We start from the raw sequence: 230,686 nt of genomic DNA, 5'->3' as shown, positions 1-230,686 counted from the left end.
AGGCCAAATAGCGTGTCAGTTTCTTGTTTTGCACATTTTATCTGGTGGGCATCACATTTTCTTTGTGTGACTAATAAAAGCATTTCCATCATATATGTGTTTCTTGCACAGCTTAATCTCCTTTTTTTTCACTTATTTGCGTAAGAAAAAATTTCATTAATCATAAGCCAATTTTTTTAGTGCTCATTGACTATGCTTATAGTTTGGGTGCGAAAAGTCCTATAGCTAAGTATGTAATCATAAATACAGGTTAAGGCATTAAGTCTATTTATTGGCCTTGGCTATGCCTCATACATGAAATGGATTGCATGATTAATATGCTGAATTTTAGCTGCGCATCTAAAATTTATGCATAAAATCATGATGTTAATCATAGGAAGAAGATATGCCAGTACTTCCCGACCGTCAGGTGATTAATCAGATTATTTCCGGCCATTATGCCGATCCTTTCGCCGTTTTGGGTATGCACCAAACTGAGTGGGGATTACAGGTCTGTGCGCTATTGCCGGATGCCAAAGAAGTGTGGTTGGTTGAAACAGACACTGGGCGTAATGTTGTTCAGCTTCAGAGTGAAGATCCGCGTGGTTTCTTCATTGCCAAAATTCCTCTGCGTAAAAAATCTTTCCGTTATCAGTTAGCGGTTACATGGCAAGAAAGTACACAAATCCTCGACGATCCCTACCGATTCGGTACCTTATTGCAGGATATCGATGCTTGGTTATTGGCTGAAGGCACTCATTTACGCCCTTATGAGCGCTTAGGGGCGCATTTGATGAGTCTGGATAAGGTGCCGGGTGTCAGCTTTGCTGTTTGGGCACCCAATGCCCAGCGTGTTTCTGTGGTCGGTGAATTTAACTTTTGGGATGGCCGCCGCCATCCTATGCGGCTGCGGCGTGAAAATGGTATTTGGGAGCTATTCCTGCCCGGTGTGCAAGCGGGGCAATTATATAAATTTGAGATAATAGATTGCCATGGTCAGGTGCGGTTAAAAGCGGATCCTTACGCCTTTAAAGCCCAGATGCGGCCAGAAACCGCCTCATTGATTAGCCCATTGCCGGAGGTGGTGGAAAATACGCCTGCACGGCAAAAAGCCAATGACTTGCGCTCACCGGTTTCTATCTATGAAGTGCATCTCGGTTCGTGGCGACGTCATACCGAAAACAACTTTTGGCTGAGTTACGGCGAATTGGCCGAGCAATTGGTTGAATATGTTAAATATATGGGATTTACCCATGTGGAATTACTGCCCATTAATGAGCACCCGTTTGATGGCAGTTGGGGCTATCAGCCATTAGGTTTGTATGCGCCGACCCGCCGATTTGGTACGCCGCAGGATTTTAAAGACTTCGTCGCCAAATTCCATGATGCAGGAATCAACGTCATTCTTGACTGGGTTCCGGGTCATTTCCCCAGTGATGAGCATGGTTTATCAACCTTTGATGGCACCGCCTTATATGAATATGCCGATCCGCGCGAAGGCTATCATCAGGATTGGAATACCCTGATTTATAACTATGGCCGCAATGAAGTGCGTAACTATTTGGCGGGAAACGCGTTTTATTGGATGGAACGTTTTGGCATTGATGCATTGCGTATTGATGCTGTCGCTTCAATGATTTACCGCGATTACAGCCGTGCCGAAGGACAATGGGTACCCAATTATTACGGCGGGCGCGAAAATCTGGAGGCGATTGCCTTCCTGCGTTATACCAACCACACCATCGGTGTTGAGCGCCCCGGCGGCGTCACTATGGCCGAGGAGTCGACTGACTTCCCAGGGGTGACATTACCTCCTGATGCGGGTGGTCTGGGCTTTAATTACAAGTGGAATATGGGCTGGATGCATGACACGCTCAATTACCTACAATGTGACCCTATTCACCGCAAATACCACCATAATCTCATGACTTTCGGTATGTTATATGCCTATACCGAGAACTTCATTTTACCGATTTCTCACGATGAAGTGGTTCATGGTAAGCGTTCGGTTCTCGACCGTATGCCCGGCGATGCATGGCAAAAATTTGCCAACTTGCGGGCATATTATGGGTTTATGTGGGCGCATCCGGGCAAGAAATTGCTGTTTATGGGGTGTGAGTTCGCTCAAGGGCGCGAGTGGAATTTCGATACCAGCTTAGACTGGCATCTGTTGGATGATGAAAATGGCTGGCATAAGGGCGTACAGCGGTGGGTTCGCGATCTTAACCATAGTTATCAACAATATACACCATTGTATGAGTTGGATTACCAATCGGCCGGTTTTGAATGGTTGGTGGTGGATGACCATGAAAACTCGGTATTTGCTTTCCTGCGCCGTGATGCTGATGGCAACGAACTGATTGTTATCAGTAATTTCACGCCAGTTCCGCGCCATAACTACCGCGTAGGTGTCCCACAGAGCGGGCATTATCGCGAAGTATTGAATTCTGACTCTGAGTTTTATCGTGGTAGCAATATGGGTAATCAGAGTGGTATTCATAGCCATGATGTAGGCAGCCATCATCACCACCATTCATTACTGCTAACTCTGCCGCCGCTGTCGACGATTTATCTGGTGCGGGAGGGATAGGATGACGAGGTTGACGAGTGGCTCCCCGACACCGGCTGGCGCTCATTTTGATGGTGTCGGAATAAATTTCACTCTGTTTTCGGCTAATGCCGAGCGAGTTGAACTGTGCTTGTTTGATGATAATAATCAGGAAATTCGCATTGCTTTACCGGCCCGCAGTGGAGATATCTGGCATGGCTATCTTCCTGGAGGAAAGCCGGGGCAGCGCTATGGTTACCGCGTCAGTGGGCCATTCTCCCCGCAACAAGGCCACCGTTTTAATCCGCATAAGCTACTAATAGACCCTTGCGCCCATGCGCTAGACCGCAAAGTGGGTGATGACCCCAGCTTAAATGGCGGGGTGAATCAGCCCGATGTTCAGGACAGTTCTGCCGCCGCGCCTAAGTGTATTGTGGTGCACGAAAAATATGATTGGCAGGATGACCATCCCCCGGCGATCCCTTGGGGCAATACTGTCATTTATGAAGCCCATGTGCGCGGCTTAACTCAATTACACCCAGATATTCCCGTTGACCTGCGCGGCACTTACGCCGGTCTGGCTCATCCCGCCATGATCCACTATTTGAAAAAACTGGGTATTACCACCTTGGAACTGTTGCCGGTGCAATTTCATGTTGATGAGCCACGGTTACAGAAAATGGGGCTGAGTAATTACTGGGGCTATAACGTATTAGCACCCTATGCAGTTGATCCGGAGTATGTTTCTGGTCGTGATGGAATATCCCCACTGCAAGAACTGCGCGATGCGGTTAAAACACTGCATAAAGCCGGTATTGAAGTGATTCTGGATGTGGTGTTCAACCATTCGGCTGAATTGGATGTATTTGGCCCCACGTTGTGCCAGCGCGGTATCGACAATGCCAGTTACTACTGGCTGACCCCCGAGGGCGAATACGACAACATGACTGGCTGCGGCAATGCGCTGCGCCTTAGTCAGCCTTATGTGATGCGGTGGGTGCTTGACTGCCTGCATTACTGGGTTGATAGCTGCCACATTGATGGTTTCCGTTTTGATTTGGGCACCGTGCTGGGGCGCACGCCAGATTTTGATCAACATGCGCCTATTTTTGCCGCGATCGCCGCTGATGAGCGGCTCAGTGCTTGCAAGATGATTGCTGAACCTTGGGATATCGGCTGGGGAGGTTATCAGTTGGGAAATTTCCCAACCGGTTTTAGCGAATGGAATGACCAATATCGTGATGCCATGCGCCGCTTCTGGTTACGCGGTGATTTACCTTTAGGGCAATTCGCCCAGCATTTTGCCGCTTCCAGCCACTTATTCAGACATCGGGAGCGTTTGCCTTCCGCCAGTATCAATCAAATTACCGCCCATGATGGTTTTACCTTGCAGGATTTGCTGTGTTTTAACCAAAAACACAATCAAATCAATGGGGAAGAGAACCGTGATGGTAGTGATAATAATCTTAGCAATAATTTTGGTCGTGAAGGTTTGGTCGCGGATGACACTATCTGGCAACGGCGCAAAGCTTGCCAGCGGGCATTGCTGGCGACTTTATTGCTTTCGCAGGGAACGCCAATGCTGCTTGCTGGCGATGAACATGGTCATAGCCAGCAAGGCAACAACAATGCGTATTGTCAAAACAACATTCTCACTTGGCTCGATTGGGGGAGTGCTGACCATGAATTAACGGCGTTTACCGCTGCACTGATTCAGTTACGTCAGCAAATTCCTGCCCTGATTAAAGACATATGGTGGGAGGACGACGATGGCAATGTGCAATGGCTGGATAGCAGGGGGCAAGTGCTGCGTAATTCGGCTTGGGAACAGGGGGGCCAGAAACAACTGCAAATTCGGTTATCTCAGCGCTGGTTGGTGGTGATAAATGCCACGGATCAAGAGTGTGAAATGCATTTACCTGTGGGGGAATGGGTGGTGGTTCCTCCTTTTGAGCCGTCAGAGCATACGGAATTATTAACCGTATGGAACGGGTCTGCACATGCCGTTTGCGTGCTCGCACAGAAAGTTTAAGGAGTCTCAATGGTTAAGTTTGAGAGCAAAGACCCGCTGATGTTAGCCAGATTATTACCGAATAAATCGGTGGCACTTATCTTGGCGGGGGGACGTGGTTCACGGCTGAAAGATTTAACGGCGACCCGTGCAAAGCCCGCGGTCCATTTTGGTGGTAAATTCCGCATTATTGATTTTGCGCTATCCAACTGCCTGAATTCCGGTATCCGGCGTATTGGTGTGATAACACAATATCAATCCCATAGTTTGGTTCAGCATATTCAACGCGGTTGGTCATTCCTCAATGAGGAAATGAACGAGTTCGTGGACTTACTGCCCGCTCAACAGCGCCTGAGCACGGATCAGTGGTACAAAGGCACCGCCGATGCGGTTTACCAGAATTTAGATATTATCCGCCGCTACAAAGCGGAATACATCGTCATTTTAGCGGGTGACCATATCTACAAAATGGACTACTCCCGCATGTTGCTCGACCACGCTGAAAAAGGGGCGCAATGCACGGTGGCGTGTATCCCGGTACCAATTAAAGAAGCCACTGAATTTGGTGTTATGGAAGTTGCCGAGGATTATCAGATAACGGCTTTCTATGAAAAACCCGCTAATCCGCCCGCTATGCCGGGCCGTCCTGATATGGCGCTCGCCAGTATGGGCATCTACATTTTCAATGCTGATTATCTGTTTAAATTATTAGAAGACGACCAGAATATCCCCGGCTCTAACCATGATTTTGGCCAAGATATTATTCCGAAATTGACGGAACAAAAAGTGGCTTGGGCGCATCCGTTTGACCTTTCTTGTGTGACCTCGAATGCCGAATTGCCCCCTTACTGGCGTGATGTCGGGACGCTGGATGCTTATTGGCGAGCCAATCTCGATTTGGCATCGGTTACGCCAGAACTGGATATGTATGACCGCGATTGGCCGATACGCACCCATATGGAACCGCTGCCGCCCGCCAAGTTTGTGCAAGATCGCTCCGGCAGCCATGGTATGACCATGAACTCCTTGGTTTCCGGTGGTTGTATTGTGTCCGGTTCGGTGGTGGTGCATTCGGTCTTATTCCCACGGGTGCGGGTGAACTCGTTTTGCACTATTGATTCCACATTACTGCTGCCAGAAGTCAGTGTTGGCCGTTCCTGCCGATTGCGCCGCTGTATTATTGACCGCGCTTGCCAGATACCCGAGGGAACCGTCATTGGGGAAAATGCCGAAGAAGACAGTAAGCGTTTTTACCGCTCGGAGGGGGGGGTGGTGTTAGTGACGCGAGCAATGTTGGCCAAGCTGGCAGAAAAATAGGGCTATTTTATTTGCCACTTTGAACTTGGGCAGTGCTAAAAATCCTCACGTACTACGTGTACGCTCCGGTTTTTGCGCGCTGGCCGCATTCAAATTGACTGCAACAATAACGCCCATTTGGTTCATTTCTAGTTTATTAGATTAGAACTAAGTACAAACCAGATGGAAAGATCAGAGGTTATGATGCGGGTTCTACACGTATGTTCCGAGCTATTCCCATTGTTAAAAACTGGGGGATTGGCTGACGTTGTTGGTGCTTTACCTGCCGCCCAAATTGCTGAAGGGGCAGATGTTCGGGTGATGCTGCCGGCTTTCCCTGATTTGCGCCGAGGTATTCCAGACACGGTTTTGGTCAGGGAAATTGATACCTTTGCAGGCCGTGTTTCATTACGTTATGGCCATTATCAGGGAATTGGTATTTACCTGATTGATGCACCGGGTCTCTATGACCGTGCGGGTAGTCCATATCACGACCAATCTTTACATGCTTATGCTGATAACTATCGTCGCTTTGCATTGCTGGGATGGATGGCTTGCGAACTGGCTTGTGGGTTGGATGGTTATTGGCGTCCTGAGGTGGTACATGCTCATGATTGGCATGCCGGGCTAGCCTGTGCTTATCTGGCAGCCCGTGGCCGCCCTGCGCGATCGGTATTTACCGTCCATAATTTGGCTTATCAAGGGTTGTTTTCTGGTCATCATTTGGCTGAAATACAACTGCCCGCCGCATTCTTCCAAATGTACGGGCTGGAGTTCTACGGCCAAATCTCCTATCTAAAAGCCGGGCTGTTCTTTGCTGACCATGTCACCACGGTCAGCCCGACCTATGCTAAGGAGATTACCCAACCCGCTTTTGGTTATGGCATGGAGGGGTTGCTACAAGAGCGAGCCAGTCAGGGGCGATTGACCGGGATCCTCAATGGCGTGGACAGCAATATTTGGGACCCACAAACTGATGCTTTGCTCCATGCCCGCTATGATGCAGAAAACCTGCAAAAGAAAGCGGTGAATAAAGCTCATTTGCAAACCACTATGGGGCTGGAAGTGACTGAAAAGAAACCCATCTTTTCTGTCGTCAGCCGATTGACGGAGCAAAAAGGGTTAGATTTAGTGCTGGAGGCGCTGCCCGATTTACTGAAATTAGGCGGGCAACTGGCTGTTTTGGGCGCGGGAGATGCCATTTTGCAAGAGGCGTTTTTGGCGGCTGCGGCAGACTATTCCGGCCAGGTTGGGGTGCAAATCGGTTATCACGAAGCATTCTCGCACCGAATCATTGCTGGTGCGGATGTCATTCTGGTACCCAGCCGTTTTGAGCCCTGTGGGCTAACACAGTTGTATGGTTTGAAATATGGCACCTTGCCACTGGTCCGGCGTACGGGCGGGTTGGCAGATACCGTGGTGGATTGCGCGCTGGAAAATCTGGCTGATGGCACCGCCTCGGGGTTTGTGTTTGATGAATGCGATGCGCAGGCATTAGTGCGGGCGATACGCCGTGCTTTTGTGCTGTGGAGCCGACCAAAACACTGGCGGCATGTTCAGCGCCATGCGATGGGGTTGGACTTTGGTTGGCAAGTAGCAGCGGCAGACTATCTGTCACTTTATCGGCGTCTTTAGTTGCTGGTTGGTTAGAAACACGATGGCTTGTCCACCCTAAATAATTCGAGTTGCAGGAAGCCAATGCACATGTAGCTTGAAGTATGACGGGGATAACCACGAACTTGGGAAAACCGCTATGACATCACCGTTCAGTTACACCTCACCCGTTGTCAGTGTGGACGCGCTGAAGCACTCCATTGCCTACAAATTGATGTTTATTGTGGGTAAAGATCCCTCTATTGCCACTCAGCACGATTGGCTGAATGCGACATTATTTGCAGTGCGCGACCGGATGGTCGAACGCTGGCTGCGCTCTAATCGCGCACAATTATCACAAGATGTTCGGCAGGTTTATTATCTGTCGATGGAATTCCTCTTGGGGAGAACACTCTCTAATGCACTGTTATCGATGGGGATTTATGAAGATATCGAGCAGGCACTGGATGAAATGGGCCTTAATCTCTCTGAGTTATTGCAAGAAGAAAATGACCCAGGCTTAGGCAATGGCGGGTTAGGGCGATTGGCGGCGTGTTTTCTGGATTCACTGGCCACATTGGCCCTTCCAGGGCGCGGCTATGGTATTCGTTACGAATATGGCATGTTCAGCCAGAAAATCGTCAATGGCCAACAGATGGAGTCGCCGGACAACTGGCTAGAATATGGCAATGCCTGGGAGTTCCCGCGGCACAATACTCGCTATAAAGTGCGTTTTGGTGGCCGAATTCAGCAGGAAGGCAGCAAAATACGCTGGCTGGAAACTGAAGAAATCCTGGCTTGCGCTTATGATCAAATCATCCCCGGTTTTGATACCGACGCCACAAATACACTGCGCTTATGGTCTGCGCAGGCCAGTAATGAAATCAATCTGGGGAAATTCAATCAGGGCGATTACTTCGCAGCGGTTGAAGATAAAAACCATTCAGAAAACGTATCTCGGGTGCTGTATCCCGATGACTCGACTTACTCCGGGCGCGAACTGCGCCTGCGGCAAGAATACTTTTTGGTCTCCGCTACAGTGCAGGATATTCTCAGCCGCCATTGGGCGATGCACCAAACTTTCGATAATTTAGCTGATAAGATTGCTATTCACCTCAATGATACCCATCCGGTGCTCTCTATCCCCGAGATGATGCGTTTGCTGATCGATGAACATAAATTTAGTTGGATGGACGCCTGGGATGTGGTGCAGCAAGTGTTCTCTTACACCAACCACACCTTGATGAGCGAGGCGCTGGAGACTTGGCCCATCGACATGATTGGCAAGATCCTGCCGCGCCATCTGCAAATCATCTTTGATATCAATGACCATTTCCTCAAGCTGGTGCAGGAACAGTATCCGAATGAGCCGGAATTGCTGCCACGCGTATCAATTATTGATGAACATGATGGCCGACGAGTTCGTATGGCCTGGCTTGCGGTGATCGCCAGTCATAAAGTGAATGGCGTGTCGGCCCTGCATTCAGAATTAATGGTGCAATCACTGTTTGCCGATTTTGCCCGTATTTTCCCTAATCGTTTCTGTAATAAAACCAATGGCGTGACCCCCCGGCGCTGGCTGGGGTTGGCTAACCGGCCATTGGCGGCGGTGCTGGATGACAGTATCGGCCACAACTGGCGTACTGATTTGAGCCAACTTAGTGAGCTGGAAAAGAATCTCGATTACCCGAGTTTCTTGCAGGCGCTACAGAAAGCCAAGCTGGAGAACAAGAAGCGGCTGGCTGCCTATATTGCTGAAAAACTGAATATTGTGGTCAATCCTGCGGCGTTATTTGATGTGCAAATCAAACGTATTCACGAGTACAAACGGCAGCTGCTGAATGTGCTGCATGTGATAACTCGCTATAACCGCATTCTCGAAGCCCCTGATGAGAAGTGGGTGCCGCGCGTAGTGATTTTTGCCGGGAAAGCGGCCTCAGCCTATTACAATGCGAAGCAAATTATTCGTTTGATCAATGATGTAGCGAAAGTGATCAATAATGATCCACGGATTAATAATCTGCTGAAAGTGGTGTTTATTCCGAACTACAGTGTCAGCCTGGCGCAGTTAATCATTCCCGCGGCGGATCTTTCCGAACAGATCTCACTGGCGGGCACTGAGGCATCAGGAACCAGTAATATGAAGTTTGCGCTGAATGGAGCGCTGACGATTGGTACCTTGGATGGGGCGAATATCGAGATCCGCGAACATGTAGGTGAGGAGAATATCTTTATCTTTGGTAATACTACCGAGCAGGTTGAGGCGCTGCGTAACAGCGGCTATAACCCCCGGAAATATTACGACGAAGATCCAGAACTGCATTTGGCATTGACGCAAATTGCTACTGGCGCTTTCAGCCCGGAAGAACCGAATCGATACACTAGTTTGTTTGATTCACTGGTCAATTTTGGCGATCACTATCAATTGCTGGCGGATTATCGCAGTTATGTGGATACCCAAGAGCAAGTCGATACGCTATATCGTCATCCAGATGAATGGACACGTAAAACCTTACTCAATATTGCCAATATGGGCTATTTCTCTTCAGACCGAACCATTGAAGAGTACGCCGATGAGATTTGGCATATTAAGCCTATCAGGCTCTAAATATTCGGTGGATTAATAACAAAAACCCTCTTCAACAGCGAACTGTGAAGAGGGTTTTTTAACAGATTAATGGCGAGTATTTGCTATCAGGAAACCAGAGACAAAGTCTGCTGTTTTTCCGCCTGTACTTGCGCTAGCCATTCGGCAATCCGCTGTTTTTGCGTCTCGTCTAACGTCATGCCTAATTTGGTGCGACGCCAGATGGCATCATCGAGTTCAACAACCCACTCTTTTTCAACCAGATAGCGCAATTCAGCTTCATACAAACCGTGGCCGAAATGTTCGCCCAGGCTGTCGAGGCTGGTGGCATTCGCCAAAATCAGTTCGCTATGGCTGCCATAGGTGCGGGTATAGCGGCGCGCCAACCCTTCTGGTAACCAGTTATAACGATGGCGCAACTGCACGGTATAGTTATCACGGCTGCCGCCAATATCACCGCCCGGTAAGGAGCCTGTTTTAGTCCATGCCGGGCCGACATTCGGATAATAGCCGGACAGTTTTTCCAGTGCGTGTTCTGCCAGTTTGCGGTAAGTGGTCAGTTTGCCACCAAATACTGACAACAGCGGTGCTTTGCCGCCTTCATCCGCGACATCCAGAGTGTAATCGCGGGTTACTGCTTGCGGTGAGTCTGATTCATCATCACACAGCGGACGGACACCAGAGTAAGTCCAGACGATATCATCGCGACCCAGTTGTTTTTTAAAGTGGTCGTTATAGACCTTCAATAGGTAATCAATTTCCTGGTCATCGATTTTCACCTCTTTCGGATCGCCGTGATATTCCACGTCGGTGGTACCGATGATGGAATATTCATCCAACCATGGAATGACGAAGACAATACGGTGGTCTTCGTTTTGCAGAATATAGGCTTGTGGTTGGTTGTGAACCCGTGGCACCACAATATGGCTACCTTTGATCAAGCGGATACCATAAGGTGATTTCAGTTTCAGGCCATCATCGAAGAACTGTTTAACCCATGGGCCGGTGGCATTCACCAAGCCTTTAGCGCGCCAGGTAAAGGTCTTGCCGCTGTCGACATCCACAGCTTCCACCATCCACAGACCTTGCTCACGCCAGGCCCGAGTCACTTTGGTGCGAGTACGCACTTCGCCGCCGCGCTCGACCACTTCCTGAGCATTCAATACCACCAGACGGGCATCATCGACCCAGCAATCTGAATATTCGAAACCGCGCACTAGTTCGGGCTTCAAGACTGATTCTGGTCCAAAACGCAGCCCTTTACTGGCTGGCAGGCTGGTGCGTTTGCCCAGGTGGTCGTACAGGAATAAGCCGGTGCGAATCATCCACGCCGGGCGCAGATGAGGCTGATGGGGCAGACGGAAGCGCATCGGGAAAGCGATATGAGGAGCCATTTTCAGCAAAACCTCACGTTCGGCCAATGCTTCACTGACCAGACGGAACTCATAATGTTCCAGATAACGCAGGCCACCGTGGATGAGTTTGGAACTGGCAGAAGACGTAGCGCAGGCCAAATCTTGTGCTTCAAGCAGCAGAACGGACAGGCCACGCCCTGCAGCGTCCGCAGCGATACCGGCACCATTAATGCCGCCACCGATCACGATCAAGTCTTTGGTTTCCATGCTTACTTCCTCCGGATGTTCGAAACAGCTCTTTAATGTTCGTTTTCGCTCATGATTGTAATCAAAAACCAACAAACAAGCCAAGACTTAACCAAAAAAAAACATTTATGCGTGATGGAGGTAACAGTTTTGTTATCAGAATGTGGAGGGGAGGTTTGGATTTGGATTTGGTGAATAGTTGATCTGGTTTGGTTGTTAGAGCATTTGAGTCAAGAGCAAATTGGATTATTGTTTCGGTTGATATTCGTTCAGTGATCACCTGGCTCTCGCCGCCTCAACCGAGCAGGAGGGCAGGCCGGCCCTCCTGCACCTGCGGCTTGCGCGAAATATTACTGCTATTCGCAGTCCCCTCCGGCAGCCGTTGGCCTTATCGAGCCAGCGCGATTCGCTCCTGCTCAAGCGCGCTTTTCGCCGCCGTCCATGGCGGCTCACTCGGGCCATCGTCTTTGTCGGTAATATCCCTAATTGCGCTCAAGGTCAAAAGAGAAAGTCAAAACCCTGCCTTTAGATTTTGATGTTAAAAGCACATTTGAGCAGCCGAGTGAAGAGTGTAGCAAGGGAAATCCGCCATGGACGGCGGATTTAGGCGTCATGAGCAGGGACGCGAATAAAGCCGTCCCGTCAGCGAAATGATGAGTGAGGGCACCCACGCAGTGGGCTAGCGATACGTGCGAAAGCGCGGGATTCCACAAGGGGGCCGCCGCCCCTTTGGCGGTTGGTTCATCGGAGGTTAAGTAAACTCAGTTGCTCTAACAACCGAACCAAATCACCAAAACAAACGGCTAACACAACTCTAATTGAACATCATGCTGCTCAATAATCTTCATGACGCTGGCGGGTGGCATCTGATCGGTAAACAAATAATCAATCAGATTCATGTTCCCCAAATTTACCATCGCGTTACGGCCGAACTTGGAATGGTCGGTGACCAGCATTACGCAGCGGGAGTTTTCGATAATTGCCCGTTTGGTCCGCACTTCATGGTAATCAAATTCCAGTAGAGATCCGTCCATATCAATACCGCTGATGCCAAGGATGCCGTAATCAAGGCGGAACTGAGAAATGAAGTCCAGCGTGGCTTCGCCAATAATCCCGCCATCACGGGTACGCACTTCACCACCGGCCAGAATCAGCCGGAAATCTTCTTTGGCAGTCAGTAAGGTAGCTACATTGAGATTGTTGGTCACTACGCGCAGGCCTTTATGATTCATCAAAGCATGAGCGACCGCTTCTGGTGTCGTGCCGATATCAATAAACAGTGTCGCCCCATCGGGGATCTGGCTGGCAACACGTTGGGCAATACGCGCCTTTTCTGCCGACCACATCACTTTGCGGTCATTATAAGCCGCGTTGACTGAACTGGAGGGTAAGGCGGCGCCACCATGATGGCGGTGAATCTTGTTTTGATCCGCCAAATCATTCAAATCGCGTCGGATGGTTTGCGGGCTAACGGCAAAATGTTCCACTAGCTCTTCAGTACTGACGTAGCCTTGTTGGCGTACCAATTCAATAATCGCATCATGCCGCTGCGTTTGCTTCACGGTAATCCCCTAATTCGCCTGGTTGTTCCAGGCAGTTATTGTGTGGTTCTTGCGCTGTTGCGCGTATCCCAAAATGCCATCAGTAACCCAATAATCAGGCCTGAAACATGCGCTGCATTGGCGATCGACAAACCTAAAATATCGAAATACCCAGCAACCAACCAGAGAACAGAAAAAGCCATTAAGCCGCGAGGCAACGAAATACCGCGCTCGGGTGCGCGCTCGCCAGTCAGCCAAACATAACCCATTAAGGCATATACCACGCCAGAAAGGCCGCCAAAATTCACGCCACTAAACAGTGATTGCCCCCAACCACTGAATAAGGCGGAAACAATAGTTAATACCAGCAATTTGCCGCTGCCAAGCCGTTTTTCCATTTGCCCGGCCAGATACCACCACCACATCAGGTTAAACAGGATGTGTAACAGGGAAAAATGCAGTAAAGCATGGCTGACCCAGCGCCATATTTGCAGATATTGGCTCTCGTCACGAGGCCATGCCAGCCAGGACATTACGGTAGCATCACCGACAATTTGCATCAGAATATAGATGGCGATACATAGCACCATAATACTCAGCGTCAGTGGGCCGGCCTGACTGCGTAGCGTCTGGAGGTAAGAAAAACGTTGATACGGCAAATTAGAATGCAGATTGCCCGATTGCCAACTGGCCGCTTGGTAGCGCGGATTGAGGGGATCGAGTAAAAACTGTTCCAGCTCATGCTGCACCAGAGGCAATTGTTCATCATCCGCCAACCAAATCTCAGCGCCCTGAGAATCTGGCCTCACTTCCAGCACCACCTTGCGAGTGGCCATATAATCAACAAAGGCCTGCGCCAGACGTAGATTAGAGATTGCTATCACACGAACCATTATTGTCTATCACCGTCTAACGAGATTTTAATCAAAGTGCTTAAAAATATCACAATCTGGCCGGCCGTGGCGAATGGCAGGTTACAAATGGGCAACAAAATCAGACATTTTCGCGAATGATTTCTTGCGGATAGCTCCTGGCCCAAGCTTCAAAACCACCATCAATGCTGTAAACCGCTTCAAAACCTTGCTGGAGTAAATACTGCGCCGCGCCTTTGCTGCTATTGCCGTGGTAGCACATCACCATCACCGGTTGTTCAAAATCAGTTTGTTGCATAAAAGTGTGCAAGCTACTGTTGGTCAGATGGAACGCCTCAGGTGCATGGCCTGCTTCATAACTTTGTGGATCGCGGATATCAACTAACACCGCCTGATTTTCTTTCAGTTGGTTATAGGCCTGCTCAATACTGATTGTTTCAAACTGTTCCATACTGCTGATGACCTTTAATCGCGATTGAATATTCAAGCACGAGATTGTAATCAATTTTTCACCAATAAAGACCAGTCAAATAGAATGGTTATTGGCCGCCTTACCCCGTTCGAGAAATATCTTAGGGGTAAACGGCGGTCTGTTATTGATATCTGGGCCAATGATTGCCAATCAGTCAGATGGATAAATTTCAATTTAACTTACTGATATTTAAATTTAATGACACAGTTTGAATTAAACATATCCCATCATTTGTAATAAACGCTGCGCTTGCTGCACCGCATCTTGCCGGTGGGCGACCCCCAACTTTTGATACAAATTACGAATATGCGTTTTAATGGTAGTAGCCGCTACGTCTAGTTCACCGGCGATTTGATCATTACTGTAGCCGGAGTAAATCAGCCCCAAGACCTGCCATTCGCGTTGAGTGAGCGGGCTGGTACGAATCAGTTCCGGAACTTGCGGGTGAGTTAGCAGCTTATCGACGAAGATCTCATCGAAATGGGCAAATTTATGCCGATGATGCTGATTAATATCTTTCAAGATTCGCTGGGCGCGGTGTTGTTCTAATTCGGGTAATGCATTGAGTTGAATCAGTTGGCGCAGTTGTTGTGCCATCGCTTCGCCTTCAATCACAAAATGGCTGATGAAACCGGTGCGATTAGCCAATGAAAGAGATTCAATCAGTGCTTTTTGTGCTTCACTTTTCCGTTCGGTTTGCCAATAAAGAATGTTACTTAACAATAGATTACGGTTAAGGTCACTGGTGAGACGCAAGCGACGGGCATTCTCATTGAGTTCGTCCAGCACCACTTCCGCTTCATTAAAACGGCCCAGCATAATCTGGATCCGTGCAATATTGCGCCACTGGCCTTGCAAAAAGTGGTTATCTGCCATGCCCGGTTTTTCGGCCTGACGCAGCCAATTCGCCGCTGCGACTTTATCTCCGGTCATTTGCCAATGAATAACCCGGGGTTTATCGGCATTGGTAATCCAATCGAGATGATACTGGCTACCGTGTTGCAGCGCCTCGCAGCGCTGAATATACATATTGGCGTTATCTAAATCCCCACGGGCCAGCGAACATTTTGCCAACATCGCCAGACACTGTAATTGCTGCTGCGGCTGATAGTTGACCAGAATTTCGATACCTTTGCGCGCGGCGTCTTCAGCTTCATCCAGCCGTGACCACGACCACAACACCTGAGAGCGAATTCGCAATAGGAATTCATGCATCGGTAGCTGCTCAAGATGCTGTTCATGAATTAAATCAAAGGCTTTATCTTGTGTTTCATAAGCCGCTTGCAGGAATCCCTGCGCAATCAGAATTTCACTCTGCTGCAATAGCGCCCATAAAGCATAGTGATAGACTTCGTGGCGGCGTGCCATTTGCTCGGTTTGCTGCATCATCGGCAGTGCGCGGCTCAGTTCGCCTTTGCAATGATGAACTTCCCCGGTGACGGAGGTCGCGACAATGCGGCTGTAGAAGTTTGCCATCGGCAGATATTTCAGCGCATCTGTCGCCAGCTTCTCGGCTTCTTCCGGTTTACCGGCATTGATAGCGACTTGAGCACGCAAAGCATCAAACTCAGCCCGCAGAATGTCATCGATAGGAATTTTACGTTCCTGCATTGCTGATTCAGCGCGCTCAAGCAAGGTATTGACCTCACCATAGCGATGTTGGCTTTGTGCCAGCCACGCCTGTAACAATGCCAGTTCAGGATTTTGTACCAATAAAGAGTAGGGCAGGGCGAGCAGGCATTGTTCCAGCAGGGCTAATTCACTGTGGTTAAACAGTGTCCAAGCGTGTTGCAGCAAGATGTCACGTAGCATGCCGACATCGCCCGCCGCCAATGCATGATGGATAGCTTCAGCCGGATAGCCCAGTGCCAGCCAACCTTCAGCCGCGGCATGGTGTAACTCTGGCAATTCTAATGCCAGTTCCCATTGGCAGCGCTGGCGCAGGAAGGTGGCGAACAAGGGATGGAAGCAGAACCATTCGCCGCTGTCATCCATACGATGAATAAATAGCCCCTGGCGCTCTAGCTCCTCCAGCCGTTGCTGGCCATTATCTTCACCAGTCAGGCGCACAATCAGGGCATCATTCATCGAGCGCAATACCGAGCAGCGCAACAGGAAGGCGCGCGCCTCGCTATCGACTTGATCCAGCACTTCATCGACCAGATAGTCTGACAAATGGCTGGCATTCAAACCGGCCAACCGTTTTGCTGATTTTTGTGCTGAAGAATTGGGTTGGCGCGATGACAATGCAATCAATTGCAGCGCCGTCGCCCACCCTTCCACTTCATCACACAGGCGGCTGCTATCACCTTGTTCCAGTGGCACGGAGAGGCGGCAATCGAAGAATTGCTGCGCTTCCTGATGATTAAACGCCAGCTGCTGCATCCCCAATTCCAACAACTGGTCGCGCACCCGCAGGTTAGCAATTCCCAGTGGCGGCAAGGTGCGAGAGAGCAATATCAGGGTCAGATTTTCTGGCTGATGGCGCAGGAAAAAGCGCATAGCTTCATGAATAGCGTCATTGGTAATCAGATGATAATCATCAATCACCAGATACAGCGGGCCGTTCCAATCGGATAGCTCGATAAATAATTGCGCAAATAGCGCAGAGAGACTGGCATATTGATGCTTTTGGCTGAGAGCCTCGCTTTTGCTGCAATGGCCTCTGGTCGCCAATTGTATGGCTGCGATCAAATAGGTTGCAAAGCGCTCGGGCTGATTGTCACTTTCATCCAGCGAATACCAGCCGAGATCGGACTGATCGGCTGCCCACTGAGCGATCAACGTCGTCTTACCATATCCCGCCGGGCAATTTATTAATGTCAGACGGTAATTTGCGACGCCAGATAACTTCACTAACAAGCGATCGCGTATCACGGTATTTTGCAGCCGTACCGGGCGGCTCAGTTTTGATGGGATAAGCATGCTGTGTCCGGTTTAAAAGGGTTCCGGTGAGAAGACGTCCTGGCGATTGATATGTCCATTTTTAATGAGTTGTTACAGGCATTCATAAGAGTAATTATTTTTAGCCTCGTAATTAATCAGCACTGCTAAGGTCTGATAACAGCCATCTTATTGCAATAGAGTTAATGTTTCTGATGGCTGTAAGTTGCACCGGATCACAATTTTAGCTACGCCCTGCGACTCATCCCCAGCTAACCGCCCGGCAGGATGATGCTCTTGTCAGTTCTCATTGGCAGGATAAGGGTAAAATTACCCCACTCACAGGATTAGAGACTTCCCTATGTCACAGCCTATGCTTAAAAAGGACGATTTCCTGGCCGCGCTGGCCCGCCAGTGGCAGCGCTTTGGCTTAACTTCTGCTCAGCAAATGACCCAACACCAATGGTGGGAAGCGGTCAGTGCGGCATTGGCCGAACAGTTGTCAGCTCAGCCCGCTCCGGAGCAAGCCAAAAAAGTACAGCGCCATGTAAACTACATTTCGATGGAGTTTTTAATCGGCCGTTTAACCGGTAATAACCTGATTAACCTGGGGTGGTATGACCAAGTAGAGGCGCTGTTGGCAGAGCAGCAGGTTAACTTGAGCGACCTGTTAGAACAGGAAACTGATCCCGCATTGGGTAATGGTGGCTTGGGTCGTTTGGCCGCTTGTTTCCTTGATTCAATGGCGACAGTTGAGCAGCCCGCCACTGGCTATGGTCTGAATTATCAATATGGTTTGTTCCGCCAATCCTTCAGTGAATGTAAACAACAGGAAGCGCCGGACAATTGGCAGCGCGAAAGCTACCCTTGGTTCCGCCACAATGCCGCGCTGGCGGTGGATGTCGGTTTTGGTGGCAAGCTGGAGAAACAAGCGGATGGCCGTCAGTTATGGCGTCCGGCCTTTACCTTACGGGGTGAAGCTTGGGATTTGCCGGTGCTGGGCTTCCGTAACGGCGTGACTCAACCTTTGCGTTTATGGCAAGCCACTCATCAGCATCCATTTGATTTAACAAACTTTAATGACGGTAAGTTCTTGCTTGCCGAGAAGAATGGCGTTGAAGCAGAAAAACTGACTAAGGTGCTGTATCCGAATGATAATCATCTGGCCGGTAAACGCCTGCGGCTGATGCAGCAATATTTCCAATGCGCTTGTTCGGTGGCCGATATTTTGCGCAAGCATCATTTGGCGGGCCGCAAGCTGGCTGAACTGCCGGATTATGAAGTCATTCAGTTGAATGATACCCACCCGACTATCGCCATTCCTGAAATGCTGCGCGTGTTGTTGGATGAGCATCAACTCAGTTGGGATGCGGCTTGGGCGATTACCAGCAAAACTTTCGCTTATACCAACCACACTCTGATGCCCGAAGCGCTTGAATGCTGGGATGAGAAATTGGTGCGCAGTTTGCTGCCACGTCATTTTGTCATCATCAAGCAAATCAATGCGCAGTTTAAGAAGTTGGTCGATAAGCAATGGCCGGGCGACGAAGAGGTTTGGGCCAAGCTGGCCGTCCACCATAATAAACAAGTGCGAATGGCCAACCTGTGCGTAGTGAGCGGCTTTGCGGTTAACGGCGTTGCGCAGTTGCACTCAGATTTGGTGATCAAAGATTTATTCCCTGAATACTATCAATTATGGCCAAATAAATTCCACAATGTTACTAATGGTATTACGCCGCGTCGCTGGTTGAAGCAATGTAACCCGGCTCTGTCAGGTTTGATTGACGACACGTTAAAAGTGGAATGGGCGAATAATCTGGATGCATTAGCCGGGCTTGAGTCTTATGCCGAAGATAAAGCTTTCCGCCAACACTATCAGCAGATCAAATATGACAATAAAGTTAAATTAGCTGCCTATGTTAAGCGCGTTATGGGGATAACTATTAACCCAGATGCTATCTTTGATGTGCAGATTAAGCGCTTACATGAATATAAACGTCAGCATTTGAACCTATTGCATATTCTGTCGCTGTATCGCCAAATCCGCGACAACCCAGACTTGGATATTGCCCCGCGTGTATTCCTGTTCGGGGCGAAAGCTGCGCCGGGTTATTATTTAGCAAAAAATATTATTTATGCGATTAATCAGGCGGCGGAGAAGATCAATAATGATCCGATCGTTAAAGATCGCCTGAAAGTGGTCTTCATTCCTGATTACCGTGTTTCGGTCGCAGAATTGATGATCCCGGCGGCAGATGTGTCCGAGCAGATCTCCACTGCTGGCAAAGAAGCTTCAGGGACGGGCAACATGAAGCTGGCGCTGAATGGCGCATTGACGGTGGGTACACTGGACGGCGCTAACGTCGAGATTGCTGAACAGGTAGGTGATGAGAATATCTTTATTTTCGGCAACACCGTTGAACAGGTAAAAGCCATTCTGGCGAAAGGTTATAAGCCGCAGACCTATTTGAAATCTGACGCCCATCTAAAAAGTATTCTGGATGAGCTCGCTAGCGGTGCATTCAGCCAAGGTGATAAACACGCATTTGACATGCTGTTGCATAGTTTGTTGGAAGGGGGTGACCCTTATCTGGTACTGGCTGATTTTGCTTCATATTGTCAAGCACAGAAGCAAATCGATGCCCTTTACCGCGATAAAGATGAATGGACTCGCTGTACCATTCTTAACACCGCCCGGGTAGGGATGTTCAGTTCTGACCGTTCAATTCGCGATTATCAAACGCGAATCTGGCAAGCCAAACGTTGAGGAGAAGACTGCATGGATCGTAAATCGCTCGATCAAGCAGCGACACTGGCAGGGATAGCCGCCAACTATATTAATGCGCATGGTAAGCCGCAGGCTATTTCGGCACAAACTAAGCAGCAGTTGTTGGCGGCCATGGGGCGCACCAGTGTGCCCCCAGATTCCCAGACAGAAAAAGCACCATTACCACCGGTAAAAGTATTTACTTTTGGCAGCGCAATGCAGCTGTCAATGGCGGGGTCAGGCGATTATCACTGGCAGTTACAGACCGAAAAAGGTGATTTACATCAAGGGCGTATCAGTGCCAAGAAGACGCTGACCTTGCCAGCCTCACTGCCGCAGGGTTATCACCGTTTAGTGCTGGAGCAAGGCTTACAACAGTGGCAATGCTCGGTTATCGTCGCGCCGAAGCGGTGCTTTGAACCGGATGCCTTGTTGGCAGGGAAAAAACTCTGGGGGGCCTGTGTGCAACTGTATACCCTGCGCTCGGAACACAACTGGGGTATTGGTGATTTTGGCGACTTAAACCAGATGTTGGAGCAGGTGGGCGAGCGCGGTGGTGCCTTTATTGGTCTTAACCCGATTCACGCGCTGTATCCGGCAAACCCACAAAGTGCCAGCCCTTACAGTCCCTCTTCACGGCGCTGGCTGAATGTGATTTATATCGACGTCAATCGCGTGGATGAATTCCACAGCAGCGAAGCCGCGCAGGCTTGGTGGAATCGGCCCGAAACACAAAGTGCGCTGGCGCAAGCTCGCGCCAGCGAATGGGTTGATTATCCGCAAGTGATGCAACTCAAACTGGCTGCTTTGCGTTTGGCTTTCCCGCTTTTTACGGCCCGCAAAGCAAAAGATGCACGGGTGCAGGCATTCCATCGATTTGTTGAACAAGGTGGCAGTAGCCTGCATCAACAGGCCGCTTTTGATGCCCTTCATGCCCATTTGAGTGAAAACGACCCGATGATGTGGGGCTGGCCGGTATGGCCGGAAAAATATCGTGATGGGCGCAGCAGTGGCGTAGCTGATTTTTGCCGTGAACATGCGGATGAAGTGAATTTCTATCTGTGGTTGCAGTGGTTGGCCGCCAGCCAGTTTGATGATTGTTTCCACCTCAGCCAAACACGAAAAATGCCGCTGGGTTTGTATCGTGACTTGGCGGTTGGTGTCGCGGAAGGTGGTGCTGAAACCTGGTGTGATCGCGAATTATATTGCCTTAAAGCTTCTGTGGGGGCGCCGCCCGATATTTTAGGGCCGCTGGGCCAAAATTGGGGCTTGCCGCCAATGGATCCGCACGTCATGGTCGCTCGCGCTTATCAGCCTTTTATTGATTTGCTGCGTGCCAATATGACCAGTTGTGGTGCGCTGCGTATTGACCATGTGATGGCGTTATTGCGTTTGTGGTGGATTCCTTACGGTCAAACCGCTGATCAAGGGGCTTATGTTAAATACCCAGTCGATGATTTACTGGCGATATTAGCTTTAGAGAGCCAGCGCCACAGCTGCATGGTCATTGGTGAGGATTTAGGCACGGTACCGGTTGAGATAGTCGCCAAGCTGCGCGACAGCGGAGTGTATTCCTATAAAGTTCTGTATTTTGAGCATGACAGCGAAAACACCTTCCGAGCGCCACAGTCTTATCCGGTACAGGCAATGGCGACCATCACGACCCATGACCTGCCGACCTTACGCGGTTATTGGCAAAGTGATGATTTGACGTTGGGGAATAAGCTGGGGTTATATCCGGACCAACAGATGCTGAAACAGCTCTATCTTGATAGGGAACGTGCGAAACAAGGTTTGTTGGAAGGGCTGCATCATTATGATTGCGTGCCAAAAAAAGTCGGTCATAAAGCATCGTTGCTATCGATGAGCCCTGTTCTCAACCGCGGATTGCAGCGCTATGTGGCTGACAGTGCCAGTGCGTTACTGGGTTTGCAGCCGGAAGACTGGCTGGATATGGCTGCTCCAGTCAACATTCCTGGCACCAGTGATGAGTATCCAAACTGGCGGCGTAAGTTGACATCGACCTTGGAAGAAATGTTCGCGGACGAGCAAGTTAGCCGTTTATTGAAAGATTTGGATAAGCGCCGTAAGAATGTTTCAGCGGGGTGATTCCCTGCTGATTCAGGAAAGATATAAGAAGCAAAAAGGGGGAGAAATCCCCCTGAATGTGATGACACAATCAACAATAAAGCCCGTGAGCCAAGGGTTTACCGCACCTAGGGGTACTCCGGCGGCCTAAGCCGCTACGACCCCAACGGCACGTTTCCCCTTGGTTTGGCATCTGACTTTGTCAGCATTAAAAAAGTTATTACTAAAGTCGTTGGTGTTACAGCAATGCAGTTCATCGGGTGCGCGAGCGCAGCTAACACCGTTGTAGCGCCAAGGACGCAGGATAATTAGTCATCGCAACACTCAATTATTAGCCAAAGTCATGGGTGTTACAGCAAGGCAGCAAGCGAACAAATCCCGATGAGCTGACTCAGGTCAGTGATTCGGGTGCGCGAGCGCAGCTAACACCGCTGTAGCGCCAAGGACGCAGGATAATTAGTAATAAGAGTGCTCGCCACGCTGATGCTCGGTCAAATCTCTCACACCCTTCAATTCTGGGAATTTCTGCAATAACTCTTTTTCGATACCTTCTTTCAAGGTCACATCGACCATGGAACAGCCGTTACAACCGCCACCGAATTGCAGGATAGCTAATGCATCTGGCGTGATTTCCATCAAGGTGACACGGCCACCGTGACCTGCCAATTGCGGGTTGATTTGCGATTGCAGCACATACTCAACCCGTTCCATCAGCGGAGCATTGTCATCCACTTTGCGCATTTTTGCGTTAGGAGCTTTGAGTGTCAGTTGAGAACCTAGCTGGTCAGTGACGAAGTCGATTTCAGCGTCTTCCAGATAAGGTTTGCTCAATTCATCAATATAAGCTGATAACTGCTCAAACTTCAGTTCGGTATCTGTTGCTTCAACGGCATCCGGTGGGCAGTAAGACACACCGCACTCAGCGGTTGGCGTACCGGGGTTGATAACAAATACGCGGATTTGGGTGCCTTCTTCTTGATTTGCCAACAGTTTGGCAAAATGAGATTGTGCTGTGTCTGTTATTGTGATCATGGCATCTGCTCAATAGTTGACTATTCTTGTCGGTTATAATACGCCCATTGTTAGGGTGACTACAAGGTTCGGCAGATACACCAGATCTGTAATGAGGCGATCCCCTGAGACCATAGTAGCTTGGCAATCTCATTCACGGTACTACCGGTTGTCACAACGTCATCCAGCAAAGCAATATGTTGGCCGCGAATCGGCTCCATGCAGCGAAATATTCCCCGCATATTTTTACGCCGTGCAGCGGCTTTTAATTGCTGCTGAGGGAGTGTCGCGCGTATACGGCGTATGGTGGTATTGCTGTAGTGGCAACCCAGCCAGTGTGCCAATGGGCGCGCTAATAACTCTGTTTGATTATACCCGCGCCGCCAACAGCGCCAGCGGTGTAGCGGCACACTGATAATTCTGTCCGGTTTAATCACTTTGCCGTGGCGTTTGGCGTCGAGCCAGTGCAGCAAGAATAATCGGGCCAATACCGGTGCCACTGAGGTTGCTCCGCTAAATTTTAGCTTTTTTATCAGCCCATTCAATGGAGGAATATAATCGCTGACAAAAGTCATACTCATCCAAGGCGGCGGCTGCTTTAGGCAACGACCACAGGGCAAAACAGTATTACCGCAAGGTAAGCCGCAGTAAGGGCAACAGGGCGGTAAGGGGGGTAAATGGCGGCGACAGTAGCAACAAATACCGTGCTTTGGGTGAGATAGCGGTTGTTGGCATAGCCAACATGGGCTGACGATTGTTAGCATAGTTATCTTCCTTAAATACCCTTCGCTCTTGCAGCCGTAGGGGTGTTGGCTGCGGGCATTCACCCGAATCACTTACTCATGTAAGCGCATCGGGATGAGTTATCTTGCCGTCTACCTGCAACTCCAATGACTTTGGGTATATGCTCTATTTCCATTAAACAATTGAATCCGGCAAGATGCCTGACATGGCTGCTCACACTATTGCAATTTAGGATTGGTCAGGATACTAACGTATGAAACAACTTTATTGGAACATCTGTGGTGAAGGCGATCGCGATCTTGTGTTACTGCACGGATGGGGACTGAATGCGGGGGTATGGCATTGCATTATTGACCGACTCGCGCCGCATTTTCGCCTGCACTTAGTCGATCTTCCCGGTTATGGCCGCAGCAATGAATTTGGTGCGATGTCATTGTCTGAAATGGCCGAAACAATCTTACAACAAGCACCTAAGCAAGCTATATGGCTGGGTTGGTCAATGGGCGGGTTGGTTGCTAGCCAGATAGCATTGCAGCACCCCGATCGGGTGCGTGGCCTTATCACGGTGGCTTCTTCCCCGTGTTTTGCGGCTCATGATGAATGGCCGGGGATCCGCCCGGAGGTTCTGGCCGGTTTCCAGCAACAGCTCAGTGAGGATTTCCAGCGCACCGTGGAGCGTTTTCTGGCTTTGCAAACTCTGGGCACCGAAAGTGCGCGCCAGGATGCCCGTTTGTTGAAAGCGGTTGTATTGCAACATCAAATGCCGGAAGTGAGTGTCTTGACCGGTGGGTTGGATATCTTGCGCACGGCGGATTTGCGCGAAGCGTTAGCCGGCTGCTCTCTGCCTTTCTTGCGCATTTATGGCTATCTGGATGGGCTGGTGCCGCGTAATGTCGCCTCATTGTTAGACCATCAATGGCCGCGCACGCAATCAGTGGTGATGAAAGGATGTGCCCACGCACCATTTGTTTCTCATCCTGATGAGTTTTCAAAACTAATCATCGATTTCGCGCAACAGAATAGTCGCTGATACTCTATTTTTTGGGCTTTTGGCGCACCATGGCTGGCGTTAAGAACCGGTTGGAAAGAGCGGCTAAATAAAATTTAATCGTCGATTTAATGGCTAAATATTAAATTTAATTAATAATTGTTAGTGCATTAGTACAATACTTATAAGCATTAATCATTCATTTGCGAGGTATTCGGTATGAATTTATTGAAAAATCTGGCGGTAGCTCTGGTGGTGACAGGGGTTTCTTTTGGCGCGATGGCGGCTAAAGAAATTACTAAAGAAGAAGCTAAAAATTACGAAAAGATTGGCACAATCTCGACTTCGGGTGAAGCAACATCGCCAATGGATGTGAAGCAGGAGCTGTCAAAACTGGCAGACGAGAAAGGCGGTAAATATTATGTGATTATTGCTGAGCGCGAGAAGAAGAAGTTTGATGCTGATGCAGAAGTTTATAAATAATGTTAGCAGAGATGCCCATATGGGCATCTCCTTCGGCTTAATGATGTTTTTTTAACTGATAAATCACTGTGTTACATTGACTCTTGCCCTCAGGGCAACTCTTGCAACTGCCACTCATACACCCGCTATTATCTTGCTCAATGCGTTCAATCTTGCCAATCGCGGTTAACTTTTCCAGCATGGCCTCAACCAAAGGTAAAGGCAGCGCCAATTGGTGGCTTAGTTGCTTGGCATCGGTACTGCCGCTGAGGGCGATTGCATCGCGCAATTGCACCAGACTTGCCATAGTTCCTCCTCGTCAGTGACAGTCATTGCCAGAACGCTGGCAACAACTGCTGGTGGGGGTGTTATTTTGTAATCTCACCGTGACCCGGCTACGTGCACGGCGCAAACCCAACAAGATCAAAGCATTAATAATAATAACCAATGCGATAATGGTAAGACTCTGTTGTGGATGATCCTGGAAAGTGGCGGCTTGATAGAACAAGGTTGCCAGTGAGTAAGCCACATTCAGTCCCCACAGTATTGAGAAGGTCATCCAGCCGCGGCTGGTTTCCCGCGCAATGGCTCCCATCACCGAGACACAAGGCACATACAATAAGACGAAAATCAGGTAGCTGTAGGCTGAAATACTGGAGCCAAACTTGCTACTCATTATCCCCATCGAACCGGCCGCCATTTCGCCGTCACCTTTACTGGCTTCAATAGGGTTGGATAACACACTGAGGCTAAAGGTCTCTTTTAACCCCTGCAAGGTAGTATCAACCGCTCCGGCCAATTCACCCCATAAATTAAAGCTTTCAGCATCAAAAGGTTCATTTTTAATTTGCTCGGCGGTGTAAAGGGTATTCAGTGTCCCTACCACCACTTCTTTGGCCATGGCCCCGGTGACTAACCCCACAGTGGCTTGCCAGTTATCCTCATGGATCCCCATTGGGGCCAGCAACGGCGTTAATACTTTACTGACAGAAGCCAGCGCCGAGTCATTAATACTGTCTACGGCTTTGCCGTTGAAAGAAAAACTGTTCAGTCCGCCAATAAAAATACTTGCGATAACAATGACTTTCCCGGCGCGCAGGACAAATCCTTTCAGCCGTTGCCAAGTTTGTAATAACAGACTTTTGAGATGTGGCACATGGTAAACCGGTAATTCCATCACAAAGGGTGATGCTTCACCGCGCATGATGGTGTATTTCAATACCAATCCGGTGAGGATGGCGACGGCAATCCCCAGTAAATAGAGAGAAAAGACGATACTGGCTCCGTCCTGGCCGAAGAATGCGGCGGCAAATACCGCAAATATAGCCAGCCGTGCGCCACAGGACATAAACGGTGCCATCATGATAGTTATCAAGCGCTCGCGTTGAGCATCCAAGGTGCGTGCGCCCATAATCGACGGTACATTGCAGCCAAAGCCAACAATTAGCGGCACAAAAGATTTGCCCGGTAACCCTAGCGCCTGCATCAACCGGTCCATGACGAACGCGGCACGGGCCATATAGCCGGAGTCTTCCAAAAAAGAGAGGAATAAATACATCATGCCAATTTGTGGCACCAGCGGCAGCACGGTGTTTATCCCGCCGCCGACCCCTTGGGCCAGGAAGATAGTGAGCCACTGCGGGAAATGCAGCGTATAGCCAACCCATTGTATCCCTTGAATAAAAATGGCCGCAGAGCCGATATCAAATATCGGTTGTAACGCCCCGCCGATATTAATGGCCAAGACGAACATTAAATACATGACAAACAAGAAGATAGGCACGCCCAACCAGCGGTTCAGGATCACTTTGTCGAGTGCTTGTGTCAGGCGGTTGGGTTCGGCTTGCTGTGAGTTGCCGACGATATCGCAGATACGGGCAATACTTTGATAGCGGGCATCGGCGATCACCAGTTCCGGGTCTTCGTGCTGATTTTGCCGCAGGTTTTCCCGCGCCAGCTCAAGGCGTGGTGCTGCGATACCTGCACGCGCCAGGCTGTAAATATCCCCTTCCAAGATTTGCAGTGACAGCCAGCGGCGTTGCTGAACCGGCCAAGATTCTGGCATTTCCTGCACCAACTTATCCACTTCGTGGAGTAGCACTGGCGGGTAGTTAATCAAAGCTTTAAAGGTGACGGGCTGAAACTCATCAATGCTCGTTTTTAATTCATTGATACCCTGCCCACGGGTGGAGATAAGCGGGATAACCGGGCAGCCCAATTGCTGAGAAAGTGCTGCAATATCAATATCAATGTGCTGGCTTTTGGCAATATCCAGCATATTCAGTGCCACGATACAGGGGATGCCTAACTCTATCAGTTGCAATGTCAGGTAGAGATTGCGCTCCAGGTTGGCTGCATCCACCACGTTAATCAGCAGGTCAGCTTCGCCGCTCAAAATATAGTGGCAGGCAATTTGCTCATCCAGCGAGGTTTGTTCTGAAATAGTCGTTAGTGAGTAGGTTCCCGGCAGGTCAACCAAAGTCACTTGGTGCTGCGTGGTGCTGAAGTGCCCCTCTTTGCGCTCGACAGTGACCCCGGCCCAGTTACCGACTCTCTGGCGGGCGCCAGTTAACTGGTTGAAAAGGGTGGTTTTACCCGCATTGGGGTTGCCAATTAGGCCAATGGTGAGTGTTTTCATAATCCAACGTGATATCAATACATTCGTCATACTTCAGGCTGTATGTGCGTTGGCTGCTCTCGCTCACCAGAATCATTGACTGGCGTCAACTCATCGGGATTATGAGCCTCATTAGAGGCTCGCCCTACGGGCCAGCGCAAGCGCTGTTCAAATGGCTTTCAACCAATTTGTCTCTCGCTGGGCGCCTTCTTACAACTCGAATTATTTAGAATGTAAATTAAATTAAAGTCAGCTTGTGCAAGGCGATTATCATGCATCACCCTGCAACCAGAATAAGAAGTTGACCTGAAATATTAGGGTTGTAGGTCGAGTGTCAGTAAATCTAAATCTTTTTTACGGAGCACCAGACTGACCCGACGAGTTTCTATCTGAATAGGGTCACCTAAGGGCGCAAGGCGAACAACATTAAATGAAGAGCCGGGTAACATACCCAGAGACAACAACTTTTGCCGGTAAGCTGGGCTAATTTCAGGTGAGAAACCAATAATTTTGTAGGAACGCTGTGGGATCAAGTGCATAGGAGCCTCTTGGGACATTCGCTTACCGAAATTCAATGTATTATTACACTAATGATAATAATTAAAGTAATAATAGTAAGAATTGTTTGCATATTCAACTAAGGTTAAATACTCAAAAGTAAATATTCATTACTATTTCATTTTTATAATTAATGAGTCTGATTTTTATTTTCGCTTGTTTTACCATCAAATTAGCACAATCGCAAATGCGAACAATGAGTTAAATCAGTTAACTGAATGTTTCTGTAAGCCGCTGTCCATAATGATAAATACCGATAATTAACATAATCACTTCACTATGATTTGAATCAAATAACATTCATATTTTAATTAACTCTTAGAATGCTATGGTAATTATTTATAAATTAAGCGCCATAGCGGACTAAATTAAACCGCGTGTTAACTATGATGTTAAATCAGTCAGGACGCTGCTCGATTTAACACAAGATAAAAGAATTGCGTGCTAATTAATTTAGAAGATAACCAAGCGAGCTTATAGAAGAAAAAAATATGAATATAGGCGGTCAATAACTTGTTAGAGATGAGTTGTCATTGACAAATTTAATGCAGAAAGTGAATAAAGAAAGGGCCACAAATGTGGCCCTGGGCTCCAATATCAGCGTTTTTTAAATGCCGCAGCCAGCGCGTCACTCATGGCGCTATTGTTGCTGGAATTGTTGCTGTCTGCACGCCCTTTGGCGGCTGGGCGGCTATTGGATTCATTATTATTCCGTGGCCGGCTGGCACCGCGGCTGTTATTACTGGCGTTATTGGCGTTGGCACGGTTTTCACCGCTATTGCCCCGGCGTGAACCGCTTTCACCCGGCTGCTCATCAAGACGCATCGTCAGAGCAATACGTTTGCGCTGCAAATCCACTTCCATGACTTTAACTTTGACGATATCACCGGCTTTCACCACCTTGTGCGGGTCATCGACAAATTTATCTGCCAGTGAGGAAATATGCACCAGACCATCCTGATGAACGCCGATATCGACGAAGGCACCAAAGTTAGTCACGTTTGTCACTGAGCCTTCGAGGATCATACCCGGCGTCAGGTCATTCAGTGTTTCCACGCCCTCGGCAAAGGTCGCCGTTTTAAACTCAGGGCGGGGGTCTCGGCCCGGTTTCTCTAGCTCGCGCAAGATATCAGTGACCGTCGGTACACCAAATTTCTCGGTGGTGAAATCGCGAGCATTAAGGTTACGCAAGGCCGTGGCATTGCCCATTAAATCCTGCAAAGCTTGCTCGGTGGCGGCTAAAATGCGCTCGACAATCGGATAGGCTTCCGGATGCACCGTTGAAGCATCCAGCGGGTTATCTCCGTGGTTAATCCGCAAGAAGCCCGCGCACTGTTCGAAAGCTTTCGGCCCTAAGCGGCTGACTTTCAGTAATTGCTCGCGGTTATGGAAGCGGCCATTTTCATCACGCCAGTTCACAATATTTTGCGCCATCATACGGGTCAAACCGGCGACTCGGGTCAGCAATGGCACGGACGCAGTGTTCAAATCGACTCCCACGGCGTTTACGCAGTCTTCTACCACCGCATCCAGCTTTTTCGCCAATTGGCTTTGGCTGACGTCATGCTGATATTGGCCGACTCCAATGGATTTCGGGTCGATCTTAACCAGTTCGGCCAACGGATCTTGCAACCGGCGGGCAATAGAGACCGCGCCACGGATGGAAACATCCAGATCCGGGAATTCCAGTGCCGCCAGTTCCGAGGCCGAATAGACTGACGCCCCGGCTTCACTGACAATCACTTTCTGCGCGGTTACTGCCGGGTACTGCTGTTGCAGCTCGGTAAAGAAGCGCTCGGTTTCCCGTGAGGCGGTGCCGTTACCAATCGCCACCAGCTCAACCTGATGTTTGATGCACAGGGCGGCCACCACGGCGGCGGCTTTTGCAGCCTGTCCGGTATGAGGGTAAATGGTATCGAAGGCGACCAGCTTGCCAGTAGCGTCCACCACCGCCACTTTTACCCCGGTGCGCAGGCCCGGATCGAGGCCCATGGTGGCGCGCATCCCTGCCGGTGCCGCCATCAGCAAATCTTGCATGTTACGGGCGAATACATTGATAGCTTCGTCTTCGGCCCGCTCGCGCAAGGTGCTCATCAACTCGGTTTCAAGATGCATCAACACCTTAATACGCCAGGTCCAGTTGACTACCGCTTTGCGCCAGCTGTCTGCCGGTGCATTATTCAGACGCAGATCCAGATGATTGATAATAATCTGTTCGCCCTGACTCTCGCGAGGCGGCTCGTCAAACTGGGGATCGGGATTTAGCGCCAGTTGCAGCACACCTTCATTACGGCCACGGAACATCGCCAGTGCGCGGTGAGAAGGGACTTGGGCGATAGGTTCGTGGTGATCGAAGTAATCGCGGAATTTAGCGCCTTCCTGCTCTTTGCCTTCCACCACTTTTGCTACCAAATGGGCGTTTTTCCACAAATATTGGCGCACTTTTGCCAACAATGTTGCATCTTCCGCAAAACGCTCCATCAGGATGTAGCGTGCGCCATCCAGTGCCGCTTTGGTATCCGCCACGCCTTTTTCAGCATCGACAAAAGCGAGCGCAACCTGTTCTGGGTCTTGCTGGGGGTCATGCCATAAACTGTCGGCCAAGGGTTCCAGACCCGCTTCAATAGCAATCTGCCCACGGGTGCGGCGCTTGGGCTTATAAGGAAGATATAAATCTTCTAGCTCGGTTTTACTCATGGTGCCGTTAATGGCACCGGCTAGCTGCTCGGTGAGTTTGCCCTGATCTTCAATTGATTTAAGAATGGTTTGGCGGCGGTCTTCAAGTTCGCGTAGATAACCCAAACGGCTTTCCAACTGGCGCAGCTGGGTATCATCCAATCCGCCGGTAACTTCCTTACGATACCGTGAAATAAAGGGCACGGTATTACCTTCATCCAGCAGACGTATCGCGGCACTAACTTGCTCCGGTCGCGCCTGTATTTCGCTTGCAATAATGCTGCTCAGTTGTTCATTCATAAGTCTGATATCAATTCGTGAGTAGGAAAAATGGCAGAAGATAGTTATACGGATTGCCCGGATAAATTGCCAGTAGAGCGGTCATTGGGCTTGAGCTAACGTGAACTTATCGGTAAAAAGTTAGGTATAGTGGAGTATCTATGCCAAGGGAACCATTTTATGGCTAAAAGTAATTATATTACCCGCGAGGGCTGGCAGGCGCTGGATCGTGAGCTGCATTATCTGTGGCGAGAAGAGCGGCCGATAGTGACCCAAGCCGTGTCTGAAGCCGCCGCCATGGGTGACCGCTCGGAAAATGCTGAATATATCTATGGCAAGAAGCGCCTGCGGGAAATTGATCGCCGGGTGCGTTTTCTGACCAAGCGCCTTGAAGTGCTGAAAGTTGTCGATCCAGACCCACGCCAGGAAGGGAAAGTCTATTTTGGTGCTTGGGTGCGGGTCGAAAATGAATCAGAAGAACAGCGCATTTTCCGTTTAGTCGGGCCGGATGAGTTTGACCCCGCGAAAAAATGGATTTCTATTGATTCGCCAGTGGCCCGTGCCTTAATCGGCAAACAGGTGGATGATGAAGTGACAGTCCAAACACCAAATGGCGAAGCAACCTACTGGATTTTAGAGATTCGCTACCGCCCATTTGACGAAAGTGTTGATAATTAAGCCCAACAATAAGCTTTGTAACAATTTCGACTAGAATGTATACCATAAATAGCTGTCTGTTAGAGTGAGTTTTTCTAACAATGTGCAGATTCGGGCAATACGGCCTTTGGGAGTAATAAAATGCAAGAGAATCACAAGATTCTGGTCGTTGATGACGATATGCGCCTGCGTGCGCTATTAGAACGTTACCTGACAGAGCAAGGTTTCCAGGTGCGCAGTGTTGCCAATGCTGAACAGATGGATCGCTTGCTGACCCGTGAGTCTTTCCATCTGATGGTACTTGACCTGATGTTACCAGGGGAAGATGGCCTGTCTATCTGCCGCCGTCTGCGCAGCCAAAGTAACCCAATGCCTATCATCATGGTGACGGCAAAGGGCGAGGAAGTTGACCGTATCGTCGGGCTGGAGATTGGTGCAGACGACTATATTCCGAAGCCATTCAATCCCCGCGAATTGCTGGCCCGCATCCGTGCAGTATTGCGCCGTCAGGCCAACGAGCTACCGGGCGCACCTTCCCAAGAAGAAGCAATTATTGCCTTTGGTAAGTTCAAACTTAACCTCGGGACTCGCGAGATGTTCCGTGAAGATGAGCCTATGCCATTGACTAGCGGCGAGTTTGCGGTGCTGAAAGCCCTGGTCAGTCATCCACGTGAGCCATTATCGCGCGATAAACTGATGAACCTGGCGCGTGGCCGTGAATACAGTGCTATGGAGCGTTCTATCGACGTACAGATTTCACGTCTACGCCGCATGGTAGAAGAAGATCCAGCACACCCGCGTTATATCCAAACCGTATGGGGTTTGGGCTATGTATTTGTGCCGGACGGCAGTAAAGCATGAGGCGATGGCGCTTTTCTCCGCGTAGCTCATTTGCCCGAACCTTATTACTGATTGTGACCTTGCTGTTTGTCAGCTTGGTCACGACGTATTTGGTGGTGCTGAATTTCGCCATTTTGCCCAGTTTGCAGCAGTTTAATAAAGTGTTGGCCTATGAAGTTCGTATGCTGATGACTGACCGGCTGCAACTGGAAGATGGCACGCTACTTGAAGTCCCGCCAGCGTTTCGGCGTGAGATTTACCGTGAATTGGGGATTTCGCTTTATACCAATGCCGCGGCAGAGGAAAGTGGCCTGCGTTGGGCACAGCATTACAAATTTTTGAGTGATCAAATGGCCCAGCAATTAGGTGGGCCAACTGATGTGCGGGTCGAGGTGAACAAAAACTCCCCGGTTGTCTGGCTAAAAACATGGTTGTCGCCGGATATTTGGGTGAGGGTGCCATTAACCGAGATCCATCAGGGCGATTTTTCGCCACTGTTCCGTTATACCTTGGCCATCATGCTACTGGCGGTCGGGGGGGCCTGGCTGTTTATCCGTATTCAGAATCGCCCCTTGGTCGAGCTGGAACACGCGGCTTTACAGGTCGGGAAGGGCATAATTCCGCCGCCTTTACGGGAATATGGCGCTTCAGAAGTGCGTTCTGTGACTCGGGCATTTAACCAAATGGCGGCGGGCGTGAAGCTGCTGGCTGATGACCGCACCTTATTAATGGCCGGGGTCAGCCATGACTTACGCACACCATTGACCCGCATTCGTTTGGCGACGGAAATGATGAGTGAAGCCGACGGCTATCTCTCTGAGTCGATCAATAAAGACATTGAAGAGTGCAATGCCATTATTGAGCAATTTATCGATTATCTGCGCACTGGGCAGGAGATGCCGACCGAACCGAGTGATCTTAATGCGGTATTGGGTGAAGTGATTGCGGCTGAAAGCGGCTATGAGCGGGTGATTGAGACAGATTTATGTGAAGGCGAAGTGATAGTGGATATTCACCCGTTATCCATTAAGCGCGCTTTGGCGAATATGGTGGTGAATGCCGCCCGTTACGGTAATGGCTGGATAAAAGTGAGTAGCGGCACTGAGCTTCAACGCGCCTGGTTCCAAGTGGAAGATGATGGCCCAGGTATCAAGCCAGAAGATTTAAAGCATTTGTTCCAGCCTTTTGTTCGTGGCGATAGCGCCCGCAGTACCAGCGGCACCGGACTAGGATTGGCCATTGTACAGCGGATTATTGATGCGCATGCCGGTTCGTTAGATATCGGCACCAGTGAGCGGGGTGGATTACGGATTCGGGCCTATATCCCGTTGCCGTTGGATGTGAAGCCTAAGCCACCTGCGGTGGTGTGATCAGATTTGGTTATGGTGGGATCGGATCAGGTTTCGGTTGATATGAGTTTAGTGATCGGGTTCGGTTGTTAAAGCAACGGAGTTGACTTAACCTCCGTAGCCTCAACCGCCAAAGGGTGCGGGCGCGCACCCTTGTGGAATCCCGTGCTTCGCACGTATCGCCTGCCCACTGCGTGGGTTCCCTCACTCATCATTTCGCTGGCGGGACGGCTTTATTCGCATCCCTGCTCATGACGCCTAAATCCGCCGTCCATGGCGGATTTCCCTTGCTCCATTCTTCACTCGGCTGCTCAAATGTGCTTTTAAACTTCAAAACCTAAAACCATGATTTTGATTTTCTCTTTTGACGTTGAGCGCAATCAGGAATATTACCGACCAAGATTGCAGGCCGAATGAGCCGCCATGGACAAATCTGCCGGGAGCAGATTTGAACGCTGCTAGCAGCTGCCCCGAAGGGGTGAGTCCCAAGGATGGGACGAATTACCCGGCGAAAGGGGCTGTCAAGCTGGGAGCGAGTCAGCCCTGGTTCGATTAAGCCTGCAAGCTGCCGGAGGGGACTGCGAATAGCAGTAATATTTCGCGCAAGCCGCAGGTGCAGGGGGCCGGCTTGCCCTCCTGCTCGGTTGAGGTGGCAAAGCCAGCAATGAGAACAAATCGAATATCAACCGAAACTTGACTCGGTGCTTTAACAACCAAACTTGATCACTCATCCACCAAACCTGTTCTAATCCATTGTTGATGTGCGAAAAACAAAAAGGGACACAAATGTGCCCCTTTTGTCATCTTACAAAACCAAATCTAAATCAGATTTTTGGCCCTGCGCTGACTAGCGCTGCCCCGGCTGGAGTATCGGTATACTTATCGAAGTTGGTGGTAAAACGCTTCGCTAAGTCTTCTGCTTTCTCTTGCCACTGCGCGACATCCGCATAGGTGTCGCGTGGGTCGAGGATAGCAGGGTCGACGCCCGGTAATGCCATCGGTACCGCCAGATCAAAGATAGGTAAGGTAAAGGTTTCGGCCTTATCAATCTCACCATTCAGAATGGCGTCAATGATAGCGCGGGTATCTTTGATGGAAATACGTTTGCCCGTCCCATTCCAACCGGTGTTGACCAGATAGGCTTGTGCGCCCACTGCTTGCATCCGTTTCACCAGCACTTCTGCGTATTGTGTTGGATGCAGTGACAAGAATGCGGCACCAAAACACGCAGAGAAGGTCGGAGTCGGCTCGGTGACACCGCGCTCAGTACCCGCCAGTTTGGCCGTAAAGCCTGACAGGAAGTGATACTGAGTTTGATTTGCCGTCAGGCGCGATACCGGCGGTAATACGCCAAAAGCATCAGCCGTCAGGAAAATGACCTTGGTGGCATGGCCCGCTTTAGAGACGGGTTTGACGATATTTTCAATGTGGTAAATAGGGTAAGAAACACGGGTGTTTTCAGTTTTGGAACCGTCATTGAAATCAACAGTACCATCTGGCAGTACCACCACGTTTTCCAGCAAAGCATCGCGCTTAATTGCATGATAAATATCGGGTTCTGCTTCTTCGGATAATTTGATGGTTTTGGCGTAGCAGCCACCTTCAAAGTTAAATACGCCGTCATCATCCCAGCCATGTTCGTCATCGCCGATCAACTTGCGTTTCGGGTCAGTAGACAGGGTGGTTTTACCGGTACCGGATAAGCCGAAGAAGATAGCAACATCGCCTTTTTCGCCGACGTTAGCCGAGCAATGCATGGAAGCAATGCCTTTCAATGGCAGCAGGTAGTTCATCATTGAGAACATACCTTTCTTCATTTCGCCGCCATACCATGTGCCGCCAATTAGCTGCATACGTTCTGTCAGGTTAAAGGCAACAAAGTTCTCTGAATTCAGACCTTGCTCTTTCCAGTTCGGGTTAGTGCATTTAGCGCCATTCATGACGATAAAGTCAGGCTCGAAATGGGCCAGTTCTTCATCTGTTGGGCGGATAAACATGTTTTTGACGAAATGTGCTTGCCAGGCCACTTCAGTGACAAAACGAACTTGCAGACGGGTGTCAGCATTAGCTCCGCAGAATGTATCAACAACAAATAGGCGCTTGCCAGACAGCTGATTGGTTACCAACCCTTTCAGGTGGGCCCAGGTTTCTTGGCTCAGCGGTTTGTTATCATTCTTGCCTTTGCCCTGATCAGCCCACCACACGGTATCCTGCGTGATAGCATCTCGGACAATATATTTATCTTTGGGTGAACGGCCGGTAAAGATACCGGTGTCTACCGCAATCGCTCCTGTGGTGGTGAGGGTTCCGCGCTCGTATCCTTCGAGTGTGGGTTTAGTCTCTTCTTGGAACAGTAAATCATAGCTTGGGTTGTAAACAATCTCGCTGACGTTATGGATGCCATAGGCGGCGAGCTCCTGCGGGGTAATTCCTTTAACACTCATGTCATAACTCCTGGATCGTCAATTTTCTACCAGCGATTGTAATTACTCATCTCTGATTAACAGCGATAGCGTTCAAATATTTCAATATATGGCCTATTTTTCGCTAGGTTATGAGAGATAGGACACGGATTATCGCAAGTATGAAACAGCAGGAGAAATAGCTGGGCACGAGTCAGCACCCAACTATGTATTACAGGAATTAATGAATTTGTTCTGGTGATGGGCTATTGCCGCTTTTTAATGCCGCGATATCGACCGCGTCAAACAGGTAGTGAGTGCCGCAATACTCGCAATTCATATCAATATTGCCGTCCAGTTCGAGCATCTCTTTAACGTCATCTTCGGATAACGTCACTAATGCATCGGCACAACGTTCGCGGGAACAAGTACAGCGGAAACTGACATTTTGTGGTTCATAAAGCGTCACTTCTTCCTGATGATATAACCGATACAGCACCTCATTGGCCGGCAGGGTGAATAACTCCTCAGCTTTAATGGTGGTGGTCAGTTGTGCCAGATGATCAAACTCATCTTCATTGCGCTCTTGTGCTGGCAGAACTTGCAGCAACATACCGCCTGCGGCAGCTTTACCCTCCACACTACCCGTGCGGATAAACAGGCGGGTAGGAAGCTGTTCAGACTGCATAAAGTAATTTTCCAGACAGGCGGCGATGGTTTCACCCTCCAATGCCACGACGCCTTGATAGCGCTCCCCTTGCGCTGGCGTGATAGTTATCACCAGATAACCACTGTTGCCCATCATCTCTTTTAGGGTACTTTCATCACTTATCTCGCCTTTAAAGCGAGCGACACCGCGCATTTCTTGCTGGTTATTGCCGTTAATCACCGCCAGTGATAGCGGGCCCTCGCCGCCCTGCAATTGCACCGTGATATCACCGTCAAATTTGAGGGTAGCCGTCAGTAGACTGGTCGCGACCAACATTTCGCCCAACAGTTTTTGTACCGCGGGTGGATAATCATGATTGGCTAATACCTGCTGATAGGTTTCATTAACTGAAACCAGTTCACCGCGCACCGCATGGTTAGCGAACAGATAGCGGTGTAATTGGTCGTGATTAGACTGGTCGTGATTAGACATAGTTTTCTCTCTTTCTGGCTGCAAGCAGTTTACTCAGGCTCGCCTTGTTTAAATTTGATCAGGTTGCGACGCTCTTTTTTATCCGGACGTCGATCCGGATGTGGCATGGTCAGAGCATTGAGTTTGCGTGCCTGTGCCACTTTCTCGCGGTTAGCAATGCTAGCCTCTGTTTCTTCATATAATGCCTGAGCTTCACTTGCGCCCCGGCGCTGCTGGTGTAGCGCTAAGACCCGCACTGTGCGCTCATCGTTACCTTGGCGCAGACGGATTTCAGCATTGATCTCAACTAACTTACTCGGCTTGCCGCGCTGCCCGTTGTAATGGACTTTGCCGCCATCCACCATGTCCCGCGCGATGGCTCTGGTTTTGTAAAACCGGGCCGCCCAAAGCCATTTATCCAGCCGAACCGATTCATCCGAAGCTGTTTTATCCTTCATGAACACTCCTGTCGTTAAGCTGAATTTCCCCACTCACTTGCGTAACTGCAATGCGGGCAATAGCTTACGGTAATCATTGATTGCAGGATGGCGGTGAAATGCCTTATCAGCACAGCTGGAATCTGGGTTTTCTATCCCCAGACAATAGCGGATACCAAAGGTGTGCGCGGCATCCAAAATCTTTTCACTGTCATCGACAAATAAGGTTCTGGCAGGATTCAGCCCAGTATGCTGTGTGACAGCTTGCCACAGCCGTTGATCTTCCTTTGGATAACCAAATGTATGGGTGGAAAGTAATAAATCAAGGTGCTGGTCGAGAGCTGTATGCTCAATTTTTACCGCCAGGCTGTGTGGGTGGGCATTGGTGAGCAAAATAGTTTGCAAGCCGCGCTCACGCAAACTGGTCAGAAAGGGCTGGGTATCCTGGCGCAGGCGAACCCGGCTACCCGCTTGCGTGGTCATGGTGTAGATATCTAAATCCAGCCGTTCACTCCAATAATCGAAGCAATACCAATTTAACGTGTGCTGTACTGCCAGATATTCATCATGGATAATTTTATGCGCCTGTTCCAGCGAGATCCCGCGCTGTTGGCTGAGGGTTTCCGGTACCTGCTTTAGCCAAAAATGGCTGTCGAACTCTAAATCCAGCAAAGTGCCATCCATATCCAGCAGCACGGTATCAATTTCTTGCCAATTAAATTCAGGGGGCATAGCGGCTCCACAATCACAATAGTGGTGATAACCCGTCATACTTCAAGCTGCATGTGCGTTGGCCGCTCTCCTGCAACTCAAGTTATTTAAGGTATAAACAATAATTCATAATAAACGAAAAAGGGCTAACGCGGGAAAGGCGCTGGAGTGAGGGGTTGGTTGAAGCAATTATCATAATAGCGCTGAATATTATCCATACGACTACGGTTTTTCAGTATCCGCTGAATGAATAAGGTCGCATTCACTGCGAAACAAACTATCAGAGTCAGCAGTAGCAGGCTGGTACCCAAGTAACGGCCGAGTGTCACGATATCCGGTTCACTGTGTAACGCGATGTGACGGGTACCATTGGCGTCGGTGGTGATATTGGTAATGATACCTTCCGCCTTAAATGGGGTATTGAGTAGCAGCCCAGAGAGCCGCTGTAGTTCCCGCCACTGCTCAAGCGCACTGTAATCAAACAGTGGAACCGATGGAGCAGGGTGATTAACCAGTTGTTTACCTTCATCACTGGTAATCAGGAACCCACCCGGCGGTGGGCTGTTTAATGCTTCGGTCGCCAAATGTGTTTCGCGGTAAACAAATGACGATGTTGCGGTCTTAACCAGGTTTTCCAGAGTGTCAGCACTGACCGGGCGTAACAGCACATTCATGCCTTTTAAGGTGCCAGATTGTGCCCGTTTCACTAACCCTGGCCAATTTTTGGCATTACCTAAATTTACCAAGGCATTTTTTAGACGGATGCAATCGGCGTCTCCACCACATAATGCCTGTGTTTTTAGGACGATATCGGCAAAGTTATCCAGCAAAATCATGCCGGATTTCTCAATGGCTGTCGCCAACTGTGGGTTAACGTTGGTATCTGTGCCTTGTGGGTGCAGTTGTTGATTGACGGTCGCCACCAGTGCTGCCGCTTTTTCAATAGTTTCAGATTCAGGTTGCGGCAAGGGCGCGGCGTTATTCCAATAGATACCGGAACAATCAAAAGGCGTAAAAACAAAACTGTGTGGATTTTGGGTATTCGGTGGGACATAGCACATCCCCATTCCCTGCGCTTTCAGCATATCGCCAATATGGAGTGGCATTTTCTCTAGTGCTTCGACGCTGGTTACCTGCTGGCTTTGTGCGCCTTGTAACCAGGCGACACTTAATTTCAGTGGCAGACCCAATGGGATATAAATCAGCAATAACCCCATGACTAACAGTGAGCCAGCCATCAGCGTCAGGTTTTTCCCCCAGCGCTGTAGAGGAAAATGTTTCATTTCATCATGGAGGGATAAAAAAGGCCCCTGACGAACAACCTGACGATTGAGATAGATATCAATGTTGGTTTTCTTGCCCAGATCATGAGCAAAATAAGGCCCCCAATGGGCCGGATAAATCAGATCAACAATCCCGAGTGAGATATTGTTCATCTGCCCCTGATTTGACTCGCCAAACAGGCCCCAGCGCTTTGGCGTACCACTCAAGCAATGAACTTCCCGCAAATCTTTTTCAGATAATGGGCGGAACATATTCCAGCAAGCCCAACCGGTTAATAGGGTGGCCACAATAATCAGCCAAGGCAGAATTACCGTCGGGCCAGTCAGCGCAAAGAACAGCAATAGCAATGCTAAACAAATAGCACCGGCTTCTTTCAAGCCATTAGCACCATGCAGAGCATATTCTTCCGCTGTTTCCTTACGGATATTCAGGAGCTCAATATGCTCGCTATCCGCCTTGCGAATTGACGCATTTTGCGCCACCGAAGGTAAAATAGGTAGATAACTATTCTCAGACTGGTGATTTTTCAGCGTATGCCCGTTGAGGGAAATAATCAAAGGGATCGGCTGGGTTTGGATAAGTTCTACGTCATTATTCTGAGTAATATATTGTTCCCACGAAGCGGGTAAATGAACTTCAATAGAATCAAGATAATAACGCCAATTATTGGGTTCGTCTGTGGCCACGCCATAGCGGGTAATGGCGCGCGTAACCGAATAAACATTGTCGCTTTGAGGGGTTAGAATAAGCTTTGCTGGCGAAGGAGTACTGTTACTGAGGCTACGGGTATCAAAAGTCGATTGGGGTTTGAACCCTATGTTATCTTGTTGATTTAAGAGATAATTCTCAATATTTACTCGCTCTTCCGGCGTCAGTTTACGATGAGTCGGTTTCGCGAACGGCAGAGTTGCAGTTACGGGAGCAGGGCGGCGGAATCGGAACCACCACAACAAACCTACTGCGATCAGACTGGTCAACAGTAAGGCCAATATTATGACTATTGTGCTCATCCCATCCCCATCCGAGGGCCCCTGATTTACGTCAACTCTATGAAATAATGCATTATCCCCTTCATACTTCAAGCTGCATGTGCGTTGGCTGCTTTCATTCACCCCAGTCACTTACTTATGTAAGCTATTGGGGACTCACTCAATTGCCGCCTTCCTGCAACTCAAATTATTTTGGGCATATATTATGCATAAACACCTTACAGAGGCATATAACAGAGTTATTCATCAAATAACTTAATGCAAGTGCTCTTTCACTGCCCGTAGACTAATAAGGATAGCAAGGCTAAAACTTCGGTAATATCAGCATAATCCTATTTTCAAACACAATTTTTAACGAGTATTGCGCTGAAATAGATTAAAAATTAACCGGTTGAATCTTGACTAAACTCGCCGCCATGTTAAAAACAGGTAAATTATATCTAACTAGCGTTGCGATAAAGGTTCTCACTAACGCACAATGTGATCAAGTTCTAATAAATTCCAGTATAAAGAGTCGGGTTAATCCGCGAGGGTAAAAAGTCGCTTATGAAGTAACCTTATTATGAGCCTGACTACCCTGATACGTGCCCGACAGGCGGCGAGTTTTAATTTGGGGCCATTATGGAACACCTGCAAAAACCTAAAATACTTAAAATAGAAACAATTGCACGCTCGCGCTTATTCACCGTTGAAGCCGTCGATCTGGAGTTCAGCAATGGTGTACAACGTGTCTATGAGCGAATGCGGCCATCGAATCGCGAAGCTGTGATGATTGTGCCCATTATTGGTGATGATTTATTGCTGATCCGCGAGTATGCCGTGGGTATAGAAGAGTATGAGTTGGGCTTCCCCAAGGGGTTGATTGATCCCGGTGAGGGGGTCTTAGAGGCTGCAAATCGCGAATTGATGGAAGAGGTGGGATTTGGCGCTGAGCGTTTCGATTACCTCAGTAAGCTGACAATGGCACCGTCCTATTTCTCCAGTAAAATGAATATTGTGGTGGCGCAAAACCTTTATCCGCAAAGTCTGGAAGGCGATGAACCAGAACCGCTGCCCCAAGTGCGTTGGCCTATTGCGAATATGATGGCGCTGCTCGATGAACCAGGTTTTCGCGAAGCCCGCAATGTCAGTGCCCTGTTTTTGGCGCAAACTTTTCTGATGAAAGCGGGAATAGCTTAATATTGAGCGGTTCACCATAAAAAAGCCGGGACAATCTTGCGATTTCCCGGCTCTTATTTTTGGTGCTAACGCCGTTCGTTAGAACAACTCGTGAGTCTGACCATTATCCATCAGTGTCGTACCCGCTTCATGTACTGAATACTCGGTGGGCTGTGTCCCCTCGATAAAGTACTCTGAACGGCTACCGGGGCCACCTGGTGATAGCTTACCGGTTTGCTTATCAATCACGACACTGACGATACCTGGCGGTGGCGGCACTTGTTTTTCCGGCAGGCCTTCCAGGGCTGCTTTCATAAAGTCATCCCACGCCGGTTGAGCCGTTTTCGCTCCGCCTTCGGCCCCTGAAATCTGATCCGAAATAGCGCCAGATGCGGTGCTGCGGCCTAAGTCACGGCGATGATCGTCAAAACCAATCCAGACGGATGTCACGGTGTCCGGGCCATAGCCGGAGAACCAAGCATCTTTCGAGTTGTTGGTTGTACCGGTTTTACCGCCGATATCTTTGCGTTTTAAGTCGCGTCCAGCGCGCCAGCCAGTCCCCATCCAGCCCGGTTCCCCGAAGATGTTAGAGTTCAATGCATCGCGTATCAAGAACGCCAGCGGTGTACTGATCACATGTGGCGCATATTGCTCATCGCTATTGAGCTTGGCCTGTGCTGGGGTGACTTGTTCCAGTTCCGGCATGGGCACATTATTAGCATTATTGGTTTGTGAAGTTGCGACGTTTTCAGTGTTATCGTCGGACAGCACTACCGAGCGCTGAGTATCACCGTAAATCACCGGTAAGTTACACTCTTCACAGACAATCTTCGGTTTTGTTTCAAACAGCACGTTGCCCGTATCATCGGTGATTTTGGTAATGAAATACGGGTCGACCAAATAGCCGCCGTTTGCCAACACCGCATAGCCACGCACCAACTGTAATGGTGTAAATGATGCGGAACCCAGCGCCAATGATTCTGAGTGGACAATATTCTGTGCCGGGAAACCAAAACGTTCCAGATATTCAGCGGCATAATCCACACCCATGGCCCGCATTGCCCGCACCATCACCACGTTTTTCGACTGGCCTAAACCTTGGCGCAGACGAATCGGCCCATCATAAGTCGGTGGCGAGTTTTTTGGCCGCCAGTCGGTGCCAGCACCGGCATCCCAGCGGGTAATCGGCAAGTCGTTTAGGATGCTTGCCAGAGTCAGGCCTTTGTCCATCGCCGCGGTATACAGGAAAGGTTTGATATTCGATCCCACCTGACGCAACGCTTGTGTCACACGGTTAAATTTACTTTGGTTAAAGTCAAAACCGCCGACCAGCGCTTTGATTGCGCCATTGTTCGGGTCAATAGAAACCAGGGCGGAATTGACATCTGGCACTTGAGCCAACCACCAATTGTCACCCACTTTTCTGACCCAAATCTGTTGACCGGGCTGTACCACATCAGTGACTTTTTTAGGTGTCGGCCCCTGAGCATTGTCAGATTTATATGGGCGCGCCCAACGCATACCGGCCATCGGTAGCGCCACACTGTTGCCATCCGCCAATATTGCTGTCGCTTGGTCGGCATTCGCTTGCGTAACTACCGCGGGCAATAGCGGGCCATAAACCGGCAATGTTTTCAGCGAATCAATAATTTTCTCATTGCTCCATGCGCTTTCACCCACTTTCCACAACACATTGGATGGGCCGCGATAGCCATGGCGCATGTCATAAGCCAACACATTGGCACGTAAGGAATCCACTGCCGCCAATTGGAGTTTTTTGGTGATAGTGGTATAGACCTGATAACCGTCGGTATAGGCGTTTTCGCCATAGCGCTTAATCATTTCCTGCCGCACCATTTCAGACAAATAAGGTGCTGAGAAAGCAATTTGCGGCGCATGGTAGTTGGCGACAAGTTCTTCACTGCGAGCTTGCTCGTATTGCGCTTGGGTGATGTACTTTTCATCCAGCATGCGCGATAGCACAACATTACGGCGCGCCACTGCCCGGTCATGTGAATAGAGCGGGTTGAAAGTCGATGGTGCTTTCGGTAAACCGGCAATCATCGCCATTTGGCTGAGGGTCAACTCATTGACTTCTTTACCAAAATAAACTTGTGCTGCCGCCCCAACACCATAAGCGCGGTAACCCAGATAAATTTTGTTCAGATATAACTCAAGAATTTCATCTTTCGTCAGTAACTGTTCAATGCGAATGGCCAGGAAAGCTTCCTTGATTTTACGCATCAAGGTGCGTTCCGGACTTAAGAAAAAGTTTCGTGCCAATTGCTGGGTAATGGTGCTGGCACCCTGAGAGGCGCGGCCGGACACCAGTGCAATAGAGGCCGCACGTAAGATACCTACTGGGTCAACACCGTGATGCTCATAGAACCGGCTATCTTCCGTGGCAATAAACGCATGCACCATTTCTGGTGGAATTTGTTTTAGTGTCAATGGGATACGGCGCTTTTCACCGTATTGGGCGATCAATTCGCCTTCGGCGCTATACACCAACATAGGCGTTTGCAGCCGGACATCTTTCAGCGTGGCAACGTCGGGTAGCTGAGGCTCAATATATTTGTACAGGCCAAATATCGAGGCTGCTCCCAGTAAAATGCAACACACCGCAAGGATCAAAAAATACTTTACGAACTTCACCTGAGATTTCCCATTCAATGTCAATTGGGCAGTTTATAAACAACCGCGCCGTAGTATAAAGGCAAGCCCGTTACATGGATACGTTCTTTTATTCTCTCTCGACACGGAGGTCGACAAAGATGTACACACAATATTGGCAGGTTGGGCTAGATATTCAAATGGAGGCAATACGCGCCTTGGCCGTTGTCAGACGCCGTTATGGCTGGCAACTGCGGTATTGGTGGCATCAAACCTTACCTTCTGGGGCTTTGCGGGAGGGTATTTTACAACAGCCAGATGTGGTTAGCGACAAACTCAAATTATTACGCAAACAATTACCTCGACATATTTCATTACGCATTGCATTGCCCGCACAGCGTATCTTGCAGCAGACTATTCCTGTCCCAGACCTGCGGCTGCGTGAACCTGAACGCGCAGGGTTTATCAATGCGGTGGCAAGCAAGCTTTTCCCGGTAAATAGCCAGGAACTGGCTCTGGATTATCGGGTTGAAGCGGGCAATGAATTATTAATCACTGCCGCTCGCCAGTCAGAAATTCATCAATGGCAAGCCTGTTTACAGCAGGCTAACCTGCCATCTCCCGTGATTGATATCACCCCCTGCGCTCTGCGTTACATGGCCGCGGCCGCCGGGTTATCAGGGACTTATTGGTTAGTCCACCGGCTAACACATGAGTGGCTGTGGGTTTCCTCCAGTGAAATGCCGTTTATCTTCGGTGTGGTGCCCATTGAAACTGACGAGGCACAGGAATGCGACCACGCGATCGTACTCAATCCGTTAACTACGTTGCTGGCAGAGCTTCATACCCATTACCCCCAACCAAGTGATAAGCCGGTGAATGTGTATTACAGCAGTATGATGAATGAATCCCCACCAGAAAATACCACGCGCTGGTCACCTTTTTCTGCGTTCGCCCAATATCAGCCTCCTTTGCCCTCATCACCGGCGGCTTTCATGTTGGCTGGTGGGCTAGCATTACGCCCGGCAGATTACTGATGTATCAGGTTAATTTCTCGTCATGGCGCACGGAGCGCCAACTAGCGCGTTACCGATTTTGGCGCAACTTAGGGTTATGCCAAGCCCTGTTTTTTATCATCGTGCTGCTGGTTGTGCAGAGACAATCACACTTAGGACAAATCAGTCAGCAAAGCAGCCTTGCCGCGCTTTTGCACCAGCAGAAAGTATTAAATCAGCATCATCAACAGGTGCAACAACGGGTGACACAAAAACAGCACGCAGAGCAGCGAGTGAAAATGTATCGGCAAATGCACCAATCCGCCCATCGCTACGCAACATTATTGCAGCTATTAGCACAGGAAGTTCCTGATAACTGTTGGTTAATCAGCCTGATACCTAAAGATGAACATTTGATTTTTGAGGCGGTGAGCCAAGATTACGCCGCTATTCATGACTTTTTGGTGAAGTTAAGGCGACAATCGCTATTGGCAAATGTGCGCTTACAAAAAATTGCGCAGCAGGATGATGGCTATTTTCGGTTTACGGCGCAGGCCAACTGGCAGGAAGAGGACATTTATTATGATGAATAAACAGCTTCAACGCTGGATGGACAGGCCCGGCTGGCAGCTTTGTTTATATCAATGGGGAGTGCTTGGGCTGCTCGGTGTCAGTGTTTATGGCATGGTGCTGCGGCCTTTATGGCAACAACAACGGTTGGTCACTAAGGAAATTATTCAGCATCAACAACAGGTTGAGCACCAACAATCCGCACTGGCGCAGTTGCCATCGCTTGTTGCTCTTGATCAGCAAATTACAGTGTTGAGTGCGGCTGAAGCACCGTGGCGGCAACCAGATATCTCAATGGCACATTTGGTTGGTCAATGGATTATACCGTTTGGCGGGCAGGTGATGAGTTGGCAGCGGCAATCTGAACAGTCAGTGGCGGCCGGGAGAAACTCAGCCGAGCAACAATCTTTCACCAAATTACAACCGTTAACCGAGCAACAACTGTTAACTGAACAACAATTAGCCAATCACCAACAGTTAGCTAATCAACAACAGTGGCATGCAACCTTGCGAGTTAATTTTTATGGATTGCTCCATTTACTTCGCCAGTTAGCCGCAACCTCAGTACCAGTCCAAATTCAAATAATGGGCATTACGCGAGAAAAGCATGCGCTGACAGTGAAACTAAGCCTAAAAGAGTCCCTTACCGGAGGTGAAAGTGAATAATCACCGCAACAGACAGTGGACGATCGGGGGGCTGTTGATGGTGGCATTACCGGCTTTGGCGGTTGGCGCAGAACCTTTATTGGCTGAGGTTGGGCGCAACCCATTTGAACGAATATCAACAGGGTCTTGTGATGATGACCGCGAAAAACTCGCCGATTGGCAATTGCAGGGCATTGTCCGGGGTGCGGATTACCATACTGCTTGGGTACAGCGGGCGGCGGGCCAGTGGCAAAAACTGGCGATAGAAACGCACTTATTGCCCCATTGGCAAGTGACCCACATCAGTGGGCGGCAAGTCAGCCTCCAGCATGTTAACCCAGAAAAGACATGTTCAGGTTCATCAGGTTCTGTGGTGCTATCGATGCGCTAAGATATTTATCATCAGTATTAAAAGGAATGAATCTGATGGGTTTTTATAGATTTAAAATAAAAAATACATTTAAAATCAATAAATTAATTAAAGTAAAGGCGGGTTTTTGGACTGCCTATAGTATGGCGCGAGAGCCATTATTTATTTTTCTGCTGCTCAGTGCCTTACTCACCATTCCCTTTTCCATTAACGCAAAAGGTGGCGTGCCAATCTCATTGGAGTTTCAAGACGCTCCAGCCCCCATGGTGTTGCAAGCACTGGCGGATTATCAGCAATTGAATTTGATTATTGCGGCAGATATCGGCAGCAACCTTAGCCTTCGGTTGGTGGATGTTCCTTGGGAACAAGCTCTTGCTATCGTTTTGCGCATGAGCCGCTTGAAAGTCGAGCGTGAAGGGGCGGTAATGATGGTTTTCACCGAGCAAGATGTTGAAGACAGGCGGCTGCAAGCTGAACAAAAAATGGGGCCAGAATCACTCAGTAACTTGAGTCTGGCTTTGCAATATGCAGATGCTGAACAAGTCGCGGACAGCTTGAATCTGGCGGAGGGCGGGTTACTTTCTCCGCTGGGCAGTGTAGTGGTAGATAAACGTACAAATACATTATTAATTCGCGATACTCCCGCATCATTAGCATTATTGAAAAGTTGGTTGGCAGAGATGGATTTGCCTTTACAGCAAGTGCAGTTGGCCGCGCATATAGTGACCATCAGCCGTGAAAATTTGCAGGAGCTTGGTGTACGTTGGGGAATGGGTGAACCGCAACCTACATCCGCGCTAAGAATGAGTGATTTTAATGTCAATTTGCCGCTGCCTACCAGCGCAGTCAGTGCTGGATTTAATGTTGCCCGCATCGGGGGGCGGCTACTGGAGCTGGAGCTGAGCGCACTGGAGCAAGAGAATCAGGTCGACATTATTGCTAGTCCGCGCTTAGTCACTTCACATCAGCAAACCGCCAGCATCAAACAAGGTTCTGATATTCCTTATACTGTCTCGCGGGGGAAAAAAGGGACGACGACGATTGAGTTTAAAGAGGCGGTATTGGGAATGGAAGTCACACCAAAAATCCTGCGTAATGGCAAAATTACTTTAAACTTAAAAATCAGCCATAATATGCCGGGAATGGCGATGAAACGTGGCGATAGTGAAACTTTACTAATAGATAAACAGGAAATAAAAACCCAAATAACTGTCAATGACGGCGAAACTATTGTGTTAGGCGGGATTTTCCAGCAGAAAAACAGTCAGGGAGTTAATAAAGTGCCGATGTTGGCCGATATTCCTTGGTTGGGGGGGCTGTTTAAACAGGATGCCCAGCAACAAAGTCGTCGGGAGTTAGTCATTTTTATCACCCCAAGGTTGATAGGTACTTGAGTCCCAAAAGGTGCCGATTTATGAAAACAGGCCAATCTTGGTGACTTTCTGCAACTTTTTGTGTGATAGGGGGCTTCTAAATTTGACGCTGCCCCCGATTTAGCTTACAAGGGTTACCGAATTGAGCTCCGAGGTTTTTAATAACGTTGATACGCCGATAAAAACGTATGGTTTCCCTCCCACGACGTGTACAACGATTTATTCGGTTGCCAAACTACCAGAAGTGCTGAGATAATTTTCAGTCTGATCTCGCACTATCGCTCATGAGGTTTCAGTTTAGGTCCCGTTGCTAATTTGATTGGCGGGGCGGGTTATCATTAACGAATAGTCTTAGTAATACCAAAAACATGGCAGAGAAACGCAATATCTTTCTGGTTGGGCCTATGGGTGCCGGCAAAAGCACTATTGGTCGTCAGTTAGCTCAGCAACTCAATATGGAGTTTTTCGACTCTGATCAAGAAATTGAGCGACGTACCGGAGCTGACGTGGGCTGGGTATTCGACGTGGAAGGCGAAGAAGGTTTCCGCGATCGTGAAGAAAAAGTGATTAATGAACTGACGGAAAAACAGGGCATTGTTCTGGCAACCGGTGGTGGCTCTGTTAAATCCAGAGAAACCCGTAACCGTTTGTCAGCCCGTGGCGTGGTGGTTTATCTAGAAACCACTATCGAGAAGCAGTTAGCCCGTACACAGCGCGACAAAAAACGTCCGTTGTTGCAGGTTGATTCGCCTCCACGTGAGGTGTTAGAAGCACTGGCAAAAGAACGTAATCCGTTGTACGAAGAAATTGCGGATGTCACCATTCGCACTGACGATCAAAGCGCGAAAGTTGTTGCTAACCAGATTATCAACATGCTGGAAAGTAACTGATTTAGCATTTTACTAATGCCCGCGGGCGTAAGTTAAGAAGGTTACTGGGCGCGACATGGAGAAGATTACTGTCACGTTAGGGGAGCGTAGCTACCCGATTACGATTGCTGCTGGATTGTTCAAAGATCCGGCCTCTTTTAAGCCGCTAAAAGCGGGTGACCAGGTCATGCTGGTGACCAACCAAACGCTAGCGCCACTCTATCTGGATTCGCTCCGGGCAGTGTTGGAACAAAGCGGCATTAAAGTCGATCAGGTGATTTTACCTGATGGTGAACAGTATAAATCTCTGAGTGTTCTGGAGCAGGTATTTTCTGCCCTTCTGGAAAAACCGCACGGTCGTGATACTACACTTGTCGCCCTAGGTGGCGGTGTAGTAGGCGACCTGACCGGTTTTGCCGCTGCTTGCTATCAACGTGGCGTACGCTTTATTCAAGTTCCTACTACCTTACTTTCTCAAGTGGATTCCTCTGTCGGTGGTAAAACCGCAGTGAACCACCCATTGGGTAAGAACATGATTGGTGCTTTCTACCAGCCTGCATCGGTGGTGGTTGACCTTGATTGTCTCAAAACCCTCCCTCCTCGTGAGCTTGCTTCCGGGCTGGCTGAAGTTATCAAATACGGTATCATTCTTGACGCAGCTTTCTTTGCGTGGCTGGAAAACAATATTGACGCTTTATTAGCACTGGATATGTCAGCATTAGCTTACTGCATCCGCCGTTGCTGTGAATTGAAAGCCGATGTTGTTGCCGCCGACGAAAGGGAAGAGAGCGGGATGCGCGCTTTACTCAATTTGGGTCATACTTATGGTCATGCTATTGAAGCTGAAATGGGGTATGGCGTCTGGTTACACGGGGAAGCCGTTGCTGCTGGTATGATGATGGCTGCGCATACTTCCCGCCGATTGGGCCAGCTTTCAGACCAAGATGTTGAGCGTATCAAGAAACTACTTTTACGTGCAGGTCTGCCAGTTAGCGGGCCGCAAGAAATGACACCAGAATCCTATCTACCGCACATGATGCGAGATAAAAAAGTGCTGGCCGGTGAGCTTCGTCTGGTATTGCCAACCGCTATAGGTCAGTCAGAAGTCCGTGGTGGTGTTGCACATGATATGGTACTGGCGTCTATCACTGATTGTCAGTGATAGGAAATGGCATGAGTACATTTTATTATATTCCTTTGCTGCGGGCGTTTTAGCCTGTTGGCAGTCAGTAAAATCAATCAGCCGGACTGCAGTGATAAATGCGGTAGGCTTTTGCCTCTAGTTGGAGGGTTTAGATGGATGATTTAAAGCCGGAAGACGATCTGAAACCAGATAGCAGTGACCGTCGCCCAACACGTGCCCGTAAGTCCTCGACTGGGCCTAAGCTTGCTGTTTCACGCCAACATATGATGATTGGTATTGGCATTTTAGTGCTGCTGTTGATCATTATTGCCATTGGTTCAGCCCTTAAAGCCCCAACCGAGCATGAAGCATCACAACAAAATCCCAATGTAGACGTGGCGCGCAACATTAATCTGTCTGATTCATCTTCACTGACCAGCGGTAATAATACTCAGCCAGCTGTGGCAAATAACACCACCGATGGTCATGATGCCAATGGCGTGAGGAATACCGCTCAGCCACAAGATATCAATGTTCCGCCGATTTCTCCGACACCGACCGAGGCCGCTCCGCAGTCTTCTGCCAATGACTCAACCCAACGTGTTGAATTACCTGGGAATATGTCTGACGCGCTTTCTCAGACCCAGGGGCAGGTCGATACACTGTCTCAGAATATGAATGACGGCCCGACCTCCACACTGCCGACAGCACCGGCTACCGTTTCAACCTCGAAAGGGGCCAAAGCGCCAGTTACACGGGAATCGATTACTCATCCGACGCAAAAGCAGGCCACGGCAGCAACGAAACAACCGGCTGTTAGTCATAAAAACCCGACAACGGCTGTGTCTCCAGCCGCTTCAGCGGTGGCAAAATCAGGTTCGACGGGCAGCAGCAGCGCATTGAAAAATGCCCCTGGTAGCCATTTCACCTTGCAACTGAGCAGCGCATCGCGCTCAGATACGTTGAATGCCTATGCTAAGCAGCAAAAATTATCTGACTATCATGTGTATGAAACGAAACGTGATGGTAAGCCTTGGTACATCTTAGTGAGTGGTAACTACGCCTCTTCAGCTGATGCTAAAAGGGCGATAACAACATTACCCGCCGATGTTCAGGCGAAAAAACCGTGGGTTAAACCTGTACAACAAGTACAGCAAGACCTTAAAAAATAAATCATTCTTATTTGTGCGCTGATGTGCTGTTTGAAACAGAGTACAATCTGCGGCTCTGAATTATTAAGTAGCTAACTGACGGCATGAAGAAAAACCGCGCTTTTTTAAAATGGGCTGGTGGGAAATATCCGCTGGTTGATGACATTCGACGCCATCTTCCAGCGGGAGACTGCTTGATAGAACCATTCGTCGGTGCGGGGTCGGTGTTTCTTAACACTGAGTATGAATCTTACATACTGGCCGATATCAACAGTGATCTCATTAACCTCTACAATATCGTAAAGGACCGCACTGATGACTTTGTGCGGGATGCTCGTGTTTTATTCACGGGCGATTTCAATAATTCCGAGCATTTTTATCAGCTGCGTCAAGAATTTAACGCCAGTATCGATGCCTATCGCCGTGCTTTATTGTTTCTCTACTTGAATCGCCATTGTTATAACGGTCTGTGCCGTTATAATTTGAGCGGTGAATTCAATGTGCCTTTCGGTCGTTACAAAAAACCTTATTTCCCGGAAAATGAGCTGTATTGGTTTGCTGAAAAATCGAAAAATGCTGTTTTTGTTTGTGAGCATTATCAGGAAACCTTATTAAAAGCTGTGCACGGGGCGGTGGTTTACTGCGATCCTCCGTATGCGCCATTGTCAGCGACGGCTAATTTTACGGCATATCACACCAGTAACTTTGGTTTGGTGGATCAACAAAATCTGGCTCGTCTGGCTTACCAGCTGTCAGCAGAAAATAAGATCCCGGTTCTGATTTCTAATCACGACACAGAACTGACGCGCGATTGGTATCATCAGGCGTCACTGCATGTGGTCAAAGCGCGCCGTACTATCAGCCGTAATATCCTTGGCCGTAGTAAAGTGAACGAGCTTTTGGCGCTGTATAGCTGAGCGGGAACTGCCGCTCGGTAACGATTCAAACCCCATGGTTTGTGAGAGGAAGTTTGCTACGCTGAAGCCTCATAAAACAAAGAGATACGTTTGGAGAAGCAGATGAAAAAGTTTTTAATTGCCCCGTCTATTCTGTCAGCAGATTTTGCCCGCCTGGGTGACGATACCGCTAAGGTACTCGCCGCCGGCGCTGATATTGTGCATTTTGATGTGATGGACAATCATTACGTTCCTAATCTGACTATCGGGCCGATGGTGTGCAAGGCTTTGCGTGATTACGGTATTACTGCCCCTATTGATGTCCACTTGATGGTAAAACCGGTTGACCGTATTGTCCCGGATTTTGCCAAAGCCGGTGCCACTTATATCTCATTCCACCCTGAAGCTTCAGAGCATGTTGACCGCACTTTGCAACTCATTAAAGAGAGTGGTTGCAAGGCGGGCTTGGTGTTTAACCCCGCCACCCCTCTTAGCTACCTTGATTATGTGATGGATAAGCTGGATGTCATTTTGCTGATGTCGGTGAACCCCGGCTTCGGCGGGCAGTCTTTCATTCCCGAAACACTGAATAAATTACGCCAGGTGCGCAAGCTGATTGATGACAGCGGCTATGACATTCGTCTGGAAGTGGATGGCGGCGTTAAAGTGGATAATATTCGCGATATCGCGGCTGCCGGTGCGGATATGTTTGTCGCCGGTTCAGCAATCTTTAGCCAGCCGGACTATAAAAGTGTGATTGATGCTATGCGCAGTGAATTGGCGAAGTCTGCTCATGACTAAATTTGATGCTATCCGCGGTGTGGCTTTTGATCTCGATGGCACATTAGTTGATAGCGTACCGGGGCTTGCCAGCGCGATTGATATGGCACTGGCACATCAGAATTTACCGGTCGCCGGTCAAGATTTGGTCTCAACCTGGATTGGCAATGGCGCTGATGTCTTAGTCGAGCGCGCGCTGCGCTGGGCGGGGCGCGAGCCAGATGCTCAATCAGTCGCACATACCCGCGAACTGTTTGACCACTACTATGCTCAGACGGTCGAGCAGGGGAGCCAGCTATTTCCGCAAGTGAAAGCCACATTGGCGCAACTGGTGGCCAATGGCTTGCCGATGGGGCTGATTACCAATAAACCTACGCCATTCGTCGCCCCACTGCTGGCGTCCTTGGGTATTGCCGATTATTTCTCAGTCATCATTGGCGGTGATGATGTCGTGGTGAAGAAACCCCATCCCGCGCCATTGTATTTATTGCTGGCCAAACTTGGCTTGCATGCCCATGAAATGCTGTTTGTTGGTGATTCACGTAATGACATTATGGCCGCGCAGGCGGCGGGTTGCCCCTGCGTCGGGCTGACCTATGGATATAACTACGGTGAAGCTATTGCCACCAGTCACCCCGACTGTGTGCTAGAGCACTTTGCCTGTCTGTTGCCCGCACTTGGGCTGCCATCTTTAAAAGATCAGGAAGCATAAAATGAGTAAACCCACTGAAATATCTGCTGTATCCGATAAACAAAAACCTATCGTATTTAGCGGCGCGCAACCGTCCGGCGAATTGACTATTGGCAATTACATGGGGGCATTGCGTCAGTGGGTACAAATGCAAGATGACTATGATTGCATCTATTGCATTGTTGATTTGCATGCCATCACGGCACGTCAGGACCCAGCGTTGCTACGCAAAAGAACGTTGGACACCTTGGCATTGTATCTGGCTTGCGGCATTGACCCGAAGAAAAGCACCATTTTTGTTCAATCCCATGTGCCAGAACACTCTCAACTGGGCTGGGCGCTGAACTGCTACACCTATTTCGGCGAACTGAGCCGCATGACCCAGTTCAAAGACAAATCAGCCCGTTATGCCGAAAACATTAACGCCGGTTTGTTCGATTATCCGGTGCTGATGGCGGCGGATATTTTGCTGTATCAGACTAACCAAGTACCGGTTGGTGAAGATCAGAAGCAACATCTGGAGCTGAGCCGCGATATTGCGAGCCGATTCAATAACCTGTATGGCGATATCTTCAAAATCCCTGAGCCGTTTATTCCTAAAGCCGGTGCGCGGGTGATGTCCTTGCAGGATCCGACTAAAAAGATGTCGAAATCGGATGATAACCGCAATAACGTCATCGAATTGCTGGAAGATCCTAAATCTGTAGTGAAAAAGATTAAACGCGCCATGACGGATTCTGATGAGCCAGCGGTAATCCGCTATGACACTGAGAAGAAAGCCGGTGTTTCTAACCTGCTGGATATTCTGTCGGGTGTGACGGGCCAGTCTATTCCTGAGCTGGAAGCCCAGTTTGAAGGCCAAATGTACGGTCATTTGAAAGGTGCGGTTGCAGAGGCGGTTTCTGACATGCTGAGTGAGCTACAGGCGCGTTATCACAAGTATCGCGAAGATGAAGCTTTCTTGCAGGAAGTGATGCGTGATGGGGCGGCTAAGGCGCGTGCTCGTGCGCAAGATACGCTGGCGAAAGTGTATGAAGCTATTGGTTTTGTTGCTCATCCATAAGTGAATAAGTCAGCAGTCTGAGGGGGGAGCCTTCCCCCTTCAGAGTCAATTCAGTTTAACCCACCTGTTCAATTTGTTCCTTTACCCCAGCTTTGCCATGCTCCGCACTGGAAAACCAATTCAGTTTTTTGCGCAAACTGACCACACTGCCGACAATAATCAAACTCGGGCTGCTGACCTGCTGCGAAAGCAGTGCCAACTGACTCAGTTCGCCGCTCACCACCCGCTGATGCCGCGAGGTGCCGTTCTCCACCAGAGCAACCGCCGTGCTGGCTGGCATACCGTGCAGAATCAATTGCTGCTGAATCTCGCCAGCTTGTGATAGCCCCATATAGAACACCAGGGTTTGCTTTTCTGCTGCCAGATTAGCCCAATCCAACTGACTGTCTTTTTTGGCGTGGCCGGTAATCAGCCGCACACTTTGGGCGTGATCGCGGTGAGTGAGCGGAATGCCGCTGTAGGCCGAGCAGCCAGACGCCGCTGTTATCCCCGGCACCACAGAAAACGGAATGTTGTAGTCTGCCAGTGTTTCCAGCTCTTCGCCGCCACGGCCAAAAATAAATGGGTCGCCGCCTTTCAAGCGCACCACGCGTTTCCCCTGCTGCGCCTGCTGCAATAGAATCTGATTGATTTGGTCTTGTGGAACACTATGGCGACCGGATTCTTTGCCGACAAAAATGCGCTCGGCATCGCGCCGCACCAAATTCATTATCTCATCAGACACCAACCGATCATACACCACCACGTCTGCTTGCTGAATCTGCTGCAAACCTTTCAATGTCAGTAAACCGGCGTCGCCCGGCCCAGCCCCCACCAACACCACTTCACCGCGGTCAGACAGCGGCGCATTGAACAGTTGCTCAACGTGTTGCTCGACTTGCACCTGATCCGCATTCGCCAGTGATTGCGCCAGCCGGTCGTGGGTCAGCAGTTTTTCCCAGAAGCGGCGGCGGTCTGCCATGGCGGCAAAATGTTGTTTCACCCGCTGGCGTAAATTGCCCGCTAATTGTGCCAATTGCCCCAAATGCTGTGGCAGCATGGCCTCGAGTTTCTCGCGCAGCAAGCGGGCTAAGACTGGCGCTTTACCGCCTGAGGAGATTGCAATCATGATAGGTGAGCGGTCAATGATTGACGGCATGATAAAACTGGTGCGTTTCGGGTCGTCAACCACATTGCAGAACACCCGCTGTTGATTGGCACTTTGATAGACTAAAGCATTGACGGCCACCTGATCCGTTGCGGCAATCACCAGCCATTTTTCTGCCAGTAGTTCCGGTGCGAACTCGCCGCTGACCAATGAAAGTTGCCCCTGCTCCGCCCAGTAGTGAAACTGCGGTGTAAACTCGCACGCATTGACGGTGACGGTAGCACCTGCATCAAGCAACAAGCGAGCTTTGCGTTCGGCCACTTCACCACCACCGACCAGCAGGCAGGCTTTGTTTTGCAGTTGGCAGAAAATCGGGAAGTAGTCCATGGGCAATCCTTCAGGTTGAGGCCGCTAGGGGGTAAAACCCGCCCCTAAGAGCGGGTGAATTCGGGTATCTGACTGCTGGCTAAGTCAATTGAAGGGAAATCGTGCCGTTGGGGTCGTAGTCGCGTAAGCGACCGGAGCGGCCCTAGGTGCGGTAAACCCTTCACTCACTGGTTTTGCCATTAACCTCGTATAACTCACTCTTTTACTGCTTGTGGCGCATTGACTACCGCAGGCTGTGGGCGTTGCTCCCGTGGAGTGGCATACCAATAACCCAGCCCCATAAACACCGCGCCAGACAAGGTATTGCCCAGTGTGACCCACAACAGATTGTGGCCGATGCCGCTTAAAGTGTAAGCCTCGCTGTGATGACCAAACCATGACAAGGCGAACAGCGTCATGTTTGCCACTGAGTGTTCGTAACCAGAGGCGATAAAAGCCAGTAAACACCACCAAATGGCGATGAATTTCGCAGCACCTTCGACGCGGATTGCCATCCAGATCGCCAGACAAACCAGCCAGTTACATAATACACCCTTAAAGAATAAGGTCATAGCGGGCGCAGAGGTTTTTGCTAGCGCCGCGGTGTGTACCAAGCTGGTGTCGACTGACAGCAGATTACCGCCACCGTAGTAATAAAGTAGGGCGACAAAAACAGAACCCAACAGATTCCCCAGCCAGGTTTGGGGTAAAACTGCCCACATTTGGCTGGATTTGATGGTGCCCGCTTTGACACCAAAGGTCAGGAACATGGTGTGGCCGGTAAACAGTTCAGAACCGGCGATAATCACCAAGGTTAGCGCCAGACCAAAGGTCGCTCCCATGACTAATGGACGGTAAGCTGGGTCAATCAGGTTGCCCAATGTGAAAATCAGAATAATACCGAGGCCAACATAGGCACCGGCCATCGCCGAACCAATCCAAAAGCCCAGCGGGCTTTCTTTGGCCAGTTTGACGATTCGCGCCGCATTGGCCGCGCATTTGTTGATGGTGTCACTGTACATAGTGGATTCCATTAGTTAAAAGTAAGTCGGTGGTTATCACGCTTTGACTTGCACTATGCCGTCGCGTACCCGCACGTCAAAATGGGTCACTGAGCGCGTTTCATCTTCAAGACAGAAACCATCATGCAGGCGAAAATGCTGTTTTTTCAGGGGGCTGGCCACCCACAAATCACCTTGATGTTCTGCAATTAATCCGCGTGACAGCACACTGGCCTGAGCAAAGGGGTCAATGTTGCTGATAGCAAACACCTGTTCGTCGGCATAAGGCCGGAAGACCGCGACGTGATGCTCGCCAATCAGGCCGCATACGCCGCTACCGGACAAAATGTCATTTAATGGGCAAAGTGGGATCCACTGACTCATAGGTTATCCTCCAGTTCCAGCACCCGAACAGGGATGCGTTCATCCGGGCGGGCCGGGCGATGTTGGTCGCGCTCTGGCACCACTTGTACATTGGGGTCGCGTAGCGGACTGTTGATAAAGTGGGCGAAACGGACTTGTGCCGCCGGGTTTTCCACGGTGACTTTCCATTCGCAGACGACTTTGTCGCGCAGACGGGCAATATCAGTTTCGAGCTGATCGTTAATGCCCAGTTTGTCGTCGAGAATGACGGCGCGCAGGTAGTTAATTCCGCCTTCCAGACTCTCCAGCCACACCGAAGTGCGTTGCAGTTTATCGGCGGTGCGGATGTAGAACATCATAAAGCGGTCGAGGTAGCGCATCAGAGTTTCTTCATCCAAATCCGCCGCCAGTAAATCCGCATGACGAGGTTTCATGCCGCCATTACCACAGACATATAAGTTCCAGCCGTTTTCGGTGGCGATAATGCCGACATCTTTGCCCTGTGCTTCAGAACATTCACGGGTACAGCCGGAGACACCAAATTTCATTTTGTGCGGGGTGCGAATGCCCTTGTAGCGGTGTTCCAGCGCCACACCAAAGCCGACACTGTCGCCCACGCCAAAGCGGCACCAGGTGCTACCGACACAGGTTTTTGCCATGCGCAGGGCTTTGGCATAAGCATGTCCGGTCTCAAAGCCCGCTTCAATCAACTGCGCCCAGATAGCCGGTAAGTCGTCTTTTTGCGCGCCGAACATCCCGACGCGCTGTGAGCCGGTCAGTTTGGTGTAAAGATTATATTCTTTGGCGATGCGGCCAATGGCCAGCAGGCCGTCAGGTGTGATTTCCCCACCCGGTGAGCGCGGGATAACTGAGTAAGTGCCATCTTTTTGGATATTGCCGAGGAAGTTGTCGTTGGTGTCCTGCAACGGGGTATGTTGCGGCTCCAAGACATATTCATTCCAGCAGGATGCCAGCAGCGAACCTACCGTCGGTTTACACACTTCACAGCCGTAACCTTTGCCGTATTTTTCCAGCAGGGCATCGAAAGTTTTAATCTGTTCCACGCGAATCAGGTGATATAGCTCTTGGCGCGAATAGGCAAAGTGTTCGCATAAATGATGATTAACTTCAATGCCTTGCTTGCTAAGTTCGGCATTCAGCACTTGGGTGACGAGTGGAATACAGCCGCCGCAGCCGGTGCCCGCTTTAGTGGCCGACTTCAGTGCCGCCACAGTATGGCAGCCTTGGCCGATCGCCTGAATAATGTCGCCTTTGGTGACATCAAAACAGGAGCAGATTTGGGCGCTGTCCGGCAGGGAATCAACTCCGATTGCCGGTTTGCTGCCCGCATGAGCCGGTAAAATCAAGCTATCGGGGTTTTCCGGTAGCTCAATATTATTCAGGGCCAGTTGCAGCAGATTGCCGTAATCGCTGGTATCCCCCACCAGTACCGCACCGAGCAGGGTTTTGTTGTCGGCGCTGACCACCAGGCGCTTGTAAATCTCTTTACTCTCATCCAGATAGACATAACTGCGCGCACCTTCAGTGCGGCCATGGGCATCACCAATCCCACCGACATCTACCCCCAAAAGTTTGAGCTTGGCGCTCATGTCCGCGCCGTGGAAGGCATTTTCGCGCCCCAGTAAGTGGTCAGCCGTGACCTGCGCCATTTTGTAGCCCGGCGCCACCAGCCCGAATGTCCGTTCCTGCCAGGATGCGCATTCGCCAATGGCGTAGACATCCGGATCCGAGGTCTGGCAATTATCATTGATAGCAATACCACCACGGCGTGCTGTGGCTAAACCGCATTGATGGGCCAGTTTATCTTGTGGACGGATGCCGGTGGAGAAGACGATAAAATCGACTTCCAACTGCGAACCATCGGCAAACAGCATAGTTTTGCGGCTGTTTTGCCCGCTATGGACAATTTCTTGCGTGTTTTTGCCGGTGTGGACTCGGACGCCCATACGCTCAATCTTCTGGCGCAGTTGGTCGCCGCCCATGGGATCAAGCTGTTCAGCCATTAATACTGGGGCAAACTCAATGACATGGGTTTCAACGCCGAGGCTTTTCAGTGCGCCAGCCGCTTCCAATCCTAATAACCCGCCGCCGATCACCGCCCCGCGTTTGCTGCGACGGGTGCAAGCTTCAATGGCATTTAAGTCTTCAATGGTGCGGTAAACAAAGCAATCTTGCCCTTCGCTGCCTTTAATCGGCGGGATCCACGGATAAGAGCCCGTCGCCATAATCAGCTTGTCGTAATACAGAGTACGACCGCTGTTGGAATGGATGACTTTCTCTTTACGATTGATGGTAATAGCGCGTTCGCCGACCAGCACATTGACGCCGTGCTTTTCATAAAAACCTTCGCGAACCAGTGACAGTTCTTCCGCAGTGTGGTGGGAGAAATAAGAAGAAAGATGGACCCGGTCATAAGCGATGCGCGGTTCTTCGCAAAAGACGGTTATCTCAAATTGGTCTTTATCTGCTTTATCCAATAAGTCTTCAATAAAGCGGTGGCCGACCATACCGTTGCCGATGATGGCAAGTTTGACTTTGCTCATTTTTGCCTCAATTTTTAATTTTCTACCCTCACCTTAATCTTCCGCACGGCGCACTTATTGATGTAAATCAATTTGCTTTCCATATACCTCTAAGGTGGTAGATAGCTGATTTTTAACGTTTTTTATAAGTTGCGGATTTCATTCATGTTTAGCTGAAAGGTTTCAGTTTTGGTTTTTTTATTCATTAAAATAAAACGCTGTTTTATTAAAAGAAAATCGGGCGGAGGGAGGTGGGTCGGGTAAGCTAAAGGGTAATAATGAAAAACAATCATGGAGGCCTTTATGGCGGGCAAATCTTTACCCCCTCATTTATTAACCACAATCAATAATGTCCGTCTTAGCGGGCAAACGGGGCTGTGGCAAATAGCGATTGCAGGCGGAAAAATTACCGCGATTGCGCCACAACCGGAGCAACCAGTCACCGGCGAGGGTGCATTGGATGCACAAGGTGGGCTGGCTTTACCGCCATTTATTGAGCCGCATATTCATCTGGATACCACTCAAACCGCCGGGCAGCCCAGTTGGAACCAATCCGGCACCTTGTTTGAGGGCATTGAGCGCTGGGCCGAGCGCAAGGCGCTACTGACTCGCGAGGATGTTAAACAACGCGCCTGGCAAACATTGAAATGGCAAATAGCCAATGGGATTCAGCATGTCCGTACTCATGTGGATGTTTCCGACCCCAGTTTGACGGCTTTAAGCGCGATGCTGGAGGTCAAAGAAGAAGTCAGTCCGTGGGTGGATATGCAGATTGTGGCCTTCCCACAGGAGGGGATTCTCTCTTATCCGCATGGTGCCGCACTGCTGGAAGAGGCGCTGCGGCTAGGGGCGGATGTGGTCGGTGCTATTCCTCATTTTGAGTTTACTCGCGAATATGGTGTTGAATCGCTGCATATCGCCTTTGCATTGGCGCAGAAATATCAACGGCTGGTGGATGTTCATTGTGATGAAATTGATGATGAACAGTCGCGCTTTATCGAAACGGTAGCGGCATTGGCACACCGGGAGAACATGGGCGCGCGGGTGACCGCCAGCCATACCACGGCGATGCACTCTTATAATGGCGCTTATACCTCGCGATTATTCCGTTTGCTGAAAATGTCCGGCATTAATTTTGTTGCTAACCCGCTGGTGAATATTCACTTGCAAGGGCGCTTTGATACTTATCCCAAGCGGCGCGGTATTACACGGGTTAAAGAGATGCTGGCGGCAGAGATTAATGTTTGTTTCGGTCATGACGATGTGTTCGACCCGTGGTATCCACTAGGTACTGCCAATATGTTGCAGGTGTTGCATATGGGGTTACATATCTGTCAGTTGATGGGCTACAGCCAAATCAATGATGGGCTGAATTTGATAACCACCCACAGCGCCAAAACGTTGAATTTGTCGGATTATGGTTTGCAGCTGGGGAATAGCGCTAACGTGATTATTCTGCCCGCCGACAATGGTTTTGATGCAGTACGGCGGCAAGTGCCGGTGCAGTATTCCATTCGCCACGGCGTGGTGATCGCCAAGACGCAACCGGCAGAAAGCCGGATATATTTGGGGCAAGAAGAGACAGTGAATTTTAAATAGAAGGTGCCCTGCACCGGCATGGCAGCAGGGCAATAAAACAGCTAAATCAATGAGTCACGTGGCCGTGGCTGCGGTGCTTGGTGAAGAAGCCCAGAATCAGACACATCACAAACACGGTCAGATATAAGCCATTGGCGGTTGCCAATGCGGCATGAACACCACTGTTAGCCACAATCGGGCCAGTGACCACGAAAGTCAGCATGGTGCCAACGGTGCCGCAGGTCAGAATGAAGTTCACCAGTTTTGGCGAAGACACTTTGGTTTGCAGTGAACCCAACGTAATCAACGTAGTGTAAATCGCACTGGAAACAAAACCCAACGCCAGAATGTAGTAGCTCAAGTGCTCTGGGTTATTGGTGCTGACAAACATGTACATCGACAAAGTTGCCAGCGCGGCTAACACGGTGACGATGCGTTGCAGGTCAAAGAAGCGCAGGATAAAGCTGAATACCCACATCCCAATCATGTAGGAAATCCAGAAGTTACTGACTAATTGGCCAGCCTGACTGATATCCATATTGAAAGTTTTGGTGGCGTATTCCGGTACCCACTGGATGAAACCGAGTTGGCCGAGGATATAGCATAGCGCGGCAATCGCCAGGAACAGTACACCCATGCCCCATTTCTCTTTGGCTACAGGCTTGCTCTGGTCAGTGGCTTTATGGCCCAGAACCGGGAATTCAGAGCACAGTGTCAGCACGAAAATGCCGACATACAGTAGGCCGATGCAAGCATAAACCCAATACCATTCAATATGGCGCGCCAGCAGTATTGCAGCAGCGACCGGGAAAATCATCCCAGCCATGCTGAAGAAGGAGTCGGTAAACAGCAGGCGAGAACCGCGCTGACGCCCTTCATACATATGGGTAATCAGGAAAGTCCCGATCGACATAGTTATCCCGCTAACCACCCCGAGAATGAACATGCTGATGGAGAAGACCATCAGGTTATGGCCCACCATTAACCCGGCAATAGCAATTAACATCAGAATAAAACCAAACACTAACTGACGTTTTAGTGGAATGATTTCCATCAACCAGGCATTCAGGAAGATAGAGATCAAAATACCCGCGTTAAGGAAAGTGAATGTGTTACTCATACTGGCAATAGGCAGATTGAAATACTCTGCGATATTTCCCATCACCATCCCGGTGACAATAACTAACGCACCGGTCAGCGCGTATGAAAAGTAACTGATCCAAGTGAGTCGAAGGCGATTGCTGTTATTCATAGATGGGGCCTGTGTCAGCATAATATTTAAACAATAATAGTAAGAACCTTTATAAAAATGGTTCAAACTAATTTCAGCATTGAGGCTGCGAATCCTAGCACAGGCATGGCGAGTTTTTGTGACTTACATTCAACTTTTAATGTAATAAATGAAATGCTATTGCGAATAATAGTGAGGTGTCACAATTCGCGGTGACGTTTCATATGATAAATATTCTGAATAGGGCAGCGGAGTGAGCAAATTTTGAGTGCAGCCAAGACATGTGTGCAGTAAAAATCGTGATAGCAAGGAATACGGTGGGTGCTGCATGAGTCGGCAAAAAAGCTACTTTTTGGGCGGCATGACTGACTCGCGCATGATAATCGCGGGTGGGAAACTGGCGTTGGGGATCAATGGGTTAATCAGTAATTGAGTCGCATAGCGCGCCATTTCTACAATGGGGAAATGCAGGCTGGTCAATGCCGGGCGGACAAACGGGGCGCGTTCGCCGCTGTCATAGCAAAGCAATGAAATATCCTGCGGCACTTGCAAATGGTGCTTATTGATAGCCAACAAAGCGCCAATGGCCATTTCTTCGTTACAACAATAAATGGCGGTGGGGAGCTGGGGGAGGTTGAGAATTTCATCAGCGCGCTGGTGGCCACTTTCCAGGTCATAAACCCCCTCTACACAGGCCACCGGCTCTAAACCGGCTAATTGCATGGCATCAAGAAAGCCCTGACGGCGTAATTCACTGGAATGGCGCTGTGCGGAGCCACTGATACAAGCAATATGGCGATGGCCGGCATCAATCAATGCCTGTGTTGCCATTTGGCTGGCACGGCGATGATCAAAAGTGACACAGCGGGCTTCCAGGCCGGGAACCAGCCTATCCAATAACACAAAGGAGCGCCCAGCCGCTGCCAACTGATGCAGCCTCTCATCACTGAGAAAACGGACGTGCAGGATTAAACCATCACAGCGTAAGTTATACAGGCGCTGGATAGCCTGCCATTCTTTCTCTGCATTATCCCGCCCCTGAGTGACTAATAACTGTTTACCCTGAGATTCGGCTTCGGTTTGGACGAAATCCATCAATGCACCAAAAAAGCCGCCGCGATAAGAGGTGGTCACTAGCCCCAGCGTATTACTTTGGCTGGAGGCCAGTGCCCGTGCGGCAGGGTTGGGGGTATAGCCCAAGACTGCGACCGCTTGCTCGACTTTTTCGCGTGTCCGCGCTTTGACATTGGTATCACCATTGACCACGCGGGATACTGTAGCGCGGGAAACCCCGGCTAATACCGCGACGTCTTCCAGTGTGACCATCATCTTGCTCCAATCCCTTTCATATTTGAAGTTGCAGGGGGAACTGCAACTCCAATTACTGTGGGTAATAAAATGAGTTAATGTTACAAATCTGCGAACTGCGGCAAGTAAGGTTTATTGACCTGTAAAACCTCTTCCAGTAGTGGCTGAGCAATGCTGGCGTTACCAATCAGTGGGTTGGTCACTAATGCCAGCAGGGCACTACGGCGATCACCGTGAACTGCCGCTTCAATTGTCAGGCGCTCATAGGCTTTGACCTGCTGAGTTAGCCCGTGCATTGACACCGGCAAAGGCCCAAAAGTGAGCGGGTGAGCACCTTGTGCATCAACAATACAGTTGGTTTCTACCACGGAACCATCAGACAAACCACGAATTGCACCGCGGTTTGTGGTATTCACCACGAGTTGCGTCCCTAAATTATTATGAATTGCACGAATAAGTTCCAGTGCTACTTCAGAATAAAATGATCCGCCACGGAAACTCAATTGCTCCGGTTTGCTGTCCAAATGGGGGTCAGCGTACAGATCAAATAGCTCTTTTTCTACCTGCATTACCTGCTCTGCGCGGGTTCCACGTTCAGCGGCGGCAGCCTGCTCTTCTGCCAGCATATCTTGTGTCTGGTAGAAATAGCGATGATATGGACAAGGAATTGCGCCCATTGCTCGTAGGAATTCCGGTGGCCATGGTGCTTCTTTGATGTTGTTCATAGTCAATGAAGCGCCGTCACACAGCATGTTCAGTACATCAGCGGTGACATTTTTACCCTGTTGCAATACTTCATGCACCCACACCATATGATTAAGCCCGGCGAAGCGCAGTTGGATATCTTCATAAGGCGCATCCAGTAATTTTGCAATCATGTGGTGCATGCTGATTGGAACATTACACAAACCAATAATTTTCGCTTTGCTATACCGAGTCACCGCTTCGGTGACGATACCGGCCGGGTTGGTAAAGTTAATTATCCAGGCATCCGGTGCCAGTTTCTCAACTTTAGCCGCAATATCCAGCATCACCGGAATGGTGCGTAGCGCTTTGGCAAAACCGCCGACGCCAGTCGTCTCTTGCCCGAGCAAATTATATTTCAGACCTAAGCGCTCATCTGCTGCCCGTGCTGGGAGTTGGCCAACCCGGAATTGTGTCAGAACAAAACTGGCACCTTCGATTGCGGTATCCAGTGAGAAATGAACACTCACTTTTACCTGTTCCAACCCGTGGCGATCCAGCATTCTACGGGTCAGCGCAGCAATAATTTCTACTTTTTGACGACCTAACTCGACGTCAGCCAGCGCCAGTTCCGTGACAGGCAACTGGTCAATACGCTGAATTAATCCATCAACTAATTCTGGGGTATAGCTACTGCCGCCACCAATAATGGCAATTTTAAAGGTTTTCATATTTGGCCTCCAAATGAATAAATTAGAAATGAGAGCGCTCTCATTTGAGGGGAAAGACTAACGATTAACCAAAAACAAAATGGGACACTGCTCGCAAAAATGGCAGCTTGAGAGTAGGAAAATAAGCAAGACGTGATCCCGGTTGCAGAATTTCACTATTGGTTAGGATTTGGTAGAGGGGTTAATGTGGTTAATTAATCGCCATTACGCGATTTCACTGCTGACGTGGCGAGTTTTCAGCGAAAATGCGCATTCTGTAACATAAATAACCGTAAATGGGTGGCATTGCGTGGGTCAGGTCTTTAGAATCAAAGCGCTTTTCCGTTGTTCGCATCCCACAGAAAGGAACCGTTAATGTTTAAACGTACTTTAGTGACCTTCATCGCACTTTGCTCCCTAAGCGCCGTGGCGCCCGCAGCTTTGGCTGCCGGTGAACCTCATGTGTTGTTAACGACGTCGGTTGGGAATATTGAGTTGGAACTCAATAGCCAGAAGGCACCGGTTTCAACGCAGAATTTCGTTGATTATGTCAACAACGGCTATTACAACAACACCATCTTCCACCGCGTTATCCCCGGTTTTATGATTCAAGGCGGAGGTTTTACAGCCGATTTCAAACAAAAAACGGCTAAAACACCGATCAAAAATGAAGCGGATAACGGCTTGCGTAACCTGCGTGGCACCATCTCTATGGCCCGCACTGCAGATAAAGACAGCGCCACCAGCCAGTTCTTCCTCAACGTGGCAGACAATGCTTTCCTCGATCACGGCCAGCGCGATTTTGGTTATGCTGTGTTCGGTAAAGTGGTTAAGGGGATGGATGTGGTAGAGAAAATCTCCCAGGTTCAGACCGAAAACGTCGGCCCGTATCAGAATGTGCCGGTGAAACCGATCACCATTCTGTCGGCGAAAGTTTTACCTTAATTGCTGTCTACCAGCTTTCATCCCCGAAAGCTGGTTTATCTCCTAAAAAATCCCGTCCCCGCCAGAAATTAATCAACAGGTTGCATATAATCAATCATCTGTCTCAGTTTGGGGGAAAGGTTCATGAGTGAAGCATTGCTTATCGCGAAAGCGCAGCCCGCACAGGATTTAGTGATTTTATCGGCATTGGCAAACCGTCATGGACTGATTACCGGCGCGACCGGTACCGGTAAAACGGTCACATTACAAAAAATGGCCGAGCAATTTTCCCGTATCGGCGTACCGGTATTTCTGGCCGATGTGAAAGGCGATTTATCCGGTATTGGCGCGGAAGGTGTTGAATCAGAAAAACTGCAAGCAAGACTGGCGGCCATTGGGGTAACTGACTGGCAACCCCAAGCTTGCCCGATTGTACCCTGGGATATTTTTGCTGAAAAAGGCCATCCAATCCGGGCCACCATTTCCGATCTTGGCCCTCTGCTACTGGGGCGTTTGCTTGATCTCAATGAAGTACAAAGTGGTGTACTGCAATTGGTGTTTAAAATTGCGGACGACAACAATCTGCTGCTGTTAGACATGAAAGATTTGCGCGCTATCGTGCAATACGTCGGTGACAATGCCAAGCAGTTCCGTACCCAATACGGCAATATTACGTCCGCCTCGATCGGTGCTATCCAGCGCGGTTTACTGACCTTAGAACAGCAGGGTGCTAATCAATTCTTTGGTGAGCCGATGTTGGATATTCACGATTTGATGCGAACTGATAGCAATGGGCAAGGAGTTATCAATCTGCTGGCTGCTGACCGGCTGATTAATCAACCCAAACTCTATGCTATTTTTCTGCTGTGGTTGTTAGCCGAATTGTTCGAGCAACTGCCGGAAGTCGGCGATGTCGATAAACCAAAATTGGTCTTTTTCTTTGATGAGGCCCATCTATTATTCACTGATGCCCCGGCGGCGCTGGTGGATAAAGTTGAACAAGTGGTGCGGTTGATTCGCTCCAAAGGGGTCGGCATCTATTTTGTGACACAAAATCCACTGGATATCCCCGATAAAATCCTTGGCCAATTGGGCAACCGCGTGCAGCATGCGTTGCGTGCTTTTACTCCGCGAGATCAAAAGGCGGTGAAATCCGCCGCGCAAACCCTACGGACGAATCCGGCATTCAGTGCTGAACAGGTGATTACTGAGCTGGGTGTCGGTGAGGCACTTATTTCTTTCCTTGATGAGAAAGGGCGGCCCAATATTGTCGAGCGCGCCATGGTGATTGCCCCACAATCCAAAATGGGCGCGCTGGATGCGGCTGCACGTAATCACTCCATCAATCATTCGCCGCTATATGGGCGCTATGAAGAGATGGTAGACCGCGAGTCGGCTTATGAGAAATTATCCGCTGGTGGCTCTTCCACCTTAGGGGATGCGGCTTCGGGTGGGGCAGAAGCACCTCAGCAGCCAGATGCTCACGGCGGTGGTTTGATGGATGGGCTGAATGATTTGCTATTTGGTTCTACCGGCCCACGAGGTGGTAAACGCGATGGTATTGTTCAAACTGCGGCTAAAAGTATGGCGCGCGATTTGGGCCGACAAATTTTGCGCGGTGTTTTGGGATCAATTACCGGTGGGCGCAAGCGTTAAGGCGCGCTAATGACCTGGCCTCTAAAACGAGAAAACCCGCCATTAAGGCGGGTTATCCCGAATATCTGTCGGCTACAAAGGCATAGTTTCCTACCCTATGTGCCTATCAAGTTGTACCTTGGTTCATTGGTACGGGAAAGACTATATCGCGCGTAGTTTATATAGTCAATCGCTGCTGTTAAGTTGCTATCTTGGCTTGAGTATTATTGCGAGTCAGTTTTGAGTAACGAATAATAAATCTTTAAATGTGGCTCTCTGGGGATTAACTTTAACAAATTGAAATAAAAAAATATATTACTGGATATTATGCATGTCAGTTGAACGAATTATCGAGTCAATATCGGGAAAACGTATTGCTACATATGAACGTTGTTTTGAAGCAACTGACATAGCGGAATGTCTCGGTATGTATATCTGGAATAAGCGCGTCTGCGCCGAACTGTTGCCCGTACTGCAAATACTGGAAGTCTCTCTTCGCAATGCTCTCTGCTCGGGCTATGAATCCTTATTCAGGGAACGCCGCAAGCAACAGGGCAAGAATACCGCTGAAATTAATGCCGAATTCGACCCTATGTGGCTTAAGAATTTTTATGATTCGGCCGCAGACTGTCAATATAAAGACACCAAGACTGCGATAGTGTTGGCAGCAAATAAGTTGGAAAAGAGGGGGATAGAACTTACAGCAGATAATTTAATACCAGAATTAACCTTTGGAGTGTGGAGCCATTTGTGTCAATCCCATGACATAAACGACGCTCAATCCTTACAACTGTGGCCGGATTTACTCTACCATGCATTTCCCGGTAGAAAAATGAAACATTCACAACTTATTAATATTCTTAGGAATGTTAACCGGTTACGGAATCGAATCGCGCATCATGAGCCAGTTTGGTACTCAAAAAGTCTTTATGGCACACCGGCATATTTGAATAAAGTCATCAATTTTTATAATGAGTGTTTGATATTGATTGAGGCAATCAACCCTTCAAATCTCAAAGCCATTACTTTGGTGAATAGCCATGCGTCATTGACGGCGCTTTGTTCTATCCAATGTGTAGTGGAATATAAAAATCTCGCGGCGGAAGTTCATGCCATTCCTCAAATCAATATTAAAAACTGGCATACTCATGCACAGTTTAGTGAACGTATACGTGGTGCAATTTCATCAATTCAGGGCGATTTAGTTTCAATAAAAGCTGTTGATGGTAATTACTCTGGGCAATTCTTTATAGATAAAAAAGATAGAGCCATCTTGAAGGGGCTTGCTCAGTTGAACGTCGGGGAGCTGGTGACCTTTATTCCGACAAGATTTGATGATTCTCTGATTGCCACCAAAGTGCATTACAATCTACCCACTTAGCAATTTAGGTTAAATATGCTGTTATTGATCGATAATTACGATTCATTTACCTATAACCTCTACCAGTATTTTTGTGAGCTGGGCGCGGAAGTGGTGGTTAAACGTAATGATGAAGTGCAACTGTCTGATATTGAAAGACTATCACCGTCACATTTAGTGATTTCGCCCGGCCCCTGTACTCCCAATGAGGCTGGGATTTCTGTGGCAGCGATCCGTCATTTTGCCGATAAATTGCCCATACTGGGTGTTTGTTTGGGCCATCAGGCTCTTGGGCAGGCGTTTGGCGCGCAGATCGTGCGGGCGCGACAAGTGATGCACGGCAAAACCACGGCAATTCGCCATAATGGTCAGGGTGTCTTTCGTCAGCTTAATCAGCCGCTTACCGTGACCCGTTACCACTCTTTAGTGATTGCCGCTGACTCCCTACCTGATTGTTTTGAGCTGACGGCATGGACAGAACAAGAGGGGGTGATGGATGAGATTATGGGTATCCGCCATCGCACTTTGCCACTGGAGGGGGTGCAGTTCCATCCGGAAAGTATCCTCAGCGAACAAGGCCATCAATTATTGGATAATTTCCTTAAAAATTAAGCGATTGAATTGCATTTTTCCTATTGGTTAATTTTTTGTTTGCTTGATTGTGATTTTTTATGCATATTTTGTGATTATATTTTCACTCGTCAATAATTGGCGGCTCAATGTTTTACCAGGGTGGACAGTGTAATGGCAGATAAATTAGCAGTGACTCGCAGTACATTCGATCAGGTTATTTTGCCTGTTTATGCACCAGCGCAGTTTATTCCGGTAAAAGGGAAAGGGAGCCGCGTGTGGGATCAACAAGGCACGGAATACATTGATTTTGCAGGTGGAATTGCGGTTACGGCACTCGGTCATTGCCATCCGGCGCTGGTGGCGGCATTGCATCAGCAAGGTGAAATGTTATGGCATACCAGTAATGTATTCACCAATGAACCCGCCCTGCGTTTGGCTCAAAAATTGATTGCGGCGACCTTTGCTGACCGCGTGTTTTTTGCCAACTCAGGTGGCGAGGCAAATGAGGCGGCATTTAAGTTAGCCCGTCATTACGCCATTGAACGCCACAGCCCGTATAAAACTAAAATCATTGCTTTCCATAATGCATTCCATGGCCGCACGCTGTTTACTGTATCGGTCGGCGGGCAACCCAAGTACTCCGACGGTTTTGGTCCGAAACCGGCTGATATTATCCATGTGCCGTTTAATGACCTGGCTGCGGTGAAGGCGGTCATGGACGACCACACTTGTGCCGTGGTGCTGGAGCCTATTCAAGGGGAAGGGGGCATTACTTCCGCGACACCAGAGTTTCTGCAAGGTGTGCGGGCGCTGTGTGACCAACATAAAGCGCTGCTGGTGTTTGATGAAGTGCAAAGCGGTATGGGGCGCAGTGGCAAGCTGTTTACCTATATGCACTACGGCGTGACGCCAGATATTCTCACCACGGCCAAAGCGTTAGGCGGCGGGTTCCCAGTTAGCGCGATGCTGACGACAGAGGAAATTGCTTCGGTGATGGCGGTAGGAACCCACGGCACCACCTATGGGGGGAATCCACTGGCCTGTGCGGTCGCAGAGGCTGCGTTGGATGTGATTAATACCCCTGAGGTGCTTGATGGCATTGAACAGCGCCACGGCCTGTTTGTGCAGGCTTTGCAAGAGATTAACAATAAGTATCAGGTGTTTGATGATATTCGTGGCATGGGGCTATTGATTGGGGCTGAATTAGCACCGCACTATCATGGTCGTGCGCGGGAGTTCCTGACGGCGGCGGCAGCGAACGGGGTGATGATCCTCAATGCCGGCCCAGATGTCTTGCGGTTAGCGCCTTCGCTGGTGATTGAGCCAGAAGATATCCAGCAAGGTATGGCGCGTTTAGAAAGGGCGGTTGCCAGCCTGGTCAAAGGGTAAACTGCATTTTTGTCAACGGCCTGTGGAGAGGCTTTTTGCCTCTCTTTTTTACGACGCCGTATCCCGCAATTTCCGGCTGCGCCAAATACCGTGGTGTGGCTGTTGCTGCCATGCCAGGGATGAAACGGTATGCATTACACTCAAATGCGCCAAGATACGCCGTAAATTACGTTCAAGCTCAGAGATTTGCGTATCAGTCTCTCTATCTGGCATTTGAACAAAATCGTTATTCCCCTCACTGTTATCTGATTCCAGCCGTTGCTGACATTGTTGAATCGCCATTTCACAGAGCTGTAAATATTCTTCCGCTAACTTAACCGTCAGTTGAATGTGGTGTTTATCCGATTCTGCTGGCGACTCTGCTAATGGATAAGCCCGCGTCAGGATGGTCATCTCATTGATATTCCCGACAATAAGTTCGCTATGGGTAGCCCACAGACGCATGTCCGCCAGATATTTTGAGTTGAATCCCGGCTCCTGCATAGCTTGTTTCAGTGAATTGAGGACGGCATTACTGGCTTTGTTCACCTGGATGCGCTCAAACGCCAGTTGCTCGATATTCGGATGAGGTTTCAGCAGGATGCGCAGGATTTTCTGATAATTCTCCAGTGTTTGATGCGCATTTTTACGCAGTAAACCGCTTTGCCACTGTGGCCATAGCCACAATGTGCTGGCGAAGGCTAAGGCGCAGCCGATTAAGGTATCGAGCAACCGCGGGATTAAAAAGTCCGCACCTTCGCCGGTCAATAACTGCAAGATATAAACCGTAGTGATGGTTCTAAAAATGACCGACCAGCCATAGTTTTTGCGTTGAACCAGATAGGCCACCAGGGTGATGAGCAACATGATGCTTAACGTGGTGCCTTCTGGCATTTGAAAATGCAGCAAAGCTGCCGCGAGTAATAGCCCAATCAGGGTGCCAAGGGCGCGGTGATGGATCCGAATTTTAGTGGCGTTATAGCCATTTTGCGTTACCAGCATCACGGTAAGCAAAATCCAATAAGGTTTAGGCAGATGGATCAAATTACCGATGTAACTGCCCGCGGCCAAAGTGACACCAAGGCGAGCAGCATCCCGCAATGCACTGGATTTAAACGATAAATAACTGACGAGTGCTGGCCAAAATGGCTGAGAGGGTTGGTTGGACATCAAGGCGCGATCATACTGCGGGCGTTGGTCGCTCAGGATTTGGGTAACATGGCTGATATGGTAATAGAAGAATTGCGCCACGGGGTTATCCGGGTGCTGCTGGGCAACCTCTTCCAGCTCGACCAGCGCATCACCCGCACTGAAATGCGTTTTTGCGCGGTGATGATAGAGAATATCATCGGCAATGGTGCGCATTTGCGTCGAGATAACCTGCATATTGCGCTTAAGAACTGTTTCTATCGGGCTTTGATCAATTAACTCTTGCGTTTTTTCTGACTGACTCACTGCCGCAGTGATGTGTTCTTGCAAATCAAGCGCCATTTGAAACAAGTTCAATAGCCGTTTTCGCTCTTTTTTCGTGGCATTGTCTATCAGGTTAAATTGCTGATAAAGCTGATTAATTTTGTCCATTATACCTTGTTGCCGGTCAAGCAACGGCGGCATGGCCTTTTCTAGCTCAACATGCTGGCCAAACAAACTGTATTTAGCATCGCAATAATCGGCCAACAAATGATAAAGCTGACTCAATGGCTCACGGATCGGCTGGTCTTTACATAACCGGAACCATAGCCAGGTAAATAGACCATACCAGAGCGTCCCCACGGCACACATCAATGGCGCTTGCCAGATAGGCGCACGACCTACCATGCTGAGGCTAAAAATAGCGGCGATAAGTGCGGCGGGGAGCAGGCGGCCATTGAGCTGGCTGATAGCGCCACTGACACCCAACATTAAAGCCAAACCAAGCATCACCGCAGGTAATGGAATATCCCACAGCAGCAGTTGTTGAGTCAGAAAACTACTGAAAGTAAAGAGAGCCCCGCCGACAATCAGCCGCCGGAAGAAATGTTGATGAGGGGTATCTAGTGCAGCAATATTACAACAGGCGGGTATCAGGGAGAACATCAACCCCAACCGCAATTCACCCATTGCGAACCCCAATGCCGCCGGCAAGCAGAGAACCAGTGTTTGGCGGAGTGCATAATTCACTTCAGGATGATAAATAAGCCGTTGCCAATTCATATAGGCCCCAGAAATTTATTAATCACACAAAAGAAAACCGGTGCCGAGGTAACAGCACCGGTTTATAGGGTTTTAACGGGTGCCGTAAACGACAATCGTTTTACCATGCGCGGAGATCAGATTTTGATCTTCTAGCATTTTTAGTATCCGCCCCACAGTTTCGCGGGAGCAGCCAACTATTTGACCAATTTCCTGGCGGGTAATCTTTATCTGCATCCCATCTGGGTGGGTCATGGCATCCGGTTGTTTTGCCAGATTAAGCAGCGTTTGTGCAATACGCCCAGTCACGTCCAGGAAAGCGAGGTTACCCACTTTCTCAGAGGTTATCTGTAAGCGATTCGCCATTTGTGAAGACAGGCGCATCAATATATCTGGATTGACCTGAATCAGCTGACGGAATTTTTTGTAAGAAATTTCAGCCACTTCACAGGCAGTTTTTGCCCTAACCCAAGCACTACGTTCTTGGCCTTCTTCAAATAATCCAAGCTCGCCGATGAAATCTCCCTGGTTTAAATAGGAGAGAATCATCTCTTTACCTTCTTCATCTTTGATCAGCACCGCAACGGAGCCTTTCACGATGTAGTAAAGCGTTTCGGCTTTTTCACCTTGGTGAATTAGCGTACTTTTCGATGGATATTTGTGGATATGGCAATGAGACAGGAACCATTCGAGAGTCGGGTCTGTTTGTGGCTTGCCGAGAACCATTCGCTGTTATCCTCTGTTGTTATCGCTGCCTAACTTAACAGGGCTCAGAGTTCCCTGTACGGCGTGCTTATAAAATACACTTTCATTTAGCATATTAATTTGCTCAACTGCCGAAAGGTATAGCCAAGATGCGTACCGAGTAGAAACCCTTCACTGAGTATTGAGAAGCTACTCTATTTAATTCAAGAAACAACACTTTCGGTTCTGTTTGTAGCACAGGATGAGGCCAGTGTCTTGTGTTGTATCGCTTCAGCATGATGAACATCGGGTTACATTGCCAGTTTGTAAATGAAAGGGTAGTCTGAATGAGAAAATTTAACCGGGAGCATGAGTTATGCAGGCACGTGTAAAGTGGGTTGAAGGGCTGACATTTTTGGGTGAGTCTGCTTCAGGTCATCAAGTTTTAATGGACGGGAATGCAGGAGATAAAGCGCCGAGCCCGATGGAAATGTTGTTAATGTCAGCGGGTGGCTGTAGCGCCATTGACGTGGTTTCTATTTTGCAAAAAGGCCGTAACGATGTGCGCGATTGCGAAGTGACGTTAACTTCACAGCGCCGGGAAGAGGCTCCGCGCCTGTTTACGCAAATTAACCTGCATTTTATTGTGAGCGGCAAGGGCTTGACCGATAAAATTGTGGAGCGCGCGGTTGAGCTGTCAGCAGAGAAATATTGCTCCGTCTCGCTAATGTTGGGTAAAGCGGCGACCATTACCCACAGTTTTGAAATCCGTGACATCGCGTAATTAACCCCTTCGTATTTGAAGCTGCAGGGTTGTTAGCTGCACTCGCTCACCCGAATCACTTACTTATGTAAGCTCATCGGGATGAGTTCGCTTGCCGCCTACCTGCAGCCCCAACGACTTTGGGTTGGGATAGCGTCAAATTATTTTTTCTTTCCAGTAATTGCTTTACTGCGGCTTCAAGGACGAAGGATTAACCGATTTTTTTACCTTCCAGCAATTGCTGCACTAACGGTGCCATAATCAGCTCCATTGCCAGCCCCATCTTCCCGCCTGGGACGACCAATGTATTGATATTGGAAATAAAAGACCCTTGCAGCATTGCCAATAAGTAGGGGAAATCAATCTGATCCAAACCGCGGAAGTGAATGACGACAAAACTTTCGTCCAGTGATGGAATCGCTTTGGCGGCAAACGGGTTAGAGGTATCGACGGTCGGCACGCGCTGAAAGTTAATGTGGGTGCGCGAGAACTGCGGCGTAATGTAGTTAATGTAATCGTCCATGGAGCGCACCACGGAATCCATCACGGCTTCACGGGAATGGCCGCGCTCACCGGTATCTCGGACTAATTTTTGAATCCACTCCAGGTTGACGATGGGCACCACGCCGACCAGCAAATCGACATGTTTTGCCACATCATGATGTTCGGTCACAACTCCGCCGTGTAACCCTTCATAAAACAACACATCGGTGGGTTCAGGCAGTGGCTCCCAGGGGGTAAAAGTACCCGGAATCTGGTTATAAGGCACGGCTTCATCATAAGTGTGCAAATACTTACGTGAGCGCCCGGTGCCGCTTTTGCCGTACTCCTCCACACTTTGTTCTAACTGACCAAAGTCATTGGCCTCTGGGCCAAAATAGCTGATATGTCGGCCTTGATCCCGCGCCTTACGGATGACGGTATCCATTTCTGGTCGGGTATAGCGGTGGAAGCTGTCGCCTTCAATTTGCGCCGCGCGAATATTCAATTGCTGAAAAATTTTGCGAAACGCCAGGCTGGTCGTCGTCCCTGCGCCACTTGAGCCGGTGACGGCTATAACCGGATGTTTAGTTGACATATTAGCTGTAACTCCATGGGGTTAGATCCTCAGTGGACAGGCTGAAATGGGCTGTTTTTTAGCGTTAGCGGTTATTTTTAGGGCAAAGTGTCCGCCTTGTCACTCTGATTTTACTCGATGAGTGTCGTGATCCCGCGAGGGTTATGGCAATTCTTCTGCTCCGGCCCGAAATGCACCGCGTGGCATAATATTGATAGTCTCGTGTAACTCTGACCAGACCAATACCGCCTCACCACTCGCTAATTGGCGGCGCACGTCTTCGACTTTTTGTGCTAATGACCGCTCATGCTCGCCGTAATCCGTGCCTTCACGTAGCACGAAGGCTTCCAGCAGGTTATCCAGCGTTTCACTATCAACTTGCTGCCAGGGAATCATCATGACGGTTGCTCCAAATAGGGGGAAAGCCAGGCTGGAATACGTTGTTCCAGCCACATTTGTGGGTGTTTTAATGAGCCGCCGACAAAACCAACATGGCCGCCATGCTCAGTTAACTGATAATCAATATTGCCCGGTAATTCGCGCAAGTTGGGGATAACCTCGGCGGTCATGAACGGGTCATCTTTGGCATGAATGATCAGCAGCGGCGTGGTGATTTGCGACAACTTAGGTAAGGCGCTGCAACGCCGATAGTAATCCAGCGCATCATTGAAGCCATGTATTCTAGCCGTTATGACATCATCAAACTCTTTGATTCGCCGCAGCCCTTTCAATTGAGCCAAATTCAAAGGTAGGCTGCCGGGGTAATGCAGCAGCTTGCGGGTGGCATTTAACTTGAGCTGATTCAACAAATAGCGCTGATAGACACGCGAGAAACCTTGCTCCATGCGATTGGCGCAAGGTTCGAGCATCAGTGGTGCAGAAACCACCACGGCTGCCTCTAATAAGCTCTCTTGCCCTTGTTCAGCTAAATAGAGGGCCAACATATTGCCCCCCAAAGAGACGCCAACCGCGGCGGTGGGCACCTGTCCATAGCTTTCCCGCAACCAGCGCAGAAAGAAGCGGGCATCTTCTGTTTCACCAGAGTGATAAATGCGTGACTTACGATTTGGCTCGCCACTGCATCCGCGAAAATGCATCACCACACCCAGCCATCCTCGGTCTTGCCAGGCGCGCAGTAAACCATGGGCGTAAGGGCTGTAAAAATTCCCTTCCAGCCCGTGGAATAGCACCACTCTGGGCTTATCGCGCGCCAGTTCCGGGTTTTCACTCCAGGCTAGATCGATAAAATCCCCATCCGGCAATTCCAGCCGTTGCCAAAAAGGTTGCAGTTGCACCCGCCGCCTGACCAGGCGGGGCAGCAGCGTTTGCAGGTGCGGGTTACTGGCTCCTGCCAGCGGGCGAAATATTTCATGCATATTGTGAATGGAAATCATGTCATTGCTCTTGTGTGATCAATAGCACACTGTTAGCTTCATGGGTATATCGCGCATCATTTTGGGTGAGAGGCACCCGTCTCATGGAACTGAGTTTATTTCTTTCAATGGTAGGTTTTCTTTGGGTTGCCGCTATTACCCCCGGCCCGAATAATATGTTATTAACCTCAGCCGGGGCCAATTTCGGTTTTATGCGCTCTATCTGGTTGATGTTAGGCATTATGTTGGGCATGCAGAGTATGCTGCTGCTGGTGGCATTTGGTGTCGGCGGCCTGATTTTGATCTACCCCTTCCTGCATTTAATTCTGAAAATTCTCGGCAGTCTTTATTTGTTGTGGCTGGCATGGAAAATTGCCACCTCGGCCTATGAAAAATTAGAAACCAATGTCGTACCGCCAAAACCGCTGCGATTGTATCAGGGGTGGCTATTGCAGTTCCTTAACCCAAAAGCCTGGTTAATGGGATTAGGCTCAGTCGCCAGCTTCAGTATGGCGGGGGCAGCTTATAATCATTCCATCTTAATGATTAGCTTGGGCATGTTTATGGTGAATCTGGTGGCCGGTATTATTTGGCTGGGTTTTGGGACTTTGATTGGCCGTTTGCTGCGCAGTCGCCGGGCTTGGTTCACTTTTAATATCTCTATGGGCTTGCTGACCGCGGCTTGTGTGCTATTGATTTGGCACTAATTAATGATTTTGCATTGACGAATCACCGGAGCTAATTGATGGCTTATAACTATTTCCATGTTGATGCGTTTATCGGCAGCGGATTATCTGGTAACCCGGCGGGTGTGTATCTGCTGAAAAAGCCGCTGTCGACAGAACAGATGCAAAGTATCGCCGCCGAGATCAATTTGCCGGAAACCAGTTTTGTCTGGGATGAAGGAGATAAATCGGCTATTCGTTGGTTTACGCCCGAACGTGAAGTGGATTTATGCGGTCACGGCACCTTGGCGGCGGCGCATGTGATGTTCAATGTGGTTAACCCCGGTTTGCACGATATCTGTTTTCGCAGCGCCAGCGGTGATTTACATGTCAAACGCGATGCGGATAACTTTAGCCGGCTGTCGCTGGATTTCCCCGCATTGCCCCCGGAACAAATCGCGATTTCGGCGCAGTTGAAAACCTTGCTAGCTGTTGATATTCAACAGGTATGGCAAGCAAAATCCCTGCTGGTGGTGCTGGAGAATGAGCAACAGATTCGCCAATTACAACCGGATATTGTTGCGCTGATTGCTTTAACTGGCCGGGGTGTGATTGTGACGGCGCCAGGTGATGAGGTCGATTTCGTTTCGCGCTATTTTACCTTGAGCAGCAATGAGGATCCGGTAACCGGTTCGGCCCATTGCACCTTAATGCCGTATTGGGTGGCGCGGTTGGGCAGGGCATCGCTCCATGCTCGCCAGATATCGGCGCGAGGTGGCGAGTTATTCTGCACGTTAGCCGGAGATCGCACTTTTATTTCAGGTGAATCCCGCATTTTCCTCAAAGGCGAATTATCCCTTCTTACTTGACATTGCAGCGTTGTTAGCTGCTCTCGTTACTCGGCCCATCCATGGGCCTCGCCTCTGCGAGGCCGCTGCAAGCAGCGTTCAAATCGGTTCCCGACCGATTTGTCACACGAATCACTGACTTGAGTCAGCTCATCGGGATTTGTTCCATTGCTGCCTAGCTGCAAAGCCAATTACTTTGGGATAACGTTAGGCTAGTCATACAGACAACCTTCATACCACTTATCACTTAAAGGAATAATGAATAATTTTTTATTCCTTTAGCCGCATTACTCCTTCAGGTATCACTGTCATCTCAGCGCCCGTGTGCGCTTAAGGTCGCAACAATAGCGAATGACACTGTTAACTGAGCGGAGTGAACCATGGCGGTAATCTTATCTTCTACAAGCTTATCTTCTGCAAGTATTACCGCTGCCATTCGCGGCTTTTTACGGCCCGGTAGCGCCCTATTGGCCCTGTCATTGGTGGCGGCCAGTGCACATGCTGTCGATGTGACCGTGGCCTACCAAACTTCTGCCGAACCGGCCAAGGTGGCCCAAGCAGATAACAGCTTTGCTAAGCTTTCTGGTGCCAAAGTGGATTGGCGTAAATTTGATAGCGGCTCCAGTGTGGTCAGGGCGCTGGCCTCAGGTGATGTGCAAATTGGCAATATCGGCTCCAGCCCATTGGCGGTTGCGGCCAGTCAGAATGTCCCGATTGAAGTTTTCTTGTTGGCCTCGCAACTGGGTAGCTCTGAAGCCCTGGTGGTCAAAAAAGAGATCAAAACCCCGCAAGATTTAATTGGCAAACGCATTGCCGTGCCATTTATCTCCACCACCCATTACAGCCTACTGGCCGCTCTGAAACATTGGGGCATCAAGCCGGACCAAGTCACTATTCTGAACTTACAGCCCCCGGCGATTGCTGCTGCCTGGCAACGCGGTGATATTGACGGCGCGTATGTTTGGGCACCCGCAGTTAACGAATTAGCCAAAACTGGCACGGTGCTGACGGATTCCGCGCAAGTGGGCCAATGGGGCGCACCAACACTGGATGTTTGGGTGGTGCGTAAAGACTTTGCCGAAGCGCATCCTGAAGTGGTGACCGCCTTTGCACGCAGTGCTTTGGCGGCCCAAGGGGCTTATTTGGCGCAACCGGATCAATGGCTTAAAAACCCTGAAAATCTGAGCCAGTTATCGCGCTTAAGTGGGGTTCCGCCAGAGCAAGTGCCGGAGCTGGTGAAAGGCAACACTTACCTGCCGGTGGCTGAACAGATAACCCAACTGGGCCAGCCGGTGGATCAGGCCATCCGCGATACCGCCGCGTTCCTCAAAGAACAGGGCAAGATCCCGCAAGTGGCCAGTGATTATCGTGATTTTGTCACTGACCGCTTTGTGAAAGCTGTTCAGGCGGCACCGCAGTCCTAGGAGTCATCATGCTAAACGTCAGCGGCCTGTGGGCTGAATATCAGGGCAAACCGGCCTTACAGGATGTGTCATTACAAATCGCATCCGGAGAGTTAGTCGTGGTATTGGGGCCATCGGGCTGCGGCAAAACCACTTTGTTGAATTTGATTGCCGGGTTTATGGAGCCTTCAGCTGGCAGCATCACTCTGGATGATATTCCGGTTCACGGCCCCAGTGCCGAGCGGGGAGTGGTGTTCCAGCATGAAGGTTTACTGCCGTGGCGTGATGTGGTCAGTAATGTCGAGTTTGGCCTGCAACTGGCCGGGTTGAGCAAGCAACAGCGGCGGGCAATCGCACTGAAAATGCTTAATCGGGTTGGGTTGACCGGTTTTGAAAAGCACTTTATTTGGCAACTCTCCGGTGGCATGCGCCAGCGCGTGGGGATTGCTCGTGCACTGGCGGTTGACCCGCGTTTATTGCTGCTCGATGAGCCGTTCGGCGCGCTGGATGCTTTTACGCGCGAACAGATGCAAGAGTTGCTGCTGACTATCTGGCGCGATACCGGCAAACAAATTCTACTGATTACCCACGATATCGAAGAGGCGGTATTTCTGGCCAGCGAGTTATTGTTGTTGTCCCCCGGGCCTGGGCAGGTAGTTGAGCGGTTATCACTGAACTTTGGTCAGCGCTATGCCGACGGCGAAGCTTGCCGCAGCATTAAATCTGACCCTGAATTTATCGCCCGCCGCGAATACGTGTTGGGTAAAGTCTTCCAACAGCGGGAGGCCCTGATATGAGCCTGCACAGCACAATACGCGACAATACATTGCGCGATAATAGCTTACGCCAACATGCCAACTCATTACCCGCGCCAGGGATTACGCATCCTACGCCCAGAAAAATAACCCGCCGTTCACTGGCCACCAAAGGGTTTTGGCTCAGTATCGCCACCTTGGTGAGTGTGGTGGCGCTGTGGTGGGCAGTCACCGCGCTCCAGCTTATCAGCCCACTGTTTTTGCCCGCACCGCAGCAGGTTTTGCATCAATTATTGGTGATTGCCAGCCCGCAGGGGTTTATGGATGCCACGTTATGGCAGCATTTGGCGGCCAGTTTGGGGCGAATTTTAATTGCACTGTTGGCCGCCGTGGCGCTTGGCGTTCCCACCGGCATTGCCATGGGGTTGAGCAGCACGGTTCGCGGGGTGCTAGACCCGCTGATCGAAATTTATCGCCCAGTACCGCCGTTAGCTTATTTGCCGCTGATGGTGATTTGGTTTGGTATTGGTGAAACCTCAAAAATCCTGCTGATTTATCTGGCTATATTCGCGCCGATCACCTTGGCCGCCGTGGCGGGAGTGCGCAGTGTGGCGCAAGTGCGGGTGAGAGCCGCTCGCGCATTGGGGGCCAGCCGCTGGCAGGTTTTATGGTTTGTTATCTTGCCCAGCGCATTGCCGGAAATCCTAACCGGTATTCGCATTGGTTTGGGGGTCGGCTGGTCAACATTAGTGGCTGCTGAGTTAATTGCCGCCACCCGGGGATTGGGCTTTATGGTGCAATCCGCGGGTGAGTTTCTGGCGACCGACGTGGTGATAGCGGGCATCAGTGTGATTGCCATTATCGCTTTTGGCATGGAATTAAGTTTGCGGGCGATTCAGCGCCGGTTAACGCCTTGGTATGGAGCACAGCAATGAATGAACGTTTGGTAGTGACCCCGTTGGGGCCGTATATCGGCGCGCTGGTTGAGAATATTAATATCGCCCGCCCATTGGGAGACAGTCAGTTTGAGCAGCTTTATCATGCTTTGCTCAAGCATCAGGTGCTATTTTTCCGCAATCAGCCGATTACGCCGTTACAGCAGCGCGATTTGGCCGGGCGCTTTGGCGATTTACACATTCACCCGGTTTATCCTCACGCGAAAGAGTGTGAGGAAATCATTGTGTTGGATACTCACGATAATAACCCGCCGGATAATGACAACTGGCACACTGACGTGACATTTATCGAAAATCCGCCCTTGGGCGCGATTCTGGCGGCCAAGCAGTTGCCGACTACCGGTGGTGATACCTTATGGAGCAGTGGGATTGCGGCTTATGAAGCCCTTTCTGCGCCGTTTAAGCAGCTATTGGCAGGATTACGGGCCGAGCATGACTTCGTCCATTCTTTCCCGGAGCACAAGCATCGTGCAACGCCGGAAGACCATCAGCGCTGGTTGCTGGCTAAAGAGAAAAACCCGCCGCTGCTCCACCCAGTGGTGCGAACCCATCCGGTGAGTGGGCGTCAGTCATTGTTTGTTAATGAAGGATTCACCACCCGAATTGTTGATTTGAGTGATAAAGAGAGTGATGCGCTGCTGCGTTTTCTGTTTGCCCACACCACCAAACCCGAGTTCCAGGTGCGCTGGCGTTGGCAGCAGGATGACGTGGCTATCTGGGATAACCGCGTCACCCAACACTATGCCAATGCGGATTATTTACCACAGCGGCGGATTATGCACCGAGCAACGATTTTGGGCGACAAACCGGTGTTCCGGCCTTAATGGGCTATCTTATTTTGTTATTTTGAACTTGGGCGGTGCATACAATCCTCACGTACTGTATGCACGCTCCGGTTTTTACGCGCTGGCTGCATCCAAACTCACTGCATCAATTACGCTCATTTTAGCTATTTTGTTTTTGTCCAACAGGGTGCGGGCGGCAGTTTCGACGGCATCGACGGTGATGTCTTCGACCTGCGGGCCCGCGTGCAACAAAATGTGGCGGGTTAGCGGATACCAACGCAGATATTTCTCTGGCCGGGATTCAAACAAAGCCACCACCGGGATTTGCAGTGCTGAGCTGATATGTACCGGCGCACTGTCGGCTGAAATCACTACATCCAACTGACTGGCGGCAGCCACAAACTCATCAACCGAGGGGGTGAATAAAGGGCGACCCGCGATACCTGCCAACTGTTGCTCACTCGGTGGCTCTTGAGGGTCATAAAGAATGATGACATCGGCCTGATCACTGAGTTTCAGCGCCAACTGTTGCCACTTCTCCCAACTCCAACGCCGTTGCGCGGCTTTGTTAGAGACAAAAAAGCCGACCCGTGGTCGCTTTTTTTCACCGAGTTCTGTCTGCCATTTCACCTGCAATTCAGGATCAGGATAGATATACAATTTGAGCGTATTGATATCCACCGAGTTTAGCTCGGGCATCAGTGTAAAACCGGAGAGTGCTTCGTGGCGTATGGGGCGGTTAACAACATGGTCAGAATTGCGGTCATCAAACTCACTGGCCGGGGTATGCCAGCGGCTATCGACCACATTAAGTTGCTTGGCGAACTGAATACTGTTTTTATTCATGCCGCCATTAGGAATAACCAGCAGATCAAAGCGCAAACGCCGTAATTGCCAAATCAAGGCCAGGCGGTCAAGCAGGCCTTTAAGCCTGCCAGGTTGCTGATTTCGGTCACATTGTTTGCTGTAAACGTAAGTGTGTACTGCGCTCACATCAGGGTTGCGTGCCAGCGCTGCCCGGTTGTATTTGTTCGCTAAGACATGAATCTCAGCTGAGGGCCAACGCCGTTTGAGAGCATGTAAAAAAGCAGTAGTGCATATCATATCGCCAAGGAAATCAATTCGGATAACCAAAATGCGCTGCATTGATACTTCTTCCCAGAAATAGTTTTATGCCTTATTAAACATTAAAATCTTCTGAGCAATAACAAAAATAAACGTTAATTTAATATCTATTTATGTAATAAATACTTTTGCCGTGCATAACGCATGATTGCAGCGTTATGCACGGTACTCGAGCTTCATCCGGCTGGCCTAAAAGCGAGTTACTCCGATTCAAATTGCTTAGTGATGTTCTCCAATTGCTCTTGTGCGTCCAACCACTGCATTTCGGTCTCTTCCAGCTTGGATTTCACCTGCGTCTGCTGCTGTAGACATTGAGTGAGATCGCTTTTGCGGGCAATGTCGTACAAGGCGGAATCAGCGAGTTGCTCCTCAATTGCCGCTAATTCGGTGCTGAGTTTATCCATCTGCTTTTCCAGCGTCATAATTTGCTTACGCAAAGGCTGGGTTTGGCTGCGGAACTCAGCATCACGGCGTTTTTGGTCTTTGCGTTGCTGTGCGCTGTTGCCGGATAACTCTTTGCCGGGGTTATCTTGTTGGCTTTGCTGGCGCTGTACATCCACCAGAAACTGTTGATAATCCTCCAGATCGCCGTCGAACTGCTCCACTTTGCCATCATGCACCAGATAAAGATCATCAGTGGTGGATCGCAATAAATGACGATCATGGGACACCACCACCAATGCACCTTCGAAATCAATTAAGGCTTCGGTCAATGCCTGGCGCATATCAAGATCCAGATGGTTAGTCGGTTCATCCAGCAGCAGCAGGTTAGGGCGCTGCCAGATAATCAGCGCCAATACCAGCCGCGCCTTTTCACCACCAGAGAAGCGGGCGGTGGGGTCGGTCACCTGATCCCCCTGAAAACCGTAGCCTCCCAGATAATCCCGCAACTGCTGCTCCGGTTCCTTGGGGGCCAAACGGCTCATATGTTGCAGCGGAGATTCATCTGCTCGTAAGAATTCAAGCTGATGCTGGGCGAAGTAACCCAGTTTAATCCCTTTGGACAGGCCGATTTCACCACTTTGTGGTTCCAGTGTCCCTGCTAACAGTTTGATTAAAGTGGATTTACCTGCGCCATTGCGGCCTAACAGACCAATGCGTGAGCCGGGCACCAAATTAAGCTTAATGGATTCTAAAATAGTGCGGTCGCCATAACCGGCGCTAACTTTGTCCATCCGCAACAGGGGGTCTGGCAAGCTTTCCGGAGTGCGGAAACTGAAGTGGAATGGGTTATCCACATGGGCCGGTGCAATCAGCTCCATCCGCTCAAGCATTTTAATCCGGCTTTGGGCCTGCTTGGCTTTGGTCGCCTGGGCACGAAAGCGGTCAATGTAACTTTTCAGATGCGCGACTTTCTCTTGCTGATTCTGATACATCGATTGTTGCTGCGACAGCTTGGTGGCGCGCTGGCGTTCGAAAGATGAATAGTTACCTGTGTATTCATTCAGCGTTTGCTGTTCAATATGCAGAATTTTATCGATAATAGGGTCAAGGAAGTCGCGGTCATGGGAAATCAGCACCAGTGTACCGGGGTAGCTTTTCAGCCATTTCTCCAGCCAGATTACCGCATCCAAATCCAAGTGGTTGGTCGGTTCATCCAGCAATAGCAAATCAGAGCGGCAAACCAGCGCTTGCGCCAAGTTAAGGCGCATCCGCCAGCCACCGGAAAATGAACGCACCGGTTGCTGTAATTGCTCTTGAGAAAAGCCCAGTCCGTGGAGCAAACTGGCGGCACGCGACTGAATGGTCCAGGCGTTGATGGCATCGAGTTTGCCATGCACGGTAGCAATGGCATGGCCGTCATTTTTTTCATTGGCGGCCTGAAGTTCGGCCTCCAACTGACGATATTCGCGATCGCCGTCGATAACATACTCTATCGCCGGCACATCCAGAGCGGGGGTTTCTTGGTTGACCCACGCCAGCGCCCAGTTACTGGGAAAAGTGGCATTGCCCCCATCGGCGCTGAGTTCGCCTTTGAGCAACGCCAGCAGGGTGGATTTACCACAGCCGTTTTTGCCGACCAACCCGACTTTTTGTCCAGGGTTAATCGTTGCTGTTGCGTTATCCAGCAAGATACGAGTACCGCGTCGAATTTGTAGTGAGGAAAAAACAATCATAGAGTGCCGTATGTTAAATTGTCATTATGTTAGGGTGAACAGGGTGTTTAGCGCCCTATTTTTTGGTCTTTGCGAAGCATGGTAACGGAAAAACCGGACCCTGACGACGCTTTGGAGGGGAATGATGTCGCAGCCACCCAAGGTTTTGCTGCTGTATGCCCATCCGGAATCACAAGACTCGGTGGCTAACCGGGTTTTATTGCAACCGGTGCAGCAGTTAGAGCATGTCACTGTGCACGATTTATATGCACATTATCCGGATTTTTTTATTGATATTCACCATGAGCAGCAATTGCTACGTGAGCATCAAATTATTGTCTTTCAACATCCTCTTTATACTTACAGTTGCCCAGCGCTACTGAAAGAGTGGCTGGATCGGGTGCTGGCGCGCGGCTTTGCTAATGGGGTCGGGGGGCATGCATTGACCGGCAAATATTGGCGCTCGGTGATCACCACCGGCGAGCCCGAAGGAGCTTACCGCGTTGGCGGCTATAATCGCTACCCAATGGAAGATATTCTGCGGCCTTTCGAATTGACGGCAGCTATGTGCCATATGCATTGGATGAATCCGATGATTATTTACTGGGCACGGCGGCAGAAGCCGGAAGTCCTGGCCAGCCATGCGCAAGCTTACGAGCAGTGGTTGCAGTCACCGCTACCGACGGGGGGGCTCTGAATATGGAAGGCTCGGCGCTACTGACCGCGATTTTATTATTTTTATTTGCCGCTGTGGTGGCGGTTCCCATTGCCCAGCGCCTCGGTATTGGGGCGGTTTTGGGCTATTTGATTGCGGGTATCGCTATTGGCCCTTGGGGATTGGGCTTTATTCGTGATGTCGACGAAATCCTCCACTTCTCCGAATTGGGTGTAGTTTTCCTGATGTTTATCATTGGGTTGGAGTTAAATCCAGCCAAGCTTTGGCAACTGCGGCGCTCTATTTTTGGCGTCGGTGCCGGGCAGGTCGTGATAACCGCGGCGGTGCTGGGGGCATTGCTCTACTTTAGCCATTTTGCCTGGCAGGCGGCGGTGATTGGCGGTGTCGGTTTGGCGATGTCTTCAACCGCGATGGCATTGCAACTGATGCGGGAAAAGGGCATGAACCGCAATGAAGGCGGCCAGCTCGGTTTCTCGGTGTTGCTGTTCCAGGATATGGCGGTGATTCCGGCCCTGGCGCTGATCCCCATTTTGGCCGGTGGCGGCGGGGCAGCCAATGATTGGGTCAAGATTGGCATCAAAGTCGCCGCTTTTGCCGGGATGCTGATTGGCGGCCGCTATTTGCTGCGCCCATTATTCCGCTACATTGTGGCCTCTGGCGTGCGGGAGGTTTTCACTGCTGCGGCCTTGCTGGTGGTGTTGGGGTCAGCGCTGTTTATGGACGCTCTGGGCCTGTCCATGGCGCTAGGGACTTTTATCGCGGGCATCTTACTGGCTGAAAGTGAATTCCAGCATGAGCTGGAAATTGCCATCGAACCCTTTAAGGGGTTGTTACTCGGGCTATTTTTCATCTCAGTCGGGATGGCTTTGAACCTCGGCGTGTTGTTCACTCATCTGTTGGATGTGCTGCTGGGGGTTTTGGCCTTAGTCTTCATCAAAGGCACAGTGCTGTATGGCTTGGCGCGGACATTTGGCTTGCGCCGTTCGGTGCGGCTGCAATTTGCCGGGGTGCTCAGTCAAGGGGGCGAATTTGCTTTCGTATTATTCTCCGCGGCATTCTCTCAACATGTGTTGGATGCCGAGCAACTGGCATTGCTGCTGGTGGTCGTCACTCTGTCGATGATGACCACGCCGCTGCTGATGCAGGGGATTGACCGCATTTTAATCCGCCGTTACAACGCGCAGGAAGAGAGCGACGAGAAGCCATTTGTTGAAGATAATGACCCACAGGTGATTATTGTCGGCTTCGGGCGCTTTGGTCAGGTGATTGGCCGCTTACTGATGGCGAACAAAATGCGCATTACCGTGTTGGAGCGCGATGTCAGTGCCGTCAGTGTGATGCGCAAATATGGCTATAAAGTTTACTATGGTGATGCCACTGAGCTGGAACTGTTGCGGGCTGCCGGGGCGGAAAAAGCCAAAGCTATCGTGATCACCTGTAATGAGCCGGAAGACACCATGACGCTGGTGCATCTGTGTCAGCAACATTTCCCTAATTTGCACATTCTGGCCCGTGCCAGAGGGCGTGTTGAAGCGCATGAACTGCTGCAAAATGGGGTTAAAGACTTTACGCGCGAGACTTTCTCCAGTGCGCTGGAACTCGGGCGAAAAACGCTGCTGGGATTAGGGATGCATCCGCATCAGGCCTACCGGGCGCAGCAACATTTCCGCCGTCTCGACATGCGCATGTTGCGTGAGCTGGTGCCACAGCATCATGGGGATGTGGCGCAAATTTCCAGAATTAAAGAAGCCCGCCGTGAGCTGGAAGATATTTTCCAACGAGAAATGCTGCATGAAAGTCGGCAGTTAGATGGGTGGGATGAATACGAATAATGCCGGAGAAAATGATGACAATTACGCCAAATAACAAGACAGCAACCCGTAAAAGATTCATCGCCGGGGCGGTTTGTCCACAATGTAAGGCACTGGATACACTGGCTTTATGGCGTGAAGATCAAGTGGAAGTGGTGGAGTGTGTTAAGTGTGGCCACCATCAGCGTCAGACCGATGAACAGGTCAATCAGCATGTCCGTGAGAATGAACAAGTGATCGGAATTTTCGATCCACAGTAGCGTTATTCTTCGTGTTTTTTTATGCTGGAGAGTACAGCGGTGCAGATTTCCGCTACAATCTGTGCCAATTTTTGTTCCAAGGGTAGGAGATATCATGAAAGTAGCAAAAGACTTGGTGGTCAGCCTGGCTTACCAGGTGCGTACAGAAGACGGTGTGTTAGTTGATGAGTCTCCGGTGAGCGCGCCGTTGGACTACCTGCACGGTCACGGTTCCCTGATCGCAGGTTTGGAAAAAGCGCTCGAAGGTCACGAAGCGGGCGACAGCTTTGACGTTCGTGTGAACGCCGACGAAGGTTACGGCAGCTATGATGAAAATCTGGTGCAGCGCGTACCGAAAGACGTCTTTATGGGCGTTGACGAGTTGGAAGTTGGCATGCGTTTCCTGGCTGATACCGATCAAGGCCCAGTGCCAGTCGAAATCACTGCTGTGGAAGACGAACACGTTGTGGTTGATGGTAACCACATGCTGGCGGGACAGGATTTGAACTTCCACGTTGAAGTGGTTGCTATCCGTGAAGCAACAGAAGAAGAACTGCAGCATGGTCACGTACACGGTGAGCATGATCATCACCATGAACACGGTGACGGTTGCTGCGGTGGCCACGGCCATGATGAAAGTGACCATGGTCATGAACATGGTAAAGGTGGTTGTGGTAAAGGCGGCTGCGGCTGTCACTAATATCTGACCTATCAATAAAATTTGATATGATCAGTCAAAAGCCAGCCTTACGGCTGGCTTTTTGCTTACTGGCTTTTGCTTAATAGTGCGGAGGCGGTGGCTCTTCTGCTGGCGAGGCCATCATGGATGACTGAGATTCGCGCAGTTTATCGGTCAATAACCGCAGATGCTCGCGCAATTTGGTTATTTCCATCTGGTGCTCCGTCACGATCAAATTAAGCTCCTCAATCGTCACTTCCTGAAATGCCAGCCGGCTTTCCAAGGTTTCTAGCCGTTGTTCAAACAGGGATTGTTCCATCTTAATGTCCTCTTATGACTGCAAACCATACCCTCTGATCACTTTCCATTTGATGGTCGCTTTCTATTCGATGGTCATAAAACAGGGGAGGGGCAATTCTATCGGTAAAGCCTCATGATTACCCTGAGAGAGTCAAGATATCGATAAAACGAAACTTCTTGTAGTAAAAAAAGTCTTAATATCACTTAATAGCATCTGCATAGAGATTGTTTTGTGTTCGCACAGACAGTTATAGTACAAGTCACACTTATAATCGTTGCTTGGGGTAAGTGTCCTTAAGCCAATGGAGAAATGGATGAAATCACTGTTTAAAGTAACGCTACTGGCTACCACCATGGCGCTAACCCTGAATACCTCTGCGACTTTTGCTGCTGACACAGCCAAAACTGCTGATGCGGCAGCAACGACCAATAGCGCATTTAAAAATGATGACCAGCAATCTGCATATGCATTAGGTGCATCATTAGGGCGTTATATGGATAACTCTCTGAAAGAGCAAGAAAAGCTGGGTATCAAACTGGATAAAGATCAGTTGATCGCCGGTGTACAGGATGCATTTGCGAGCAAAAGCAAACTGACCGATGAAGAAATCGAAAAAACGCTGCAAGGTTTTGAAGCGCGCGTAAAAGCTTCTGCTCAGGCCAGAATGGAGCAAGATGCTAAAGAAAACGCCGATAAAGGCGCTAAATACCGCGAAACCTTTGCTAAAGAAAAAGATGTGAAGAAAACCGAATCTGGCCTGCTGTACAAAGTAGAGAAAGCCGGTACCGGTGAAGCACCAAAAGACAGTGATACCGTAGTCGTTAACTACAAAGGGACTCTGACCGATGGTACTGAGTTTGATAACTCTTACAAACGCGGTGAGCCACTGTCTTTCCGTCTTGATGGTGTTATCCCAGGCTGGACCGAAGGCCTGAAGCAAATCAAGAAAGGCGGCAAGGTCACTCTGGTTATTCCACCAGAATTAGCTTACGGCAAAACTGGCGTCCCAGGTATTCCAGCCAACTCTACTCTGGTATTTGATGTAGAGCTGTTGGATGTTAAAGCGGCTCCTAAAGCTGACGCTCAAGAAGAACAACCTGCTGCTGCGGACGCAAAAGCTAAAAAATAATTTAGCGCCTTTGTGGTAACCCAGTGCCCGGTTCTGTTTATAACCGCCGCGATGATTGATAATTGTCGTGGCGGTTTTTTTTGCGGTATACCAATTCGCACTTCTGCTCGTTGATAACTTGACGATTTATGGCTTGTGGGCTTAACGTCAAGATCACGCGCAAACGCAAGGATTTTATCTCGGCATATTTGCTAGACTTAAAATTCAATATATTTGAGTTATGAGTCTGCCAACGATATTGAGACAGGCTTTATGTAGAGGATGGTGTCTTCGATGTCTAATTCGCTTCTCAGTAGCGAAACCAGTGAACTGGATTTACTGGATGAACGTCCGTTCAGTCAAACGGACCATGAAATACTCAAATCATACGAAGCTATCGTTGATGGCTTGGCAATGCTTATTGGCAACCACTGTGAAATTGTCCTGCATTCACTGGAAGACCTGAAAAGCTCTGCGGTAAGAATTGCTAATGGTGAACACACAGGTAGGCAAATTGGCTCGCCGATAACAGATCTGGCTTTGCGGATGCTGCACGATATGGCGGGCGCAGACAGCAGTGTTTCAAGAGCCTATTTCACGCGCGCCAAAAGTGGTGTGCTGATGAAGTCCGTCACTATTGCTATCCGTAACCGCGATCAGCGCGTTATTGGCCTGTTGTGTATTAACATGAATCTGGATGTGCCTTTCTCGCAAATCATTAAGACTTTCATGCCACCGGAAACTCAGGAAGTTGCTTCCTCGGTAAACTTTGCTTCATCGGTCGATGACTTGGTGGCGCAAACACTGGAATTTACTATTGAGGAAGTTAATGCGGATCGCAATGTGTCTAACAATGCGAAGAACCGCCAGGTTGTTCTCAATCTGTATGAAAAAGGTATTTTTGATATCAAAGATGCAATTAATCAGGTTGCTGAACGACTAAATATTTCCAAACATACGGTTTATCTCTACATTCGCCAGTTCAAAAGTGGTGATTTCGTGGGACACGAGCGTTAATGTCAGGGGGGAATGTGGCGAAATATTGTCTGATGGTGACAGGCCCCGCCTATGGCACCCAACAGGCCAGCAGCGCCTATCAGTTTGCCCAAGCACTGATAAGTTCAGGTCATAATTTGGTGAGTGTTTTCTTCTACCGCGAAGGTGTTTTGAATGCTAACCAATTAACCGCGCCTGCCAATGATGAGTTTGATTTGGTACGGGCGTGGCAGCAACTGGCGCTTAACCATTCGATTGAGTTAAATGTCTGTGTGGCGGCGGCATTGCGCCGTGGTATTATTGACCAAAATGAAACTGACCAACTCGATTTGGCGGGCGCGAATCTACAACCCGGTTTTACCTTGAGTGGGCTAGGTGCGCTGGCTGAAGCCGCCTTGACCTGTGACCGCATGGTGCAATTTTAATGGCAGAGAATGGTAAGAATAGTATTGCTTTTGTTTTCACCCAAAGCCCGCATGGTAATTCAGCGGGGCGGGAAGGGTTAGATGCCTTGCTGGCAACGTCTGCGTTGAGTGAGGATATCGGGGTATTCTTTATTTCGGATGGTGTTTTGCAACTTTTGCCGCAGCAGCAGCCAGAAAAAATTCTCTCCAGAAACTATATTGCCACTTTCGGTGTCTTACCCCTGTACGATGTCGAGAATTATTATATCTGTGAAGCCTCATTGCAGCAGCGCGGATTGAGCGAAGTGACGGATTGGATACTTGATGTTGCGGTATTATCTCCGGTAAATTTACGCAGCCAATTGGCAAATTATGATGTTGTGCTGACTTTCTAATGAGATTTAGGTAGCCATAATGCTGTATACCGTCAGTCATTCACCTTATCACTGCGATTTATCTGCATTGCTGAGATTAGTCACATCTGAAGATGAGATTCTATTTCTGCAAGATGGCGTGATGGCGGTTTTAAAAAATAGTGAAAGTCTTAACTTGTTGTTAAATAACCCCGCTTCGCTATTTGTGTTGGAAGATGACGTTATTGCTCGCGGCTTATCCGGTCAAATTTCAGACAATGTCACGCTAATCAGTTATACTCACTTCGTGGATTTGACCCTAAAACATCAACAGCAACTGGCATGGTAATGCAGTCAATGCTGTATATTTCTTGACACCTTAGATAGTCAGCCATAAAATTCTGCGTCCTCGTTCTCTGCCAGTAGTGCAAACGAGGGGGATTTATCACGTGTTTACGAAGCAAAAAACCAGGAGCTTTTTTAATAATGGCAACGATTAACCAGCTGGTTCGCAAGCCACGCAGCATGAAGGTTGCTAAAAGCAACGTTCCTGCGCTGGAAGCATGCCCGCAGAAACGTGGTGTATGTACCCGCGTATATACAACCACCCCGAAAAAACCTAACTCCGCACTGCGTAAAGTTTGCCGTGTGCGTTTAACTAACGGTTTTGAAGTCACCTCCTACATCGGCGGTGAAGGTCATAACCTTCAGGAACACTCCGTGATCCTGATCCGTGGCGGTCGTGTTAAAGACTTGCCAGGTGTGCGTTACCACACCGTTCGCGGCGCGCTTGACTGCTCAGGTGTTAAAGACCGTAAGCAATCACGTTCTAAGTACGGCGTGAAGAAGCCAAAGGCTTAATGGTTCTCCGTTAAGTAAGGCCAAACATTTTCACATTAATGTCAAAATAAACTCTTAGAGTTTTGGACAACCCTGAATTAACAACGGAGTATTTCCATGCCACGTCGTCGTGTAATTGGCCAGCGTAAAATTTTACCGGATCCTAAGTTCGGATCTGAATTGCTGGCTAAATTTGTAAATATCCTGATGGTAGATGGTAAGAAATCTACTGCAGAAGCAATCGTCTATACCGCGCTGGAGACCCTGGCTCAGCGTTCTGGTAAAGATTTTCTGGAAGCTTTCGAAGTAGCTCTGGACAACGTGCGCCCGACTGTCGAAGTTAAGTCTCGCCGCGTTGGTGGTTCTACTTATCAGGTACCAGTTGAAGTTCGTCCGGTTCGTCGTAATGCCTTGGCAATGCGTTGGATCGTTGATGCTGCTCGTAAACGCGGTGATAAATCCATGGCTTTGCGCTTGGCGAATGAACTGTCTGACGCAGCAGAGAACAAAGGTTCTGCTGTTAAGAAACGTGAAGACGTTCACCGTATGGCCGAAGCTAACAAGGCGTTCGCGCACTACCGCTGGTAATCACCACGCAGTAGTCATGCTAACCATGCGGGCGCTTTAAGCCAACCCGCATGGGTTAACCGAATGAACGCCCTAGGAATAGAGGAATCAAATGGCTCGTAAAACACCCATTGAGCGCTATCGTAATATCGGTATCAGCGCTCACATCGACGCCGGTAAGACAACCACTACCGAACGTATCCTGTTTTACACCGGTGTAAACCATAAGATCGGTGAAGTTCATGACGGCGCAGCCACCATGGACTGGATGGAACAGGAGCAGGAGCGTGGTATTACCATTACTTCTGCGGCTACTACCTGCTTCTGGTCTGGTATGGCTAAACAGTACGAACCACATCACGTCAACATCATTGACACCCCAGGGCACGTTGACTTCACTATCGAAGTAGAACGTTCCATGCGTGTTCTTGATGGTGCGGTAATGGTTTACTGTGCAGTTGGTGGTGTTCAGCCACAGTCTGAGACCGTATGGCGCCAGGCTAACAAATATAAAGTTCCACGCATTGCGTTCGTTAACAAAATGGACCGCATGGGTGCTAACTTCCTGAAAGTTGTTGGTCAGATTAAATCTCGTCTGGGCGCGAATCCAGTTCCATTGCAACTGGCAATCGGCGCGGAAGAGAAATTCACCGGTATTATCGATCTGGTGAAAATGAAAGCGATCAACTGGAACGAAGCTGATCAGGGCGTGACCTTCGAATACGAAGAGATCCCGGCTGATATGGCTGAACTGGCTGCTGAATGGCACCAGAACCTGGTTGAATCTGCTGCAGAAGCGTCAGAAGAGCTGATGGATAAATATTTGGGCGGCGAAGAGCTGACTGAAGAAGAAATCAAGAAAGCTTTGCGTCAACGTGTTCTGCGCAACGAAATCATCTTGGTTACCTGTGGTTCTGCGTTTAAGAACAAAGGCGTACAGGCAATGCTGGATGCAGTTATCGACTATCTGCCAGCACCAACTGACGTTGAAGCAATCAACGGTATTTTGGACGATGGTAAAGATACTCTGGCTGTTCGTCACTCAGACGACAAAGAGCCGTTCTCTGCACTGGCATTCAAAATTGCTACCGACCCGTTTGTGGGTAACCTGACGTTCTTCCGTGTGTACTCTGGCGTTGTTAACTCCGGTGACACCGTGTTGAACTCAGTACGTTCACAGCGTGAGCGTCTGGGCCGTATCGTTCAGATGCACGCAAACAAACGTGAAGAGATCAAAGAAGTTCGTGCAGGCGACATCGCAGCAGCGATCGGTCTGAAAGATGTGACGACGGGTGACACTCTGTGTGATCCAGCTAATCCGATCATCTTGGAACGTATGGAGTTCCCAGAGCCAGTAATCTCTGTTGCCGTTGAACCAAAAACCAAAGCCGACCAAGAAAAAATGGGTATGGCTCTGGGTCGTCTGGCGAAAGAAGATCCATCATTCCGCGTTTGGACTGACGAAGAATCTGGTCAGACTATCATCGCTGGTATGGGTGAGTTGCACTTGGATATCCTGGTTGACCGTATGCGCCGCGAATTTAACGTGGAAGCAAACGTTGGTAAACCTCAAGTTGCATACCGTGAAACTATCCGCGATACCGTTAAGGACGTGGAAGGTAAGCACGCTAAGCAGTCAGGCGGTCGTGGTCAGTACGGTCATGTTGTTATCGACATGTCTCCGTTGCCACCGGGTGGCGTTGGGTATGAGTTCGTCAACGAAATCGTTGGTGGTTCTATTCCTAAAGAGTTCATCCCTGCTGTTGATAAAGGTATCCAGGAACAACTGAAAGCCGGTCCTTTGGCTGGTTACCCGGTTGTTGACGTTAAAATCCGTCTGCACTACGGTTCTTACCATGACGTTGACTCCTCAGAATTGGCGTTTAAATTAGCCGGTTCTATCGCCTTTAAAGAAGGGTTCAAACGAGCTAAACCAGTTCTGCTTGAGCCAATCATGAAGGTTGAAGTCGAAACCCCTGAAGATTACATGGGTGACGTAATGGGCGACCTTAACCGTCGTCGTGGTATCATCGAAGGTATGGAAGATACTGCTACCGGTAAAACCGTTCGCGTCAAGGTTCCGTTGTCTGAAATGTTCGGTTATGCTACTGACCTGCGTTCTCAGACTCAGGGCCGTGCTTCTTACTCCATGGAATTCCTGGAGTATGCTGAAGCACCTAGTAACGTCGCTAAAGCCGTTATCGAAGCCCGTGGCAAATAAGCTTTCGGGTTTAAAACAATGATCCAGTGCTCTCTCATAAGTGGGAGAGCACAAGAGTAAGGAATATAGTCGTGTCTAAAGAAAAATTTGAACGTACCAAACCCCATGTAAACGTCGGTACTATCGGCCACGTTGACCATGGTAAAACTACCCTGACTGCGGCAATCACCACCGTTTTGGCTAAAACCTACGGCGGTAGCGCTCGTGCTTTCGATCAGATCGATAACGCACCAGAAGAAAAAGCACGTGGTATCACCATCAACACTTCTCACGTTGAGTATGACACCCCGTCACGTCACTATGCGCACGTTGACTGCCCAGGGCACGCCGACTACGTTAAAAACATGATCACCGGTGCTGCTCAGATGGACGGCGCTATCCTGGTTGTTGCTGCAACTGATGGCCCTATGCCACAGACTCGTGAGCACATCCTGTTGGGTCGTCAGGTTGGCGTTCCTTACATGATCGTATTCATGAACAAATGCGACATGGTTGATGATGAAGAGCTGCTGGAACTGGTAGAAATGGAAGTTCGTGAACTTCTGTCTGCTTACGATTTCCCAGGCGATGACATCCCAGTAGTTAAAGGTTCAGCTCTGAAAGCGCTGGAAGGCGTTAAAGAGTGGGAAGACAAAATCATCGAACTGGCTGGCTACCTGGATACTTATATCCCTGAGCCAGAGCGTGCGGTTGATAAGCCATTCTTGCTGCCAATCGAAGACGTATTCTCTATCTCCGGCCGTGGTACTGTTGTAACTGGTCGTGTAGAGCGCGGTATTGTTAAAGTTGGTGAAGAAGTAGAGATCGTTGGTATCAAAGATACTGTTAAATCTACTTGTACTGGCGTTGAAATGTTCCGCAAACTGCTGGACGAAGGCCGTGCTGGTGAGAACGTTGGTGTTCTGCTGCGTGGTATCAAACGTGAAGATATCGAACGTGGTCAAGTTCTTGCTAAACCAGGTTCTATCAAGCCACACACTACCTTTGAATCAGAAGTTTATATTCTGAGCAAAGACGAAGGCGGCCGTCATACTCCGTTCTTCAAAGGCTACCGTCCTCAGTTCTACTTCCGTACAACTGACGTAACCGGTACCATCGAACTGCCAGAAGGCGTTGAAATGGTGATGCCAGGTGACAACATCAACATGGTTGTTACTCTGATTCACCCAATCGCAATGGACGACGGCCTGCGTTTCGCAATCCGTGAAGGCGGCCGTACTGTAGGCGCTGGTGTTGTTGCTAAAGTTATCGCTTAATTGTTTTATTGATTAATTACTTTATTGATCAAGTAAAAGGGTGCTTCGGCACCCTTTTTTGTTGCCTAAAGAAAATAATCTTAATTGAAATAACTCGCATTCTTATTTACACTATGGATACTGGTTAAGAAGTGAGTCATTTTATGTATGTTTGCCTGTGTAATGCGGTATCTGACAAAGTTATCCGTAAAGCTGTACGTCAGCACCATCCACATACCATTCAACAGTTACGCCAATTAGTACCCATTGGTACAGACTGCGGGAAGTGCATTCGACAGGCCAGAGAAATCTTGATTGAGGAACGCGCTAACATTCCAGAAATGAATGATGTTGCCTAATAGTTAGCTGGGACAAGTTTTCCCCACACTTTGCCATCTGGTACTACACTTTTAGTACTGGAAGCGGAGGGTAATACTATGAAAGGCGATAAAAAGATAATTGCACATCTCAATAAACTACTCGGAAACGAGTTAGTTGCTATCAATCAATATTTTCTCCACGCCCGAATGTTTAAAAACTGGGGACTGATGCGCCTGAATGATAAGGAGTATCACGAATCAATTGACGAAATGAAGCATGCAGATAAATATATCGAGCGCATCTTATTCCTCGAAGGTATTCCTAACTTACAAGATTTGGGTAAGCTGAATATCGGTGAAGATGTTGAAGAAATATTGAAATCAGATTTAGCCCTCGAATTAGCTGGAGCGAAAGATCTGCGCGAAGGCATTGCCTATGCTGATTCTATTCATGACTATGTCAGCCGCGATTTGTTGAAAGAAATTCTAGCGGAAGAAGAAGGTCATATCGATTGGCTGGAAACAGAGCTGAGCCTCATTGAACGTTTGGGGATACAGAACTATTCCCAGGCTCAATTAGCAAAAGACTAGTTCTCTCCTTACTACACCGTCGTTTAGTCAAGCATATTATATTCAGTCAAAAGAGTGAGAACCTCATTGGCCTCACTCTATTTCTCATCTGTAGACCTGCAAAAATAGGCTTATTCCCCTCGAATTAAGTTATCTGTTAAGTTTTCGCATAGATTTTCAACACTGGCTTGCTTCCTGTTGGTATTTAAGTATAATGCGCGGGCCTACCTAATCTTGATAGGTCAGATTGAAACTAATCTGTCGGTTACAGCTTAGTGTTGAAACCGAACAATACTCCCGATATGGGGGTTATATGTTGAACGATTACACTCCCCCATCAATCGAAATGGGTGCGAGGAGTAATCATTTACGTTTATAAATAATTGGAGCTCTGGTCTCATGCAGAACCAAAGAATCCGTATCCGCCTGAAAGCGTTTGATCATCGTTTGATCGATCAATCAACTGCGGAAATCGTCGAGACTGCCAAGCGCACTGGTGCGCAGGTTCGTGGTCCGATCCCGCTGCCAACTCGCAAAGAGCGCTTTACCGTTCTGATCTCTCCGCACGTCAATAAAGATGCGCGCGATCAGTACGAGATTCGCACTCACAAGCGTCTGGTTGACATCGTTGAGCCAACCGAGAAAACCGTTGATGCTCTGATGCGTCTGGATCTGGCTGCCGGTGTAGACGTGCAGATCAGCCTGGGTTAATCAGGTCATTGAGCGATTGAGAGGTTGAAACAATGATTGGTTTAGTCGGTAAGAAAGTGGGCATGACGCGTATCTTCACAGAAGATGGCGTTTCAATCCCAGTAACTGTTATCGAAATTGAAGCGAACCGTGTTACTCAGGTCAAAAGCCTGGAGAATGACGGATACCGTGCTGTGCAAGTAACTACCGGTGCTAAAAAAGCTAACCGCGTTACTAAACCAGAAGCGGGTCATTTCGCTAAAGCTGGCGTAGAAGCTGGCCGTGGTCTGTGGGAATTCCGCCTTCCAGAAGGTCAAGAGTTCACTGCTGGTCAAGAAATTAGCGTCGAGATTTTTGCTGACGTTAAGAAAGTCGACGTTACAGGTACGTCTAAAGGTAAAGGTTTTGCCGGTACTGTTAAGCGCTGGAACTTCCGTACCCAAGATGCTACCCATGGTAACTCCTTGTCTCACCGTGTTCCGGGTTCTATCGGTCAAAACCAGACTCCGGGCAAAGTGTTCAAAGGCAAGAAAATGGCTGGCCACCTGGGTGACGAGCGTGTAACCGTTCAAAGCCTGGACGTAGTACGTGTTGACGCTGAGCGCAACCTACTGCTGGTTAAGGGTGCTGTACCGGGCGCTACCGGTGGCAACCTGATCGTTAAACCAGCTGTGAAGGCGTAAGGGGATAGCAATGGAATTAGTATTGAAAGACGCGCAAGGCGCGCTGACTGTTTCCGAAACTACCTTCGGTCGTGATTTCAACGAAGCGCTGGTACATCAGGTTGTTGTTGCTTATGCAGCAGGTGCCCGTCAAGGTACTCGTGCTCAGAAGACCCGCGCCGAAGTGACTGGTTCCGGTAAAAAACCGTGGCGCCAGAAAGGTACCGGCCGTGCGCGTGCAGGTTCTGTAAAGAGCCCAATCTGGCGTTCAGGTGGTGTGACCTTTGCTGCGAAGCCTCAGGACCACAGTCAGAAAGTAAATAAAAAGATGTACCGCGGCGCGCTGAAAAGCATTTTGTCCGAATTGGTACGTCAAGATCGTCTGATCATTGTCGAAAAGTTCTCTGTTGAAGCACCTAAAACTAAGTTGCTGGCGCAGAAGCTGAAAGATATGGCTCTGGAAGATGTACTGATCATCACTGGTGAACTGGACGAGAACTTGTTCTTGGCAGCTCGCAACCTGTACAAGGTTGATGTCCGTGATGTTGCTGGTATTGACCCAGTTAGCCTGATCGCCTTCGACAAAGTGGTTATGACTGCTGATGCTGTGAAGCAAGTTGAGGAGATGCTGGCATGATTCGTGAAGAACGTCTGCTGAAAGTACTGCGCGCGCCGCATGTATCTGAAAAAGCGTCCGCTGCGATGGAAAAGAATAACACCATCGTTCTCAAAGTTGCCAAAGACGCGACCAAAGCAGAAATTAAAGCTGCAGTGCAGAAACTGTTTGAAGTCGAAGTCGAAGACGTTAACACCTTGCTGGTTAAAGGCAAGAGTAAGCGTCACGGTCAGCGTGTTGGTCGTCGTAGCGACTGGAAAAAAGCTTACGTCACCCTGAAAGAAGGCCAGAATCTGGACTTCATCGGCGGCGCAGAGTAAGTCGGAGGAGTAAACAATGGCAATTGTTAAATGTAAACCTACATCTCCGGGTCGTCGCCACGTTGTTAAAGTGGTTAACCAGGAGTTGCATAAGGGTAAGCCTTATGCCCCGTTGCTTGAGAAATTAAGCAAAAGCGGTGGCCGTAACAACAATGGCCGTATCACTACCCGTCATATCGGTGGTGGCCACAAGCAACATTATCGTCTGGTTGACTTCAAACGCAACAAAGATGGTATCCCTGCTGTGGTTGAGCGTCTGGAGTACGATCCGAACCGTTCTGCGAATATCGCACTGGTTCTGTACAAAGACGGCGAACGCCGTTATATCCTGGCGCCTAAAGGCCTGAAAGCTGGTGACCAGATTCAATCTGGCGTTGATGCTGCAATTAAAGCAGGTAACACCCTGCCTATGCGTAACATCCCAGTTGGTTCAACGGTTCATAACGTAGAAATGAAACCAGGTAAAGGCGGCCAATTGGCTCGTTCTGCTGGTGCATACGTTCAGATCGTTGCTCGTGACGGTTCCTACGTTACTCTGCGTCTGCGCTCCGGCGAAATGCGCAAAGTTCTAGCTGATTGCCGCGCCACCTTAGGTGAAGTCGGTAACGCTGAACACATGCTGCGTGTGCTGGGTAAAGCAGGTGCTAGTCGTTGGCGTGGTATTCGTCCTACCGTTCGCGGTACGGCGATGAACCCAGTCGATCACCCACACGGTGGTGGTGAAGGTCGTAACTTTGGTAAGCACCCGGTAACCCCGTGGGGCGTTCAGACCAAAGGTAAGAAGACCCGTAGCAACAAGCGTACTGATAAGTTCATCGTACGTCGCCGTAGTAAAAAATAATTAGAGGATAAGCCATGCCACGTTCTCTCAAGAAAGGTCCCTTCATTGACCTGCACTTGCTGAAGAAGGTAGAGAAAGCGGTGGAAAGCGGAGACAAGAAGCCAATTCGGACTTGGTCCCGTCGTTCAACGGTCTTTCCAAATATGATCGGTTTGACCATCGCTGTCCATAATGGTCGTCAGCACGTTCCCGTTTTTGTTTCCGATGAAATGGTCGGTCACAAACTGGGTGAATTCGCGCCGACCCGTACTTATCGCGGCCATGCGGCCGATAAAAAGGCTAAAAAGCGCTAAGGTAGGAGGAAGAGATGGAAACTATCGCTAAACATCGCCACGCTCGTTCTTCTGCTCAGAAGGTTCGCTTGGTAGCGGATCTGATTCGCGGTAAGAAAGTGTCGCAAGCTCTGGAAACTCTGGCCTATACCAACAAGAAAGCTGCTGGTTTGGTTAAGAAGGTACTGGAGTCTGCCATTGCTAACGCAGAACACAACGATGGCGCTGACATCGATGATCTGAAAGTCACGAAGATCTTCGTAGACGAAGGCCCTAGCATGAAGCGCATTATGCCGCGTGCAAAAGGTCGTGCAGATCGCATCCTGAAGCGCACCAGCCACATTACTGTGGTTGTGTCCGATCGCTGAGACTCTGGAGACTAGCAATGGGTCAGAAAGTACATCCTAATGGTATTCGACTAGGTATTGTCAAAGCTTGGAACTCTACCTGGTACGCAAATACCAAAGAATTCGCTGACAACCTGGACAGCGACTTTAAAGTTCGCCAATTCTTGACTAAAGAATTAGCGAAAGCTTCCGTTTCTCGCATCGTTATCGAGCGTCCAGCGAAGAGCATCCGTGTGACTATTCACACAGCTCGCCCTGGCATCGTTATCGGCAAGAAAGGTGAAGATGTCGAAAAACTGCGTAAGGTCGTAGCGGATATCGCTGGCGTTCCTGCACAGATTAATATCGCCGAAGTCCGTAAACCGGAACTGGACGCAAAATTGGTTGCTGACAGCATCACTTCACAGCTGGAACGTCGCGTTATGTTCCGTCGTGCTATGAAGCGTGCTGTACAGAACGCAATGCGTCTTGGCGCTAAAGGTATTAAAGTTGAAGTAAGCGGCCGTCTTGGCGGTGCTGAAATCGCGCGTACCGAATGGTACCGTGAAGGTCGTGTTCCGTTGCATACACTGCGTGCGGATATCGATTACAACACATCTGAAGCGCACACCACTTATGGTGTAATCGGCGTTAAGGTATGGATCTTCAAAGGTGAGATCTTGGGTGGTATGGCTGCTGTTGAACAACCGGAACCGGCTGCTCAACCTAAAAAGCAGCAGCGTAAAGGCCGCAAGTAAGGAGAATCGCTGATGTTACAACCAAAGCGTACAAAATTCCGTAAGATGCACAAAGGCCGTAACCGTGGCCTTGCGCAAGGTACGGATGTTAGCTTCGGTGAGTTCGGCCTGAAAGCTTGTGGCCGTTGCCGCCTGACGGCTCGTCAAATCGAAGCAGCCCGTCGTGCGATGACACGTGCAATTAAGCGTCAAGGTAAGGTCTGGATCCGTGTATTCCCGGACAAACCGATCACTGAGAAGCCGCTCGAAGTGCGTATGGGTAAAGGTAAGGGTAACGTAGAGTATTGGGTTGCCCTGATCCAGCCAGGAAAAGTTTTATTTGAAATGGCTGGTGTACCGGAAGAAACTGCTCGCGAAGCATTTAAGCTCGCAGCAGCGAAACTGCCTGTAGGAACCACCTTTGTAACTAAGACGGTGATGTAATGAAAGCACAAGAGCTGCGTGAAAAAAGCGTTGAAGAGCTGAACACTGAGCTGCTCAACCTGCTGCGTGAGCAATTTAATTTGCGCATGCAGGCGGCTAGTGGCCAGCTGCAACAAACTCACCTGTCGAAACAAGTGCGTCGTAATATCGCACGTGTTAAGACTTTACTGACTGAGAAGGCGGGTGCGTAATGACTGAGCAAATCCGTACTCTGCAAGGTCGCGTAGTTAGTGACAAAATGGAGAAATCCATGGTTGTTGCTATCGAACGTGTGGTGAAACACCCAATTTATGGGAAATTCATCCGTCGTACGACGAAATTGCATGTACATGACGAGAACAATGAATGTGGAATCGGTGACGTGGTAGAAATCCGCGAATGCCGTCCATTGTCAAAGACTAAGTCTTGGACACTTGTTCGCGTTGTAGAGAAAGCGATTCTGTAATAGAGTAGCCAACTCGAACATAATAGACGGCTCAGAAAGTGGGCCGTTTATTTTTTCTACCCATAATCTGGAACCGGTGTTATAATGCCGCGCCCTCATTCATGGGGCTTTTAAACGACCTATTCTGGGTCCTAAAGTAGTAGTTGACATTAGCGGAGCACTAACATGATCCAAGAACAGACTATGCTGAACGTGGCCGACAACTCCGGTGCACGTCGCGTAATGTGTATCAAGGTTCTAGGTGGCTCGCACCGTCGCTACGCAGGCATCGGCGACATCATCAAGATCACCATCAAGGAAGCAATTCCTCGTGGCAAGGTGAAGAAAGGCGATGTTCTGAAGGCGGTAGTGGTGCGCACCAAGAAGGGTGTACGTCGCCCGGACGGTTCTGTCATTCGCTTCGATGGCAACGCTTGTGTTATTTTAAATAATAACAGCGAGCAGCCAATCGGCACGCGTATTTTTGGGCCGGTAACTCGTGAACTGCGTAATGAGAAGTTCATGAAAATTATCTCTCTGGCACCAGAAGTACTCTAAGGAGCGAACCATGGCAGCGAAAATCCGTCGTGATGACGAAGTTATCGTGCTAACCGGGAAAGACAAAGGTAAGCGCGGTAAAGTAAAGAATGTCCTGTCTGCTAGTAAGGTCATTGTTGAAGGTATCAACCTGGTTAAAAAACATCAGAAGCCGGTTCCGGCCCTGAACCAACCAGGTGGCATTGTTGAAAAAGAAGCTGCAATTCAAGTTTCCAACATTGCGCTGTTCAACGCGGCAACTGGTAAGGCTGACCGTGTAGGCTTTAGATTCGAAGACGGCAAAAAAGTCCGTTTCTTTAAATCTAATAGCGAAACTATCAAGTAATTTGGAGTAATACGATGGCGAAACTGCATGATTACTACAAAGACGAGGTAGTCAAACAACTGATGTCTCAGTTTGGCTACAACTCTGTCATGCAAGTCCCTCGGGTCGAGAAGATCACCCTGAACATGGGTGTTGGTGAAGCGATCGCTGACAAGAAACTGCTGGATAATGCAGCAGCTGACTTGGCAGCAATCTCCGGCCAAAAGCCGTTTATCACCAAAGCACGCAAATCTGTTGCAGGCTTCAAAATCCGTCAGGGCTATCCGATCGGCTGTAAAGTAACCCTGCGTGGCGAACGCATGTGGGAATTCTTTGAGCGTCTGATTACCATTGCTGTTCCACGTATCCGTGACTTCCGTGGCTTGTCCGCTAAGTCATTCGATGGCCGTGGTAACTACAGCATGGGTGTGCGCGAGCAGATCATCTTCCCGGAAATCGACTACGATAAAGTCGATCGTGTACGTGGTTTGGATATTACCATTACCACTACTGCGAAGTCCGATGATGAAGGCCGTGCATTGTTGGCTGCTTTTAAATTCCCATTCCGCAAGTAAGGTAGGGTTACTGATGGCTAAGCAATCAATGAAAGCACGCGAAGTCGTTCGCGTGAAACTAGCTAACAAATACCGCGCTCAACGCGAGGAATTAAAAGCTATTATCTCTGGTGTGAACTCATCCGACGAAGATCGTTGGAATGCTGTTCTGAAGCTGCAGTCTCTGCCGCGTGATTCCAGCCCGTCCCGTCAGCGTAACCGCTGCAACCAAACTGGTCGTCCGCATGGTTTCCTGCGGAAGTTCGGGTTGAGCCGTATTAAAGTCCGTGAAACCGCAATGCGCGGTGAAATCCCGGGCCTTAAAAAGGCTAGCTGGTAATTGTCACCAATTGAATCACGGGAGTAAAGACAGATGAGCATGCAAGATCCGATCGCGGATATGCTGACCCGTATCCGTAACGGTCAATCCGCAAACAAAGTCGCGGTCACCATGCCTTCCTCCAAGCTGAAAGTGGCAATTGCCAACGTTCTGAAGGAAGAAGGTTTTATTGAAGATTTTAAAATCGAAGGCGACACCAAGCCTGTTCTGGAATTAGCACTTAAGTATTTCCAGGGTAAGGCAGTGGTAGAAAGCATTCAACGTATCAGCCGTCCAGGTTTGCGCATCTATAAGAAAAAAGATGAGCTGCCAAAAGTTATGGCCGGTTTGGGTATCGCTGTTATTTCTACCTCTAAAGGTGTTATGACCGATCGTGCAGCTCGCCAAGCTGGTCTTGGTGGCGAGATTATCTGCTACGTAGCTTAATTCGGGAGGAAAGAATGTCTCGTGTTGCAAAAGCACCCGTCGTCATTCCTGCCGGCGTAGAGGTAAAACTCAACGGTCAGGTTATTTCGATAAAGGGTAAGAACGGCGAGCTGACTCGTACCGTCCATAGTGCTGTTGAAGTTAAGCAAGAAGAAAATACATTGACTTTCGCTCCACGCGAAGGCGCTGTAGACGGTTGGGCCCAAGCGGGTACCACTCGTGCACTGCTTAATGCAATGGTCGTTGGTGTTACCGAAGGCTTCACTAAGAAGCTTCAATTGGTAGGTGTAGGTTACCGTGCCGCAGTTAAAGGCAACGTGGTGAATTTAGCTTTAGGCTTCTCTCATCCAGTTGACCATGAATTGCCGGCTGGCATTACTGCTGAATGTCCGACCCAAACTGAAATCGTGCTGAAAGGCGCTGATAAGCAGGTGATTGGTCAGGTTGCAGCAGATTTACGTGCCTACCGTCGTCCTGAGCCTTATAAAGGCAAGGGTGTCCGTTACGCCGACGAAGTCGTGCGTACCAAAGAGGCTAAGAAGAAGTAAGGTAACACTATGGATAAGAAAGCAGCTCGTATCCGTCGTGCGACCCGCGCACGCCGCAAGCTCAAAGAACTGGGTGCGACTCGCCTGGTGGTACATCGTACCCCACGCCATATTTACGCGCAGGTTATCGCACCAAACGGTTCTGAAATTTTGGTAGCAGCTTCTACTGTAGAAAAAGCTATCAATGAGCAATTGAAGTACGCCGGCAACAAAGATGCCGCCGCAGCTGTAGGTAAAGCTGTTGCAGAGCGCGCATTGGAAAAAGGGATCACGAAAGTATCCTTTGACCGTTCCGGTTTCCAATATCATGGTCGAGTCCAGGCACTGGCAGATGCTGCCCGTGAAGCTGGCCTTCAGTTCTAAGGTAGAGGTGTAAGATGTCTCACATCGAAAAACAAGCTGGCGAACTGCAGGAAAAGCTGATCGCGGTAAACCGCGTATCTAAAACCGTAAAAGGTGGCCGTATTTTCAGCTTTACCGCACTGACAGTAGTTGGTGATGGTAACGGTCGCGTTGGTTTTGGCTACGGCAAAGCACGCGAAGTTCCGGCAGCGATCCAAAAAGCGATGGAAAAAGCCCGTCGCGCTATGATTAATGTTGCTTTGGATAACGGCACTCTGCAGCACCCTGTTAAAGGTGCTCATACAGGTTCCCGTGTATTCATGCAACCAGCTTCTGAAGGTACCGGTATCATCGCCGGTGGTGCAATGCGCGCCGTCTTGGAAGTTGCAGGGGTTCATAACGTTTTAGCTAAAGCATATGGTTCTACTAACCCGATTAACGTGGTTCGTGCAACTATCGCAGCGTTAGAAGATATGAAATCCCCAGAAATGGTCGCTGCTAAGCGTGGTAAGTCCGTCGAAGAAATTCTAGGGAAATAACCATGGCAAAGACTATTAAAGTAACTCAAACAAAAAGCAGTATCGGTCGTTTGCCGAAACACAAGGCAACTCTGATCGGTTTAGGTCTGCGTCGTATTGGTCATACTGTAGAGCGTGAGGATACTCCTGCTGTGCGTGGTATGGTCAACTTGGTTTCCTACATGGTTAAAGTTGAGGAGTAACAGATGCGTTTAAATACTCTGTCTCCGGCTGAAGGTGCCAAGCATGCGCCGAAGCGTGTAGGTCGTGGTATCGGTTCTGGCCTGGGTAAAACTGCTGGTCGTGGTCACAAAGGTCAGAACTCACGTTCTGGTGGTGGCGTACGTCGTGGTTTTGAAGGTGGTCAGATGCCTTTATATCGTCGTTTGCCGAAATTCGGCTTCACCTCTCGCAAAGCTATGATTACGGCAGAAGTTCGTCTGTCTGAACTGGCTTTAGTGGAAGGCGACGTAATCGACCTGAACACGCTGAAAGCCGCTAACGTTGTTGGTACCCAGATTGAATTCGCGAAAGTTATGCTTTCAGGCGAAATCACTCGTGCGGTAACTCTTCGTGGTCTGCGTGTCACCAAAGGCGCTCGTGCTGCTATCGAAGCTGCTGGCGGTAAAATTGAGGAATAAGTAGCAGATGGCTAAGCAACCAGGATTAGATTTTCAAAGTGCTAAAGGCGGATTAGGCGAACTGAAGCGCAGACTTTTGTTTGTTATCGGTGCGCTTATTGTTTTCCGTATCGGCTCTTTTATTCCGATTCCTGGTATCGATGCCACTGTGCTTGCTAAATTGCTCGAGCAGCAGAGAGGGACCATCATTGAAATGTTTAACATGTTCTCTGGTGGTGCTCTCAGTCGTGCTTCTATCTTTGCCTTGGGTATCATGCCGTATATTTCGGCATCAATTATTATCCAACTGTTAACTGTGGTTCATCCAGCGTTGGCAGAAATAAAGAAAGAAGGGGAGGCTGGCCGTCGTAAGATTAGTCAGTACACCCGCTATGGCACGTTGGTATTGGCTATATTCCAATCGATCGGTATTGCTACCGGTTTGCCGAATATGCCTGGGATGCAAGGTCTGGTAATTAATCCAGGCTTTGCCTTCTATTTTACCGCTGTTGTTAGCTTGGTCACAGGGACGATGTTCCTAATGTGGCTTGGCGAACAGATTACTGAGCGTGGTATCGGTAACGGTATTTCAATCATAATCTTTGCTGGTATTGTTGCCGGTCTACCACCTGCAATAGCCCATACCATCGAGCAAGCTCGGCAAGGCGACCTGCACTTCCTCCTGTTGCTGTTGGTTGCAGTATTAGTGTTTGCAGTAACCTTCTTCGTTGTTTTCATTGAACGTGGTCAACGACGTATCGTCGTTAACTATGCTAAACGTCAACAAGGTCGTCGTGTTTATGCAGCACAGAGCACACATTTACCGTTGAAAGTGAATATGGCCGGGGTTATCCCTGCAATCTTTGCTTCCAGCATAATTCTGTTCCCTGCCACGATTGCATCATGGTTTGGGGGCGGGACAGGTTGGAACTGGCTGACGACTATTTCGATGTATTTGCAGCCAGGACAACCGCTTTATGTGTTACTCTATGCGTCTGCAATCATCTTCTTCTGTTTCTTCTACACGGCGTTGGTGTTTAACCCACGTGAAACAGCAGATAACCTGAAGAAGTCCGGTGCATTCGTGCCAGGAATTCGTCCGGGAGAGCAAACGGCGAAGTACATCGATAAAGTAATGACGCGTCTAACCTTAATTGGTGCGATGTATATTACTTTCATCTGCCTGATCCCGGAGTTCATGCGTGACGCGATGAAAGTACCATTTTACTTTGGTGGTACCTCCCTACTTATCGTAGTGGTGGTCATCATGGACTTTATGGCTCAAGTGCAAACTCTGATGATGTCTAGTCAATACGAGTCTGCATTGAAGAAAGCAAACCTGAAAGGCTATAACCGCTAATTCAGGGATGTTTGAGAAGTTACGGAGAGTAAAAATGAAAGTTCGTGCTTCCGTCAAGAAATTATGTCGTAACTGCAAAATTGTTAAGCGTAACGGTGTCGTTCGCGTAATCTGCAGTGCCGAACCAAAGCATAAACAGCGTCAAGGCTGATTTATCTTGCATATTTTTCTTGCAAAGTTGGGTTGAGCTGGCTAGATTAGCCAGCCAATCTTTTGTATGTGACTGCAATGCTATTTGAGTATCCTGAAAACGGGCTTTTCAGAATGGTATTGCTGTATAAAATAGTAGGAGTGCATAGTGGCCCGTATAGCAGGCATTAACATTCCTGATCAGAAACATACCGTTATCGCTTTAACAGCGATCTTCGGCATCGGTAAGACCCGTTCACAGGCTATCTGTGTTGCTGCGGGTATTGCTGAAAATGTTAAGATCAGTGAGCTGTCTGAAGAGCAAATCGAGAAGCTGCGTGACGAAGTTGCCAAGTACGTTGTAGAAGGTGATCTGCGTCGTGAGGTGACCCTGAGCATCAAGCGTCTGATGGACCTTGGGACTTATCGTGGTTTGCGTCATCGTCGTGGTCTACCAGTTCGCGGTCAGCGTACTAAGACCAACGCACGTACCCGTAAGGGTCCGCGTAAACCGATCAAGAAATAATCGGGGTGATTGAATAATGGCAAAGGCACCTATTCGTGCACGCAAGCGTGTAAGAAAGACAGTCTCTGACGGTGTGGCTCATATCCATGCTTCTTTCAACAACACCATCGTTACCATTACAGATCGTCAAGGTAACGCATTGGGTTGGGCAACAGCAGGTGGTTCCGGTTTCCGTGGATCTCGTAAGTCTACTCCGTTTGCAGCGCAAGTTGCGGCAGAGCGCTGCGCTGACGCAGTGAAAGAATACGGTATCAAGAATCTGGAAGTTATGGTTAAAGGACCTGGTCCGGGCCGTGAGTCTACTATCCGTGCGTTAAACGCGGCTGGTTTTCGCATCACTAATATTACTGATGTGACTCCGATCCCTCATAACGGTTGTCGTCCGCCGAAAAAGCGCCGCGTATAACGCTGCTTTTAGGTTTGTTGGAGAGAGAAAATGGCAAGATATTTGGGTCCTAAGCTCAAGCTGAGCCGTCGTGAGGGCACAGACCTGTTCCTTAAGTCTGGCGTTCGCGCGATTGACACCAAGTGTAAGATTGAACAACCACCTGGCCAGCACGGTGCGCGTAAACCGCGTCTGTCTGACTACGGTGTGCAGTTACGTGAAAAACAAAAAGTTCGCCGTATCTATGGTGTTCTAGAACGTCAATTCCGTAACTACTATAAAGAAGCCGCACGTCTGAAAGGCAACACCGGTGCAAACCTGTTGCAATTGCTGGAAGGCCGTCTGGATAACGTAGTTTACCGTATGGGCTTTGGCGCAACTCGTGCTGAATCACGTCAGCTGGTTAGTCATAAAGCTATCATGGTAAATGGTCGCGTTGTTAACATCGCTTCTTATCAGGTATCTCCGAATGACGTAGTCAGCATCCGTGAGAAAGCTAAAAAGCAGTCTCGTGTTAAGGCAGCTTTGGAGCTGGCTGAGCAGCGTGAAAAGCCGACTTGGCTGGAAGTTGATGCTGTCAAGATGGAAGGTGTGTTCAAACGTATTCCTGAACGTACTGATCTGTCTGCGGACATTAACGAACACCTGATCGTCGAGCTTTACTCCAAGTAAAGCTTAGTACCAAAGAGAGGACACAATGCAGGGTTCTGTGACAGAGTTTCTAAAACCGCGCCTGGTAGATATCGAGCAAGTCAGTTCGACGCATGCCAAGGTGACCCTTGAGCCGTTAGAGCGTGGCTTTGGCCATACTCTCGGCAACGCACTGCGCCGTATTCTGCTTTCATCTATGCCGGGTTGCGCTGTGACCGAGGTTGAGATTGATGGTGTACTACATGAGTACAGCACCAAAGAAGGCGTACAGGAAGATATCCTGGAGATCCTGCTCAACCTGAAAGGGCTGGCGGTGAGAGTTCAGGGTAAAGATGAAGTTATTCTTACCCTGAATAAGTCTGGCATTGGCCCTGTGACTGCAGCCGATATCACCCATGATGGTGATGTCGAAATCGTCAAGCCGCAGCACGTTATCTGCCACCTGACCGATGAAAACGCATCTATTAGTATGCGTATCAAAGTTCAACGTGGTCGTGGTTATGTGCCGGCTTCTGCCCGAATTCATTCGGAAGAAGATGAGCGCCCGATTGGTCGTCTGTTAGTAGACGCATGCTATAGCCCTGTAGAGCGAATTGCCTACAATGTTGAAGCAGCGCGTGTAGAACAGCGTACCGACCTGGACAAGTTGGTTATCGAGATGGAAACCAATGGTACGATCGATCCTGAAGAGGCGATCCGCCGTGCGGCAACTATCTTGGCTGAACAGCTTGAAGCTTTCGTTGACCTACGTGATGTACGTCAGCCGGAAGTTAAAGAAGAGAAGCCAGAGTTTGTTCCGATCCTGCTGCGCCCTGTTGACGATCTGGAATTGACTGTCCGCTCTGCTAACTGCCTCAAGGCAGAAGCTATCCACTACATCGGTGATCTGGTACAGCGTACCGAGGTTGAGTTGCTGAAAACGCCTAACCTGGGTAAAAAATCTCTTACTGAGATTAAAGACGTGCTTGCATCACGTGGTCTTTCTTTAGGCATGCGCCTAGAAAATTGGCCGCCGGCTAGCATTGCTGATAACGAGTAACCGGATCACAGGTTAAGGTTTTACTGAGAAGGATAAGGTCATGCGCCATCGTAAGAGTGGTCGTCAACTGAACCGTAACAGCAGCCATCGCCAGGCTATGTTCCGTAACATGGCCGGCTCTTTGGTTCGTCATGAGATAATCAAGACGACCCTGCCGAAAGCGAAAGAGCTGCGTCGCGTTGTTGAGCCGCTGATTACTCTTGCCAAGACCGACAGCGTAGCTAATCGTCGTCTGGCATTCGCCCGTACTCGTGATAACGAGATCGTGGCAAAACTGTTTAACGAGCTAGGCCCGCGTTTCGCGAGCCGTGCCGGTGGTTACACTCGCATTCTGAAGTGTGGCTTCCGTGCAGGCGACAACGCACCGATGGCTTACATCGAGTTAGTTGATCGTGCTGCATCGCAAGCAGAAGTAGTTGCTGCAGAGTAATCTGTAAACGCGTAAAAAAACCGGGCTTGCCCGGTTTTTTTACGTCCATAATTCAGTGTGCTATGTTTAGTCCTCCGTATCTTACTAATCTCCCCTTATTATTTAGCTACTAATCCTTTAGTCTTAACTATCATTCGATTTTGTGAGATTTAATCTCTTGGGGATGTTATGGGACTAATTGATGAATGGGCTGAAAGACACATTATGGATGCACAAGAAAAGGGAGAACTCGATAATCTGCCAGGAAACGGGCGACCATTACTACTTGATGATGATACTTTTGTTCCCTCGGAGCTAAGGGCGGGATATAGATTATTGAAGAATGCCGGATACCTCCCTCCAGAATTACAGGATAGGCAGGAAGCATTGACTATCGCGGCTCTGTTGTCACAGCTCGATACTCGTCATAATGACTACTCAGGTTTACATAAGAGGTTGGTTTATTGGAGTTAAAATTAAAACAAGCAGGCTTTAGTGCTGATTTCTTGCATAGCGAATATCAAGGTAAAGTGACAGATAAACTGTCCAAAGAGGAATAATAAATGTTAAAGATAGGCCAGCTCGCTAAACTTGCAGATGTCACGCCAGATACTATTCGCTATTATGAAAAACAAGGCATGATGGAGCATGGTGAACGCACGGAAGGTGGTTACAGACTTTATACTGAACAAGATTTGCAGCGTTTACGTTTTATTCGTTATGCAAAGCAGCTTGGTTTTACATTAGAGACAATTGCTGAGTTATTATCGATCCGTGTTGATCCTGAACACCACACCTGCCAGGAGTCTAAAGCAATTGTAGATTCTCGGTTACATGATGTGGAAAGTAAGATCACTGAGTTGAAAAAGATGCGGGAGTCTTTAAAACGGCTTAGTAATGCATGTTGTGGTAGTACGCACGCCACGACTTATTGTTCAATTTTGGAGGCACTGGAGCAGGGGGCAACTGAAGAGTTAGCGAGGGACTAATTTTTTTAGAGGGTGGGTTTTAATCCGAATCTACAGACAGTATTATTCGTGGGTTTTTTAATCAATATTTCATTAGTGAGGCAGTACTATGACGACATATCGGCATACTAAAGGGAAAATTAAAGACAACGCGCTAGAAGCTTTGCTCCATGATCCACTATTCAGGCAACGTATCGAGAAGAGTGCTAAAGGTAAAGGAAGCTACCAGCGTAAAGAAAAACATGCAAAAGGCGGTAACTGGGAGGCCAGTGGTAAGCAATCAATAGATTTATTACCACTGGCCTTCTTGATTTAAAAGTAATAAAAAAGCCATCAAGTTGATGGCTTTCTATATTTAATAAAGCTGAAATTATTTTGGTTGTTGCGCTTTCAGTAGATCACGAATTTCAGCGAGCAGTTTCTCTTCTGTTGTTGGAGCTGGCGGCGCTGCTGGCTCTTCTGCTTTTTCACGGCGTAGTTTATTCATCAGTTTAACGGCTGAGAAAATAGCGAGTGCGACAATGACGAAATCAAAAACGCTTTGAATAAAACTACCATAATTCATTACAACAGCAGGTATAGTTCCTTCGGCGGCGCGTAATACGAAATGGAATTGTTTGAAATCGACCCCACCGAGCAATAAACCTAAGGGCGGCATAATGATATCGGCAACAAGTGAGGAAACAATCCTACCAAATGCAGCCCCAATAATTACCCCGACAGCCAAGTCGACCACATTGCCACGCATGGCAAATTCACGAAATTCCTTCATAAAACTCATAACTCACACCCCCTTTAAAATAAACTACTTAATCTTAGCTAAATAAAACTGGATACAGCCATAATTATAGGAAATTTTTCCATTATCAATGGGAATAGTTTTAATTTAATCATCATTGATTACAAGAAGAATGGACTTGGTTGGAACAGACGTTCTACATCGGGGACAAATTTTTTGTGAGTAATAAACATTATTACATGATCGCCCTGCTTAATAATGGAGTTACCATTAGCAATAATGACTTCGTCACCACGAACAATTGCCCCAATAGTTGTACCCGGCGGCAGCTTTATATCTTCAACCATTCGGCCTACTACTTTTGATGTTGTTTCATCGCCGTGAGCAATGGCTTCTATTGCTTCAGCAACACCTCGTCTTAATGACGATACACTAACAATATCGGCTTTACGGACATGGCCTAATAACGCGGAAATAGTAGCTTGTTGGGGTGATATAACAATATCAATAACACTTCCCTGAACCAGATCGACATAGGCACTGCGCTGGATTAATACCATTGCCTTTTTAGCACCCATGCGTTTTGCCAACATAGCTGACATAATATTTGCTTCATCATCATTGGTAATGGCGATAAAAACATCTACTTGCTCAATATGTTCTTCTGCTAACAATTCCTGATCTGATGCATCACCATAAAATACGATAGTATCGTGCAGCATTTCTGCTAATTCGGCCGCGCGTTGCTGATCGCGTTCGATTAACTTCACGCTATAATCTTTTTCCAATCGTAACGCTAAGCCCGCCCCTACATTCCCACCACCAACAATCATGATGCGCTTATAGGGTTTTTCCAGCCGTTGTAGTTCACTCATTACGGCCCGGATATGCTGGGAGGCAGCAACAAAGAAGACTTCATCACCCGCTTCAATGATTGTCGAACCTTGTGGCCGAATTGGCCGGTCTTGACGAAATATTGCTGCGACTCGAGTATCAATATGCGGCATATGTTCACGTAAAGATGATAATGCATTCCCGACTAATGGCCCGCCATAATAGGCTTTGACCGCTGCAATACTGACTTTACCTTCAGCAAAATTCACTACCTGCAAAGCACCCGGATATTCGATAAGTTTATAGATGTAATCTATAACTAACTGTTCCGGCGATATTAAATGGTCAATAGGAACCGCTTCTGGGAGAAATAGTTTATCTGCCTCACGAATGTACTCAGCTGAACGAATGCGAGCTATACGATTTGGTGTGTTAAATAGCGAGTAAGCAATTTGGCAGGCGACCATATTGGTTTCATCGGAGTTAGTCACTGCCACCAACATATCGGCATCTTCTGCACCCGCTTCCCGTAAAATCCGCGGATGCGATCCATGCCCTTGCACGACTCGAAGATCAAATTTATCTTGTAGCTGGCGTAGCCGGCCAGAGTCGACATCAACCACTGTGATGTCATTGTTCTCACCCACCAAGTTTTCAGCCAGGGTACCGCCCACTTGCCCCGCCCCAAGAATAATTATTTTCATAGCGCTCTCTGTTTCACACTGAAATTAGGTTTGAGGCAGCAAAGGCCACGACTATCTTTTGATCAACTTTGCATAATAAAAACCATCGCCATCTTCAGGATGTGGCAGGTTTTGTCTACCGGGAGCTGAAGTTGTACCGGTTTCGACCAATTCTGCTTCACTGTGACGTTGCAGAAAAGTGGCTATCTGCTGCTGATTCTCTTCTGGCAATATAGAGCAGGTAGCATAAACCATTACGCCGCCTTTTTTCAGTTTAGGCCAGATAGCTTCAATTATCTCAGATTGAAGTTGGGCCAGATCGGCAATATCGCTGTCTCGGCGCAACCATTTGATATCTGGGTGACGACGAATAACACCGGTTGCTGAGCAAGGGGCATCTAACAGAATTCGGTCGAATTGCTGATCACCGCACCATTCATCAGGTATTCGGCCATCACCGACTCGCACGTCCGCATGTAATTTCAGACGTTGTAAGTTTTCTTTAACTCGGCTAAGGCGCTGTTCATCTATATCGATGGCTAATACATGGGCCTTCGGAGCAGCTTCCAATATATGAGTTGTTTTACCCCCTGGAGCGGCACACAAATCGAGGATCTGTTCACCATTTTGGGGATCAAGTAGATCAACACAGCCTTGTGCTGATGCATCTTGCACTGTGACCCAGCCGAGTTCAAAGCCGGGGAGAGTACTGACGGCACAAGGTGTAATAAGACGAACTGCATCAGGATAAAAATCATGAGGCAGAGCATCAATATTGGCTTGCTTCAACAGCTCAAGGTATTTACTGCGTGAGTTATGTAGTCGGCTTACGCGCAGCCACATTGGCGGTTTTTGATTATTTGCATCGACAATCTGCTGCCATTGATCCGGATAGGCTTGTTTAATCCGCGCCAGTAGCCAGCTTGGGTGCAGATAGTGGCTATCGTTATTTGCAGCCCGCTCCAATAATTCCACTTGTTGGCGTTGGAATTGGCGCAGTACCCCATTGATTAACCCTTTTAATTGAGGGCGTTTCAGTGCGGTAGCACCCTCAACTGTTTCTGCCAGCGCTGCATGAGGGGGAATACGCGTGTATATCAGCTGATAAAGTCCAACCATAATCAGATAATGAAAAATGCGCTGTTTGCCAGTCATCGGGCGGGCCATTAATTGCTTAATACACCATTCGAGCTGCGGTAAAACACGCAAAGTGCCAAAACACAACTCCTGCAGCAATGCGCGATCTTTGTCGGAAATATTTTTATGTAGCCTAGGTAAAACGGTACTGAGCGATTGCCCTTGATCCAATACCTGGCTAATTGCTTTAGCAGCGATGCTGCGGAGATTATATGTGTTTTTCATAACCAAAAAAGCCGACAAACGTCAGCAAATAAAGGGAAAGTAGCCCGATGATGAAGTATCGGGCGATGAAATCTATACCCGTTGGATATATGATTAAATAGAACTTTTATGCTAACTGGTTACCGGGAGTAAACCATTCACGTCGTGAATTTAACAAATCTGCTGCTGACATAGCTTTCTTTCCAGCCGGTTGCAGTTGCGTGATATTCAAAACACCATCAGCGGTGGCAATTTGAATGCCATGCTTATCGGCCTGAATGATTGTTCCAGGTGCGACATTATCAACAGTTGCGAGCACTTGTGCTTGCCAAACTTTGATTGGCTGCTCATCCACAACGAAATAGCTGACTGGCCAAGGATTGAAAGCACGAATACAACGCTCTAACTGAACAGCAGAAAGTGACCAATCTAGTTTGGCTTCCTCTTTGCTGAGTTTTTCTGCATAAGTAACTTGCGCTTCATCCTGTACTTCGGGCTGTGCACGGCCTTCGGCCAATTGTTGCAGTGTGACTAATAAGCCCTGAGGGCCAAGCTGTGCCAGTTTATCGTACAGTGTTGCACTGGTGTCTTCTGGCTGAATATTACACTCAATCTTATGCAACATATCACCCGTATCTAGCCCGACATCCATCTGCATGATAGTCACACCGGTTTTTGCATCGCCGGCCCATAGTGAACGTTGGATTGGTGCAGCGCCGCGCCAACGCGGTAGCAGGGAACCATGGACATTAATACAGCCTAGTCGCGGCATGACCAAAACGGATGCCGGTAGAATCAAGCCATAAGCAACCACCACCATAATATCCGCGTTAAGATCGGCAACTAAGTGTTGATTTTCTTCCGGCCGTAATGATTTTGGCTGAAAAACGGGAATGTTGTGTTGTTCGGCTAATACCTTCACCGGGCTTGGGGTGAGCTTATTACCTCGTCCCGCCGGACGGTCAGGTTGAGTGAAAACACCTACAATCTGATGTTGAGAAGACAACAACGCGCCTAAATGGCGCGCTGCAAAGTCAGGAGTTCCGGCAAAAATAATCCGCAAAGAGTCAGACACATTGGTTTCCTGCAATTAATTGGTTTCCTGCATTAAAATAGGTTAGTCGGCGCGGGCGTTCAACTTAGCCATTTTCTCCAGCTTTTGGCGGATACGCTGACGTTTCAGTGGAGATAAATAGTCCACAAACAGTTTGCCCACCAAGTGATCCATTTCATGCTGGATACAAATTGCCAATAAGTCATCAGCTTCTAGCTCGAACGGCTTACCGTCACGATCCAGTGCTCTGATTTTGACTTTTTCAGCTCGAGGAACTAACGCGCGTTGCTCAGGGATGGATAAGCAACCTTCTTCAATGCCGGTTTCACCGCTTTTTTCCAGCAATTCGGGGTTAATCAACACCAAACGTTGGTCACGATTTTCCGAGACATCAATGACGATAATTTGCAGGTGAACATCCACTTGTGTTGCAGCAAGGCCAATACCTTCCTCTGCGTACATGGTTTCGAACATGTCGTCCACGATGCGCTGGATTTCACCATTGACTTCTTTTACTGGCGCTGCAATTTTGCGCAGCCGCTCGTCTGGGTAATGTAATACTTGTAATACTGACATAAATATCTAGATCTGCGTCCGAGTAGTGAATGATATTCAGTCTCTATTCTAGACATTTCCGGCCATGATTGACAGCATCGTCTACCAATTGAACAAATTGGCGTCAGTTTAGAAAGAATGCCAGGGAGGCGGTATGTTAGCGGCAGAATTATGGCTCAGGATGAGCTATGTCAAAGGACTCGGGGCAATAAAAAGCAGTGCATTGGTTCGGCGACTACTGGCCAGCGGTGATGTTCACCTCGGGAGGTTAGCTGCCTATGGGCTGGATCCACAGCAATGTCAGCAATTTACTCAGGTCGATCCCCATTATATTGACGCCACACTGACTTGGTTGGATCACCCCTCTCATTACTTACTTGCATACGGCGAAACGGGTTATCCAGCGCGCTTGACCCATATTTCTGCTGCCCCCTTAGTTATTTTTGTTTCCGGTAACCTGGATGTTCTTTATCGCCCACAAATCGCCATGGTGGGTAGCCGCCATTTTAGTCATTATGGTGAACAGTGGGGCCGATATTTTGCTTCAGAGTTGGCTCAAACAGGATTAGTTATTACCAGTGGTCTGGCGGTAGGGATTGACGGGATATGCCACAAGGCGGCCCTGAATGCCAAAGGAAAAACTATTGCTGTATTAGGGAGTGGACTGGAGCACATATATCCGCGCCGTCACAGTCAATTAGCGCGCGAAATTGAGTATCAAGGCGGGGTTTTAGTCTCCGAATTTCTGACGACAGCATTACCTATTGCCGCCCATTTCCCGCGAAGAAACCGTATTATCAGCGGATTAAGTTCTGCAGTGTTAGTTGTTGAAGCAACAATGAAAAGTGGCTCTTTAATTACTGCCCGCTATGCTATGGATCAAGGACGAGATGTTTTTGCGCTTCCGGGGCCACTCGGCAGCGCAACCAGTGAGGGGGGCCACTGGCTGATTCAACAGGGAGCATACTTGGCCAAATCAGCTCATGAGGTCGCCGAACAGGTTGGTGGTTCGCTGCAATGGCTATCATTGCCCGATAAAGTAATTATTTCTTCATCTGAAGAGCAAGTTGAATTGCCATTTGCCGATGTGTTGGCTAACGTAGGAGATGAGGTGACACCCGTTGATGTCGTCGCCGAACGTGCCGGCCAACCTGTGCCAGACATCGTTAGCAAATTGCTCGAGCTGGAGTTAGCAGGGTGGATCGCAGCTGTACCCGGCGGCTATGTCCGATTAAGGAGGGCAGGCCATGTTCGACGTTCTAATTTACTTATTTGAAACTTATATGCATAACGAATCGGAAATGCTTGTTGATCAAGACAGGATTACTGATGATCTTGCACAAGCAGGTTTCTATCGTGAGGATATCAACAACGCCCTGAACTGGTTAGAGGCTCTCGCCGACCTACAAGAAGGGCAGAAAGCACCTTATCTCTATGCTGCTGATCCGCAAGCATTGCGTATTTATACGGCAGAAGAGTGCCAACATCTGGATGCCACTTGCCGTGGTTTTATCCTGTTTCTTGAACAAATTCAGGTATTACACCTTGATACCCGTGAGATGGTTATTGACCGTATTATGGCGTTGGACTCGAATGAGATTGACCTGGAGGATCTCAAATGGGTTGTATTGATGGTGCTGTTTAACATTCCGGGTTATGAAAGCGCCTATCAGCAGATGGAAGAGTTACTTTTTGAAGTCAATGAAGGTTATTTGCACTAAGTGGTAATATCACTGGCAAATAACTTTATATAGAAGGCGTTATGACAAAAACAGTTACTGCCAAGGATAATGGGTCGTGTCCGGAGTGTGGATCGGCGTTAGTCATTCGCAGCGGCGGTCATGGCCCATTCCTTGGTTGCTCACATTATCCGGGCTGCCAGTACATGCGCCCACTGAAAGCGCAATCCGACGGCCATATCGTGAAAGTTCTGGAAGGGCAGCATTGTCCTGAATGCGGTTCGGATATGGTGTTGCGGCAAGGGCGTTTTGGTATGTTTATTGGTTGTAGCCAATATCCGCAATGTGACCATACTGAAGTCATTGATAAACCGGATGAAACATCAATTGACTGCCCACAGTGTGGTCAAGGCAAATTACTACAGCGAAAATCTCGGTTTGGAAAAGTCTTCCATGCCTGTAATCGTTATCCCGATTGCCAGTTTACAATTAATCAGCAACCTATTGCTGGAGAGTGTGCTTATTGCCACTATCCATTGTTAATGGAAAAGAGAACGGCACAAGGCGTAAAGCGTTTTTGCGCGAGTAAGTTATGTGGGAAGGCAGTAGTCAGTGAATAATAACAACGTGAATAAGTCAGAGAATAATACCGTTTTGGCGGATGTATTGCGGGCATTGCAGCAGGAAGAAGTTATAGCCTATCCGACCGAGGCTGTGTTTGGGCTGGGTTGTGACCCTGATAGTGAAAAGGCCGTTAATGCTTTATTAGCATTAAAACAGCGGCCATGGCAGAAGGGGCTGATTCTAATTGCTGCCAATTATGAACAGTTAAAACCGTATCTGAATGACGCGGCCCTAAGTGATACCCAGCGAGAGGCTATTTTCTCCAGTTGGCCCGGGCCGGTAACTTGGGTTATTCCGGCCCGCCCTGAGACGCCGCGCTGGCTAACGGGCAGCTTTGATTCATTAGCAGTAAGAGTGAGTGACCACCCACTCGTACAGCAGCTTTGCTCGCAATATGGGAAACCTTTGGTTTCAACGAGTGCTAACTTAAGTGGCCAAGAGCCTTGCCGTACAACGGAAGAAGTCAGAAAGCAATTTGGTGTTTCACTGCCCGTATTCACGGGTTTAGTTGGTGGTCGTTTGAATCCATCTGAAATCAGAGATGCTTTAACCGGCAAACAATTTCGTCAAGGATAGGAAATAGCATGGATCAGAAGTTTGCAGTGTTTGGTAACCCAATTGGGCACAGTAAGTCGCCAAGGATCCATGCGCTCTTTGCTGAGCAAACCGGTATTGAACATGGCTACGGTATGGTTTTGGCTCCTAATGAAACCTTTGAAGAGACATTAACGTCTTTTTTTGCGGGGGGAGCTATAGGCGCGAATATAACGACACCATTTAAAGAACGCGCTCATGCGAAGTGTGACGAATTGACCGATCGTGCGTCACTGGCCGGGGCGGTCAATACCATTAAGCAATTAAAAGATGGGCGCTTGTTGGGTGACAACACTGATGGCATTGGTCTCCTCAGTGACCTTGAACGACAGAATTTGATCCAAACAACAGATCATATTTTATTGGTGGGGGCTGGTGGGGCGGCTCGGGGTGTGATCCTTCCTTTACTATCCTATGGCTGTAAGGTTGTTATCACTAACCGGACTTATACTCGTGCACAGCAACTTGCAGAAGTATTCCATCATTTAGGGGATATAGATGCTATTGAGATGCAAGATCTGAGTGGGCAGCAGTTTGATTTAATCATCAATGCAACAGCCTCGGGTATTCATGGTGAAGTACCAAACTTGCCTGTAGATATTATTAACCCACAAACTCGTTGCTACGATATGTTCTATCAGGCTGATATTACGCCGTTTTTAGCCTGGAGTGCGTGCTTGGGGGTGACGAACTATGCCGATGGTTTGGGCATGTTGGTGGGGCAGGCGGCGCATGCTTTTCAGTTATGGCATGGTGTGATGCCTGAAATTACTCCTGTATTAAATCAGCTGCGTGATGAGTTAGGTAAATAGAAAGTCGCTGAATAATGCAGGGAAGATAGGATTGATCCCCTGCATCAGAAATTAATCTTTATTTGGTTTCTGCTAGATAGTCATCTTTCCAGCGTACATAGTTACCTGCGGAATAGAGTAGGCCTTCTAATTCAGCAGGTGTTAAAGGGCGAACTTGTCTGGCGGGGCTACCCATATAAAGGTGGCCGCTAACCAATCGCTTTCCAGGGGAAACCAAACTACCCGCTCCAATCATCACATCATCTTCTACAATCGCCCCATCTAACACGATGGAACCCATTCCTACTAATACCCGGTTACCAATAGTGCAACCGTGAAGCATGGCTTTATGTCCGACAGTCACATCTTCGCCAATAATCAGCGGGTTGCCCTTGGGATTCTGTTCTGAGTGATGGGTAACATGTAACACACTACCATCTTGAATATTAGAGCGTGCGCCAATGCTAACCTGATTAACATCACCACGAATGGCAACTAACGGCCAGACACTGACATCATCACCCAAAATAACATTACCAATGATCACACTGGATCTATCGATCATGACGCGTTTACCTAGCGTAGGTAAGTAATGAAGATAAGGGCGAATAGTATCGGACATAATAATAGCCTCTTTATAAGAAAGTACTTTACCGGCAATACTAGCCTTTGCTGATGGAATTACAACCAATCGGCGGTGGGGATCGCCATGAAAATACCGCGGATCGACCAAGATCTGCACGTAAGGAGTGAAAAGTATTCAAACAGAAGAAAAACGCGAGAAAAGAGTTGTGCAAAAAATTCGACTCCCTATAATGCGCATCCATCGAGACGGCACACAACGAATCAAGTAGTTAAGTGACCGGCGAAGAGAACAGAGAAATTCAACGAAATTAAGTGTTGACTCTGAATGAGGAAAGCGTAATATGCGCACCTCGCGTTACCAACCACGTGTTGCTAACGCACTGCTCTTTAACAATTTATCAGACAATCTGTGTGGGCACTCGCAAGACGATATCGAAGCCTGTTTCGGCAGGCAGAAGAAATATCAAAGTCTTGAAGAGTGACCAAAGCAGTACACATTTGAACTTCGGTTCGAATGCATATTTGCAGAAAGTAATCTTTGAGCATCGCTATGTTAACTCATAGCAAATCAAACAAATCTTAAATTGAAGAGTTTGATCATGGCTCAGATTGAACGCTGGCGGCAGGCCTAACACATGCAAGTCGAGCGGCAGCGGGAAGTAGTTTACTACTTCGCCGGCGAGCGGCGGACGGGTGAGTAATGTCTGGGAAACTGCCTGATGGAGGGGGATAACTACTGGAAACGGTAGCTAATACCGCATGACCTCGCAAGAGCAAAGTGGGGGACCTTCGGGCCTCACGCCATCGGATGTGCCCAGATGGGATTAGCTAGTAGGTGGGGTAATGGCTCACCTAGGCGACGATCCCTAGCTGGTCTGAGAGGATGACCAGCCACACTGGAACTGAGACACGGTCCAGACTCCTACGGGAGGCAGCAGTGGGGAATATTGCACAATGGGCGCAAGCCTGATGCAGCCATGCCGCGTGTGTGAAGAAGGCCTTCGGGTTGTAAAGCACTTTCAGCGAGGAGGAAGGGTTCAGTGTTAATAGCACTGAGCATTGACGTTACTCGCAGAAGAAGCACCGGCTAACTCCGTGCCAGCAGCCGCGGTAATACGGAGGGTGCAAGCGTTAATCGGAATTACTGGGCGTAAAGCGCACGCAGGCGGTTTGTTAAGTCAGATGTGAAATCCCCGCGCTTAACGTGGGAACTGCATTTGAAACTGGCAAGCTAGAGTCTTGTAGAGGGGGGTAGAATTCCAGGTGTAGCGGTGAAATGCGTAGAGATCTGGAGGAATACCGGTGGCGAAGGCGGCCCCCTGGACAAAGACTGACGCTCAGGTGCGAAAGCGTGGGGAGCAAACAGGATTAGATACCCTGGTAGTCCACGCTGTAAACGATGTCGACTTGGAGGTTGTGCCCTTGAGGCGTGGCTTCCGGAGCTAACGCGTTAAGTCGACCGCCTGGGGAGTACGGCCGCAAGGTTAAAACTCAAATGAATTGACGGGGGCCCGCACAAGCGGTGGAGCATGTGGTTTAATTCGATGCAACGCGAAGAACCTTACCTACTCTTGACATCCACAGAACTTAGCAGAGATGCTTAGGTGCCTTCGGGAACTGTGAGACAGGTGCTGCATGGCTGTCGTCAGCTCGTGTTGTGAAATGTTGGGTTAAGTCCCGCAACGAGCGCAACCCTTATCCTTTGTTGCCAGCACGTAATGGTGGGAACTCAAGGGAGACTGCCGGTGACAAACCGGAGGAAGGTGGGGATGACGTCAAGTCATCATGGCCCTTACGAGTAGGGCTACACACGTGCTACAATGGCAGATACAAAGTGAAGCGAACTCGCGAGAGCAAGCGGACCACATAAAGTCTGTCGTAGTCCGGATTGGAGTCTGCAACTCGACTCCATGAAGTCGGAATCGCTAGTAATCGTAGATCAGAATGCTACGGTGAATACGTTCCCGGGCCTTGTACACACCGCCCGTCACACCATGGGAGTGGGTTGCAAAAGAAGTAGGTAGCTTAACTTTCGGGAGGGCGCTTACCACTTTGTGATTCATGACTGGGGTGAAGTCGTAACAAGGTAACCGTAGGGGAACCTGCGGTTGGATCACCTCCTTACCTAACGATACGCATTGCGCAGTGTCCACACAGATTGTCTGATGAATGTCAATGAGCAAGAGCACCTGTTGATGAGGGTGATGACTTGTGTTGTAAAACCTCGATATTGAGATTTCACTGCATCAGTCGTTCGAATGTGTCACCACATTCTCACCTTTACACAAAAATACTGAATCTGTGATTTAGTAGAAATTTTTGTGTCCCCATCGTCTAGAGGCCTAGGACACTGCCCTTTCACGGCTGTAACAGGGGTTCGAATCCCCTTGGGGACGCCACTCCGATAATGTGTGAAAGACATTATCACCTGAATATCTTAAAGATGACTTTAACGAGTCGTGTTTAAGATATTGCTCTTTAACAATCTGGAACAAGCTGAAAATTGAAACAATACAGCTGAAACTTATCTCTCCGTAGATGTACTGAGATAAGGATTAACCTGTATTAGAGTCTCTCAAATAATCGCAATGCTAATGTGTTTATCATTGTTGCAGTGTGAGCGAGAAGATACTCAGCAAGGCGTACAGCGCACAGCAACCGGAGTGAACTCTACGTTCATGAGGATTGCGCGCACTGCACAACAACGCAGAGTGTGTTCGCAGCCACACCAATAAAGAAGAAACACCTTCGGGTTGTGAGGTTAAGCGACTAAGCGTACACGGTGGATGCCTAGGCAGTCAGAGGCGATGAAGGGCGTGCTAATCTGCGAAAAGCGTCGGTAAGGTGATATGAACCGTTATAACCGACGATACCCGAATGGGGAAACCCAGTGCAATTCGTTGCACTATTGCATGGTGAATACATAGCCATGCAAGGCGAACCGGGGGAACTGAAACATCTAAGTACCCCGAGGAAAAGAAATCAACCGAGATTCCCCCAGTAGCGGCGAGCGAACGGGGAGGAGCCCAGAGTCTGAATCAGTTTGTGTGTTAGTGGAAGCGTCTGGAAAGTCGCAGGGTACAGGGTGATACTCCCGTACACAAAAACACACTTGCTGTGAACTCGATGAGTAGGGCGGGACACGTGACATCCTGTCTGAATATGGGGGGACCATCCTCCAAGGCTAAATACTCCTGACTGACCGATAGTGAACCAGTACCGTGAGGGAAAGGCGAAAAGAACCCCGGCGAGGGGAGTGAAATAGAACCTGAAACCGTGTACGTACAAGCAGTGGGAGCCTACTTTGTTGGGTGACTGCGTACCTTTTGTATAATGGGTCAGCGACTTATATTTTGTAGCAAGGTTAACCGAATAGGGGAGCCGTAGGGAAACCGAGTCTTAACTGGGCGTCTAGTTGCAAGGTATAGACCCGAAACCCGGTGATCTAGCCATGGGCAGGTTGAAGGTTGGGTAACACTAACTGGAGGACCGAACCGACTAATGTTGAAAAATTAGCGGATGACTTGTGGCTGGGGGTGAAAGGCCAATCAAACCGGGAGATAGCTGGTTCTCCCCGAAAGCTATTTAGGTAGCGCCTCGTGAACTCATCTTCGGGGGTAGAGCACTGTTTCGGCTAGGGGGCCATCCCGGCTTACCAAACCGATGCAAACTCCGAATACCGAAGAATGTTATCACGGGAGACACACGGCGGGTGCTAACGTCCGTCGTGAAGAGGGAAACAACCCAGACCGCCAGCTAAGGTCCCAAAGTCATGGTTAAGTGGGAAACGATGTGGGAAGGCATAGACAGCCAGGATGTTGGCTTAGAAGCAGCCATCATTTAAAGAAAGCGTAATAGCTCACTGGTCGAGTCGGCCTGCGCGGAAGATGTAACGGGGCTAAACCATGCACCGAAGCTGCGGCAGCGACGCTTAGGCGTTGTTGGGTAGGGGAGCGTTCTGTAAGCCGTTGAAGGTGACCTGTGAGGGTTGCTGGAGGTATCAGAAGTGCGAATGCTGACATAAGTAACGATAATGCGGGTGAAAAACCCGCACGCCGGAAGACCAAGGGTTCCTGTCCAACGTTAATCGGGGCAGGGTGAGTCGACCCCTAAGGCGAGGCTGAAAAGCGTAGTCGATGGGAAACAGGTTAATATTCCTGTACTTGGTGTTACTGCGAAGGGGGGACGGAGAAGGCTAGGCTAGCCGGGCGACGGTTGTCCCGGTTTAAGCATGTAGGCGGAGTGACTTGGTAAATCCGGTTGCTTATCAACGCTGAGGTGTGATGACGAGTCACTACGGTGATGAAGTAGTTGATGCCAAGCTTCCAGGAAAAGCCTCTAAGCATCAGGTAACATTAAATCGTACCCCAAACCGACACAGGTGGTCAGGTAGAGAATACTCAGGCGCTTGAGAGAACTCGGGTGAAGGAACTAGGCAAAATGGTGCCGTAACTTCGGGAGAAGGCACGCTGGCATTAGGTAAAGGGACTTGCTCCCGGAGCCGAAGCCAGTCGCAGATACCAGCTGGCTGCAACTGTTTAATAAAAACACAGCACTGTGCAAACACGAAAGTGGACGTATACGGTGTGACGCCTGCCCGGTGCTGGAAGGTTAATTGATGGGGTCAGCCGCAAGGCGAAGCTCTTGATCGAAGCCCCAGTAAACGGCGGCCGTAACTATAACGGTCCTAAGGTAGCGAAATTCCTTGTCGGGTAAGTTCCGACCTGCACGAATGGCGTAATGATGGCCAGGCTGTCTCCACCCGAGACTCAGTGAAATTGAACTCGCTGTGAAGATGCAGTGTACCCGCGGCAAGACGGAAAGACCCCGTGAACCTTTACTATAGCTTGACACTGAACATTGAGCCTTGATGTGTAGGATAGGTGGGAGGCATTGAAGTGTGGACGCCAGTCTGCATGGAGCCAACCTTGAAATACCACCCTTTAATGTTTGATGTTCTAACTCGGCCCCGTGATCCGGGGTGAGGACAGTGTCTGGTGGGTAGTTTGACTGGGGCGGTCTCCTCCCAAAGAGTAACGGAGGAGCACGAAGGTTAGCTAATCACGGTCGGACATCGTGAGGTTAGTGCAAAGGCATAAGCTAGCTTGACTGCGAGAGTGACGGCTCGAGCAGGTACGAAAGTAGGTCTTAGTGATCCGGTGGTTCTGAATGGAAGGGCCATCGCTCAACGGATAAAAGGTACTCCGGGGATAACAGGCTGATACCGCCCAAGAGTTCATATCGACGGCGGTGTTTGGCACCTCGATGTCGGCTCATCACATCCTGGGGCTGAAGTAGGTCCCAAGGGTATGGCTGTTCGCCATTTAAAGTGGTACGCGAGCTGGGTTTAGAACGTCGTGAGACAGTTCGGTCCCTATCTGCCGTGGGCGTTGGAAGATTGAGAGGGGCTGCTCCTAGTACGAGAGGACCGGAGTGGACGAATCACTGGTGTTCGGGTTGTCATGCCAATGGCATTGCCCGGTAGCTAAATTCGGAAGAGATAACCGCTGAAAGCATCTAAGCGGGAAACTTGCCTCGAGATGAGTCTTCCCTGGGGCTTTAAGCCCCCTGAAGGAACGTTAAAGACTATGACGTTGATAGGCTGGGTGTGTAAGTGCAGCGATGCATTGAGCTAACCAGTACTAATGATCCGTGAGGCTTAACCTTACAACACCGAAGGTGTTTTGTATTTGAGAGATTGATTGATATTTTCAGCGAAGTTCCGAGATTGGGCTGACTGGCGAGGTAGAGATACTGAGTGGGTTAGTTTAGACAGAATTTGCCTGGCGGCCATAGCGCGGTGGACCCACCTGACTCCATGCCGAACTCAGAAGTGAAACGCCGTAGCGCCGATGGTAGTGTGGGGTCTCCCCATGCGAGAGTAGGACACTGCCAGGCATCAAACACGAGTTATCAGAATGACATCTGGTAACTGACAAAATCGCCATGAGCGGTTTTGCACAGCGCGGAGCGCTGGCCCTGTTTAGGGTAAGTATCGGGAAGATACACGTAAAAGAATCGGTGGAGCGGTAGTTCAGTTGGTTAGAATACCTGCCTGTCACGCAGGGGGTCGCGGGTTCGAGCCCCGTCCGTTCCGCCACTTATTTAAATTATGCCTGCTTATCTTAGCAGGCATAATGTTAAGCATGATTTAGGGGCGTAGCTCAGTTGGTAGAGCACCGGTCTCCAAAACCGGGTGTCGCGAGTTCGAGTCTCTCCGCCCCTGCCATATAAATAGCCCTTCGCGAAAGCGAGGGGTTTTTTTATGTCTAAAATAATTATTCGGCTCGTTTTTTATACTGATTATGTGGTTCCCCTTTTATCTAGCGGCTATCCCGATTTTTTACATCAGGAATATCTATTTATTTTCCGACATACAGCGCGTATTACCCCCATTAATAACTCTTATTAGTTGTCTTCTTATTAAAATAGCCATCAACTCTTAGAAAGATAACATTCCCAATTCATGCTTACTTGGCTGAATTTATGTACAGAAAATTGTTGTCTCTGCCCATGATTACTTTCACCAGATGAGCTAAAGCTAATTAATATTTTAGCTAGCAGGGAAAAGATATTTGGTTATTGATTCAAGAAATTCGGATTGGTAGTGTCTATCAAAAGCCCACTTTACTACCCAATATATCGGTTGCGGCAACCCTATTTATTGTCCGTAGCATGGGTTTTATTGTGTCTGAATAGCCCATTACACTACACACTTAATACTGCATTATATCGCTTTTGATGACACTCTCAGTTCATGGTGGACTAAAACTGTCATCAGAATTCTGCTATTTAGCTTTATTGCTATCCAGAGGGCGGTGAGTGCTTTTTATCGTGAACCACGAGGTAAGCCTCAGTCACCATCACTTAATCCTGTATATCGCTTTGCGCAGCGTTATTCATAGGTGTTTTTAATAGTTGTCGAATTAATGTTTGTTGGTCACTATTTTGCAACCAAACGGCATATAGTGGCCGCACGATAGGCGGTATATCAGTATTAATGGTCAGATCTGGGTATTCTTTTTGCCAATGTTCGGGCAAAAAGGCACAGCCACCGGTAGTATCCAACAGTTGTCGAGTTAAATGAGCTGATGTCGTGGTCAGCACGGGCATCTGTTCGTTGTTGAGTAAACGATTCTCTTGCTGATGGAAATCTGCCCCCCATTCCAGTTTGATATAGGGCGCTTCATTTGCATTTTTATGCTCAGTTTCATCGTCAGTTATTTCTGATAGAGGGAGAGGAGCTGAGGAGAATAAACGCAATGAAAAATGCCCTAGAAGTTGGCTTGCCAGTTCATCCATTTTAGGGGGTTCGGTCGTTATCAATAAATCTAGTTGCCGTTCGTGCAACTGTTTCACCAGTGATTGCCGTAGTGCAATACGGGCCTCAAGGCGTAATGCTTCTCGTTGTTTATATAACTGTTGCAACCAAGGGGTGAGGTAGGCTTCCCAAAGTGATGCGGTTGCACCAATAGACAACTCGGTGTGTTGCAGCGAATGTACAACCTCTTTTTTGGCCAATTGCCAGGTGCTCATCAATGTTTCGGCGTAAGGAACCAGCCGCTCACCCGCAGGTGTTAGACGAATATTATTGCGATGGCGAGTGAATAAATTTGCACCTAATTGATTTTCTAATTGACGGATACGAAAACTCACCGCCGACTGCGTTAAGTACAAAGATTCAGCTGCACGACCAAAGTGGCGAGTTCTACTGACCTCCAAAAAGGTTTTCAGTAATTCGGTATCCACACCTATCTCCAATTTTTTTATCGTTAAGATTTAAATGTTTTGTTTTACACGATGTCAAGCCTATCTAATACTCCGCGCCATAAACAGCACGACCATGAGAGAATTAGGAGCGTGTCAGATGGCGGATAGCTTCATCACGACCAATCGTTTTTTTGATAATAAACATTATCCTCGCGGGTTCTCGCGTCACGGCGATTTCACCATTAAAGAGGCGCAATTGCTAGAGCGCCACGGTTATGCTTTCAACGAGCTTGACCTAGGGAAACGCCAGCCAGTAACAGAAGAAGAGCAGTTATTTGTTGCTGTTTGTCGCGGCGAGCGTGAGCCAGTCAGTGCAGAGGAAAAGGTCTGGTCTAAATATGTGACCCGGACCCGTCGCCCTAAACGTTTCCATACGCTATCTGGCGGCAAACCGCAGATGGATGCAGTGGAAGATTACACTGATAGCGACGACTAATTCCCGTCGTTCTTGAAGCTGCAGGGGTGTTAGCTACGCGCACTCACCTGAATAACTTACTTGTAGTGATAAATAAGTTCATCGGGGAGCATGTGTTTGCTGACTACCTGCGGCTTCAATGACACTGGGTATAAACATCTTGGTTGAAAAGGGGCTTTTGTTCCCTTTTTTATATTAAGCTTTTGTGTAATTGCAAAAGCAACCGGTCCATACAACGATAGCTTAGCGCTTCTGAAATATGATTTTTTTGAATGTTATCTTCCTGAGCCAGATCGGCAATGGTTCGTGACACTTTCAAAATATGGTGCCAGGTGCGGACTGAAAGGCCGAGTTTCAGTAGAACCTGTTCCAGAAAAGCGGCATTCTCAGGTGCTAAATAACAATGTTCGACGATCTCTTGGCTGTTAAGTTGCGTGTTTATCTTCCCCGCTCTATCCAATTGCTTTTGCCTGGCCTGTAATACTCTTTGCCTGACGGTTTTGCTCGCCTCTCCCTGATGTTTCTGCGCGCCGAGCATTCCTGCAGGGAGTAATGGGACTTCTATCGACAAATCAAATCTGTCCAGAAATGGGCCTGACAATTTTGCCAGATAGCGTAGAATTTGCTGTGGCGGTGCTCGGTTATGAATACCTTGATAATGACCGCTAGGGCTGGGGTTCATTGCGGCGATAAGCTGTACTTTAGCCGGAAAGCAAACTTTCGCGGCTGCGCGGGAAATGATAATTTCGCCTGATTCCAGTGGCTCGCGCAGTGAATCCAGCACCCGGCGCTCAAACTCCGGCAGCTCATCCAGAAAAAGTACTCCATTGTGTGCCAGTGATATTTCGCCGGGGCGGGGAATTGACCCTCCGCCAATCAGAGCGGCCATTGATGCGCTGTGATGTGGTGCGCGAAAAGCCCGGCAACGCCATTGAGCGGGCAGTTCATTACTGTGTAGCAGGCCATTAATAGCAGCGGCCTCCAGCGCTTCTTGCTCCGTCAGTGGCGGCAGTAGCCCAGTTAACCGATTTGCTAGCATGGTTTTACCTGTCCCCGGAGGCCCGAGCAATAGCAGGTTATGCCCGCCGGCCGCCGTTATCTCCAGCGCACGTTTGGCTTGTGATTGACCGATGATATCTTGCAGGTCAAGACTGCTGTCCCAATCAACAACAGCTTCAAGGTGTTGGCCCTGAGCTAGTGTATTTTCCCCTTGTAAAAAACCACATACTGCGAGCAAGTGATCTGCAACCCAGCTGTTACCTTGGGCAATTAACCCAATCTCGAAGCTGTTCTCTGACGGCAAAATTAATTGTCGATGGGCCTGACTGCTGGCGAGTGCGGCTGGAATTGCGCCGCTAACGCGTCTTAGCGCCCCCGATAAGGCGAGTTCGCCCAAGAACTCATAGTGCGCTAATTTATCCGCAGGAATCTGTTCTGATGCCGCTAATATTGCCAAAGCAATGGGTAGGTCATAACGGCCGCCTTCTTTGGGTAAATCTGCCGGTGCCAGGCTGACTGTGATTCTTTTAGCTGGAAAGGTGAAGCCACTGTTAATCAGTGCGCTGCGAACCCTGTCCCGCGCCTCTTTCACTGTGGTTTCTGGTAGTCCAACCAAAACTAATCCCGGTAGCCCATTGCTGATATGCACTTCAACTGTGACGGCGGGTGCCTGAATGCCTAATATGGCGCGGGTATGAATAGTTGCCAGTGACATGGTGCTTCCTTTGCTGTCATGCGTTATCACAGAGTGCCTCAGGATTTTTGTCAGTGCCGGGGAAAAGGGGTGGTTTGCGAAAGCTCGCGAAAAGTTTCGTTGCAATGAATGCATCAAAATCAAAAATTGCGATGTAGTACGCAGAAAAAAGACCAAACTGTCGATACGGGTTTTACTGATTGATAAATAATATATTTATTGTGTTTTGTCTGTGGGCTCACAAAATAATAATTCAAATAAATATTGTCAGATAACCAATAACTGTGATAACTCTGTAGGTATTCGTTCGACACTAGACAGATGAACAACCTAATTATGAAAGCGATTTTCCAAGTGATTAACCTAGTCCTAATTAGCGTGGTGGTGATTATTATCCCACCGTGCGGGGCTGCACTTGGACGAATAAAGGCATAAGAATCAAGCCTTAATCACAAGATAACCCCCGCACCGAAAGGTTCGGGGGTTTTTTTATCATTACATTAAAGGACGCGAGGAACATAAAATGCACAACAGAATAAAATCCTGCTTACCTCGCGAACGGTCGGGGAAATAACTATGAATGGTGCTCAGTGGGTGGTTCAAGCGTTGCGTGCACAGGGTGTTAGTACGGTATTCGGCTATCCGGGCGGGGCGATTATGCCGGTCTACGATGCTTTGTATGATGGCGGTGTCGAGCATTTGCTCTGTCGCCATGAGCAGGGCGCTGCCATTGCTGCTATTGGTTATGCGCGCGCAACCGGCAAAGTGGGGGTGTGTATTGCCACTTCCGGCCCCGGAGCCACTAATCTGATCACCGGTTTGGCGGATGCTTTACTGGATTCAGTGCCGGTCATTGCTATCACCGGCCAGGTCGGTTCTGCATTAATCGGCACTGATGCTTTTCAGGAAATTGATGTTTTAGGCTTGTCTCTGGCCTGTACCAAGCACAGTTTTTTAGTTGAATCATTGGATGCGCTACCGGGAATAATGGCGGAAGCATTTGCCATCGCGACCAGTGGCCGTCCTGGCCCGGTTTTAATTGATATCCCGAAAGACATTCAGTTGACGGTGGGCGAGTTGACCCCACATCTGATGCCGGTTGAAGAGTATCTCGTTGATTCTGCTGCTGAATTACAACAAGCTTTAGATATGCTGGTGACGGCAAAAAAACCGATGCTGTATGTCGGCGGCGGTGTTGGCATGGCGCAGGCAGTTCCGGCTTTACGCGAGTTTATCGAGGTGACGGGCATTCCTGCGGTGGCCACTCTGAAAGGATTGGGCGCACCGGACACCGAGCACCCTTGTTATCTGGGGATGTTGGGGATGCATGGCACCAAAGCGGCGAACTTCGCCGTACAGGATTGTGATTTATTGATAGCAGTGGGCGCGCGGTTTGATGATCGGGTTACCGGCAAGTTGAATACATTTGCTGCGAAAGCCAAAGTTATCCATATGGATATCGACCCAGCCGAGCTGGGTAAATTGCGTCAGGCGCATGTCGCGTTGCAGGGCGATTTGAAAGTGTTATTGCCGGCGTTGCAGCAACCGCTGAATATTCAGCCATGGCGTGATGAAGTTATGGCCTTAAAACAGCAGCATAGCTGGCGTTATGACCACCCCGGTCAGGCCATTTATGCGCCGTTATTATTGAAGCAAATTTCTGAGCGTAAAGCCCCGCAGACCGTGGTGACCACCGACGTGGGTCAGCACCAGATGTGGACGGCGCAGCATATGAACTTTACCCGTCCAGAGAATTTCATTACCTCTAGCGGTTTGGGCACTATGGGCTTTGGCGTACCCGCTGCCATTGGCGCACAAATGGCCCGCCCGGATGATATGGTCATCTGTGTCTCCGGTGATGGCTCGTTCATGATGAATGTTCAGGAGTTGGGCACCATAAAACGAAAACAGCTGCCGCTGAAAATTGTTTTGTTGGATAACCAGCGATTGGGCATGGTAAGGCAATGGCAGCAACTGTTTTTTGATGGGCGTTACAGCGAAACCAATCTTTCTGACAACCCCGATTTTATCACTCTGGCCAGTGCTTTTAATATTCCTGGCCAACGAATTACCCGCAAAGACCAAGTCGATGCCGCTCTGGACGCGCTGTTTAACAGTGAAGGCCCTTATCTGCTCCAGGTTTCCATCGACGAACTCGAAAACGTTTGGCCGTTAGTACCGCCAGGCGCAGGTAATGAAACTATGCTGGAGAAAGTCTCATGATGCACCACCAACCCTCTATCCAACATCAAATCTCTATCCAAGCCCGCTTCCGCCCTGAAATGTTAGAGCGTGTATTGCGGGTTGTGCGGCACCGCGGTTTTCAGGTTTGTGCTATGAATATGTCGCCAATGATTAATGCTGAGAATGTTAATATTGAATTGACCGTTGCCAGCCAGCGCCCTGTCGATTTACTGTCTTCACAGCTGAGCAAGCTTATGGATGTCGCCTGCGTCGAGATCCTACAACCTAATACATTACAGATACGCGCCTGATGCGCCACAAGGAAAGAAAAGAATGACGAAGAAAGCTGATTTTATCTGGTTTAACGGCGAAATGGTTCCGTGGGCAGAGGCTAAAGTTCACGTGATGTCGCACGCGTTACACTACGGCACGTCAGTCTTCGAAGGTGTCCGTTGCTACAATTCCCATAAAGGGCCAGTAGTTTTCCGTCACCGCGAACACATGCAGCGTTTGCACGACTCAGCCAAAATTTACCGCATGCCTGTTTCCCAGACTGTTGATGAGCTGATGGAAGCTTGCCGCGAAACGTTGCGCAAAAATAACCTGACCAGCGCTTATATCCGCCCATTAGTGTTTATTGGTGATGTCGGCATGGGTGTAAACCCGCCAGATGGCTATGAGACTGACGTGATTATTGCCGCTTTCCCATGGGGTGCTTATCTGGGTGCAGAAGCGCTGGAGCAAGGTATTGATGCTATGGTGTCTTCATGGAACCGTGTGGCACCAAACACCATTCCAACTGCGGCCAAAGCGGGCGGTAACTATCTGTCTTCCTTGCTGGTAGGCAGTGAAGCTCGTCGCCACGGTTATCAGGAAGGGATTGCGCTGGACATTCACGGCTTCTTGTCTGAAGGCGCGGGTGAAAACTTATTTGAAGTGAAAGATGGCATTCTGTTTACGCCGCCATTTACCTCTTCTGCCCTGCCGGGTATTACCCGTGATGCCATTATTAAACTGGCGAAAGACATGGGGCTGGAAGTGCGTGAGCAAGTGTTGTCGCGTGAATCTCTCTATTTGGCGGATGAAGTCTTTATGTCCGGTACCGCGGCAGAAATCACCCCGGTGCGCAGTGTAGATGGTATTCAGGTCGGTATTGGTAAACGTGGCCCGGTCACTGCAAAAATTCAACAAGCATTCTTTGGCCTGTTCACCGGCGAAACTGAGGATAAGTGGGGCTGGTTGGATCCAATCAATCAATAATAAATAAAACTGACAGACAGAATCAGCAGGTGGTTCGTTCGCCACCTGCAACACAGAATACATTGGAGTGAAGAGACAATGCCTAAGTACCGTTCCCATACCACCACTCATGGCCGCAATATGGCTGGCGCCCGCGCATTGTGGCGCGCAACCGGTATGACCGATGATGACTTCGGCAAACCGATTATTGCGGTAGTTAACTCATTTACCCAGTTTGTACCGGGCCACGTTCATTTGCGCGACTTAGGCAAGCTGGTAGCAGAGCAAATTGAAGCGTCTGGCGGTGTGGCGAAAGAGTTCAACACTATTGCGGTGGATGATGGGATCGCGATGGGCCACGGTGGCATGCTGTATTCTCTGCCTTCACGTGAATTGATTGCTGACTCCGTAGAGTACATGGTTAACGCCCACTGCGCGGATGCCATGGTGTGTATCTCTAACTGCGACAAAATCACCCCAGGGATGCTGATGGCGTCTCTGCGTTTGAATATTCCGGTTATCTTTGTTTCCGGCGGCCCGATGGAAGCCGGTAAAACCAAATTATCCGATAAAATCATCAAGCTGGATCTGGTCGATGCCATGATTCAGGGGGCTAACCCCAATGTCAGTGATGCGGACAGTGAACAGATTGAGCGCTCCGCTTGCCCAACCTGCGGTTCCTGTTCCGGGATGTTTACCGCCAACTCGATGAACTGTCTGAATGAGGCGCTGGGGCTGGCGTTGCCGGGGAATGGCTCATTGTTGGCAACTCATGCTGATCGTAAGCAACTGTTCCTCGATGCCGGTAAGCACATTGTCGCGCTGACCAAACGTTATTATGAACAAGACGATATCAGCGCTTTGCCGCGCAGTATTGCTAACAAAGCCGCATTTGAAAACGCCATGACGCTGGATATTGCGATGGGCGGTTCCACCAATACCGTGTTGCATTTGCTGGCGGCAGCGCAGGAAGGGGATATTGATTTCGATATCAGTGATATCGACCGCCTGTCCCGTAAAGTTCCGCATTTGTGCAAAGTGGCACCTAGCACCCAGAAATACCATATGGAAGATGTCCACCGCGCGGGCGGTGTCATCGGTATTTTAGGCGAGTTGGACCGGGCCGGGTTGCTTAACCGCGATGTCAGCAACGTGTTGGGGCTGAACCTGCCACAAACACTGGAAGCCTATGATGTGATGCTGACCAAAGACGAAGGGGTTAAGCAGATGTACTCCGCAGGCCCGGCCGGTATCCGCACCACGAAAGCATTCTCACAAGATTGCCGCTTCCCATCCTTGGATACTGACCGCCAAGAGGGTTGTATTCGCACGCGTGAACATGCCTACAGCCAAGATGGCGGTTTAGCGGTGTTGTACGGCAATATCGCGGCGAATGGTTGCATTGTGAAAACCGCGGGTGTGGATAAAGAGAGCTTAACTTTCCGTGGCCCCGCTAAGGTTTATGAAAGTCAGGATGATGCAGTAGAAGCGATTCTTGGCGGTAAAGTGGTTGCGGGTGATGTGGTTGTTATCCGCTACGAAGGGCCGAAAGGCGGGCCAGGGATGCAGGAAATGTTGTATCCGACCACTTATCTGAAATCCATGGGCTTAGGCAAGAGTTGCGCCTTGCTGACGGATGGCCGCTTCTCCGGCGGGACGTCGGGTTTATCTATTGGTCACGTTTCTCCAGAAGCGGCCAGTGGTGGCATGATTGGTCTGGTGCAAAACGGCGATTTCATTGATATCGATATCCCGAACCGGGGCATTGTGCTGGATGTAAGCGAATCTGAGCTGGCTGAACGTCGTAAAACTGAAGAAGCCCGTGGTGATGCTGCATGGTCGCCTAAAGCCCGTGTTCGTCAGGTTTCTTATGCGTTGCGTGCTTATGCCTTATTGGCGACCAGTGCCGACAAAGGTGCAGTGCGCGACAAAAGTAAGTTGGGAGGCTAATACCCATGGCGGTATCACAACCCTTATCTGCTGCCCCCGATGGGGCAGAATATCTGCGGGCGATATTTCGCGCGCCGGTGTATGAGGTGGCGCAAGTTACCCCACTGCAAGTGATGGAAAAGATTTCTTCCCGCCTGGCTAATACTATTTTAGTGAAGCGTGAAGACCGGCAACCGGTGCACAGCTTTAAACTGCGCGGTGCTTACTCGATGCTGGCTGGCCTGACCGCAGAACAGAAAGCCTGCGGCGTGATAACCGCTTCTGCCGGTAACCATGCGCAGGGTGTAGCGCTTTCGGCCAATAAGCTTGGCATTAAAGCACTTATCGTGATGCCAGTGGCAACCGCTGATATCAAAGTGGATGCGGTGCGTGGCTTTGGTGGTGAGGTGCTGCTGTACGGTGCCAATTTCGACGAAGCCAAAGGTAAAGCTATTGAGCTATCTCAATTACAGGGCTATACCTTTGTCCCGCCATTCGACCACCCGGCGGTGATTGCCGGACAAGGAACCTTGGCGATGGAGTTGCTTCAGCAAGATGCACATCTCGACCGGATCTTTGTTCCTGTTGGCGGCGGTGGGCTGGTGGCTGGTGTGGCGGTGCTTATCAAACAATTGATGCCGCAGATTAAAGTCATTGGTGTCGAAGCTGAAGATTCCGCCTGTTTACGGGCTGCTCTGAATGCCGGTAAGCCGGTGGATTTGGCCCGTGTCGGGCTGTTTGCTGAGGGCGTGGCGGTTAAGCGCATTGGCGACGAACCTTTCCGCTTGTGTCAGGAATATCTCGACGAAGTGATCACTGTCGATAGTGATGCCATTTGTGCGGCAGTAAAAGACATCTTTGAAGATGTGCGCGCCATTGCCGAGCCTTCTGGTGCACTGGCTCTGGCGGGGCTGAAAAAGTATGTTCAACAGCATAATATCCAAGGCGAGCGTCTAGCCCATGTGCTCTCTGGCGCTAACGTTAACTTCCACGGTCTGCGCTATGTCTCAGAACGCTGTGAGCTAGGTGAGCAACGCGAAGCCTTGCTGGCCGTGACTATCCCTGAGCAAAAAGGCAGTTTCCTGCGGTTCTGTGAACTGCTGGGTGGCCGGTCAGTGACGGAATTTAACTACCGCTATGCTGATGCCGAAAACGCCTGCATTTTCGTCGGGGTGCGTTTGACCCGTGGCTATGCTGAGCGGGAAGAGATTTTGTCCGAGTTACAGGCGAAAGATTATCAGGTGGTGGATTTGTCTGATGACGAAATGGCCAAACTGCACGTGCGCTATATGGTTGGCGGGCGTCCTTCCAAGCCATTGCGCGAGCGTTTGTACAGCTTTGAATTCCCTGAATCCCCGGGCGCATTGTTGAAATTCCTGCATACCTTAGGGACGCATTGGAATATCTCTTTGTTCCATTATCGCAGCCATGGTACTGATTTTGGCCGGGTATTGGCTGGTTTTGAGTTATCGGACTCTGAGCCGCAATTTGAGCAGCATCTAACTGCACTGGGCTACGATTGTCACGATGAAACCAATAACCCGGCATTTAAGTTCTTTTTAGCGGGTTAATCGGCGTACTGCGAACTACAATTTACTTACGAACTACAGCAATCCCCAAAATGCTTCAATTAGCGGCTCATTGAGCCGCTTTTTCGGTACACATACCCCCAACTCAAATGGTTCGACCAGCGAAATATCATCCAACAGCGAAATACGGTTGCGCACCGGTTCCGGGCTATTGTCTACCACCACTGACGGGATCAGCGCCACACCACAGCCCAATGCGACCATCGACACAATGGCCTCATGGCCGGAAACTGTAGCGTAAATCAATGGGTTAGTAATGCGCTGGCGGCGGAACCACAAATCAATGCGTTTTCGCGATGGGCCATGTTCCGGCAGAATAAAGGGGACATTAGCCCAATCAGGCTGGTCGACAGAGATTAACTCTCGCACCGCACAAGGGAGTGCCGGGGCAATCAATACCAGCGGTATCTCGCCAATCTGAGTAAACGCCACGCTGGTGGGCAGCACTTCCGGACGGCCCGCTATGCCGAGATCTGCTTCATTCGATTGCACTTTATCTACTGCGTCGGCAGCATCACCGGTAGTGAGCTTGATTTCAACCAGAGGGTGACGCGCGCGAAAACGGTCCAAAATCGGCGGTAAATGGCTATAAGCGGCGGTAACTGAGCAAAATAACCGCAGTTCGCCACTTAGCGATGGCCCGTGTTGGCCCAAAGCATGGAGCAGTTGTTGATATTGCAGCAAAGTTTGCTGAGCAAAGGCTTTCAACTGCGTACCGGCATCCGTCAGTTGTACGGTGCGATTATCACGTAAAAACAGAGGCTGGCCGATGGTCTCTTCCAAGCGCTGAATCTGGCGTGAGAGGGTGGATGGACTGACATGCATCGCTTTGGCAGTGCGGCCAAAATGGCGGCTTTCAGCTAAATGAAGAAATAATTTCAGGTCGCGTAAATCCATCACAGACAGCCTCTTGGGTGAGAAGACCTATTGTATTGCATAAGGAATAAAGAGTATTGCAGAATCTGCAATATCACATTGTTAATATATCAATTTCAGCAATACGTTTCCTGTCATATAGTGAATCCAAGATAATCCCCGGCAAAGACAGGGGATGTGAAAAAAACAGTATCAGTACACAAACACCACATTCGTTTGCAGTCACTAAAAAAATAGCTGCACCCACAAAACAGAACCCGAACGGAGTAATAACATGGCTAACTATTTCAACACATTGAACCTGCGTCAGCAGTTGGCGCAATTAGGTAAGTGTCGCTTTATGGCACGTGACGAATTCGCCGATGAAGCAAACTACCTGAAAGGCAAAAAAGTGGTGATTGTCGGCTGTGGCGCGCAAGGTTTGAACCAAGGTTTGAACATGCGCGATTCTGGTCTGGATGTGGCTTACGCCCTGCGCAAAGAAGCTATTGCTGAAAAGCGCGCTTCATGGCGTAAAGCAACTGAAAACGGCTTTAAAGTCGGCACTTACGAAGAATTAATCCCACAGGCAGATTTAGTCGTTAACTTGACGCCAGACAAACAGCATTCCGCGGTTGTTCAAGCGGTTCAGCCATTGATGAAAGATGGCGCTGCGCTGGGATATTCCCATGGTTTCAACATCGTTGAAGTGGGCGAGCAAGTGCGTAAAGACATTACTGTAGTGATGGTAGCGCCGAAATGCCCAGGTACTGAAGTTCGTGAAGAATACAAACGTGGTTTTGGTGTGCCGACATTGATCGCGGTTCACCCGGAAAATGATCCTAAAGGCGAAGGTATGGCAATTGCCAAAGCTTGGGCGGCAGCAACGGGCGGCCATCGTGCTGGCGTGTTGGAATCCTCTTTCGTTGCTGAAGTTAAATCTGACCTGATGGGCGAGCAAACTATCCTGTGTGGCATGTTGCAGGCCGGTTCACTGTTGTGCTTCGACAAGCTGGTTTCTGAAGGCACAGATGCGGCTTACGCTGAAAAACTGATTCAGTTCGGTTGGGAAACTATCACTGAAGCGTTGAAACAAGGCGGAATTACGCTGATGATGGACCGCTTATCCAACCCAGCCAAATTGCGTGCTTATGCGCTGTCTGAGCAGTTGAAAGAAATCATGGCGCCATTATTCCAAAAACATATGGACGACATTATTTCCGGTGCCTTCTCTAGTGGCATGATGGCTGACTGGGCAGAAGACGACGTTAAATTACTGAACTGGCGTGAAGAAACCGGCAAAACAGCATTCGAGAATGCGCCACAGTTTGAAGGCAAAATCTCTGAGCAAGAATATTTCGATCACGGCGTATTGATGATTGCCATGGTGAAAGCCGGTGTTGAGTTGGCATTCGAAACCATGGTTGATTCTGGCATTATCGAAGAATCTGCTTATTACGAATCTCTGCATGAATTACCGCTGATTGCGAATACCATTGCGCGTAAACGTTTATATGAAATGAACGTAGTTATTTCTGATACCGCAGAATACGGTAACTATTTATTCGCCAATGCTGCCGTTCCATTGCTGAAAGGCAAGTTTATGGATTCTCTGCAAGCTGGGGATTTAGGTAAGAGTGTTGCCGGGACTGCAGTAGATAACGCGCAACTGCGTGATGTGAATGAAGCTATTCGCAACCACCCAATTGAGGCGGTCGGCCATAAACTGCGCGGCTATATGACCGATATGAAACGTATTGCTGTTGCGGGTTAATCAAGCTCGCTTGATAGCAATACCAGTAATAAGTTTTTCCGAAAGCCTCCCTATAAAGGGGGGCTTTTTTTATTTCGGATTTAGTTTGTTTCGCCGCGAAAAAATTTATTAAATTAATGCTATCACGGCCCGAAAAAACTCTTGTAAGGTGTTAATCGTGGTTAAGCACATTATGGATATTTCTACTATTTCTTAATCTTATTAATATAAATTTTTCTTGTTAATAAAAAGACCTCACTAATTAGTGAGGTCTTTTTTGTGAGTGATATTAATGAAATAAATAAAAAGGTATATAAAATATAAAAAAAGGAGAGGATTAATGAGTGACATTCAAACTGTTTTGACCCGCTGGGGTGTCTGGGCGAGAGAGCATTCTCAGCTGGATTATCCTCATATCGCTAGTGGATTCAAGGGGGTAGCAACCAGAAACAAAATGGCGGAATCCTGTTGCGATAATGACGGATTAGTGATTGATAAAACGATCGGGAATTTACAACGCGCCTCGCGAGAAAAAGAATTAGAGCTTATCTTGCGTCATTATGTTTATGGGCAATCGAAAGCCTCTATTGCCCGATTAAAAAAATGTAATGAACGGGAGATTAGACGTCAATTACAAGTTGATGAAAGTTTTATTGAAGGGTGTATAACACAATCAGATATTTCGTTAGAGATGTCTGTCGGGTGATTTATATAATCATGATTAAGTTTAATTAAATATATTTTGGCTTATAAGTCCAGTCACTTTCAATATTAATAGCTGTTGGAATAGCTATCAGTGAGTGAAATTGATAGCAATTGCAGTTTATTTTTCACTTCTTCGTAATCGCCGTGGACATGGTCAAAATAAGGGCAGGTAATCACTGCTTCTGCATAATTGTCTTGATCGAAAATCGGATAAGAGACTGATGTCAGGCCAATAATTCGGTCATGTTTGACTGCACAATACCCCTGCTTTTTTATATTCAGTAATTGTGATAATAAATCTGCCCGCTGTTCTAGAGGCAGAAGATGGTTTCGCATTAATTGTAATACATTGGGCGAAGAGGCTAATGCCAAATAAAGCAGGGCAGAACTGGACTTTGTTACATTGAGTGAGGCCCCATCACGCGCACCAATGCCAGGGGAAAACTCAGGCGCAGCATGGGCAATGACTATAAACTCATCATTTTTTAGCGATGCTATATGGCAAGGTTGGTTGGTGTGCCAGGTAAAATCATGCAATAACTGGCGACAAATAGGGGATTGCGCAAAACGCTGTATATGGTCGTGTGCATTTTGAAATTGAATCTTATCGGTCAGATGATAGCGTTTTTTGAGATCCTGACGTAAAAAGCCTTCTTCTTGTAGGCAATAAATAATGCGGTAAAGTTGATTAAAAGAGAGGCTGAGTTCATTGACCAACTGAACCATAGTTTTGGGTTCCTCACAGCCTGCCAAATATTGCAGGACTTGCAAACCGCGACTGAGAGCCGGGGCTTTATATTCTTTATACGACTTTTCCATTGGCCAAAGCCTCACTGAATACCCTCTTATGACTACATTATCATAGTAAAGATGCTACCCAAGAGTAGCATCTGTATATACTTATACTTCAAACAGCCCGAGTGTTGGTTACTCTTGCTACTCGGCCGATTTGTTGCTCAATTTCCGCCGTCCTGCAATTCGAATTATTTAGGATATGGAATAATTAATGGCTGGCGATCTTGGTGTGGATTCTCTCATTTTCCAGTGACTCACGTTTCCTTAAAAAACGAATGACCAATAGTGTTACAACACCACCAATCGCCATGCATCCCCCTAAGAAATACATCGGGGCGCCGGTACTTCCGGTTAAATCCCGCACGGCAGGCACGGCATTTTGTGAGAAAAAGCCACCCAGATTGGCCAGTGAATTTATTGCTGCCAAACCCGCTGCGGCCGCGCTACTGCCCAAAAATCGTGTCAGATTCCAGAAGCAAGGCTGTATGGAGAAGATTGCCATCACGACGATGGTAATGGCAAAGAAGCTCACATAAGGATTAGCAATAAACCAGGCACTGGCTGTCAGGAATATTGCCGCGATAAACATTGGGAGAGCAATATTCCATACTGGACTGGCCGTCCTTTCTGCTTTGCGGGTCAGCCACCACAACCATAGAATTGCCATCAGCCATGGGATCATATTAATCAGACCATTGTTCATATTGGTGACACCAAAGCCTTTCACAATGGTCGGCATCCAATAACTTAACCCGTAAGCACCGAACGAAATAAAGCCCAATACCAGCGCTAATAAGAGTACCCGGACGTCGGTAAGTGCTTTTAATACGCCAGAAACGTTATGATCCTGGTGAGAGTCTCTTTCCTGTTGCAATACATTCAATAACCAAGATTTTTCTTTTTCGCTCAAAAATTTGGCTGTTTCTGGTTTTTCTGGCAAGAACAGCAATACAGGAATAATAAACAAGATAGCGGGGATCCCGGTTCCAATAAAGATCCATTGCCAACCTTCCAGCCCCATGGCGCCATTTAAACTGAGTAATGCACCGTTAAGCGGCGCGCCAATCAAGTTCGCCATCAAGCTGGCCATAATTAAGTAACCTACAACTTTTGGCCGACTTTTTAATGGGAACCATTGTGTCATATAATAAAGTAACCCAGGATAAAGCCCTGCTTCCGCAGCGCCAATCAAGAATCTTAAAATATAGAACACCGTGGTGTTGGTGGTAAATGATAATAACAGGGTTATTATTCCCCAAGTCCCCATAATGCGGGCAAACCAAATTCGTGGCCCTATTTTATGCAGAAATATATTACTAGGAACTTCAAATATTAAATAACCGATGAAAAATAGTGAAGCACCCAATCCAAACGCAGTTTCACTGAGGCCTAAACTGTCGATCATCTGTAATTTTGCAAAACCGATATTTTGACGATCAATATAGGCGATGACATAGAGCATAATCATCAATGGCACAACTTTCATTGTGACCTTTTTTATAATAGCGTCTTCATTTTCAATGGTGTTGGTTTTCATAGAGTGACTCCAGGGTAATAAATACCCAATACCTGACCTTTACGATCAGGTTATTGTTTAACTAGATTATTTTGATTAGCTAAAATTACATAATTCCGAATTTTTCATAGGCATCGACGGTTGTCATACCATTTTTTAATGCCACCAAAACTTTGTTTTCGCCCTTAGCCTTTTCGAACGCACCTTGAAAAGCTTCTTCTACTGCTTCTGCTGGGATAACCAGAATACCGTCACGGTCACCATAAATAACGTCGCCCGGCATGACTTTTATTCCATCCAACTCAATAGGGACTCGCCAATCAACCACTTTCCCCCTCGGGCCTTGGTCTTGTGCGTAGCTACCAAATGAGGCGACTGGGAAGTTCAAATTTAGTATTTCGTTGGTATCACGATGGAAACCATGTACCACTGCCCCAGCAGCACCGCAGGCAATAGCACGAGTGGCCATTAATCCACCAAACTGAGCATAACGGTGTGAGCCACCAGAACAAATATAAACTTCATTTTTTTTCAGGTCGTCGAGAGCATGAAACATCAGGCCAAAGGGTTTGCTACTTAAGGGGTTATTGCCCTCATAGCTTTCATGGAAGTAATCTGCTTCCAATACCGGCATTGCGCGCCCCAAAATCACCATGCCGGTTTCGACAGGTTTAAGTTGCTGGTGTAAAAACTGATGTTTTAACCCCATGGTATCCAGAATATCACCGACGAGCGCCACAAATAATTTTTCGCGCGTCTGGGAAAATAGAACTTCATCATTTGGCCAATAATTCTTCATAATTATTCCTATCTAATTAACATTTATAGCTATTTACGAGTGATTTATTCAGGGTGGGGCTCTCGTTCAATATGATCGCCCGAGTTGCCAACTAAAAAGTCTAAATCTGCCCCAAGATGGGCTTGCTGAACGGTATTAATGTAGAGGCTGGCATAACCGCGATTGACATCAGGTAAATCTGTCACCCATTCGGCCCTGCGTGCTTCTAACTCTTGGACGCCGACATGCAGTGTCAGTGCTTTCTCATGCGTATTGAGCTCGATGATATCTCCGGTCTTCACCAGTGCGAGCGGGCCACCCACCGCGGACTCCGGGCTGACGTGCAGGACGATGGTGCCAAAGGCGGTTCCAGACATGCGGCCATCAGAAATGCGAACCATGTCTCTAACACCTTGCATCAATAGCTTGTGCGGCAGACCAAAATTGCCGACTTCCGGCATCCCTGGGTACCCTCTTGGGCCCGCACCTTTCATCACCAAAATATCGTCTTGTTCAACCGGAAGGTCTGGGTCGTTGATGACGCGGTTATAGTGTTCAATATTTTCAAATACAAAGGCTCGGCCTGTATGATTGAGCAATTCAGGCGATGCGGCTGAAGGTTTGATCACTGCGCCGTCGGGTGCCAAATTGCCACGCAATACCACGGTGCCTGCATTTTCCTGGAGCGGCGTCACTCGTGGGCTGATGACTTCTGGGTTAAATATTCTGCTTTGGCAATAATTCTCAGCCAGTGTGGCGCCGTTGATTTGCAAAGCATTACCGTGCAAACGGTCGGGTAACTGGCTAATGATTGCTGGCACCCCTCCGGCGTAATAGAAGTCTTCCATTAGGTACTGACCGGAAGGTTTCAGGTTAGCTAAGAGCGGGATGTTGTGGCTCAGTTTGTCGAAATCGTCCAAGGTCAGGTTGACGCCAATTCGCCCCGCAATAGCCAGCAAATGAATAATAAAATTCGTCGAGCCACCAATGGCTGCATTGATTGTTATCGCATTCTCGAATGCTTCGCGGGTCAGTATTTGCGACAGACGAAGATCCTGATTAACCATCTCAACAATGCGACGCCCACTCAGGCGAGAAACACGACGGCGGTTAGCATCAACCGCAGGTATGGCTCCAGCTCCGGGGAGTGTTAGTCCCAATGCTTCGACCATGCAGGCCAACGTTGAAGCGGTTCCCATAGTGTTGCAGGCCCCAGGGCTGCGCGACATGCTGTTCTCAGTTTCATCAAACTCGCTTTGTGTGATGATTTGAGCGCGCAGGTCTTCACTGAATTTCCACAAATCTGTGCCGGAACCAATATCTTTACCCTGATGTTTGCCGTTTAGCATTGGGCCGCCACTGACCACCAGAGTGGGCAAATCTACACTGGCCGCTCCCATTAAGCAGGCAGGAGTGGTTTTGTCGCAGTTAACTAATAATACGACGCCATCAATAGGATTCCCGCGAATGGATTCCTCGACATCCATACTGGCAAGGTTTCGGAATAACATGGTGGTCGGTTTCATTAAGGCTTCCCCTAATGACATGACGGGGAACTCAAATGCGATACCGCCAGCTTCCAATACTCCTTGTTTAACTTGTTCTGCCAGATCACGCAGATGCGCGTTACAGGGGGTGAGTTCAGACCACGTATTACAAATTCCTATCACCGGCCGGCCATCAAAAACATCATTAGGCAGCCCTTGGTTTTTAAGCCAGCTACGCGCAATAAATCCGGATTTATCTTTACGTCCAAACCAATCTTGACTGCGGTTTTTTTCTTTCATTTTAATGGCCTACAATTATTTTAGATATTCCAGATACTGTCCGTAAGGAATGTATTGGTGACTGGATTTGTTTTGAGTGTAAGTTCGATATGAGCTAAGTCAATGGATTCACTTGGCGGGAAATATTGGGTTTTTTGTGATGTAAAATACGTTTTTTAGCACGATTTAAATTTTTTCTTTTATTAGTAAAAGTAATGGCGAAAAAAATACTGTTTTAAATTGATTAACTCTTAAAAATAAAGCAGTTAATGGTGAATTTTCTGGCATTTAACTTTTACATATAAAAGTTTGAGGGTTTTATTTTTTGCCGAAATATGTGAATTACATCACTTATATCTTTAAATTTAGCCGAGCGGAAATAAAAAATGGAAAGATCATTAAAAGGCGTATAAATAATGTGGGCAATAGTTGGGTAGGAAGTGGTTATCTATATATAAAGTTTTTATTTTAGATAAAAATGACGAGTTTGATTGCGCGTGTAATACAAGATTAAGAAGGTAAAAATAGATTATTTATTGGCGCTAGGACAGTCTCTTTTTATAAGCCGCGTTAATATATTCCCCTAAATATAATTAAACAGAGTCTTGAGCAGACTCTGTTTTTGACTCATACCGTAAACGGCTATTGCCGTCAGCGTACTTTATTTTAGCTCACGGCTAAAAGCCTGACGATTACCTAAATCATCGACTAAGACAAAATCAACAGTTTTACTGCCCGCGAGGGGTAAACGGTTGAGTGGAAAATCCAGCTTAGAGAAGGGGGCGACCATATCGGGTAATCCTTCAGCGCTACCTAATGTGAGGGCGGAGAGTGAGGCATAATAAGGTGTCGGGTTATCAACTCTCACCACGGCGCTATTGTCGTTACGTTCTAAGGCAAAAGTTAATGCTTTGCTGACCGCATCCCCCGGCGCGGGCAAGTTTTTCGGGCGATAAAATACTTTGTATTGCATGCGCAAAGCCAGTGTAACGGAAGATTCATCATCAGTTTTAGCCGTCGCTTTGGGCGGGATTTCGTAAACATTGAGCCAGAATGCAGATTCTCTATCCAACGGTAATTTACTGGCACCCGATAAAATCAAACGCAGGCTACGTTGGGCTTGTGGTTGTAAGCGAAACAATGGCGGCAACACTAATACTGGGGAAATGGCTTTCTCCGGTGTTGCCATCAAATCGCCATCATCTACCCACACCTGTACAGCCACCGGGTAGCTATTACTGTTGACCAGTTGCAGTGATTCTTCTGTGTTGCCCTCACTGAAGATAATGCGTGTTCTTTCTGCCACGACACTTGCCATGGCCGGCACACTACAGACCATGATCAGTAATAATAGCAACCCACTGATTCTGCGTTTGAATCGCAGATTATTGAACCCGGATAACCACTTGCGCATGCGCATTCACCGCTCCTGCCGTCACAGTTTGCCCGCTGATTTTACTTAACTCAGCCCGAAAATTCTCAGTGTAACTATTACCACCACTCACTGTGCCGGTGATTTCTTGAGCGCCTTGGAAGATGCCATACCAGCCGCCGTTATTACCGGTTTGAGTCACATTCTTTGATAACAGATAAATCGGGGTGTTGTTACGGTAGATACGGATCCCAACGCCATTGGCCATTCCGGCTGCGCCATAATTATCCGAAACCAAATGACTAATACCACCGCTGCCATTCATTAACCCTAATGTTTGGGCTTTGGCGGCATTTGCAGCGGGTACCAGAAAGCCCATAGCCACTGCACCGGCATTGACGCCGGAGGAAATACCGGTCTGGCACTGGAAATCCACACTAAATTCAGCCGAACTGCTCGCGCCATTATTCAATTCCGCCACAGAAATTCGCGGCAATATTACCGTTGGGGTAAAGTTGGTCACAGAACAAATAGTGGTTCGCTGGAAATTAATATAACCGCGTAAACCAATAGAGGCAGGCCAGGTTGTATACCAGCCGGGCCAATTCGATGCCGAGTCAGTGCCCTCAACAGGGCCACTGATACCCGGCCCTTTAAAGGCGATATAGCCATTTGGCTGAGTATACGCATAGGAATAAGATGCGACGTTGTTGGTACCGCTACGGACATAATCAATACGAAACAGCTCGGTATATAGATTACTGAAATTCTTAGCTTTGACTAAAATACGGCCGGTACTGTCGGTATCAAGATCGGTTAAGCGGCGGCCTTTCCAGAAGCGAGAGTAATACTCACCTGTAGATAAATTTGTCAGCCGGATAACAACATTACGCACATAGGTGGCATAGCCAGAGGGAACATTACCCGCAATGGCTCCGTCTTCATTCATGCCAGCATAGGTACTGTCTCCGTTAGTAGCATACATTTCAAACAGTTGGTCAACATCAGCTGCGGCACAGCGGAACAGCACCCGATCAGGGTCATAACCGGTATTTAGCGCAAAAGTGGTAAAATCGGAGGTTGCTGCGGCTAATAATGTTCCGTCGGGTTGAAAATTGGCGGCGGTACTGAGATCAATCACACCGGGTAAGCCGAGCGATCCATTATTGTCATCCAGAGAACCCGACCAGGCACTGGCGGTGCCATCACCGGCACTCAACTGATTTTGTGCCGTAATCCGGGTACAAGCTGACCATGCCGAGGTGCTAAATAGCCCGATGAGTAGCATCATTCCCGCCATAATTTGTGGGCGACGGGAATTAACAGACATTGTTGGCCGTGAGGTTTCGCAAGAGATTAACTGCTCTGTTGGTCTTAACATTATTTTTCTCACATTATTAACGGCGGCAACTGCCTGTTATATGGATAATATCCTGCTCAGTATCTTGGCTAACAACATCATAAGGTAATTCACATTGTTCACTGCTGTTTTCACCCCAGTGAACATAAAGCGAACCTTTTTTCTCTTTCACTCGGGCATAGATCTGATTCCCTTGCCCCACCATACCGACCAGTTCATCTTTGCTATTAAAGACATCCGCACCCAGTGGTAATCCCTCACCATCCGCGGTTTGGGTTTGAATTAATAGCGCATAGCCGGTCAACGTTTCGAATTTCACTTTTACTGCGGCCCCGGCATAAGGAACTACGCGGCCCTGATTTTCTTTCAGCTCAGTATTGCGATTAATACCTTTGGTATCCAAACCGACCGTATTGTAATTATAAGGCGTTAATGATGGCACCAGAGCAAAGCCATTATTATCAATCCTCGCTCCTTGAGCATTTCGCACTGTTGCGCCTTGAGCTCCATCGGCTTCAATTAAACCGAAGGTATCGCCCAAATAAGGCCCAAGTGTCACACCTTTACTGTGTATTACTGCCGCGCCGCGAGCACCTGCGCCATATTGGGTATAATTATTGCCACGAGAATAACTACCATTGACGGTGGCGTTAGGGAATTGTTTCTGCACATTGGCTCCCCAATTATTTGAACTGCCACTGACATTGCTATCGTCATAACCCGCATTGACTGAATAATTAAAAGTATTACGTTCACCGGCGGTGCCTGATAATGACGTCTGATAGTTGTTACCACTTTTCGGATTGCGGTTGGCCGACATGGATAAATATTGATTCCCGCCGCCAATATTCAGTGGAATAGACACCGTTAACGACGCGATATTTTCGGTATTACCGTAGCGTGTTGTTGTCGCTGTCTGATCAGTATCATCGACATCCCAACCAAACTGGGTGGAAGTATAAATTGTGCGCTGACGGCTAATGGCTACGTTGTAGCTGATATCGTTATAACTATTTGAATAATTTAGCTGTAACTGCGTATCTCTCTGGGTATCATTATAATAATCACTGGTTGAAGCTGAGGCTGCCAGTTGCCCATATCCACCTAAAGTTTGGTTTATGGTAGTGGTAAATTGGCTGCGCTGTTTATAGGTCGCTGAATCCCAAGTCCCGCCATTTTTTTGTACTGAACGCACGCCAAATACATCATTTAAATCGCGATACCCTTTGGTGGAATAGCGATATCCCGCCAATGAAAATGTAGTGCCGGTTTCATTAAATGTCTGGCTATACGTCGCCTGCATCCGCCAGCCATTCTGGGTTTGATCATCTTCAACTTTGGCGTGGGAATAGGTGGTATTAAGACCGAATGCGCCAATTGGCGTCCCTAATACGCCCCCGGCAAGTAATGCGGCATAGTCTTGTGCTAAACGCAGACCACTGTTGGCCGTTAATTGATTCGTCAGCCCACGCTCATAGGTAAAATCAGTGAAATAGCTGTCAATATTAGTGAAATCACGAGATTCCCCAATGACCGCATTATAACGACTCACGCCAGGACGCATTGAATCCGGTACCGCACTGAAGGGCACAGTAAATGTCGAGCGGCTACCATTGGCCTCTATGACTTCAACATTCAGATCACCCTGGCTGGTGGTGCTGTACAAGTCGTTAATAACAAATGGGCCAGGAGCGACGTTGGTTTCATATATTTCACGCCCATTCTGGCGAATAATCACCCGCGCATTACTGGTGGCTACACCACGAACTTCAGGAGCGAAGCCGCGCATTGATTGTGGCCACATACGTTGGTCGGTTGCCATTTTTGCGCCACGAAATGACATGGTGCCAAATAAGGTGCTGTCGGTGAAAGTTTCACCCAGTGTCAATTGACTATCTAATTGCTCGATAGGGCGCTGCACATAGGTGCGAATATTATTCCACTGGGTATCACTGTTATTGTTATTACTGGCATAACGCACATTTGATTGCTGGCGTAATTGCCACAATCCGAGATTGAGGCCACTTTTTAGGCCAACAAAACCATAATCAGAAGTGCTATTTTGCTGCGATTGCGTATCGCTACGATAAAAGTTAGCGCTGTAGTTAACGAATGCGAGTTTTTCGCCTTGTTCCCATTCAGTGCGCTCAATATAACCGCGAGGCCGTTTTTGTAATAATGCTTGGGGGATAGAAAGCTCTAAGCGCAGTTTAGCCTGATCAAAATGAAAAGACGCCCCTTTGACTCGCTCTGATAATGGCAGGCATTGCCCCGTAGCCACAGAGTCTGAAGGTGTTGCTTCTAATTCTGACTCTACCTCAGCGACATTAGGTTCTTTAGGTGTGGTGCTATTTTTGTTAGACAGTTCAACGCCAGCCGCTGTTAAGAACTCATCATCCAGGCATGGATAAACCTCTGATGAATCAGCATTCTTAATAAACTTAACCGTCATGCGCTTGAAGGGTTTGTTATTCACCAGGACATCTACAGCATCGTAGTTTCCGGGCGTGACAGAATTCTCTTTATTCAGTTGATTCAGGCCAGAAGCAAATTTAGTGCCTAAAAAGAGCGATTCATCAAATTCGAGATTTTGTGGATCTTCCTGAGCCCAAACAGTATCGACATGTAAAACTAAAGTTATGCACAACGTTAGTACTTTCTTACGGCCAGAGAACTTCTTTTTTAGAACGACTTGTTTTAGTTCGACTTGTGCAAGCCCCATAAATAATTCCTTAGCCGGAAAGTTACTACTGACTTTTATAACTATTGAGTTTTATAACTACCGGTATCTTGCCCGCCGAAATCATTCACTAACAGGAAATTAACAATAGCATTTGAAGGTGCAGATGAATTTGGGATAACCCATTGAGCCTGAGACATAGGAGCGATCATCTCTGATTTCATTTTGAGTTTTTTACCCCCGCCAACGACTTCGCCACTGGCAATAGTGGCATAGAACCCAGTTGGATTTTTGCCTGTTACCACAACATCTTTACCTTGTTGGCGTACCGTAAAAGTCAGTGCGCTGGCAACTTGGTCAACACGGCCAGCAATATTTTCGGGCCGATAAAACACTTTAATGCGGTTACGCATCAACACTAACATTTTATTATTCTTTTCTGCTTTATTAACGGGGGGAACCTGTAAAAAATTAAGGTAGAAAACAGATTCTCTGTCCGTAGGCAAACCACTACCGGTATATTTCAGCCGTAATGTTTGGCCTGCGTTTGCTTCAATACGAAAGAACGGGGGGGTGACGATAAAGGGGGCTTTACCCGTTTCTGGGGTTGATTGAGCATCACCACTGTCTAACCAAACTTGGACAGCATTAGGGAAGTTATCCTTATTGGTTAATTGGACACTGTGCTCTTTTTCACCTGCCGAATATATAATACGACTGCCACTCATGACGACACTGGCATTAGCAAAAGACATACCCATAAGAATTAATAAAGGGATAAGCAGATAACGGTAGCTATTTATATTAAACATGATGGGAATATCCTCTGAAGGAAGCGAAAGTGGCAAATAGTTTTCTACCTACTTGAAGCTGCGGGAATAGCTATGCGCACCTACCCGCAACTTCAATTACCTAGAGTATAACCTATCCTACAATACTGATATTACAGGTAAGAAACTGCATATTGTACAGAGGCGATCACAGAACCTGGGCCCGCTTGACCAGTAGCAAAATACTGAACAGCAAAATCATGCTCGGCTGATGTTTTGCCTGCTTCTAACACGATACCCTCTTGTGCGATACCACTATTCAGATTGATACCCGTTGTTGTGACAGCATCTTTCAGTAATTGAAGCTCAACATTCGATGCTGTGCCGGTATTTTGTAAGTTACCATTAGTTGTGACTTGGTTGCCAACGAAAACTGTTTTGACATCAATATCATCAGCGCTTGCTGCACAACCTGATACACCCAGAGTAAAGGTTGTCTTACCGGCAGTTTTACCTGAAGCATCTAAATCACTGCTTGATACCGTTGGCAACAATACCATTGGGTTTGCATCAAGGCCGTTGACGGTAACAGCACAAGTTTGTGCAGTGACTTCACCTTGGAAAGTAATTGTATTATTGCTTGCTGCCATTGAAGCTGTTGTAGATGCTGCGAATAAAGCCATAGCCAAAGTAATCTTATTCATTTGAAACTCCAGTGCGATAATTTAAAATGGGTCTTGTTCTCATTACCATTTAAATATGAGTGAGAACTTAACTTAATAAACATGAAGTGGTTAATGACTATATGGCGAATAACATTCGATTATATTTGTCAGCATTCCACAAGGGTTTTCATTTAAAGTGACTCAGTGGTTTTTATTTCCGCTTCATCCCTTACTTGATGACGACAATAATATAGAGTGTGACGACGATCGCACATAGGACAAACAAACCAATGTTTGTAGGAATATTCCCAGTGAAATGCATTTTTGATTAAATAAGAATTAACTATTTGTTTTTAAACGAATTTTATTTAATTATAAAAGTCACTAATGGGATATTTCTTGTTGTTTTATTGGTAATTTACATTATCGCTGCTTGTTTTTAACATTCAAATGTAATTTATTTACATAATTCAATATATGGTTTGTAAAGTTAAGTGGGTGTTTTGTATAGATATTACAGATGAGAGGTGGAGAGGTAATAATATACATATTGTTGTCTTAAAATAATTACTATGCAATGTACAGTCTATCGAGGATAAATAGGTGTGTTGGCTACGTGTTATTTGCGCCACCGGAAAGGTGGCGCATAACTAACTTAATTACGATATAAAACTTTAATAATATGATAACCGAACTGGGTTTTTACTGGGCCATAAGGTTGCAGCAGTTCACAGCTAAATACAGCTTTATCGAATGCCGGAACCATATCCCCTTTATTGAACTCACCCAGATCACCGCCGTTACGTTTTGACGGGCAGTTAGAGAACTTTTTCGCTAACTCTTGGAAATTGGCACCGTTATTTAACTGCGCCAGAATATCGTTTGCCTGCTTTTCATCATCAACCAGAATGTGCAGTGCAGAAGCTTTGTTTGCCATAGTAACAATCACCACCAATTTATTGGGTAGGGTTATTTGAACGAAGATTATCTTCAAGGGGCCTTGAAGCGCGCCAGTGTAACGTATTTTGATCGTGATGGGGCCACTGTGGTTCGTGTTTTACAAATCATGTGTTTCATAAATCAAAAGATGGCAGGTGGTTTTTTTTCATCGACCGCTTTCTGCTACAATCCTGTTCCCCCCGTTTACTTACAGAGCTGCCGAGTGCTATGCGATTAAATCCCAGCCAACAACAAGCCGTCGAATTTGTCACCGGACCCTGCCTGGTGTTGGCCGGTGCGGGATCGGGCAAAACCCGAGTCATCACCAATAAAATTGCGCATCTGATCCGCCAGTGTGGCTATCAGCCGAAACATATTGCGGCGGTAACCTTTACCAATAAAGCTGCGCGCGAGATGAAAGAGCGTGTGGCTCAGACTTTAGGGCGCAAAGAAGCACGGGGTTTGATGATTGCGACATTCCATACCTTGGGGCTGGAAATCATCAAAAAAGAGTATAAAGCGCTGGGGATGAAATCCAATTTCTCTCTGTTTGATGCGCAAGACCAACTGGGTCTGTTGAAAGATTTGACCCACAAATGGTTGGAAGACGATAAAACGTTGCTGCAACAACTGATATCCCAGATCTCAAACTGGAAAAATGATCTTCTTGATCCTGCCGCCGCCGCAACCTTGGCGCGATCCGAGCGCGATAAGCTGTTCGTCCATTGTTATGGCTTATATGATGCTCATTTAAAAGCCTGCAATGTATTGGATTTTGACGACCTTATCTCGCTGCCGACTCTACTGTTGCAAAACAATCTGGAAGTGCGCGAACGTTGGCAAAATCGACTGCGTTACCTATTAGTAGATGAATACCAAGATACCAATACTAGCCAGTACCAAATGGTTAAACTGCTGGTGGGCAGCCGGGCGCGCTTTACCGTGGTGGGTGATGACGATCAATCCATCTATTCATGGCGCGGTGCGCGGCCACAGAACTTAGTTTTGCTGAATGAAGATTTCCCTCAGTTGCAGGTGATCAAGCTGGAGCAGAACTACCGCTCTTCGGGCCGTATTCTGAAAGCGGCCAATATTTTGATCGCCAATAACCCCCATGTTTTTGAAAAAAGGCTCTTTTCTGAGTTGGGTTATGGTGATGAGCTCAAAGTAATTACCGCCAATAATGAAGATCATGAAGCTGAAAGGGTGGTCGGTGAGCTTATTGCCCACCATTTTGTGAAAAAAACGCAATATAGCGACTATGCCATTTTATATCGCGGCAACCACCAATCACGGCTGTTTGAAAAGCTGCTGATGCAAAACCGTATTCCTTACCGTATCTCCGGCGGCGATTCATTTTTCTCGCGTCCAGAGATCAAAGATTTACTGGCTTACTTGCGGGTATTGACCAATCAGGATGATGACAGCGCATTCTTACGCATCGTGAATACCCCAAAGCGTGAGATAGGTTCAGCGACGGTTCAAAAACTGGGTGAATGGGCCAATGTGCGTAATAAAAGCCTGTTTCGTGCCAGTTTTGATTTAGGGCTAGGTGAGCATTTGAAAGGTCGGGGGCTGGAATCATTACAGCGCTTTACGCATTGGATGGACGGCATTATTCGGTTAGTGGAACGCGAGCCAGTGGCGGCAGTGCGGGATTTGATCCACGGCATTGATTATGAGAGTTGGCTGTTCGAAACTTCCCCTAGCCCGAAAGCCGCTGAGATGCGGATGAAAAACGTCAATTTATTATTCAGTTGGATGACCGAAATGCTGGAAGGGTCAGAATTGAATGAACCAATGACTCTGACTCAGGTTGTCACGCGCTTTACCCTGCGCGATATGATGGAACGCGGGGAAAGTGATGAGGAGCTGGATCAAGTGCAGTTGATGACTTTGCATGCTTCAAAAGGACTGGAATTCCCGTATGTATTCTTGGTCGGCATGGAAGAGGGCTTATTGCCACACCAAAGCAGTATTGACGAAGATAATGTCGATGAAGAGCGGCGGTTGGCCTATGTTGGGATCACCCGTGCTCAGCGCGAACTATTTTTCACTTTGTGCAAAGAGCGGCGGCAGTACGGCGAGTTGATTCGGCCAGAACCAAGCCGTTTTCTGATGGAATTGCCGCAGGATGATTTGAAATGGGAAAATGAGCGCAAAGTCGTGAGTCCGGAAGAGCGGATGCAAAAAGGCCAGAGTCACCTGGCCAATATTCGAGCGCAACTTGCGAATGCTAAAAAACCACAGTAAAGCTGATGTGGCGCTGCTCGGTTACCAAGAGTTTAGTTCAATTCTTCTAATAATAGCGGCCACTGAACATAGCTCTGCCAATGACTTTCTTGTTCTAATGCTTCTGCGCGATAAGGATGCTGTTGCAGCCAGCCCTGAGGTAATAGCACATACAGCACTTCTCCATTGGCCCGTAGCCTGACAGCGGGTAGTGTGTCATCTCGGCGACGGCTGGAGAATATAATCGCCAGACGTAATAAACGACACAAGTGCTGAGCCATATCCACTGGCAGTGCATTTTGTTGATTGAGCAGTGAGAGATCGAGTGTATCACTCTGATTTTGCAGCAAAGCCGCAAGTAGCAGTTTTTGAGCGGGAGTAAAACCAGGAAGATCCAGATTGCGTATCAGGTAAGCAGCATGTTGCGGAGCACGTTTAAAATCGATGCTTAGGCCAATTTCGTGAATCAAACAGGCATTTTGCAATAACTCGCGACATCGGCCATCAAGATGCCACTCTTTTTCCACCTGAAGTAAAAAGTTATCGGCCAATTTACTGACGCGTTTGGCTTGTTCAGTATCCAGTAAATAGCGGCGCTGTATATTTCGCACTGTTCGGCTGCGAACATCTTGTTCTACCGGCAAATGAAGCATGCCATAGACCAGCCCTTCACGTAGTGCGCCGCCCGCTAGCGTCATACTTTCAATCGCCAACTCTTGGAATATTGCAATTAAGATAGACAGGCCACTGGGGAAAACCAGTGCGCGTTCCAGTGTTAAACCGGGGATTTCCAGTTCTTCCAGTTTGCCACATTGAATCGCTCTTTGTTTGAGCTGCTGCAATTTGGCTAAGGTGATCAGCTCGTCCATACCCTGGGCGACCATGATTTCTTGCAGAGCCTGCACCGTGCCAGAGGCTCCTACACAGACTTGCCAGCCATGGTCACGAAAGCGCTGTGCGATAGGTTTGAGCATCTCACGAGCGGCTAACTCTGCACGATCAAAATTGTCTTTTGCCAGATTGCGGTCACTGAAGTAGCGCTCCAGCCAGGTTACGCAACCCATTGATAAGCTGACCAGAATATTTGCCTGAGCACCATGGCCGGTCACCAGTTCTGTGCTGCCACCGCCAATATCGACGACTAAACGCTGCTCTGGCCCACCGGTAGTATGGGCGACGCCCTGATAAATCAGACGCGCTTCTTCTTCACCACTAATTACTTGAATCGGACAACCGAGGATTTCAGCCGCAGTTTGCAGGAATTCTTCAGCATTTGAGGCCAGACGCAGGGTGGCTGTTGCGACCACACGAATCTGACTCAAAGGAATGTCCTGCAAGCGCTCTGAGAAAAGCTTCAAGCATTGCCAGCCACGTTCCATCGCTTCTTGCGATAGGTGGTTTTGGCTATCCAGACCCGCCGCCAGACGGACTTTCCGCTTGATTCGGGCTAACGTCTGGATACTGCCAGCCACCTCACGTACCACCAACATATGAAAACTGTTGGAGCCAAGATCGATGGCAGCATAAAGTGAGGTGGAACTTAGCATCATTTATCAGCTCGGTCGCTTACGGTTATTCCGTGGTGCACCACTGCGACGTGGAGCAGAGTTACGGCGTGGGCCATTCCCGGTGCGGGTACGGGCCAGACGTTTTGGTGCTGGTAAATCAGTTAATAGCGCATCGCTATTATATTTACTTACCGGAATGCTATGGCCAGTGTAGGTCTCAATAGCGGGTAAGTTTAACGCGTACTCTTCACATGCCAGGCTGATGGAATGACCACTTTCGCCAGCACGGCCAGTTCGGCCAATGCGGTGAACATAATCTTCACAGTCATCGGGTAAGTCATAGTTGAAAACATGGGTTACCAGTGGAATGTGTAGGCCGCGGGCGGCAACATCAGTCGCAACCAAAATATCCAAATCACCCTTAGTGAAATCTTCCAGAATGCGCAGGCGTTTTTTCTGTGCAACATCACCGGTCAACAAACCGACACGATGACCATCAGCAGCCAAATGGCCCCAGATTTCTTCGCAACGATGTTTGGTATTGGCGAAAATAATGCAGCGATCTGGCCACTCTTCTTCAATTAACGTCTGAAGCAGACGCATTTTTTCTTCATTTGAAGGGTAGAACAGCTCTTCCTGAATGCGGTGGCCGGTTTTTTGCAACGGTTCCACTTCAACATATTCAGCGTTATTCATTTGCTCAAAGGCCAGTTCACGTACCCGGTAAGAGAGTGTGGCAGAGAACAGCATGTTTAAGCGCTTATCAACCGAAGGCATACGGCGGAACAGCCAGCGGATATCTTTAATAAAGCCTAAATCGTACATCCGATCGGCTTCATCCAAGACCACAACCTGAATTGCACCGAGGTTAATATAATTTTGTTTTGCGTAATCGATTAAACGGCCAGTAGTACCGATAAGAATATCAACACCACTCTCCAGTACCTTAAGCTGTTTATCGTAGCCATCGCCGCCGTAAGCCAAGCCTAATTTCAGCCCGGTTATCTGGGAAAGTGATTCTGCATCGGAGTGAATTTGCACGGCTAATTCGCGCGTTGGTGCCATAATTAATGCGCGCGGTTGATTAGTCTGGCGACCCTCTTCTGCGGGGTGAGAAAGCAAATAATGGAAAGTAGACGCTAAGAATGCCAGCGTCTTGCCGGTTCCTGTTTGCGCCTGACCCGCTACATCACGCCCCGAAAGGGTGAGTGGCAATGCTAACGCCTGTATTGGCGTGCAATACTGAAACCCTTTGTTTTCAAGGGCTTCAATAACTAGCGGGTGCAGGGCGAAGTCGGAAAACTTCTGTTCGGTCAAGTGTGTTTTGCTCATAGTGTGGTAGAATATCAGCTAACTATTGCTTTACGAAAGCGTATCCGGTGAAATAAAGTCATCCTACTGTTGGTTAATGCTACACCAACGAGGTAGACACAATCCTTTGGAGTAGAACATGAGCGATAAAATTATTCACCTGAGTGACGAAAGCTTCGGCACTAAAGTGCTGGAAGCCGATGGCCTGGTTCTGGTTGATTTCTGGGCTGAATGGTGTGGTCCGTGCAAGATGATTGCTCCGATTTTGGATGAAATTGCTGAAGAGTATGAAGGTAGGCTTACCATCACTAAATTGAATATTGATGATAACCAAGCCACTGCACCGAAATACGGTATCCGTGGTATCCCTACGCTGTTGTTATTCCGTGACGGTGAAGTAGTGGCAACCAAGGTAGGTGCTTTGTCTAAGGGTCAGCTTAAAGAATTCTTGGATGCTAATCTGTAAGCGGCGTTAGCCGTTAATACCGAAAGTCATTGGCATTGCAGTAAGGCAGCAAACGAGCGACAGATTGGTTATAAACCATTTTGAACCGCGTGAGCGTTAGCCTCTAATGCAGCTCATTATCCCGATAAGCTGACTCAGGTCACTGATTCGGGTAAGTCAGAGTCGCACACCGCTGCAGCTTCAAGGCCGTAGGGTATGTTTAGCGGCAGTTGTGATTTCTCACACTGACCGCTAGACGCCCGCAAAGAAGCGTGTTAAGTTTACCCTACTGCATATAGAACATTCCTGTGTATTGAGTCCGGGTTTGTAGCATCTAGCTTATTCTTTAGTATCTAATAAACAGTCTGTAGCATCTAAATAGTTTGAATCTAAAGTTTTACTCTATGTCGAAATAATTTGTGTTGAGAATATGTATGAACTCAATCGCTTTTTGACAGTCTAGTGTTTTACAAAATCAGTCTAAGGCACCTTCAATCTTTACACCGTTGAGTCGCGCAAGCTTGCGTAAGTCATTACTTGCGTAGTTTGGCCAAGGCCGGTGATTGAATGTCCCGTTAAACAGGCACGGATGACGCTGCCATACCATTCACGACCATAGTTCGAGACATACCCCGAGTTTAAGAACCCACCATTATGAATCTTACCGAATTAAAGAACACGCCGGTTTCTGATCTGATAACACTTGGCGAAAATATGGGGCTGGAAAACCTGGCCCGGATGCGTAAACAAGATATTATTTTCTCTATCCTTAAGCAGCACGCGAAAAGTGGAGAAGATATCTTCGGTGACGGTGTATTGGAGATATTGCAGGATGGATTTGGTTTCCTCCGTTCAGCAGACAGCTCCTACCTCGCCGGTCCCGACGACATCTATGTATCCCCAAGCCAAATTCGCCGTTTCAACCTTCGCACTGGTGATACCGTTGCCGGTAAGATTCGTCCACCGAAAGAAGGTGAGCGTTATTTTGCATTGTTGAAAGTTAACGAAGTTAACTACGACAAACCGGAAAATGCCCGTAACAAAATCCTGTTCGAAAACTTAACCCCATTACATGCCAATTCTCGTCTACGGATGGAACGTGGTAATGGTTCGACAGAAGATTTAACTGCCCGTGTACTTGATTTGGCTTCGCCGATCGGTCGTGGCCAGCGTGGGCTGATTGTCGCTCCGCCAAAAGCGGGTAAGACTATGCTGCTGCAGAATATTGCTACCAGCATTGCTTATAATCACCCTGATTGCGTATTAATGGTCTTGCTGATTGACGAGCGTCCGGAAGAAGTTACTGAGATGCAACGTCTGGTTAAAGGTGAAGTTATTGCTTCAACTTTCGATGAGCCAGCATCCCGTCACGTTCAAGTCGCTGAAATGGTTATCGAGAAAGCGAAACGTCTGGTTGAGCATAAAAAAGACGTTATCATCTTACTGGATTCGATTACTCGTTTGGCCCGTGCATACAACACCGTCGTACCTGCTTCTGGTAAAGTTCTGACTGGTGGTGTGGATGCTAACGCCTTGCATCGTCCTAAGCGTTTCTTTGGTGCTGCGCGTAATGTTGAGGAGGGCGGTAGCCTGACTATCATTGCCACCGCGTTGGTTGATACCGGTTCTAAAATGGATGAAGTTATCTATGAAGAATTTAAAGGTACCGGCAACATGGAATTGCATCTTTCTCGCAAAATTGCAGAGAAGCGTGTGTTCCCAGCCATTGATTTCAACCGCTCTGGTACGCGTAAAGAAGAGCTGCTGACCACCACTGAAGAGCTACAAAAAATGTGGATTTTACGTCGTATTCTTCATCCAATGGGTGAAATCGATGCAATGGAGTTCCTCATCAGTAAATTGGCAACAGCGAAAACCAACGATCAGTTCTTCGATAACATGAGACGTTCATAAGTTTAGCGAAATTAATCAAAACGCCACGCTCAGACGTGGCGTTTTTTGTATTTGGGCTATACGATAGTCGGGATTGTTATCTATCCAGTAAATGACGCAATCAAACCAATGCCTATTTCCTATACTTATTCTTCTTAATACACCCAAAGAATTTTGAGTTGCAGGTCGACAACCAATGAGATAATCCCGATGAGAACATGCAGTGGCCCTGCGGCTTCAAATATGAAAGGGATAACGAGAAAATAGTAAAAATAGAGTTGGGAATAGTAAGCAAGGCTGTCATCATATTCAGAAATAACTGAAAGCATAGGGAAGGCATAGGGAAGGCGTGGTATACGCCAAACCTCATGCTAAGCTGTCGTATCTTTTTGCAGAGAGCGGTTAAACGTGAACTTACTCACTATGAGTACTGAAATATTTGTTATTTTTCTGTTTTCTCTGGCATTTTTATTTGTAGCTCGCAAAGTTGCCAAGAAAATTGGATTAGTTGATAAACCTAACTATCGCAAACGTCACCAAGGGCTGATCCCATTAGTGGGTGGAATATCCGTGTTTGCGGGTATTTGTTTTACTTTCCTGATAACTAACCAGCAAATCCCACATTTCCACTTATATCTGGGGTGTGCTGGTTTATTGGTGTTCGTTGGTGCTTTAGACGATCGCTTCGATATCAGTGTAAAAATCCGCGCCTTTGTCCAAGCGTTGGTCGGTATTGCCATGATGGCAGCCGCAGGGCTTTATTTACGTAGCTTGGGGCATGTATTTGGCCCGTGGGAGATGGTATTAGGGCCATTCGGCTATGTTGTCACACTGTTCGCAGTATGGGCGGCGATAAACGCTTTCAATATGGTCGATGGTATTGATGGCTTACTGGGAGGGCTGTCTTGTGTCTCTTTCGGTGCCATGGGGCTTTTGCTGTATCAAAGCGGACAAATGGCATTAGCACTGTGGTGTTTTGCGATGATTGCCGCCATCGTGCCTTATATCTTGCTTAACCTTGGGTTGTTAGGTCGCCGCTATAAAGTCTTTATGGGGGATGCAGGTAGTACGCTGATTGGTTTCACCGCGATTTGGATACTATTGCAAAGTACACAAGGTAATTCTCATCCCATTAACCCGGTCACAGCATTGTGGATTATTGCAATTCCATTGATGGATATGATTGCCATCATGTATCGGCGTTTGCGTAAAGGAATGAGTCCTTTCTCCCCCGACCGCCAGCATATCCATCACTTGATCATGCGCGCCGGTTTTACTTCACGACAGGCATTTGTCTTAATCACCCTCGCTGCGGCATTGTTAGCGGGAGTGGGGGTTATCGGCGAACGGCTAACATTTATCCCTGAATGGGTTATGTTGGCACTATTCTTGCTTGCATTTCTGTTATATGGCTACTGCATAAAACGGGCATGGCGAGTGGCGCGTTTTATCAAACGTATCAAGCGTCGGATGCGCCGTGCATCGCAAAATAAGCATGAATCTTAACCAGAGGCTTTTAGGCAGTGATGAAACCAGAATCTATGTCGACTGATAAAACAGTATCTACCCACAATGAACCCGTTATGGATAACGAGTTAGATATCCGCAGCCTGTGCCGTACTCTTTGGCGCGGTAAAGTGTGGATTATCGGTATGGCAATTCTTTTTGCTGCTATAGCGCTGGGTGTTTCCTACTTGGTAAAACAGCAGTGGAGTGCGACAGCCATTACAGACAGACCAACTGTCAATAATTTGGGCGGTTATTATTCTCAGCAGCAGTTTTTGCGCAACCTGGATAGCCGCAACAATAATGGTGTTGCCAGTGAGCAACCCGGTATTTCTGACGAAGCATACAGCGAATTTATTACTCAGTTAGCCGCTTATGACACGCGTCGCGATTTTTGGCTACAAACTGATTATTACAAACAGCGGTTAGAAGGTGATGCTAAGGCGGATGCGGCATTGCTCGATGAGCTGGTGAATAATATTGTTTTCACTCCGCGTGATGACAAAAAAATGCTGAATGACAGCATTAAATTGACAGCGGAAACCGCCACCGATTCCAATAAATTGCTGCGCAGTTATATTGATTTTGCTAGCCAGCGTGCAGCCAGTCACTTGAATGATGAGATTGAAGGCGCATGGGCTGCTCGCACTCAGTCAATGAAAGCGCAGGTTAAACGGCAAGAAGCCGTTGCTCAAGCTGTATACGATCGCGAAGTTGCTGCGGTTAAGCAAGCCTTGAAAGTGGCCAGCCAGCAAGGGATTAATCGCAATCAAACCGATACGCCGGCTGAACAATTACCCGATTCTAAAATGTTTATGTTAGGTAAACCGATGCTCGAAGCCCGGCTAGAGACATTGCAGGCTACCGGCCCAAGTTTTGATATTGATTATGATCAAAACCGAGCAATGCTGGCAACATTGAACGTCGGCCCGACACTGGATAAAACCTTCCAGGCTTACCGTTACTTGCGTACACCAGAAGATCCAGTGACCCGTGATAGCCCGCGTCGCGTATTCCTGTTGATTATGTGGGGCGCGATTGGCGCATTGGTTGGTGCGGGAGTGGTGTTGGTTCGCCGCACCAGCACGCAAGCATAATCCAGGCTGTATGTGCTAAGTATTATTGGCCAGTAAAAGACTGACCAGTAAAAGATTGACCAGTAATGGGCGCATTGTGCGCCCAACTTGCAGGCGTTGTCTGCGGCTAACTGACCTTAAAGAGATTCACTGTGAAAGTGTTGACTGTTTTTGGCACCCGGCCTGAAGCCATTAAAATGGCTCCTCTGGTGCATGCCTTGGCTCAGGACGAAGCCTTTGAATCAAGAGTCTGCGTCACTGCTCAACATCGTGAGATGCTGGATCAAGTGCTACGTTTATTTGAGATTCAGCCGGACTATGATTTGAATATCATGAAGCCGGGACAGGGATTAACAGAAATAACCTGTCGTATTCTGGAAGGGCTAAAGCCTGTTCTGGAGGAGTTTAAGCCGGATGTAATCTTAGTGCATGGTGATACCACAACCACGTTGTCGACCAGCCTTGCCGCATTTTATCAACGCATTCCTGTCGGCCATGTTGAAGCGGGCTTACGCACCGGTGATCTCTATTCACCGTGGCCAGAAGAAGCTAACCGCCAACTGACCGGCCACCTTGCGATGTATCATTTTGCTCCGACCGAGAACTCGCGGCAAAACTTGCTACGCGAGATGGTGCCAGACAACCGCATTTTTGTGACCGGCAATACCGTGATTGATGCGCTGTTCTGGGTTCGTGATCGGGTAATGAATAATCCAGAATTACGCGACAGTTTGGCGGAGCGTTATCCGTTCATTGATGCCAATAAGAAGATGATTCTGGTGACTGGCCACCGCCGCGAGAGTTTTGGTGGCGGTTTTGAGCGGATTTGCAGTGCATTAGCTGAAATTGCACTTAAACATCCTGAGGTACAGGTGGTTTATCCCGTGCATCTCAACCCTAACGTCAGTGAGCCGGTCAACCGCATCTTGAAAGGGATTGATAATATCATCCTGATCGACCCGCAAGATTACCTGCCATTTGTTTACCTGATGAATCACGCCTACCTGATCCTAACGGATTCTGGTGGTATTCAGGAAGAAGCGCCTTCATTAGGCAAGCCGGTATTAGTGATGCGAGATACCACTGAGCGCCCGGAAGCGGTCGATTCTGGTACCGTTTTGTTGGTGGGCACTAATATTAATAAAATTGTCGACGCAGTGACCCACTTGCTGACTGATGACGCTGCCTATCATCAAATGTCACGCGCGCATAATCCTTACGGTGACGGGCATGCCTGTCAACGCATCCTTGAAGCTTTAAAGAATCATCAGGTGACGCTATGAGTTTTGACACTATTTCTGTTATCGGTCTTGGGTATATTGGTCTGCCAACCGCTGCTGCTTTCGCATCGCGCAAGAAGAAAGTCATTGGTGTGGACGTCAACGCCCATGCGGTTGAAACCATTAATCGTGGTGCAATCCATATCGTGGAGCCGGATTTAGATAAAGTGGTGAAGATTGCTGTTGAAGGCGGTTACCTGCAAGCGGTAACCAAACCGCTGGCTGCAGATGCGTTTCTTATTGCCGTGCCAACACCCTTTAAAGGCGATCATGAGCCGGATATGGTGTATGTAGAGTCCGCCGCTAAATCTATCGCCCCTGTTTTGAAAAAAGGCGATTTGGTCATTCTGGAGTCCACTTCTCCGGTGGGTGCCACTGAGCAAATGGCCCAATGGCTGGCTGAAGTTCGCCCTGATTTGAGCTTCCCACAGAATGCGGGTGAAGAGGCTGACATTAACATCGCTTATTGCCCAGAGCGCGTATTGCCGGGCCAGGTGATGGTTGAACTGATTCAAAATGACCGTGTTATCGGCGGTATGACGCCGAAATGTTCTGCGCGCGCCAGTGAATTGTACAAAATCTTCCTGGAAGGCGAATGTGTGGTGACCAACTCCCGCACGGCAGAAATGTGCAAGCTGACTGAAAATAGTTTCCGCGACGTTAACATTGCCTTTGCCAACGAGCTGTCCCTGATTTGTGATGAGCAGGGAATCAATGTGTGGGAGCTGATTCGCCTGGCGAACCGCCATCCGCGTGTGAACATCTTGCAGCCAGGCCCCGGTGTGGGCGGCCACTGTATTGCTGTTGACCCATGGTTTATCGTTTCTCAAAATCCACAATTGGCCCGCCTGATCCACACTGCGCGTCTGGTGAATGATGGTAAACCGCTGTGGGTAGTTGACCGCGTTAAAGCGGCGGTGGCTGATTGTCTGGCGGCCACGGACAAACGTGCATCTGAAGTTAAAATTGCCTGCTTCGGCTTGGCATTTAAACCTAATATTGATGACTTGCGCGAAAGCCCGGCGGTTGAAATCGCTCATTTGATCGCACAATGGCACACCGGTGAAACGCTGGTGGTTGAGCCGAATGTTGAGCAATTGCCGAAATCACTGGCGGGGCACGTTACTCTGAAAGATACCGCAACTGCCTTGCAGCAAGCGGATGTGCTGGTGATGCTGGTGGATCACAGCCAATTCAAAGCCATCAAACCCGAAGATGTGAAGCAATCATGGATTGTGGACACTAAAGGAGTATGGCGTTGAGACGTATTCTGGTTACCGGTGGGGCCGGTTTTATCGGCTCTGCCGTAGTAAGACATATTATTGATGGCACTTCAGATAGCGTAGTTGTGGTGGATAAACTGACCTATGCGGGCAATTTGGAGTCACTGGCGGTTGTTGCTCACAGTGAGCGCTACGCTTTTGAACAGGTTGATATCTGTGACCGCACTGAACTGGATCGCGTTTTTGCACAGTATCGACCGGATGTGGTGATGCATCTGGCGGCAGAAAGCCATGTTGACCGGTCTATTGATGGCCCTGCGGCCTTTATCGAAACCAATGTATTGGGCACTTACCAAATGTTGGAAGCGGCGCGTCATTACTGGCAACAACTGAGTGCAGAGGGGAAACTGGCGTTTCGCTTCCACCATATCTCAACTGATGAGGTGTATGGCGACCTGCATGGTACCGATGATTTATTCACCGAAACCACGCCTTATGCGCCAAGTAGCCCTTATTCTGCTTCCAAAGCCTCTAGCGACCATTTAGTTCGCGCCTGGTTGCGGACCTATGGTTTACCGACCTTGGTGACCAATTGCTCCAATAACTACGGCCCGTATCATTTCCCTGAGAAATTGATCCCACTGGTTATTCTAAATGCGCTCGCCGGCAAACCGCTGCCAGTGTATGGCAATGGCGCACAGGTTCGTGATTGGCTGTATGTTGAAGATCACGCCCGGGCCTTGTATCAAGTGGTTACCGAAGGTGTGGTGGGTGAAACTTACAATATTGGCGGCCATAACGAGCGCAAGAATATTGAAGTGGTTGAGACCATCTGCACACTTTTGGATGAACTGGTGCCAGAAAAACCGGCAGGAATTGCACACTATCGTGACCTGATTACCTATGTCAAAGACCGCCCAGGCCATGATATGCGCTATGCTATCGATGCCAGCAAAATTGAGCGGGAGCTGGGCTGGCGGCCACAGGAAACCTTCGAAAGTGGTATTCGTAAAACCGTATTATGGTATTTGAATAACGAATCTTGGTGGCGTCGTGTTCAGGATGGTTCTTATGCCGGTGAGCGTCTGGGCCTAAGTGATTGACGATAGGTTCGAAGTTTATTAATCATTGGGATGGCATCATTCAATATTTTGCATGATGTTTTCAAGACATTGTATGTCTTAGGAGATCGTATGAAAGGCATAATTCTGGCTGGTGGCTCCGGCACGAGGTTGCACCCCATCACCCGTGGTGTCTCTAAGCAACTGCTTCCCGTTTATGATAAGCCGATGATTTACTACCCGCTGTCAGTGCTGATGCTGGCGGGGATCCGCGATATCCTGATTATTTCTACTCCAGAAGATTTACCCTCCTTCCAGCGTTTGCTGGGTAATGGTGAAGAGTTTGGTATCAATCTGAGTTATGCCGCGCAACCTAGTCCAGACGGGCTGGCACAAGCATTTATCATTGGTGAAGAGTTTATCGGCAATGGGCCTTGTTGTTTGGTGCTCGGCGATAATATTTATTTTGGTCAGGGCTTTAGCCCAAAACTGAAAACTGTCGCGGCGCGTGAGCACGGCGCAACTGTTTTCGGCTATCAAGTCATGGACCCAGAGCGTTTTGGCGTGGTGGAGTTTGATGACAATTTCCGCGCGTTATCGATTGAAGAGAAACCAAGCCAGCCGAAGTCCAATTGGGCGGTGACCGGGCTTTATTTCTATGACAGCCAAGTGGTTGATTTTGCTAAACAAGTGAAGCCGTCCTCCCGTGGTGAGCTGGAAATAACCAGCATCAACCAGATGTATTTAGAGCGCGGTGAGCTGACAGTAGAATTATTGGGCCGTGGTTTTGCCTGGCTTGATACTGGTACCCATGACAGCTTGATTGAAGCCAGCACCTTTGTACAAACTGTTGAAAAACGTCAAGGTTTCAAAATTGCCTGTCTGGAAGAAATCTCCTGGCGCAATGGCTGGTTGGATGATGATGGCGTCAGGCGCGCAGCCACAGCGCTAGCCAAAACGGGTTATGGCAAATATCTGTTGGACTTGCTCCATGCCCGTCCACGCCAATATTGAGCCGCTGGCCTGGGAAAGTGAATTTTTCCAGCGCCACAGTGCAAAACTGATTTTCTCTGACTCAGCCCCGCAACTTAATCCGGCTGAGTTGGATGCTTTTACCCTAATCCAAGCCAAAGTTCCTACGCACTGCCTTGATCTTATTGATTCCCTTGGTCAACTTAGCTTCAAGTTAGTCGAAGGGGAAGTTGATCTGGTGCTGCCCGTTGAGAGAAACGATGCGGTTGGCATGGAAAATGCTTCATCTCAGACTGCTACCGGAACCTATCAACAGCGGGTCGCCATAACTGCCGATATCCCGCTTTTGCGCAGTGTTGCTGCCCGTGCCTTTGCATTAAGCCGCTTTCGCGCCCCGTGGTATGACCCACAGGACAGTGGGCGATTTTATGCCTTGTGGGCGGAGAAGGCGGTGTTGGGTACTTTCGACCATCAATGTTTGTTGGTAATGGATACGTCGGGGCAACCTGCGGGGTTTGTAACATTACGCGATTTGCAAGATGGCAGTGCGCGTATTGGCCTGTTGGCGGTGTTCCCCGAAGCCCAAGGTAAAGGTATTGGTTCATCATTAATGTCGGCGGCAAAGCAGTGGTGCCAAAATCATGGATTACACCGATTACGGGTAGCCACACAGATGAGCAATATTGCTGCTTTACGTCTTTATATTCGTAGCGGAGCCTCGATTGAGAGCACCGCGTATTGGTTATGCAGGGGATGAGATGATTCCATTTAACGCTCCACCGGTAGTCGGTACCGAACTCGGTTATATGCAGGCAGCAATCACTAGCGGCAAATTATGCGGTGATGGTGGATTTACCCGTCGTTGCCAGCAGTGGATGGAGAAACATTTCGATTGCCCGAAAGTGTTACTGACTCCCTCTTGTACCGCCTCACTGGAAATGGCGGCGTTGCTGCTGGATATTAAACCCGGCGATGAAGTGATTATGCCGAGTTTCACCTTCGTTTCGACAGCCAACGCCTTTGTTTTGCGTGGGGCGAAAATGGTTTTTGTGGATATCCGCCCAGACACCATGAATATCGATGAAACCAAGATTGAAGCGGCTATTACCGATAAAACTCGCGTTATCGTGCCCGTTCATTATGCAGGCGTGGCCTGTGAGATGGACACCATCATGGCGCTGGCGAAAAAACATAATTTATTTGTGGTAGAAGATGCTGCGCAGGGCGTGATGTCGACTTACAAAGGCAAAGCACTGGGCACTATCGGCCATATTGGTTGCTTTAGCTTCCATGAAACCAAAAACTACACGGCGGGTGGTGAAGGTGGCGCGACGCTAATCAATGACAAATCATTGATTGACCGCGCTGAAGTTATCCGTGAGAAAGGGACTAACCGTAGTCAGTTCTTCCGTGGGCTGGTCGACAAATACACTTGGCGGGATATTGGCTCCAGTTATTTGATGTCTGATTTACAGGCCGCATATCTATGGGGTCAGTTGGAAGTAGCAGAGAAAATCAACGAACGCCGTCTGGCGCTGTGGCATACTTATTATAATGCTTTCAAGCCATTAGCTGATGCTGGCCGCATTGATTTACCGGTGATTCCTGACAATTTAGAACAGAACGCGCACATGTTTTATATCAAACTGCGTGATATTGAAGAGCGCTCGGCCTTCATCAGTTACTTAAAAGAAGCTGAGATCATGGCAGTATTCCACTACATTCCATTACATGCTTGTCCGGCAGGAGAGGAATTTGGGCGTATGGCCGGTGAAGACCGCTTTACTACTCAGGAAAGTGAGCGTCTGGTGCGCTTGCCGATCTTCTATAACCTGACTGATGTGAATCAGAACACAGTCATTAATACTGTTTTGAGTTTCTTCGCCTGATATGTCTCTGGCAAAAGCATCGATTTGGACTGCTGGCTCTACGCTGATTAAAATCGGCGTAGGGCTGTTAGTGGTGAAACTGCTGGCGGTGACCTTTGGCCCCAGTGGTGTTGGGCAGGCGGGTAACTTCCGCCAGTTAATTACGGTATTAGGCGTGCTCTCCGGCGCGGGTATCTTTAACGGCATTACTAAATATGTTGCTGAATATCATCAGCAACCTGAACGTTTGCGAGCGGTGGTGGGGACGTCATCAGCGATTGTGCTGGGGTTTTCAACTCTGCTGGCATTGATTTTCCTGCTGGCGGCTAAGCCCGTCAGTATGGCGCTCTTTGGTCATGCGGATTATCAGAATGTGGTGCGAGCGGTGGCGTTTATCCAAATGGGGATTGCCTACGCCAACCTATTTTTAGCGATTCTCAAAGGTTATCGCGATGCCATGGGTAATGCGCTGGCGGTGATCGGCGGTAGCCTGATAGGGGTGGTCGCGTATTATATTTGCTTCCGGATAGGCGGTTATCCTGGCGCGCTATTGGGCCTGGCATTAGTCCCTGCGCTGGTGGTGATTCCGGCTGCCGGCATGTTGATTCGGCGCAAGACTATTCCGCTCAGCTATCTTAAACTTAGCTGGGACAAAGCATTAGCCAGCCATTTGGGTAAATTTACTATCATGGCGTTGATTACTTCGGTGACCTTGCCAGTTGCCTATGTGATGATGCGTAATCTGCTGGCTGACCGCTACGGCTGGGATGCCGTCGGGATTTGGCAAGGAGTCAGCAGTATCTCAGATGCTTATCTACAATTTATCACAGCATCATTTACAGTTTATTTGCTGCCGACACTCTCGAGACTCAAAGCTAAAGCAGATATTTCCCGTGAAATTCTGCGCTCATTGAAATTTGTGTTACCGGCAGTAGCGACCGCCAGTTTGATGGTCTGGTTATTACGTGATTTTGCTATTTGGCTGTTGTTTTCTCATCAGTTCACGGCTATGCGCGACCTTTTCGCTTGGCAGTTGGTCGGTGATGTATTGAAGGTCGGGTCTTACGTGTTCGGCTATCTGGTGATTGCCAAAGCGTCTTTGCGTTTTTACATTCTGACGGAAGTCAGCCAGTTCTTACTGTTGACCGGGTTTGCCCATTGGTTAATCCCAATGAATGGCTCTTTGGGCGCGGCACAGGCTTATATGGCCACTTATATCGTCTATTTTGCGCTCTGTAGCTGCGTATTCCTTATGTATCGTAGACATTCATCACCGTAAACACTCTTTACAGTAGAAAAAAATGACAACCCTGATTCATGTACTGGGATCTGATATCCCGCACCATAATCTGACTGTATTGCGCTTCTTCAATGATGTGCTGACAACCCGTGTGCCCGCTGAGCAGGCGCGGCACTTTATGGTGGCGGCAAAAGAAACGGCCCCTTTTTCATCATTTCCGCAGTTGGATATTGAAACGCACAGTAATAAGAAAGCCTTGGCCGAGGCGGTGATTGCCCGTGCGCAAGCTTCTCGCGATACGCGCTTTTTCTGGCATGGGCAGTTTAATGCCACTTTGTGGCTGGCATTGCTGAGTGGGAAAATCAAACCGCACCAGGTTTATTGGCATATTTGGGGCGCGGATTTATATGAAGATGCCAAAAGCTTGAAATTCCGCCTGTTTTACCTGCTGCGCCGTATTGCTCAAGGGCGGGTAGGGCACGTTTTTGCGACCCGGGGCGATTTAATATATTACCAACAGCGACATCCGCGGGTGCCGGCGTCATTGCTCTATTTCCCAACTCGGATGGACCCAACATTAACGGGCGTCAATATTGATAAGCCGCTCGCGGGGCCCATGACGATTCTGGTGGGGAATTCGGGTGACACCACCAACCGCCATATTGAGGCGCTAAAATCTATTCATCAGCAGTTTGGCCCTGATGCCAGAGTTATTCTGCCCATGGGGTATCCGGCGAATAATGAACTGTATATTGAACGCGTTAGGCAAGCGGGCTTGGCGCTGTTTGCGCAAGATAACTTGCGCATCCTGACGGAACAAATCCCGTTTGATGATTATCTGAATATCCTGCGCGAATGCGATTTAGGCTATTTTATTTTTAATCGCCAACAAGGTATCGGCACCTTGTGTTTATTGACCCAGTTTGGCGTGCCCTTTGTATTGAGCCGTAAGAACCCATTCTGGCAAGATTTAGCTGAGCAACATATTCCGGTGTTTTTCTATGGCGATTCTTTGGATGAACCATTGATTCGCGAGGCGCAGCGCCAGTTAGCGGGCTTGGATAAGCAATCTATCGCCTTCTTTAACCCTAACTATATCGAGGGTTGGCAACAGGCGCTGGCTCTTGCCGCGGGAGAACACCCATGACGCTGGGGCAATTTGGTGGTCTTTTCAGTGTCTATCTGATAGCGGTTATCTTTATCTTGATATTGACGTATCAGGAGTTTCGGCGGGTGCGCTTTAACTTCAACGTGCTGTTTTCAATGCTCTATTTGCTGACATTCTATTTCGGCTTCCCGCTGACCTGCATGTTAGTGTTCCAGTTTGGCGTCGCGGTGGTGCCGGTTGAGTATTTACTGTACGCCATGCTGTCAGCCACGGCATTTTATGGCATTTATTATGTGAGTTACAAAACGCGCCTGCGCAAGCCACGTAGCCAACCGCGTGCGCCGATATTCACCATGAATCGAGTAGAAACCAATCTGACCTGGATCCTGCTGGCGTTGGTGGCGATCGGCACGGTCGGTATCTTCTTTATGCAGAATGGTTTCCTGCTATTTAAGCTAGATTCTTACAGTAAAATATTCTCCAGTGATGTCTCTGGTGTGGCACTGAAGCGCTTTTTCTACTTCTTTATCCCGGCGATGTTGGTGGTCTATTTCCTCAAACAGGATATGCGCGCCTGGTTTTTCTTTCTGGCAAGTACCGTGGCGTTCGGCATCCTGACCTATGTTATTGTCGGCGGTACCCGCGCTAATATTATTATCGCGTTCTCATTATTCCTGTTTATTGGCATTGTGCGCGGCTGGATAACCTTGTGGATGCTCGCGGCAGCCGGGGTGTTTGGCATTGTCGGCATGTTCTGGTTGGCCCTGAAACGTTATGGGCTGGATGTGAGTGGCGCAGAGGCGTTTTACACCTTCCTGTACCTGACGCGCGACACTTTCTCGCCGTGGGAAAATCTTGGGTTGCTACTGCAAAATTACGACAAAATAGATTTTCAGGGATTGGCCCCGATTATCCGTGATTTCTATGTATTTATTCCGAGTTCCTTGTGGCCAGCGCGACCTGATTTAGTCTTGAATACCGCCAATTACTTTACTTGGGATGTGCTCGATAACCACTCCGGACTGGCGATTTCTCCTACTCTGATTGGGTCTTTGGTGGTGATGGGCGGGGTGTTGTTTATCCCACTGGGGGCCATCGTGGTGGGGTTAATCATCAAATGGTTCGATTGGTTGTATGAACAAGGTAAAGCAGAGAAAAATCGTTACAAAGCCGCCATTCTGCAAAGTTTCTGTTTTGGGGCGGTATTTAACATTATTGTGTTGGCGCGCGAAGGGTTAGATTCCTTTGTCTCGCGCGTGGTCTTTTTCTGTGTGATTTTTGGTGCCTGTTTGATATTGGCGAAATTGTTGTATTGGTTGTTCGATACGGCGGGTTTGATAAAGCAACGGGTACAGCGTCGTGCGGGTAAGTCTAAGCCGCTATCCACGTCTCAGGCCAGCAGCCAACTGTAAGGGTTATAATGGAACAGAATACTGATATTTCAAAGTCTCTTGATATTCCAAAAGCTATGGATATTCCAAAATACAGTGTCCGTGGCTTCGAAATTTGGGGTTTTCGTGACATGGCTCAGGTGCTCGATCACCTGCTGAGCAGTGGCCCAGTGAAGACCGGCACACTAGTGGCAATGAATGCCGAGAAACTGCTGAAAGCCGAAGATGATGCTGCCCTGCGTGAGCTGATCGGTGAAGCTGAATATCTGTATGCCGATGGCATCAGTATGGTGCGCGCTATCCGTCGTAAATATCCGCAAGCGCAATTGTCGCGAGTGGCAGGGGCTGATTTGTGGGAAGCGATAATGCAACGCGCGGGTCAGCAAGGGACGCCGGTATTTTTAGTCGGTGGTAAGCCCGAGATTCTCGCCGAAACCGAAGCTAAATTGCGTGCGCAATGGAATGTGAATCTGGTGGGCAGTCAGAACGGTTATTTCACCCCGGAACAGCGAGAGGCTCTATTCGCCCGTATTGCTGCCAGTGGCGCGGCAATCGTCACGGTTGCCATGGGGTCGCCTAAACAGGAAATATTTATGCGCGATTGCCGTAAAGCATACCCTGATGCTCTCTATATGGGGGTTGGCGGCACTTACGACGTCTTTACCGGCCATGTTAAGCGTGCACCCAAGATATGGCAAAACATGGGGTTGGAGTGGCTATATCGCCTATTGGCTCAACCCAGCCGTATCCGCCGCCAATTCAAATTGCTCAAATTTGTCGGTTATTATTACAGCGGCCGCTTGTAATAACCTCTTTAGCCTCAGGGTCAAATTTGGCCCTGAGGTTATAAAGCCTCCCATATTCATTCCCCTTATTAATACCGCTGGTGCTTAATTCCATTTTGGAATCAATTCTAAGATTTTTATTTCATAAAGTTTTAGTTTCTTGTTTGCTTATCTGCCGCAGATACGGAACGATACCGGCCGGTTACGGTTTTACAGTCATTACTCCGTTTTCTTAGGGGCCGTTTTCCTATTATTTAATCTGTATTAATAATTAAGCTAAATGTTTCATTCGGTCGTTACTTCTTTATTGAATAACAAAACTATTGAATAACAAAAACAACCGGGGTATCCGGAGCAAAGACACCAGTCAGTTATAGAGGATATATGGTAGACAACGAAGAGAAAAAAGGACTACACCGTGGGCTGGAAGCCCGACATATCGAACTGATAGCGTTGGGCGGTACCATTGGTGTTGGGCTATTTATGGGTTCCGCCAGCACATTAAAATGGGCTGGGCCGTCAGTCTTACTGGCTTATATTCTTGCGGGCTTATTTGTATTCTTCATTATGCGGTCAATGGGCGAAATGCTCTATCTGGAGCCAGTTGCAGGCTCTTTTGCCGTGTATGCACATAAATATCTCAGCCCCTATTTCGGCTATCTAACAGCTTGGGGTTATTGGTTTATGTGGATAGCGGTGGGGATATCTGAAATTACCGCGATTGGTGTGTATGTCCAGTTTTGGTTCCCAGAAATTCCGCAATGGTTACCCGCTATTGCAGGGGTGGCAATAGTGGCGCTGGCTAACCTGGCGGCGGTCAGACTGTATGGCGAGCTGGAGTTCTGGTTTGCGATGATCAAAGTCACCACCATCATTGTGATGATTCTGGTGGGGTTGGGCGTCATCTTCTTCGGTTTTGGTAATCACGGTCAGGCCATTGGTTTTGATAATCTGACGGCCCACGGTGGCTTCTTCGCTGGGGGGTGGAAAGGCTTCATGTTTGCGCTGTGTATTGTGGTGGCATCCTATCAGGGGGTCGAGCTGGTGGGGATTACGGCGGGTGAAGCGAGAAATCCGCAGGTCACACTAAAGCGAGCTATCAATAACATCCTTTGGCGCATCCTGATTTTCTATGTTGGTGCGATTTTCGTGATTGTCACTATCTTCCCGTGGGACGGCATTGGGACGGGGGGAAGCCCGTTTGTACTGACTTTTGCCAAGATAGGGATAGTTTCAGCTGCGGGTATTATCAATTTCGTAGTGCTCACCGCCGCGTTGTCGGGGTGTAATAGCGGCATGTATAGTGGCGGGCGCATGTTGTATGCGCTGGCGAAGAACCGCCAATTGCCCGCTTGTCTAACTAAACTGTCGGGCAGCGGTGTTCCGGTCTATTGCATTGCTGTCACGATTTTGTGTTTGTTGGTGGGTTCTAGCCTCAATTACATTATTCCTAATCCCCAGCAGGTGTTTGTGTATGTTTACAGCGCCAGTGTGTTGCCGGGCATGGTGCCGTGGTTCGTGGTGTTAGTGAGCCAACTGCGTTTCCGGCAGGTGCACCAAGAGGCATTGAAGCGACATCCGTTTAAATCCATCATGTTCCCCTATGTAAACTATCTCACCATCGCTTTTTTGATTTGTGTGTTGGTGGGAATGGGGATTAACCCAGAAACGCGTATATCTTTACTCGCCGGGGCTATTTTCTTAGGATTAGTGACCGCGTGCTATTTTTGCTTGGGAATGCATAAACAGAACTTAGCTGAAACATTGCCTGTGGTTTCAAGCCCAGAGGAACTGAAACGGCTATAAAACCAGCGAATAGGGCGGAGTGAGGGCTATCAATGGCTGACTTTTGCGGCAGAGTGTGCAAAGCGTAAGCAAACACACCATTTCTTCTAAAAAAGCACTAGACAGCCAAGTATTAAAACCGTAGTATCCTCACCCGCAACGGCGCTAAGCGCCCGTAGCTCAGCTGGATAGAGCGCTGCCCTCCGGAGGCAGAGGTCTCAGGTTCGAATCCTGTCGGGCGCACCATTAATTTTGTGTGCAAGAGCTGCGGTGGTAAGATTGCCGCGTACGACGAAGTCGAAGTAAGCTGTAAGTAGTAGGAAGTTATGGTGGCTATAGCTCAGTTGGTAGAGCCCTGGATTGTGATTCCAGTTGTCGTGGGTTCGAGCCCCATTAGCCACCCCAAATTTTGTGGAACATGCGATGGTGGCGGAATTGGTAGACGCGCTAGCTTCAGGTGTTAGTGTCCTTACGGACGTGAGGGTTCAAGTCCCTCCCTTCGCACCACACAAAACATGTAGATTTTATTAAGATTTACATGGACATAGGTCGAAAGACCATGTAGAGTAAGCAGTAAGAAATCGGCGAGTAGCGCAGCTTGGTAGCGCAACTGGTTTGGGACCAGTGGGTCGGAGGTTCGAATCCTCTCTCGCCGACCAATTTCAGAAGAAACCCCGCAATGCGGGGTTTTTTTTCGTCCGTATTTTGTTTCAGTCTTATTTGCCTCACGTCGATTTCTCTATCACTCATCTTCTTTATCATTTCATTCTGTTATCCATTACCGGGTCTATTCCTCTTACCTAAGAAACCCCGATTGGCACTTTTTGATCAAACACAACATGAGCCGGGCCAGAATCTCTCTTTATCTGATGAGAAGTGAAGTGTTGGGTTTTTGCGACAAAAGCCAGAGGCTTTGTCTCTAAACAGAGACATATAATCAACTGATAAATATAAAGAAAAAAAATGACAGTTTATAACGTCGTTTTGTAGCGACAGATCACGCTGGTGGGATAGAACTCAGTACGATGAGGTGGATATAGTACAGGATGAGTGAGTATAAAAATAAAATTCATAATTATCAGTTTATTGTGATTATATTTTTGAGTGCATGAGTAAAAATCTCACTCATTTTACGACTTGGCACGCTAAGTGCATTATCTAGAGTGTAGATGCTCATCCCACTTATTATGATTGCTTGGTCTTATAGTCCATTTAGCTTCATAAACCCAGGGATGACGCAGAGCCGATTTTAGGGTGCCTATTGTCCATGTAAACGATGTTGAATATCTTCATCACATACCGGACATAACGTTGAGTGAGGCACCGACATTGTTGTCTGTAGACCTGAAAATTTCAGACGCTTGCCTTTCTGGGCAAGCGTTTTTTTTGCCTATCCTTCGTCCTTGAAGCTACAGGGTTGTTAGCTGCACGTACTTACCCGAATCACTTACTTGAGTAAGTTCAGCGGGATGCGTTTGCTGGCTGCCTACCTGCAACTCCAATGACTTTGGATATTCTTTGCGGCTTGAAGCTACAGGATGCCGAATCAGGAGCCTTTCAGACTGCTGACAAAGTTGATTGAAGGGGAAATATTCCGTTGGGGTCGTAGTCGCTTACGCGACCGAAGCGGCCTGGGGGCCGTCGCCCCTTCACACACTGGGTTTGCTGCTAGGTTTGTCATCAACCTCAAGGCCCCGTTAGGAGCCTTGAGGTTGCTGTTTGACTAATGATTAAAGTGATTCGCCATTTTGCTTAAGAGTGAGCAATAGCCCCTCGCGGCGTGCCTGCGCGGCATCCTCAGGGCGGTGCAGTTTATCCAGAGCATCTGCCAGCCATGCATAATCATACCCGTCTGGGCGCTGTGCAAGCGCGGCTTTAAAGGCCTCGCTGGCTTTCTCCCACTCCCCATGTTTCAGCATTAGCTGGCCCAAAGTGCTATTGAGCAATGGTGTGGCTCCGTGCTGTTTGATGTGCTGGCGTAATGATTTCTCCAGTGGCTCCGGATTGCCGGACTTCAACCGCGGTATCAGTAACACCAACCGCTCATCATACTGGCGCTTCAGACCATCCAGAATGATTTGTTGGGCTACATCACTGTCATCACATTCAATCAGATGTTCCGCCAAGGCGACTTGCAGCGGGATCTCATGGCGCACTTTACGGCTTTGATCTTTCCACCAACGTTTCAGGCCGTCGCTGCCTTCTTCCGCCATACATTGATTCATTATGCCAATATAAGCTTGCTGCTCCAGCGCGGCGATTTCCTCAGCGGTATGCACCTGGGCTTTGCTCATTGCCGGTAAAATTTCCAGTAATGAACTGTAAGCGCCTGAGCGCAGATAAGCTTGTTCAGCCAAACGCAGCACTTCCGGATGGCGCGGGGCTTGATCCAAGAGCCGGTCAACGCCATGACGAGCGGCATGCACATGCCCTTGCGCCAACTGAATGCGCACCCGCGTGATATTGACCGGAAGTTGCTCTGTATCTGCCACTTCCGCTGCTCGCTCGAGATATTGATTGGTACGGAATTCATCACCGCGTTGCTGGGCTGCTTCCGCCGCCAGTAGGTAATTTACCATCGGCTGTTCGGCATGATCGGCATTTCGCGTCAGTAGCTTCTCAACTTGTTTGAAATCACCTTCAGCCAGTTTGATCAGCGCCGCCCGGGTTTGCTTACGGGCGCGGGTGCGCTTACGGCCCAAGAACCAGCCACGGGTGCGGGCGCCGGTGCGGAAAATACGGCGCAATATCCATTCCACTATCAGGAATGCGACCAACACCAAGACCAACATAATGACCAAACCAGTCACGCTGGTTTCGACGTTGTAGTTATCGGTCTGGATTAATACATAACCCTGATGACCCGCCAGCATAGGCCCAAGGACGATCCCCGCAGTCAGAATGAGGAATAACAGTAAGACTCGCAGCATACTTATTCCCCCTGAGTGGCAACTGGCGTCTGTGCCAGTAAGTTACGAACCCGGGTTTGCATCAATTTTTCCAGCATCGGCTGGCTTTTCAATTGATCAGGTACATCCATTGAAATTGATTGCTGACTTAGGTTTTCCAATTCATCCAGAAACGCCTTGGTGTTCGGGTCATTCACATCAAAATAAGCACGAACCCAAGTGGAAATCGTCTCTAGCGACTGTTTATACACTTCATCCTGATGGCGAGGCACGGCCTGAGCCGCTACTAGCAGGCGGGAGCGGATATTTTCACGTAAATAAACGTCCTGATTAGGTGCCAACAGTGGCTCGGCACTACTATCACGGCGGCGAATAGTAATAAAGTCAGACATAAAGCTATGCCAACTTTTGGTCAGATTCTGACGCCATTCGGCTAACGAGCTGGACAGCTCATCGCTATTGGCATCCATCGGCGAATCATCAATATTATTATCGGCGAGACGCAGGTTATCGACTTGATTCGACAATTGATTCAGTTTGAGAATAATGCCATCGAAATCAACCTGAGTTATCGCAGAAAGGGCACTGATATCTTCGGTTAATGCCCGGCGCACATCGATAAGGCTCGGGTCATTCATATCAGCCAAGCTGGCATCGGCACTTTTCAGTAAGGTGGCTGCCGTGGTGACGTCTTGATCACTCCACAGTTTACGCCCGGCCATTTTCACCAGAAAATCAGCTTGTGCCAGCAACCAGGTTTTGGCGTCACTTCCTGAGATAGTGGCGACTTTCTCCTGTAACTCGTTCAGTTGGCGAGTGAGCGATGTTTGTTGGCGGTCAGCCGCTTCCAGCGCTTTGCTTTGTTGTTGTAACAATGCCTCAAGCTGCTGTTTTTCCTGCAATTGACTCTGTTTTAATTCAGCTAACTGGTCTTGCAGCGCACTATTGGCCGCTTCTTGTAACTGAGCCTGTTGGTGTCCGTGATAATAAAGCCCGGCACCTAGCGCGATGGCCAGAGCAATAGCAATGGCTCCCAGAATTGGCCCGGTTTTTTTCTCCCGGCGGATTTCTGGTTCTGGCTGTTGGTGCCTCTCAGCCGCAGTGGTTATCTCTTCCACTGGTGCGGATGGGGTATTTTGTTCCGTCATATTGGGCATCCCATAGTCAGGTTTCAGGTTTATTGAAAATCTTGTAGTGCGCGGATCAGCGCATCATTATCAGCATTCTCCGCTACCCGGATATGGCTCCAGCCCATTTGGGCCGCTAAGGTAGCGAGGCGGTCACTCACCACCACCAATCGGCAGCGGAGCAACCAGGAAGAACGATAATAATCAGGAACCAAAGTATAGATCTGTTGTAACATTTCGCCGCTGGTAACCACCAGAATATCGACTCCGGCACGTTGCCAGTGCGCACTTTGCTCACTGCCATCATAAAATATCGGGCTGCGCTGATAACATTCGCAAAACGTTACCGTCGCTCCCCGTTCAGTTAAGCTCTCGCCAAGCAGCTCGCGCCCGCCATTACCGCGCAATAACAGCGCTTTCTTACCTGCCAATTTTTGCAGGTCGGGCAATGATAACAGCATCTCGCTGGTCTCTCCCGTGGGGGGGAAAGTGACGTGTAAGCGGCTGGCGGTATGCAATGCTAATGCCGTGTTACGACCAATAGCATAATAAGATAACTGCGCGGGCCATGACAGGTTATTTCTTTTTAACAGCGGGTTAGCGTAGCGCACCGCGTTCTGCGACAAAGCAAAAACCAAGTCACCGGCTTGCATATCTTGCAGTAATGCGGGCAGTTTTGGCAGGTCTCCGCCGGGAGAAAAATCAATCAATGGCGCATGATAGGCAACCCGCCCCAGCGCACGCAGGCGGCTGACTAACTGCTCCCCGGCAGGGGATGGACGGGTGACCAGAATTGTCATAGTGGTGGATTATCCCGATAAACTTCAGCCAGAATTTCCCGAGCTCCCCGCGCTAGCAACTCATCGGCCAGCTCAACCCCCATTTGCTCTGCATTTTCAGCTGGCCCGCGGCGCTCACCGCGAATAATCTCGCTGCCATCGGGCGCGCCAACCAATGCGCGGAGCCACAATGTATTGCCGTCCAATTCCGCATAACTGCCAATAGGCACCTGACAGCCCCCTTCAAGGCGGGTATTCATGGCGCGCTCTGCACACACACGCAATTCAGTCTCGCGATGATTCAGTGGTGCCAGCAGTTGGCGGGTATAATCATCATCCAGACGGCATTCAATACCGACTGCACCTTGGCCAACCGCCGGTAAGGATTCCTCAGCCGGCATGGCATAGCGAATTCGTGTTTCCAACCCGAGGCGCTTCAGGCCAGCAACAGCCAAAATAATGGCGTGGTATTCCCCTTTATCTAACTTGGCAAGGCGCGTGCCGACGTTACCGCGCAGATCACGGATAATGAGGTCGGGGCGGCGCTCGCGTAATTGGCACTGGCGGCGCAAGCTTGAGGTGCCGACAATACTGCCAGCGGGCAGGTCATCCAGATGGGCATAATTTGATGAGACGAAAGCATCACGAGGGTCATCTCGCTCACAAATAGTCACCAGACCCAACCCTTCGGGGAAGGCGATCGGCACATCTTTCATCGAATGAACGGCAATATCGGCCCGGCCATCGAGCATCGCCAATTCTAATTCTTTGACGAACAAACCTTTACCACCGACTTTCGCCAGCGGCGTGTCCAGAATGATGTCTCCACGGGTTACCATGGGAACTAATTCGACTTGCAGGCCGGGGTGATTGGCTTGCAGTAAATGTTGAACATAATGTGCTTGCCATAAGGCGAGCGGGCTTTGTCGGGTGGCAATTCGAATAATTTTGTCTAACATTGCTTGTTACCGTTTTTATATTTTACGGCCCATCCTACCATTGACCGGTGAAGACTGTCAGTGCGGTAGCCACATCAACAGGGCGGATAAGAGCATAAGAAAGCCACTATTCTAACAAATACTTGTCTGGATAAGGGGTTTCCACCCTTTTTACTGACAAAGTGGCTGTCGTGGCGGGCTTCAATGGGTTTATTTACCCAATAGTGGCGGGGATCGCTAATGACCTTGACAAGAAACAGACGTTATAATTGTAGGGATAGCTTTACTTTCTTTACGGTCAATCGGCAAGGTGTTAGATTGATCACGTTTCCAGCAATAATTCGTTCACTGTTATTCAAACAAAATGTCTTCAAACAAAATGTTTTTTGGTCAGTTCAACAAAAAGTACATTTTGGGTGAAAGTCAAAAAAAGCAATAAACGAATCTGGAACACGGGTTTCTTTCTAAGCACCGGAACAATTCTAAGCACCGGAATAACCAGGCGAGACGTCTTGTACCTCTACATCGAGACACTGAAACAGCGACTGGATGCGATCAACCAATTACGAGTCGATCGCGCCTTGGCGGCCATGGGGCCAGCCTTCCAAAAGGTCTACAGTCTGCTACCGACCCTATTACATTGTCATCACCCACTGATGCCGGGTTACCTTGATGGTAACGTTCCCCATGGCATCTGCCTTTTCACGCCCAATGAAACACAACAGGATTATCTCTCTCAGGTTGAAGCCAAATGGGGCCAGCCTTTGCAGCAGAGTGTGGGCGGTGAACTGCCGATTACCGGCGTCTACTCAATGGGAAGCACTTCATCTATTGGCCAGTGCCATACATCCGATCTGGACATCTGGGTGTGTCACCAAGCTTGGCTTGATACTGACGAACGCAACCGCCTGCAAAAGAAATGTAGCTTGCTGGAGAAATGGGCTGCATCAATGGGTGTTGAGGTCAGCTTCTTCCTGATTGATGAAAACCGTTTCCGCCATAATGCCAGCGGCAGTCTGGGCGGCGAAGATTGCGGATCCACCCAACATATTTTATTGCTGGATGAATTTTACCGCAGTGCGGTTCGTCTGGCAGGGAAACGTATTCTGTGGAATATGGTTCCGGTTGAAGAAGAAAATAATTACGATGATTATGTGCTGTCGCTGTATGCGCAGGGCGTACTGACGCCGAATGAATGGCTGGATTTGGGCGGTCTGAGCACCCTGTCAGCGGAAGAGTATTTCGGAGCCAGTTTGTGGCAATTATATAAGAGTATTGATTCGCCTTATAAGGCGGTGCTGAAAACCGTCCTGCTCGAAGCGTATTCGTGGGAATATCCTAACTCCCAACTATTGGCGATGGAAATCAAGCAGCGCTTGCATGCTGGTGAGATTGTGGCGTTTGGCCTTGATGCTTACTGCATGATGCTCGATCGCGTCACCCGCTATCTGACCCAAATCAATGACACTACCCGGTTGAACTTGGTGCGCCGTTGTTTCTATCTGAAAGTGTGTGAGAAATTATCTCGCACGCCCGCGAGTGCCGGTTGGCGGCGTGAAATTCTCAGCCAATTAGTCAGTGAATGGGGCTGGAGTGACGAGAACCTGGCGGTGCTGGATAACCGCGCGAATTGGAAAATTGAACGGGTGCGTGAGGCGCATAACGAGCTGTTAGACGCGATGATGCAAAGCTATCGTAATTTGATTCGCTTTGCGCGGCGCAATAACTTGAGTGTCAGCGCCAGCCCGCAAGATATCGGGGTTCTGACCCGTAAATTGTATGCGGCATTTGAAGCCTTGCCGGGTAAAGTGACACTGGTTAACCCGCAAATTTCACCGGATCTTTCAGAAGAACATCTGACCTTTATTCATGTGCCCGCAGGGCGCGCAAACCGCCCTGGTTGGTATCTGTATAATCAAGCGCCGTCAATGGATGCTATTGTCAGCCATCAGCCGCTGGAATATAACCGTTATCTGAATAAATTGGTGTCATGGGCCTATTTCAACGGCTTGTTGACCAGCAAAACACGGCTGCATATTAAAAGTGCCAATCTGTGCGATACCGTGAAACTGCAAGAGTTGGTGACTGATATCTCTCACCATTTCCCATTGCGGCTGCCCGCACCAACACCTAAAGCGCTGTATAGCCCATGTGAGATTCGCCACTTGGCGATTATCGTCAATCTGGAACATGATCCTACGGCGGCTTTCCGCAATCAGGTGGTTCATTTTGATTTCCGTAAAATGGATGTTTTCAGTTTTGGCGAACAGCAGCAATGCCTGGTCGGGAGCATCGATTTGCTGTACCGCAACTCATGGAATGAAGTGCGAACCCTGCATTTCAGTGGTGAGCAAGCAGTATTGGAAGCCCTGAAAACTATTTTAGGCAAAATGCATCAGGATGCGGCACCGCCAGAATCCGTGGATGTGTTCTGCTATAGCCAACACTTACGTGGCCTGATTCGTACCCGTATCCAACAATTGGTTTCTGAATGCATTGAACTGCGCCTGTCGAGTACTCGTCAGGAACCGGGCCGTTTCAAAGCAGTGCGGGTTTCTGGGCAGACTTGGGGATTATTCTTTGAGCGCTTAAGTGTCTCGGTTCAGAAATTGGAAAATGCGGTCGAATTCTATGGTGCGATTTCCAATAACAAGCTGCATGGGTTATCGATTCAGGTCGAAGCCGATCAAATTCATCTGCCACCGGTAGTCGATGGTTTTGCTAGCGAAGGGATCATTCAGTTCTTCTTCGAAGGCACCGCAGATGAGAAAGGTTTTAATATTTATATTTTGGATGAATCAAACCGCGTTGAGGTTTATCACCATTGCGAGGGCAGTAAAGAGGAGTTGGTACGGGATGTCAGCCGTTTTTATTCATCTTCCCACGACCGCTTTACCTACGGTTCCAGCTTTATCAACTTCAACCTGCCGCAATTCTACCAAATTGTGCAGTTAGATGGCCGAACTCAGGTCATTCCTTTCCGTAGCAATGCGCTGTCTCATCTGCATATTGCTGATAAAGAAACCTCCGCGCCAGCGCAGCAGTTTCAGCTACATTAATTTCCCCTGTGTCCTTGAAGCCGCAGGGGTGTTAGCTGCGCGCTCTTACCCGAATCACTGACTTGAGTCAGCTCATCGGGATGCGTTTACTGGCTGCCTACCTGCAACTCCAATGACTTTGGGGAATAGCTTGTGTCCTTGAAGCCGCAGGGGTGTTAGCTGCGCGCTCTTACCCGAATCACTGACTGTGACTAGCTAAAACTTACGACTTCGCCAGCTTGGGCGGTAGCGGCTTCGGACAGTTTGGTAAAGAATTCTTCGCCGCTGCGCGAACAATACCAGTGCCCTTCGCGGTAATCAAAATGGTAACCGCCTGCTTTAGTCGCCAGCCATACCTGATGTAACGGCTCTTGGCGGTTGATAATAATTTTGCTGCCATTTTCGAAAGTTAGGGTCATCACCCCACCATTGGTTTCATAATCAATATCGCTATCGCCGCTAAAACTGTCCAGTGTCTCTTCAATGTAAAGTGTCAATTGATCGGCTAACTGATGAAACTCGCTGTCGTTCATATTCAATTCCTATTGCTTTTCATGATCCACCTGCGATTATAGAGACCTTAGGCGCACGATTCACAGGCATTAATACTTTTACCGGCGTCAAAACAATTTACAGGCGTTAAAAAATGAAAAAAAAATTATATTGGCCGCTTACCGCGATGATGGTGTTAACACTTGCCGGTTGTGGCCTGAAAGGCCCGTTATATTTCCCACCGTCAGAGAAGCCCAAAGTGGAAACGGCACAACAAGACAGCGGCCAGATCGATAAGAATCAGCAGGGTGTGCCGGGTGATTCAAAACCGACCCAGAGTATTGCTGGGCCACAGTGACCATCCCTAGCGCAGCCAGATTGGGCCAATACCGAAAATTTAGCCGGTAAATAAAAGTCAGCGGAGTATGAAATGCAGTTCTCCAAAATGCACGGTCTTGGCAATGATTTTATGGTTGTCGATGCAGTTACCCAAAATGTTTACTTTTCGCCGGAGTTAATCCGCCGATTAGCAGACCGGCACACTGGCGTGGGCTTTGATCAGATGTTGGTGGTTGAGCCGCCTTATGACCCCGAGCTGGATTTTCACTACCGCATTTTTAATGCCGATGGCAGCGAAGTCTCTCAGTGTGGCAATGGCGCGCGCTGTTTTGCCCGTTTTGTGCGGCTGAAAGGTCTGACCAACAAACGCGATATCAGTGTCAGTACCCAAACCGGCCGCATGATACTCAGTGTCACTGAGGATGAACTGGTTTGCGTCAATATGGGCGAGCCCAATTTTGATCCGCAAGCGGTCCCTTTCCGGGCAACTAAAGCGGAGAAAACCTACATTTTTCGCGCTGCGGAGCACACGGTATTGTGTGGCGTGGTCTCGATGGGCAATCCTCACTGTGTGATGCAAGTTGATGATGTTTCGGTTGCCAATGTTGCCTTGCTCGGCCCAGTATTAGAAAGCCATGAGCGCTTCCCTGAGCGGGCCAATATCGGTTTTATGCAGGTGGTGAGCCGCGAACATATCCGCTTGCGGGTGTATGAGCGCGGAGCCGGTGAGACTCAGGCCTGTGGTAGTGGGGCTTGTGCGGCCGTGGCGGTTGGCATTCAGCAAGAATTATTGGGTGAAGAGGTTCATGTTGAATTGCCGGGTGGCAGTTTGCATATCAGTTGGAAAGGGCCGGGTCACCCACTGTATATGACCGGGCCGGCCACTCATGTGTATGATGGCTTCATCCATCTTTAGTATACCCGTCATACTTCAAGCTGCATGTGCGTTGGCCGCCTTCGCTCACCCCAGTCACTTACTTATGTAAGCTCCTGGGGACTTACTCAGTTGCCGCCTTCCTGCAACTCGAATTATTTAGGGTACGAATGTTCATTATAACGGGTGTGACATGAAAAGTTCTGAGGAGCAGGCGCTAGCGGGTATCGAGTTAGATGACGATGCCGTTATGCAGTATTTATTGCAAAATCCCGACTTCTTTATCCGCAATGCTCGTTTAGTTGAACAGATGCATATTCCCCATCCGGTGAGAGGCACGGTCTCGCTGGTGGAATGGCAGCTAGGGCGTCAGCGTCATCAGATAAGCCAGTTGGAAGAAGAGATTACGTTACTGATGGAGCAGGCGGGTCTGAATGAAGTGCTATTCAACCGCTTGCTGCAACTGCAAAGTAACCTCGCTGCTGCCAGTAGCTTGCAAGATATGCTCAATCGCTTGCAGCGCTGGGCCAGAGATTTCGGGCTGGCTGGGGCGAATGTCAGATTATTCACTGACCGCTGGCAAACTGGCGCGCCCTCTGATTTCACTCATTTGGGGCTATCTCGGCATGCTTTCGAGCCGATGCGCATTCAGCGGTTGGGTAATGAGCGCCATTATCTTGGCAGCTTAAACGGGCCGGAGTTGTTGCTGTTATTGCCTCAAGCGAAGCAAGTTGGGTCGGTGGCGTTATCATTGTTGGGTAAAGACGGCGATCTGGGGGTGATTATCTTCAGCAGCCGCGATACGCAGCATTACCAGCAAGGTATGGGCACTGTGATGCTTAATCAGTTATCCACATTACTGCCGAGCTTGCTGGAGCGCTGGATAGAGTCAGTATGACCGAGTTTAGTGCTTCGCTTGCCCCGCAGGTTGAAGCCTTCCTGCGCTACCTCAAAGTTGAGCGCCAACTCAGCCCACTGACTATCATCAGTTATCGGCGTCAGCTGCAAGCGCTGATGGAAATGGGCGAGCAAATGGGCTTGGCACACTGGCAAACGCTGGATGCCGCTCAGGTGCGCTCCTTGGTTTCCCGCAGTAAACGCGCTGGTTTGCACTCATCCAGCCTGGCTTTGCGGCTCTCGGCTTTGCGCAGTTTCCTCAACTGGCTGGTCAGTCAGGGCGTCATGCAGGTCAATCCTGCCAAAGGGGTCAGTACCCCGCGCTCTGGCCGCCATCTGCCGAAAAATATTGATGTCGATGAAGTCGATAAACTGCTGGATATCGACTTGAATGATCCACTGGCCGTGCGTGACCGGGCGATGCTGGAAGTGATGTATGGCGCGGGTCTGCGTTTATCTGAACTGGTCGGAATGAACTGCAAACATGTGGATCTGGCGAGCGGTGAAGTGTGGGTGATGGGCAAGGGCAGCAAAGAGCGCAAAGTCCCTATTGGCAAGACGGCGGTCAAGTGGTTGGAGCATTGGCTGGAACTGCGTGAATTGTTTGAACCGCAAGATGACGCCATATTTTTAGCCAATACCGGCAAGCGAATTTCCGCGCGCAATGTACAAAAGCGCTTTGCCGAATGGGGGGTAAAACAAGGCGTTAGTAGCCATATTCACCCCCATAAATTGCGCCACTCTTTCGCCACCCACATGTTGGAATCCAGCGGCGACCTGCGCGCGGTGCAAGAATTACTGGGCCACGCCAATCTGACTACCACACAAATTTATACCCATCTTGACTTTCAACATCTGGCAACAGTGTATGATGCTGCTCATCCACGGGCCAAACGAGGCAAATCCTGATGCATTTTTATCGTCCACTTGAGCGTATTTCCGCCATTACTTTCGATTTGGATGACACCCTGTATGACAATCGGCCGGTGATATCCCGTACAGAACAAGAATCTGTGGCATTTCTACAGCAATATCATCCCAATTTGGCGCAGTTACAAGCCGCAGATTTACAGGGTTTCCGCAGTGAATTACTGGCGCAAGACCCCGATATTTACCACGATGTCACTCAGTGGCGTTGGCATGCTATCGAACTGGGGTTGATTCGCCATGGTTTGAGTAAGTCAGAAGCGCAATGTGGGGCCGATGCGGCCATGGAAAACTTTGCCCTATGGCGTAGCCGTATTTATGTGCCGCCCGCCACCCATGACACGTTGAGCGCACTGGCAGAGCATTATCCGCTGGTGGCTATCACCAATGGCAATGCGGACACCAAAGCTTGCGGGCTGGATAATTATTTCCAGTTTGTCTTGCGCTCCGGCCCCCATGGCCGTGCCAAACCTTTCCGCGATATGTACCATAAGGCGGCGAATCATCTGGATATTCCGCTGAAACATATCTTGCATGTCGGTGATGACCTGACCACGGATGTTGCCGGTTCGCTACGTTGTGGCATGCAAGCTTGCTGGATTAATGACCGCGAACAAAGCCTGATGACGGCCAGTGATAGCCGGCTATTACCCCATATTGAGATTTCGCAGTTGGCTTCCCTGACAGCATTGCTATAATCCTCTGCAATAACTCTGTATAAATTCACAGTGGAATGATGGTAAAATCGCCGGATAACTGGCGATTTGGCTATTTTCCCTTACCCGATAAACGGTGCCTATGGACGTTTCTGATCTGCTCGACAGCCTGAATGAAAAACAACGCGAAGCCGTGGCCGCGCCACGCTGCAACCTGTTGGTACTGGCCGGCGCGGGCAGTGGTAAAACTCGGGTGCTGGTGCACCGTATTGCCTGGCTGTTATCCGTAGAAAATGCCTCGCCGTACTCTATTATCGCAGTCACCTTTACCAATAAAGCGGCGGCTGAAATGCGCCACCGTATTGAGCATTTGATTGGCACCAGTCAGGGTGGAATGTGGATTGGGACTTTCCATGGCTTGGCGCACCGGTTGCTGCGGGCCCACCATATGGATGCCAATCTGCCGCAGGATTTCCAAATCCTCGACAGCGACGACCAACTGCGCTTATTGAAACGCTTGGTTAAGGCCCTGAATTTAGATGAGAAACAGTGGCCACCGCGTCAGGCGATGTGGTACATCAACGGCAAGAAAGACGAAGGGCTACGTCCGCAGCATATTGAGAGCTACGGTAACCCGGTCGAAGCTACTTGGTTGCGTATCTATCAAGCCTATCAAGAAGCTTGTGACCGCGCGGGTTTGGTGGATTTTGCCGAGCTATTATTGCGCGCGCATGAGCTATGGCTGAATAAACCGCATATTCTGAATCATTATCGCGAGCGCTTTACCAATATTCTGGTGGATGAGTTCCAAGATACTAACAACATCCAATACGCTTGGATCCGCCTGCTGGCGGGGGAGCGCTCCAATGTGATGATTGTCGGCGACGATGACCAGTCAATCTATGGTTGGCGCGGGGCGCAGGTGGAGAATATCCAGCGCTTCCTGAAAGACTTTCCCGGCGCTGAAACTATTCGATTGGAGCAAAATTACCGCTCGACCAGCAATATCCTGACGGCAGCGAATGCCCTGATTGCCAATAATGACGGCCGTATGGGTAAAAACTTATGGACTGAAGGCGTTGAGGGCGAGCCAATCTCGCTCTATTGTGCTTTTAACGAGCTGGATGAAGCTCGGTTTGTGGTTAACCGCATTAGAGCCTGGCGCGACAATGGCGGTGCGCTGAATGATTGCGCCATTTTGTATCGCAGTAACGCCCAATCGCGTGTTTTGGAAGAAGCTTTATTACAGACGGCCACGCCGTACCGTATTTATGGTGGCCAGCGCTTCTTCGAACGGCAAGAAATCAAAGATGCATTGGCTTATCTGCGTCTGATTTCCAACCGCAATGACGATGCCGCTTTTGAGCGGGTGGTGAATACCCCGACCCGCGGTATTGGCGATCGCACCTTAGATGTGATTCGCCAAACTGCCCGTGATCGCCAGTTAACTTTATGGCAATCCACCCGCGCCATGTTACAGGAAAAAGTGCTGGCGGGCCGTGCGGCTTCTGCCTTGCAACGTTTTGTCGAACTGGTGGATTCACTGGCGCATGAAACCGCAGATATGCCGCTGCATGTCCAAACTGACCGAGTGATGCGCGATTCCGGTTTGTGGTCGATGTATGAGCAGGAAAAGGGCGAAAAAGGCCAGGCGCGTATCGAAAACCTTGAAGAGCTGGTCAATGCGACCCGCCAATACAGCTATCAGGATGAAGATCAGGATTTGATGCCATTGCAGGCGTTTCTTTCTCATGCGGCGCTGGAAGCCGGTGAGGGCCAAGCTGATGCCTATCAGGATGCAGTGCAATTGATGACTCTCCATTCAGCAAAAGGGCTGGAGTTCCCACAGGTATTCATCGTAGGTATGGAAGAGGGCATGTTCCCGAGCCAGATGTCACTGGATGAAAGTGGGCGTCTGGAAGAGGAACGGCGGCTGGCCTATGTTGGGGTCACCCGCGCTATGCAAAAACTGACACTTTGCTATGCCGAGAGCCGCCGCCTGTATGGCAAAGAAGTGAATCACCGGCCATGGCAGAAACCAAGGCACTTTGTGTCGGGAAATAGCGGTAAGCCGTGGCCCGGGAAAGCTGGGCGGCATTGGCGACTTCAGTTATTGATGGAAATGCGCCTTGTTCATACATCGACATCGCAGTGTCAATAAGTAACCGCCGGGTTCTGGCCCTGATGGTGGTTAGCGATGGGGAGGCGCGTTCTGGTTTATCCTGATGACTCACGGTCACTCCATAATCTAGATAGCGCATTTTTGCTCACTATAACAAACCGCTCGCACAAATCGCCATGAATGCCATTCATATTCAGATTATTTTTGAGACTATAGTCTCATATTTAAGTTATACACTTTGCGAAAATGATACTACAGTCTCAATATGATTCTATCTTAACCAACTCGCTCATTTTTGTGACATTCCGCATTCATAGAAGGATGTTCAGATGCCCCGTCATATTTTTATCGCGACTACGACAGATACCAAAGGCGATGAGCTGGCTTATGTCAGTGAATTGATTAGAGCAACCGGCCTGACCACGGTGACGGTTGATTTATCGACCAAAGAAGGCCAGCACGCCGGCGGCGCTGATATTGCGGCCGAAACGGTGGCGAGCCATCACCCTGATGGGCGTCAGGCCGTCTTTTGTGGTGACAGAGGGCGGGCGATAAGTGCGATGGCGGTGGCTTTTGAGCGTTTTATTGCCAGCCGTGATGATGTGGCTGCACTGTTAGGTTTGGGAGGCTCCGGTGGTACGGCGCTGATAACACCCGCTATGCAAAGTTTACCTATCGGTATTCCTAAACTGATGGTGTCCACCATGGCTTCTGGTGATGTTTCCGGTTACATCGGTGCCAGTGATATCGCCATGATGTATTCAGTCACCGATATTGCCGGGCTCAATCGTATTTCCCGCCGAGTGCTCAGCAATGCGGCCCATCAAATTGCTGGTGCGGTTTACTTTGCTCAAAAAGAAGAAACCGCTACTGATGACAAACCGGCGCTGGGTTTGACCATGTTTGGCGTGACAACCCCCTGTATTCAATCGGTTAGCGCAGCGTTATCGGCAGAATATGATTGTTTAGTGTTCCACGCGACCGGCAGTGGTGGCAAAGCGATGGAGAAATTGGCTGAAAGCGGCTTACTGGCAGGGGCGCTGGATCTGACCACCACCGAGGTTTGCGATCTGTTATTTGATGGGGTATTAGCGTGCGGCCCAGAAAGGTTTGATGCTATTGCTCACACCCAAATTCCTTATGTTGGCTCTTGCGGCGCATTAGATATGGTTAATTTTGGTAGCCCCGCCACCATTCCGGCGAAATATGCCGACCGCTTGTTCTATGAGCACAATGCGCAAGTCACATTGATGCGCACCACCGAGCAAGAGAACATTGAGATGGCGCGCTGGATTGGCGAGAAGCTCAACCGCTGTGAAGGCGAGGTGCGTTTCTTAATTCCACAGGGCGGATTCTCGGCATTAGATGCGCCGGGCCAACCTTTCTGGGACGAAAAAGCACTGCAAGCTTTTATCCATACGCTGGAAGAAACCGTGATTCAAACTGACAAACGCCGTCTGGTGCATTACCCATTCAATATCAATGACCCACAGTTTGCCCAGGCTGCGGTAGAAAACTTTAAAGAAATAGCAAAAAGCCCATCCAACCCTAAATAATTTGAGTTTGAAGTATGACGGGGTTAGGGCCATTTAATATCTGGAGAAACACATGCCAAAATTTCAACGCCAGGCCATATTGGCTAAATTCCGGGAAATGATCGCCCGCCGTGAACCGATTATCGGCGGCGGTGCGGGTACGGGTCTATCGGCCAAATGTGAAGAAGCTGGCGGTATTGATCTTATCGTCATCTATAACTCGGGCCGCTATCGCATGGCCGGTCGTGGTTCGCTGGCCGGTCTGTTGGCCTACGGCAATGCCAATGAAATTGTGGTCGATATGGCAAAAGAAGTGTTGCCGGTCGTCAAGAACACGCCAGTGTTAGCGGGGGTTAATGGTACCGATCCGTTCTGTCAGTTCGACCACTTTTTGGATCAACTGAAAGCATTGGGTTTTTCGGGTGTACAGAACTTCCCGACCGTGGGTTTAATTGACGGGAATTTCCGCGCCAACCTTGAAGAAACCGGCATGGGCTATGGTTTGGAAGTAGACATGATTCGCTTGGCTCACGAGAAAGATTTACTCACCACGCCGTATATTTTCAGTGCCGAAGATGCTGTCGCCATGACTCAAGCGGGGGCCGATATTATTGTTCCTCATATGGGGCTGACCACTGGCGGCAATATTGGCGCTGACACCGCGTTGAAGCTGGCTGACTGTGTGCCTCTGATTAATCAATGGGCCGCCGCCGCAAAAGCGGTGCGCGAAGATGTGATTGTGTTGTGTCACGGCGGGCCGATTTCTACCCCAGAAGATGCTCAATACATCTTGGACAATTGCCCGCAATGTGATGGTTTCTACGGTGCCAGCTCCATGGAGAGGTTACCAACAGAAATTGCACTGACGGATACTACTAAGCAGTTTAAAAATATAAAACGTTGATTATTTTGCCAATACCAAGGGAAAGCCTGTTTGTGAGTTTTGCTGAGTTATCAGCACAATAAAGAGGCAGGATACACAAAACCGAAGTCGAAGCTGACTTCGGTTTTTTTACTGATATTATTTCCGGCAGATTTTATTGCTGATAATGCGCCCCAATATCAGCCGTCGCATACCATGCCAATAGATTGCTGACTTCCTCTTCACCCTCGGCAGGTGACCAGCGGGCGAAATATTCAGCAGTAATGGGCTGGTAAGGGCCGTGTTTAACTTCAAAAATAACCGCCCCTTCTTCCAGTGAGAGCACGGCGTGCCACACATTAGCGGGGATTTCCATAATAGCGGTTTCCCGGCCCAACAGCGTGCGGTGGGTGACTTTCCCTGCGTCATCAAACAGCAGCACAATAAAGTTGCCGTGCAATGCAGTCAGTAATTCCCAAGTGTGGGGGTGGCGATGTGGGCGGACATACGTCTCTGGCTCCATTGCTATCGCCAGGCGCTGTATCGGGTCGTCGAGCTGTGGATGGAAGTTAAGATTGGCTCTCTGACGCGGTGACTGCTGCGCTTGCTGGCTCAACTGCACTAGGGTTTGTTGGGTGATTTGCTTCATTCTGGTCAAATATCCTTAAGAGTGGCTGACTGTAATCTCGCGTAAACAGATTGATGTTATACCCGTCATACTTCAAGCTGCATATGTGTTGGCCGCCTTTCTGCAACTCGAATTATTTAGGGTATATCGCTGCGCGCTGTGGGATAAAAAATCTTGCCACTCAGAACTGAAAATTGTGCTCATGAATTAACACCTTTTAACCGGTTGACAGCCTTTTTCTTCTCGGCGTAACATGCGCGCACTATTCTTGATGAGGACATTCGCCTTGGACACACCCAGTAGATACTGGCTCAATAACCTGTTCATATGGTGCAACTTCTAAGGCTATCCTCTTATTTGCTGATAGCCTTCGTGGTTGTCAGCGGCCCCGCTAAACCGCCGCTGTGAGTCAGATCTCCTTATGGTCTGAAACAAAGGGTATTTCAATACTGACCTGTTTCTGTGCTTCAATGCGTTTTCCCTATCCATCACCGCAAGGGAGTTTTGGCACATGCTGAGCGCATTTAAATTAAGTAACAATCGCTTATCCCGTTTGGAGCTGGATGAATCAGATGACCTGACTTCCTCACTTTGGGTCGATTTAGTCGAGCCAGAAGAGGGTGAGCGGGAACGCGTCCAGAATGAATTAGGGCAAAGCCTGGCTACGCGGCCAGAGTTGGATGACATCGAGGCCTCCGCACGATTCTTTGAAGACGAAGATGGCCTGCATATCCACTCCTTCTTCTATTACGAAGATGCTGAAGACCACGCCGGTAACTCAACCGTGGCATTTACTATTCGTGATGGCCGCTTGTATACCCTGCGCGAACGCGAATTACCGGCATTCCGTTTATATCGGATGCGCGCGCGCAACCAAACACTGGTTGACGGCAACGCCTATGAATTGCTGCTGGATTTGTTTGAAACTAAAATTGAACAGCTGGCAGATGAAATTGAGAATATTTACAGCGACTTGGAAGCCTTAAGCCGCGTCATCATGGAAGGCCAGCAGGGCGATGAATATGATGCTGCGCTCTCCACGTTGGCGGAACAGGAGGATATCGGCTGGAAGGTCCGGTTGTGTCTAATGGATACCCAGCGGGCGCTGAATTTCCTGGTGCGTAAGGCCCGTTTGCCTAGTGGCCAACTAGAACAGGCCCGCGAGGTGCTGCGCGATATCGAATCCCTGTTGCCGCACAATGAATCCTTGTTCCAGAAAGTTAACTTCCTGATGCAGGCGGCGATGGGCTTTATCAACATCGAACAGAACCGCATTATCAAGATCTTCTCGGTCGTCTCGGTTGTCTTTCTGCCGCCCACCTTGGTGGCATCCAGCTACGGGATGAACTTTGAATTTATGCCGGAATTGCGCTGGTCATTTGGTTATCCGGGGGCGATCAGTTTGATGATTATTGCTGGCCTGGCACCATATTTGTATTTCAAACGCAAAAACTGGCTCTAACCTTTGCCCTTAAAGTTGCAGGGGGGGTTAGCTGCGTTCACGCACCCGAATCACTTACTTGAGTAAGTTCCTGGGGATGAATGAGCCTCATCCTTGAGGCTCACCCTGCGGGCTAGCATAAATGCTGTTCAAATCGGTTCCCGACCAATTTGTTACTCAATGGCCGCCTTCCTGTAACTCGAATTATTTAGGGTATGGATGAATAAAAAAGCCCGGTAACTCAATGTTATCGGGCTTTTTTTTAGCATTTTAACTGTTAAGCACGTAGCTTGCGTTGGGTGTAAAGCGCATCCAGTGTGAACAATAACAGGGCTGCCCAGATAAAGACGAAAGTGACCATTTTGTCGTTGCCGATAGTCTCACCATAGAAAGTGACGGCCAGAATAAACATCAGCGTCGGCCCCAAGTATTGGAAGAAGCCCAGTGTCGATAGCCGTAAACGTGTAGCAGCCGCGGTGAAGAACAGCAGCGGAATAGTGGTAATCACGCCCGCTGCGGCTAACAGAACATTCAGTGACCAGGTATTGGCCCCCATGTGACTGGTCGGGCTGTCAGCAATAAAGAACAGATAAACAGCCGCAATCGGCAATAGCCACATTGTTTCAACCAACATGCCGGTTTGGGCATCAATGCCCAGCTTTTTGCGGATCAATCCGTATAACGCAAAGGTAATCGCCAGACCCAAACCAATCACCGGCAGTGAACCGAACTGCCACAGCTGAATTAATACCCCGCCGAACGCCAGTGCCACTGCAACCCATTGCATGCGGCGAAAACGCTCGCCGAGAAATAGCATGCCAAATAACACGTTAACCAACGGATTAATAAAGTAGCCGAGACTGGCTTCCAGCATATGATTGTGGTTGACCGCCCAAATAAATAATAACCAGTTACTGGCAATTAATACGGCGGTAACCGCCAGTAATAGCAGGCGTTTACGATTTTTAATGGCGCTACGGACTTGAGGCCAATTGCGGCTAACAGTTAGCAGAATCAGCATAAAGAAAAATGACCAGATAATCCGATGAGTCAAAATTTCATCAGCCGGCACCTGTTGGATGAGCTTGAAATAAGCAGGGGCAATACCCCAAATAAAATAGGCAGCCAGAGCAAAGAAAATGCCCTGACGGGTTCGTTGTTTATCCATGGTGTGGCTCAGAACAAGAAAGGAGATGCGGTGAGTGTACTTAACTTCACGTTATTATTCATCACCGCAATAGGTCGCATCAGCCAACCAGATAGGTCGCCGTTGCGCTGGCGATATGCATTTGGTTTTCATTATGCAACTCAACGCGAGCTACAGACACCTTGTTACCACTGCGTAAAATACGGCTGCTGGCAATAAAGTGCTCACCACGGCCAGGGCGCAAATAGTCGACACGCAAATCGATAGTCCCCATTTTCGCCAGTTTCATTTGCAGTTGTTCCTGAATCAGTGGCTCATGGCGAACCAGGCTATTCCCAACACACACCAGACCCGCTGCAACATCCAGCACTGCGGCGATAACCCCGCCGTGCAATATCCGCTGCGCAATATTACCGACCAGCTTGTCATTATTATCAAAAGTAATTTCGGCGTAATCTTGCTCGAAACGAGTTAATTTTAATCCTAATTCGCGGTTAAATGGCATGTGATAAACAAAAATATCACCAATGAGGCTGCGGGCACTCTCCAGAGTTAATGGTGTTACAGGCATTATTTTTCTCTTAAAAGATAATTTCTCATGTTATTAGTTTGTTTATTTTATGCTCCTATTTTGTTGTTTTCCAGTCGTTAAATCATAAATATAAACAACACTAATCTCAGATAACATTTGTGTGTAGAATGAGCTGTTTTCATTACAAATAGAAATAATTCGTAAAATGATGGGGGAATGATGGGAAGATTTTGGCAGGCTTTAATCGCGTTATTACTGGTGCCGACGTTGGCACAGGCAGAAGAAGCAACGGTTGAGAAGATTCATGATGCGCCAGCGGTGCGCGGCAGTATTATTGCAGCCATGTTGCAAGATCACGATAATCCGTTTTTGCTTTATCCGTATGAAACAAACTATTTGCTGTACACCTATACCAGCGATATCAATAAAGAGGCGATAAGCTCTTATGATTGGGCTGAAAATGCCAAGAAAGACGAAGTTAAATTCCAACTGAGTTTAGGTTTCCCTATCTGGCGTGGTATTGCTGGTGATAACTCCTTACTGGGTGCTTCCTATACCCAACGTTCTTGGTGGCAGGCATCCAATAGTGATGAATCTTCGCCATTCCGTGAAACCAACTATGAACCGCAGATATTCCTGGCATGGGCCACCGATTATGAGTGGGCTGGCTGGACATTCCGTGAAGTAGAGTTTGGTTACAACCATCAGTCTAACGGTAAAGCTGATCCAACTTCTCGCAGTTGGGATCGCGTTTATACCCGTCTGATGGCGCAACGCGGTAATCTAGAAATTGATCTGAAACCTTGGTATCGCATCCCTGAAAGTGACAGCAAAGATGACAACCCGGATATCAACAAATACATGGGTTATTATCGTGTAAAAGTCGGTTATGCTTTGGGTGAAAGTGTGTTCAGCCTGGATGGCCGCTATAACTGGAATACCGGTTATGGTGGTGCGGAAATGGGCTGGAGCTACCCGATTACCAAGCATGTCCGTTTCTATACCCAAGTGTTCAGTGGCTATGGTGAGTCAATGATTGACTATAACTTTAGGCAAACACGGGTGGGTGTGGGTATCATGTTGAATGATGTCCTTTAACGTCATCCGGCGTTAGAAAAGTTTCAGACACAGGCCGGTTCACCGGCCTGTGCAGATCTCATAGTTGGGGAATAGTGTGTCAACCGCCGCAGTGATAAATAGGGAGTTACTGGCAGAGCAAGTATTGCGAGATACTTTCGGCTACCAGCAATTTCGGCCCGGACAACAAGAAATTATCAACGCCACCCTATCAGGGCAAGACTGTCTGGTAGTGATGCCAACAGGCGGGGGTAAATCCTTGTGCTATCAGATCCCGGCATTAGTGACGGATGGCTTAACGCTGGTAGTCTCCCCCTTAATCTCTCTGATGAAAGACCAGGTTGACCAACTGCTGGCTTACGGCGTGGGTGCGGGGTGCTTAAACTCATCACAAACTCGCGAGCAGCAATTGGCGGTGATGGACGGCTGCCGCAGTGGTCAAATTAAGCTGCTGTATATCGCGCCGGAACGGCTGGTAATGGAGAGCTTTCTTGACCAACTGCATCAGTGGCGTCCTGCGCTATTGGCGGTGGATGAGGCGCACTGCATCTCTCAATGGGGCCATGATTTCCGCCCGGAATACCGTGCCCTGGGCCAGCTCAAACAACGTTTTCCTGATTTACCGGTAATAGCACTGACCGCGACGGCTGATGAAGCCACGCGTGGGGATATCGTGCGGCTGCTCAATCTGGAAAACCCCTTAATTCAGGTCAGCAGCTTTGACCGCCCCAATATTCGCTACACGCTGGTAGAGAAGTTCAAACCGCTGGATCAACTGTGGCGTTTTGTTCAAGACCAGCGCGGCAAAAGTGGCATTATTTACTGCAATAGCCGGGCAAAAGTGGAAGACACCACCGCGCGGCTACAAAGCCGTGGTTTAAGTGTGGCGGCTTACCATGCTGGGCTGGACAATGAGCGGCGGGCGCAGGTACAGGAAGCTTTCCAGCGCGATGACTTGCAAGTGGTGGTTGCCACCGTGGCTTTCGGCATGGGGATTAACAAACCCAACGTCCGCTTTGTGGTGCATTTTGATATTCCGCGCACCATCGAATCTTATTATCAGGAAACGGGGCGTGCCGGGCGTGATGGTTTGCCCGCTGAGGCGATGTTGCTGTATGACCCGGCCGATATGGCGTGGTTACGCCGCTGTCTGGAAGAAAAACCGGCCGGCGCACAACAGGATATTGAGCGGCACAAACTCAATGCGATGGGGGCTTTTGCCGAAGCGCAAACTTGCCGCCGATTAGTGTTGCTGAACTATTTTGGCGAGGGCAAACAGCAGTCATGCGGTAACTGCGATATTTGTTTGGATCCGCCAAAGCGCTACGATGGGCTGGCTGATGCGCAAAAAGCGCTATCCTGTGTGTATCGGGTCGGGCAACGGTTTGGTTTGGGGTATATTGTCGAGGTATTGCGCGGGGCAAATAATCAGCGCATTCGTGAGTTTGGTCATGACAAGCTGTCTGTCTACGGCATTGGTCGCGAGCAAAGTCATGAGCATTGGGTCAGTGTGTTGCGTCAGCTTATTCACCTTGGGTTACTGAGCCAAAATATCGCGATGTTCTCTGCTTTGCAGTTGACCGAAGCCGCGCGCCCGGTATTACGTGCTGAATTGCCGTTACAATTAGCCGTGCCGCGTATTCAGAGTTTGAAAGTGCGTAGCAGCGCTAATCAAAAATCCTATGGCGGCAATTATGATCGCAAATTATTCGCCAAATTGCGTAAATTGCGCAAATCTATTGCCGATGAAGGTAATATTCCGCCTTATGTGGTGTTTAACGACACGACCTTGCTGGAGATGGCGGAGCAAATGCCGATCACGGCCAGCGAGTTGTTGAGTGTCAATGGTGTCGGGCAACGTAAGCTGGAACGCTTTGGCGCACCATTTATGGCGATGATCCGCGACCACGTAGATAATAATGACGACTAACAGGTCGCCTTCCCTGTAGAGAGAAATTCTTCATGCTAATGCTATTCCTGACTGTCGCACTGGTGCATCTGGTGGCTTTGATGAGCCCTGGCCCTGATTTCTTTTTTGTCTCGCAAACTGCGGCTAGCCGCTCGCGCCGCGAAGCAATGATGGGCGTAGTCGGTATTTCTCTGGGGATTGTGGTCTGGGCCGGAGTCGCCCTGATGGGGCTAAATCTCATCTTGCAGAAAATGGCGTGGCTACATGAAATCATTATGGTCGGCGGCGGGTTATACCTGTGTTGGATGGGTTGGCAGCTACTGAAATCCGCCCGTTCTAAACAAAACGTCTCAGAAGGTGAGGTGCAAGTTGCACTTCCTGTGCGTGGGCGGACTTTTCTGCGGGGTTTTCTGACTAATTTATCGAACCCCAAAGCGGTTATCTATTTCGGCAGCGTGTTTTCACTGTTTGTCGGCGATGACATCAGTGCGGGTGCGCGCTGGGGCCTGTTTGTACTGATTATTGCGGAGACCTTTGTCTGGTTCAGTATTGTGGCCTGCGTCTTTGCTTTGCCGGTGATGCGCCGTGGCTATCAGCGGTTATCCAAATGGATTGATGGGCTGGCAGGGGTGTTATTCACCGGTTTTGGTATCCACCTAATATTGTCCCGCTAGCGAATTCCCCAACCGGTGAATTGCCCGGTTGGGAGCATCATAACGGCTTTATACTTTTCGTGCCGTGGCCAGTAATGCGCCTATCAACATGAATAAGCTACCAAATATTCGGTTCAATAATTTCATTTGCTGCGGTGATTTAATCCAGCCCGCGATGCGCGTAGCAAGAGTCGCGTAACCAATCATCACGATAATATCGACTATCACACTGGTGCTGCCGAGAATCAGATATTGCGCCACCTGCGGTTGGTGTGGCAGGACAAATTGTGGGAACAATGCAGCCAGGAAGACAATGCTTTTCGGGTTGGTCAGGTTGACGAACACTGCGCGTTTAAATAGCTTGCGCCGTGGCATGCTGTTCGCCAATGCATGCAAATCCAGCGCCCCGGCGGCGCGCCATTGTTGAATGCCAAGCCAAATTAAGTAAGCCGCTCCGAGCCATTTTAATAGTTCAAATGCCAGCAGAGATTGTGAAATCAGTGCGCCAAGGCCCACACCAACCAGCACAATATGCACCGCCAGCCCCAATTGTAATCCGCAGATGGAGGCAATCACGCCGCGCGTGCCATGACTGATGGTGGTGCTCATGGTGTTGATGGCACCTGAGCCGGGGGACAAACTGAGAATAATTGTGGTCAGCAGATAAGTTAACCACCAATCTAAGGTCATTGGCAAAACTCCCTGAATGCATAAATTTATGCCACAATACTCTATTGCTAATCATTGTGCTATGGCTCACAGAGTACCCTGTCACTCCAGCCAAAGGATGCAATTAGCTATGATTTATAACGTTATATTATATCGGGCCGCACTATGCTGTTAGAGACGCACTATGCTGTTAGAGACACACTATGCCGTTAGATAATAGCTGGTTGACCCGTGAAGAGCAGTTTGCTGCTTTTGTTAATGGCCCATTGTTAGATTTCTGGCAGCAGCGGGAGGAAGACGAGTTTATGGGGGTCGATAATATCCCCATTCGCTATGTCCGTTTCCGCTCACCCGAACATACCCGCGTGGTAGTGGTGGTGCCTGGTCGCATTGAAAGCTACGTTAAATACCCTGAAGTAGCTTATGATCTATTCCAGCAAGGCTATGATGTTATAGTGATGGATCATCGTGGGCAGGGCCGATCCGGGCGAATGCTGGAGGATCATAACCGTGGCCATGTGATCAAATTTGATGATTACATTGAAGATTTTACGCAGTTGGTGCAGCGCGAAATAACCGGTAGCCATTATCAGCAGCGTTTTGCACTGGCCCATTCTATGGGGGGCGCAATTCTGACGCGCTTTTTGGCGCGGCAGCCAGAGGTATTTGACGCCGTGGCACTCTGTGCACCAATGTTTGGTATCCATTTGCCGATGCCGGGCTGGCTGGCTCACCGGATTGTTGACTGGGCTGAAAAGCATCAGAAACTGCGGGATTATTACGCAATTGGCACCGGGCAATGGCGACCATTGCCGTATTTGGTCAATATGCTGACCCACAGCCGCGAGCGCTATCGCCGCTATTTGCACCAATATGCCGATACACCCGAAATCCGTGTTGGCGGGCCAACCTATCATTGGATCCGTGAAAGCATGCTGGTGGGTGAGCAAATTATTGCTCAGGCAGACAAAATTACTACGCCGGTTCTGTTACTACAGGCCAGTGATGATCGGGTTGTGCATAACCCGGCCCATAATGCATTTTCTCAGGCAATGATTCTGGCGGGGCACCCTTGCGAAGGGGGGCAGCCTAAGGTCATTCAAGGCGCACGCCATGAGATCCTGTTCGAGCGGGACACCCTGCGTGCTGAGGCGCTAAGCGCCATATTGCGCTTTTTTGCGCAACATCACTCTTCTTTACAACATAAAATAATCCGTCGGCCGGTAAATCCCGACACCACCAGAGGTTAGAACATACCGCTATGTATCATGTTGTTGCTTCCGATTTAGATGGCACTCTGCTGTCACCTGACCACATATTGACGCCTTATACCAAAGAGACACTCAAGTTGCTGACGCAGCGCGACGTGCACTTTGTGTTTGCGACTGGCCGCCACCATATTGATGTGGCGCAAATACGCGACAACCTGGATATCAGCGCCTTTATGATAACCTCCAACGGCGCGCGTGTGCATAACACGGCTGGGGAACTGATTTTCAGTCATAACCTTGATGCTGATATTGCCCGTGATTTGTACAATATTGAACATCATAATCCAGATATTCTAACCAACGTCTATTTGAATGATGAATGGTACATGAACCGCGAAAGCCCTGAACAGGAAGAGTTTTTCCGCGAATCGGTGTTCAAATATCAAGTGTTCGAACCGGCTTTACTGCCGACTGACGGGGTGTGTAAGGTTTACTTCACCTGTGAAGATCACGATAAATTATTGATTTTGGAAGAAGCCATCAATGCGCGTTGGGGCGATCGGGTGAATGTCAGCTTCTCCTTCCCGACCTGTCTGGAAGTCATGGGCGGTGGGGTATCCAAGGGCCATGCGCTTGAGCAAGTGTCTAAAATCATTGGTTATTCATTGAAAGAATGTATCGCATTTGGCGATGGTATGAATGATCTGGAAATGCTGTCTATGTCGGGTAAGGGCTGCATTATGCGCGATGCCCATCAGCGCTTAAAAGATATGTTGCCGAACCTCGAAGTGATCGGCTCAAATGCTGATGATGCAGTCCCCCATTACCTGCGCAAGATGTTTTTAGGTACTGATAAATAACGGGAAATCATTGGCAAAGGGCTGATAGCTCCGTGAGTGAAGGGGTTACCATACCTAGGGGCACTCCGGTGGCTTACGCCACTACGACCCCAACGGCACGATTCCCCTTCATTTAACTTTGTAATCAGTCTGAGGGGGGACGATAACCCTTACCGTCCCCCTTTTTGATTTCAGTTTTTAACTTCTGATTTTTAACTGACGGCAGCTAACTTACTGGTGCTGCCCCTGTTTTTGCAGGAATTGCACACCCTTATCTGGGAAGTCGGTAAATACCCCGTCAACCCCGGCTTGATTATAAATAATATCAAACAGTTGGTTTACATCTGTGGCGTATTTAGGCAGTTTATCCGCGCGGATAGTAAACGGATGCACCATCATATTGCTGGCATGGGCTTCTTTAACCATATCCGTCAGTTGGATATTATTTGGCGTCGAGGTTTCAACTACCAGCATATGGTAGTCAGGGCCGATGCCGTCAGCATATTGCGCGATTTTCTTCATTGCGCCGGGTTTGAACATCCAGTCATAGCTGTAATTAACCCATTCGCCATTCGGTTGCTGTTCGTAGGTTTCTTTCCAGTCAGTGTAAGCCACCAGTTGAACCAGTTTCAGGTCCATGCCCATCTTCGGTTCCAGCTCATTTTTGATGCGTTTTAATTCATTGGCATCAAAGCATTGCAGATAGACTTTATCGGCTTTGGTGGTGTAACCGTACTGTTTCAATACTTCCAACACCTTGGTGGAAATGTCTTTCCCTTCCTGCTTATGGAACCATGGCGCTTTGATTTCAGGATAGATACCGATATTTTTACCCGTTGAATGATTCAGCCCCTGAACAAATTCAATCTCTTCCTGGAAAGTGTGCACACGGAAATCAGACTTGCCCATTGGGAAGCGGCCCGGATAGCTCTGCACTTTCTTACCATCTTTACCAATATCAAAGCCTTCGGTAAATTTCAGTGACTTGATTTCTGGTAGCGTAAAGTCAATGGCGTAATAACGGCCATCTTGACGGGCACGGTCAGGAAAGCGATCGGCGACATCTGTTACCCGGTCGAGGTAATGGTCGTGGAGAACCACTAACTCATTATCTTTGGTCATCACCAAATCTTGTTCAAGATAATCAGCGCCCTGTGCGTAGGCCATCGCTTTAGCGGGCAGTGAGTGCTCAGGCAAGTAGCCACTGGCTCCACGATGCGCGATAACCACTTTATCGGCTGATTTATCTTTGGCTACGGGTTCAGCTGCATGTGCCATGCCGGCGACTGAAGATGCCAGAATCATACTTGCTACCAGGGTTTTGATATGGGTTTTCATTGATATTGCTCCATTTATCAATTTCAGGGTATGAAAAAGGCTGTGTCGCTATTAATCCATAGATAACGGCACAGCCTGTAAGCTACTTAATCATTTAGAGATTATTTTTTATCCAGCTCTGCCTGTCTGGCCAGCTCAGCGTGATGTTTTTTCTCACTGAACATGACGACGATCAATAACAGAACAGCCATGATGCTGCCGCCAATCATGACCATAAAGCCGCCGTCCCAACCGAAGTAGTCAACGGTGTAACCGACGATGGCACTGGCCGCAACCGAGCCACCCAGATAACCGAACAAACCGGTAAAGCCTGCGGCAGTACCCGCTGCTTTTTTCGGTGCTAATTCAAGGGCATGTAAGCCAATTAACATCACTGGGCCGTAAATCAGGAAGCCGATAGTGATCATACAGGCCATATCGATACCTGGATTACCAACCGGGTTCAGCCAGTAAATAATGGTCGCGATAGTCACCAATGTCATAAAGAACACGCCGGTGGCACCACGGTTACCTTTAAATACTTTGTCGGACATCCAACCACACAGCAGCGTCCCTGGAATTCCTGCGTATTCATACAGGAAATATGCCCATGAGGATTTATCCAGCGCGAAGTGTTTTACTTCTTTCAGGTAGGTAGGTGACCAGTCGAGGATGCCGTAACGCAGCAAATAAACAAACACGTTAGCAATCGCGATATACCATAACAGCTTGTTTGGTAAAATGTATTGCATGAAGATTTGCTTCGCCGTCAGCTCTTCTTCCGCTTCTTCGCTATAGTCATCTGGATAGTCGTTTTTGTACTCTTCAATCGGAGGTAAGCCCACAGATTGTGGGGTGTCACGCATTAAACCAAAGACAATCAATGCCACCAAAATGGCACCGAACGCTGGCATATAGAGCGCGGCTTTCCAGTCGTTAAACCATGCCATCCCCAGCAAGAACAGCAATGGCGGCAAGCCACCACCCACGTTATGGGCACAGTTCCAGACAGAAACGATACTGCCGCGTTCTTTCTTAGACCACCAGTGCACCATGGTACGGCCACATGGCGGCCACCCCATACCCTGGAACCAACCACATAAGAACAGCAGCACGAACATCACCGCGATACTGGATGTCGCCCATGGCACAAAGCCCATAAACAGCATCACGGCAGCGGCGAGAATCAAACCGGCGGAGAGGAACACCCGTGGGTTAGACCGGTCAGAAACCGAACCCATGATGAATTTTGAGAAGCCATAAGCAATAGAAATACCGGATAGTGCGAAACCCAGATCCCCGCGCGAGAATCCTTGTTCGATCAAATACGGCATGGCCAGAGTAAAGTTTTTACGCACCAGATAGTAGGCCGCGTAACCGAAGAAGATACCCATGAAAATTTGCCAACGTAAGCGGCGATAGGTGGGATCAATCTGGTCTGCGGGCAGCCTTGCCACATGTGGCGCGGGCTTAAAAATACTCAACATGAGTGCCTCCGATGGCTTTTTTGTAGTTTTTGACTCCGGTATAGCCTGGTGTCTACCCGGTGGTTAAACGCTGCCGATGGTTAAGCGGCGAAGCAATTGTCGTTTATGTTCCATAACGAACGTCATACTAGATAAGATTGCGAAACTTATCTGTGAGTGATGGCGCATTTGTTACAGTTATATGAAAGCGGCGGCAATTTTGAGCGATTGGTTAACATTTTGAAACCGGTAATGACAAATTACCTGTGACTTTGATCACAATCATGGTTTTTATACACCATATTATTTTCGTTTTTGGTTCGTTTTTGTTCCTTATCAAACAATACCCATAAAGACTGTGGCTCAATAGACTCATAATTAGCCGCTTGGCGGCTGTCTGATAAAATGGGGTCTTTCATGACGAACAGTTCTCCTTACACAGAAACGGATGTCATCATCATTGGTGGTGGCGCGACCGGGGCCGGGATTGCTCGAGACTGCGCCCGACGGGGGTTGGCTTGTACTCTGCTTGAGAGACATGACATCGCCACTGGCGCGACAGGCCGCAACCATGGCTTATTACACAGCGGTGCACGTTATGCTGTGACTGATGGCGAACCCGCCCGTGAATGTATTGAAGAAAACCGGATTCTGAAACGTATTGCCCGCCATTGCATTGAGCAAACCGATGGTTTGTTTATCACCTTGCCGGAAGACTCCCTGGAATATCAGGCGCAATTTATTGCTCGCTGTCAGGATGCGGGGATCGACGCCGAAGCCATTGATCCCAAACAAGCATTACGGCTGGAACCTGCTGCCAACCCCGCGCTGATTGCGGCTGTTCGTGTGCCAGATGGTACAGTTGATCCCTTCCGCTTAACCGCCGCCAATATGTTGGATGCCCGTGAGCACGGGGCCAATGTACTGACTTATCACCAAGTTATCGGATTATTACGTCAGGGTGATCGGGTGAGTGGCGTGCGCGTTTTTGATAGTAAGAATCAGCGCCAATATGATATTCATGCGCAAATCGTGGTCAATGCCGCGGGGATTTGGGGTCAGCACATTGCTGAATATGCCGATCTTCGTATTCGCATGTTCCCTGCCAAAGGCGCGTTGTTAATCCTGGGCCATCGGATCAACAACATGGTGATCAACCGCTGCCGTAAACCGGCCGATGCCGACATTTTAGTGCCGGGCGACACCATTTCACTGATCGGCACCACCTCCACCCATATTGATTACGATCAGATAGACAATATGGTCGTCACGGCACAAGAGGTGGATACCTTAATTCGTGAAGGGTCAAAATTGTCACCGCAACTGGCGCAAACGCGCATTTTACGGGCTTATGCCGGAGTCAGGCCGCTGGTCGCCAGTGATGATGATCCTTCGGGGCGTAATGTGAGTCGCGGCATCGTCTTGCTCGACCACGCCAGCCGTGATGGGTTGGAAGGTTTTATCACCATCACCGGCGGCAAGTTGATGACCTACCGGCTGATGGCGGAATGGGCAACAGATAAAGTCTGTGAAAAGCTGGGAGTGACCGCCGCCTGCACCACGGCCCAAGAGCCCCTTCCCGGTTCACAGCAATCAGCAGAGCAAACGCTCAGCAAAGTCATTTCTCTGCCCGCCAGCATTCGCGGCTCAGCGGTGTATCGTCACGGCGACCGCGCGACCCAGTTACTTGCAGGAAATCGTCTGGACAACAGTTTAGTGTGTGAATGCGAGGCGGTTACCGCCGGTGAAGTGCGCTATGCCATTGAATCTTTGTCAGTTAATAACCTACTGGATTTACGCCGCCGCACTCGCGTTGGCATGGGGACTTGCCAGGGGGAGCTTTGCGCATGCCGCGCTGCGGGTCTACTCAGCCGTTTTAAGGTGACCACACCGCAACAATCTCGGGAACAGCTTAGCCAGTTTTTGAATGAGCGCTGGAAAGGGGTGCGCCCAATAGCTTGGGGCGACGCTTTACGGGAAAGTGAGTTTACCCATTGGGTTTATCAAGGGCTCTGTGGCCTGGATGATAGCCCGAGCGCGGCCAATGTGCAGGAGAAACGCGATGAAATTTGATGTGATTATCATCGGTGGCGGGTTAGCCGGGTTGGCTTGCGGTATCCGCCTCGCCGAGCAAGGTAAATATTGCGCGATTGTCAGCGCCGGTCAAAATGCGCTGCATTTCTCCTCTGGTTCTTTGGATCTGTTGGCGAAATTACCCAATGGGCAGGCGGTCAGCCAGCCACTGTCTGCGCTTGAAATGTTAGCGGAATTAGCGCCTGAACATCCTTATAGCAAAATAGGGCAAACTGAGTCGGTGGGCGAGCTCGCGTATCAAGCTGAATCCCTGTTAAGCCGCTGCGGGCTGAATTTGGTCGGCAGCGCGGCTGAGAATCACTTGCGCCTCACCCCGCTGGGCAGTTGTCGGCCTACCTGGCTGAGTTCTTCGGATATTCCCGTCGCGCCATTGAGCGGCCCGCTGCCGTGGCAAAAAGTGGCGGTGATTGGTATTGAAGGGTTCCTCGATTTTCAGCCACAGATGGTCGCCAGTGCTTTGCAGGATCAGGGCGTTGAGGCCACCGCAGATTATCTGCATTTACCGGCGCTGGATCGTTTACGCGATAATCCCAGTGAATTCCGTGCGGTGAATATTGCGCGAGTGCTGGATTTGCCCGACAACCGGCAACCGCTGGCCGACGAACTGGCGCGTTTGTCATCAACAGCGGAAATGATTTTACTGCCTGCCTGCATTGGGCTGGATGAATCAGCACCATTAGAGGCGCTGCGTGCGGCGGTGGGAAAACCGATTCAATTGTTGCCAACCTTGCCGCCGTCATTGCTCGGTATGCGCCTACATCAAGCCCTGCGCCGTCGTTTCCAGCAATTAGGCGGTATTGTCATGCCGGGTGATGCGGTATTGCGCGCCGAACTGGTAGGAAATCGAATTACCGGTCTGTATAGCCGCAATCATGGTGATATTCCGCTACGGGCAGCCCAGATGGTGCTGGCGAGCGGCAGTTTCTTCAGCAATGGACTGGTGGCGACTTTTGAGCATATCTATGAGCCGATACTGGATCTGGATATTTTATCGCTACCAAACCGCGCAGATTGGAGCCACAGCAATATGTTTGCGCCGCAACCTTATTTGCAATTTGGCGTGAATACCGATAACCGATTACGGGCGCTGCGCGGCGGTGTCGCACTGGATAACCTGCATGTTATTGGCGCGGTTCTCGGCGGCTATGACCCGCTGCAACAGGGCTGTGGTGCCGGGGTCTCATTGACCAGTGCATTGTTCGTGGCAGAGCAGATTGTTAGCGCTATGGAGGTGACATTATGACGGGGTTACCACTGCACGAAAGCACTCAGGATGAGCCTCTCTATCAGAATAAACATCTGGCACGGGATAACAGCTTTGAAAGTTGTATCAAATGTACGGTTTGCACCACATATTGCCCGGTGGCGAAAGTTAACCCGCTTTATCCAGGGCCAAAACAAGCTGGCCCTGATGGCGAGCGCCTACGTTTGAAAGATCCGGCGCTGTATGATGATGCACTGAAATATTGTACTAACTGTAAACGCTGTGAAGTGGCTTGCCCGTCAGATGTCAAAATCGGTGACATCATCCAGCGCGCTAAAGCCAGTTACAGCAGTAATAAGCCCAAACTGCGTGATGCTATCCTCAGCCACACCGATCTCATGGGCACTCTCTCGACGCCGTTTGCGCCAGTCATCAATGCGGTCACGGGGTTAAAACCGGTGAGGGTCTTGCTGGATAAAGCGCTGAAAATTGACCACCGGCGCGAGTTACCGAAATATTCGTTTGGCACATTCCGCCGCTGGTATCGCAAACAAGCAGAGAAACAGCAGCAATATGCTGAACAGGTGGCATTTTTCCATGGCTGCTTTGTCAACTATAACCATCCGCAGTTGGGCAAGGATTTAGTCAGTGTATTCAATGCGATGAACATTGGTGTTCAATTGCTTAAACGCGAAAAATGCTGTGGTGTGCCGCTGATTGCAAATGGGTTTATTGAACAGGCGAAAAAACAGGCGCGGGTGAATTTGGAATCCCTCACTGACGCCGTGATTGACCGCGATATTCCGGTGGTCGCTACCTCCTCAAGCTGTACTTTTACCCTGCGCGACGAGTATCCGCATTTACTGGATGTCGATACTGCGCCGGTACGCGATAGAGTGGAACTAGCGACTCGCTATCTCTACCGTTTATTAGAAAAAGGGCGGGAATTACCACTCAAGCCACTGTTTTCAAGCGGAAATGGTTCGGCCGAAAACAAACCGCTGCGCATTGCTTATCACACACCATGCCATATGGAGAAAATGGGCTGGACGGCTTATACCTTGGCGCTACTCCAGCGTATCCCAGGTATTGAGCTGGTGGTATTGGATTCCCAATGTTGTGGGATTGCCGGGACATATGGCTTTAAATCAGAGAATTACACGACATCCCAAGGGATCGGAGCATCATTATTCCAACAGATTGAAGACAGTGGCGTTGATTTAGTGATTACTGACTGCGAAACCTGTAAATGGCAGATTGAGATGTCGACCAGTAAGAAATGCGAGCACCCCATTACCTTACTGGCACGAGCACTGGCGTGATTGTCAAAGACAGAGCGCGGGTTTACCCGCGCTCTTAGGCTGATGACAAAGTGGCTTATCGCTTAGTGAGTGAAGGGTTGACCGCACCTCGGGGCACTCCGACGGCTTACGCCGTTACGACCCCAACGGCGCGTTTCCCCTTCATTTGGCTTTATCCGCGCTATATTGGGAAGACTATCCCAGATTTATGGCAGTGATAATGGGCTCAACTTTAAGGTGCTGATAATGGATTCAGCTTCAGTCTGTGCTTGCTGCTGATTGTCGGCCGGTAAGGTAATTTGTAATGTCATCAATCGGTTATCGACTTTACCCATCAATACGGACGAATAGGCTTTTTGCCCACCACTAGTAATAATGCTGTCCAATTGCTGGAAAGGATGCCCGTCTACCTTAATGGCTTTGTTCGTCACAACCTGTAGGTTGGCATCACGAGCGCGTTGCTGTTCAGCCAGACGCTCAGTCAGAACATCCAACGCTTCATCGGTATTATCACCTAAAATCACGATAACCGCTTTATCGCCAGTTTTGTTGGCGTAAACGTGCATGTTATTGGTTTGGTTGCCCATTTTTCCGCTTTGGTCAGACAAATCTGCCGGCAAAACAAACGCCACTTTGCCATCTAACAAGCTGACGGGCTGGCCCACATTGTTATCGCTGCCGCCATCGCAAGCACTTAATCCCACGACCAGCAGGCCAACAGCAAGAAACTTGGTTATTTTATGCATGGTAATCCCTTATCGATGATTAATATCCCCTCTGATTTGAGATGGCAGAGGGAACAGCAACTCCAACCACTTTGGGTATGCGACCTTATCGCACCTTATTCAGACGCTAAAAGCAATCTATTATTCAGCAATCTATTATTCATAAATTTATTATTCATAAATCTATTGTTGAGCAGGACTTATTCGAGTTAGCGCTTGCTGTTCGGTCTGTCGAGCAAAGTATTTCAATAACACATTGAGCATCACGCCATAAGCTGGCAAGAAAAATAACATACAAATCAGAAGCTTAAAGCTATAATCCACCAGGGCGATTTCTACCCAATTTGCCGCCATAAAAGGGTCGGAACTGCGGTAGAACGCAATAAAGAAGAATGCCATGGTATCGCTGATATTGCCAAAGAACATGGCAGCGGTAGGGGCAACCCACCAGGCACTGCGTTGGCGAAGGCGGTTAAAGACTTGAACATCAAGAATTTGCCCCAGCACATATGCCATAAAGCTCGCCACGGCGATGCGGGCGACGACCAGATTAAAACTGGTTAATGCCGGGAACCCTTGCCAGCTTCCCTGATAAAACAGGGCGGAAATCAGATATGAAATAAGTAAGGCTGGCAGCATGACGGACAAAATAATCCGGCGCGCCAAAGGGGCACCAAAAATTCGCACAGTCAGATCAGTGGCTAAGAAGATAAACGGAAAAGTGAATGCCCCCCAAGTGGTGTGAAAACCGAAGATAGCGATCGGTAATTGCACCAGATAGTTACTGGAGGTAATGATGACAATATGGAATAGCGCCAGCCATACCAAAGCGGTCATCCGCTGTTGGGCAGTAAACGAAAACATAAATGTAGCCTTTTTGGTTATTGGGGTGAGGGAACCCAAACATAATGTGCCGCAATTTCTGCGACGCGCCGCATAATACGCGTTTGCGCAACGAATGCAATGGTTAATTTTAGCGCAATCGAGGGGCTTTCTACGGAAATTATTGTGCCCCTTGCACCTAAAAACCGGCGGAGTAAACTATTACGCTTCATAAGTTTGCCCGCTTCGTAAGCTCGCTTACACTTTAGATTATTCGTAGCCTGTTTATTGATACACAAGAGAACTGCAATGACCGATATTTTTGCCCATCCGGACAAAACACTTGATGCACTAGGATTACGCTGCCCAGAGCCGGTGATGATGGTGCGTAAAACCGTCCGACATATGGAGGATGGCCAAACTCTGCTGATTATTGCTGATGACCCTGCCACGACCCGTGATATCCCCGGTTTTTGCCGCTTTATGGATCACCAGTTACTGGCACAAGATACCCAACAGACGCCTTATCGCTATTTGGTCAAGAAAGGGGTAAAAGCGGAATAACCCCGGCTTTTACCCCTGTGTTCAAAATTGATCTTTGCTTTAAACATCCCGTTTGCGCAATAACCTCAGTGCGTTTGCTGTCACTAAGGCAGTTGCGCCGGAATCGGCTAATACTGCCAGCCACAAGCCGGTTAAGCCCAGTAAGGTGGTCACCAGAAAAATACCTTTCAGCCCTAATGCGATAGTAATGTTCTGGCGAATATTGGCGTTGGCTGCTCGTGATAACAGGATGATTTCTGCCAACCCCGTCAGCCGGTTATGGGTCAATGCGGCATCGGCGGTCTCCAACGCTACATCAGTGCCACTGCCCATCGCGATGCCAATACTGGCCGCTTTCATTGCTGGGGCATCATTAATACCGTCACCCACCATCACTGTCGGGTGTGTCGCATTTAGCGCCATAACTGCCTGTACTTTATCGGCAGGTAACAATCCAGCGCGGTAATCAATCCCCAGTTCACTGGCAATAGCCGCGGCTGCGCGTGGGTTATCACCTGTTAGCATAACCCCTTGAATACCTAGCTTTTTCAGTGAATCAATCGCCTGTTTAGCATCAGTGCGTAAAGTGTCGCGCAGTGCCACTAAACCAATGAATTTCTCATTTTCCAACACGGCGACAGCCGTTTTACCGCTACTTTCCAGTTCATCGAGCTGCGCTAGCCACTCAGCACTCAATAATTCCGGTGATATCTTACTGGGAGCACTGACACGAACCACTATCCCGTTCACTATGCCCTCAACACCGATACCTGCCAGCGCACGTCGTTCCTCGGCGAGTGGCAACAGGGGCGTATTTTGTTGCGCACGCTGCATGATGGCGACTGCCAGTGGATGGTGCGATCCCGCCTCTACCGCCGCCGCAAGCGCTAACAGGCGAGCTTCACTCACGCCGGATACTGGCAGAATATCAGTGACTTGCGGTTTCCCTTCTGTCAGCGTACCGGTTTTATCGAAAGCAACAGTTTGAATGCGGCCCAGTTGCTCAAGTGCCGCGCCCCCTTTAATCAATGCTCCGCGCCGTGTTGCTGCGGCCAGTGCTGAGGTAATGGCGGCTGGAGTAGAAATGACCAGCGCACATGGGCAACCAATCAGCAGCAATGTCAGGCCGCGGTAAATCCACGTTTCCCATGGTTCGGCGAAAGCTAAAGGCGGAACCAGCATCACCAGTGCTGAGAGAAGCATAATGACGGGTGTATAAATGCGACTGAAACGGTCAATGAAACGCTCAATAGGCGCTCGACGTTCTTCAGCTAATTCAATGAGTTGTAGAATACGGTCAATGGCATTATTACCTGGCTCAGAGATAACGCGCATTTCGGTAGCGCGATCGACAGATAAACTCCCTGCGGCGACTTTCTCGCCTTGCACGCGTTCAACAGGAACTGACTCGCCGGTGAGAGCACTTTCATCAAAACTGGCAAATGGAGTCATTAATTCCGCATCAGCGGGCAGGCGACCCCCTGGTGAGATTTCAATGATATCGCCAGGGCGCAAGCTGGCAACAGGCACCGGTTGGCGTTCACCGTTTTTGAGCAGCAATGCCTCTTCAGGTACCAGCGCCATTAGCGCGGTCACGCCCCGGCGTGCTCGGTTTGCTGCATAAGATTCCAGCAATTCGCCGATCATAAACAGCAGCAATACCATTGCGGCTTCAGCAGTCGCGCCAATAAACATTGCACCGATAGCCGCGACGCTCATTAAGGTTTCAATGGCAAAGGGGGTGCCGGAGCGGATGAGTTTCCAGGCTTTAGTTGCAACGGGGATTAGCCCGACAATGGTAGTTGCAATAAATGCAAATTCACTCAGCTGAATGCTGAATAATGAGATCCCCCAACTGATGAGCATCAGAGTGGTTAATAATATGATTGGTAAATATTCACGAATACGAGATTCTGGTGCAGCATTTTTGCTCGCCGTGTGAGACTGAGTATCGACCAGATTGAACCCTGCCTGTATGACGGCTTGCTGCACTTGGGGGCGAATATCTGAGCGGGCATCGACCACCAGTTTTTCTGTAGCAAACAGGACTTTTACATTTTCAATATCGCTCAGACTGCTGACTGCATTTTCAATTTTACGGGCACAACTTGGGCAATCCATTCCTTTAACTTGCCAGCTAAAACGCTGACTACCAGAAGGTGTGGCGAGAGCTAGTCTGTCACTTTCCTCGTCACCTTCATCGGCATGACTCTGGCTACAGCAATCTCCCTCTTGATGTGAATGCTCACTCACTGAGTTTGTGCTGTCATTGCTAGCCTTGGTTGCTTGTTGGTTACTGCAACCTGTTTGTTTTTTTGCATGACTATGACCACAGCCGCACTGGCTCTGTGTATCTGTTGAATGCTGATGTTCGGAATGTGAATGCATGGTGCCTCCTGGACAGAATGTAAAAGGTATACAGGATTTAGCCGGTATGATTGCACTCTACACCTTGGAGTCAACTCCAGAGTCAAGAGGGTAAATGAGAATAATTACTAAACGGGGGCTGAGACCAACAGAGGATATGACTGAAGATAACGCATCCTGCGCTGAGTTCTCAGGCTCCATCCTTGGAACCCGCTTGCAAAAGTACTTTGTAAAACAGTACGTCGCAAAATAATGTTGCGCTGTAATGGGTTAATTACAGATACAGCGACCTGACAATCAGGAAGTGCCCAACAAAATAGCATCCCGCGACAATGGCGTCCGAGGCTCGGAAAGAAAAACGATAGCGGTTTAGCAGCCAGACGGCGTGGGATAGCAGTAATAACACTGTCCCTGTCAGCAATGAGAAACTCATGTCGGTGCTACGAGCGAAATATTGTTCACCAGCCATCCACACCATGAGTAATGTCATTCCGACGAAAGCAACCACAGGCCAGCGCATTTCATCCAGCCGAGTCCAAATCGTGGCTAACAACAATGCGCCCACGATAATGAGAACCAAAGGAAGCGGCCAGAACAGGGTGAATGTCATTTGGCTGGCAAAACTGATGGTATAGAGTAAATGGGAGAGGAAAAATGCACCCAGAGCATAAAGTAAGCGCTCACTGGGTAGCAGCAATAGGGCATCCGCAACTAGCGTTGCCAGCAAGCCCAAAACAATCAGATAGCCCGCAGGGCCCAGAATAGGCGCTTGCCATGCGAGTAACAGCAACAGTAACAGAGTGACGGGTTTGAATACCCAACGTTGCCAGCGTGGGCCTCGGTAAGTTGCATCGACAAACAACCAACCAGAAAAGAATACAGCAAGGAATGGCCAGCTCATTATTTATCCTTTTTTCTATACAGGTTTCAGTGAAAGTACCTGTGTTGTAATGATAATCCGCAACGCCAATGACTCTGAGCATACATCAATTAAGTGTAAGGGATGGAAGCCAAGAGTGATAGCAGCACTACAGTGATTTGCATGATTTGTGCCACTTAATGCGTAGCAGTGCGCATAATCAGATTTAGCTGTGGGGGCAAACTGCTGAAGTCTTGGCCTTGTCTGGTCCACATGTTATGTTAACGCCGATTTCCGTTCGCTAAATCAAGGGATAGAGGCAATAGCACATGGCCAATGAACAATTGCTTTATCGCATTCAGTTTATAAATAATGGTAAGAATTATCAGCTCTATGTCCGAGAAATCGGCCCAAGTACCTTGTTTGGGTTTATTGAAATTGCAGATTTTGTCTTTGATAGCCAATCGACCTTGTTGGTCGACCCCTCAACAGAAAAGTTGAAGACAGAATTTTCCGGTGTTAACCGCAGCTATATCCCCCTTCATTCAGTGATTCGTATTGATGCGGTAACTGAAAAGGGCAGTGCCCGGATCTCTGAATTGGGCAGTAACGTGATGAGCTTCCCTTATCTACCAGGTAATAAACCTTAAATTTCTCTCGCCGAGTGAGCTTTAGCGGGCAAGATTATTATGAATAAACTTCCGTTGTTATTTATTGCTGTGGTGGTGTTGATTGTTGTGCTGGCCACCCGCCAATATTGGCAGAAGAAGCGGCAAGATGCAGAAAATGACCGCTTACCTGTGCGCAGTTTACAAGTCGAAGTTATTGATAAAAATGAAGTATTAGCACCAAATCGCCGTTCACGTCAACGTGAAGAGATTGTTGACGAAGATAAACGCTATGAAGTTTATTTCCGGCCATTACTGAGTACCGTAGAGGTAACCAAGGGCAGTGATATCAAAATTATCCTGCTACAGCCGGAATATAATCGTATAGATCAAGGCGCAAAAGGCACCCTACGCTTACAGGGTACGCGCTATATTGATTTTACTCCAAATTCAGTCGGCCAATAAATAACCTGTCGCTATAACAAAGATATATGTAGCGACAGTGGCTATTATTTTTTAGGCAATGGTGGCTGTTTCTTTTGCCAAGCCAACAATTCGAAAACCCCAAACACAAAAATTTTGAATTGTTGCCATCCACTGATTGGCTGATCTTTCGGCTGTGTAGATTTAAGTAATATCAGTTGCAAACCATGCATCAAGACCATGAAGATCATTGCGACATCAATAAAGTATTTCAACGGTTTAGGAAATGGCTGGAACAGATTCAACAATAAGAAAAACCATACTCCTAACATCAATAACCGGCCGATATTAATCCACATGGTGTTACTCCTGTTTTTCAGCGGATACCGTGCTTTTGAGGGTTTCTTCGCTACGAATATAGAGGCGATAAGCAACCTGCCCGGCAATTTTCTCTCGATGTAACTGCCAATTGGCTGGGACATCAGTGGCGGCACTTTCTGCCTCTGCTTCAACATAAATCCAGGCATCAGCCGTTAGCCAGTTGAATTGCTCCAATAAATTGATGGTTTCAGCCAGTAAACCTTTACGGAAAGGAGGGTCAAGGAAGACTAAATCGAAAGGCTGGCCCGGTTGGGCTAACCATTGCAAAGAATTGGTATTGACCACTTGCCCGTTGTCGGCACTCAATAACGTCAGATTGTTGGCCAGTTGTTTAGCGACATACCTGTCAGCTTCCAGCAGTATAGCAACACCTGCATAACGGGATAGCGCCTCCAGCCCTAAGGCGCCGCTACCCGCAAAGCAATCCAGACATCGGGCACCTTGAATCATGGGCGCAAGCCAGTTGAACAATGTCTCCCTGACCCGATCAGTGGTAGGGCGCAGCCCTGGGCTAACCGGCACAGGTAGTTTGCGCCCTCGCCATTTACCGCCAATAATGCGGATTTGTCCTGCGGACTGCTGTGGAGCTTGTTTTGCTTTGACTATCGGTCGCTTTGCCATAGATCGCTTTGCTTGAAAGTTGGCCAGTATTGCAGCACTGAATAAAAAAGTTAGTCGCTATTCTACCCATGAGTGCAGTGTGGGGGAAACGTTAAACCTTTGTTGATTGAATTCACGATAGAAAGCAGCATCGTGCGCGTGTTGCTGTTCAGGGGAAAGTGATAGACTTGCGAACTATGATCTTATTTATGTAAACCCAAAGTAATTAGAGTCCAAAAATGGCAAAAGAAAAAAAACGTGGATTTTTTTCCTGGCTGGGCTTAGGCCGTCAGAATGAAGAACACACAGCAGAGCCATTGGCTACTGAGAAAGAAAATACCGCTGAGCTGGCTATTGAAGAGCAAGCTATCGGCGAAAAACAAGCTGAAATAGTTTCAGAAAATGCCTCTGACGCGGCAGCACTGCCTGAGCAGGTAACCCCAGGTGAATGGGATAGCGCAGCAATTGGTGAAGCTGCGGCTGAAACTTTGCCAGAGGTAGCTGTAGAGCCAACTGCACAAGCAGTTGAAGAAAATATAGATTTCGCTGCAGACCCTCAGTATTTACAGCATCACTTCTCACAGAGTGACAGTGATAAAGCCCACGTTGACTCATGGGATGAAGGTACCGTCAGTGCGCCAGAATTGCCGCTGACGGAAAGCAATGTTGCTGTCGATATTCCAGAGCCACAGGGTATTGTTGATGAACCTCCGGTCGAGGTCATTGAGGAGCTTGTTAGCCTTGAAGATGAGATCGTAGCTGAAGAACTTATTGAAAATGAAGAAGAAATTGTAGCAGCAACGGCTCAAGAACAAGAGCGGCCAACGAAAGAGGGTTTCTTTGCTCGCTTAAAACGTAGCTTAATCAAAACCAAGCAGAATCTTGGCTCTGGTTTTATGGGGCTATTCCGTGGCAAGAAAATCGACGACGATCTATTTGAAGAGCTAGAAGAACAGCTCTTGATCGCCGACGTAGGTGTCGAAACTACGCGTAAAATTATTACTTCTCTAACAGAGCATGCCAGTCGTAAACAGCTAAAAGATGCCGAAGCATTGTATGGCAAGCTCAAAGAGGAAATGTCTGAAATTCTGTCTAAAGTAGACAAACCATTAGATGTCAGTGGTAAAAATCCATTTGTTATTTTAATGGTTGGCGTCAATGGGGTGGGTAAAACTACTACCATTGGTAAGTTGGCGCGCCAATTCCAGGCCGAGGGGAAATCTGTCATGTTGGCGGCGGGTGATACTTTCCGCGCAGCGGCAGTAGAACAGCTGCAAGTTTGGGGTGATCGCAATAAGATTGCCGTCGTTGCACAACATACCGGCGCAGATTCAGCATCAGTCATTTTCGATGCTATTCAGGCGGCTAAAGCGCGGGGTATTGATGTGCTGTTAGCTGATACTGCCGGGCGTCTGCAAAATAAAAGTCACTTGATGGAAGAGCTGAAGAAGATTGTCCGCGTGATGAAAAAGCTGGACGGCGATGCCCCCCATGAGGTTATGCTGACGTTGGATGCCAGTACCGGACAAAATGCGGTGAGTCAGGCGAAACTGTTTAATGAAGCAGTGGGTCTGACCGGAATTACCCTGACTAAGCTCGATGGTACCGCCAAGGGTGGGGTAATATTTGCCATCGCAGATCAGTTCGGTATCCCAATCCGTTATATCGGCGTTGGGGAAGGTATAGAGGATTTACGGCCATTTAAGGCTGACGATTTTATTGAGGCTCTTTTTGCCCGAGAGGATTAATACGGATGATTCGCTTTGAACAGGTCAGTAAAGCTTATCTGGGAGGACGACAGGCACTGCAAGGGGTAGATTTTCATCTGCGTCCAGCGGAAATGGCGTTCTTGACAGGTCATTCCGGTGCAGGGAAAAGTACTCTGCTGAAACTGATTTGTGGTATCGAGCGCCCCAGTGCTGGCCATATCTGGTTTGGTGGTCATGACATCAGCCGCCTGAAAAATCGCGAAGTGCCATTCTTGCGTCGTCAGATCGGGATGATCTTTCAAGATCACCACCTGCTGTTGGACAGAACGGTCTATGACAATGTTGCCATGCCATTGATTATTGCAGGTGCCAGCACCGAAGATATTCGCCGCAGAGTGTCTGCGGCACTGGATAAAGTGGGGTTATTGGATAAGGCGAAAAACTTCCCTATTCAGCTCTCCGGTGGTGAACAACAGCGTGTTGGTATAGCGAGGGCGGTAGTGAACAAGCCCGCGGTATTACTGGCAGATGAGCCGACCGGTAACCTGGATGATGCATTATCTGAAGGCATTTTGCGTTTGTTTGAAGAGTTTAACCGTGTGGGCGTTACCGTGTTAATGGCAACCCACGACACGTCGTTGATTGCTCGGCGGCGCTACCCGATTCTGACATTAAGTCAGGGGCGGATGTCAGGAGCGCATCATGGCGAATAATAGTGCGCAGAAAGCAAAAACCAAGGCGCTGAAAGGCGGTTGGCGCGAACAGTGGCGTTATTCGTGGGTTAATGCTGTTGCCGATATGATGCGCCAACCGTTGGCAACGTTGTTAACAGTGATGGTGATTGCCATCTCACTGACCCTGCCAAGTGTGTGTTATATCGTGTGGAAGAACGTCAGTCAGGCGGCGGATCAATGGTATCCAACGCCGCAATTGACGGTCTATCTGGATAAAGCGTTAGATGATAACGCGGCTGAAAATGTCGTGACCACACTGAAAGCGGAAGCCGGTGTTGAGAAAGTTAACTATCTATCGCGGGAAGAAGCGATGGGTGAGTTCCGCAACTGGTCTGGTTTTGGCGGTGCGCTGGATATGCTGGAAGAAAACCCGCTGCCCGCAGTTGCCATTATCACGCCTAAGATAGATTTTCAAAGTTCCGGGACGCTCGATACCCTGCGCGAGCGGGTGAGTAAGGTCGAAGGGGTAGCTGAAGTTCGTATGGATGATAGCTGGTTTGCTCGTTTGGCGGCATTAACCGGCTTGGTCGGGCAAGTTGCGGCCATGATTGGCGTGTTGATGGTGGTAGCTGTATTCCTGGTCATTGGTAACAGTGTGCGTCTGAGTATCTTTAGCCGCCGCGATACTATCAATGTTATGAAACTGATTGGGGCAACCGATGGGTTTATTCTGCGGCCGTTCTTGAACGGTGGCGCGATGCTAGGTTTCGGCGGTGCGGTGTTATCACTAATTCTCTCCGAAGCGCTGGTATGGAAGCTCGGTTCGGTTGTGACACAGGTAGCCACGGTGTTCGGCACCAGCTTTGCGCTACATGGGTTAAGCTGGGATGAATGCCTGCTGTTGGTGTTGATCTCGGCCATGATTGGCTGGATCGCCGCCTGGTTGGCGACGGTTCAACATTTACGCCGATTTACACCGCAGTAAAAAATGTTTGTTATACTCTTTCCCTGCGGTACCTCGTGAAGGCAGGGAAAGGGCGCGGTTTACCCGTTAATACCATAGGCTCTCCCTGATACGCACAGCGAGTTATCTGCTAAACTCAACAGCTGAAACTGTGATCCAGTTTGAACTTTTATGGTGATAACAGGTCGAAGAACACAGTGAAATGATAAGGTGCCCAGCGCTTGAATCTGCTTAGGCAGGTGCTAAAATATAGGCGCTGAGAGAAATTTGCACTATTTAATATACCCCATAGATTTCAAGTTGCAGGAAGGCGGAAAGTAAGAGACAACTTGGTTGTAAACCATGTTGAACAGCGCCTGCGTTGGCCCGCAGGGTGAGTCTCTAATGAGGCTCATAATCACGATGAATTCACATCAGTAAGTGATTCGGGTGAGCGCAAGTAGCCAACAAACCTGCGGTTTGAAAGATAACAGGTATAACCATGCAATGAGAGGGTTTCGAATGACCAAAGAAATGCAAACTTTAGCCTTAGTACCCCAAGGTAGTTTGGAAGCCTATATTCGGGCTGCCAATGCCTATCCAATGCTAACTGCAGAGGAAGAGCGGGAACTGGCTGAACGGCTGCATTACCAGGGCGATCTGGGGGCGGCTAAACAGCTAATCCTGTCTCACCTGCGCTTTGTTGCTCATGTTGCCCGTAACTATTCTGGGTATGGTTTGCCACAGGCTGACCTTATTCAGGAAGGTAATATTGGCTTGATGAAAGCGGTTCGCCGTTTTAACCCTGAAGTTGGGGTGCGTCTGGTGTCTTTCGCAGTACACTGGATCAAAGCAGAAATTCATGAATATGTTCTGCGTAATTGGCGGATTGTTAAAGTTGCGACCACTAAAGCTCAGCGTAAGTTATTCTTTAATCTGCGTAAAACTAAGCAGCGTTTGGGTTGGTTTAACCAAGATGAAGTCGAGCTGGTTGCCAAAGAACTGGGTGTGACCAGTAAAGATGTTCGTGAGATGGAATCACGCATGTCCGCACAGGATATGACTTTCGACCCATCTCCAGATGATGAAGCACGTGACGGCCAATCTATGGCGCCCGTCCTGTATTTGCAGGATAAAACCTCAGACTTTGCAGATGGCATCGAGGAGGATAATTGGGACAATCACGCGGCAGACAAATTATCTTATGCATTGGAAGGTTTGGACGAGCGGAGCCAGCATATTATTCGTGCTCGTTGGCTGGATGATGACAACAAGTCTACATTGCAGGAACTGGCTGATCAGTACGGTGTATCTGCTGAACGTGTTCGTCAGCTTGAAAAGAACGCGATGAAAAAATTACGAATGGCTATTGAAGCCTGATATATACCTTACATAATTGACATCGCAGTTAACAATATACTGCGGTATGTAATCAAAAGGGTATATGACGTAACATGAAGGGCGATATTAATTATTAATATCGCCCTTTTACTTTGTGCGTTTTAGCAGTCTCTGATTTTTAACGATATGAGCTAAATCATGGCTTAAAAGTCTTCCACACACTCGATTCCGACAGTCAGTCGGATTATCTATGGCGTTAACTCCGTAATAATAATTTTCTAAAAAAACCAAATTCGGCAAAGTACTAAATACGATAAATAATAAAACAAGTAGGCTGATACTGTTTTTATATTGTTAATTATCCATTGATTTAATGTGCCATATTAAATCACATAAAACATTATAAGTTAGTTAATCACTAATAATTTTATTGTGCCATTGCATAATGGTATTTTTAATTATTAACAGTCTATATTTATAACTTAAATGATGTAAATGAAAATTTAATATTGGAGTTTTTTTCAGGAGAATAATATGTCAAATGCTGCACGTAGCACTAATAAAAATAATGCCATGCCTATTGGTGGTGAAGATACATCTGTTGAACGGCTTAGAGGGGATGATTCAATAGTTTCTGGTATTGATAATATGGAGTATCGCCATTATGGAGTAGCTGATGGCCACGGTATTATTGACGATAATGGTGGTCATTATGGCCATATCCAATTCATTAATATACAAACTAAAAAACTCAGACTACAAAGGTCAGGGAATGATTTAATATTTTGGACCAGAGTGAATGGGAAAGAAAGTTCACGACATAACCTTGTGACAGTTAAACATCATTTTAGTGATGTTGGTGAAAATAAAGTTGAATACCTTCTTTTAGATAATAAAAAATATGTTATTGATGATCTGACCCGAAACTTAGTTGGCAGCCAATCCTCATCCGTTGATCTTTTGTCCTCAGCGATCCCGCTGCCTATGTCCAAAGCCAGTAACTTGGTTTTCTCTTTGTCGCTGGATGATGTGACAAACCCTATTACCCATCTTTATCACTCCGGGGAAACATCTGGCTATGGTTTATCTAAAGAACTGGATGTATTAGGGCAACGCTATAACTTTAATATCCGAAAAGAGTCAGATATGACTTTTTGGACTGAAGACAATATGTGGTTATCGGCTGACGGCAAACAGGTATTTCAGCCGAGTAGCCCTATGGGGGATGGGGAGAGCACTGCGTATGAGGAGTTTGTCAGCAGCTTGGATATGAGTATCCCAGGGGCTGAGGAGGAAGGGCACCATAGTTTAGAGTTAGAAGATTGTCCTTCGCAAGGGCAATCTTTTGAGCGCTGGACAGCAGCGAAAAAGTTAGTCAAAAAGTACAACTTGGATATGGTTAAAACTTTATCTGTCATTGACGGGGGGAATATGCTTACGGGCCGGCGGGCCAATGGTAAAATTTATGCATTGGTTGGCCGTGATGCGGTAATACAGACTACGTTAAGGCATAACTACCTTGATTCAGAGCGAGTGGCGGCCGAAGTTGAAGCAATGCAAAATAACGGTGAATTCACTTTGAGCCTGGCAAGTGAAGAATCGAGTATCTTTCGGCGGGGATTCGACCCTCAAATTGATTTAATGTTACTGGAAGCTTCAGGATTATTACCAGAGCACCTTGATTATCCTTCCCGTTTATTATTAGCCAAGACTGTACGCGCTAAACTTGAATTGGCAAATATGCGAGATGCATTAACTGATATTCCAGATATTGGTAATGAGATGAATTTATCGATAGAACAGATAGCTGCCGCAAATCATCGTCATCGTGTAGCATATAAAGGCGATAACATACCTGATAATTACGATGAGAAATTGTTGCGTATGTATAAAAGAGATTACTCTGAGCTGAGTGCGATGATGCAATGGTCACCACGATATAGTCATAAGTTAATCAAACAAAAATTACAACATTGGCAGCCGGATATCGCTGCTAAAAATCGCATGATGATCATGCTTAAGAATGCAGGTTTTATTCGTTCATTCCTAAGCGATAAGCAAGTTGAACAGCAGGCTATTCGTTTTCTCGCAATGAATGAAATCTCTAAAGATATTATTGCTGATGAACTGGGTGTAGCTCGTGAAGATTTGGTTATAGTGAGTCAACAGGAGTTTCATATTGATATGTATATGCGTCCATTGTCTGATGGGCGTGTTATGGTTCATGATTATCAGGAGGCGAAAAATTTAGTACAAAAGGTGCTGGACGATCCAAATAGTAAATTGACTGAGCAAAATAAAATTGATTTACAACAAACGATGCTTGAGTTGCAGCAGCTACACCAACAACGTCTTCCTATTAGCAATCTTATTGAGAAACAATTACGAGACTCTGGTCTACAACCTATAAAAACACCGGGTGTTTTCTCTGTGGGAGAAATACAATTGGGGGCGGTTGATACGGAAGATCATTATATCTTAAAACGTCATGTGAATTATATGAATGGTGTCATGGGGACCAGCCAAAAAGATAATTCGATGTTCTATATTACCAATGCGTCTAGCATCGAACCTCTCAACGACGCAATCTCTGATTGGTTTAAAAATCACATGCCAGGGTTGCAGGTGGAATTTATTGGTAGGGCAAAAATGGGGGAGGGTAATGATTATTATGTTCCTGCTGACTTCAATTTTGCTGAAAGTTTATTGGATCTTAGCGGAGGTTTTGATTGCATTACCCTCCATCACGGCACTGCAACGGAGTTATTAGCTGAAAATATGGCAAGTTTCGCTGGGCAAAATGAAGCTGTGAGTAGTGGATCCTCGCCGGATAGCGTGGCTGCTGCAATTTTTACCCGCCCATCATATATGGTAAATAATTATGAGCGGGCTGTTTAATCCGCTACCGCTGCCAGTTCTGCGTGCCACGGCTAAAACCGCAGGCATGCATAAAGCCATCCACAGCTTTACGGTTTGTGCTTGCCACCTGATCGTCCTTCAATTGCCAGTGTTTCACTTCCGCTAGCTGACGCAATGTTTCTTCAATGAGATAAAGCCCCACGCCGCGCCGACGCGTCACTTCCCTGACACACAAATCCTCAAGCTCGGCCTGTTGGCCATCGACAATCACTTTCACTGCACCTAATAGACGCTCATTAAATCGCGCAGCGAAGAGCGGCTTGCCGTCATTAATCCATTGCAACCAATAGGTTTGTTGCTGCTCAGGCCAAATTTTAGCTAAATCGATAAGGTCCTGATGAGTAAGGTTTGTTAAACGTTCAATAGTCAGTTTCATCGTCAATAAACCACAGAAATGTGAGGGTTATAAGGCTGTGGTTTATTGTACTAGATCATAGGTCAGAGAGTTGTGTAAGTTTTTCTGTACGTTCATGGGGGAAAATGTTTTTTCGCTACTGCATTTTCCGAGTTTTAACAGAGTAAATGATCACATAACCAGCACAACTCACTAGCATTTGTGCAAAACCCATTCAATTTAATCCTAATTTTATGCTGTTTACACCGCTTGTTTCTGCTTGTCTTAGTTGATTTGCAGCATAAAACTCCTGTTTAATGGCATGAAAAATAAAGTCTTATTAGAAAAAAGCATCACTTTTGAGACTAAATCATTATTACTTATGAATAAAACGTTACGGCGCTATAAAACGTTAAGACCAACACAACAAGCACGTTCACAATGACAGATGGGGAATTCGCGGATGAAATTAACAAAAGGTAAAATGTTGCTGGCTGGGTGTATAGCAATGGCGATGAGCCATTCTGTGCTGGCGAAAGACATCAAAGTTGCCATTGTTGGCGCGATGTCCGGCCCGGTTGCCCAATACGGTGACATGGAATTTACCGGTGCACGTCAGGCGATTGCTGATATCAATGCCAAAGGCGGAATTAATGGCGATAAGCTGGTCGGTGTGGAATATGATGATGCTTGCGACCCGAAACAAGCCGTAGCTGTCGCCAACAAAGTGATTAACGATGGTATTCGTTACGTTATTGGCCACCTGTGCTCCTCTTCAACTCAGCCTGCTTCAGATATTTATGAAGATGAGGGTGTGATTATGATCACCCCTGCCGCAACCAATGCTGATCTGACTACCCGTGGTTACAAAATGATCATGCGGACTACCGGCCTGGATTCTGACCAAGGCCCAACAGCAGCTAAATATATCCTTGAAACCATCAAACCTAAACGTATCGCGGTGGTACATGATAAGCAGCAATATGGTGAAGGTTTGGCGCGCTCCGTGCGTGATAGCCTGAAAAAGCAAGGTACAGAACCTGTGCTGTTTGAGGGTGTGACCGCCGGTGATAAAGATTTCTCTACCTTGGTTGCTCGGTTGAAGAAAGAGAATGTCG

General features: G+C 48.7%; 212 protein-coding genes, 7 tRNA genes, 3 rRNA genes and 4 pseudogenes (1 of these 226 only partly in view). 153 read left to right on the top strand and 73 right to left on the bottom strand.

Annotated elements, in window-relative coordinates:
- Positions 1-385 precede the first annotated feature (385 nt).
- From glgB to glgP, 5 genes are all read left to right on the top strand, one after another.
- Positions 386-2,569 (top strand): 1,4-alpha-glucan branching protein GlgB, encoded by a 2,184-nt coding sequence (glgB, locus tag DX162_RS05960; protein ID WP_004393551.1) that lies wholly within the window; start codon positions 386-388, stop codon positions 2,567-2,569.
- A 1-nt stretch (position 2,570) separates the two neighbouring features.
- Positions 2,571-4,559 (top strand): glycogen debranching protein GlgX, encoded by a 1,989-nt coding sequence (gene glgX / locus DX162_RS05955; protein ID WP_032821273.1) that lies wholly within the window; start codon positions 2,571-2,573, stop codon positions 4,557-4,559.
- A 9-nt stretch (positions 4,560-4,568) separates the two neighbouring features.
- Positions 4,569-5,855: a glucose-1-phosphate adenylyltransferase gene (gene glgC / locus DX162_RS05950; RefSeq protein ID WP_115155842.1), complete on the top strand. Its 1,287-nt coding sequence runs from the start codon at positions 4,569-4,571 to the stop codon at positions 5,853-5,855.
- Positions 5,856-6,038: 183 nt separating this feature from the next.
- Positions 6,039-7,469, top strand: coding sequence for a glycogen synthase GlgA (gene glgA, locus DX162_RS05940; protein ID WP_032821275.1), 1,431 nt, complete (start codon positions 6,039-6,041; stop codon positions 7,467-7,469).
- A gap of 118 nt (positions 7,470-7,587) precedes the next feature.
- Positions 7,588-10,035, top strand: a complete 2,448-nt coding sequence (gene glgP, locus DX162_RS05935; RefSeq protein ID WP_004393555.1) for a glycogen phosphorylase — start codon at positions 7,588-7,590, stop codon at positions 10,033-10,035.
- Between the two features lie 86 nt (positions 10,036-10,121).
- On the opposite strand, the gene glpD is transcribed toward glgP, so the two are convergent.
- The 5 genes from glpD to malT all read right to left on the bottom strand — a co-directional run bounded on the left by glpD (position 10,122) and on the right by malT (position 17,425).
- Positions 10,122-11,636 carry a glycerol-3-phosphate dehydrogenase gene (glpD, locus tag DX162_RS05930; protein WP_004393556.1) on the bottom strand — a complete coding sequence of 505 codons (1,515 nt, stop codon included), beginning with the start codon at positions 11,634-11,636 and terminating at the stop codon, positions 10,122-10,124.
- A 782-nt stretch (positions 11,637-12,418) separates the two neighbouring features.
- On the bottom strand, positions 12,419-13,177 hold the full coding sequence (locus DX162_RS05925; protein WP_004393192.1) for a DeoR/GlpR family transcriptional regulator: 759 nt from the start codon (positions 13,175-13,177) through the stop codon (positions 12,419-12,421).
- A 35-nt stretch (positions 13,178-13,212) separates the two neighbouring features.
- The gene (glpG, locus tag DX162_RS05920; protein WP_004393193.1) at positions 13,213-14,049 is read right to left on the bottom strand and encodes a rhomboid family intramembrane serine protease GlpG; all 837 of its coding nucleotides are present in this window, start codon (positions 14,047-14,049) and stop codon (positions 13,213-13,215) included.
- 100 nt (positions 14,050-14,149) lie between these two features.
- On the bottom strand, positions 14,150-14,479 hold the full coding sequence (gene glpE, locus DX162_RS05915; protein ID WP_004393194.1) for a thiosulfate sulfurtransferase GlpE: 330 nt from the start codon (positions 14,477-14,479) through the stop codon (positions 14,150-14,152).
- A 234-nt stretch (positions 14,480-14,713) separates the two neighbouring features.
- Positions 14,714-17,425 carry an HTH-type transcriptional regulator MalT gene (malT, locus tag DX162_RS05910; RefSeq protein ID WP_115155840.1) on the bottom strand — a complete coding sequence of 904 codons (2,712 nt, stop codon included), beginning with the start codon at positions 17,423-17,425 and terminating at the stop codon, positions 14,714-14,716.
- A 319-nt stretch (positions 17,426-17,744) separates the two neighbouring features.
- Here malT and malP point away from each other — a divergent pair, with 319 nt between their 5' ends.
- Together malP and malQ are read left to right on the top strand one after the other, a co-directional pair.
- Positions 17,745-20,150, top strand: a complete 2,406-nt coding sequence (malP, locus tag DX162_RS05905) for a maltodextrin phosphorylase (RefSeq protein WP_032821120.1) — start codon at positions 17,745-17,747, stop codon at positions 20,148-20,150.
- 12 nt (positions 20,151-20,162) lie between these two features.
- Positions 20,163-22,259: a 4-alpha-glucanotransferase gene (gene malQ / locus DX162_RS05900; RefSeq protein ID WP_004393198.1), complete on the top strand. Its 2,097-nt coding sequence runs from the start codon at positions 20,163-20,165 to the stop codon at positions 22,257-22,259.
- 435 nt (positions 22,260-22,694) lie between these two features.
- Here the strand turns inward: malQ and nfuA are convergent, their stop codons facing one another.
- On the bottom strand, positions 22,695-23,270 hold the full coding sequence (nfuA, locus tag DX162_RS05895; RefSeq protein ID WP_004393199.1) for a Fe-S biogenesis protein NfuA: 576 nt from the start codon (positions 23,268-23,270) through the stop codon (positions 22,695-22,697).
- A gap of 59 nt (positions 23,271-23,329) precedes the next feature.
- Entirely contained in the window at positions 23,330-24,013 is a 684-nt protein-coding gene (gene gntX, locus DX162_RS05890; protein WP_032821121.1) for a DNA utilization protein GntX, read from the bottom strand.
- A gap of 233 nt (positions 24,014-24,246) precedes the next feature.
- Here gntX and bioH point away from each other — a divergent pair, with 233 nt between their 5' ends.
- The gene (gene bioH / locus DX162_RS05885; protein ID WP_004393201.1) at positions 24,247-25,023 is read left to right on the top strand and encodes a pimeloyl-ACP methyl ester esterase BioH; all 777 of its coding nucleotides are present in this window, start codon (positions 24,247-24,249) and stop codon (positions 25,021-25,023) included.
- 177 nt (positions 25,024-25,200) lie between these two features.
- Positions 25,201-25,464, top strand: coding sequence for a YdgH/BhsA/McbA-like domain containing protein (locus DX162_RS05880; RefSeq protein ID WP_004393202.1), 264 nt, complete (start codon positions 25,201-25,203; stop codon positions 25,462-25,464).
- Between the two features lie 37 nt (positions 25,465-25,501).
- Here DX162_RS05880 and DX162_RS05875 read toward each other — a convergent pair whose 3' ends face one another.
- From DX162_RS05875 to DX162_RS05855, 4 genes are all read right to left on the bottom strand, one after another.
- Positions 25,502-25,750, bottom strand: coding sequence for a FeoC-like transcriptional regulator (locus tag DX162_RS05875; RefSeq protein ID WP_004393204.1), 249 nt, complete (start codon positions 25,748-25,750; stop codon positions 25,502-25,504).
- A 12-nt stretch (positions 25,751-25,762) separates the two neighbouring features.
- Positions 25,763-28,081, bottom strand: a complete 2,319-nt coding sequence (gene feoB, locus DX162_RS05870; protein ID WP_032821126.1) for a Fe(2+) transporter permease subunit FeoB — start codon at positions 28,079-28,081, stop codon at positions 25,763-25,765.
- Positions 28,082-28,374: 293 nt separating this feature from the next.
- The gene (feoA, locus tag DX162_RS05860; RefSeq protein ID WP_004393213.1) at positions 28,375-28,599 is read right to left on the bottom strand and encodes a ferrous iron transporter A; all 225 of its coding nucleotides are present in this window, start codon (positions 28,597-28,599) and stop codon (positions 28,375-28,377) included.
- A gap of 616 nt (positions 28,600-29,215) precedes the next feature.
- Complete coding sequence (locus DX162_RS05855; protein ID WP_004393215.1) at positions 29,216-31,594, bottom strand: Tex family protein; 2,379 nt, start codon at positions 31,592-31,594, stop codon at positions 29,216-29,218.
- Between the two features lie 159 nt (positions 31,595-31,753).
- On the opposite strand from DX162_RS05855, the gene greB reads away from it, so the two are divergent.
- The 3 genes from greB (at position 31,754) to envZ (ending at position 34,440) form a co-directional block, all read left to right on the top strand.
- On the top strand, positions 31,754-32,251 hold the full coding sequence (gene greB, locus DX162_RS05850; RefSeq protein ID WP_004393217.1) for a transcription elongation factor GreB: 498 nt from the start codon (positions 31,754-31,756) through the stop codon (positions 32,249-32,251).
- 120 nt (positions 32,252-32,371) lie between these two features.
- Entirely contained in the window at positions 32,372-33,091 is a 720-nt protein-coding gene (ompR, locus tag DX162_RS05845) for an osmolarity response regulator transcription factor OmpR (RefSeq protein ID WP_004393220.1), read from the top strand.
- Positions 33,088-34,440, top strand: a complete 1,353-nt coding sequence (envZ, locus tag DX162_RS05840; protein WP_032821122.1) for a two-component system sensor histidine kinase EnvZ — start codon at positions 33,088-33,090, stop codon at positions 34,438-34,440. The genes ompR and envZ overlap by 4 nt, the downstream gene beginning before the upstream one ends.
- Before the next feature lie 803 nt (positions 34,441-35,243).
- Here the strand turns inward: envZ and pckA are convergent.
- From pckA to DX162_RS05810, 5 genes are all read right to left on the bottom strand, one after another.
- Positions 35,244-36,863 (bottom strand): phosphoenolpyruvate carboxykinase (ATP), encoded by a 1,620-nt coding sequence (gene pckA / locus DX162_RS05830; protein WP_004393224.1) that lies wholly within the window; start codon positions 36,861-36,863, stop codon positions 35,244-35,246.
- Positions 36,864-37,062: 199 nt separating this feature from the next.
- A complete protein-coding gene (gene hslO / locus DX162_RS05825) occupies positions 37,063-37,962 on the bottom strand; it encodes an Hsp33 family molecular chaperone HslO (RefSeq protein ID WP_032821123.1) in 900 nt (299 codons plus the stop codon).
- A gap of 29 nt (positions 37,963-37,991) precedes the next feature.
- Positions 37,992-38,399 carry a ribosome-associated heat shock protein Hsp15 gene (gene hslR / locus DX162_RS05820; protein ID WP_004393228.1) on the bottom strand — a complete coding sequence of 136 codons (408 nt, stop codon included), beginning with the start codon at positions 38,397-38,399 and terminating at the stop codon, positions 37,992-37,994.
- A gap of 33 nt (positions 38,400-38,432) precedes the next feature.
- Positions 38,433-39,110, bottom strand: coding sequence for a GMP/IMP nucleotidase (gene yrfG, locus DX162_RS05815; RefSeq protein WP_032821124.1), 678 nt, complete (start codon positions 39,108-39,110; stop codon positions 38,433-38,435).
- Positions 39,111-39,235: 125 nt separating this feature from the next.
- Positions 39,236-41,383, bottom strand: a complete 2,148-nt coding sequence (locus DX162_RS05810) for an intracellular growth attenuator family protein (RefSeq protein WP_032821125.1) — start codon at positions 41,381-41,383, stop codon at positions 39,236-39,238.
- Positions 41,384-41,983: 600 nt separating this feature from the next.
- Here DX162_RS05810 and nudE point away from each other — a divergent pair.
- Complete coding sequence (nudE, locus tag DX162_RS05805; protein WP_004391488.1) at positions 41,984-42,541, top strand: ADP compounds hydrolase NudE; 558 nt, start codon at positions 41,984-41,986, stop codon at positions 42,539-42,541.
- Positions 42,542-42,619: 78 nt separating this feature from the next.
- On the opposite strand, the gene mrcA is transcribed toward nudE, so the two are convergent.
- A complete protein-coding gene (gene mrcA, locus DX162_RS05800; protein WP_032820249.1) occupies positions 42,620-45,175 on the bottom strand; it encodes a peptidoglycan glycosyltransferase/peptidoglycan DD-transpeptidase MrcA in 2,556 nt (851 codons plus the stop codon).
- Between the two features lie 119 nt (positions 45,176-45,294).
- On the opposite strand from mrcA, the gene pilM reads away from it, so the two are divergent.
- The 12 genes from pilM (at position 45,295) to trpS (ending at position 55,659) form a co-directional block, all read left to right on the top strand.
- Positions 45,295-46,170 (top strand): type IV pilus biogenesis protein PilM, encoded by an 876-nt coding sequence (gene pilM, locus DX162_RS05795; RefSeq protein ID WP_004391486.1) that lies wholly within the window; start codon positions 45,295-45,297, stop codon positions 46,168-46,170.
- A complete protein-coding gene (locus DX162_RS05790) occupies positions 46,170-46,721 on the top strand; it encodes a PilN domain-containing protein (protein ID WP_032820247.1) in 552 nt (183 codons plus the stop codon). Before pilM ends, DX162_RS05790 begins: the two co-directional genes overlap by 1 nt.
- The gene (locus tag DX162_RS05785; RefSeq protein ID WP_032820262.1) at positions 46,714-47,364 is read left to right on the top strand and encodes a hypothetical protein; all 651 of its coding nucleotides are present in this window, start codon (positions 46,714-46,716) and stop codon (positions 47,362-47,364) included. The genes DX162_RS05790 and DX162_RS05785 overlap by 8 nt, the downstream gene beginning before the upstream one ends.
- A 37-nt stretch (positions 47,365-47,401) precedes the next feature.
- Entirely contained in the window at positions 47,402-47,734 is a 333-nt protein-coding gene (locus tag DX162_RS05780; RefSeq protein WP_004391484.1) for a hypothetical protein, read from the top strand.
- A gap of 122 nt (positions 47,735-47,856) precedes the next feature.
- Positions 47,857-49,107: a DNA uptake porin HofQ gene (hofQ, locus tag DX162_RS05775; protein ID WP_218564991.1), complete on the top strand. Its 1,251-nt coding sequence runs from the start codon at positions 47,857-47,859 to the stop codon at positions 49,105-49,107.
- 347 nt (positions 49,108-49,454) lie between these two features.
- The gene (gene aroK, locus DX162_RS05770) at positions 49,455-49,976 is read left to right on the top strand and encodes a shikimate kinase AroK (protein ID WP_004391482.1); all 522 of its coding nucleotides are present in this window, start codon (positions 49,455-49,457) and stop codon (positions 49,974-49,976) included.
- 55 nt (positions 49,977-50,031) lie between these two features.
- Positions 50,032-51,117 (top strand): 3-dehydroquinate synthase, encoded by a 1,086-nt coding sequence (gene aroB / locus DX162_RS05765; protein ID WP_004391481.1) that lies wholly within the window; start codon positions 50,032-50,034, stop codon positions 51,115-51,117.
- A gap of 134 nt (positions 51,118-51,251) precedes the next feature.
- Positions 51,252-52,250 carry an SPOR domain-containing protein gene (locus tag DX162_RS05760; RefSeq protein WP_004391480.1) on the top strand — a complete coding sequence of 333 codons (999 nt, stop codon included), beginning with the start codon at positions 51,252-51,254 and terminating at the stop codon, positions 52,248-52,250.
- A gap of 83 nt (positions 52,251-52,333) precedes the next feature.
- Positions 52,334-53,146 carry an adenine-specific DNA-methyltransferase gene (gene dam, locus DX162_RS05755; RefSeq protein ID WP_004391479.1) on the top strand — a complete coding sequence of 271 codons (813 nt, stop codon included), beginning with the start codon at positions 52,334-52,336 and terminating at the stop codon, positions 53,144-53,146.
- A 102-nt stretch (positions 53,147-53,248) separates the two neighbouring features.
- Positions 53,249-53,926: a ribulose-phosphate 3-epimerase gene (rpe, locus tag DX162_RS05750; protein ID WP_004391478.1), complete on the top strand. Its 678-nt coding sequence runs from the start codon at positions 53,249-53,251 to the stop codon at positions 53,924-53,926.
- Positions 53,919-54,617 carry a phosphoglycolate phosphatase gene (locus DX162_RS05745; protein ID WP_032820245.1) on the top strand — a complete coding sequence of 233 codons (699 nt, stop codon included), beginning with the start codon at positions 53,919-53,921 and terminating at the stop codon, positions 54,615-54,617. The genes rpe and DX162_RS05745 overlap by 8 nt, the downstream gene beginning before the upstream one ends.
- 1 nt (position 54,618) lies before the next feature.
- A complete protein-coding gene (trpS, locus tag DX162_RS05740; protein ID WP_004391476.1) occupies positions 54,619-55,659 on the top strand; it encodes a tryptophan--tRNA ligase in 1,041 nt (346 codons plus the stop codon).
- Between the two features lie 55 nt (positions 55,660-55,714).
- On the opposite strand, the gene cysG is transcribed toward trpS, so the two are convergent.
- The 4 genes from cysG to nirB form a co-directional block, all read right to left on the bottom strand.
- A complete protein-coding gene (cysG, locus tag DX162_RS05735) occupies positions 55,715-57,133 on the bottom strand; it encodes a siroheme synthase CysG (protein ID WP_004391475.1) in 1,419 nt (472 codons plus the stop codon).
- Positions 57,134-57,327: 194 nt separating this feature from the next.
- The gene (gene nirC / locus DX162_RS05730) at positions 57,328-58,134 is read right to left on the bottom strand and encodes a nitrite transporter NirC (protein ID WP_004391473.1); all 807 of its coding nucleotides are present in this window, start codon (positions 58,132-58,134) and stop codon (positions 57,328-57,330) included.
- 36 nt (positions 58,135-58,170) lie between these two features.
- Entirely contained in the window at positions 58,171-58,497 is a 327-nt protein-coding gene (nirD, locus tag DX162_RS05725) for a nitrite reductase small subunit NirD (protein WP_032820243.1), read from the bottom strand.
- A complete protein-coding gene (nirB, locus tag DX162_RS05720) occupies positions 58,494-61,040 on the bottom strand; it encodes a nitrite reductase large subunit NirB (RefSeq protein WP_004391471.1) in 2,547 nt (848 codons plus the stop codon). Before nirB ends, nirD begins: the two co-directional genes overlap by 4 nt.
- 282 nt (positions 61,041-61,322) lie before the next feature.
- Here nirB and DX162_RS05715 point away from each other — a divergent pair, with 282 nt between their 5' ends.
- Positions 61,323-62,618, top strand: a complete 1,296-nt coding sequence (locus DX162_RS05715; protein ID WP_032820260.1) for a cytosine deaminase — start codon at positions 61,323-61,325, stop codon at positions 62,616-62,618.
- A gap of 46 nt (positions 62,619-62,664) precedes the next feature.
- Here DX162_RS05715 and tsgA read toward each other — a convergent pair whose 3' ends face one another.
- From tsgA to DX162_RS05700, 3 genes are all read right to left on the bottom strand, one after another.
- Positions 62,665-63,849: an MFS transporter TsgA gene (gene tsgA, locus DX162_RS05710; protein WP_004391468.1), complete on the bottom strand. Its 1,185-nt coding sequence runs from the start codon at positions 63,847-63,849 to the stop codon at positions 62,665-62,667.
- 324 nt (positions 63,850-64,173) lie between these two features.
- Complete coding sequence (locus DX162_RS05705) at positions 64,174-65,154, bottom strand: LacI family DNA-binding transcriptional regulator (RefSeq protein ID WP_032820259.1); 981 nt, start codon at positions 65,152-65,154, stop codon at positions 64,174-64,176.
- 83 nt (positions 65,155-65,237) lie between these two features.
- Positions 65,238-66,551: a 6-phospho-beta-glucosidase gene (locus DX162_RS05700; protein WP_004391466.1), complete on the bottom strand. Its 1,314-nt coding sequence runs from the start codon at positions 66,549-66,551 to the stop codon at positions 65,238-65,240.
- Positions 66,552-66,905: 354 nt separating this feature from the next.
- On the opposite strand from DX162_RS05700, the gene ppiA reads away from it, so the two are divergent.
- The 5 genes from ppiA (at position 66,906) to argD (ending at position 72,411) form a co-directional block, all read left to right on the top strand.
- Positions 66,906-67,475 (top strand): peptidylprolyl isomerase A, encoded by a 570-nt coding sequence (gene ppiA, locus DX162_RS05695; RefSeq protein ID WP_025376626.1) that lies wholly within the window; start codon positions 66,906-66,908, stop codon positions 67,473-67,475.
- Positions 67,476-67,598: 123 nt separating this feature from the next.
- Positions 67,599-69,110, top strand: a complete 1,512-nt coding sequence (locus tag DX162_RS05690; RefSeq protein ID WP_004391464.1) for a helicase HerA-like domain-containing protein — start codon at positions 67,599-67,601, stop codon at positions 69,108-69,110.
- A 310-nt stretch (positions 69,111-69,420) separates the two neighbouring features.
- Positions 69,421-70,470, top strand: coding sequence for an Abi family protein (locus DX162_RS05685; protein WP_004391463.1), 1,050 nt, complete (start codon positions 69,421-69,423; stop codon positions 70,468-70,470).
- A gap of 15 nt (positions 70,471-70,485) precedes the next feature.
- The gene (locus DX162_RS05680) at positions 70,486-71,061 is read left to right on the top strand and encodes an aminodeoxychorismate synthase component II (RefSeq protein WP_004391462.1); all 576 of its coding nucleotides are present in this window, start codon (positions 70,486-70,488) and stop codon (positions 71,059-71,061) included.
- A 132-nt stretch (positions 71,062-71,193) separates the two neighbouring features.
- The gene (gene argD, locus DX162_RS05675; protein ID WP_032820240.1) at positions 71,194-72,411 is read left to right on the top strand and encodes a bifunctional acetylornithine/succinyldiaminopimelate transaminase; all 1,218 of its coding nucleotides are present in this window, start codon (positions 71,194-71,196) and stop codon (positions 72,409-72,411) included.
- 48 nt (positions 72,412-72,459) lie between these two features.
- Here argD and DX162_RS05670 read toward each other — a convergent pair whose 3' ends face one another.
- Both DX162_RS05670 and crp read right to left on the bottom strand, forming a co-directional pair.
- Positions 72,460-74,583, bottom strand: a complete 2,124-nt coding sequence (locus tag DX162_RS05670) for a YccS/YhfK family putative transporter (protein ID WP_004391460.1) — start codon at positions 74,581-74,583, stop codon at positions 72,460-72,462.
- 72 nt (positions 74,584-74,655) lie between these two features.
- Complete coding sequence (gene crp / locus DX162_RS05665; RefSeq protein ID WP_002212297.1) at positions 74,656-75,288, bottom strand: cAMP-activated global transcriptional regulator CRP; 633 nt, start codon at positions 75,286-75,288, stop codon at positions 74,656-74,658.
- Between the two features lie 334 nt (positions 75,289-75,622).
- On the opposite strand from crp, the gene DX162_RS05660 reads away from it, so the two are divergent.
- Complete coding sequence (locus tag DX162_RS05660; protein ID WP_004391459.1) at positions 75,623-76,030, top strand: OsmC family protein; 408 nt, start codon at positions 75,623-75,625, stop codon at positions 76,028-76,030.
- 190 nt (positions 76,031-76,220) lie between these two features.
- Here DX162_RS05660 and DX162_RS05655 read toward each other — a convergent pair whose 3' ends face one another.
- The 3 genes from DX162_RS05655 to DX162_RS05645 all read right to left on the bottom strand — a co-directional run bounded on the left by DX162_RS05655 (position 76,221) and on the right by DX162_RS05645 (position 78,442).
- A complete protein-coding gene (locus DX162_RS05655) occupies positions 76,221-77,087 on the bottom strand; it encodes a phosphoribulokinase (protein ID WP_004391458.1) in 867 nt (288 codons plus the stop codon).
- 141 nt (positions 77,088-77,228) lie between these two features.
- Positions 77,229-77,465, bottom strand: a complete 237-nt coding sequence (locus DX162_RS05650; RefSeq protein ID WP_032820238.1) for a YheU family protein — start codon at positions 77,463-77,465, stop codon at positions 77,229-77,231.
- Positions 77,462-78,442 carry a hydrolase gene (locus tag DX162_RS05645; protein ID WP_032820257.1) on the bottom strand — a complete coding sequence of 327 codons (981 nt, stop codon included), beginning with the start codon at positions 78,440-78,442 and terminating at the stop codon, positions 77,462-77,464. Before DX162_RS05645 ends, DX162_RS05650 begins: the two co-directional genes overlap by 4 nt.
- A gap of 101 nt (positions 78,443-78,543) precedes the next feature.
- On the opposite strand from DX162_RS05645, the gene DX162_RS05640 reads away from it, so the two are divergent.
- The 6 genes from DX162_RS05640 to tauD all read left to right on the top strand — a co-directional run bounded on the left by DX162_RS05640 (position 78,544) and on the right by tauD (position 83,890).
- Entirely contained in the window at positions 78,544-79,146 is a 603-nt protein-coding gene (locus tag DX162_RS05640) for a LysE family translocator (RefSeq protein ID WP_004391456.1), read from the top strand.
- Positions 79,147-79,184: 38 nt separating this feature from the next.
- Positions 79,185-79,973 carry a PhzF family phenazine biosynthesis protein gene (locus DX162_RS05635; protein WP_004391455.1) on the top strand — a complete coding sequence of 263 codons (789 nt, stop codon included), beginning with the start codon at positions 79,185-79,187 and terminating at the stop codon, positions 79,971-79,973.
- 359 nt (positions 79,974-80,332) lie between these two features.
- On the top strand, positions 80,333-81,376 hold the full coding sequence (gene tauA / locus DX162_RS05630) for a taurine ABC transporter substrate-binding protein (protein WP_004391454.1): 1,044 nt from the start codon (positions 80,333-80,335) through the stop codon (positions 81,374-81,376).
- Positions 81,377-81,384: 8 nt separating this feature from the next.
- Entirely contained in the window at positions 81,385-82,152 is a 768-nt protein-coding gene (gene tauB / locus DX162_RS05625) for a taurine ABC transporter ATP-binding subunit (protein WP_004391452.1), read from the top strand.
- Positions 82,149-83,045: a taurine ABC transporter permease TauC gene (gene tauC / locus DX162_RS05620; protein WP_032820236.1), complete on the top strand. Its 897-nt coding sequence runs from the start codon at positions 82,149-82,151 to the stop codon at positions 83,043-83,045. Before tauB ends, tauC begins: the two co-directional genes overlap by 4 nt.
- On the top strand, positions 83,042-83,890 hold the full coding sequence (tauD, locus tag DX162_RS05615) for a taurine dioxygenase (RefSeq protein ID WP_032820233.1): 849 nt from the start codon (positions 83,042-83,044) through the stop codon (positions 83,888-83,890). The genes tauC and tauD overlap by 4 nt, the downstream gene beginning before the upstream one ends.
- Before the next feature lie 75 nt (positions 83,891-83,965).
- Here the strand turns inward: tauD and DX162_RS05610 are convergent, their stop codons facing one another.
- Together DX162_RS05610 and DX162_RS05605 are read right to left on the bottom strand one after the other, a co-directional pair.
- On the bottom strand, positions 83,966-84,997 hold the full coding sequence (locus DX162_RS05610; protein WP_098081047.1) for a glycosyltransferase family 9 protein: 1,032 nt from the start codon (positions 84,995-84,997) through the stop codon (positions 83,966-83,968).
- Between the two features lie 179 nt (positions 84,998-85,176).
- Positions 85,177-87,093 (bottom strand): ABC transporter ATP-binding protein, encoded by a 1,917-nt coding sequence (locus DX162_RS05605; protein ID WP_004391445.1) that lies wholly within the window; start codon positions 87,091-87,093, stop codon positions 85,177-85,179.
- A gap of 124 nt (positions 87,094-87,217) precedes the next feature.
- Between DX162_RS05605 and kefG the strand changes: the two genes are divergently transcribed.
- The 4 genes from kefG (at position 87,218) to slyD (ending at position 90,498) form a co-directional block, all read left to right on the top strand.
- Positions 87,218-87,769, top strand: a complete 552-nt coding sequence (gene kefG, locus DX162_RS05600) for a glutathione-regulated potassium-efflux system ancillary protein KefG (RefSeq protein ID WP_032820231.1) — start codon at positions 87,218-87,220, stop codon at positions 87,767-87,769.
- Between the two features lie 2 nt (positions 87,770-87,771).
- Complete coding sequence (gene kefB, locus DX162_RS05595) at positions 87,772-89,580, top strand: glutathione-regulated potassium-efflux system protein KefB (protein WP_049562127.1); 1,809 nt, start codon at positions 87,772-87,774, stop codon at positions 89,578-89,580.
- Positions 89,581-89,594: 14 nt separating this feature from the next.
- Complete coding sequence (locus DX162_RS05590) at positions 89,595-89,819, top strand: YheV family putative zinc ribbon protein (RefSeq protein WP_032820255.1); 225 nt, start codon at positions 89,595-89,597, stop codon at positions 89,817-89,819.
- 94 nt (positions 89,820-89,913) lie between these two features.
- Positions 89,914-90,498, top strand: coding sequence for a peptidylprolyl isomerase (slyD, locus tag DX162_RS05585; RefSeq protein ID WP_004391442.1), 585 nt, complete (start codon positions 89,914-89,916; stop codon positions 90,496-90,498).
- Positions 90,499-90,577: 79 nt separating this feature from the next.
- Here slyD and DX162_RS05580 read toward each other — a convergent pair whose 3' ends face one another.
- Positions 90,578-90,796, bottom strand: a complete 219-nt coding sequence (locus DX162_RS05580) for a SlyX family protein (protein WP_004391440.1) — start codon at positions 90,794-90,796, stop codon at positions 90,578-90,580.
- A 295-nt stretch (positions 90,797-91,091) separates the two neighbouring features.
- On the opposite strand from DX162_RS05580, the gene fkpA reads away from it, so the two are divergent.
- The 42 genes and pseudogenes from fkpA (at position 91,092) to DX162_RS05365 (ending at position 114,717) form a co-directional block, all read left to right on the top strand.
- On the top strand, positions 91,092-91,907 hold the full coding sequence (fkpA, locus tag DX162_RS05575) for an FKBP-type peptidyl-prolyl cis-trans isomerase (RefSeq protein WP_032820229.1): 816 nt from the start codon (positions 91,092-91,094) through the stop codon (positions 91,905-91,907).
- A 273-nt stretch (positions 91,908-92,180) separates the two neighbouring features.
- Positions 92,181-92,903: a helix-turn-helix transcriptional regulator gene (locus tag DX162_RS05570; RefSeq protein ID WP_004391438.1), complete on the top strand. Its 723-nt coding sequence runs from the start codon at positions 92,181-92,183 to the stop codon at positions 92,901-92,903.
- Complete coding sequence (gene tusD, locus DX162_RS05565) at positions 92,903-93,307, top strand: sulfurtransferase complex subunit TusD (RefSeq protein WP_032820227.1); 405 nt, start codon at positions 92,903-92,905, stop codon at positions 93,305-93,307. Before DX162_RS05570 ends, tusD begins: the two co-directional genes overlap by 1 nt.
- Positions 93,307-93,681, top strand: a complete 375-nt coding sequence (gene tusC, locus DX162_RS05560; RefSeq protein ID WP_032820225.1) for a sulfurtransferase complex subunit TusC — start codon at positions 93,307-93,309, stop codon at positions 93,679-93,681. Before tusD ends, tusC begins: the two co-directional genes overlap by 1 nt.
- A 19-nt stretch (positions 93,682-93,700) precedes the next feature.
- A complete protein-coding gene (gene tusB, locus DX162_RS05555; RefSeq protein WP_004391435.1) occupies positions 93,701-93,988 on the top strand; it encodes a sulfurtransferase complex subunit TusB in 288 nt (95 codons plus the stop codon).
- Between the two features lie 137 nt (positions 93,989-94,125).
- A complete protein-coding gene (gene rpsL, locus DX162_RS05550) occupies positions 94,126-94,500 on the top strand; it encodes a 30S ribosomal protein S12 (protein ID WP_002212323.1) in 375 nt (124 codons plus the stop codon).
- Between the two features lie 96 nt (positions 94,501-94,596).
- Positions 94,597-95,067 (top strand): 30S ribosomal protein S7, encoded by a 471-nt coding sequence (gene rpsG / locus DX162_RS05545; protein WP_002212324.1) that lies wholly within the window; start codon positions 94,597-94,599, stop codon positions 95,065-95,067.
- Positions 95,068-95,158: 91 nt separating this feature from the next.
- Positions 95,159-97,267, top strand: coding sequence for an elongation factor G (gene fusA / locus DX162_RS05540; RefSeq protein ID WP_004391431.1), 2,109 nt, complete (start codon positions 95,159-95,161; stop codon positions 97,265-97,267).
- 71 nt (positions 97,268-97,338) lie between these two features.
- Positions 97,339-98,523 (top strand): elongation factor Tu, encoded by a 1,185-nt coding sequence (gene tuf, locus DX162_RS05530; protein ID WP_004391430.1) that lies wholly within the window; start codon positions 97,339-97,341, stop codon positions 98,521-98,523.
- A 143-nt stretch (positions 98,524-98,666) separates the two neighbouring features.
- The gene (bfd, locus tag DX162_RS05525; protein ID WP_004391429.1) at positions 98,667-98,861 is read left to right on the top strand and encodes a bacterioferritin-associated ferredoxin; all 195 of its coding nucleotides are present in this window, start codon (positions 98,667-98,669) and stop codon (positions 98,859-98,861) included.
- Positions 98,862-98,939: 78 nt separating this feature from the next.
- On the top strand, positions 98,940-99,413 hold the full coding sequence (bfr, locus tag DX162_RS05520) for a bacterioferritin (RefSeq protein ID WP_032820222.1): 474 nt from the start codon (positions 98,940-98,942) through the stop codon (positions 99,411-99,413).
- A 378-nt stretch (positions 99,414-99,791) separates the two neighbouring features.
- Positions 99,792-100,103, top strand: a complete 312-nt coding sequence (gene rpsJ, locus DX162_RS05515) for a 30S ribosomal protein S10 (RefSeq protein WP_001181005.1) — start codon at positions 99,792-99,794, stop codon at positions 100,101-100,103.
- A 32-nt stretch (positions 100,104-100,135) separates the two neighbouring features.
- Positions 100,136-100,765: a 50S ribosomal protein L3 gene (gene rplC / locus DX162_RS05510; RefSeq protein ID WP_004709250.1), complete on the top strand. Its 630-nt coding sequence runs from the start codon at positions 100,136-100,138 to the stop codon at positions 100,763-100,765.
- Positions 100,766-100,775: 10 nt separating this feature from the next.
- The gene (rplD, locus tag DX162_RS05505) at positions 100,776-101,381 is read left to right on the top strand and encodes a 50S ribosomal protein L4 (RefSeq protein ID WP_004391426.1); all 606 of its coding nucleotides are present in this window, start codon (positions 100,776-100,778) and stop codon (positions 101,379-101,381) included.
- Positions 101,378-101,680 (top strand): 50S ribosomal protein L23, encoded by a 303-nt coding sequence (gene rplW / locus DX162_RS05500; RefSeq protein ID WP_005159841.1) that lies wholly within the window; start codon positions 101,378-101,380, stop codon positions 101,678-101,680. Before rplD ends, rplW begins: the two co-directional genes overlap by 4 nt.
- 16 nt (positions 101,681-101,696) lie before the next feature.
- On the top strand, positions 101,697-102,521 hold the full coding sequence (gene rplB / locus DX162_RS05495) for a 50S ribosomal protein L2 (RefSeq protein ID WP_004391424.1): 825 nt from the start codon (positions 101,697-101,699) through the stop codon (positions 102,519-102,521).
- 14 nt (positions 102,522-102,535) lie between these two features.
- The gene (gene rpsS / locus DX162_RS05490) at positions 102,536-102,814 is read left to right on the top strand and encodes a 30S ribosomal protein S19 (protein WP_002213430.1); all 279 of its coding nucleotides are present in this window, start codon (positions 102,536-102,538) and stop codon (positions 102,812-102,814) included.
- Positions 102,815-102,828: 14 nt separating this feature from the next.
- Positions 102,829-103,161, top strand: coding sequence for a 50S ribosomal protein L22 (gene rplV, locus DX162_RS05485; RefSeq protein WP_004391423.1), 333 nt, complete (start codon positions 102,829-102,831; stop codon positions 103,159-103,161).
- A gap of 17 nt (positions 103,162-103,178) precedes the next feature.
- A complete protein-coding gene (gene rpsC, locus DX162_RS05480) occupies positions 103,179-103,877 on the top strand; it encodes a 30S ribosomal protein S3 (protein ID WP_002221644.1) in 699 nt (232 codons plus the stop codon).
- Positions 103,878-103,889: 12 nt separating this feature from the next.
- Complete coding sequence (rplP, locus tag DX162_RS05475) at positions 103,890-104,300, top strand: 50S ribosomal protein L16 (protein ID WP_002218940.1); 411 nt, start codon at positions 103,890-103,892, stop codon at positions 104,298-104,300.
- Positions 104,300-104,491: a 50S ribosomal protein L29 gene (gene rpmC / locus DX162_RS05470; RefSeq protein WP_005159843.1), complete on the top strand. Its 192-nt coding sequence runs from the start codon at positions 104,300-104,302 to the stop codon at positions 104,489-104,491. Before rplP ends, rpmC begins: the two co-directional genes overlap by 1 nt.
- Positions 104,491-104,745, top strand: coding sequence for a 30S ribosomal protein S17 (rpsQ, locus tag DX162_RS05465; protein WP_032820219.1), 255 nt, complete (start codon positions 104,491-104,493; stop codon positions 104,743-104,745). Before rpmC ends, rpsQ begins: the two co-directional genes overlap by 1 nt.
- A 165-nt stretch (positions 104,746-104,910) precedes the next feature.
- On the top strand, positions 104,911-105,282 hold the full coding sequence (gene rplN / locus DX162_RS05460) for a 50S ribosomal protein L14 (RefSeq protein ID WP_002213325.1): 372 nt from the start codon (positions 104,911-104,913) through the stop codon (positions 105,280-105,282).
- A 10-nt stretch (positions 105,283-105,292) separates the two neighbouring features.
- Positions 105,293-105,607 carry a 50S ribosomal protein L24 gene (gene rplX / locus DX162_RS05455; RefSeq protein ID WP_004391420.1) on the top strand — a complete coding sequence of 105 codons (315 nt, stop codon included), beginning with the start codon at positions 105,293-105,295 and terminating at the stop codon, positions 105,605-105,607.
- A 14-nt stretch (positions 105,608-105,621) separates the two neighbouring features.
- The gene (gene rplE / locus DX162_RS05450; protein WP_004391419.1) at positions 105,622-106,161 is read left to right on the top strand and encodes a 50S ribosomal protein L5; all 540 of its coding nucleotides are present in this window, start codon (positions 105,622-105,624) and stop codon (positions 106,159-106,161) included.
- A gap of 13 nt (positions 106,162-106,174) precedes the next feature.
- On the top strand, positions 106,175-106,480 hold the full coding sequence (gene rpsN, locus DX162_RS05445; protein ID WP_004391418.1) for a 30S ribosomal protein S14: 306 nt from the start codon (positions 106,175-106,177) through the stop codon (positions 106,478-106,480).
- Between the two features lie 33 nt (positions 106,481-106,513).
- Complete coding sequence (rpsH, locus tag DX162_RS05440; protein WP_032820216.1) at positions 106,514-106,906, top strand: 30S ribosomal protein S8; 393 nt, start codon at positions 106,514-106,516, stop codon at positions 106,904-106,906.
- A 14-nt stretch (positions 106,907-106,920) separates the two neighbouring features.
- On the top strand, positions 106,921-107,454 hold the full coding sequence (rplF, locus tag DX162_RS05435) for a 50S ribosomal protein L6 (RefSeq protein ID WP_004391415.1): 534 nt from the start codon (positions 106,921-106,923) through the stop codon (positions 107,452-107,454).
- A gap of 9 nt (positions 107,455-107,463) precedes the next feature.
- Positions 107,464-107,817 (top strand): 50S ribosomal protein L18, encoded by a 354-nt coding sequence (gene rplR / locus DX162_RS05430; protein ID WP_004391413.1) that lies wholly within the window; start codon positions 107,464-107,466, stop codon positions 107,815-107,817.
- 14 nt (positions 107,818-107,831) lie between these two features.
- The gene (gene rpsE, locus DX162_RS05425; protein ID WP_004391412.1) at positions 107,832-108,335 is read left to right on the top strand and encodes a 30S ribosomal protein S5; all 504 of its coding nucleotides are present in this window, start codon (positions 107,832-107,834) and stop codon (positions 108,333-108,335) included.
- Between the two features lie 2 nt (positions 108,336-108,337).
- Positions 108,338-108,517: a 50S ribosomal protein L30 gene (rpmD, locus tag DX162_RS05420; RefSeq protein WP_002213339.1), complete on the top strand. Its 180-nt coding sequence runs from the start codon at positions 108,338-108,340 to the stop codon at positions 108,515-108,517.
- Positions 108,518-108,520: 3 nt separating this feature from the next.
- Positions 108,521-108,955, top strand: a complete 435-nt coding sequence (gene rplO / locus DX162_RS05415) for a 50S ribosomal protein L15 (protein ID WP_004391411.1) — start codon at positions 108,521-108,523, stop codon at positions 108,953-108,955.
- Positions 108,956-108,962: 7 nt separating this feature from the next.
- Positions 108,963-110,294, top strand: coding sequence for a preprotein translocase subunit SecY (gene secY / locus DX162_RS05410; RefSeq protein ID WP_002213344.1), 1,332 nt, complete (start codon positions 108,963-108,965; stop codon positions 110,292-110,294).
- 34 nt (positions 110,295-110,328) lie between these two features.
- Positions 110,329-110,445 carry a 50S ribosomal protein L36 gene (gene rpmJ, locus DX162_RS05405; RefSeq protein ID WP_002227352.1) on the top strand — a complete coding sequence of 39 codons (117 nt, stop codon included), beginning with the start codon at positions 110,329-110,331 and terminating at the stop codon, positions 110,443-110,445.
- A 147-nt stretch (positions 110,446-110,592) separates the two neighbouring features.
- Positions 110,593-110,949, top strand: a complete 357-nt coding sequence (gene rpsM, locus DX162_RS05400; protein WP_004391410.1) for a 30S ribosomal protein S13 — start codon at positions 110,593-110,595, stop codon at positions 110,947-110,949.
- Between the two features lie 16 nt (positions 110,950-110,965).
- Positions 110,966-111,355: a 30S ribosomal protein S11 gene (gene rpsK, locus DX162_RS05395; RefSeq protein ID WP_004709234.1), complete on the top strand. Its 390-nt coding sequence runs from the start codon at positions 110,966-110,968 to the stop codon at positions 111,353-111,355.
- 30 nt (positions 111,356-111,385) lie between these two features.
- Complete coding sequence (rpsD, locus tag DX162_RS05390; protein WP_002218949.1) at positions 111,386-112,006, top strand: 30S ribosomal protein S4; 621 nt, start codon at positions 111,386-111,388, stop codon at positions 112,004-112,006.
- Positions 112,007-112,031: 25 nt separating this feature from the next.
- Positions 112,032-113,024, top strand: coding sequence for a DNA-directed RNA polymerase subunit alpha (locus DX162_RS05385; protein ID WP_004391408.1), 993 nt, complete (start codon positions 112,032-112,034; stop codon positions 113,022-113,024).
- A 40-nt stretch (positions 113,025-113,064) separates the two neighbouring features.
- The gene (gene rplQ / locus DX162_RS05380) at positions 113,065-113,454 is read left to right on the top strand and encodes a 50S ribosomal protein L17 (RefSeq protein WP_004391407.1); all 390 of its coding nucleotides are present in this window, start codon (positions 113,065-113,067) and stop codon (positions 113,452-113,454) included.
- A 168-nt stretch (positions 113,455-113,622) separates the two neighbouring features.
- A pseudogene (locus DX162_RS05375) lies at positions 113,623-113,993 on the top strand (DnaJ family domain-containing protein).
- 3 nt (positions 113,994-113,996) lie between these two features.
- A complete protein-coding gene (gene zntR, locus DX162_RS05370) occupies positions 113,997-114,422 on the top strand; it encodes a Zn(2+)-responsive transcriptional regulator (RefSeq protein ID WP_004391406.1) in 426 nt (141 codons plus the stop codon).
- A gap of 88 nt (positions 114,423-114,510) precedes the next feature.
- Positions 114,511-114,717 carry an alternative ribosome-rescue factor A gene (locus DX162_RS05365; protein WP_004391405.1) on the top strand — a complete coding sequence of 69 codons (207 nt, stop codon included), beginning with the start codon at positions 114,511-114,513 and terminating at the stop codon, positions 114,715-114,717.
- Positions 114,718-114,771: 54 nt separating this feature from the next.
- Here the strand turns inward: DX162_RS05365 and mscL are convergent, their stop codons facing one another.
- The 5 genes from mscL to def all read right to left on the bottom strand — a co-directional run bounded on the left by mscL (position 114,772) and on the right by def (position 119,628).
- Positions 114,772-115,182: a large-conductance mechanosensitive channel protein MscL gene (gene mscL / locus DX162_RS05360; protein ID WP_004391404.1), complete on the bottom strand. Its 411-nt coding sequence runs from the start codon at positions 115,180-115,182 to the stop codon at positions 114,772-114,774.
- Between the two features lie 119 nt (positions 115,183-115,301).
- Complete coding sequence (gene trkA / locus DX162_RS05355) at positions 115,302-116,678, bottom strand: Trk system potassium transporter TrkA (protein WP_004391403.1); 1,377 nt, start codon at positions 116,676-116,678, stop codon at positions 115,302-115,304.
- A 51-nt stretch (positions 116,679-116,729) separates the two neighbouring features.
- Complete coding sequence (gene rsmB, locus DX162_RS05350) at positions 116,730-118,019, bottom strand: 16S rRNA (cytosine(967)-C(5))-methyltransferase RsmB (RefSeq protein WP_004391402.1); 1,290 nt, start codon at positions 118,017-118,019, stop codon at positions 116,730-116,732.
- A 106-nt stretch (positions 118,020-118,125) separates the two neighbouring features.
- Positions 118,126-119,073, bottom strand: coding sequence for a methionyl-tRNA formyltransferase (fmt, locus tag DX162_RS05345; RefSeq protein ID WP_032820253.1), 948 nt, complete (start codon positions 119,071-119,073; stop codon positions 118,126-118,128).
- 42 nt (positions 119,074-119,115) lie between these two features.
- The gene (def, locus tag DX162_RS05340) at positions 119,116-119,628 is read right to left on the bottom strand and encodes a peptide deformylase (RefSeq protein ID WP_004391400.1); all 513 of its coding nucleotides are present in this window, start codon (positions 119,626-119,628) and stop codon (positions 119,116-119,118) included.
- 133 nt (positions 119,629-119,761) lie between these two features.
- Here def and dprA point away from each other — a divergent pair, with 133 nt between their 5' ends.
- Genes dprA through aroE form a run of 5 tightly spaced genes read left to right on the top strand, consistent with a single transcriptional unit; the run spans position 119,762 to position 123,316 of the window.
- Positions 119,762-120,883 carry a DNA-protecting protein DprA gene (dprA, locus tag DX162_RS05335; RefSeq protein WP_004391399.1) on the top strand — a complete coding sequence of 374 codons (1,122 nt, stop codon included), beginning with the start codon at positions 119,762-119,764 and terminating at the stop codon, positions 120,881-120,883.
- Positions 120,855-121,328: a DUF494 family protein gene (locus DX162_RS05330; protein ID WP_032820213.1), complete on the top strand. Its 474-nt coding sequence runs from the start codon at positions 120,855-120,857 to the stop codon at positions 121,326-121,328. The genes dprA and DX162_RS05330 overlap by 29 nt, the downstream gene beginning before the upstream one ends.
- Positions 121,329-121,369: 41 nt before the next feature.
- A complete protein-coding gene (locus DX162_RS05325) occupies positions 121,370-121,906 on the top strand; it encodes a DNA topoisomerase family protein (RefSeq protein ID WP_032820211.1) in 537 nt (178 codons plus the stop codon).
- A 7-nt stretch (positions 121,907-121,913) separates the two neighbouring features.
- A complete protein-coding gene (tsaC, locus tag DX162_RS05320) occupies positions 121,914-122,486 on the top strand; it encodes an L-threonylcarbamoyladenylate synthase type 1 TsaC (protein ID WP_004391396.1) in 573 nt (190 codons plus the stop codon).
- 8 nt (positions 122,487-122,494) lie between these two features.
- Positions 122,495-123,316: a shikimate dehydrogenase gene (gene aroE / locus DX162_RS05315; RefSeq protein WP_004391395.1), complete on the top strand. Its 822-nt coding sequence runs from the start codon at positions 122,495-122,497 to the stop codon at positions 123,314-123,316.
- Between the two features lie 58 nt (positions 123,317-123,374).
- On the opposite strand, the gene DX162_RS05310 is transcribed toward aroE, so the two are convergent.
- Positions 123,375-123,917: a gamma carbonic anhydrase family protein gene (locus DX162_RS05310; protein WP_032820251.1), complete on the bottom strand. Its 543-nt coding sequence runs from the start codon at positions 123,915-123,917 to the stop codon at positions 123,375-123,377.
- 304 nt (positions 123,918-124,221) lie between these two features.
- On the opposite strand from DX162_RS05310, the gene DX162_RS22275 reads away from it, so the two are divergent.
- The 8 genes and pseudogenes from DX162_RS22275 to DX162_RS22905 all read left to right on the top strand — a co-directional run.
- Positions 124,222-124,362 carry a hypothetical protein gene (locus DX162_RS22275; protein ID WP_162928760.1) on the top strand — a complete coding sequence of 47 codons (141 nt, stop codon included), beginning with the start codon at positions 124,222-124,224 and terminating at the stop codon, positions 124,360-124,362.
- A 99-nt stretch (positions 124,363-124,461) separates the two neighbouring features.
- A 16S ribosomal RNA gene (locus DX162_RS05300) occupies positions 124,462-126,004 on the top strand.
- A gap of 199 nt (positions 126,005-126,203) precedes the next feature.
- Positions 126,204-126,279: transfer RNA gene (locus tag DX162_RS05295), tRNA-Glu, on the top strand.
- A gap of 360 nt (positions 126,280-126,639) precedes the next feature.
- Positions 126,640-129,547, top strand: a 23S ribosomal RNA gene (locus tag DX162_RS05290).
- 115 nt (positions 129,548-129,662) lie between these two features.
- Positions 129,663-129,778: ribosomal RNA gene (gene rrf / locus DX162_RS05285) — 5S ribosomal RNA — on the top strand.
- The 16S, 23S and 5S rRNA genes sit together here with 3 tRNA genes alongside, the layout of an rRNA operon.
- A 125-nt stretch (positions 129,779-129,903) precedes the next feature.
- A tRNA-Asp gene (locus DX162_RS05280) sits at positions 129,904-129,980 on the top strand.
- Between the two features lie 53 nt (positions 129,981-130,033).
- A tRNA-Trp gene (locus tag DX162_RS05275) sits at positions 130,034-130,109 on the top strand.
- Between the two features lie 487 nt (positions 130,110-130,596).
- Positions 130,597-130,785 (top strand): annotated as a pseudogene (locus tag DX162_RS22905) (hypothetical protein); the annotation flags it as partial.
- On the opposite strand, the gene hdfR reads toward DX162_RS22905, so the two are convergent.
- A complete protein-coding gene (hdfR, locus tag DX162_RS05270; RefSeq protein ID WP_050118902.1) occupies positions 130,748-131,629 on the bottom strand; it encodes an HTH-type transcriptional regulator HdfR in 882 nt (293 codons plus the stop codon). The pseudogene DX162_RS22905 and the gene hdfR sit on opposite strands and share 38 nt — an antisense overlap.
- A gap of 118 nt (positions 131,630-131,747) precedes the next feature.
- On the opposite strand from hdfR, the gene DX162_RS05265 reads away from it, so the two are divergent.
- On the top strand, positions 131,748-132,086 hold the full coding sequence (locus DX162_RS05265) for a MaoP family protein (protein WP_005190326.1): 339 nt from the start codon (positions 131,748-131,750) through the stop codon (positions 132,084-132,086).
- 169 nt (positions 132,087-132,255) lie between these two features.
- Here DX162_RS05265 and DX162_RS05260 read toward each other — a convergent pair whose 3' ends face one another.
- Positions 132,256-133,779, bottom strand: a complete 1,524-nt coding sequence (locus DX162_RS05260) for a YifB family Mg chelatase-like AAA ATPase (protein WP_004393084.1) — start codon at positions 133,777-133,779, stop codon at positions 132,256-132,258.
- 315 nt (positions 133,780-134,094) lie between these two features.
- On the opposite strand from DX162_RS05260, the gene ilvL reads away from it, so the two are divergent.
- The 6 genes from ilvL (at position 134,095) to ilvA (ending at position 140,681) form a co-directional block, all read left to right on the top strand.
- Positions 134,095-134,193 carry an ilv operon leader peptide gene (ilvL, locus tag DX162_RS05255; RefSeq protein WP_071777720.1) on the top strand — a complete coding sequence of 33 codons (99 nt, stop codon included), beginning with the start codon at positions 134,095-134,097 and terminating at the stop codon, positions 134,191-134,193.
- 141 nt (positions 134,194-134,334) lie between these two features.
- Positions 134,335-135,981 (top strand): acetolactate synthase 2 catalytic subunit, encoded by a 1,647-nt coding sequence (ilvG, locus tag DX162_RS05250; RefSeq protein ID WP_004393085.1) that lies wholly within the window; start codon positions 134,335-134,337, stop codon positions 135,979-135,981.
- The gene (ilvM, locus tag DX162_RS05245; RefSeq protein ID WP_032821114.1) at positions 135,981-136,253 is read left to right on the top strand and encodes an acetolactate synthase 2 small subunit; all 273 of its coding nucleotides are present in this window, start codon (positions 135,981-135,983) and stop codon (positions 136,251-136,253) included. Before ilvG ends, ilvM begins: the two co-directional genes overlap by 1 nt.
- A gap of 22 nt (positions 136,254-136,275) precedes the next feature.
- A complete protein-coding gene (locus DX162_RS05240; RefSeq protein ID WP_004393086.1) occupies positions 136,276-137,202 on the top strand; it encodes a branched-chain amino acid transaminase in 927 nt (308 codons plus the stop codon).
- A gap of 78 nt (positions 137,203-137,280) precedes the next feature.
- Positions 137,281-139,131, top strand: a complete 1,851-nt coding sequence (gene ilvD, locus DX162_RS05235; protein ID WP_004393087.1) for a dihydroxy-acid dehydratase — start codon at positions 137,281-137,283, stop codon at positions 139,129-139,131.
- A 5-nt stretch (positions 139,132-139,136) separates the two neighbouring features.
- Positions 139,137-140,681 carry a threonine ammonia-lyase, biosynthetic gene (gene ilvA, locus DX162_RS05230; RefSeq protein WP_004393088.1) on the top strand — a complete coding sequence of 515 codons (1,545 nt, stop codon included), beginning with the start codon at positions 139,137-139,139 and terminating at the stop codon, positions 140,679-140,681.
- Positions 140,682-140,714: 33 nt separating this feature from the next.
- Here ilvA and ilvY read toward each other — a convergent pair whose 3' ends face one another.
- A complete protein-coding gene (ilvY, locus tag DX162_RS05225) occupies positions 140,715-141,596 on the bottom strand; it encodes an HTH-type transcriptional activator IlvY (RefSeq protein ID WP_004393089.1) in 882 nt (293 codons plus the stop codon).
- Between the two features lie 253 nt (positions 141,597-141,849).
- Between ilvY and ilvC the strand changes: the two genes are divergently transcribed.
- Both ilvC and DX162_RS05215 read left to right on the top strand, forming a co-directional pair.
- Complete coding sequence (gene ilvC, locus DX162_RS05220) at positions 141,850-143,328, top strand: ketol-acid reductoisomerase (protein ID WP_004393091.1); 1,479 nt, start codon at positions 141,850-141,852, stop codon at positions 143,326-143,328.
- 319 nt (positions 143,329-143,647) lie between these two features.
- The gene (locus DX162_RS05215; RefSeq protein WP_032821110.1) at positions 143,648-144,013 is read left to right on the top strand and encodes an antiterminator Q family protein; all 366 of its coding nucleotides are present in this window, start codon (positions 143,648-143,650) and stop codon (positions 144,011-144,013) included.
- A 65-nt stretch (positions 144,014-144,078) separates the two neighbouring features.
- Here the strand turns inward: DX162_RS05215 and DX162_RS05210 are convergent, their stop codons facing one another.
- From DX162_RS05210 to ppiC, 10 genes are all read right to left on the bottom strand, one after another.
- Positions 144,079-144,831 carry an IclR family transcriptional regulator gene (locus DX162_RS05210; RefSeq protein ID WP_004393094.1) on the bottom strand — a complete coding sequence of 251 codons (753 nt, stop codon included), beginning with the start codon at positions 144,829-144,831 and terminating at the stop codon, positions 144,079-144,081.
- 184 nt (positions 144,832-145,015) lie between these two features.
- On the bottom strand, positions 145,016-146,344 hold the full coding sequence (locus DX162_RS05205) for an MFS transporter (protein ID WP_004393096.1): 1,329 nt from the start codon (positions 146,342-146,344) through the stop codon (positions 145,016-145,018).
- An 85-nt stretch (positions 146,345-146,429) separates the two neighbouring features.
- Positions 146,430-147,122, bottom strand: a complete 693-nt coding sequence (locus DX162_RS05200) for an RraA family protein (RefSeq protein WP_049563012.1) — start codon at positions 147,120-147,122, stop codon at positions 146,430-146,432.
- A gap of 44 nt (positions 147,123-147,166) precedes the next feature.
- Entirely contained in the window at positions 147,167-148,888 is a 1,722-nt protein-coding gene (locus DX162_RS05195; protein ID WP_004393109.1) for an IlvD/Edd family dehydratase, read from the bottom strand.
- Between the two features lie 640 nt (positions 148,889-149,528).
- Positions 149,529-150,287 carry a fimbrial biogenesis chaperone gene (locus DX162_RS05190; RefSeq protein ID WP_032821111.1) on the bottom strand — a complete coding sequence of 253 codons (759 nt, stop codon included), beginning with the start codon at positions 150,285-150,287 and terminating at the stop codon, positions 149,529-149,531.
- Positions 150,253-151,530, bottom strand: coding sequence for a fimbrial usher protein StbD (gene stbD / locus DX162_RS05185; protein WP_172460440.1), 1,278 nt, complete (start codon positions 151,528-151,530; stop codon positions 150,253-150,255). The genes DX162_RS05190 and stbD overlap by 35 nt, the downstream gene beginning before the upstream one ends.
- Before the next feature lie 106 nt (positions 151,531-151,636).
- Complete coding sequence (locus DX162_RS05180; RefSeq protein WP_032821113.1) at positions 151,637-154,321, bottom strand: fimbria/pilus outer membrane usher protein; 2,685 nt, start codon at positions 154,319-154,321, stop codon at positions 151,637-151,639.
- Between the two features lie 41 nt (positions 154,322-154,362).
- Positions 154,363-155,091 (bottom strand): fimbrial biogenesis chaperone, encoded by a 729-nt coding sequence (locus tag DX162_RS05175; RefSeq protein WP_004393122.1) that lies wholly within the window; start codon positions 155,089-155,091, stop codon positions 154,363-154,365.
- A 131-nt stretch (positions 155,092-155,222) separates the two neighbouring features.
- Complete coding sequence (locus DX162_RS05170; protein WP_004393124.1) at positions 155,223-155,753, bottom strand: fimbrial protein; 531 nt, start codon at positions 155,751-155,753, stop codon at positions 155,223-155,225.
- A gap of 616 nt (positions 155,754-156,369) precedes the next feature.
- Entirely contained in the window at positions 156,370-156,651 is a 282-nt protein-coding gene (gene ppiC, locus DX162_RS05165; protein WP_004704164.1) for a peptidylprolyl isomerase PpiC, read from the bottom strand.
- 230 nt (positions 156,652-156,881) lie between these two features.
- On the opposite strand from ppiC, the gene rep reads away from it, so the two are divergent.
- Positions 156,882-158,906 carry a DNA helicase Rep gene (rep, locus tag DX162_RS05160; protein WP_004393127.1) on the top strand — a complete coding sequence of 675 codons (2,025 nt, stop codon included), beginning with the start codon at positions 156,882-156,884 and terminating at the stop codon, positions 158,904-158,906.
- Between the two features lie 32 nt (positions 158,907-158,938).
- Here rep and ppx read toward each other — a convergent pair whose 3' ends face one another.
- On the bottom strand, positions 158,939-160,432 hold the full coding sequence (gene ppx, locus DX162_RS05155) for an exopolyphosphatase (RefSeq protein ID WP_032821115.1): 1,494 nt from the start codon (positions 160,430-160,432) through the stop codon (positions 158,939-158,941).
- A 6-nt stretch (positions 160,433-160,438) separates the two neighbouring features.
- Positions 160,439-161,725 (bottom strand): ATP-dependent RNA helicase RhlB, encoded by a 1,287-nt coding sequence (gene rhlB / locus DX162_RS05150; protein ID WP_004393131.1) that lies wholly within the window; start codon positions 161,723-161,725, stop codon positions 160,439-160,441.
- A gap of 118 nt (positions 161,726-161,843) precedes the next feature.
- Between rhlB and trxA the strand changes: the two genes are divergently transcribed.
- The 19 genes from trxA (at position 161,844) to DX162_RS05055 (ending at position 179,996) form a co-directional block, all read left to right on the top strand.
- Positions 161,844-162,170: a thioredoxin TrxA gene (gene trxA, locus DX162_RS05145; RefSeq protein ID WP_004393133.1), complete on the top strand. Its 327-nt coding sequence runs from the start codon at positions 161,844-161,846 to the stop codon at positions 162,168-162,170.
- Positions 162,171-162,803: 633 nt separating this feature from the next.
- Positions 162,804-164,063: a transcription termination factor Rho gene (rho, locus tag DX162_RS05140; protein WP_004704159.1), complete on the top strand. Its 1,260-nt coding sequence runs from the start codon at positions 162,804-162,806 to the stop codon at positions 164,061-164,063.
- Between the two features lie 387 nt (positions 164,064-164,450).
- Positions 164,451-165,548 (top strand): UDP-N-acetylglucosamine--undecaprenyl-phosphate N-acetylglucosaminephosphotransferase, encoded by a 1,098-nt coding sequence (wecA, locus tag DX162_RS05135; protein WP_004393398.1) that lies wholly within the window; start codon positions 164,451-164,453, stop codon positions 165,546-165,548.
- 20 nt (positions 165,549-165,568) lie between these two features.
- On the top strand, positions 165,569-166,645 hold the full coding sequence (gene wzzE, locus DX162_RS05130) for an ECA polysaccharide chain length modulation protein (RefSeq protein WP_004393399.1): 1,077 nt from the start codon (positions 165,569-165,571) through the stop codon (positions 166,643-166,645).
- Between the two features lie 131 nt (positions 166,646-166,776).
- Entirely contained in the window at positions 166,777-167,907 is a 1,131-nt protein-coding gene (gene wecB / locus DX162_RS05125) for a non-hydrolyzing UDP-N-acetylglucosamine 2-epimerase (protein ID WP_004393400.1), read from the top strand.
- Entirely contained in the window at positions 167,904-169,166 is a 1,263-nt protein-coding gene (wecC, locus tag DX162_RS05120) for a UDP-N-acetyl-D-mannosamine dehydrogenase (protein WP_032821187.1), read from the top strand. The genes wecB and wecC overlap by 4 nt, the downstream gene beginning before the upstream one ends.
- On the top strand, positions 169,157-170,230 hold the full coding sequence (gene rffG, locus DX162_RS05115) for a dTDP-glucose 4,6-dehydratase (RefSeq protein WP_172460425.1): 1,074 nt from the start codon (positions 169,157-169,159) through the stop codon (positions 170,228-170,230). The genes wecC and rffG overlap by 10 nt, the downstream gene beginning before the upstream one ends.
- A 90-nt stretch (positions 170,231-170,320) precedes the next feature.
- Positions 170,321-171,202, top strand: coding sequence for a glucose-1-phosphate thymidylyltransferase RfbA (gene rfbA / locus DX162_RS05110; protein ID WP_004393403.1), 882 nt, complete (start codon positions 170,321-170,323; stop codon positions 171,200-171,202).
- A complete protein-coding gene (gene rffC / locus DX162_RS05105) occupies positions 171,180-171,917 on the top strand; it encodes a dTDP-4-amino-4,6-dideoxy-D-galactose acyltransferase (RefSeq protein ID WP_032821189.1) in 738 nt (245 codons plus the stop codon). The genes rfbA and rffC overlap by 23 nt, the downstream gene beginning before the upstream one ends.
- A 1-nt stretch (position 171,918) precedes the next feature.
- Positions 171,919-173,049 carry a dTDP-4-amino-4,6-dideoxygalactose transaminase gene (gene rffA / locus DX162_RS05100; protein WP_004393405.1) on the top strand — a complete coding sequence of 377 codons (1,131 nt, stop codon included), beginning with the start codon at positions 171,919-171,921 and terminating at the stop codon, positions 173,047-173,049.
- A 1-nt stretch (position 173,050) separates the two neighbouring features.
- A complete protein-coding gene (gene wzxE, locus DX162_RS05095; RefSeq protein WP_004393406.1) occupies positions 173,051-174,307 on the top strand; it encodes a lipid III flippase WzxE in 1,257 nt (418 codons plus the stop codon).
- A gap of 22 nt (positions 174,308-174,329) precedes the next feature.
- Positions 174,330-175,415, top strand: coding sequence for a TDP-N-acetylfucosamine:lipid II N-acetylfucosaminyltransferase (locus DX162_RS05090; RefSeq protein WP_004393407.1), 1,086 nt, complete (start codon positions 174,330-174,332; stop codon positions 175,413-175,415).
- On the top strand, positions 175,412-176,788 hold the full coding sequence (wzyE, locus tag DX162_RS05085) for an ECA oligosaccharide polymerase (RefSeq protein WP_032821190.1): 1,377 nt from the start codon (positions 175,412-175,414) through the stop codon (positions 176,786-176,788). The genes DX162_RS05090 and wzyE overlap by 4 nt, the downstream gene beginning before the upstream one ends.
- A gap of 8 nt (positions 176,789-176,796) precedes the next feature.
- A complete protein-coding gene (gene wecG / locus DX162_RS05080; RefSeq protein WP_004393409.1) occupies positions 176,797-177,573 on the top strand; it encodes a lipopolysaccharide N-acetylmannosaminouronosyltransferase in 777 nt (258 codons plus the stop codon).
- Between the two features lie 363 nt (positions 177,574-177,936).
- A complete protein-coding gene (thrP, locus tag DX162_RS05075) occupies positions 177,937-179,358 on the top strand; it encodes a bifunctional threonine/serine APC transporter ThrP (protein ID WP_004393410.1) in 1,422 nt (473 codons plus the stop codon).
- 148 nt (positions 179,359-179,506) lie between these two features.
- A tRNA-Arg gene (locus DX162_RS05070) sits at positions 179,507-179,583 on the top strand.
- An 83-nt stretch (positions 179,584-179,666) separates the two neighbouring features.
- Positions 179,667-179,742 (top strand) — tRNA-His (locus DX162_RS05065).
- A gap of 15 nt (positions 179,743-179,757) precedes the next feature.
- Positions 179,758-179,844, top strand: a tRNA-Leu gene (locus tag DX162_RS05060).
- A gap of 75 nt (positions 179,845-179,919) precedes the next feature.
- Positions 179,920-179,996, top strand: a tRNA-Pro gene (locus tag DX162_RS05055).
- 1,071 nt (positions 179,997-181,067) lie between these two features.
- Here the strand turns inward: DX162_RS05055 and hemY are convergent.
- The 4 genes from hemY to hemC are packed head-to-tail and all read right to left on the bottom strand — an operon-like array spanning position 181,068 to position 185,111.
- Complete coding sequence (gene hemY, locus DX162_RS05045; protein ID WP_004393411.1) at positions 181,068-182,267, bottom strand: protoheme IX biogenesis protein HemY; 1,200 nt, start codon at positions 182,265-182,267, stop codon at positions 181,068-181,070.
- Positions 182,268-182,269: 2 nt separating this feature from the next.
- Entirely contained in the window at positions 182,270-183,394 is a 1,125-nt protein-coding gene (gene hemX / locus DX162_RS05040; RefSeq protein WP_032821192.1) for a uroporphyrinogen-III C-methyltransferase, read from the bottom strand.
- A gap of 29 nt (positions 183,395-183,423) precedes the next feature.
- Positions 183,424-184,173, bottom strand: coding sequence for a uroporphyrinogen-III synthase (gene hemD / locus DX162_RS05035; protein ID WP_032821193.1), 750 nt, complete (start codon positions 184,171-184,173; stop codon positions 183,424-183,426).
- The gene (gene hemC / locus DX162_RS05030; protein ID WP_004393414.1) at positions 184,170-185,111 is read right to left on the bottom strand and encodes a hydroxymethylbilane synthase; all 942 of its coding nucleotides are present in this window, start codon (positions 185,109-185,111) and stop codon (positions 184,170-184,172) included. Before hemC ends, hemD begins: the two co-directional genes overlap by 4 nt.
- Before the next feature lie 491 nt (positions 185,112-185,602).
- On the opposite strand from hemC, the gene DX162_RS05025 reads away from it, so the two are divergent.
- Entirely contained in the window at positions 185,603-188,149 is a 2,547-nt protein-coding gene (locus tag DX162_RS05025; protein WP_098081021.1) for a class I adenylate cyclase, read from the top strand.
- A 191-nt stretch (positions 188,150-188,340) separates the two neighbouring features.
- Here the strand turns inward: DX162_RS05025 and cyaY are convergent, their stop codons facing one another.
- The gene (cyaY, locus tag DX162_RS05020; protein ID WP_004391294.1) at positions 188,341-188,661 is read right to left on the bottom strand and encodes an iron donor protein CyaY; all 321 of its coding nucleotides are present in this window, start codon (positions 188,659-188,661) and stop codon (positions 188,341-188,343) included.
- Positions 188,662-188,774: 113 nt separating this feature from the next.
- Between cyaY and lptM the strand changes: the two genes are divergently transcribed.
- From lptM to uvrD, 6 genes and pseudogenes are all read left to right on the top strand, one after another.
- Positions 188,775-188,978: an LPS translocon maturation chaperone LptM gene (lptM, locus tag DX162_RS05015; protein ID WP_049563521.1), complete on the top strand. Its 204-nt coding sequence runs from the start codon at positions 188,775-188,777 to the stop codon at positions 188,976-188,978.
- 72 nt (positions 188,979-189,050) lie between these two features.
- Positions 189,051-189,875, top strand: a complete 825-nt coding sequence (gene dapF / locus DX162_RS05010) for a diaminopimelate epimerase (RefSeq protein WP_004391296.1) — start codon at positions 189,051-189,053, stop codon at positions 189,873-189,875.
- A 151-nt stretch (positions 189,876-190,026) separates the two neighbouring features.
- Positions 190,027-190,731 carry a DUF484 domain-containing protein gene (locus tag DX162_RS05005; RefSeq protein ID WP_004391297.1) on the top strand — a complete coding sequence of 235 codons (705 nt, stop codon included), beginning with the start codon at positions 190,027-190,029 and terminating at the stop codon, positions 190,729-190,731.
- A complete protein-coding gene (xerC, locus tag DX162_RS05000; protein WP_071777651.1) occupies positions 190,728-191,639 on the top strand; it encodes a tyrosine recombinase XerC in 912 nt (303 codons plus the stop codon). The genes DX162_RS05005 and xerC overlap by 4 nt, the downstream gene beginning before the upstream one ends.
- Entirely contained in the window at positions 191,639-192,355 is a 717-nt protein-coding gene (yigB, locus tag DX162_RS04995; RefSeq protein WP_032820166.1) for a 5-amino-6-(5-phospho-D-ribitylamino)uracil phosphatase YigB, read from the top strand. Before xerC ends, yigB begins: the two co-directional genes overlap by 1 nt.
- Before the next feature lie 100 nt (positions 192,356-192,455).
- Positions 192,456-194,342 (top strand): annotated as a pseudogene (uvrD, locus tag DX162_RS04990) (DNA helicase II); the annotation flags it as partial.
- On the opposite strand, the pseudogene DX162_RS04985 reads toward uvrD, so the two are convergent.
- Positions 194,326-194,574, bottom strand: a pseudogene (locus DX162_RS04985) (helix-turn-helix domain-containing protein); the annotation flags it as partial. The pseudogenes uvrD and DX162_RS04985 sit on opposite strands and share 17 nt — an antisense overlap.
- Positions 194,575-194,764: 190 nt before the next feature.
- On the opposite strand from DX162_RS04985, the gene DX162_RS04980 reads away from it, so the two are divergent.
- The gene (locus DX162_RS04980) at positions 194,765-195,991 is read left to right on the top strand and encodes a Tm-1-like ATP-binding domain-containing protein (protein WP_004391300.1); all 1,227 of its coding nucleotides are present in this window, start codon (positions 194,765-194,767) and stop codon (positions 195,989-195,991) included.
- A gap of 52 nt (positions 195,992-196,043) precedes the next feature.
- The gene (locus DX162_RS04975; protein WP_004391301.1) at positions 196,044-196,874 is read left to right on the top strand and encodes a phosphoenolpyruvate hydrolase family protein; all 831 of its coding nucleotides are present in this window, start codon (positions 196,044-196,046) and stop codon (positions 196,872-196,874) included.
- Between the two features lie 133 nt (positions 196,875-197,007).
- On the opposite strand, the gene DX162_RS04970 is transcribed toward DX162_RS04975, so the two are convergent.
- Positions 197,008-197,481, bottom strand: coding sequence for a WbuC family cupin fold metalloprotein (locus DX162_RS04970; protein WP_004391302.1), 474 nt, complete (start codon positions 197,479-197,481; stop codon positions 197,008-197,010).
- A 490-nt stretch (positions 197,482-197,971) separates the two neighbouring features.
- Here DX162_RS04970 and corA point away from each other — a divergent pair, with 490 nt between their 5' ends.
- Positions 197,972-198,922, top strand: a complete 951-nt coding sequence (gene corA, locus DX162_RS04965) for a magnesium/cobalt transporter CorA (RefSeq protein ID WP_004391303.1) — start codon at positions 197,972-197,974, stop codon at positions 198,920-198,922.
- A 256-nt stretch (positions 198,923-199,178) separates the two neighbouring features.
- On the opposite strand, the gene rarD is transcribed toward corA, so the two are convergent.
- Together rarD and DX162_RS04955 are read right to left on the bottom strand one after the other, a co-directional pair.
- On the bottom strand, positions 199,179-200,069 hold the full coding sequence (gene rarD, locus DX162_RS04960) for an EamA family transporter RarD (protein WP_004391304.1): 891 nt from the start codon (positions 200,067-200,069) through the stop codon (positions 199,179-199,181).
- 79 nt (positions 200,070-200,148) lie between these two features.
- On the bottom strand, positions 200,149-200,619 hold the full coding sequence (locus DX162_RS04955; RefSeq protein ID WP_004391305.1) for a thioesterase family protein: 471 nt from the start codon (positions 200,617-200,619) through the stop codon (positions 200,149-200,151).
- A gap of 180 nt (positions 200,620-200,799) precedes the next feature.
- On the opposite strand from DX162_RS04955, the gene pldA reads away from it, so the two are divergent.
- The 3 genes from pldA to rhtC all read left to right on the top strand — a co-directional run bounded on the left by pldA (position 200,800) and on the right by rhtC (position 204,240).
- Positions 200,800-201,678, top strand: coding sequence for a phospholipase A (pldA, locus tag DX162_RS04950; RefSeq protein WP_032820168.1), 879 nt, complete (start codon positions 200,800-200,802; stop codon positions 201,676-201,678).
- Between the two features lie 76 nt (positions 201,679-201,754).
- The gene (gene recQ / locus DX162_RS04945) at positions 201,755-203,587 is read left to right on the top strand and encodes an ATP-dependent DNA helicase RecQ (protein WP_004391308.1); all 1,833 of its coding nucleotides are present in this window, start codon (positions 201,755-201,757) and stop codon (positions 203,585-203,587) included.
- A 32-nt stretch (positions 203,588-203,619) separates the two neighbouring features.
- The gene (rhtC, locus tag DX162_RS04940; RefSeq protein WP_004391309.1) at positions 203,620-204,240 is read left to right on the top strand and encodes a threonine export protein RhtC; all 621 of its coding nucleotides are present in this window, start codon (positions 203,620-203,622) and stop codon (positions 204,238-204,240) included.
- A gap of 48 nt (positions 204,241-204,288) precedes the next feature.
- On the opposite strand, the gene rhtB is transcribed toward rhtC, so the two are convergent.
- Positions 204,289-204,909, bottom strand: coding sequence for a homoserine/homoserine lactone efflux protein (gene rhtB, locus DX162_RS04935; protein WP_004391310.1), 621 nt, complete (start codon positions 204,907-204,909; stop codon positions 204,289-204,291).
- Positions 204,910-205,091: 182 nt separating this feature from the next.
- Here rhtB and pldB point away from each other — a divergent pair, with 182 nt between their 5' ends.
- Both pldB and yigL read left to right on the top strand, forming a co-directional pair.
- On the top strand, positions 205,092-206,138 hold the full coding sequence (pldB, locus tag DX162_RS04930) for a lysophospholipase L2 (protein WP_004391311.1): 1,047 nt from the start codon (positions 205,092-205,094) through the stop codon (positions 206,136-206,138).
- 11 nt (positions 206,139-206,149) lie between these two features.
- Positions 206,150-206,959, top strand: coding sequence for a sugar/pyridoxal phosphate phosphatase YigL (yigL, locus tag DX162_RS04925; protein ID WP_004391312.1), 810 nt, complete (start codon positions 206,150-206,152; stop codon positions 206,957-206,959).
- A 210-nt stretch (positions 206,960-207,169) separates the two neighbouring features.
- On the opposite strand, the gene glpQ is transcribed toward yigL, so the two are convergent.
- The 3 genes from glpQ to DX162_RS22270 all read right to left on the bottom strand — a co-directional run bounded on the left by glpQ (position 207,170) and on the right by DX162_RS22270 (position 210,140).
- Positions 207,170-208,276, bottom strand: coding sequence for a glycerophosphodiester phosphodiesterase (gene glpQ, locus DX162_RS04920; RefSeq protein ID WP_004391313.1), 1,107 nt, complete (start codon positions 208,274-208,276; stop codon positions 207,170-207,172).
- Positions 208,277-208,377: 101 nt separating this feature from the next.
- Positions 208,378-209,742 (bottom strand): glycerol-3-phosphate transporter, encoded by a 1,365-nt coding sequence (gene glpT, locus DX162_RS04915; protein WP_004391314.1) that lies wholly within the window; start codon positions 209,740-209,742, stop codon positions 208,378-208,380.
- Between the two features lie 239 nt (positions 209,743-209,981).
- A complete protein-coding gene (locus tag DX162_RS22270; protein WP_004391316.1) occupies positions 209,982-210,140 on the bottom strand; it encodes a hypothetical protein in 159 nt (52 codons plus the stop codon).
- On the opposite strand from DX162_RS22270, the gene glpA reads away from it, so the two are divergent.
- From glpA to glpC, 3 genes are read left to right on the top strand one after another with little or no spacing between them, the layout of a single operon-like run.
- On the top strand, positions 210,139-211,794 hold the full coding sequence (gene glpA / locus DX162_RS04910) for an anaerobic glycerol-3-phosphate dehydrogenase subunit A (RefSeq protein WP_004391315.1): 1,656 nt from the start codon (positions 210,139-210,141) through the stop codon (positions 211,792-211,794). The genes DX162_RS22270 and glpA overlap by 2 nt on opposite strands.
- Complete coding sequence (glpB, locus tag DX162_RS04905) at positions 211,784-213,058, top strand: glycerol-3-phosphate dehydrogenase subunit GlpB (protein WP_032820170.1); 1,275 nt, start codon at positions 211,784-211,786, stop codon at positions 213,056-213,058. The genes glpA and glpB overlap by 11 nt, the downstream gene beginning before the upstream one ends.
- Positions 213,055-214,341: an anaerobic glycerol-3-phosphate dehydrogenase subunit GlpC gene (gene glpC / locus DX162_RS04900; protein ID WP_032820172.1), complete on the top strand. Its 1,287-nt coding sequence runs from the start codon at positions 213,055-213,057 to the stop codon at positions 214,339-214,341. The genes glpB and glpC overlap by 4 nt, the downstream gene beginning before the upstream one ends.
- Before the next feature lie 185 nt (positions 214,342-214,526).
- On the opposite strand, the gene DX162_RS04895 is transcribed toward glpC, so the two are convergent.
- Positions 214,527-215,066, bottom strand: a complete 540-nt coding sequence (locus DX162_RS04895) for a DcrB family lipoprotein (RefSeq protein WP_004391319.1) — start codon at positions 215,064-215,066, stop codon at positions 214,527-214,529.
- A 162-nt stretch (positions 215,067-215,228) separates the two neighbouring features.
- Positions 215,229-215,909, bottom strand: coding sequence for a 7-cyano-7-deazaguanine/7-aminomethyl-7-deazaguanine transporter (locus tag DX162_RS04890; protein ID WP_004391324.1), 681 nt, complete (start codon positions 215,907-215,909; stop codon positions 215,229-215,231).
- A gap of 267 nt (positions 215,910-216,176) precedes the next feature.
- On the opposite strand from DX162_RS04890, the gene tusA reads away from it, so the two are divergent.
- A complete protein-coding gene (tusA, locus tag DX162_RS04885; protein ID WP_004391326.1) occupies positions 216,177-216,431 on the top strand; it encodes a sulfurtransferase TusA in 255 nt (84 codons plus the stop codon).
- 39 nt (positions 216,432-216,470) lie between these two features.
- Here tusA and DX162_RS04880 read toward each other — a convergent pair whose 3' ends face one another.
- Together DX162_RS04880 and DX162_RS04875 are read right to left on the bottom strand one after the other, a co-directional pair.
- Entirely contained in the window at positions 216,471-218,798 is a 2,328-nt protein-coding gene (locus DX162_RS04880; RefSeq protein ID WP_004391327.1) for a zinc/cadmium/mercury/lead-transporting ATPase, read from the bottom strand.
- A gap of 253 nt (positions 218,799-219,051) precedes the next feature.
- A complete protein-coding gene (locus DX162_RS04875; RefSeq protein ID WP_004391328.1) occupies positions 219,052-219,678 on the bottom strand; it encodes a lysoplasmalogenase in 627 nt (208 codons plus the stop codon).
- Between the two features lie 287 nt (positions 219,679-219,965).
- On the opposite strand from DX162_RS04875, the gene DX162_RS04870 reads away from it, so the two are divergent.
- A complete protein-coding gene (locus tag DX162_RS04870) occupies positions 219,966-220,286 on the top strand; it encodes a DUF1820 family protein (RefSeq protein WP_004391329.1) in 321 nt (106 codons plus the stop codon).
- Positions 220,287-220,325: 39 nt separating this feature from the next.
- Entirely contained in the window at positions 220,326-220,709 is a 384-nt protein-coding gene (locus tag DX162_RS04865) for a DUF2500 family protein (protein ID WP_004391330.1), read from the top strand.
- A gap of 44 nt (positions 220,710-220,753) precedes the next feature.
- On the opposite strand, the gene DX162_RS04860 is transcribed toward DX162_RS04865, so the two are convergent.
- The gene (locus DX162_RS04860; protein ID WP_004391333.1) at positions 220,754-221,026 is read right to left on the bottom strand and encodes a DUF1145 family protein; all 273 of its coding nucleotides are present in this window, start codon (positions 221,024-221,026) and stop codon (positions 220,754-220,756) included.
- A gap of 4 nt (positions 221,027-221,030) precedes the next feature.
- A complete protein-coding gene (gene rsmD, locus DX162_RS04855) occupies positions 221,031-221,669 on the bottom strand; it encodes a 16S rRNA (guanine(966)-N(2))-methyltransferase (protein ID WP_004391334.1) in 639 nt (212 codons plus the stop codon).
- A gap of 218 nt (positions 221,670-221,887) precedes the next feature.
- Between rsmD and ftsY the strand changes: the two genes are divergently transcribed.
- From ftsY to DX162_RS22540, 5 genes are all read left to right on the top strand, one after another.
- Positions 221,888-223,396, top strand: a complete 1,509-nt coding sequence (gene ftsY / locus DX162_RS04850) for a signal recognition particle-docking protein FtsY (protein WP_004391335.1) — start codon at positions 221,888-221,890, stop codon at positions 223,394-223,396.
- Positions 223,397-223,401: 5 nt separating this feature from the next.
- Positions 223,402-224,070 carry a cell division ATP-binding protein FtsE gene (gene ftsE / locus DX162_RS04845; RefSeq protein WP_004391337.1) on the top strand — a complete coding sequence of 223 codons (669 nt, stop codon included), beginning with the start codon at positions 223,402-223,404 and terminating at the stop codon, positions 224,068-224,070.
- Complete coding sequence (gene ftsX / locus DX162_RS04840; protein ID WP_032820174.1) at positions 224,060-225,016, top strand: permease-like cell division protein FtsX; 957 nt, start codon at positions 224,060-224,062, stop codon at positions 225,014-225,016. Before ftsE ends, ftsX begins: the two co-directional genes overlap by 11 nt.
- 480 nt (positions 225,017-225,496) lie before the next feature.
- Positions 225,497-226,354 carry an RNA polymerase sigma factor RpoH gene (rpoH, locus tag DX162_RS04835; protein WP_004391342.1) on the top strand — a complete coding sequence of 286 codons (858 nt, stop codon included), beginning with the start codon at positions 225,497-225,499 and terminating at the stop codon, positions 226,352-226,354.
- A 495-nt stretch (positions 226,355-226,849) separates the two neighbouring features.
- Entirely contained in the window at positions 226,850-229,213 is a 2,364-nt protein-coding gene (locus tag DX162_RS22540; RefSeq protein ID WP_004391343.1) for a hypothetical protein, read from the top strand.
- A gap of 4 nt (positions 229,214-229,217) precedes the next feature.
- Here the strand turns inward: DX162_RS22540 and panM are convergent, their stop codons facing one another.
- Complete coding sequence (gene panM / locus DX162_RS04820; RefSeq protein ID WP_004391344.1) at positions 229,218-229,610, bottom strand: aspartate 1-decarboxylase autocleavage activator PanM; 393 nt, start codon at positions 229,608-229,610, stop codon at positions 229,218-229,220.
- 421 nt (positions 229,611-230,031) lie between these two features.
- On the opposite strand from panM, the gene DX162_RS04815 reads away from it, so the two are divergent.
- Positions 230,032-230,686, top strand: partial view of a branched-chain amino acid ABC transporter substrate-binding protein gene (locus DX162_RS04815; RefSeq protein WP_004391346.1) — the 5' portion only. The gene runs 461 nt beyond the window's last position; the window shows 655 of its 1,116 coding nt (coding positions 1-655); the start codon lies at positions 230,032-230,034; the stop codon falls past the right edge of the window.

Source organism: Yersinia kristensenii, from assembly GCF_900460525.1.
In the GTDB taxonomy this organism is placed as follows: Bacteria; Pseudomonadota; Gammaproteobacteria; order Enterobacterales; family Enterobacteriaceae; genus Yersinia; species Yersinia kristensenii.
Note: the sequence above shows the minus strand (reverse complement) of the source record. Positions and strands in the feature narration are given on the sequence as shown.

Excerpts from the sequence above, each read along its gene's own strand:
- mscL (WP_004391404.1), bottom strand. The coding sequence starts at position 115,182 with ATGAGTTTTATGAAGGAATTTCGTGAATTTGCCATGCGTGGCAATGTG.
- DX162_RS05685 (WP_004391463.1), top strand. The coding sequence starts at position 69,421 with ATGTCAGTTGAACGAATTATCGAGTCAATATCGGGAAAACGTATTGCT.
- wecG (WP_004393409.1), top strand. The coding sequence starts at position 176,797 with ATGGAACAGAATACTGATATTTCAAAGTCTCTTGATATTCCAAAAGCT.
- envZ (WP_032821122.1), top strand. The coding sequence starts at position 33,088 with ATGAGGCGATGGCGCTTTTCTCCGCGTAGCTCATTTGCCCGAACCTTA.
- yigL (WP_004391312.1), top strand. The coding sequence starts at position 206,150 with ATGTATCATGTTGTTGCTTCCGATTTAGATGGCACTCTGCTGTCACCT.
- hemD (WP_032821193.1), bottom strand. The coding sequence starts at position 184,173 with ATGACAATTCTGGTCACCCGTCCATCCCCTGCCGGGGAGCAGTTAGTC.
- rhlB (WP_004393131.1), bottom strand. The coding sequence starts at position 161,725 with ATGAGCAAAACACACTTGACCGAACAGAAGTTTTCCGACTTCGCCCTG.
- DX162_RS04875 (WP_004391328.1), bottom strand. The coding sequence starts at position 219,678 with ATGAGCTGGCCATTCCTTGCTGTATTCTTTTCTGGTTGGTTGTTTGTC.
- bfr (WP_032820222.1), top strand. The coding sequence starts at position 98,940 with ATGAAAGGCGATAAAAAGATAATTGCACATCTCAATAAACTACTCGGA.
- nfuA (WP_004393199.1), bottom strand. The coding sequence starts at position 23,270 with ATGATCACAATAACAGACACAGCACAATCTCATTTTGCCAAACTGTTG.
- DX162_RS05175 (WP_004393122.1), bottom strand. The coding sequence starts at position 155,091 with ATGTTTAATATAAATAGCTACCGTTATCTGCTTATCCCTTTATTAATT.
- aroK (WP_004391482.1), top strand. The coding sequence starts at position 49,455 with ATGGCAGAGAAACGCAATATCTTTCTGGTTGGGCCTATGGGTGCCGGC.
- rfbA (WP_004393403.1), top strand. The coding sequence starts at position 170,321 with ATGAAAGGCATAATTCTGGCTGGTGGCTCCGGCACGAGGTTGCACCCC.
- glpE (WP_004393194.1), bottom strand. The coding sequence starts at position 14,479 with ATGGAACAGTTTGAAACAATCAGTATTGAGCAGGCCTATAACCAACTG.
- kefG (WP_032820231.1), top strand. The coding sequence starts at position 87,218 with ATGTCGCAGCCACCCAAGGTTTTGCTGCTGTATGCCCATCCGGAATCA.
- glgC (WP_115155842.1), top strand. The coding sequence starts at position 4,569 with ATGGTTAAGTTTGAGAGCAAAGACCCGCTGATGTTAGCCAGATTATTA.
- xerC (WP_071777651.1), top strand. The coding sequence starts at position 190,728 with ATGACCGAGTTTAGTGCTTCGCTTGCCCCGCAGGTTGAAGCCTTCCTG.
- DX162_RS05325 (WP_032820211.1), top strand. The coding sequence starts at position 121,370 with ATGACAAAAACAGTTACTGCCAAGGATAATGGGTCGTGTCCGGAGTGT.
- bfd (WP_004391429.1), top strand. The coding sequence starts at position 98,667 with ATGTATGTTTGCCTGTGTAATGCGGTATCTGACAAAGTTATCCGTAAA.
- DX162_RS05875 (WP_004393204.1), bottom strand. The coding sequence starts at position 25,750 with ATGGCAAGTCTGGTGCAATTGCGCGATGCAATCGCCCTCAGCGGCAGT.
- nirB (WP_004391471.1), bottom strand. The coding sequence starts at position 61,040 with ATGAGCAAAGTCAAACTTGCCATCATCGGCAACGGTATGGTCGGCCAC.
- ilvG (WP_004393085.1), top strand. The coding sequence starts at position 134,335 with ATGAATGGTGCTCAGTGGGTGGTTCAAGCGTTGCGTGCACAGGGTGTT.
- yigB (WP_032820166.1), top strand. The coding sequence starts at position 191,639 with ATGCATTTTTATCGTCCACTTGAGCGTATTTCCGCCATTACTTTCGAT.
- ftsE (WP_004391337.1), top strand. The coding sequence starts at position 223,402 with ATGATTCGCTTTGAACAGGTCAGTAAAGCTTATCTGGGAGGACGACAG.
- greB (WP_004393217.1), top strand. The coding sequence starts at position 31,754 with ATGGCTAAAAGTAATTATATTACCCGCGAGGGCTGGCAGGCGCTGGAT.
- kefB (WP_049562127.1), top strand. The coding sequence starts at position 87,772 with ATGGAAGGCTCGGCGCTACTGACCGCGATTTTATTATTTTTATTTGCC.
- DX162_RS05645 (WP_032820257.1), bottom strand. The coding sequence starts at position 78,442 with ATGCATGAAATATTTCGCCCGCTGGCAGGAGCCAGTAACCCGCACCTG.
- nirC (WP_004391473.1), bottom strand. The coding sequence starts at position 58,134 with ATGTACAGTGACACCATCAACAAATGCGCGGCCAATGCGGCGCGAATC.
- argD (WP_032820240.1), top strand. The coding sequence starts at position 71,194 with ATGGCAGATAAATTAGCAGTGACTCGCAGTACATTCGATCAGGTTATT.
- cysG (WP_004391475.1), bottom strand. The coding sequence starts at position 57,133 with ATGGACTACTTCCCGATTTTCTGCCAACTGCAAAACAAAGCCTGCCTG.
- malT (WP_115155840.1), bottom strand. The coding sequence starts at position 17,425 with ATGCTTATCCCATCAAAACTGAGCCGCCCGGTACGGCTGCAAAATACC.
- DX162_RS05205 (WP_004393096.1), bottom strand. The coding sequence starts at position 146,344 with ATGAAAACCAACACCATTGAAAATGAAGACGCTATTATAAAAAAGGTC.
- DX162_RS05660 (WP_004391459.1), top strand. The coding sequence starts at position 75,623 with ATGCAGGCACGTGTAAAGTGGGTTGAAGGGCTGACATTTTTGGGTGAG.
- DX162_RS05200 (WP_049563012.1), bottom strand. The coding sequence starts at position 147,122 with ATGAAGAATTATTGGCCAAATGATGAAGTTCTATTTTCCCAGACGCGC.
- rplE (WP_004391419.1), top strand. The coding sequence starts at position 105,622 with ATGGCGAAACTGCATGATTACTACAAAGACGAGGTAGTCAAACAACTG.
- rpoH (WP_004391342.1), top strand. The coding sequence starts at position 225,497 with ATGACCAAAGAAATGCAAACTTTAGCCTTAGTACCCCAAGGTAGTTTG.
- pckA (WP_004393224.1), bottom strand. The coding sequence starts at position 36,863 with ATGAGTGTTAAAGGAATTACCCCGCAGGAGCTCGCCGCCTATGGCATC.
- DX162_RS05785 (WP_032820262.1), top strand. The coding sequence starts at position 46,714 with ATGAATAAACAGCTTCAACGCTGGATGGACAGGCCCGGCTGGCAGCTT.
- cyaY (WP_004391294.1), bottom strand. The coding sequence starts at position 188,661 with ATGAACGACAGCGAGTTTCATCAGTTAGCCGATCAATTGACACTTTAC.
- DX162_RS04870 (WP_004391329.1), top strand. The coding sequence starts at position 219,966 with ATGGCCAATGAACAATTGCTTTATCGCATTCAGTTTATAAATAATGGT.
- rpsS (WP_002213430.1), top strand. The coding sequence starts at position 102,536 with ATGCCACGTTCTCTCAAGAAAGGTCCCTTCATTGACCTGCACTTGCTG.
- glpD (WP_004393556.1), bottom strand. The coding sequence starts at position 11,636 with ATGGAAACCAAAGACTTGATCGTGATCGGTGGCGGCATTAATGGTGCC.
- glpA (WP_004391315.1), top strand. The coding sequence starts at position 210,139 with ATGACGAACAGTTCTCCTTACACAGAAACGGATGTCATCATCATTGGT.
- DX162_RS05195 (WP_004393109.1), bottom strand. The coding sequence starts at position 148,888 with ATGAAAGAAAAAAACCGCAGTCAAGATTGGTTTGGACGTAAAGATAAA.
- wzyE (WP_032821190.1), top strand. The coding sequence starts at position 175,412 with ATGACGCTGGGGCAATTTGGTGGTCTTTTCAGTGTCTATCTGATAGCG.
- rarD (WP_004391304.1), bottom strand. The coding sequence starts at position 200,069 with ATGGATAAACAACGAACCCGTCAGGGCATTTTCTTTGCTCTGGCTGCC.
- secY (WP_002213344.1), top strand. The coding sequence starts at position 108,963 with ATGGCTAAGCAACCAGGATTAGATTTTCAAAGTGCTAAAGGCGGATTA.
- tusA (WP_004391326.1), top strand. The coding sequence starts at position 216,177 with ATGACCGATATTTTTGCCCATCCGGACAAAACACTTGATGCACTAGGA.
- DX162_RS05570 (WP_004391438.1), top strand. The coding sequence starts at position 92,181 with ATGTCTAATTCGCTTCTCAGTAGCGAAACCAGTGAACTGGATTTACTG.
- DX162_RS05330 (WP_032820213.1), top strand. The coding sequence starts at position 120,855 with ATGTTCGACGTTCTAATTTACTTATTTGAAACTTATATGCATAACGAA.
- trpS (WP_004391476.1), top strand. The coding sequence starts at position 54,619 with ATGAGTAAACCCACTGAAATATCTGCTGTATCCGATAAACAAAAACCT.
- glpB (WP_032820170.1), top strand. The coding sequence starts at position 211,784 with ATGAAATTTGATGTGATTATCATCGGTGGCGGGTTAGCCGGGTTGGCT.
- zntR (WP_004391406.1), top strand. The coding sequence starts at position 113,997 with ATGTTAAAGATAGGCCAGCTCGCTAAACTTGCAGATGTCACGCCAGAT.
- DX162_RS05640 (WP_004391456.1), top strand. The coding sequence starts at position 78,544 with ATGGAACTGAGTTTATTTCTTTCAATGGTAGGTTTTCTTTGGGTTGCC.
- DX162_RS05790 (WP_032820247.1), top strand. The coding sequence starts at position 46,170 with ATGTATCAGGTTAATTTCTCGTCATGGCGCACGGAGCGCCAACTAGCG.
- slyD (WP_004391442.1), top strand. The coding sequence starts at position 89,914 with ATGAAAGTAGCAAAAGACTTGGTGGTCAGCCTGGCTTACCAGGTGCGT.
- glgX (WP_032821273.1), top strand. The coding sequence starts at position 2,571 with ATGACGAGGTTGACGAGTGGCTCCCCGACACCGGCTGGCGCTCATTTT.
- tusD (WP_032820227.1), top strand. The coding sequence starts at position 92,903 with ATGTCAGGGGGGAATGTGGCGAAATATTGTCTGATGGTGACAGGCCCC.
- rpsN (WP_004391418.1), top strand. The coding sequence starts at position 106,175 with ATGGCTAAGCAATCAATGAAAGCACGCGAAGTCGTTCGCGTGAAACTA.
- tauD (WP_032820233.1), top strand. The coding sequence starts at position 83,042 with ATGAATGAACGTTTGGTAGTGACCCCGTTGGGGCCGTATATCGGCGCG.
- def (WP_004391400.1), bottom strand. The coding sequence starts at position 119,628 with ATGTCAGTATTACAAGTATTACATTACCCAGACGAGCGGCTGCGCAAA.
- DX162_RS05005 (WP_004391297.1), top strand. The coding sequence starts at position 190,027 with ATGAAAAGTTCTGAGGAGCAGGCGCTAGCGGGTATCGAGTTAGATGAC.
- pldA (WP_032820168.1), top strand. The coding sequence starts at position 200,800 with ATGGGAAGATTTTGGCAGGCTTTAATCGCGTTATTACTGGTGCCGACG.
- wzzE (WP_004393399.1), top strand. The coding sequence starts at position 165,569 with ATGAAACCAGAATCTATGTCGACTGATAAAACAGTATCTACCCACAAT.
- DX162_RS05670 (WP_004391460.1), bottom strand. The coding sequence starts at position 74,583 with ATGAATTGGCAACGGCTTATTTATCATCCTGAAGTGAATTATGCACTC.
- DX162_RS05190 (WP_032821111.1), bottom strand. The coding sequence starts at position 150,287 with ATGCGCATGCGCAAGTGGTTATCCGGGTTCAATAATCTGCGATTCAAA.
- rplR (WP_004391413.1), top strand. The coding sequence starts at position 107,464 with ATGGATAAGAAAGCAGCTCGTATCCGTCGTGCGACCCGCGCACGCCGC.
- feoB (WP_032821126.1), bottom strand. The coding sequence starts at position 28,081 with ATGAAAACACTCACCATTGGCCTAATTGGCAACCCCAATGCGGGTAAA.
- DX162_RS05690 (WP_004391464.1), top strand. The coding sequence starts at position 67,599 with ATGAGTGAAGCATTGCTTATCGCGAAAGCGCAGCCCGCACAGGATTTA.
- DX162_RS05745 (WP_032820245.1), top strand. The coding sequence starts at position 53,919 with ATGACTAAATTTGATGCTATCCGCGGTGTGGCTTTTGATCTCGATGGC.
- DX162_RS05365 (WP_004391405.1), top strand. The coding sequence starts at position 114,511 with ATGACGACATATCGGCATACTAAAGGGAAAATTAAAGACAACGCGCTA.
- DX162_RS05855 (WP_004393215.1), bottom strand. The coding sequence starts at position 31,594 with ATGAATGAACAACTGAGCAGCATTATTGCAAGCGAAATACAGGCGCGA.
- DX162_RS05590 (WP_032820255.1), top strand. The coding sequence starts at position 89,595 with ATGACAATTACGCCAAATAACAAGACAGCAACCCGTAAAAGATTCATC.
- rplB (WP_004391424.1), top strand. The coding sequence starts at position 101,697 with ATGGCAATTGTTAAATGTAAACCTACATCTCCGGGTCGTCGCCACGTT.
- tauB (WP_004391452.1), top strand. The coding sequence starts at position 81,385 with ATGCTAAACGTCAGCGGCCTGTGGGCTGAATATCAGGGCAAACCGGCC.
- tusC (WP_032820225.1), top strand. The coding sequence starts at position 93,307 with ATGGCAGAGAATGGTAAGAATAGTATTGCTTTTGTTTTCACCCAAAGC.
- rpsC (WP_002221644.1), top strand. The coding sequence starts at position 103,179 with ATGGGTCAGAAAGTACATCCTAATGGTATTCGACTAGGTATTGTCAAA.
- rho (WP_004704159.1), top strand. The coding sequence starts at position 162,804 with ATGAATCTTACCGAATTAAAGAACACGCCGGTTTCTGATCTGATAACA.
- hofQ (WP_218564991.1), top strand. The coding sequence starts at position 47,857 with ATGGCGCGAGAGCCATTATTTATTTTTCTGCTGCTCAGTGCCTTACTC.
- rpe (WP_004391478.1), top strand. The coding sequence starts at position 53,249 with ATGAAAAAGTTTTTAATTGCCCCGTCTATTCTGTCAGCAGATTTTGCC.
- rplX (WP_004391420.1), top strand. The coding sequence starts at position 105,293 with ATGGCAGCGAAAATCCGTCGTGATGACGAAGTTATCGTGCTAACCGGG.
- wzxE (WP_004393406.1), top strand. The coding sequence starts at position 173,051 with ATGTCTCTGGCAAAAGCATCGATTTGGACTGCTGGCTCTACGCTGATT.
- bioH (WP_004393201.1), top strand. The coding sequence starts at position 24,247 with ATGAAACAACTTTATTGGAACATCTGTGGTGAAGGCGATCGCGATCTT.
- rpsL (WP_002212323.1), top strand. The coding sequence starts at position 94,126 with ATGGCAACGATTAACCAGCTGGTTCGCAAGCCACGCAGCATGAAGGTT.
- rhtB (WP_004391310.1), bottom strand. The coding sequence starts at position 204,909 with ATGACCTTAGATTGGTGGTTAACTTATCTGCTGACCACAATTATTCTC.
- hemY (WP_004393411.1), bottom strand. The coding sequence starts at position 182,267 with ATGCTGCGAGTCTTACTGTTATTCCTCATTCTGACTGCGGGGATCGTC.
- hslR (WP_004393228.1), bottom strand. The coding sequence starts at position 38,399 with ATGAAGGATAAAACAGCTTCGGATGAATCGGTTCGGCTGGATAAATGG.
- yrfG (WP_032821124.1), bottom strand. The coding sequence starts at position 39,110 with ATGCCCCCTGAATTTAATTGGCAAGAAATTGATACCGTGCTGCTGGAT.
- DX162_RS05610 (WP_098081047.1), bottom strand. The coding sequence starts at position 84,997 with ATGCAGCGCATTTTGGTTATCCGAATTGATTTCCTTGGCGATATGATA.
- DX162_RS05385 (WP_004391408.1), top strand. The coding sequence starts at position 112,032 with ATGCAGGGTTCTGTGACAGAGTTTCTAAAACCGCGCCTGGTAGATATC.
- glgA (WP_032821275.1), top strand. The coding sequence starts at position 6,039 with ATGCGGGTTCTACACGTATGTTCCGAGCTATTCCCATTGTTAAAAACT.
- tauC (WP_032820236.1), top strand. The coding sequence starts at position 82,149 with ATGAGCCTGCACAGCACAATACGCGACAATACATTGCGCGATAATAGC.
- rpsH (WP_032820216.1), top strand. The coding sequence starts at position 106,514 with ATGAGCATGCAAGATCCGATCGCGGATATGCTGACCCGTATCCGTAAC.
- ilvY (WP_004393089.1), bottom strand. The coding sequence starts at position 141,596 with ATGGATTTACGCGACCTGAAATTATTTCTTCATTTAGCTGAAAGCCGC.
- glpQ (WP_004391313.1), bottom strand. The coding sequence starts at position 208,276 with ATGAAAACCCATATCAAAACCCTGGTAGCAAGTATGATTCTGGCATCT.
- ilvA (WP_004393088.1), top strand. The coding sequence starts at position 139,137 with ATGGCGGTATCACAACCCTTATCTGCTGCCCCCGATGGGGCAGAATAT.
- glpG (WP_004393193.1), bottom strand. The coding sequence starts at position 14,049 with ATGGTTCGTGTGATAGCAATCTCTAATCTACGTCTGGCGCAGGCCTTT.
- ilvC (WP_004393091.1), top strand. The coding sequence starts at position 141,850 with ATGGCTAACTATTTCAACACATTGAACCTGCGTCAGCAGTTGGCGCAA.
- ftsX (WP_032820174.1), top strand. The coding sequence starts at position 224,060 with ATGGCGAATAATAGTGCGCAGAAAGCAAAAACCAAGGCGCTGAAAGGC.
- rpsK (WP_004709234.1), top strand. The coding sequence starts at position 110,966 with ATGGCAAAGGCACCTATTCGTGCACGCAAGCGTGTAAGAAAGACAGTC.
- wecC (WP_032821187.1), top strand. The coding sequence starts at position 167,904 with ATGAGTTTTGACACTATTTCTGTTATCGGTCTTGGGTATATTGGTCTG.
- DX162_RS05650 (WP_032820238.1), bottom strand. The coding sequence starts at position 77,465 with ATGATGATTCCCTGGCAGCAAGTTGATAGTGAAACGCTGGATAACCTG.
- crp (WP_002212297.1), bottom strand. The coding sequence starts at position 75,288 with ATGGTTCTCGGCAAGCCACAAACAGACCCGACTCTCGAATGGTTCCTG.
- pilM (WP_004391486.1), top strand. The coding sequence starts at position 45,295 with ATGTACACACAATATTGGCAGGTTGGGCTAGATATTCAAATGGAGGCA.
- rpsD (WP_002218949.1), top strand. The coding sequence starts at position 111,386 with ATGGCAAGATATTTGGGTCCTAAGCTCAAGCTGAGCCGTCGTGAGGGC.
- fusA (WP_004391431.1), top strand. The coding sequence starts at position 95,159 with ATGGCTCGTAAAACACCCATTGAGCGCTATCGTAATATCGGTATCAGC.
- ilvM (WP_032821114.1), top strand. The coding sequence starts at position 135,981 with ATGCACCACCAACCCTCTATCCAACATCAAATCTCTATCCAAGCCCGC.
- rplW (WP_005159841.1), top strand. The coding sequence starts at position 101,378 with ATGATTCGTGAAGAACGTCTGCTGAAAGTACTGCGCGCGCCGCATGTA.
- rpsJ (WP_001181005.1), top strand. The coding sequence starts at position 99,792 with ATGCAGAACCAAAGAATCCGTATCCGCCTGAAAGCGTTTGATCATCGT.
- DX162_RS05310 (WP_032820251.1), bottom strand. The coding sequence starts at position 123,917 with ATGTCCGATACTATTCGCCCTTATCTTCATTACTTACCTACGCTAGGT.
- rplF (WP_004391415.1), top strand. The coding sequence starts at position 106,921 with ATGTCTCGTGTTGCAAAAGCACCCGTCGTCATTCCTGCCGGCGTAGAG.
- DX162_RS05265 (WP_005190326.1), top strand. The coding sequence starts at position 131,748 with ATGGCGGATAGCTTCATCACGACCAATCGTTTTTTTGATAATAAACAT.
- malP (WP_032821120.1), top strand. The coding sequence starts at position 17,745 with ATGTCACAGCCTATGCTTAAAAAGGACGATTTCCTGGCCGCGCTGGCC.
- corA (WP_004391303.1), top strand. The coding sequence starts at position 197,972 with ATGCTGAGCGCATTTAAATTAAGTAACAATCGCTTATCCCGTTTGGAG.
- DX162_RS05180 (WP_032821113.1), bottom strand. The coding sequence starts at position 154,321 with ATGGGGCTTGCACAAGTCGAACTAAAACAAGTCGTTCTAAAAAAGAAG.
- malQ (WP_004393198.1), top strand. The coding sequence starts at position 20,163 with ATGGATCGTAAATCGCTCGATCAAGCAGCGACACTGGCAGGGATAGCC.
- hslO (WP_032821123.1), bottom strand. The coding sequence starts at position 37,962 with ATGTCTAATCACGACCAGTCTAATCACGACCAATTACACCGCTATCTG.
- DX162_RS05210 (WP_004393094.1), bottom strand. The coding sequence starts at position 144,831 with ATGGAAAAGTCGTATAAAGAATATAAAGCCCCGGCTCTCAGTCGCGGT.
- ilvD (WP_004393087.1), top strand. The coding sequence starts at position 137,281 with ATGCCTAAGTACCGTTCCCATACCACCACTCATGGCCGCAATATGGCT.
- nirD (WP_032820243.1), bottom strand. The coding sequence starts at position 58,497 with ATGAGTCAGTGGATCCCACTTTGCCCATTAAATGACATTTTGTCCGGT.
- dapF (WP_004391296.1), top strand. The coding sequence starts at position 189,051 with ATGCAGTTCTCCAAAATGCACGGTCTTGGCAATGATTTTATGGTTGTC.
- DX162_RS05170 (WP_004393124.1), bottom strand. The coding sequence starts at position 155,753 with ATGAATAAGATTACTTTGGCTATGGCTTTATTCGCAGCATCTACAACA.
- stbD (WP_172460440.1), bottom strand. The coding sequence starts at position 151,530 with ATGATGCTACTCATCGGGCTATTTAGCACCTCGGCATGGTCAGCTTGT.
- rplQ (WP_004391407.1), top strand. The coding sequence starts at position 113,065 with ATGCGCCATCGTAAGAGTGGTCGTCAACTGAACCGTAACAGCAGCCAT.
- rffC (WP_032821189.1), top strand. The coding sequence starts at position 171,180 with ATGCCCGTCCACGCCAATATTGAGCCGCTGGCCTGGGAAAGTGAATTT.
- DX162_RS05880 (WP_004393202.1), top strand. The coding sequence starts at position 25,201 with ATGAATTTATTGAAAAATCTGGCGGTAGCTCTGGTGGTGACAGGGGTT.
- DX162_RS04975 (WP_004391301.1), top strand. The coding sequence starts at position 196,044 with ATGCCAAAATTTCAACGCCAGGCCATATTGGCTAAATTCCGGGAAATG.
- DX162_RS05090 (WP_004393407.1), top strand. The coding sequence starts at position 174,330 with ATGACAACCCTGATTCATGTACTGGGATCTGATATCCCGCACCATAAT.
- DX162_RS04970 (WP_004391302.1), bottom strand. The coding sequence starts at position 197,481 with ATGAAGCAAATCACCCAACAAACCCTAGTGCAGTTGAGCCAGCAAGCG.
- rplO (WP_004391411.1), top strand. The coding sequence starts at position 108,521 with ATGCGTTTAAATACTCTGTCTCCGGCTGAAGGTGCCAAGCATGCGCCG.
- lptM (WP_049563521.1), top strand. The coding sequence starts at position 188,775 with ATGAAAAAAAAATTATATTGGCCGCTTACCGCGATGATGGTGTTAACA.
- DX162_RS04890 (WP_004391324.1), bottom strand. The coding sequence starts at position 215,909 with ATGTTTTCGTTTACTGCCCAACAGCGGATGACCGCTTTGGTATGGCTG.
- thrP (WP_004393410.1), top strand. The coding sequence starts at position 177,937 with ATGGTAGACAACGAAGAGAAAAAAGGACTACACCGTGGGCTGGAAGCC.
- hemC (WP_004393414.1), bottom strand. The coding sequence starts at position 185,111 with ATGTTAGACAAAATTATTCGAATTGCCACCCGACAAAGCCCGCTCGCC.
- DX162_RS04955 (WP_004391305.1), bottom strand. The coding sequence starts at position 200,619 with ATGCCTGTAACACCATTAACTCTGGAGAGTGCCCGCAGCCTCATTGGT.
- tusB (WP_004391435.1), top strand. The coding sequence starts at position 93,701 with ATGCTGTATACCGTCAGTCATTCACCTTATCACTGCGATTTATCTGCA.
- DX162_RS04980 (WP_004391300.1), top strand. The coding sequence starts at position 194,765 with ATGCCCCGTCATATTTTTATCGCGACTACGACAGATACCAAAGGCGAT.
- rffG (WP_172460425.1), top strand. The coding sequence starts at position 169,157 with ATGGCGTTGAGACGTATTCTGGTTACCGGTGGGGCCGGTTTTATCGGC.
- rplD (WP_004391426.1), top strand. The coding sequence starts at position 100,776 with ATGGAATTAGTATTGAAAGACGCGCAAGGCGCGCTGACTGTTTCCGAA.
- DX162_RS05655 (WP_004391458.1), bottom strand. The coding sequence starts at position 77,087 with ATGTCAACTAAACATCCGGTTATAGCCGTCACCGGCTCAAGTGGCGCA.
- rplC (WP_004709250.1), top strand. The coding sequence starts at position 100,136 with ATGATTGGTTTAGTCGGTAAGAAAGTGGGCATGACGCGTATCTTCACA.
- rpsE (WP_004391412.1), top strand. The coding sequence starts at position 107,832 with ATGTCTCACATCGAAAAACAAGCTGGCGAACTGCAGGAAAAGCTGATC.
- DX162_RS22275 (WP_162928760.1), top strand. The coding sequence starts at position 124,222 with ATGCGCACCTCGCGTTACCAACCACGTGTTGCTAACGCACTGCTCTTT.
- DX162_RS04865 (WP_004391330.1), top strand. The coding sequence starts at position 220,326 with ATGAATAAACTTCCGTTGTTATTTATTGCTGTGGTGGTGTTGATTGTT.
- DX162_RS05700 (WP_004391466.1), bottom strand. The coding sequence starts at position 66,551 with ATGAAAACCTTTAAAATTGCCATTATTGGTGGCGGCAGTAGCTATACC.
- glgB (WP_004393551.1), top strand. The coding sequence starts at position 386 with ATGCCAGTACTTCCCGACCGTCAGGTGATTAATCAGATTATTTCCGGC.
- DX162_RS05780 (WP_004391484.1), top strand. The coding sequence starts at position 47,402 with ATGGTGGCATTACCGGCTTTGGCGGTTGGCGCAGAACCTTTATTGGCT.
- trxA (WP_004393133.1), top strand. The coding sequence starts at position 161,844 with ATGAGCGATAAAATTATTCACCTGAGTGACGAAAGCTTCGGCACTAAA.
- rhtC (WP_004391309.1), top strand. The coding sequence starts at position 203,620 with ATGCTAATGCTATTCCTGACTGTCGCACTGGTGCATCTGGTGGCTTTG.
- glgP (WP_004393555.1), top strand. The coding sequence starts at position 7,588 with ATGACATCACCGTTCAGTTACACCTCACCCGTTGTCAGTGTGGACGCG.
- ompR (WP_004393220.1), top strand. The coding sequence starts at position 32,372 with ATGCAAGAGAATCACAAGATTCTGGTCGTTGATGACGATATGCGCCTG.
- rplV (WP_004391423.1), top strand. The coding sequence starts at position 102,829 with ATGGAAACTATCGCTAAACATCGCCACGCTCGTTCTTCTGCTCAGAAG.
- DX162_RS05260 (WP_004393084.1), bottom strand. The coding sequence starts at position 133,779 with ATGTCACTGGCAACTATTCATACCCGCGCCATATTAGGCATTCAGGCA.
- DX162_RS05810 (WP_032821125.1), bottom strand. The coding sequence starts at position 41,383 with ATGAGCACAATAGTCATAATATTGGCCTTACTGTTGACCAGTCTGATC.
- DX162_RS05680 (WP_004391462.1), top strand. The coding sequence starts at position 70,486 with ATGCTGTTATTGATCGATAATTACGATTCATTTACCTATAACCTCTAC.
- tauA (WP_004391454.1), top strand. The coding sequence starts at position 80,333 with ATGGCGGTAATCTTATCTTCTACAAGCTTATCTTCTGCAAGTATTACC.
- DX162_RS05715 (WP_032820260.1), top strand. The coding sequence starts at position 61,323 with ATGGCGGGCAAATCTTTACCCCCTCATTTATTAACCACAATCAATAAT.
- DX162_RS22270 (WP_004391316.1), bottom strand. The coding sequence starts at position 210,140 with ATGAAAGACCCCATTTTATCAGACAGCCGCCAAGCGGCTAATTATGAG.
- rsmD (WP_004391334.1), bottom strand. The coding sequence starts at position 221,669 with ATGGCAAAGCGACCGATAGTCAAAGCAAAACAAGCTCCACAGCAGTCC.
- ppiC (WP_004704164.1), bottom strand. The coding sequence starts at position 156,651 with ATGGCAAACAAAGCTTCTGCACTGCACATTCTGGTTGATGATGAAAAG.
- DX162_RS04880 (WP_004391327.1), bottom strand. The coding sequence starts at position 218,798 with ATGCATTCACATTCCGAACATCAGCATTCAACAGATACACAGAGCCAG.
- rep (WP_004393127.1), top strand. The coding sequence starts at position 156,882 with ATGCGATTAAATCCCAGCCAACAACAAGCCGTCGAATTTGTCACCGGA.
- rpmC (WP_005159843.1), top strand. The coding sequence starts at position 104,300 with ATGAAAGCACAAGAGCTGCGTGAAAAAAGCGTTGAAGAGCTGAACACT.
- ftsY (WP_004391335.1), top strand. The coding sequence starts at position 221,888 with ATGGCAAAAGAAAAAAAACGTGGATTTTTTTCCTGGCTGGGCTTAGGC.
- rpmJ (WP_002227352.1), top strand. The coding sequence starts at position 110,329 with ATGAAAGTTCGTGCTTCCGTCAAGAAATTATGTCGTAACTGCAAAATT.
- rplN (WP_002213325.1), top strand. The coding sequence starts at position 104,911 with ATGATCCAAGAACAGACTATGCTGAACGTGGCCGACAACTCCGGTGCA.
- aroE (WP_004391395.1), top strand. The coding sequence starts at position 122,495 with ATGGATCAGAAGTTTGCAGTGTTTGGTAACCCAATTGGGCACAGTAAG.
- tsgA (WP_004391468.1), bottom strand. The coding sequence starts at position 63,849 with ATGAATAACAGCAATCGCCTTCGACTCACTTGGATCAGTTACTTTTCA.
- panM (WP_004391344.1), bottom strand. The coding sequence starts at position 229,610 with ATGAAACTGACTATTGAACGTTTAACAAACCTTACTCATCAGGACCTT.
- DX162_RS05705 (WP_032820259.1), bottom strand. The coding sequence starts at position 65,154 with ATGGTCACACTGGAAGACGTCGCGGTATTAGCCGGGGTTTCCCGCGCT.
- DX162_RS04895 (WP_004391319.1), bottom strand. The coding sequence starts at position 215,066 with ATGCATAAAATAACCAAGTTTCTTGCTGTTGGCCTGCTGGTCGTGGGA.
- DX162_RS05635 (WP_004391455.1), top strand. The coding sequence starts at position 79,185 with ATGGCTTATAACTATTTCCATGTTGATGCGTTTATCGGCAGCGGATTA.
- DX162_RS04860 (WP_004391333.1), bottom strand. The coding sequence starts at position 221,026 with ATGTGGATTAATATCGGCCGGTTATTGATGTTAGGAGTATGGTTTTTC.
- ilvL (WP_071777720.1), top strand. The coding sequence starts at position 134,095 with ATGAAAGCGATTTTCCAAGTGATTAACCTAGTCCTAATTAGCGTGGTG.
- glpT (WP_004391314.1), bottom strand. The coding sequence starts at position 209,742 with ATGTTGAGTATTTTTAAGCCCGCGCCACATGTGGCAAGGCTGCCCGCA.
- hemX (WP_032821192.1), bottom strand. The coding sequence starts at position 183,394 with ATGACGGAACAAAATACCCCATCCGCACCAGTGGAAGAGATAACCACT.
- gntX (WP_032821121.1), bottom strand. The coding sequence starts at position 24,013 with ATGCTAACAATCGTCAGCCCATGTTGGCTATGCCAACAACCGCTATCT.
- nudE (WP_004391488.1), top strand. The coding sequence starts at position 41,984 with ATGGAACACCTGCAAAAACCTAAAATACTTAAAATAGAAACAATTGCA.
- rpmD (WP_002213339.1), top strand. The coding sequence starts at position 108,338 with ATGGCAAAGACTATTAAAGTAACTCAAACAAAAAGCAGTATCGGTCGT.
- DX162_RS05240 (WP_004393086.1), top strand. The coding sequence starts at position 136,276 with ATGACGAAGAAAGCTGATTTTATCTGGTTTAACGGCGAAATGGTTCCG.
- rplP (WP_002218940.1), top strand. The coding sequence starts at position 103,890 with ATGTTACAACCAAAGCGTACAAAATTCCGTAAGATGCACAAAGGCCGT.
- feoA (WP_004393213.1), bottom strand. The coding sequence starts at position 28,599 with ATGCACTTGATCCCACAGCGTTCCTACAAAATTATTGGTTTCTCACCT.
- DX162_RS22540 (WP_004391343.1), top strand. The coding sequence starts at position 226,850 with ATGTCAAATGCTGCACGTAGCACTAATAAAAATAATGCCATGCCTATT.
- pldB (WP_004391311.1), top strand. The coding sequence starts at position 205,092 with ATGCCGTTAGATAATAGCTGGTTGACCCGTGAAGAGCAGTTTGCTGCT.
- dprA (WP_004391399.1), top strand. The coding sequence starts at position 119,762 with ATGTTAGCGGCAGAATTATGGCTCAGGATGAGCTATGTCAAAGGACTC.
- ppx (WP_032821115.1), bottom strand. The coding sequence starts at position 160,432 with ATGCTAAGTTCCACCTCACTTTATGCTGCCATCGATCTTGGCTCCAAC.
- fkpA (WP_032820229.1), top strand. The coding sequence starts at position 91,092 with ATGAAATCACTGTTTAAAGTAACGCTACTGGCTACCACCATGGCGCTA.
- rpsQ (WP_032820219.1), top strand. The coding sequence starts at position 104,491 with ATGACTGAGCAAATCCGTACTCTGCAAGGTCGCGTAGTTAGTGACAAA.
- DX162_RS05760 (WP_004391480.1), top strand. The coding sequence starts at position 51,252 with ATGGATGATTTAAAGCCGGAAGACGATCTGAAACCAGATAGCAGTGAC.
- rsmB (WP_004391402.1), bottom strand. The coding sequence starts at position 118,019 with ATGAAAAACACATATAATCTCCGCAGCATCGCTGCTAAAGCAATTAGC.
- DX162_RS05605 (WP_004391445.1), bottom strand. The coding sequence starts at position 87,093 with ATGATTGTTTTTTCCTCACTACAAATTCGACGCGGTACTCGTATCTTG.
- dam (WP_004391479.1), top strand. The coding sequence starts at position 52,334 with ATGAAGAAAAACCGCGCTTTTTTAAAATGGGCTGGTGGGAAATATCCG.
- ppiA (WP_025376626.1), top strand. The coding sequence starts at position 66,906 with ATGTTTAAACGTACTTTAGTGACCTTCATCGCACTTTGCTCCCTAAGC.
- DX162_RS05580 (WP_004391440.1), bottom strand. The coding sequence starts at position 90,796 with ATGGAACAATCCCTGTTTGAACAACGGCTAGAAACCTTGGAAAGCCGG.
- glpC (WP_032820172.1), top strand. The coding sequence starts at position 213,055 with ATGACGGGGTTACCACTGCACGAAAGCACTCAGGATGAGCCTCTCTAT.
- aroB (WP_004391481.1), top strand. The coding sequence starts at position 50,032 with ATGGAGAAGATTACTGTCACGTTAGGGGAGCGTAGCTACCCGATTACG.
- trkA (WP_004391403.1), bottom strand. The coding sequence starts at position 116,678 with ATGAAAATAATTATTCTTGGGGCGGGGCAAGTGGGCGGTACCCTGGCT.
- rpsG (WP_002212324.1), top strand. The coding sequence starts at position 94,597 with ATGCCACGTCGTCGTGTAATTGGCCAGCGTAAAATTTTACCGGATCCT.
- rffA (WP_004393405.1), top strand. The coding sequence starts at position 171,919 with ATGATTCCATTTAACGCTCCACCGGTAGTCGGTACCGAACTCGGTTAT.
- DX162_RS05215 (WP_032821110.1), top strand. The coding sequence starts at position 143,648 with ATGAGTGACATTCAAACTGTTTTGACCCGCTGGGGTGTCTGGGCGAGA.